The 188,859-nt window shown below is 45.1% G+C and carries 142 protein-coding genes, 2 tRNA genes and 1 pseudogene (1 of these 145 cut by a window edge); 50 read left to right on the top strand and 95 right to left on the bottom strand.

What is annotated here, in order from left to right; translation table 11 throughout:
• Nucleotides 1-225 precede the first annotated feature (225 nt).
• Together DWW52_RS15155 and DWW52_RS15150 are read right to left on the bottom strand one after the other, a co-directional pair.
• A tRNA-Leu gene (locus tag DWW52_RS15155) sits at nt 226-309 on the bottom strand.
• Nucleotides 310-376: 67 nt separating this feature from the next.
• A tRNA-Gln gene (locus DWW52_RS15150) sits at nt 377-447 on the bottom strand.
• Between the two features lie 187 nt (nt 448-634).
• Between DWW52_RS15150 and DWW52_RS15145 the strand changes: the two genes are divergently transcribed.
• From DWW52_RS15145 to rfaE1, 3 genes are all read left to right on the top strand, one after another.
• Nucleotides 635-3,823 carry a DUF2723 domain-containing protein gene (locus DWW52_RS15145; protein ID WP_118716346.1) on the top strand — a complete coding sequence of 1,063 codons (3,189 nt, stop codon included), beginning with the start codon at nt 635-637 and terminating at the stop codon, nt 3,821-3,823.
• A 68-nt stretch (nt 3,824-3,891) separates the two neighbouring features.
• Nucleotides 3,892-4,981 (top strand): peptide chain release factor 2 gene (gene prfB, locus DWW52_RS15140; protein ID WP_118716345.1). Its coding sequence is split into 2 segments (ribosomal slippage): nt 3,892-3,954 and nt 3,956-4,981, totalling 1,089 coding nucleotides; the frame shifts between segments, so codons are not numbered across the junction.
• A gap of 187 nt (nt 4,982-5,168) precedes the next feature.
• Nucleotides 5,169-6,110 carry a D-glycero-beta-D-manno-heptose-7-phosphate kinase gene (gene rfaE1 / locus DWW52_RS15135; protein WP_118716344.1) on the top strand — a complete coding sequence of 314 codons (942 nt, stop codon included), beginning with the start codon at nt 5,169-5,171 and terminating at the stop codon, nt 6,108-6,110.
• Between the two features lie 154 nt (nt 6,111-6,264).
• On the opposite strand, the gene pdxT is transcribed toward rfaE1, so the two are convergent.
• The 3 genes from pdxT to DWW52_RS15120 form a co-directional block, all read right to left on the bottom strand.
• Nucleotides 6,265-6,831: a pyridoxal 5'-phosphate synthase glutaminase subunit PdxT gene (gene pdxT / locus DWW52_RS15130; protein WP_118716343.1), complete on the bottom strand. Its 567-nt coding sequence runs from the start codon at nt 6,829-6,831 to the stop codon at nt 6,265-6,267.
• A gap of 158 nt (nt 6,832-6,989) precedes the next feature.
• Nucleotides 6,990-7,859 carry a pyridoxal 5'-phosphate synthase lyase subunit PdxS gene (pdxS, locus tag DWW52_RS15125; RefSeq protein WP_118716342.1) on the bottom strand — a complete coding sequence of 290 codons (870 nt, stop codon included), beginning with the start codon at nt 7,857-7,859 and terminating at the stop codon, nt 6,990-6,992.
• Nucleotides 7,860-8,177: 318 nt separating this feature from the next.
• Nucleotides 8,178-9,047, bottom strand: coding sequence for an RNA polymerase sigma factor RpoD/SigA (locus DWW52_RS15120; protein ID WP_118716341.1), 870 nt, complete (start codon nt 9,045-9,047; stop codon nt 8,178-8,180).
• Between the two features lie 214 nt (nt 9,048-9,261).
• Between DWW52_RS15120 and rpmH the strand changes: the two genes are divergently transcribed.
• Complete coding sequence (gene rpmH, locus DWW52_RS15115) at nt 9,262-9,420, top strand: 50S ribosomal protein L34 (RefSeq protein WP_118716340.1); 159 nt, start codon at nt 9,262-9,264, stop codon at nt 9,418-9,420.
• Between the two features lie 16 nt (nt 9,421-9,436).
• On the opposite strand, the gene DWW52_RS21385 is transcribed toward rpmH, so the two are convergent.
• Together DWW52_RS21385 and feoB are read right to left on the bottom strand one after the other, a co-directional pair.
• Nucleotides 9,437-9,601, bottom strand: coding sequence for a FeoB-associated Cys-rich membrane protein (locus DWW52_RS21385; RefSeq protein ID WP_118716339.1), 165 nt, complete (start codon nt 9,599-9,601; stop codon nt 9,437-9,439).
• A gap of 147 nt (nt 9,602-9,748) precedes the next feature.
• On the bottom strand, nt 9,749-12,220 hold the full coding sequence (gene feoB / locus DWW52_RS15105; protein ID WP_118716338.1) for a ferrous iron transport protein B: 2,472 nt from the start codon (nt 12,218-12,220) through the stop codon (nt 9,749-9,751).
• 96 nt (nt 12,221-12,316) lie between these two features.
• On the opposite strand from feoB, the gene DWW52_RS20950 reads away from it, so the two are divergent.
• Both DWW52_RS20950 and DWW52_RS15100 read left to right on the top strand, forming a co-directional pair.
• The gene (locus DWW52_RS20950; protein WP_148315383.1) at nt 12,317-12,523 is read left to right on the top strand and encodes a hypothetical protein; all 207 of its coding nucleotides are present in this window, start codon (nt 12,317-12,319) and stop codon (nt 12,521-12,523) included.
• Nucleotides 12,524-12,659: 136 nt separating this feature from the next.
• The gene (locus DWW52_RS15100; RefSeq protein ID WP_118716337.1) at nt 12,660-13,430 is read left to right on the top strand and encodes a hypothetical protein; all 771 of its coding nucleotides are present in this window, start codon (nt 12,660-12,662) and stop codon (nt 13,428-13,430) included.
• Here DWW52_RS15100 and eis read toward each other — a convergent pair.
• From eis to DWW52_RS15080, 4 genes and pseudogenes are all read right to left on the bottom strand, one after another.
• Nucleotides 13,427-14,497 carry an enhanced intracellular survival protein Eis gene (gene eis, locus DWW52_RS15095; RefSeq protein ID WP_118716336.1) on the bottom strand — a complete coding sequence of 357 codons (1,071 nt, stop codon included), beginning with the start codon at nt 14,495-14,497 and terminating at the stop codon, nt 13,427-13,429. The two genes, DWW52_RS15100 and eis, sit on opposite strands and share 4 nt — an antisense overlap.
• A gap of 15 nt (nt 14,498-14,512) precedes the next feature.
• The gene (locus DWW52_RS15090; RefSeq protein ID WP_118716335.1) at nt 14,513-15,409 is read right to left on the bottom strand and encodes a DUF2156 domain-containing protein; all 897 of its coding nucleotides are present in this window, start codon (nt 15,407-15,409) and stop codon (nt 14,513-14,515) included.
• A 271-nt stretch (nt 15,410-15,680) separates the two neighbouring features.
• Nucleotides 15,681-17,426 (bottom strand): thiamine pyrophosphate-dependent enzyme, encoded by a 1,746-nt coding sequence (locus DWW52_RS15085; RefSeq protein WP_118716334.1) that lies wholly within the window; start codon nt 17,424-17,426, stop codon nt 15,681-15,683.
• A 115-nt stretch (nt 17,427-17,541) separates the two neighbouring features.
• Nucleotides 17,542-18,960, bottom strand: a pseudogene (locus DWW52_RS15080) (alpha-L-fucosidase); the annotation flags it as partial.
• 127 nt (nt 18,961-19,087) lie between these two features.
• Between DWW52_RS15080 and DWW52_RS15075 the strand changes: the two are divergent.
• The 3 genes from DWW52_RS15075 to DWW52_RS15065 all read left to right on the top strand — a co-directional run bounded on the left by DWW52_RS15075 (nt 19,088) and on the right by DWW52_RS15065 (nt 22,615).
• Complete coding sequence (locus DWW52_RS15075) at nt 19,088-20,146, top strand: class I fructose-bisphosphate aldolase (RefSeq protein WP_118716333.1); 1,059 nt, start codon at nt 19,088-19,090, stop codon at nt 20,144-20,146.
• 409 nt (nt 20,147-20,555) lie between these two features.
• Nucleotides 20,556-21,815 carry a putative DNA modification/repair radical SAM protein gene (locus DWW52_RS15070; RefSeq protein WP_118716332.1) on the top strand — a complete coding sequence of 420 codons (1,260 nt, stop codon included), beginning with the start codon at nt 20,556-20,558 and terminating at the stop codon, nt 21,813-21,815.
• Nucleotides 21,816-21,847: 32 nt separating this feature from the next.
• Nucleotides 21,848-22,615: a TIGR03915 family putative DNA repair protein gene (locus DWW52_RS15065; protein ID WP_118716331.1), complete on the top strand. Its 768-nt coding sequence runs from the start codon at nt 21,848-21,850 to the stop codon at nt 22,613-22,615.
• Nucleotides 22,616-22,771: 156 nt separating this feature from the next.
• Here DWW52_RS15065 and DWW52_RS15060 read toward each other — a convergent pair whose 3' ends face one another.
• The 12 genes from DWW52_RS15060 to DWW52_RS15005 form a co-directional block, all read right to left on the bottom strand.
• A complete protein-coding gene (locus DWW52_RS15060) occupies nt 22,772-23,965 on the bottom strand; it encodes a DUF4272 domain-containing protein (RefSeq protein ID WP_118716330.1) in 1,194 nt (397 codons plus the stop codon).
• Between the two features lie 86 nt (nt 23,966-24,051).
• Nucleotides 24,052-26,343, bottom strand: coding sequence for a GH92 family glycosyl hydrolase (locus tag DWW52_RS15055; protein WP_118716329.1), 2,292 nt, complete (start codon nt 26,341-26,343; stop codon nt 24,052-24,054).
• Nucleotides 26,344-26,391: 48 nt separating this feature from the next.
• On the bottom strand, nt 26,392-27,156 hold the full coding sequence (locus tag DWW52_RS15050; protein ID WP_118716328.1) for a basic secretory protein-like protein: 765 nt from the start codon (nt 27,154-27,156) through the stop codon (nt 26,392-26,394).
• Nucleotides 27,153-29,480: a GH92 family glycosyl hydrolase gene (locus DWW52_RS15045; protein WP_255418994.1), complete on the bottom strand. Its 2,328-nt coding sequence runs from the start codon at nt 29,478-29,480 to the stop codon at nt 27,153-27,155. The genes DWW52_RS15050 and DWW52_RS15045 overlap by 4 nt, the downstream gene beginning before the upstream one ends.
• A gap of 261 nt (nt 29,481-29,741) precedes the next feature.
• Complete coding sequence (locus tag DWW52_RS15040; RefSeq protein WP_118716326.1) at nt 29,742-32,045, bottom strand: Gldg family protein; 2,304 nt, start codon at nt 32,043-32,045, stop codon at nt 29,742-29,744.
• An 8-nt stretch (nt 32,046-32,053) separates the two neighbouring features.
• Nucleotides 32,054-32,980, bottom strand: a complete 927-nt coding sequence (locus tag DWW52_RS15035) for an ABC transporter ATP-binding protein (RefSeq protein ID WP_118716325.1) — start codon at nt 32,978-32,980, stop codon at nt 32,054-32,056.
• A gap of 204 nt (nt 32,981-33,184) precedes the next feature.
• Nucleotides 33,185-34,750: a PKD-like family lipoprotein gene (locus DWW52_RS15030; protein ID WP_118716324.1), complete on the bottom strand. Its 1,566-nt coding sequence runs from the start codon at nt 34,748-34,750 to the stop codon at nt 33,185-33,187.
• 18 nt (nt 34,751-34,768) lie between these two features.
• Nucleotides 34,769-35,461 carry a DUF4843 domain-containing protein gene (locus DWW52_RS15025; protein ID WP_158582626.1) on the bottom strand — a complete coding sequence of 231 codons (693 nt, stop codon included), beginning with the start codon at nt 35,459-35,461 and terminating at the stop codon, nt 34,769-34,771.
• A gap of 17 nt (nt 35,462-35,478) precedes the next feature.
• Nucleotides 35,479-36,963, bottom strand: coding sequence for a RagB/SusD family nutrient uptake outer membrane protein (locus tag DWW52_RS15020; protein WP_118716322.1), 1,485 nt, complete (start codon nt 36,961-36,963; stop codon nt 35,479-35,481).
• Nucleotides 36,964-36,975: 12 nt separating this feature from the next.
• The gene (locus tag DWW52_RS15015; protein ID WP_233556932.1) at nt 36,976-40,371 is read right to left on the bottom strand and encodes a SusC/RagA family TonB-linked outer membrane protein; all 3,396 of its coding nucleotides are present in this window, start codon (nt 40,369-40,371) and stop codon (nt 36,976-36,978) included.
• A gap of 107 nt (nt 40,372-40,478) precedes the next feature.
• Nucleotides 40,479-41,636 carry a FecR domain-containing protein gene (locus DWW52_RS15010; protein ID WP_158582625.1) on the bottom strand — a complete coding sequence of 386 codons (1,158 nt, stop codon included), beginning with the start codon at nt 41,634-41,636 and terminating at the stop codon, nt 40,479-40,481.
• A gap of 89 nt (nt 41,637-41,725) precedes the next feature.
• The gene (locus DWW52_RS15005) at nt 41,726-42,313 is read right to left on the bottom strand and encodes an RNA polymerase sigma factor (protein ID WP_118716319.1); all 588 of its coding nucleotides are present in this window, start codon (nt 42,311-42,313) and stop codon (nt 41,726-41,728) included.
• Between the two features lie 449 nt (nt 42,314-42,762).
• Between DWW52_RS15005 and DWW52_RS15000 the strand changes: the two genes are divergently transcribed.
• Entirely contained in the window at nt 42,763-45,027 is a 2,265-nt protein-coding gene (locus DWW52_RS15000) for a family 20 glycosylhydrolase (RefSeq protein ID WP_118716318.1), read from the top strand.
• A 3-nt stretch (nt 45,028-45,030) separates the two neighbouring features.
• Here DWW52_RS15000 and DWW52_RS14995 read toward each other — a convergent pair whose 3' ends face one another.
• From DWW52_RS14995 to DWW52_RS14980, 4 genes are all read right to left on the bottom strand, one after another.
• The gene (locus DWW52_RS14995; protein WP_118716317.1) at nt 45,031-46,221 is read right to left on the bottom strand and encodes a TlpA disulfide reductase family protein; all 1,191 of its coding nucleotides are present in this window, start codon (nt 46,219-46,221) and stop codon (nt 45,031-45,033) included.
• 243 nt (nt 46,222-46,464) lie between these two features.
• Nucleotides 46,465-46,839, bottom strand: coding sequence for a VOC family protein (locus DWW52_RS14990; protein WP_118716316.1), 375 nt, complete (start codon nt 46,837-46,839; stop codon nt 46,465-46,467).
• A 31-nt stretch (nt 46,840-46,870) separates the two neighbouring features.
• Entirely contained in the window at nt 46,871-47,593 is a 723-nt protein-coding gene (locus DWW52_RS14985; protein WP_118716315.1) for an MBL fold metallo-hydrolase, read from the bottom strand.
• Between the two features lie 42 nt (nt 47,594-47,635).
• Complete coding sequence (locus tag DWW52_RS14980) at nt 47,636-48,901, bottom strand: uracil-xanthine permease family protein (RefSeq protein WP_118716314.1); 1,266 nt, start codon at nt 48,899-48,901, stop codon at nt 47,636-47,638.
• Between the two features lie 305 nt (nt 48,902-49,206).
• Between DWW52_RS14980 and DWW52_RS14975 the strand changes: the two genes are divergently transcribed.
• Nucleotides 49,207-49,569 (top strand): hypothetical protein, encoded by a 363-nt coding sequence (locus DWW52_RS14975; RefSeq protein WP_199692003.1) that lies wholly within the window; start codon nt 49,207-49,209, stop codon nt 49,567-49,569.
• A gap of 11 nt (nt 49,570-49,580) precedes the next feature.
• The gene (locus tag DWW52_RS14970; RefSeq protein WP_118716313.1) at nt 49,581-50,153 is read left to right on the top strand and encodes an RNA polymerase sigma factor; all 573 of its coding nucleotides are present in this window, start codon (nt 49,581-49,583) and stop codon (nt 50,151-50,153) included.
• Here the strand turns inward: DWW52_RS14970 and DWW52_RS14965 are convergent.
• Nucleotides 50,150-51,052 carry a helix-turn-helix domain-containing protein gene (locus DWW52_RS14965; RefSeq protein ID WP_118716312.1) on the bottom strand — a complete coding sequence of 301 codons (903 nt, stop codon included), beginning with the start codon at nt 51,050-51,052 and terminating at the stop codon, nt 50,150-50,152. The genes DWW52_RS14970 and DWW52_RS14965 overlap by 4 nt on opposite strands.
• A 161-nt stretch (nt 51,053-51,213) precedes the next feature.
• Between DWW52_RS14965 and DWW52_RS14960 the strand changes: the two genes are divergently transcribed.
• From DWW52_RS14960 to DWW52_RS14930, 7 genes are all read left to right on the top strand, one after another.
• Entirely contained in the window at nt 51,214-52,473 is a 1,260-nt protein-coding gene (locus DWW52_RS14960; protein ID WP_118716311.1) for a TolC family protein, read from the top strand.
• Nucleotides 52,474-52,498: 25 nt separating this feature from the next.
• Entirely contained in the window at nt 52,499-53,389 is an 891-nt protein-coding gene (locus DWW52_RS14955) for an HlyD family secretion protein (protein ID WP_118716357.1), read from the top strand.
• 2 nt (nt 53,390-53,391) lie between these two features.
• Nucleotides 53,392-54,852, top strand: a complete 1,461-nt coding sequence (locus tag DWW52_RS14950) for an ATP-binding cassette domain-containing protein (RefSeq protein WP_118716310.1) — start codon at nt 53,392-53,394, stop codon at nt 54,850-54,852.
• A gap of 11 nt (nt 54,853-54,863) precedes the next feature.
• Nucleotides 54,864-55,964 carry an ABC transporter permease gene (locus tag DWW52_RS14945; protein WP_118716309.1) on the top strand — a complete coding sequence of 367 codons (1,101 nt, stop codon included), beginning with the start codon at nt 54,864-54,866 and terminating at the stop codon, nt 55,962-55,964.
• 15 nt (nt 55,965-55,979) lie between these two features.
• Nucleotides 55,980-57,035 carry an ABC transporter permease gene (locus tag DWW52_RS14940; RefSeq protein ID WP_199692005.1) on the top strand — a complete coding sequence of 352 codons (1,056 nt, stop codon included), beginning with the start codon at nt 55,980-55,982 and terminating at the stop codon, nt 57,033-57,035.
• 451 nt (nt 57,036-57,486) lie between these two features.
• A complete protein-coding gene (locus DWW52_RS14935; protein ID WP_118716307.1) occupies nt 57,487-58,392 on the top strand; it encodes a DUF4261 domain-containing protein in 906 nt (301 codons plus the stop codon).
• A 130-nt stretch (nt 58,393-58,522) separates the two neighbouring features.
• The gene (locus DWW52_RS14930) at nt 58,523-59,257 is read left to right on the top strand and encodes a bifunctional 2-polyprenyl-6-hydroxyphenol methylase/3-demethylubiquinol 3-O-methyltransferase UbiG (protein ID WP_118716306.1); all 735 of its coding nucleotides are present in this window, start codon (nt 58,523-58,525) and stop codon (nt 59,255-59,257) included.
• Between the two features lie 66 nt (nt 59,258-59,323).
• On the opposite strand, the gene DWW52_RS14925 is transcribed toward DWW52_RS14930, so the two are convergent.
• Nucleotides 59,324-60,409, bottom strand: coding sequence for a tyrosine-protein phosphatase (locus tag DWW52_RS14925; protein ID WP_118716305.1), 1,086 nt, complete (start codon nt 60,407-60,409; stop codon nt 59,324-59,326).
• A gap of 161 nt (nt 60,410-60,570) precedes the next feature.
• Between DWW52_RS14925 and DWW52_RS14920 the strand changes: the two genes are divergently transcribed.
• On the top strand, nt 60,571-61,500 hold the full coding sequence (locus DWW52_RS14920) for a DUF1848 domain-containing protein (RefSeq protein WP_118716304.1): 930 nt from the start codon (nt 60,571-60,573) through the stop codon (nt 61,498-61,500).
• Between the two features lie 386 nt (nt 61,501-61,886).
• On the opposite strand, the gene DWW52_RS14915 is transcribed toward DWW52_RS14920, so the two are convergent.
• The 6 genes from DWW52_RS14915 to DWW52_RS14890 form a co-directional block, all read right to left on the bottom strand.
• A complete protein-coding gene (locus DWW52_RS14915; protein WP_118716303.1) occupies nt 61,887-63,056 on the bottom strand; it encodes a thioredoxin domain-containing protein in 1,170 nt (389 codons plus the stop codon).
• Nucleotides 63,056-64,552, bottom strand: coding sequence for a PKD-like family lipoprotein (locus DWW52_RS14910; RefSeq protein ID WP_118716302.1), 1,497 nt, complete (start codon nt 64,550-64,552; stop codon nt 63,056-63,058). The genes DWW52_RS14915 and DWW52_RS14910 overlap by 1 nt, the downstream gene beginning before the upstream one ends.
• Before the next feature lie 12 nt (nt 64,553-64,564).
• Nucleotides 64,565-65,293 (bottom strand): DUF4843 domain-containing protein, encoded by a 729-nt coding sequence (locus DWW52_RS14905; protein ID WP_158582624.1) that lies wholly within the window; start codon nt 65,291-65,293, stop codon nt 64,565-64,567.
• A gap of 10 nt (nt 65,294-65,303) precedes the next feature.
• Nucleotides 65,304-66,728: a RagB/SusD family nutrient uptake outer membrane protein gene (locus tag DWW52_RS14900; protein ID WP_158582623.1), complete on the bottom strand. Its 1,425-nt coding sequence runs from the start codon at nt 66,726-66,728 to the stop codon at nt 65,304-65,306.
• Nucleotides 66,729-66,747: 19 nt separating this feature from the next.
• Nucleotides 66,748-70,122, bottom strand: a complete 3,375-nt coding sequence (locus DWW52_RS14895; RefSeq protein WP_158582622.1) for a SusC/RagA family TonB-linked outer membrane protein — start codon at nt 70,120-70,122, stop codon at nt 66,748-66,750.
• A gap of 111 nt (nt 70,123-70,233) precedes the next feature.
• Nucleotides 70,234-71,409, bottom strand: a complete 1,176-nt coding sequence (locus DWW52_RS14890) for a FecR family protein (protein WP_118716298.1) — start codon at nt 71,407-71,409, stop codon at nt 70,234-70,236.
• 125 nt (nt 71,410-71,534) lie between these two features.
• Between DWW52_RS14890 and DWW52_RS14885 the strand changes: the two genes are divergently transcribed.
• Complete coding sequence (locus DWW52_RS14885; RefSeq protein ID WP_118716297.1) at nt 71,535-72,071, top strand: RNA polymerase sigma-70 factor; 537 nt, start codon at nt 71,535-71,537, stop codon at nt 72,069-72,071.
• Nucleotides 72,072-72,136: 65 nt separating this feature from the next.
• Here the strand turns inward: DWW52_RS14885 and DWW52_RS14880 are convergent, their stop codons facing one another.
• From DWW52_RS14880 to DWW52_RS14840, 9 genes are all read right to left on the bottom strand, one after another.
• Nucleotides 72,137-73,225 (bottom strand): TlpA disulfide reductase family protein, encoded by a 1,089-nt coding sequence (locus DWW52_RS14880; protein ID WP_118716296.1) that lies wholly within the window; start codon nt 73,223-73,225, stop codon nt 72,137-72,139.
• A 12-nt stretch (nt 73,226-73,237) separates the two neighbouring features.
• The gene (locus DWW52_RS14875; RefSeq protein ID WP_118716295.1) at nt 73,238-73,735 is read right to left on the bottom strand and encodes a TlpA disulfide reductase family protein; all 498 of its coding nucleotides are present in this window, start codon (nt 73,733-73,735) and stop codon (nt 73,238-73,240) included.
• A 72-nt stretch (nt 73,736-73,807) separates the two neighbouring features.
• Complete coding sequence (locus tag DWW52_RS14870; protein ID WP_118716294.1) at nt 73,808-75,238, bottom strand: PKD-like family lipoprotein; 1,431 nt, start codon at nt 75,236-75,238, stop codon at nt 73,808-73,810.
• 28 nt (nt 75,239-75,266) lie between these two features.
• On the bottom strand, nt 75,267-75,977 hold the full coding sequence (locus DWW52_RS14865; RefSeq protein WP_158582621.1) for a DUF4843 domain-containing protein: 711 nt from the start codon (nt 75,975-75,977) through the stop codon (nt 75,267-75,269).
• Between the two features lie 19 nt (nt 75,978-75,996).
• Nucleotides 75,997-77,493 carry a RagB/SusD family nutrient uptake outer membrane protein gene (locus tag DWW52_RS14860; protein ID WP_118716292.1) on the bottom strand — a complete coding sequence of 499 codons (1,497 nt, stop codon included), beginning with the start codon at nt 77,491-77,493 and terminating at the stop codon, nt 75,997-75,999.
• Between the two features lie 21 nt (nt 77,494-77,514).
• Complete coding sequence (locus tag DWW52_RS14855) at nt 77,515-80,826, bottom strand: SusC/RagA family TonB-linked outer membrane protein (RefSeq protein ID WP_158582620.1); 3,312 nt, start codon at nt 80,824-80,826, stop codon at nt 77,515-77,517.
• Between the two features lie 74 nt (nt 80,827-80,900).
• Nucleotides 80,901-82,052, bottom strand: coding sequence for a FecR family protein (locus DWW52_RS14850; RefSeq protein WP_118716290.1), 1,152 nt, complete (start codon nt 82,050-82,052; stop codon nt 80,901-80,903).
• A gap of 67 nt (nt 82,053-82,119) precedes the next feature.
• Complete coding sequence (locus DWW52_RS14845) at nt 82,120-82,683, bottom strand: RNA polymerase sigma-70 factor (protein WP_148315381.1); 564 nt, start codon at nt 82,681-82,683, stop codon at nt 82,120-82,122.
• Between the two features lie 116 nt (nt 82,684-82,799).
• Complete coding sequence (locus DWW52_RS14840; protein ID WP_118716288.1) at nt 82,800-84,926, bottom strand: HRDC domain-containing protein; 2,127 nt, start codon at nt 84,924-84,926, stop codon at nt 82,800-82,802.
• A 368-nt stretch (nt 84,927-85,294) separates the two neighbouring features.
• Here DWW52_RS14840 and DWW52_RS14835 point away from each other — a divergent pair, with 368 nt between their 5' ends.
• Nucleotides 85,295-86,671, top strand: a complete 1,377-nt coding sequence (locus DWW52_RS14835) for an MFS transporter (protein WP_118716287.1) — start codon at nt 85,295-85,297, stop codon at nt 86,669-86,671.
• A 124-nt stretch (nt 86,672-86,795) separates the two neighbouring features.
• Here DWW52_RS14835 and DWW52_RS14830 read toward each other — a convergent pair whose 3' ends face one another.
• The 3 genes from DWW52_RS14830 to DWW52_RS14820 all read right to left on the bottom strand — a co-directional run bounded on the left by DWW52_RS14830 (nt 86,796) and on the right by DWW52_RS14820 (nt 91,031).
• Nucleotides 86,796-88,823 (bottom strand): thioredoxin family protein, encoded by a 2,028-nt coding sequence (locus tag DWW52_RS14830; protein ID WP_118716286.1) that lies wholly within the window; start codon nt 88,821-88,823, stop codon nt 86,796-86,798.
• A gap of 161 nt (nt 88,824-88,984) precedes the next feature.
• Nucleotides 88,985-90,532, bottom strand: coding sequence for an Rne/Rng family ribonuclease (locus DWW52_RS14825; RefSeq protein ID WP_118716356.1), 1,548 nt, complete (start codon nt 90,530-90,532; stop codon nt 88,985-88,987).
• A 187-nt stretch (nt 90,533-90,719) separates the two neighbouring features.
• Nucleotides 90,720-91,031, bottom strand: coding sequence for an HU family DNA-binding protein (locus DWW52_RS14820; RefSeq protein WP_255418996.1), 312 nt, complete (start codon nt 91,029-91,031; stop codon nt 90,720-90,722).
• Between the two features lie 398 nt (nt 91,032-91,429).
• Here DWW52_RS14820 and DWW52_RS14815 point away from each other — a divergent pair, with 398 nt between their 5' ends.
• From DWW52_RS14815 to DWW52_RS14805, 3 genes are all read left to right on the top strand, one after another.
• Nucleotides 91,430-91,846 carry a single-stranded DNA-binding protein gene (locus DWW52_RS14815; RefSeq protein WP_199692004.1) on the top strand — a complete coding sequence of 139 codons (417 nt, stop codon included), beginning with the start codon at nt 91,430-91,432 and terminating at the stop codon, nt 91,844-91,846.
• A gap of 114 nt (nt 91,847-91,960) precedes the next feature.
• Complete coding sequence (gene gldE / locus DWW52_RS14810; protein ID WP_118716284.1) at nt 91,961-93,283, top strand: gliding motility-associated protein GldE; 1,323 nt, start codon at nt 91,961-91,963, stop codon at nt 93,281-93,283.
• A gap of 7 nt (nt 93,284-93,290) precedes the next feature.
• Nucleotides 93,291-93,884 carry a type 1 glutamine amidotransferase family protein gene (locus DWW52_RS14805; RefSeq protein ID WP_118716283.1) on the top strand — a complete coding sequence of 198 codons (594 nt, stop codon included), beginning with the start codon at nt 93,291-93,293 and terminating at the stop codon, nt 93,882-93,884.
• Nucleotides 93,885-94,226: 342 nt separating this feature from the next.
• Here the strand turns inward: DWW52_RS14805 and DWW52_RS14800 are convergent, their stop codons facing one another.
• On the bottom strand, nt 94,227-95,801 hold the full coding sequence (locus DWW52_RS14800) for an alkaline phosphatase family protein (RefSeq protein ID WP_233556931.1): 1,575 nt from the start codon (nt 95,799-95,801) through the stop codon (nt 94,227-94,229).
• Nucleotides 95,802-95,956: 155 nt separating this feature from the next.
• On the opposite strand from DWW52_RS14800, the gene DWW52_RS14795 reads away from it, so the two are divergent.
• Both DWW52_RS14795 and DWW52_RS14790 read left to right on the top strand, forming a co-directional pair.
• Nucleotides 95,957-96,580 carry a hypothetical protein gene (locus DWW52_RS14795; RefSeq protein ID WP_118716281.1) on the top strand — a complete coding sequence of 208 codons (624 nt, stop codon included), beginning with the start codon at nt 95,957-95,959 and terminating at the stop codon, nt 96,578-96,580.
• 12 nt (nt 96,581-96,592) lie between these two features.
• The gene (locus tag DWW52_RS14790; protein WP_118716280.1) at nt 96,593-97,069 is read left to right on the top strand and encodes an Lrp/AsnC family transcriptional regulator; all 477 of its coding nucleotides are present in this window, start codon (nt 96,593-96,595) and stop codon (nt 97,067-97,069) included.
• Between the two features lie 369 nt (nt 97,070-97,438).
• On the opposite strand, the gene DWW52_RS14785 is transcribed toward DWW52_RS14790, so the two are convergent.
• Together DWW52_RS14785 and DWW52_RS14780 are read right to left on the bottom strand one after the other, a co-directional pair.
• Nucleotides 97,439-98,347 (bottom strand): diacylglycerol kinase family protein, encoded by a 909-nt coding sequence (locus DWW52_RS14785; protein WP_118716279.1) that lies wholly within the window; start codon nt 98,345-98,347, stop codon nt 97,439-97,441.
• A gap of 171 nt (nt 98,348-98,518) precedes the next feature.
• On the bottom strand, nt 98,519-99,841 hold the full coding sequence (locus DWW52_RS14780; RefSeq protein WP_118716278.1) for a UDP-glucose/GDP-mannose dehydrogenase family protein: 1,323 nt from the start codon (nt 99,839-99,841) through the stop codon (nt 98,519-98,521).
• A gap of 133 nt (nt 99,842-99,974) precedes the next feature.
• Here DWW52_RS14780 and DWW52_RS14775 point away from each other — a divergent pair, with 133 nt between their 5' ends.
• The 3 genes from DWW52_RS14775 (at nt 99,975) to DWW52_RS14765 (ending at nt 108,721) form a co-directional block, all read left to right on the top strand.
• The gene (locus DWW52_RS14775) at nt 99,975-105,440 is read left to right on the top strand and encodes an alpha-2-macroglobulin (RefSeq protein WP_118716277.1); all 5,466 of its coding nucleotides are present in this window, start codon (nt 99,975-99,977) and stop codon (nt 105,438-105,440) included.
• A gap of 397 nt (nt 105,441-105,837) precedes the next feature.
• Complete coding sequence (locus DWW52_RS14770; RefSeq protein WP_118716276.1) at nt 105,838-106,200, top strand: hypothetical protein; 363 nt, start codon at nt 105,838-105,840, stop codon at nt 106,198-106,200.
• 217 nt (nt 106,201-106,417) lie between these two features.
• Entirely contained in the window at nt 106,418-108,721 is a 2,304-nt protein-coding gene (locus DWW52_RS14765; RefSeq protein WP_118716275.1) for a TonB-dependent receptor, read from the top strand.
• 461 nt (nt 108,722-109,182) lie between these two features.
• Here the strand turns inward: DWW52_RS14765 and DWW52_RS14760 are convergent, their stop codons facing one another.
• Nucleotides 109,183-110,049, bottom strand: a complete 867-nt coding sequence (locus DWW52_RS14760; protein WP_118716274.1) for a NigD-like C-terminal domain-containing protein — start codon at nt 110,047-110,049, stop codon at nt 109,183-109,185.
• A 245-nt stretch (nt 110,050-110,294) separates the two neighbouring features.
• On the opposite strand from DWW52_RS14760, the gene DWW52_RS14755 reads away from it, so the two are divergent.
• Nucleotides 110,295-111,269: an N-acetylmuramoyl-L-alanine amidase gene (locus tag DWW52_RS14755; protein WP_118716273.1), complete on the top strand. Its 975-nt coding sequence runs from the start codon at nt 110,295-110,297 to the stop codon at nt 111,267-111,269.
• Nucleotides 111,270-111,277: 8 nt separating this feature from the next.
• Here the strand turns inward: DWW52_RS14755 and DWW52_RS14750 are convergent, their stop codons facing one another.
• Together DWW52_RS14750 and DWW52_RS14745 are read right to left on the bottom strand one after the other, a co-directional pair.
• Complete coding sequence (locus tag DWW52_RS14750) at nt 111,278-111,979, bottom strand: response regulator transcription factor (protein WP_118716272.1); 702 nt, start codon at nt 111,977-111,979, stop codon at nt 111,278-111,280.
• A gap of 18 nt (nt 111,980-111,997) precedes the next feature.
• Nucleotides 111,998-113,371 carry a sensor histidine kinase KdpD gene (locus tag DWW52_RS14745; RefSeq protein ID WP_118716271.1) on the bottom strand — a complete coding sequence of 458 codons (1,374 nt, stop codon included), beginning with the start codon at nt 113,369-113,371 and terminating at the stop codon, nt 111,998-112,000.
• A gap of 166 nt (nt 113,372-113,537) precedes the next feature.
• Here DWW52_RS14745 and DWW52_RS14740 point away from each other — a divergent pair, with 166 nt between their 5' ends.
• The 5 genes from DWW52_RS14740 (at nt 113,538) to DWW52_RS21035 (ending at nt 118,688) form a co-directional block, all read left to right on the top strand.
• Nucleotides 113,538-113,771 carry a hypothetical protein gene (locus DWW52_RS14740; protein ID WP_118716270.1) on the top strand — a complete coding sequence of 78 codons (234 nt, stop codon included), beginning with the start codon at nt 113,538-113,540 and terminating at the stop codon, nt 113,769-113,771.
• Between the two features lie 11 nt (nt 113,772-113,782).
• A complete protein-coding gene (locus DWW52_RS14735; protein ID WP_118716269.1) occupies nt 113,783-114,835 on the top strand; it encodes a BF3164 family lipoprotein in 1,053 nt (350 codons plus the stop codon).
• A gap of 140 nt (nt 114,836-114,975) precedes the next feature.
• Nucleotides 114,976-116,844 (top strand): hypothetical protein, encoded by a 1,869-nt coding sequence (locus DWW52_RS14730; RefSeq protein ID WP_118716268.1) that lies wholly within the window; start codon nt 114,976-114,978, stop codon nt 116,842-116,844.
• Nucleotides 116,845-116,980: 136 nt separating this feature from the next.
• Nucleotides 116,981-118,462: a glycoside hydrolase family 10 protein gene (locus tag DWW52_RS14725; RefSeq protein WP_118716267.1), complete on the top strand. Its 1,482-nt coding sequence runs from the start codon at nt 116,981-116,983 to the stop codon at nt 118,460-118,462.
• Between the two features lie 88 nt (nt 118,463-118,550).
• Nucleotides 118,551-118,688, top strand: coding sequence for a hypothetical protein (locus DWW52_RS21035; protein ID WP_158582619.1), 138 nt, complete (start codon nt 118,551-118,553; stop codon nt 118,686-118,688).
• Between the two features lie 257 nt (nt 118,689-118,945).
• Here DWW52_RS21035 and DWW52_RS14720 read toward each other — a convergent pair whose 3' ends face one another.
• The 6 genes from DWW52_RS14720 to DWW52_RS14695 all read right to left on the bottom strand — a co-directional run bounded on the left by DWW52_RS14720 (nt 118,946) and on the right by DWW52_RS14695 (nt 130,150).
• Entirely contained in the window at nt 118,946-120,100 is a 1,155-nt protein-coding gene (locus DWW52_RS14720; RefSeq protein WP_118716266.1) for a TlpA disulfide reductase family protein, read from the bottom strand.
• Between the two features lie 76 nt (nt 120,101-120,176).
• Nucleotides 120,177-121,781, bottom strand: coding sequence for a RagB/SusD family nutrient uptake outer membrane protein (locus DWW52_RS14715; protein WP_158582618.1), 1,605 nt, complete (start codon nt 121,779-121,781; stop codon nt 120,177-120,179).
• 31 nt (nt 121,782-121,812) lie between these two features.
• Nucleotides 121,813-125,460 (bottom strand): SusC/RagA family TonB-linked outer membrane protein, encoded by a 3,648-nt coding sequence (locus tag DWW52_RS14710; RefSeq protein WP_158582617.1) that lies wholly within the window; start codon nt 125,458-125,460, stop codon nt 121,813-121,815.
• 154 nt (nt 125,461-125,614) lie between these two features.
• Nucleotides 125,615-126,781: a FecR family protein gene (locus tag DWW52_RS14705; RefSeq protein ID WP_118716263.1), complete on the bottom strand. Its 1,167-nt coding sequence runs from the start codon at nt 126,779-126,781 to the stop codon at nt 125,615-125,617.
• Nucleotides 126,782-127,125: 344 nt separating this feature from the next.
• Entirely contained in the window at nt 127,126-129,624 is a 2,499-nt protein-coding gene (locus tag DWW52_RS14700; protein WP_118716262.1) for a glycoside hydrolase N-terminal domain-containing protein, read from the bottom strand.
• Entirely contained in the window at nt 129,593-130,150 is a 558-nt protein-coding gene (locus DWW52_RS14695; RefSeq protein ID WP_118716261.1) for an RNA polymerase sigma-70 factor, read from the bottom strand. The genes DWW52_RS14700 and DWW52_RS14695 overlap by 32 nt, the downstream gene beginning before the upstream one ends.
• A 232-nt stretch (nt 130,151-130,382) precedes the next feature.
• On the opposite strand from DWW52_RS14695, the gene DWW52_RS14690 reads away from it, so the two are divergent.
• On the top strand, nt 130,383-130,874 hold the full coding sequence (locus DWW52_RS14690) for a hypothetical protein (protein ID WP_118716260.1): 492 nt from the start codon (nt 130,383-130,385) through the stop codon (nt 130,872-130,874).
• Between the two features lie 115 nt (nt 130,875-130,989).
• On the opposite strand, the gene DWW52_RS21030 is transcribed toward DWW52_RS14690, so the two are convergent.
• The 11 genes from DWW52_RS21030 to DWW52_RS14640 form a co-directional block, all read right to left on the bottom strand.
• Nucleotides 130,990-131,166: a hypothetical protein gene (locus DWW52_RS21030; RefSeq protein ID WP_158582616.1), complete on the bottom strand. Its 177-nt coding sequence runs from the start codon at nt 131,164-131,166 to the stop codon at nt 130,990-130,992.
• Between the two features lie 306 nt (nt 131,167-131,472).
• Complete coding sequence (locus DWW52_RS14685) at nt 131,473-132,504, bottom strand: TlpA disulfide reductase family protein (protein WP_148315380.1); 1,032 nt, start codon at nt 132,502-132,504, stop codon at nt 131,473-131,475.
• Between the two features lie 224 nt (nt 132,505-132,728).
• Nucleotides 132,729-133,733 (bottom strand): hypothetical protein, encoded by a 1,005-nt coding sequence (locus DWW52_RS14680; RefSeq protein ID WP_148315379.1) that lies wholly within the window; start codon nt 133,731-133,733, stop codon nt 132,729-132,731.
• Nucleotides 133,734-133,746: 13 nt separating this feature from the next.
• On the bottom strand, nt 133,747-135,324 hold the full coding sequence (locus DWW52_RS14675) for a PKD-like family lipoprotein (protein WP_158582615.1): 1,578 nt from the start codon (nt 135,322-135,324) through the stop codon (nt 133,747-133,749).
• A gap of 45 nt (nt 135,325-135,369) precedes the next feature.
• Nucleotides 135,370-136,107 (bottom strand): DUF4843 domain-containing protein, encoded by a 738-nt coding sequence (locus DWW52_RS14670; protein WP_158582614.1) that lies wholly within the window; start codon nt 136,105-136,107, stop codon nt 135,370-135,372.
• Between the two features lie 30 nt (nt 136,108-136,137).
• A complete protein-coding gene (locus DWW52_RS14665; protein ID WP_118716255.1) occupies nt 136,138-137,634 on the bottom strand; it encodes a RagB/SusD family nutrient uptake outer membrane protein in 1,497 nt (498 codons plus the stop codon).
• Nucleotides 137,635-137,645: 11 nt separating this feature from the next.
• Nucleotides 137,646-140,990 carry a SusC/RagA family TonB-linked outer membrane protein gene (locus DWW52_RS14660; protein WP_158582613.1) on the bottom strand — a complete coding sequence of 1,115 codons (3,345 nt, stop codon included), beginning with the start codon at nt 140,988-140,990 and terminating at the stop codon, nt 137,646-137,648.
• Between the two features lie 154 nt (nt 140,991-141,144).
• Nucleotides 141,145-142,329, bottom strand: coding sequence for a FecR family protein (locus DWW52_RS14655; protein ID WP_158582612.1), 1,185 nt, complete (start codon nt 142,327-142,329; stop codon nt 141,145-141,147).
• Nucleotides 142,330-142,523: 194 nt separating this feature from the next.
• Complete coding sequence (locus tag DWW52_RS14650; protein ID WP_118716252.1) at nt 142,524-143,069, bottom strand: RNA polymerase sigma factor; 546 nt, start codon at nt 143,067-143,069, stop codon at nt 142,524-142,526.
• A 67-nt stretch (nt 143,070-143,136) separates the two neighbouring features.
• Nucleotides 143,137-144,285: a serine hydrolase gene (locus tag DWW52_RS14645; protein ID WP_118716251.1), complete on the bottom strand. Its 1,149-nt coding sequence runs from the start codon at nt 144,283-144,285 to the stop codon at nt 143,137-143,139.
• A 136-nt stretch (nt 144,286-144,421) separates the two neighbouring features.
• Entirely contained in the window at nt 144,422-144,868 is a 447-nt protein-coding gene (locus DWW52_RS14640) for a YhcH/YjgK/YiaL family protein (RefSeq protein ID WP_118716250.1), read from the bottom strand.
• 165 nt (nt 144,869-145,033) lie between these two features.
• On the opposite strand from DWW52_RS14640, the gene DWW52_RS14630 reads away from it, so the two are divergent.
• The 10 genes from DWW52_RS14630 to rsxA all read left to right on the top strand — a co-directional run bounded on the left by DWW52_RS14630 (nt 145,034) and on the right by rsxA (nt 155,177).
• Nucleotides 145,034-146,794: a hypothetical protein gene (locus tag DWW52_RS14630; RefSeq protein WP_118716248.1), complete on the top strand. Its 1,761-nt coding sequence runs from the start codon at nt 145,034-145,036 to the stop codon at nt 146,792-146,794.
• A 259-nt stretch (nt 146,795-147,053) separates the two neighbouring features.
• Complete coding sequence (era, locus tag DWW52_RS14625; protein ID WP_118716247.1) at nt 147,054-147,938, top strand: GTPase Era; 885 nt, start codon at nt 147,054-147,056, stop codon at nt 147,936-147,938.
• A gap of 93 nt (nt 147,939-148,031) precedes the next feature.
• Nucleotides 148,032-149,339 (top strand): ribosome biogenesis GTPase Der, encoded by a 1,308-nt coding sequence (der, locus tag DWW52_RS14620; protein ID WP_118716246.1) that lies wholly within the window; start codon nt 148,032-148,034, stop codon nt 149,337-149,339.
• A 67-nt stretch (nt 149,340-149,406) separates the two neighbouring features.
• Nucleotides 149,407-149,823 (top strand): SoxR reducing system RseC family protein, encoded by a 417-nt coding sequence (locus DWW52_RS14615; RefSeq protein WP_118716355.1) that lies wholly within the window; start codon nt 149,407-149,409, stop codon nt 149,821-149,823.
• Nucleotides 149,824-149,889: 66 nt separating this feature from the next.
• Nucleotides 149,890-150,747 carry a Fe-S cluster domain-containing protein gene (locus tag DWW52_RS14610; protein WP_118716245.1) on the top strand — a complete coding sequence of 286 codons (858 nt, stop codon included), beginning with the start codon at nt 149,890-149,892 and terminating at the stop codon, nt 150,745-150,747.
• A gap of 128 nt (nt 150,748-150,875) precedes the next feature.
• The gene (gene rsxC, locus DWW52_RS14605; RefSeq protein ID WP_118716354.1) at nt 150,876-152,207 is read left to right on the top strand and encodes an electron transport complex subunit RsxC; all 1,332 of its coding nucleotides are present in this window, start codon (nt 150,876-150,878) and stop codon (nt 152,205-152,207) included.
• A 70-nt stretch (nt 152,208-152,277) separates the two neighbouring features.
• Entirely contained in the window at nt 152,278-153,252 is a 975-nt protein-coding gene (locus DWW52_RS14600; RefSeq protein ID WP_118716244.1) for an RnfABCDGE type electron transport complex subunit D, read from the top strand.
• 76 nt (nt 153,253-153,328) lie between these two features.
• On the top strand, nt 153,329-153,913 hold the full coding sequence (locus tag DWW52_RS14595; protein ID WP_118716243.1) for an RnfABCDGE type electron transport complex subunit G: 585 nt from the start codon (nt 153,329-153,331) through the stop codon (nt 153,911-153,913).
• Nucleotides 153,914-153,942: 29 nt separating this feature from the next.
• The gene (locus DWW52_RS14590; protein ID WP_118716242.1) at nt 153,943-154,530 is read left to right on the top strand and encodes an RnfABCDGE type electron transport complex subunit E; all 588 of its coding nucleotides are present in this window, start codon (nt 153,943-153,945) and stop codon (nt 154,528-154,530) included.
• Between the two features lie 74 nt (nt 154,531-154,604).
• Nucleotides 154,605-155,177: an electron transport complex subunit RsxA gene (rsxA, locus tag DWW52_RS14585; protein ID WP_118716241.1), complete on the top strand. Its 573-nt coding sequence runs from the start codon at nt 154,605-154,607 to the stop codon at nt 155,175-155,177.
• A 37-nt stretch (nt 155,178-155,214) separates the two neighbouring features.
• Here the strand turns inward: rsxA and DWW52_RS14580 are convergent, their stop codons facing one another.
• Entirely contained in the window at nt 155,215-155,883 is a 669-nt protein-coding gene (locus DWW52_RS14580) for an HAD family phosphatase (RefSeq protein ID WP_118716240.1), read from the bottom strand.
• Nucleotides 155,884-156,185: 302 nt separating this feature from the next.
• Between DWW52_RS14580 and DWW52_RS14575 the strand changes: the two genes are divergently transcribed.
• Entirely contained in the window at nt 156,186-157,589 is a 1,404-nt protein-coding gene (locus DWW52_RS14575) for a CCA tRNA nucleotidyltransferase (RefSeq protein ID WP_118716239.1), read from the top strand.
• Nucleotides 157,590-157,734: 145 nt separating this feature from the next.
• Here the strand turns inward: DWW52_RS14575 and DWW52_RS14570 are convergent, their stop codons facing one another.
• From DWW52_RS14570 to mutY, 21 genes are all read right to left on the bottom strand, one after another.
• Nucleotides 157,735-158,637: a serine protease gene (locus tag DWW52_RS14570; protein WP_118716238.1), complete on the bottom strand. Its 903-nt coding sequence runs from the start codon at nt 158,635-158,637 to the stop codon at nt 157,735-157,737.
• 96 nt (nt 158,638-158,733) lie between these two features.
• Nucleotides 158,734-159,900: a TlpA disulfide reductase family protein gene (locus DWW52_RS14565; protein ID WP_118716237.1), complete on the bottom strand. Its 1,167-nt coding sequence runs from the start codon at nt 159,898-159,900 to the stop codon at nt 158,734-158,736.
• 5 nt (nt 159,901-159,905) lie between these two features.
• The gene (locus DWW52_RS14560; protein WP_118716353.1) at nt 159,906-160,439 is read right to left on the bottom strand and encodes a TlpA disulfide reductase family protein; all 534 of its coding nucleotides are present in this window, start codon (nt 160,437-160,439) and stop codon (nt 159,906-159,908) included.
• Nucleotides 160,440-160,518: 79 nt separating this feature from the next.
• Nucleotides 160,519-161,607, bottom strand: a complete 1,089-nt coding sequence (locus DWW52_RS14555) for a thioredoxin family protein (protein WP_233556930.1) — start codon at nt 161,605-161,607, stop codon at nt 160,519-160,521.
• A gap of 299 nt (nt 161,608-161,906) precedes the next feature.
• Nucleotides 161,907-162,473, bottom strand: coding sequence for a hypothetical protein (locus DWW52_RS14550; RefSeq protein WP_118716236.1), 567 nt, complete (start codon nt 162,471-162,473; stop codon nt 161,907-161,909).
• Between the two features lie 7 nt (nt 162,474-162,480).
• Nucleotides 162,481-163,956: a RagB/SusD family nutrient uptake outer membrane protein gene (locus DWW52_RS14545; protein WP_158582611.1), complete on the bottom strand. Its 1,476-nt coding sequence runs from the start codon at nt 163,954-163,956 to the stop codon at nt 162,481-162,483.
• Nucleotides 163,957-163,967: 11 nt separating this feature from the next.
• On the bottom strand, nt 163,968-167,276 hold the full coding sequence (locus DWW52_RS14540; protein ID WP_158582610.1) for a SusC/RagA family TonB-linked outer membrane protein: 3,309 nt from the start codon (nt 167,274-167,276) through the stop codon (nt 163,968-163,970).
• 143 nt (nt 167,277-167,419) lie between these two features.
• Complete coding sequence (locus DWW52_RS14535; protein ID WP_118716233.1) at nt 167,420-168,589, bottom strand: FecR family protein; 1,170 nt, start codon at nt 168,587-168,589, stop codon at nt 167,420-167,422.
• Nucleotides 168,590-168,687: 98 nt separating this feature from the next.
• Complete coding sequence (locus DWW52_RS14530; protein WP_118716232.1) at nt 168,688-169,227, bottom strand: RNA polymerase sigma factor; 540 nt, start codon at nt 169,225-169,227, stop codon at nt 168,688-168,690.
• A gap of 151 nt (nt 169,228-169,378) precedes the next feature.
• The gene (locus tag DWW52_RS14525) at nt 169,379-169,912 is read right to left on the bottom strand and encodes a hypothetical protein (RefSeq protein ID WP_118716231.1); all 534 of its coding nucleotides are present in this window, start codon (nt 169,910-169,912) and stop codon (nt 169,379-169,381) included.
• Nucleotides 169,913-170,057: 145 nt separating this feature from the next.
• Entirely contained in the window at nt 170,058-170,438 is a 381-nt protein-coding gene (locus DWW52_RS14520; protein WP_118716230.1) for a hypothetical protein, read from the bottom strand.
• 247 nt (nt 170,439-170,685) lie between these two features.
• Nucleotides 170,686-171,792 carry a TlpA disulfide reductase family protein gene (locus tag DWW52_RS14515; protein ID WP_118716229.1) on the bottom strand — a complete coding sequence of 369 codons (1,107 nt, stop codon included), beginning with the start codon at nt 171,790-171,792 and terminating at the stop codon, nt 170,686-170,688.
• On the bottom strand, nt 171,789-172,892 hold the full coding sequence (locus tag DWW52_RS14510; protein ID WP_118716228.1) for a thioredoxin family protein: 1,104 nt from the start codon (nt 172,890-172,892) through the stop codon (nt 171,789-171,791). Before DWW52_RS14510 ends, DWW52_RS14515 begins: the two co-directional genes overlap by 4 nt.
• A 12-nt stretch (nt 172,893-172,904) precedes the next feature.
• The gene (locus tag DWW52_RS14505) at nt 172,905-174,035 is read right to left on the bottom strand and encodes a TlpA disulfide reductase family protein (RefSeq protein ID WP_118716227.1); all 1,131 of its coding nucleotides are present in this window, start codon (nt 174,033-174,035) and stop codon (nt 172,905-172,907) included.
• 109 nt (nt 174,036-174,144) lie between these two features.
• Nucleotides 174,145-175,626, bottom strand: a complete 1,482-nt coding sequence (locus DWW52_RS14500) for a PKD-like family lipoprotein (protein ID WP_158582609.1) — start codon at nt 175,624-175,626, stop codon at nt 174,145-174,147.
• 17 nt (nt 175,627-175,643) lie between these two features.
• On the bottom strand, nt 175,644-176,342 hold the full coding sequence (locus DWW52_RS14495) for a DUF4843 domain-containing protein (protein WP_118716225.1): 699 nt from the start codon (nt 176,340-176,342) through the stop codon (nt 175,644-175,646).
• 18 nt (nt 176,343-176,360) lie between these two features.
• Nucleotides 176,361-177,818, bottom strand: coding sequence for a RagB/SusD family nutrient uptake outer membrane protein (locus DWW52_RS14490; RefSeq protein WP_158582608.1), 1,458 nt, complete (start codon nt 177,816-177,818; stop codon nt 176,361-176,363).
• Between the two features lie 27 nt (nt 177,819-177,845).
• The gene (locus DWW52_RS14485) at nt 177,846-181,175 is read right to left on the bottom strand and encodes a SusC/RagA family TonB-linked outer membrane protein (RefSeq protein ID WP_158582607.1); all 3,330 of its coding nucleotides are present in this window, start codon (nt 181,173-181,175) and stop codon (nt 177,846-177,848) included.
• A gap of 174 nt (nt 181,176-181,349) precedes the next feature.
• On the bottom strand, nt 181,350-182,513 hold the full coding sequence (locus DWW52_RS14480; protein WP_118716222.1) for a FecR domain-containing protein: 1,164 nt from the start codon (nt 182,511-182,513) through the stop codon (nt 181,350-181,352).
• A 601-nt stretch (nt 182,514-183,114) separates the two neighbouring features.
• Nucleotides 183,115-183,687, bottom strand: a complete 573-nt coding sequence (locus DWW52_RS14475; RefSeq protein WP_118716221.1) for a sigma-70 family RNA polymerase sigma factor — start codon at nt 183,685-183,687, stop codon at nt 183,115-183,117.
• Between the two features lie 37 nt (nt 183,688-183,724).
• Nucleotides 183,725-184,795, bottom strand: a complete 1,071-nt coding sequence (gene mutY, locus DWW52_RS14470) for an A/G-specific adenine glycosylase (RefSeq protein ID WP_118716220.1) — start codon at nt 184,793-184,795, stop codon at nt 183,725-183,727.
• Nucleotides 184,796-184,917: 122 nt separating this feature from the next.
• Between mutY and DWW52_RS14465 the strand changes: the two genes are divergently transcribed.
• Together DWW52_RS14465 and DWW52_RS14460 are read left to right on the top strand one after the other, a co-directional pair.
• A complete protein-coding gene (locus tag DWW52_RS14465; RefSeq protein ID WP_370449528.1) occupies nt 184,918-185,199 on the top strand; it encodes a hypothetical protein in 282 nt (93 codons plus the stop codon).
• Nucleotides 185,189-185,530 (top strand): type II toxin-antitoxin system RelE/ParE family toxin, encoded by a 342-nt coding sequence (locus DWW52_RS14460; RefSeq protein ID WP_118716219.1) that lies wholly within the window; start codon nt 185,189-185,191, stop codon nt 185,528-185,530. Before DWW52_RS14465 ends, DWW52_RS14460 begins: the two co-directional genes overlap by 11 nt.
• Before the next feature lie 91 nt (nt 185,531-185,621).
• On the opposite strand, the gene DWW52_RS14455 is transcribed toward DWW52_RS14460, so the two are convergent.
• The 3 genes from DWW52_RS14455 to DWW52_RS14445 all read right to left on the bottom strand — a co-directional run.
• Nucleotides 185,622-186,107 carry a Dps family protein gene (locus DWW52_RS14455; protein ID WP_233556929.1) on the bottom strand — a complete coding sequence of 162 codons (486 nt, stop codon included), beginning with the start codon at nt 186,105-186,107 and terminating at the stop codon, nt 185,622-185,624.
• 118 nt (nt 186,108-186,225) lie between these two features.
• Nucleotides 186,226-187,851 carry a SusD/RagB family nutrient-binding outer membrane lipoprotein gene (locus tag DWW52_RS14450; protein ID WP_118716218.1) on the bottom strand — a complete coding sequence of 542 codons (1,626 nt, stop codon included), beginning with the start codon at nt 187,849-187,851 and terminating at the stop codon, nt 186,226-186,228.
• 12 nt (nt 187,852-187,863) lie between these two features.
• Nucleotides 187,864-188,859, bottom strand: the final stretch of a protein-coding gene (locus DWW52_RS14445) for a SusC/RagA family TonB-linked outer membrane protein (protein ID WP_118716217.1). 2,118 nt of this gene lie beyond the right edge of the window; only the last 996 of its 3,114 coding nucleotides appear in the window; its start codon lies off the right edge, out of view; the stop codon is at nt 187,864-187,866.

Raw genomic sequence — 188,859 nt, 5'->3', positions numbered from 1 at the left:
GGTCCACCTAATTTTTCACGTGAGCCAATAAATGCTCTAATTGTTGAAACTTCTCGTTTCGGATTATCTAATGAAAAACTAACTTCTAGCATAGAAAAATGTGTTGGAACAAACGTTGGAACAAATGTTGGACTTTTTAATGAAATAAACAAGGGAAAACCGTTTCATGAAAACCAAAAAAACCGCTGCATTGCAACGGTTTCAACTATACTGTTTCATAATTTGTACCCAGAACAAGACTCGAACTTGCACAGCCGTACGGCCACTAGTCCCTGAAACTAGCGTGTCTACCGATTCCACCACCTGGGCATACATTCAATGAACTTTGAAGAAAAAACCTTGCAACTTCCCCGCTGCAAGGCCCCTCTTCTGTTTGTTGTCCCACAAGGATTCGAACCTTGACTGACAGAACCAAAATCTGCTGTGCTACCATTACACAATGGGACAATCTTCATGTCGCTACAACAACGCTATTGTTATTTTGACGCTGCAAATGTAGAGCATTTTTTTATTTCACCAAAACAAAATGCAGAAAAATTAAAAGAAAATTGCTATTTTCGTGCTGTCGAAACATGACATTTTAACTAGACCCTTGAGTATTAATAAGAAATATAAATTCAAACTAAGGAGAAGCATGTGCAACATTAAAAATCACCCAACATTAAGTTACAGGTTGATCAATAATGTCACCGGATGGGTGGCGTTCGTGGTGGCCAGTATTACTTACATTCTTACAGTTGAACCAACAGCCAGCCTGTGGGACTGTGGGGAGTTTATCACGACCTCAGTCGGACTGCAAGTAGGACACCCTCCCGGAGCGCCTCTATTCATGATCGTCTCGCGGTTATTCGCGATATTCGCCCCAAGTCCTGAAACACAATCCTACATGATCAACATCATGTCGGCACTATGTTCGGGCTTCACGATCCTGTTCCTGTTCTGGACAATCACTCATCTGGCAAAAAAGATCGTGATAAAAGAAGACGGTGAATGTTCCATGGGACAATTATGCGCTATCATGGGTGCGGGACTTATCGGGGCATTAACTTACACGTTTACAGACACGTTCTGGTTCTCGGCCGTTGAAGGCGAGGTTTACGCCATGTCGTCCCTGTTCACGGCAGTCGTGTTCTGGGCGATCTTGAAGTGGGAAAATGTTGCATTCCAACCTTATGCCAACCGTTGGTTAGTTTTCATCGCGTACATGATCGGGCTTTCGATCGGAGTTCACTTGTTGAACTTACTGGTTATTCCCGCTATCGTGTTCATATATTATTTCAAGAAATACGAGACCTCGAAATGGGGTATTATCAAATCGGCGGCCCTCTCGATCGTCATACTGGGAGTTATCATGTGGGGAATTATCCCGGGCGTTATTATCGTGGCGGGCTGGTTTGAACTCATGTTCGTGAACAGTTTTGGCTTACCCTTCAATTCGGGAGTCATTGTTTACGCCCTTCTGTTAATCGCCGGATTGACATACGGTATCCGTTACACTTTGAAACACAATCACACGATAGTAAATACGATCCTGACCTGTTTTGTGGTTATGATCATCGGGTACTCTTGTTATGCCATGGTAGTAATCCGTTCCGTGAGCAATCCCCCGATCGACGAGAACAGCCCGGACAACGTGTTCGCACTGCTTTCTTACATCAGTCGTGATCAATACGGGCAGGAACCGCTGGTTTACGGACCTTATTATAATGCACCCGTGATCGGGGTAGAAGATGCAGGCCCGATTTACTATCAAAACGAGAAGACTGGGAAATATGATATCGTGGATTACAAAAAAGACGTGAAATACGATCCCCGTTTCTGTACCGTTTTACCACGTATGTACAGCCAGGCCCGCGACCCGCAGGTATACATGGAATGGGTCGGACAACCCAAAGGTCCCGTGTACATGATTGACGGGCAACCCGTGCAAAAGCCAAGTTTCGGACAAAACCTCAGTTTCATGTTCCGCTACCAACTCGGTCACATGTACTTCAGATACTTCATGTGGAACTTCTCCGGACGGCAGAATGACATTCAGGGCCACGGTGATTTCCGCTACGGGAACTGGATCACGGGTATTCCTTTTGTCGACAATATTCTCGTGGGAGACCAAAGCTTGATGCCGGACACCTTGAAACATGACAAGGCAAACAATAAATACTACATGCTGCCTTTTATCCTCGGGCTGCTAGGAATGTTCTACCAGTACCAGCGAGGGAAACAAGGAAAGAAAGATTTCTGGGTAGTCATGCTGCTCTTCTTCTTCACGGGTATTGCCATCGTGCTTTACCTGAATCAATACCCGTATCAACCGCGTGAACGAGACTACGCGTATGCCGGATCGTTCTATGCCTTTGCCATCTGGATAGGATTCGGGGTTCTATACCTGTGGGATCTACTCCAAAAGAGGATGGATTCACGCAATGCAGCCATTGCCGTGACCGCTGTCTGCCTACTTGCCGTTCCCGTGAACATGGCAGCACAAAACTGGGACGATCACGATCGTAGCGGGCGTTACGCAACAATCGCACACGCGAAAAACTACCTGAGTACTTGTGCCCCGAATGCGATCTTGTTCACCTACGGGGACAACGATACATTCCCGCTCTGGTATGCCCAAGAAGTGGAAGGATTCCGTCGGGACGTGCGTATCGTGAACTTAAGTTTGCTCGCCGGAGATTGGTACATCGACCAGATGAAACGAAAGGCTTATGAAAGCGACGGGGTACCTATTTCTTTCACGAAAGACCAATACCACGCGGGAGTTCGGGATTTCGTATCCATAGAAGACCGGCTTCAAAAACCATTCAGCATGAAAGAAGTTATGGAATTTGTTGCCAGCGATGCATCGGAAACCAAATCACACCGTTACCAGGGTGGTGCGGTCGATTATATCCCTACCAGAAGCCTCTATATCCCCGTGGATAAAGAAAAAGTACTGGCTAACGGAACGGTTCAACCGGAAGATTCTGCCCTGATTGTTGACCGGGTGGAAATCCAACTAAAGGGTAACACGTTGAACAAATCTCAATTGATGGTTCTCGACATTCTGGCTACCAACAACTGGGAACGCCCCGTTTACTTCGGTGTCGGCATGGGACAAGACAGTTACATGGGCTTCGAGAAGTATTTCCAACTGGAAGGAGCCGGATACCGGGTAGTTCCGATCAAATCGGAAAGTACGAACGCTTATTACGACTTCGGCCGGATTAATACAAAAATATTGTATGACAAACTGATGAATAAATTCGTTTGGGGAAATATCAAAGACCCGAAAGTGAACATCGACCATTTCCACGACAACACCATTGCCGTGATGAAATATCGGAACACGTTCTTACGTCTGGCCGAACAACTCATGCAGGAAGCCATGACGGAAACGCACATCACCAGCGATTCTATCATAAACGAGATCACGGATTCATCCAAGATTCAGGAAGCCGTCAGAGTTCTGGATAAATCACTGGAAGAAATTCCTTTGTATCAGGTTCCGGCTGACTTTTTCTTGCTGAACTATATCTCGATATATTATGCGGCAGGTGAAAAAGAGAAAGGAAATGATCTGGCATGGGCCTTGGCTCTTGACAATGCACAAACGCTGAGATACATCGGATCACTTTCACCCAATCGCAAGAAAGCCCTGGAAAATGACGAGAGAAGAAGCGTTCAAGCCTTGCAAATGCTCGTTGACATGGCAAGAAGAAACGGTGAAAATGCGTTTGCCCAAGAACTTCAGGACATGATCGAGAACACGTTGAGCGGACGTCCTGTTACGAGTAATAGGGTAAATAAAAACTTCCCGATAAAGAGTAATAACGATTGAAATAATGTATACAAATCATTCGTCCCTTCGTATGAAGGGACGAATTTCATTTATAAACTTAACACACAATGATCACAATAGACCATATCAAAGAATTGGCAGAGCGAGGTGAAGCATTGAGGAGGTATCTTTGACATCGACGGGAAAAAGGTACAACTCGCTGAAGAAGAATTAAGAACACAAAATCCGGATCTGTGGGAAAAACCGAAGGAAGCGGAAGTCCTGATGAAGAAAGTCCGGGAATTAAAATCATGGATAGAAGGATACGAGCAAGTAACTTCCGCCGTGGAAGACCTGCAAGTGCTTTTCGATTTCGCCAAAGAAGGTGAAGCTACCGAGGAAGAGGTTGACGAGCAATACAAGGAGACCGTCCGGGTGTTGGAAGATATTGAAATGCGCAACATGCTACGCCGGGAAGAAGACCACTTCGGGGCAATCATGAAGATCAATTCCGGGGCCGGTGGTACGGAAAGTATGGATTGGGCCAGTATGCTCTACCGGATGTACATCCGCTGGGGAGAACTGAACGGTTACAAGGTGAAACACGTGGATTACCAGGAAGGCGAGGAAGCCGGAATCAAATCGGCTACCCTTGAATTCGAGGGGGATTACGCTTACGGTTACCTGAAATCGGAAAACGGAGTTCACCGTTTGGTACGCCTATCCCCGTACAATGCCGCCAACAAACGAATGACCTCGTTTGCCTCCGTGTTTGTTTATCCCGCCGTGGATGACACCATCGAGATCACGATTAACGCAGCCGACATCAGTTGGGACACTTTCCGAAGCGGAGGAGCCGGAGGCCAGAACGTGAACAAGGTGGAAACCGGAGTTCGATTGCGACATGCTCCCACAGGTATCATGATCGAAAACACGGAATCACGTTCCCAGTTACAGAACCGTGAAAACGCCATGCGTCTTCTGAAAGCCCAGTTATACGAACTGGAATTGCAGAAACGACAAGAGGAACGGGATAAAGTGGAAGGCACGAAAAAGAAGATCGAATGGGGATCACAAATCCGTAGTTACGTGTTTGACGACCGCCGGGTAAAAGATCATCGTACCAACTACCAAACATCTAATGTACAAGCTGTCATGGACGGAGAAATCAACGAGTTCATTAAAGCCTACCTGATGATGTTCGGGGGAGAAGAATGAGAAGGTAATGTAGAATTTAAAATTTAGAATTTAGAATGAAAAGATTCGGTGATTGCCGATTCAATGATTTGGTGATTATTAAAAAAGAACGAGAGAATCGTGCGGTTGGAATCACCTAATCGGAAATCACTAAATCACAGAATTAATCGGATCACTCAATCTAAAATCTAAAATCTAAAATTTGAAGATGAAACTAAATTTCAACGATTGTAAGATATTGATCGTCGGGGATGTGATGCTTGACAAGTATTACTTCGGGAAGGTAGAACGTATTTCCCCGGAAGCTCCCGTGCCGATCGTGAACATCGTGACGGAAGAATCCCGCCTGGGAGGGGCTTCAAACGTGGCCAACAACATCACAAGCCTTGGAGGACAAGCCACGTTATGCGGGGCTATCGGGCATGACTTCTTCGGGAAAGAAATCGAACGCATGGCTCACCGGAAAGGCATAAAAACCGATTTTGTCAAGACGGAACAGCCCACGATCACGAAAGCCAGAGTCATCGGGGGAAGGCAGCAGATTGTCCGGATTGATTACGAACAACACCTGGAACTCCCCGACAAAACAAGGGAAGACTTTCAAACTCACCTTGCAGAACTTATTCAAGACTCTCCTACCCTCGTCATTTCCGACTACGGGAAAGGAATGATCTCGGAAAAGCTTTGCACCTTCCTCATCCAAACGGCCAAAGGACACGGGACACGGGTTATCGTGGATCCAAAAGGACAAAACTGGAAGAAATACGCCGGGGCCGATCTGATCACTCCGAACGTGAAAGAATTGGGCGATATCATCGGGCATCCCGTGAAAAATGAAGACCGGGAAATCGAGGAAGTCGCTTTAGAAATCATTCATTGTTACGGTTTATCAGCCCTTCTCGTGACTCGAAGCGAGAAAGGCATGAGCTTGATTTCCAATCAGGAAATCCTGCACATCCCGACACATTCACAGGAAGTATTTGATGTAAGCGGTGCGGGAGACACGGTCGTTGCCGCCCTTTCATTAGCCCTGACCTCAGGCCAGGAAATCACGAACGCCATACGCATCGCCAACGTGGCCGCCGGGGTTGTCGTCAAGAAAATTGGAACGGCAACGCTAAGTATAGAAGAGTTGAATGACAATTTATAATATAAAAAGAAGCTGTCTGAAAAGTCTGTTCACTACCCCCTCCGGCACCCCCTTACACAGGGGGAGAGTTGATTACCAAGCGGTTTTCCCTCCCGTGTAAGAAGGGGCTAGGGGTGGTAGTTCTACGTAAATTGACTTTTCAGACAGTCTCTTTTTATATCTTGGATACGAAATATTTCAAGAACTCCGTATTATCCGTAAGTTCCGGGTGAAAAGAAGTCACCAGCATATTTTTTTCTTGTGCGGCAACGATATGACCGTCAACTTCACACAAGACTTCCACTCCTTCATCCACTCTGGTTATGTAGGGAGCGCGAATAAATACCAACTCTATTTCATTTGAACTTACTGCCGGGATCACCTGTTTCGTGGCGAAACTGTCGATCTGGCTACCGTAAGCATTACGCCGGACAGCGATATCCATTACCCCTAAATGAGTAACCGTATCATTCACCAATTCCTTTGCCAATAAAATCATTCCCGCACAAGTTCCCCATACCGGCAACCCGCCAAGAATCTTTCCTCGCAAAGGCTCCATTAATCCCGTCCGATTAAGAATTTTCCCCATCGTCGTACTCTCTCCTCCCGGCAAAATAATCGCGTCAATCTCCTCCAATTGTTCCGGGTACTTCACGATCACGGGTTCATGCCCTATCGCCTTGATCTGGCGTTCGTGCTCGATTATCGCACCTTGAAATCCTAAAATTCCAATCTTCTTCATCTAAATAAATTTATAAAAATCATAAGGCCTATAAAGTTCATAAGGTCTGTGTCCTCCCGGATAAGATTCATCGACAGTAGAACTATCGCGATCAAGGCATCCGCAAGGTCCATTACTTTATAAACTTTACAAACCTTATGAACGTTATAAACTATTTATTACCAGCCTCTTTCGGCGTATTTATTCTCCAATTTACTGATCTCCAATCCGGACATCGGTTCTCCCAAGTTCTCGGATAACTCGGCCAATTTAACCGGATCATTGTAATAAGTAGTTGCTAAAACGATAGCTCTCGCTCTCTTGGCAGGATCACCTGACTTGAAGATACCGGAACCAACAAATACACCCTCGCAACCCAACTGCATCATCAAAGCAGCATCAGCCGGAGTAGCGATACCACCGGCAGCGAAATTCACCACGGGCAATTTACCGTTTTCATGCACGTATTTTACCAAATCAAAAGGAGCGCCCATCTCTTTAGCAAGCGTCATCAATGCTTCAACCGGAGCGGCTTGCACTTGATGAATATCATTGTTCAACTGACGCATGTGTCTTACAGCCTCAACCACGTTCCCGGTTCCGGCTTCACCTTTGGTACGAATCATGGAAGCCCCCTCGCCAATACGTCTTAACGCTTCACCCAAGTTACGGCATCCGCACACGAACGGCACTTTAAACGCTGTCTTATCAACATGATACAAGTCATCAGCGGGAGTCAACACTTCACTCTCGTCGATATAATCAATACCAATAGCTTCCAAAATTTGAGCTTCAACAAAGTGACCGATTCTCACTTTTGCCATTACAGGAATAGACACGGCATTCTTAATAGCCTTAATCATCTGCGGATCAGACATTCTAGCAACTCCACCATCTTTACGGATATCCGATGGCACTCTCTCCAAGGCCATAACAGCACATGCTCCGGCAGCTTCGGCAATCTTTGCCTGTTCAACATTGGTTACATCCATGATAACCCCACCTTTTAGCATTTGTGCCAGATTTTTGTTCAATTCATAATTTCCCATAAGGTTTTCCTTTATTATATGTTCAAAATAAATATTTTCCCCCTCTAACCCAACTCTCTTGAGAACAAGTGTTTGTGATTAATCGAATCCATCACTCAAACGTTTTCGATCGTCAAAACACCCCCTTAAAAACGGGAAACAAATATAGTAATTAAGTTGAAAAAATGAACTTTAAAGACGTATTTTAGTTGCAAACTGTAAGTATATCAAACACAGGTTCTTGAAAATATTAAAGAATTAAGACAAACAGAACGAATGTCAAGTTATCGTTTCTCTATAACTTGTAACTAGCAACCGACAGGAATGGAATATTCCTGTTTATAGATAAGTCTTCAACCGTTTACTACGGCACGAATTCTTCAGTTTCCTGATGGCCTTTGATTTTATCTGGCGCACCCGTTCACTCGTTAACCCGACCCGATCTCCAATCTCTTCCAACGACATCGCAGTATAACCGCCCAGTCCATAATACATTCGCAATATCAAAGCATCCCGTTCATCCAGAATCGTCAGATAACGGTCGATTTCCGTTCGCAACGAATCGGCATTCATTTCCCGTTCGGCATCCGGTATGGCATTATCCCCCGTGATCATCACGTCGTACAGGCTGGATGAATCCTCGTCTGTCGTCAAAGGAGCATCCATGGATAACGGACGATTTGATATACGCATGCTATCCTTGACTTCCTTTTCGGGAATATCCATTTTCTGCGCGATCTCTTCTGCCGTGGGTTCGCGCTGAAACTCCTGTTCCAAGCGGAAGAAAAACTTATTTACTTTATTAATACTGCTGATCTTATTCAACGGTAGGCGAACTAAACGCGAATTCTCGGCGATTGCCTGCAAAATCGATTGTCGGATCCACCATACGGCATAAGAAATAAACTTGAATCCTTTCGTTTCGTCAAAACATTCGGCAGCTTTTATTAATCCCAGATTGCCCTCGTTAATCAAGTCACCCAAAGTTAAACCGTTATTCTGGTATTGCTTGGCCACGGAAACCACGAAACGCAGGTTACTCTTTACCAACAGCTCCCGCGCCGCCTGATCGCCCGCTCGGATTTTCTTGGCTAAAGCAACCTCCTCATCCGGCGACAACACGTCGATTTTCCCAATCTCCTGCAAGTATTTCTCTATCGAGAAAGAATCCCTGCCAGTGATTTGTTTGCTGATTTTTAACTGTCTCATAGGTCTCTTAGTATAATTGGCTTAAAGTTAATCATCTATTTCAATAAAACAAATATTAGAGCCTTTTTTTCATTCAAGCTCACGGAAGTATACGAGAACATGGAAACTTTGTTAGGCCGGATAAGATTATTTTCCAAAATTCTTTGGCACAATCAAAAAAATCCCTACTTTTGCAGTCCGAAGTGAGAAAATAATAACATAAGATAATATCGCAATGAAACGTACATTTCAACCCCACAACAGAAAAAGAAGAAACAAACATGGTTTCAGAGAAAGAATGTCTACCGCTAATGGTAGAGCAGTTCTAGCTAGAAGAAGAGCTAAAGGAAGAAAAAAATTAAGTGTATCTGACGAGCGCAGACACAAGCATTAATATAAAAAAGCTGCTTTTAGAAGCAGCTTTTTTTATGTCTATTCTTTTTCTCACCACAACCACAATTGCAATTACACCCTCCTCCCCGCTTGGCGGATTTAAACAAACGATAAACCCCTTTTCCCGCGAAAACGAGGGCCACTGCCACGATCAAATATGTCAATATCAATTGTATATCCATTTCAATTTTCGATTTAAATTAATTCTGTGATTTAATGATTTCAGATTAGGTGATTCCATCCGCACAAAGCCAACGTTTTTAATAATCACAGAATCATTAAATCGGCAATCACAGCATCTTCGAATCTCTTTTGTCATTTTCAATTATCTAAACGATCAGGTCAAGTATTTGTTTCAACACGAAACAAACCACCCAAGCTAGTACCGTCGTGTAACCCATCACGAAGAACGCCCACTTCATGCCAATCTCTTTCCCTATAGCAATCAGAGCCGCAAAGCAAGGAGAATAAAGCAACACGAAAACAATAAATATTATGGCAACGACAGGCGTGAAACCATGCTCCTTCAACCGAGCCTGCAATGTCGACGTATCATCTTCTTCCATTCCCTCTTCACCCTGATAAAGAACTGCCATTGTACTCACCACAACCTCCTTGGCCGCCACCCCGGTCAATAAACTCACCCCGGCCTTCCAATCCAGTCCCAAAGGAGACCAAACGGGTTCCATGACCCGACCAAGACGACTGATATATGAATTTTCCTGCCGCTCGCTCACCTCCTGCCGGTGTAGACTTTCTAATTTAGCCTCCTGTTCTGTCTTCAAAACCTCCGTATTACCAATCCCGGAAGCTATGGTAGCCTCGTAAGCCGTGGTCACCTCCGCCTTGCGCGCGGTATATTTTGCCTCCAACTCCTTGTCTACCGGGAAATATCCTAACGCCCAGATCAGTATGGAAGCAAACATGATAATCCCTCCCATCTTCTTCAGGTACTGTTCTCCCTTGCTCCACATGTGACGGATTGTCGTCCGGAAAGTAGGCATACGATAAGGGGGTAACTCCATCACGAAAGGCACCTCTTGCTTGTGGAAAAGCACCCGTTTAAACAACTTCGCCATCACGATGGCCGCCAGAATCCCGACCAGATATATTCCAAACAGCACCAAGGCCGCGTACTCGCTAAAAAACGCCCCAACCAGAAGAATATATACCGGGAGACGGGCACTACAAGACATGAACGGATTGATCAGAATCGTCAATATCCGATCGCTCCGGTTCTCCAGCATCCGGGTAGACATGATCGCCGGGACATTACACCCGAATCCCATGATCATCGGGATAAAACTTTTCCCGTGTAACCCGAGTTTATGCATCAATTTATCCATGATAAACGCCGCCCTCGCCATATATCCCGTGTCCTCCATGAACGAGATAAACAGGAACAGGATCAATATATTCGGTAAAAACACGATCACGCTACCGACACCGCCAATGATACCGTCTATCAACAAATCTTTCAGCGGTCCGGCCGTCATGTGGGCATCCACCAGTTCACTCAAAGCTCCCACCCCGGCCTCGATCCATTCCATCGGGTAACTTCCCAGGCTGAACGTGGCAAAAAACGTGGTAAACAGGAACAACAAGAATATCGGGAATCCGAACAACTTGTGAGTCACGATAGCATCAATATATTCTGTTTTCCGACGCCGATTCACGAGGCTTTCCTTGTAAGTTTCCTTCAAGGCCCCGGAAATAAACCCGTATTTCGTGTCGGTAACCACCGCTTCCACGCTCTCCGAGAAAGTCGCTTCTACACGACAAATATTCTCTTTTACTAGCGGCATGATCTTCTCGGCCGACTTGCTTCGCTGAACAAAATCCGTTATCTCCCTGTCCCCCTCCAACAGCATCAACGACAAGAAACGGGGAGACATATTGCAAATCAGCTCTTTTTCCTCCTTCAATTCCGTCCGGATCGCCACGATACCATCTTCAATCTCTTTCCCGTAATTGATATGAATATGCCTTACGACCTCACTCTTTCCCTCGTACACCTCGATCACCTCCCGCAACAACTCTTTCACGCCTTTTCCTTTCGAACCGACCGTCGGCACCATCGGCATCCCGATCATCTTTCCCATCTTCTGGTAATCGAAAGTGGCCCCGGAACGTTCCAGCTCGTCGTACATATTCAAGGCGATCACACCCTTCACGTCCATGTCGATCAATTGCGTGGACAGGTAGAGATTACGTTCCAGGTTCGACGAGTCTACCACATTGATAACCACGTCGGGAGCGTTATTCATGATATACTCCCGGACATATTTCTCCTCATTCGAATAAGCTGAAATTGAATAAGTTCCCGGCAAATCGACCACGTTAAACTCGTACCCGTCAAAACGGAACGTGGCACTCTTCGCGTCGATCGTCACCCCGCCATAATTACCCACGTGTTCCTGCGAACCGCTCATGTAATTGAACAGGGTCGTTTTCCCGGCATTCGGATTACCCACGAAAGCGACATGTATATGTTTGTCCCTGCCTTCCCAGTGTTTAGCGAAAGCTTCTTCCGCGTCACGGGCACTCCCCGAAATCCCGACTATATTGCTGGCCTCTTCCAAAGAAACGATCTCTATAAATGCGGCTTCCTGTCGCCTCAAAGAGATTTCATAGCCCATAATAGCATATTCAATCGGATCATTTAATGGGGCATTTTTTACTGCTTTCACCACTTTTCCTCTCACAAAGCCCATTTCATTCAAGCGCTTACGAAAAGCCCCGTAGCCTTTTACCTTGGTAATGACGGCGCTATCACCGGTTTTTAATTCTGACAGTAACATATAAACATCTTGTATTTAATGTCACAAAGGTAAAAACTTTATTTTTATTTTTTCTAAATAAACACAGAATAAAATTGACGAATTCATCATAAATGTATGTTTCGTACAAGAACTCAGGCCCCTCCCCTCTCGTCCCTACCTGTAAATAGCCTCTCCGGCCTCTCGCTCGTATCCTCGCAACACGTCGAGGCAAAATCAGGTACAAGTTACCGCTCCACATCGGCAACTTATCGGCAACTTATCGTTAACTTATCGGCAACTTACCAGGGAGACACCAGTGCGAATATACAGAAATTAACATGAAAAACCGAGGTCTCATCCCGTTCCCCGTAGTGCCGAAAACGGCAATTCGCCTCCTTTCACCCGGAATTTAAACTTAACAACGATGAATCTTTTATTTTTTGATCCGTATAATCAACAAATAGTTTAAATTTGCAGTATGAAAACAGAACATATAGAAAATCAAGACGACCCAAAGTGGGAAAGCGTGAATGAATTATTGTCAAAAGCGGGTTCCCAGTTAAATATTCTCGAAGAAGAGATTGACGTGAAAGTTCAACACCAATACATGAAACTTCTGGAAGAACTCATTAAAGGCGGCGATTTTAAAGTCAAGAGCAAGGAAGCCATCGCGCACGCGCAAGACTTATTTGACGAAACAATCGACGAAGAGGAGAAGAAGACCTTACTGGCCATACTTTCCACGGTCAATGATATTTCTATATATCGTACGATCGAAACTTTTCAAAAAAAGGATACCCCGTTAAAAGCGTGGGCAACCGTGGCCCTACAACAATCACGGATGCTCATCCAATCGACATTACTGGACGAATCGGCCATTTTCGTATCCACGGGATTGGGAGGCCACGGCACGTTATTACGCTACTTCTGCGTGTACATCGCCAACGAGGGTATCACCCTGCAACCTTTCCAATGGGATATTGTCAAGAAAGAAACCGAGCTGGTTATTGTCAAGAATCAAGGAGAAATCGAACAATCCGATCACTATGACAAATACATCACGTTCACGCTTCTGCTACCTTTCGAAGCAAATTTAAAAGATATTTTTTATTCAATCATCGAGGAATGCAACACGTACGGGAACTTCTTACGGGAAAACATGATTATCACGAACGTGAAAAAGCTCTCCATAGACGAAATTGACGAGTTCATCGACTCGAAAACAAAAGGGGCAAAACGGAAATATTAATCCAGCATCAGGCTTATAAAAGGCTGACACGTCTCGAAATAGGGATTCAACACAGGGTTTCGTTCCGGTTGATAACCGAAAAGTAATCGCGTCAACTCTTGTATCGTAAGCTCCGCCTCGACCCGTTTCCCCTCATCTCGCGAACAGTCCCCCTGTCCGACAACGTATATCCCAGTGTTCTCCGGGATCCATTCGTCAGTCACCTTTAACACGAAACTCCGATCGGGATAATTCACGGCATACAACCGCAACACCTGCTCCACGTCCAGTATCCGGGCCATCCCCCGATGCTCGTCTTCTTTACCCGCGGGTAACGCCCGGCAATAGATTTCCGCCGCATCCAGATGATTCATCACCCCCCACAAGGCGGCTCGTTTCACGTCGTCCGAATCATACAAACCCTCTTTCACCAACACACGATTTCCCCACGGTTCGGCAAACGCCATTCCAACTACCCGCTCTCCGCCATACACCACGATTAAAGCCCCCTCGCTGATTCTCAAATCCTCAACAATCGTCTCGAAATCCTCCCGGTCGTGCTGCACGCAACAAGGGCGTTGCCACATCATCTTCTGAAAATAATCGAACACCTCATCCGTTAACAGCGCCTCATCCCGGATCGCTTCCACCCGAAAATGATCAGAAGCCGGTTTCTCCAGAATCCTGTAATGCTCCGGGGTAAAATCAAAAACGGTGGCGTATCCCATCTTCCCGTAATACCCGTACAACCACTCGCTGGCAGGAATCAGTATACTCACGGGGATCTTCCTCTCCCGCATCACGTAGAACGTCTCTCGTAACAACTTGGTCATAACACCACGGGCCCGGGCCAACGGGTGAGTACAAGCCCCGGAAATATACCCTGCCACGATCTGCCTACCGGCAAAAGTCATCGGGTAAGGAGGCATTTGCAGGGCGGCAATTGCCGCCCCTTGCTCGTCCCAGAATACCAGAGCATTCTCCTCCCGGTACTTCTTCTCGAAATAGAAACGAATAAACTCCTCCGTATCGTCAAAACAGAGTCTCCACAACTCCATCACCGCCTGTTTCTTCATCGACTCTTTCATCTTCAATAGTTTATTTTAATTCTCAATTAACTCGGCATATCCTTTCTCCAACAAAATCACGGGACGATAAGACAATTTCGCCTTACGTAACCCCGCGAGTCCCAAATCCTCCTCCCGGTTCAAGTAGATATACTTTTCCGGTATCTGTCGTGCGAACTCCTGGTTCAGCATGTTATAAGAACCGTCAATATGACTGTCGGCCTTCTCGATGTGAACGGCAAACGTGTCGTGATTCACGGGAGCCCCGTAAGTAAACCCGACAATCTCGTCATCCACCCAAAGCGCCCCGCCAACCAGACCGAGAGCCTCGAAATTCCGCAGGGCCAAATTCAGTGCTTTCCGCTCGTTCAGCAAACTCTCCTCCTCGTCACAACCATGCTCCTCGCACCACTTTTCCTCCAGTTCCAGACAATGAGGAATCAGGTCAACCGTCAGCGGGGTATAGCGGTAATTATACGTGCGTTTGAACTTATTCACATGATTCCGCTTGGGTTGGAAGTTCTTCCCCTTCAACTCGGCCAACTCCTGCCGCGAATAGATATAGTCAAAATAATCCCGATCCAAGCGATAGTCAAAACACCCCGGAAACTCCCGGTTAAACCACTCCTCCAATTCAGGGAACACGCCATGTATCCGCAAAACGTGCCCCTCGTTTCTCGCCTGTTCCTTCAGCAACTCAACCACGCCTTTCACATCCCCCGAACCCACGGGCATCGTGTACACGATACTCTCTTCATCCAGCGTGAAACGCACCACCAGACAATCGTTCACCACCGCGTAATGACTGTTCGTCAAAAACTGCCACGTGTACAAATTCACGAACGAAAGATTACAATCCCGGTTCCCGCAAGCCAGAAAATATGACGTTATCAACTCTTTATCCTCAATCCTGATCGGTTTAAAATCTATCATATACTATATTTCTTTATTTATCGCACAAAGATACGATCTTTCTAACTTACAAAACCTCCTTTACCGGGCAAACGCATAAAAAATGCGTTTACCCTAGTCTATAAAGTCCATAAAGTCCATAAGGTCCATAAAGTCCATAAAGTCTTAGGTGTCCTTCGGACAGTGTTTAACGGCAGCCTAGGCTGCCGTGAGCAAAGCGCCCCGCAGGGGTCCACAGACTTTACGGACTTTATAGACTTTATGGACCTTATGAACTTTATAAACCTTTGACTCAATTTGTCCAGACCTCCTTCATGTGTCTAAAATTAGAACTGATCGTGTCCAGTATTTCCTTCGTGCGTCCATTAATCATTAACTTGTACATGGACTGCGCGAATCCCATCATCTGGCTCCATTCCACTTTCGGCGGCATCGCCAGCGCGTTCGGATCGGTCATCACGTTCACCAGCGCCGGACCATCAACCCGCATAGCCTGTTCCAACACTTCGTGTACCTTCTCCGGATCGTTCACCGTGAATCCTTCCATTCCCATCGCCTTGGCCACGAGAGCGAAATCAGGATTCTCCATGTCGGTCTGCCAGTCCGGTAATCCCGCTACCTCCATTTCCAACTTCACCATACCCAAAGAACGGTTATTAAACACGACAATCTTCACGGGCAACTTGTATTGCACGATCGTCGAAAGATCTCCCAGCAACATGGATATACCGCCATCCCCGCATAAAGCCCAAACCTGACGTTCCGGAAAAGCCAATGAAGCTCCGATAGCCTGCGGTACGGCGTTCGCCATAGACCCATGATTAAAAGAACCCAACATCTTCCGTTGCCCCGTCCCGTGCAGGTAACGGGCGCCCCAGACGCAAGTCATTCCCGTGTCCACCGTGAAGATAGCGTCTCCCGACGCCAGTTCATCCACGACCGACATCACGTACTCCGGGTGAATTTTATCCGTCTGTCCCTTCTCCTCCACGTAAGCATGCAAATTTTCCTTCACCCGTTCGTATCCCTTCAACTGCTTCCGAAGAAAATCATCCGCCTCTTTTTGCTTGATACGAGGCAACAACGCCTGCAAGGTACTTTTCACGTCCCCGCAGAGTCCCATCGCTACCTTCGCCCGTCTTCCCAGACGTTCCGGCTTGATATCCACCTGCACGATCGTGTTATGCTCCGGCATAAAAGCGGCATACGGGAAATCCGTTCCCAACATCACCAACACCTCGGCCTCGTGCATGCTGTCATACCCGGAAGGCATTCCCAGCAACCCGGTCATCCCCACCTCGTTAGGATTATCGTACTGTATCTCCATCTTACTCTTGAAAGAATACGCCACGGGAGCATTCAAACGACGGGACAATTCCACGACTTCGGCATGAGCATCCTTCGCCCCGATCCCGCAAAACAAGGTGATCTTCTCTTTCCCGTTCAACAAGGCGGCCAAAGCCTCCAACTCCTCGTCCGACGGGCATATCGACGGGTGGGTAGGGAACGCTTTAACCGAAGAAAATATATCTTCCGCACCCCGTGCCGTCACGTCTCCCGGAACCCCGATCACCGCGACACCGGAAGCGGAAACGGCCGCCTGCATGGCCGCCTGCAACATCCGGGGCATCTGACAAGGTGTCGTCGCCACCTGATTATAATAACTGCAATCATCAAACAACTTTATCGTGTCGGTCTCCTGGAAATACCGGGTCCCGAACTCGCCCGTTGCCATTGTCGAGGCAATCGCCAGCACCGGAGCCCCCGAACGATGAGCATCATACAAACCGTTAATCAAATGCACGTGTCCCGGTCCGCTACTTCCCGCACAACAGGCCAATTGCCCGTTCAACTGCGCTTCAGCCCCGGCAGCATAAGCTCCGACCTCCTCGTGACGCACGTGTATCCATTGGATTTTATCGTTCTTCCTCACGGCATCGTTTATCTCGTTCAAACTATCGCCAGTCACGGCATAGATACGTTTCACGCCGGCCTCCACCAGCATGTCCACCAACTGTTCTGCAACTTTTTTTGCCATAGATCCTGTAGTTTTAAATATTGTTTTTAGTCTCTATGGCTAAAACGAAAAACGTGAAAAAAAGTTTTTATAAACGCCACGAACCTGACAAACTTTATTTTCTCGGTATTTCTGGAGCCAGGAAAACACCCACCCTCGATATATTCGCTTCCTTACGACAATTATCAATCGTGATGCGAATTGCTTCCACCGAGGTATCCGGAATACGCAACAATCGTTTATACCCGATCGTCCCCCCCTTTCCAAGCACCTGCCACCCGCCATTCACCAACCCTTCCACGGTAAACGCTTCCACCCGCTGCCCGCGACTGATATCCTCTTGCAACAAGATCGTATTCACCACGCATCCCTTACCCAAGGCATACTCTTTACCCTCGCCTTCTTTAGCCGTCCACGGTCGGAACGACTTGGAAACCAAATCTATGGTATACATTTTCGTCAGGTAATCGCCAAACTCCTTCAACCGGGCAACGTCCTTCTCGTTAATCAACCCCCGCTTGTCAGGAGGCACGTTCAGCAATAACGATGAATTACACCCGACCGACTGGAAATAGATTTTCACCAACTCCGCCAGCGATTTCACCTTCACGTCCTCCTTCTCGTGATAGAACCAACCGGGACGGATAGAAACATCCACTTCCGAAGGATACCAGAATAATTCGGAGGCACGCCCGATAACATCCCGTCCCCCAAGATCTCGGGAAAACACGTTCAGACGCATCTCCGTGTTTCGTTCCCCCGCGTTCGGGTAACACCTCGGCACCAGTGCCACGGAACTCCACTCAATCTCTCTTCCCCGCCCACTCTCGTTTCCCACCCAGCGGACATCATCACCGCAGATAGAAATCACCGCGTTCGGTTGCAACTTATTGATTGTCGACAATATCAAATTCCAGTTATACCCCTGTCTTTTCCCGTTCTCCCCGTTTCCTCCCGCACCATCCAGCCAAACCTCGTCAACCTTCCCGTAATCCGTCAACAACTCCGTCAACTGGCGCACGAAAAAATCATTATACTTTACAGAATCCCCGTAACTCACCGCGTTCAAATCCCAGGGAGAAACGTAAAGCCCGAACTTCATCCCATGCCGATCACACGCTTTTCTCAATTCCCGGACGATATCTCCCTTCCCATTCTTCCACGGGGAAGCCGCCACGGAATGGCGGGTCGTTTTCGTCGGCCACAAACAGAATCCATCATGATGCTTCGCCGTCAATATCACCAGTTTGAAACCTCCCGCTTTCAACGCTTTCACCCACTGCTCGGCATCCAGCGCCACCGGGTTAAACATCACCGGAAACTCCTTCCCGTCTCCCCGCTCCTTCCCGGTAAACGTGTTCATCCCGAAATGGATAAAAGCCGTCAACTCCAGTTGTTGCCATGCTAACTGCTTCTTCGAGGGAACCAACCGGGCTGCCATATCCACCTTTTCCTCTAACGTGGCCTTTTCGGGAAAACGAACGCTTTTCTCGAAATATTTTCCTTTCTGCGCCTCTACTTGCAACGATAACACGCACAAGAAACACCAAACTATATAAAATATTTTTACCACGATTACAATTATTGATTTAATAAATGTAAAAATAAACTATTTTTCTCATATACACAACAAAACTCTCATTAATTTCGTTTCAATCTAAACAATATAATACTACATCATTATGAGTACAAACAGAATAATCGAAATCTTGGGAGATCAAAGCGATTTCCTTTTAAACCACACGTGCAAAACAATCGACAAATCCCTGCTTCACGTTCCGTCACCCGGCACGATTGACGAAATATGGATGCCATCCGATAGAAACACCCGTACGCTAAATAGTTTGCAATCCATCCTGGGGCACGGTCGTCTGGCAAACACCGGGTACGTATCCATATTACCCGTGGACCAAGGCATAGAGCATTCGGCCGGAGCATCATTCGCACCAAACCCGCTCTATTTCGACCCGGAAAACATCGTGAAACTAGCCATCGAGGGCGGGTGCAATGCCGTCGCCTCCACGTTCGGGGTACTCGGATCGGTGGCCCGCAAATACGCGCACAAGATCCCATTCATCGTGAAAATCAATCATAACGAACTATTAACCTACCCCACGCAATATGACCAAACCCTCTACGGCACGGTTGAAGAAGCATGGAACATGGGAGCGGCTGCCGTGGGAGCAACCATCTATTTCGGTTCACCCGAAAGCCGTCGTCAAATACTCGAAATATCCGAGGCTTTCAACCACGCTCACGAACTGGGAATGGCGACCATCCTCTGGTGTTACCTGCGGAACGAATACTTCAAAAAAGACGGCGTGGACTACCACTCCGCGGCAGACCTTACCGGACAGGCCAATCACCTGGGAGCCACCATACAGGCAGACATCGTGAAACAGAAACTCCCGACCGAGAACGGTGGATTTACCGCCCTCAAATTCGGGAAAACGAATGAAAAAGTTTACACCCAACTGACCTCTCCCCACCCGATCGACCTATGCCGCTATCAGGTAGCCAACAGCTACATGGGACGCGTAGGACTGATCAACTCCGGCGGAGAATCCAAGGGAGCATCCGACCTCAAAGAAGCCGTGATCACCGCCGTGATCAACAAACGAGCCGGAGGTATGGGATTAATCAGCGGGCGAAAAGCCTTCCAGAAACCCATGAACGAAGGTGTACAACTCCTGAACGCCATCCAAGATGTCTATCTGGATAGAAACGTGACGTTAGCATAAAACAATTTTTCACGAAGATACATCAAATACCTTTTTCTCCTCTATAAACGAGTCTGCTGAAAAAGTCCCATTATTTTGAACTACCACCCCTTTCCCCTCCTTACACAGGAGGGGAAACCGCTTGGTAATCATTCCTCCCCTGGGTAAGGAATTTTCACTAACTTACTAACTCTCCCCCCGTGTAAGGGGGAGCCGGAGGGGGTAGTTATTCCTCTCAAAGAGGACTTTTTCAGCAGCCTCGTTTATAGAAAAAGTACTTCGGATTACGGGAAAACCGAATAATCCCAACTTTAAAGGGGGCGGATTCGCCCCCTACTTTCTTACAATTTTTAATGTTAATTCTCTATTTTCATCCCGTAATATAACGTGAAGATTCTATCTTTGCATAAACACCATAACCCCATTCGTCATGGATGAAAGCGTATTAAACAAACTCAAAATACTCGCAGAATCAGCGAAATACGATGTATCCTGTGCATCCAGCGGAACCTCCCGTTCTCACAAAAAAGGACAGATCGGGAGTGCCGAGGGATGGGGTATATGCCACAGCTTCGCGGAAGACGGACGCTGCATCTCTCTGCTAAAAATCATGCTCACCAACAGTTGTATATACGACTGCGCCTACTGCATCAACCGCAGGAGCAACGACCTGCCGCGAGCCACCTTTTCCGTCACCGAACTAGTCAACCTGGTCATCGAATTCTACCGTCGGAATTACATCGAGGGACTTTTCCTCAGTTCCGGTGTCGTGCGCAATCCCGACTACACCATGGAACGCCTCGTGAAAGTAGTGAAAGACCTCCGGCAAGTATACCGTTTCAACGGGTATATCCACCTGAAAAGCATCCCCGGAGCCAGCCAAGAACTTGTCAACGAGGCCGGACTCTACGCCGACCGGATGAGCGTGAACATCGAGATTCCCAACGAGCAAAGTTTACAACTCCTCGCTCCCGAAAAGGACTTTCAAAGCGTGTTCACCCCCATGCGTCACATACAACAAGGCATACTACAAAGTGCCGAGGACCGGAAGAAATATCGCCACGCTCCCCGCTTTGTCCCCGCCGGACAAAGTACCCAGATGATCGTGGGCGCCACCTCCGACTCGGATAAAGATATTTTACACCTCACTTCCGCTCTCTACAAGCGCCCCAGCATGAAAAGGGTCTACTACTCGGGATTCGTTCCCGTCAACGGCTACGACAACCGCCTGCCCGCCTTGAAACAACCGCCCCTCGTGCGGGAAAACCGATTATACCAAGCCGATTGGTTACTCCGGTTCTACAGCTTCAAGGTTGACGAGATCGTGGACGACTCCTATCCCGACCTCGACTTGGAAATTGATCCCAAACTGGCTTGGGCGCTACGCCATCCGGAAGCTTTTCCCGTGGATATCAACCGGGCAGACTACGAAATGCTGTTACGGGTCCCCGGCTTGGGTGTGAAATCAGCCAAGATGATTCTCACCGCCCGCCGCTATTCCCGTCTGGGTACTTCACACCTGAAACAAATCGGAGTCGTTCTGAAAAAGGCTCAATATTTCATCACGTGTCACGAACTTCCCACCCGGACGGTCAACGAGCTAAAACCCGAAAACGTGCGACGCATCCTGACCCAAAGAAAGGCAACCAAAATCGACGACAGCCAACTGATCATCCCGTTCGTTTATTAATTGAAAATTGAAAATGAAAAACGAATTCTAACATGTTTATATTCCGCTACGATAAAACATTCGAGGGGTTGCTGACCGCCGTTTTTGATGCTTACAGCATGAAAAAATTCCCCGACATGCTGCTTGCCGAAGAAGAACCGCCCCCTTTGTTTTATGACGAAATATACACGGTGGTCACCGATGAAGAAAGAAGTAACCGGGTATGGAACGGCTTACAAAAGAAACTCTCCGCGTCGGGACTCGCCAGTCTCTCGACATGCTGGTTATCCGAACTTCCGGGGATCGACATGTTCTTGTTCCGTTACATGCGAAAAGCCGTGAACGCCCCTCGCTCCATAGAACTTAACTTCGGCGATCCCGACGTGCTGGAAATATCAAAAGTCTGGAAGAAAGTCAACAACGAACGGTTACGGGTCATGCAATTCCTGCGCTTCCAGAAAGCAGCGGACGGGACCTACTTTGCCGCCCTGAAACCGTTGTACAACGTGATCTCGCTCGTGCTTCCCTACCTGCAAGACCGCTTTGCCGATCAAAAATGGTTGCTCTACGACCTCAAACGGGAATATGGTTATTATTATGACCTGTCCACCATTACCGAAGTTCATTTCGAGCAAAAAGAGGGACATCTCCACACCGGATTCCTCGATGAAAGCATCATGGATCAAGACGAGAAGCTTTTCCAGAAACTCTGGCAGACCTATTTCAAGGCTATCACCATAAAAGAACGCTCCAACCCAAAATTACACCGCCAGAACCTCCCCGCCCGCTTCTGGAAATACCTACCGGAAAAAAGGGGATAACCCCCTTATCCATTTTAGATTTTAGATTTTAGATTCCAACCGCACAAGGCCAAGTTTATTCGGTGATTTATGATTTCCGATTAAGTGATTTCCCCGCACAATTCTCACGCATTTCATTCTAAATTCTAAATTTGTTTTTCTCCCGTGCATCCCTTTTCACGTCGTGGGCTGAATTTCATCCCAGGCTGCCCCGTCACTTCCCCCGATCAACCAATTAAAAGCATAGTGACGCTCCATCACCACACCACCTTCCAAGGATGCGGGAGCCTCTTTCCCGTTAACACGGGCATCCACGCAAGCCCAATCATAGCGCAGGGTCAAATCGGCTTCATCCAATATCTCCCCTCTCTTCCGAACCTCACCCAACCCCAGAATCGTCCCCTCATCCTTATGATCAAAAAACAGGCGAGCAATAAACGGAACATTACAAATCTCCGAAGGATAAGGAAGTTCGTCAATACCTAACGCCCATAATAACACGGCACAACACTCGTACCGCCACAAAAATTGGATGCAATCATGCTGTTCCGGATCCGGATTATCAAGATACTCCCGCTCCATCGGGGTAAATTCATCTTCAATATGATAAGCCTCCGCCACCTTGCTCACGTAATCCAACGCTTCTTCCCGGTCCGGATTCTCCGACAACAACACCTCGGAATACAACGCCACGGCAAACAACGCTGCAGCCCGACGGGCAATCATCTCCGGACTCTTTATTACAGCCTCGCAATCCATCACCTCGCAAGGTAAATGCTCCATGTAAGGAACTCCCGCCTCTTTCAAACGAGCAATCGAACGATCCCGACGTGCCAGATCAACATTCCCGGCTTCCGGGCGATCCACTTCCAACAAATCCGCATTCGCTACCGGACGAAAAGTCTCGTACTCGCTCTCCCCTTTCACAGAAAAAAGCAACTTCCCCTTACTGTCAAAAAGACTCATGCTCGGGTAAAGCAAAAAACCGTTTACATCACCCGCCACGTCATAAAACGTGTTCACGATATAATTCGTCCGATCCCGGTTATCATCCAGTTCGAACTCAATTCCCACGACACAATTAAAACACTGAATCTGGCGAATTACCTCCTCCTTGATCACGGTCAACGAAGTCTCCACCCCCGCGAAATAATTAGCCATGCCCTCCGTGTGCTCGGCCACCTGTTCCGCTTGATCCCTCGCTTGTATCATCGAGCAACGTATCATCGAGTCATCCTGCAACACGATCATCCAGCGATCATCTTCCGGGGTAAACATCTTTGTCACCTCCTGAAACCTAGCCCGCATCGATTCGGCAACACGATTAAAATCGCCAATTACCGTGTAAAGAGTCAAATTTGCTTTTTTCATATATCCATTTTTAGTTTCAGGCAAAGATAAGAAAAGAGGCTTCCGATTTACCATCGAAGCCTCTAAATGACTGACATAATTTTCTTCTACTCTCTTTTCAATGAAAATGAATAAGGTACATCCGAATCTCCTATTCCCCGGAGCCTGTTGGCTTGCTCGCTCATCCGGAATTCAATCCGACCGCCACTCAACAAATCCTCGTGAGTGATATAATTCTTCGTGTATACCTTCTTATTCACCTTCACCCGGTCAACATAACGATGACAATCATCGTTACCCGGTGCGATGATCTGCATCTTTTTCCCGTTCTCGAAATAAATTGTTACTTTCGAGAAAAGCGGGGTCCCTAACACGTACTGATCCGTCCCTGGGCATACGGGATAAAAACCCATGGCCGAGAACACGTACCATGCCGACGTCTGCCCGTTATCCTCGTCCCCGCAATACCCGTCCGGTCCCGGGGTATACATCCGGTTCATAACCTCTCGCAACCAATATTGCGCCTTCCAAGGTTGTCCGGCATAATTATACAAGTAAATCATGTGCTGTATCGGCTGATTCCCGTGAGCGTAATTCCCCATGTTCATCACGGTCATCTCCCGGATTTCGTGAATCACTCCCCCGTAATAACTCGCATCAAACAAAGGAGGTACGGCAAAAACGGAATCCAGCATCCGGACAAAAGTCTCCTTTCCCCCCATCAGATCAATCAATCCCCGCGGATCGTGAAACACCGACCACGTGTAGTGCCAACTGTTTCCTTCCGTAAAAGCATCCCCCCATTTCAAAGGAGAAAACGGGGTCATAAAACTCCCATCTTGATTCTTTCCCCGCATTAACTTCGTCTCCGGATCAAATAAATGCTTATAATTCATAGCCCGTTTGGCATACTTGTCGATTTCTTCCCTCGGACGCCCCAAAGCCTTCGCCAACTGATAAATACACCAATCATCATAAGCATACTCCAACGTTCGGGCCGCACTCTCGTTAATTCCCACGTCATAAGGCACGTATCCCAACTTGTTATAATACTCGTGTCCTAAACGTCCCGTGGAAGAAGCCCTGGAATGCACGTGTTCTGTCCCGTGTACCACCCCCGCGTACAGCGCCTCGGTATCGGCAACCCGAACCCCTTTCAAATAAGCATCCGCAAGAACGGAAGCTGAATTATTCCCAACCATACATCCCCGGTGTCCCGGACTCGCCCATTCAGGGAAAAAACCGCTTTCCTTATATGTGTTGATCAACCCCTCCTGAATCTCCTTGTTCCGGGAAGGGTAAACCAGATTCAACAAAGGAAACAAACAGCGGAAAGTATCCCAAAACCCCGTGTCCGTGTACATATACCCCGGTAACACGTTGCCATTATACGGGCTATAATGCACGATATTTCCCACCGCATCAAGCTCATAAAACTTGCGAGGAAAAAGCACAGAACGATACAGACAGGAATAAAATACCCGGTATTGATCCAGCGAACCTCCCTCCACTTGAATTGCACTCAACACCTTGTTCCACTCCGCCTTACCTTTTTCCACGAGCACATCGAAATCATCATCTCCCAGCTCTTTCAAATTTCTTTCCGCCTGTTCCGGGCTAATAAACGAAGAGGCCACCCTAGCATGTACCTTTTCTCCTTTTCTCGTGCGAAACCCGACCACGCTTCCCGCATGATTCGCCCGTTGTGACAATTCATCACTCAAATTACCATCGGCAAAAGTATGTCGATACTCGAAAGGCTTGTCAAACTCGATCACGAAATAATTCCTAAAATTCTCGGGCACACCTCCACTATTCCGGGTCGTGTATCCCTCGATCCGGTTATTGCCCACGATCTTGACAAACGAACCCCGGTCAAACGCATCGACAACGATATACGAATGCTCGTTCTCAGGGAAAGTAAACCGGAAAAGAGCCGCTCGATCGGTTGTCGTAAACTCGGTAACGACATCATGCTCGGCCAGATAAACCTTGTAATAATAGGGTTTGGCAACTTCCCCCTTGTGCGAAAACCAACTCGCCCGTTTATCCTGATCAAATTCCGGGGCTCCCACGACAGGCATCAGGGAGAACTGCCCATAATCGTTAATCCAAGGGCTGGGTTGGTGAGTTTGCTTAAACCCGCGGATCTTGTTCGCCGTGTACACGTAAGCCCATCCGTCGCCCATCTTCCCCGTCTGGGGCATCCAGAAATTCATCCCCCACGGACGGGCAATAGCCGGATAAGTATTCCCGGCAGACAACTCATACGTGGATTGCGTACCCATCAAAGGATTCACGTATTCCACGGGATCAAAAACAGTTTGAGCTTGTGCAGGAATCCCCGCACAAAGCCACAAACAAACTAAAACACAGACAATTAATACATGATATTTCATAAACACAACACTATAATTTTTTACTCTAAAAATACTTTAAACGAAAACCTACTTATCCCCCATCGCGCTCATGTATTCTTCCCAAAGCCGATCAACATCATACCCTTCTCCGAGAGAATACCGGATTGCACCTTGAAAAGACCACGGTTTCACATGTAAAGTACTGCGGTTAAATTTACGTAAAAAATCCGAATCTTTGGTCTGCATCAACCAAGCCAAAAAGAAACCTGTTGTCCGGTATCCATCCATGTAATTCCCCCCTTTGGGGCGATCGTCCAGCGTGAAACCGCCATTCACGTAACGAACCGCATCTGCCATCCCTTCTATAAACGCCCAAAACGTTTTATTCGTCCCGTAACTACCTATTCCTTGCGGTTCCAACTGATAAGCATGAGTCAATTCATGCCAAAGCACGCCCCGGTTCTCCCGAATCAAAAGCTCCAAATCTCCCTTGTAACTTTTCTCAATCCAATCTGTACTATAAGTAATCATGATCGCCGGCGGGTTCCCGCTTTTAGCCGAAACTCCATCATAAGACTTTAATTCGTACGTGATCAATTCCACCTTCGGGATACTGTCCTGAGGTGAGAAATAAAGCGTGTTCAATACCTGCCGAGCACATTCTTGTATGAATTGTTCCGGATTAGGCACGATCCGGGCATATAACCTGGCACCTTCCGTTTCAGGCGACAAGTTCCGGAACTCTACTTTACCCACGTCATAACCGGACCAATCCACTGTTTTCTTTTCGCTGCATCCACAAGAACTCATGATTCCCAAGACACACATCCATACAATTACTCTCACTCTCATCGTGTCAAAGAATAAGGTTTATTATCATCCGAATAAATCCTGTCGCGTTCGGGTTTACTACCCATCTCGAACTCCAGTATTCCACCCGCTTGTATATCCTGTTGGGTAATATAAGCCTTCTCATACGGTTTCCCGTTCAACTTTACCGATTTCACGTACCGATTTCTGTCGCTCACCTTCGGGGCTCGCACTTCAAAAGAATGACCATTTTCCAAATAAATTTTCATGTAGGGCAAATAAGGCGCCCCCAACACGTATTGATCCGTTCCCGGACACACGGGATAAAATCCCAAAGCCGAGAATATATACCAAGCTGACATTTGCCCACAATCATCATTCCCGCAAAGACCGTCAATCCGGTTCCGGTACATCCGGTTCATCACCTCCCGTACCCGCAACTGAGTTTTCCAAGGTTGCGAAGTCCAAGCATACAAGTACAACACGTGATGACTCGGCTCGTTCCCGTGGACATAATTTCCCATCAATCCCTCTTCTGTAATATCCTCCGTATCGGCATAATACTTTTCCGGAAGATGCATCGTGAACAAACTGTCCAACCGCTCGACAAAACGTTTCTCTCCCCCCATCAAACGAATTAACCCGTTCACATCATGCGCCACGTGAAAGGAATAATTCCATGAATTACCCTCAATAAATCCCTCCCCGTGCGTGTTCAACGGATCAAACGGCTCCTTCCAACTCCCGTTGGATAAACGAGGTCGGGCAAAGCCCAAACGATCGTCAAATAAATTCCGATAACTCAACGCCCGTTTCCCGTATTCCTCAGCCATATCCTTGTTCCCCAACATCCTTGCCGTCTGATAAATCGTCCAATCATCATAAGCATTCTCCAAGGTAATGGAAGCCCCGTTTCCATCTTTATCCACGGGCACATATCCCTTCTCCACGTAATCTCGGGTATCTTGATAATACGAAACATTCGAACTATTCTTCATAGCCTCCAGTACCAACGTCTTATCCAGTTCGATCCCTTTCGCCACGGCATCCGCCACCACGGCAACCCCGTGATAAGCAATCATACACCAATTCTCGTTCCCCATATGCGACCACACGGGCAAAGCCTTATGCACACTTTGTTGATAATGGGCCAACATGGACTTCACCATATCTTGGTTTCGCTGACGATTCATCACGTTAAACAAAGGATGTAAAGCCCGATAAGTATCCCACAAAGAAAATACCGTATAATTGGTAAAATCACTAGCCTGATGAATCATATGGTCCACCCCCCGATATTGCCCGTCCACATCCATATACACGGAAGGATTGATCATCGTGTGGTAAAGAGACGTGTACAACATACTCAACTGATCTTCGTTTCCTTGCGCCTCAATCACTGAAAGCGATTTATTCCATTTCTCCCGCGCTTTGATAGCCAACTGCTCAAAATTCAAACCGCTAACTTCTGCCTGCAAATTTTTCAATGCCCCCTCCGTGCTTACACAAGAAAGAGCCACTTTTACCTCCAATTCCGGACTACCCTGCAAATCAAAATCAAAAAACGCCACGATTCCCCGTCCGCCCATTTCCGGGAAATTATTCTTCTCGTCAAATCGACGCCAGAATCCCCTGTACTTCACCTCTTCAAAATTCTCATGCCCGTAATTTTTTATGGGTTTGGAAAACGTAACCGCAAAATATGTATAATTCGTACGGGCCCATCCCCGGGTAATACGATATCCCGTCAACAGAGTATCGTTCTCCACCCGCAGGTTTGCCCATAAAACCTTCCCTTCGTAATTGTATATCCCGTGCAATAAATCCACGATCACGTGACCTTCCCGTTTGCCTGCCGGATAAGTATATTTATGTATTCCAACCCGTTCTGTCGCCGTCAACTGTACTTTTATATCGTAATCCTGCAACATGACCTCGTAATAACCGGGAGAAGCCTTTTCCTGCTCATGGGAAAAACGGGAACGATACCCCTCTTCCGGCCGCTCCGCACTCCCGGGAAGCAATTTCACATCCCCAACCATTGGCATCAAAAGAATATCCCCCAAATCCGAATGCCCGGTCCCACTCAAATGCGTGTGACTAAATCCCACGATCGTCGGATCGTCATACTGGTAACCCGCACAATAACGATACGCGTCCTGCTGGTAGACCCCGTCAATATTATGCGGCACGTTTTCCGTATCGGGACTCAACTGCACCGCACCATACGGAACGCAAGCCCCCGGAAAAGTATGTCCCATACTTTTTGTCCCGATAAAAGGATTCACATAATCCACCGGTTTTTTCTTCTCTTCTTTATTAGGCAACATAGCCCCGACACACAATAAAAATACACATAAATTCATTTCATCGCTCGTTTATTTACACATTCGTTTCACTTATCAAATACTCGAATTCCTCATTCATCCTCTCTGATTAAGACAACGAACAGACAAAAAAGAGGTACAAGATATAAAAAATATTTACTTGTATTTAAATCTAATTCGAAACACGACGATATAAAACCCGCCCTATTTCGAATTAGATTCTAAATACGTTATTAATCATGAAATCAAACGTTTCCCACGTTCCGAGAAACGAAATCTTATCCGGCAATCACCAAACAATCATCGTCCCCGTCTCCTGATCCACACGATAATTCCGGTTATCAACAACAATCCCGGCAACACCCACCAGAAAAACCAAGTAGTCACGCGCATTCCCGCCTTTCCTATCTCAATCTTTCTATCCGGAGCCGCATCCCGACGAGTATCCACAGGCACCTCACCATCCGACAACCAATAAAAAGAACCGGACATGAGTAAATAATTCGTAGCTGCAATTTCGCGACGGGTTCGACTCCCCTCGCCATTACTCAGACAATCAGCATCTCCCAATACAACAATTTTTTGTACTTTATCACCCACCTGACGTTGTAAAGCCAAACCAAGCGGCCATGCCTTTTCTATTTCCCCGATAGCAGAATTTAGTCGCACGGTATCATCCAGGAAATCAGTTGTCTCCAACTCATTCCAGACGCCAATGGTATCACTCATCAACATCGGTATTACCCGAAATCCCTTGTCCTCAGAATATTCCATCGGGCAACAAGAGGGCATTGTAGCCACAGTCCCGTAACGCACCATAGAAGTAAAAGCATAAGCGATATCCGTAACCGTTGCCGGCGTGGCTTTACCCAATATCAAATCCGCCGGATAATCCTCTGTCGGACGCACCAACACGCCCGGTAGAAAACGAACCCCCAACGGTTCCACGATCGGATTCATCGCTTCTATTCTCCGGGGCTCCCCAGCTATCAACAAATTCCCCCCGCGGTCAATATATCTACTTAACACGGCATATTCCTCCGGAGAATAAGCCGTCTTGACATCCGCTATAACCAAAATGTTTATATCCTCCGGAATATCCTGTCTCAAACGAACTTCACACACGTCAAAACCCTGATTTATCAAAGCATATCTCGCCGGTTTATCGTAAGAAAAACGCAGATAATCACGATCTCCCCCTTTGTTGATATCCCGCTCTCCATGTCCCGTTACAAAACCCACCTTAGGTAGCCGCATCACGATCCGCTTGATTGCCGCCGCAATCTCTTTTTCATCCGGATGCACCATCATATCATCGTATATCCTTAAAAAAGTCTTTTCTCCACTTTCCCGTTCGATCAAGCGTACAAAATTCTTTGCTTCTCCGGCCAATTCCGGGTATTGTGCAACCACCTCTTCGTAAGGACGAACCTTCGCGGTATCCAACTTCCAGACTTCGGCCACCTCGGCCATCTTCTCCCGTAAAGTAAGATTCGGGAAATGCCGATCCAACACCACGTTCGTTGTCGTATCATAATAATAAACATACCTCAATTTAATCTCAGGCTTAAAACGGATGAACTTGGACAAACGCTCTTTATCCCGATTTATATTTTCAGGCGAAGCAAATATATTACGTGACGGGGCCATCAAATTCGAAAAAGTAGTTATTGTCATTCCCCCTTCGGCCATTTTCACTATATCCTGACTATTCTGGGTTAATGTATTTACTTTCATCCGGGTAGCATCATAATACAACTTCAACACGGGCAATGTCGTAAGATATCCCAATAAAAGAGCCACCACACAAACCCCAACATATCTCCCCAAGTTCATTGCGAAAGTACTCTTCTGCCTGACAGCATTCAAACGCAAGACTGACAGCGAGAGGAAAAGGGCTGAAACTAGGACAAAATAGGCAATATCCTCAGAACAAATCATCCCATTAACAAATTGACTGGCACGTCCGTTAATAGCCAACCAATAAGTCAAATCCCGTACAAACTCAACATGCTGCCAAGAATTTCCAACATATCCCAACATGGCAAATATGGCGATCGTCCCTATCGCCGCTACCACCTGATAGGAAGTTAAACTAGACATGAATAAACCGATAGACGCGTAAGTACAAAATAACAAATATAATCCTAACATACCCGTTAAAACAACCGGCATATCGAAATTCTGAACAGTACACGCACCATGCAATACCACGACAAAAATTCCCCCCAACATGCACCCCCCATATACCATCATAGCAAGAAACTTACCCAAAATAATTTGAGTATTCGTGATAGGAGAAGAGTACAAAAGTTTTATAGAACCACTACCGAATTCCCGGCTCATCAACCCCATCGTCAACAAGGGAACATAAAAATACAAATTCCGTTGAATCGCCTCGAACAACCCTCTCCAACCGGAAAATATAGTCATTGTCAAATTCGCTTGCGTATGTCCTAACTCCTGCCCTAACACCTTCGGTTCGAGAATCGAACAATAAGTCATCCCTACCTGAAACAAGAAAATAACCAGAATTAACCAGGCTACCGGAGAATAAAACAAGGTTTGCAACTCCGTCAATGCCAATTTATATATCTTTTTCATATCACTTACTATTTACTTTTTTTAGACAACTCTGCAAATATCGAATCCAAAGAACTCTTTTCCTGACGAATCTCCGTTAAATGCCAGCCTTTACGAACACTGGCTTCTACCACCCGGTCTATCACATCCACGGCGTCATTATACTTCAGACGATAATCAATTCCCCCTAAATAATTCACGTCAAGCACTCCCTCCAATTCCTTTAGTTCTGCCTCGCCCGGATTTTCCCGTAAAGAAACGAATATCGTATTCGGAATAATATAATTATCAAAATCCCGTACTGTCCCCGAGAAAACTAATTGTCCGTTTTCAATCATAAAAATATGATCACACACAGCCTGTACTTCTGGTAATATATGCGTTGAAAGAATCACCGTACGATCTTCGGCTATCTTTTTAATTAAATTCCGAACTTCTACAATTTGATTCGGATCCAACCCGTTGGTCGGTTCATCCAACACAACAAAATCAGGATTATGAATAATCGCTTGAGCAATCCCGACCCGTTGCTGGTAACCACCGGAAAGATTGCGAATCAACCGATTACGAAAATGTGTTATATTACATTGTTCTAAAACCCGATCTATCGCCTCTCCAACCTGTTTACCCGGAATATCCCGCATATTGGCACAATGTTTCAAATACTCCTCTACCGTAAGATCCACGTGTAAAGGGGCCTTTTGCGGTAAAAAACCGATCAGACGTTTAGCCTCCACCGGATGTTTTCGAGCATCTATCCCCCGGATAAACACGTCTCCCTCGGTCTGTTTCAAGACCCCGCACATAATATTCATCGTGGTCGATTTACCCGCTCCATTTGAACCCAATAACCCGTAAATACCATTCTTACTTATTTCCAAATTTATATCCTTAACGGCCCAATGAACCGAATACCGGTGAAAAAGATGTTCCACCTTCACAATTGGTTGTTCCATACATTTCTATTATAAGATTTACACAATACGTTCCACTAAAGGTCTTCTTATAAACCTTTATCAATTCTCGATTTAAAGATTCAGTGATTTTAAATTTCACTCGCACAACCCACCCTCTTTACAATCACTGAATCATTCTACCTAAACATTACACGTTAAATTTCACATGATTACAATATCGAACTTGCTTTCCCCGACAAGCTTTTACTCGTCGGTTCTCGGGAAATTATATTTATTCCAATTCGACCATTTAAATTCCAAATCAACAACACGACCAAAACCGCCTTTCTGATAAATCAAATGCGTGGGGTCAAAAAGATGTTCATTCTTTATCGTAAACGTCGCGAAAATCCCATTAGCCGTCACAACACCTAACTCGGTTTCCGACGAGTTGGTCTCTATATCCACGATCACATCTCCCCCTTCAACTTCATCAAACTTATAAGCTTTCTTGGTCGACAAATCATACCAATAAATCGTATTTCCACTCGAAAAGAAAAAGTACCCGCGTTGCCTCAAGCGATAAAACTTAGAGTCTTCACTCAAATACTTCGCCCCGTCAAAATTCGATTGATCACAACTGGACATGGCTATTGCTGAGAATGGCGGGTTTACCGTGGGAAAAAAATAAGCGACCTGCATATTCAAAGCTTTCACAACATCTCCTTTCTTGAAAAGGGCAAAGGTGGGTATATCACTCCACGTCGATTCCTGTCCGGAACGCATATACAACAAATCCCAGTCCCCGTAATCATTCAAATTTATCAACGTATCCACGTCAAGCATACGGATCGGATAAAACTTCTTGATATCAGAAGTATTATACCCGCTTCCGAACCACAATAACCGACGATTTTCCGCATCATTAAAAGCATTGAAAAAAGCCGTTGTGGGTTTTCCGGTAAAAATGATATCCCGGATATTCAAACGCTCTCCTTCCAACTGCATACGTACTCCCGTGAAAGGAGTCGTGAATAAATCAACCTTCCTACCATCATCAAAATAATCCCTGGAATACAAATTTCCATTCTCATCCAACAAAAAATCGACCCCATTTCCCCAAAAGAAATCCTTCACGTTCAAACCAGCAGGCACATCCCCCACGAAATCCTGGGCAACGGTCATCTCCTTAACATAAGAAGCCCCATTCAGATACAACGACCCGCTCTCTTGAATCACGACCACAACCGTACTATTATTATGTATGATCTGCCTCAATCGCTTTGGCCCACTCCCCAAACTCTCATCCGGATAAAGCGTCTTATACAAATCCGGATATTCCGTGTAAAAACGCTTTTTATCATCCGTCATTTCCGGCCGGATATACGACAAAGCCGATTCACCGCTTTTCTCGCTCAAAATCAACCATCCTTGACTCAAAGCCGCCTGCCCGGTCAACCTCACCTCCGCGGAAGAATGCACAACCTTCGTACGCAAATCCATAGCACACATTCTCACCCCTACACTCTTTTCCTCATTAGGATAAAAATCCAAATCGAAACCGATACAGGCCGTGTCAATAGCCGCAACACCCTCTTTTTTATCCGTTATCTCCCACCAATAATTGAAATTCACGGAATCTCCCTCTTGTTCGTAGGTCACCTTCGGAGAATAAAAATAACGCTCACCCAGATAATACGTCTTATTCAACGGATTCACCTCCAAAGTAATCCCGTTCGTGGGAGTATAATCATAATGCCCTTTATCCTCGTAACAACCGTTCAGCATCAATACCCCCATCATAAAACTAATATAACTAATTTTATTCATGACTTTTCACATTAAATATTAACCTCTCACCGGAACTGCAATTCCCGCCAGTTTAATCCCATTATATTCTGTCACGCCAGCTTTTTCCTGATCTTCCAACCAATACTTAAACTGCAAAGCGTAAGCACGCTTCTCTGCTGGCGACGCTTCACTCAAATCCGTCTGCTTCGTAACGATAATAAACAACGTGTACTTATCATCACTATACGCCCCCAGATAATCGTTCACGATACCCCGATTCCACCAATCCGGTTGAGACATCTTATCACTTACTCGCACAATGGCATAATCATAATCCGAAGGGATAACCGTGAAATTTTCATTGTCTTTTAAACGCAAAACAATCCGAAACTCACCCTCTTTCATATCTGCCGTACGATTCAATTTCATCCGTAACGTGTCGGAAAAAACACCTGCCCCGAAAGTCACCCGTTCCAGCGAAAAGTGAGTTCCCTCGATACCGGTACTCGCGTCTTTATCCACAACCACCTCATAATCCAAAGCAGAAGCCAGTACACTCCCCGTAATCTCCACCGGCAACTTTACCTCGAACGAATTTTCTGTCGGGTAATTGACAAACGATACCCTTACCGAATCCCAGTAAGCATTCGTAAAGCGAATATAATTCTCCGATGCATTATACCTCATAATATTCTCTTCACTACAAGAGAAAAACACTAAAACAAGGAAAATAACATATATCTTATTCATAACTCTACACTCTATCATTAAATATCAGTTTCACTCTCCGGTGCGGGAACAACCCAGCGCCCCGTCATATCAACCGGATCTTCCTCCCCATTATACATATCCCGTCCCAAGCGCTTATGCATATAAAAACTACCTCCTTCCGACAAAGTCTCCCGGATGATATCATTATACAAGATTTCCAAAAACTCATCTCTACTCGTCACATTCAAAGGAATTTTCGCTTCACGGGCAACTCTTAAAGCTTGAAGAAGCGATACCGCACGAGGCAAATCCGTGTCAGCCAAACATTCACACATAATATGATACACCTCGCTCAAGCGAATCACCGGAGCCAAAGGCCCTTGATACGCGATTATATCCTTAGCCTTATCGGTCAACGCATCCGGACTTTGCCATCTTAAAGAAGTATTGTCACTGCCAATCAACACTTTTAATCTACAATCATCCTTATCTTCTCCAAATAGCAAATCTGTATTTTTCAAATAATAAAAACTACCCGGCCCCCGATCTGCCTCGAACAACTCGTACTCGGTCTGATTTACCGCGGTAAACAAAATATCCTCATACATCTTACGATACACATCATTTTTAGTACTAGCTTCCCCCATATCGGTTACTTTCGTGAAAAAGAACCAATTCTTCCCGGACAAACCATCCGGTCCGTAGGCATAAACATCATTAGCACACCGCAAAGCGTTCACCTTATCCCCTTTCCACAAATATGCCCGGGCTAACAAGGCCGAAGCGGCAAAATAATTCATTCGCGTAGCACGCCCGTTAAAAAACAACCCTCCTTTCACCGTCGTCATATTCGCTTTAATCCTGGCTTCCACACTTTTAATAGCTGTCACATTATACAACGTATCATGATAGGCCAAACACGTCTTTGCTGATTCCAAATCCTCGATAATCCTCCCCATCACGTAATCAACGGTCTCTTTCTCCGGAAAATGAAGAGGATAACTCGTCACGTAAGGAATATACCGCTTACCATCATCCTGCACGGGTGCCGGGGCATACAACCTCATGATCTCAAAATGCATCAACGCACGCATCCCCAAAGCTTCTCCCAACACTAAATCCCGTTCCACTCTCCCGTAAGGGAAAAACGTAGTATCCTTCGTTTCAACCTGCTGTATCAAATTATTACAATTGGCAATCACGTTAAACGCCCGTTTCCATATCGGATCCATGATTTTATTCGCACTCGAAGTACCGTAAGCATAACTTGCCAGATCCCAATAACGGGAATTCACCTCTTGATTATCATAATTCTGTCCTAACACACTAGCCGCCCCCCATGTCAAATCACGCCCGTACAAATCCGGTTGACTAATCAAATAATACAACCCGTTTATCGCTGTCCGGAACCCCTCGTAACTCCCGTACAATTGCTCCTGAGTCACGGTCGTGCTGGAATCCACATCCAACCAATCATTACAAGACCAACAAGTGACACAAGCTATGATCCCTGCACATATTTTATTCCATGTTCTTTTCATAACTAAATCCCTTTAAAAAGTTGCATTCAAGGTAAAATTAAATGTTCTCGCAAACGGGTAAGCTAACCCTCGTTCCCGTTTTACCGAAGACGTGTAAGCAATCTCGTTCATGTTCAACTGAAGTTTCATCCGGCTAAAACCAATTCGATTAATCAAGTGAGGATCAAACTCGTATCCTAAAGAAAGAGAATTACAATTCACAAGACGATTTTTTTGAACAAAACGGGAAGTTGGACGAGTCACCCGGTAACGATCCTTGATTGATTTCAACGGGGCAACATCCCCCGGCTCCAACCAACGCTGCGTGTACACCCTCTTGTCTACATTACTCCCCCATATATCGGCACATTCCACGTTATCCACCAAAGTCGCATTATACAAATCACCTCCCGTCTCGAACAAAGCTGCCGTGAACAACGTCCACCTCTTCCAACGGAAATTGAATCCAAAAGATCCCTGCAACTTGGGCTCCGTGTTACCCACAACTACCTGATTCGTCGCATTCCAATCATACGTAACCTTTCCATTTACATCAAGAAAAACCTCTTGCCCGTTCGCCGGAGATATTCCCAACGACCGAACAGCATAGATTGATGTCAACGAAGCTCCTTCCGTGTATTTCAACAACGGTTTATTATAATTAGGATACTTCGAGTAATAATCATCTACTTTCTGATTGTATTCCTTCAACGCATCGGAAATCTCCATTATCCGGTTCTTGTTATGAGCCGCCCGGAAAAACACGTTCAACCCCCAATCCTGCTTTTGAATTGCGTTCACGTTCAGATTCACCTCGATACCCCGGTTCCTCACTTTGCCCATATTATCTTTATAATTCGTAAAACCTGAAGACGGCACGATAGATACCTCCGTGATCAAATCATTCGTTACCTTGTCATACCACGACAAATTAAGCGTATAACGTTTAAAGAGAGTCATATCCAACCCCAAATTCAACGTTGATGTCTTCTCCCACGACAAATCTTCATTCCCCATATAAGTCAGCGTGGCCCCCATCCCGGTTGTGTGCCATGCCCCAGCTTGCACCGTATACGTGTGACGAGCTGCAAAAGGAGGATAATTCACCTTCCCCGTCTCTCCCCACGTTCCTCGAATTCGTAGCTGAGAAAAAACACCGTTATCCGCTAAAAATTTATAATTATGCAAGTTAATTCCCAATCCGCTAGAATAAAAAGTTGCAAAACGCCGGTCACTACCGAACTCGGACGACCCATCCATTCGCATCGAAACATCTACCAAATAAATATTCTTGTACGAATAATTCCCCATCATAAACACCCCGAACAACCTCGTGTGATTATCAGAAAAAGTGGGTATATTACTAGATAATTTATTCGCATACTGAGGTTTATTCAAATCGGAAGAAGGGAACCCGATATATTTTGTTGACTCGTACTCATTTTTAGAATCCTGCACGTTCATCCCCACGCTCAAATTAACATTATGATCTTTGAACACCCGATTATAACTCAACAAAAGACTCATATCCCAACTAAAATTCTCCGATCGTGACTCACTCAACGTCCCTCGTTCCAAAACATCCTTGCCATCAAAAGTAGCAGAAGCCGGGTCTTTAAAATTTCGTGTTTTCGAATCCTTATAATTAATACTCAACGTACCTTTCAACAAAAAATTCTCCAAGAAAGTAATATTAAATCCTAGATTATTCGTGAATTGATTATAATTACTTCCACTCTCGTTATTCACCATCAACGCTTCGTAAAGCGGATTTACCGCCCCTGAATTTTGCCCGTAAACTTTCGGGAAACGATCTACCAACTCCCCGGTTTCCAAATCATACGGGGCAAAATAAGGCTGCATTCTTACATAATCCCCGAAAGAACCGTAAGGAGAATTCTCGGACACCGTACGTCCAAAAGAAACATCATTTGTCACCTGCCACGCTTTCATCCGGTAATCCAACTTCAACCCGACACTGAAACGTTCACGCAAAGACTTCTTCATCACCCCATTATCCATCCCATAACGTAAATTCAACGCGAAACGAATCGCCTCCATTCCCCCGTTTATACTCAAACTATGATTATGATTAACTCCCGTCCGTAAAGGCTTAGAAAGCCAATAAGTATCCACACCGCGGGTTATATAATTATTCTTCATCCGCCAGTCTGCCAACCGGGAAGCATAAGTAGTCCCCAATCCCAGGGGATCATCCGCATCCAATAATCCTGCCGCAACTTCCGCCTCTAACTTTTCCCGGGCATCCATCAAACCGTAAGAAGTCAAATCCGGCTGTGTTATAGACCCGGTCAAATTATACGTCACGTTCAATTTTCCCACAGTCGGGGCCACCGATTCGATAACAATCACCCCGTTAGCCGCACGAGAACCGTAAATAGCTGTTGCTGCCGCATCTTTCAATATTGTTATATTCTCTATCAGATTCGGATCCATATCATAAATCTTCTCCGCAGACACTTCATACCCGTCTAAAATAAAAACAGGTAAATTCGGGTTAGCCGTCAACGCATATTCCGATGTTTCGGATTGCAACACCTCCAACTCGGAGATGCCGCTAATCCCGGAACGTCCCCGCACGTAAAACTCAGGTAACGTGTTCGGATCAGACCCCATCTCGTTATTCTCCATGATGCGTAACGAAGGATCAAAAACCTGCAAAGCCGCGATCACGTTACCTTGAGATACCTTCAATAATTCCTCCCGCTTCACCTCCGTGTAAGCTCCCGTGAAGCTAGATTTACGAATAGTCGCGTATCCCGTAACAACGACTTCCTCTACCTCTGTCACATCCGGCTTCATCTTCACGCTCACAACCTTCGTGCTATCCTTGATCACCACTTCCTGCTTCTCATAACCAATTGACGTAAATACCAGAGTCACGGGTAATTTCATTGCCAAGGCATACTTAAACTTCCCGTCAACATTGCTGGAAAATCCCACGCTCGTACCTTTAATTAAAATCGTAACCCCAGGCAACGGCATCCCTTTCTCATCACACACGAAACCATTCACTTCTCGAACCTGCGATGATTTCATTTGTTCCCGCACCTCCAAAATCAACACGAAATCCTCCTTCTCCTCGAACTTCACCTCTTTCCCTGCAAAAATCCGTTTTAAAGCCTCGCCAATCGTCACGTCCTTCAACGTCACGCTCACCCGCTCGTTCATATCCACTTGCACGTTGCTATAAAAGAAATCTTTACCATACTCACTTCCCAACACCCGTAATACCTGTTTGATCGGGGTCTCCTTCACTTCTAACGAAACCAGTCGCACCTGCGCGTACCCCACTTTCGGTACACCCAACAAACACCACAAACAAATTAAACCCACCCAACGCATCATCCTCCACGTTTTTTTTTGCCATATCTGCAATATCAGATCAGGCTCTTGATTTTTTTTCATATATTTGCATTTAAGGTTATACATAGCCTTGTACCCTGACTCTCAATTCTAGGGAACAAAGCAATTGACCAACTAAAGTCGAGAAAGTCTAGCCACTTTCTCGATTTTTATCTTCTTGAAATAACAATACTATCACCTTGCACTCCAAAACGTACGTAACTCGTGGCCTCGATCATCTCGATCAAATCACCCAAGGGCCTAAACTTCAACATCGCCCCGGAAAAACGCACCTCTTTCAATTCCTCCTGTTGGAAAGAAATCTTCACATCATACCAACGGGCAATCCGCAACGCAATATCCTCCAGCCGGACATCCTCGAAATGAAACTTCCCGTCAACCCATGACGTGATATAAGCGACATCAACCTCCTGAACCTCTAATCCTCTTTTCCCGACAACCGCCTGTTGCCCAGGCTTCAATATCACAGAATCACCCCCACATTCGACCACTCGTACCGCCCCGTTTATCAAGGTCGCCGCAGACAAAAGGTCATCCTTATAAGCAGAAAGATTAAATTCAGTACCCAATACCCTCACATTCAACCGTTCCGTTTCCACGTAAAACGGACGCCTCGTATCACGTTTCACTTTAAAATACCCCTCCCCCGTCAATCTCACCCTTCGCTCCCCCGTTTCAAAATATTCCGGAATCTCCAATGTCGAAGCAGAATTCAACCAAACAACAGAACCGTCCTCCAAGACGATCCGATATTCACCACCATTAGGTACCACCAACTTATGCATCCGATTGACTCGACTGGCCAAACTATCCTGACTCTCATAGTGTAACACCCGGTTAGAATCCACCCGCATGATCCCCCCAGCCGTGCCTGTCAAAACCGTATCTCTCATCATCTCGTTAATCTCCACCTTCTCCCCGTCAGCCCAAACCAAATAAGCCCGTTCATTACCGGGAACAGCAACCTGCGCAAACATCCTGTGTTCTCGCTCCACGCTTTCCCGATCACGCCATAACAAATAACCACCAACTCCGGCAACTAATACCCATATTGCCGCATATCTCAACCAAAGCCCCCAATGAATCCGTTTTCTTCTCCGACTCTTTACAAATTGTAAACGCCCGGAAACATCCGGTTGAAACTCCTCCCGCAACACGGATAGCCGTTGACGCACCGCCATAAACACTCGTAACTCCCGCTCATGCTCCACATCCTCGGCTAACCATAGCGACAAGAGTTCTTCCTCTTTTGCAGAAAGCTCCCCGTCAACTTTTTTTACCAGTAATTCCTCTATCTTGTCATCCATAAATTTCATGGTATTATGAATTCTTTTCGTGAGAGGACGCATCACCCTCAAAAAAGGGTGATTCAAAAAACAAATTATTTTGCTAAAATTTATCTTTTATAAATAAAAGCCTCATTACCTGAAAAATAACAAAACAACAAAGTAAGTTCCTTTACCGTGAATTTTTGTCTTAACTCCCGGTAAGCCATCCGCATCTGCGTCTTTACCGTGTTCAAAGAGATTCCCAAACGTTCAGCCACTTCCGCATATTTCATATCTTCCAACACCACTAACTTCAACACCAATCGACGCTGCTCCGGCAGACTCTCAACCGCTTCCCAAACAAATTGCCAATCCTCAACAACAACATCCTCCGCTTCATGATCCTCTACTTTTTCCAAACCGACACGAGATCTTGTCCTTCGAGCATAACTCACACACCCGTTCCGCACCGCCACGTATAAATAACTATCCAAAGAAGCACTATTACTAATCGTTATATTCTTCTCCCAAATCTTAATAAAAACATCTTGCACGACATCTTCAGCCACTTCAAAAGAACCGACAAAGGCATGAGCAAACCGACACAAGTCCTCATACCTAGTAGTAAATAAATAGTCAAAAGCAGGTTCATGACCTTTCTTCAAGTCGTTCACTAACGCTTGAACATCATTATCATATTCTGCTTGCTCTTTCATAAAGATTTTCTAAATTCCACAAACACAAATTTAAAGAAATATATTATTTTGCAAAAAAATAAACTACTTATTTATGATCATTCCTTTTCTCTATCCTTGTTTAATCATTATTTACCCCACGGACAAACTAAACATGAAGTTGACTATTTCCAGATTATTTTCACACTATAGCCACACCTAGCCCACACCTAGCCCACATCTAGCCGCCACCTAGCCGCCATTTTAACGGTTTTCATGTTTTATTATCTCAAACAAACTTCCATTTAAACAAGAAAACAAGGGAGCAATAAAATGATTACGAGAAAAATACAAGATAGTTCTAAACTTGACAAACCACTACACAATACCAGATTAATAATTTACTTCCGATTTGCATCATCCCCAAAAATACAATACCTTGGTACGGTATTTCATAAATACGCCCCACAATACCTAAACAGATCACGTTTATGAAAAAATGGTTCATTTATTGCACGATATTACTCGCCTCGGCTTGCACGTCCTCCCTCACGAAGACAAAACCGGTAGCATTATCCGTTATCCCGGCACCGCAAGAAATCCAATATCTTAACGGAACATTCACGCTAAACGAGAAAACATCATTGCAGATTCCTGCCCAATGGTCTACTCTTGAAGACATACTGAATTCGAACATTCAAATCGTGTCTCACTATAAATTAACGAATGGAAATTCCAGCAAAAACAGCATTCAGCTAAAGATTGACACGTCCCGAATATCCTCCCCCGAAGGTTACCAGCTTAACATATCGCCCCAAAGTATCCGGATCACGGGAAGAACCGAAGCCGGACTATTTTATGGCTTACAAACCTTGCGACAAATATTGAATGACGAACGATTTTATCACCCGGACACCCGTTCATGGCAAATCCCGGCTCTAGAAATCCAAGACTACCCGACGTTTCCCTACCGGGGGATGCATCTGGACGTTTCCCGTCATTTCTTCCCGAAAGAATACATACTGAAATGGATCGACCTCATGGCCCTCTACAAGATCAACACGCTCCACTGGCACCTGACGGATGCCGGGGGATGGCGGGTCGAGATCAAGAAATACCCCGAACTGACCCGTACAGCAGCATGGAGAACCCAGATAGGTTGGAAAGAATGGTGGACAGACAAGGATCGGCGATATCTGGAAGAAGGCACACCCGGGGCGTACGGGGGATACTACACGCAAGAGGATATACGGGAGATCGTGGCCTACGCTATAGATCGACACGTGGAGATCATTCCCGAAATCGAAATGCCAGGCCATTCGGAGGAAATATTCACCGTCTACCCGCAATTATGCTGTTCCGGAAAAGCTTACCAGAATGGAGAATTCTGCATCGGGAACGAGGCCACATTCGAATTCATTGAAAATGTACTGACCGAGATCATGGAACTATTCCCCTCCCGCTACATTCATATCGGGGGTGATGAAGCCTCCAAAGCCGCATGGGCCAAATGTCCGAAATGTCAAAAACGCAAGAAAGAGGAGAAACTAAAAGACGAACGGGAATTACAAAGTTATCTTATTCGACGAGTAGGCGAATTTATCGAAAAACGAGGACGGGAATTCATCGGCTGGGACGAGATTCTGGAAGGCGGACTGGCACCCGGAGCAATCGTCATGTCGTGGAGAGGCGAACAAGGAGGGATTGATGCCGCCCGCTCCCGCCATCAGGTAATCATGGCTCCGGGAGCCTACTGTTATCTTGACAGCTACCAAGATACTCCTTCCACACAACCCTACACGATAGGAGGATTTACCCCTTACCTTAAAACTTACTCGTACAATCCGATCCCGGAAAACCTATCGCCCGATGAGGCTCGTTACATCCTGGGCGCGCAAGCCAACCTGTGGACAGAGTATATCTCAACTCCGGAACACGTGGAATACATGCTTTTTCCCCGCTTGCTATCTCTATCGGAAGTCGTGTGGACTCCCCGGGCAAAGAAAAATCCCGAAGACTTCAAACGCCGGATCGAGCAACACGTGAAATGGTTACGAGCCAATGGCGTGAACGCATTCCCGTTAAGCGACCGGATCGACTTTATCACGGAAGTCGACACGACGCAAAAAGCGATAAAAGTATCCTTCGACTCGGAGAAATATAACCCGGAAATCCGTTACACGCTTGACGGTACTCTTCCCGACATCACTTCTCCCTGTTACGAAAAACCACTTTACATCCGGGATTCTGCGATAGTCAGTTCTGCCATTTTCGAAAACGGGAAGCGAAGTGAAACCGTTATCTCTCAACGTATAGACTATCACAAAGCGATCGGGAAAAAGGTTACTTACAACAAACTATACAGCGGAGCCTATCCGGCCGCAGGCAAGGGGACCCTAACCGACGGCTTGCGAGGCGGGTTAACATACAGCGACGGTCGGTGGCAAGGATTTCTTAACCACGTGGACATTCTCATTGATCTTGGCGAAGTCCAAGACATCAGCTACGTGTCGACCACGTTCATGCAACTCACCGGACCGGGTGTTTACATCCCGGACTACGTGCGGGTGAAGATATCCGAAGACGGGAAAACATACAAAGAGATCGCCACGATCCCAAATGACGTGCCCACGGATATTCCCGATCTCCGTTTCAAAGAATTCACTTTCCGCTTCCACGAGAAAGCCCGGTACGTGCATCTTTTTGCCAAGAAGCACGCCGGGTTCCAGTTCATCGACGAAGTGGTGGTACACTAGGTATTATCGCTGCGACAAATGCTTTGTCACTCTCTCTACCAGAGAGCTGTACCCACTGCACTTTTCCAAGACTATACCGTCGGGAGAGATCAGCACGAAAGCCGGGATACCGTCAATGTTGTACCGAGCCGAGAGACCGGTGTTCGCGGGAAGCAACTCGTTCCATTGATTACCTTCTAATTTCTCTTCAACCACGTATTTCTTCCAATCTTTCTCAAGATTCTCATTAATACAAACTACAGTCAACCGATCCGCATATTGCGAGCAAATCCTTTTCACAACCGGGACTGAATAGACGCAAGCTCCACATCCCAAACTCCAAAAATCCAGCAAGATGTAACGACCTTTAAATTCCGATAAATGACGGAGTTTACCCTCCATATCGTACAAATCTCCATCCACCATTTGATCGCCAACCTCCACGGTTGGAAGGGGAAAAAGATATTTAGTAATTGCTTGTCCATTTACCGTTTGCCTTTCCGCTTCCGGTATACGGGTATACAGTTCTTTCAACTCGGCCTCGTAAGGCATTCTTCCCGTGTGTAACAGCGACGTAAACCACAACATCCTCTTCATCCAAGTTTTAGAAACAGGAGCCGTTTTCATGAAATCCAGTTCTTTTTCTGTCAACACCGCCTGTAACGGTTTTTCCAGTTTCCGGATAGAATCAACCTTGGCCCATGCTTTTTTCTTGAAGGCTGCATCCACGTCATCCGCGGGAAAAAAGTACGCTTTTTTCAACCAATCGTACTCGTCCGCCATGTAGGCCATCATTTCCATCTGTTCCGGCATAAGACAATCCACGAAACTATTTTCATCCGCCTGTTCCGGTACATCGCTCTCCACCCGCCAAGACAAAATTAACTTACTTTTCCCTGTGATTCGCATATACGTACCCGGTTTTACCCACACCTCCAACCAGTCAGGCGGGAAACCCTGATCCATGGAACCGATCATCAAATTGCGAAGAGAAGATATCGTGTCTCGGAAAGAAAACTTCCCGTCCTTCAACGTGTCCTTGGCAAGAGTCTCGATAAGCCCCTTGTTACTCTTGTCCAACCTGAGCACCGTACCATCCGGAACATCTTTTAACTCTCCCTGAATCAAAAACTCACCTTCGGGAACGGAAGGTTTCCGATTGCAAGCACTCATCATACCCATGGCTATAACCATGATAAAGATACATGTCTTCATATTTTAATATTTTATATAAGATTAATACGCCAACACCCCCTATCTTGCCGATCTTTAAAATTACAAATATATTTTTACAATCCAACACTATTCTTGAAATATAACTCAGAATTCTAATTTTGGACTAAAATATACGATCAATAAAGAATGACAGGAGGACACGTAAACACGACATGCTCTTACACTTTCCAGGATCAGGAAGAAGTGCTTATTTTATCACACAATATCAATACCAGATAAAAATTACTCCGGTAAAATCTCGATCCAGTAACCATCGGGATCACTGATAAAGTAAAGTCCCATATCCGTGTTCTCGTAACACACGCAATCCATTTGCTTGTGATAGGCCCGCACGGCATCGTAATCTCCCGGTACGCGCATGCAAAGGTGGAATTCACCCTCACCCAGATCGTACGGTTCTTTCCGATCTCTCAACCACGTCAATTCTAAAAGGAACCCGGTCTTTTCCTCCCCCATGTATACTAAAATAAAAGAACCGTCCGGGGCTTCCATACGCCGAACTTCCTTCAATCCCAACGCCTTCTCGTAAAAACGAATACTTCTTTCCAGATCAAGTACATTAAAGTTAAAATGATCAAACCTACTCTTTATTTCCATTTTTATAAATTTAGAATGTAGAATGTAAAATTTAAAAGATAGCTCGAAATGCTTTGTGATTCAATTCCACGAAACGCACCCCCCGGCTTTCCGCGTATTCCCGGAAAGCATTCGCCTTGTCGTACGCTTCATCAAAATGCATCGGGACAAATGTTCTCACCTGAAAACAATCGACAAACTGCTTTGCTCCCAGCATGTAATCTTCCCCCAAACGAGGATCAACCGGAAACATCACGAGATCCATCCGATCCGTGCGTCGGGAGATCACGTCAAGCTCGGAGAAATAAGCATTTTCCGCTTTCCGCACCTCCTCATCCGTCGATTCATCCTTCCAATGCCAGTTATTCAGATCCCCCGCATGAAAGATCAACTTCCCGTCCAAGTACAAAAGAAAAGAGATTCCCAAATCCGTCGACCCGAAAGCCTCGACTTCCAGCATCCCGTCAGACCACGCTTCTCCCTTATCCAGATAGTGAGCATCACCCGGCGTCGCTAACTTGTTTTCAAGGATATCTTTCGAGAAAATAAATTGAACACCGGGATGTTCCTGCCGCCAAGTTAGAATCTCCGGGTTAAAATGATCCGCATGAGAATGAGAAGACAACACGTACAATCGACCGGGACGCTTCAATAACTCCCCGTGTACAACTCCGGTCAATGGCTTTTCAACCGAATCCCTGTAATAATCAATAATCACCGTGAATCCTTCGCCCAACAAGGCAAAACCGCTATGATATATATAGACCAACTCCATTACATTATATTTTCTCTATATACGCAAGCAAACAACCGCAAGTTATCTCTTTTTAAAGATCAAGTGTTCCATGATCAACACGGTAATCACCCCCATCACGAAACCATTCCCCACGATCGGACGGAACAAAGAGGGTATCAGGTTCAACACTTCCTCCGGGGCAAACGACAACAACAAAGCAACCATTAAAGGTAATCCGACCACCACCCCGTTATCAAAATCCGTGATCGCCTTCTCTCTCACCAACATCTGCAATCCCGCTGCCAACTGAGTCGCCATCAGGTAAAGCAATATCGCCCCCATGACCACGCCCGGTATCGTCACCAATATCCCCACTACCGAAGGGAAAAAAGCACACAGGATCAGCCCGATCCCCGCCGGGATCAACGTGTAACGAGAAGCGCATCCCGTGGCTGAAATCACACCCGGACTCATGGAATAATCCACCGGACCGATTACCCCGAACATGCCCGACAGCACGTTGGTCACGCCCACGATACCCACTCCCCGGCTCGTACGTCGATCCATCCGGTCGGCTTGAAGCATATGCCCAACGGCCTGTATAGACCCCAGCTCATTCACGATAAGAGCTATATAGCAAAACAAGAAAGCAAGTATTGTCCCCGTCTCAAACTCCAACGGGAAATTAAACAGGGTTGCCTGTTCCGGCATAATCCCCGAACCCGTTGACGTCAGAGTCGGGAATCCGTTTGCCAGATAATACACCAACACCCCACCGACAATCCCCCACAATACCGTGGTTGACTTCCATATCCCCCGCAGCAATTTATTACCAACGACCAGAGCCAAAACCATGATCAGCGTGAAGAACAAATTAAATAAAGCATGAACCGTATCTCCCAACACTAATTTCAGAATCACGGGCGTCAACGTGAAAGCGATCAAGATCAAAATCACCGTGACGATACGAGGCGTGAACACGAATTGCAATTTCCCCAACAAACCGCTATAAGCCAGCACTGTCAGTACCAGTCCCCCGATCATGATCCCCGTGTATACCGCTGCAATTCCCGAGGACACGGTGGAAAGAATCCCGATCAGCAACACCGAGGCCGGCCCGATAATCAAGGGCAAACGATGTCCCCACAACACTTGCACGATCATGGCGATCCCCATGATCCCGAACAATTTCTGTAAATAAAATGTCTGTTCCGCCACATCCGTGTAATGAAGTTGCGACACGATGATTCCCATAATCACCACGCAAGGCAAGGAGACAATCCACCATTGCAACCCGTACATCAACATGGGAAAAAGTCCCGGCTTATCATTCAACTCGTATTTCATATTCTTCGAATTTATGCATGTAAAAATAGCACTTTACAGACTTCTATTCAAAAAAAACGAGAACATTTAAAATATTATTCTTTCTCGATCGTCTACAAGGATAGAAAGGCTAGCCAATTAATATGTATCATTAAACAAAACAATGTCATGAAACGCTATCAAAAAACCATCATCAGGGAAGTCGAGGCTTTTATACCGTTTTTAGTCACGGTAGGAATCGTTGCACTACTCACTTTATCCGTATATTTGCTACAAGATTTCACAAAGATATATCATATTTACACCACGTTCTAAAAATGAACACCATGAAAAATTTCAGACACCATAGAGGAGCACACGCTTTACTCATGCTTATAGGTTTGGCAGCGATTGTTGCCGCCATCATGTTCTTATGGAATTACCTGATTCCGTCCATCATCGGCTGGTCGGCTATCAACTACTGGCAGGCACTCGGACTGTTCGTACTGACCCGCCTGTTATTCGGGGGCTTCGGTGGACACGGGTTCATGAGGCGGCCGGATCGGGACCACGCACACATGCATCATTTCTTCGGGCAGATGAAAAACATGTCCCCGGAAGAACGGAAGGACTACATCCGTCAGCGTTTCGAAGAACGTCAACAGGCTTTTAACGACCACATGTTCGGCAAAGAACAACCGAAAGAGTAAGCACACTATCTATGAACAAACAACAAGAAGAAACGCCACCGAACATGGACGTTTCGGCGATCTTCAAACAGTATCAACCGCAACTGAAAGGTTTTATCGCCAAGCGGGTTTCCGCACGAGAAGACCGGGAAGATATCCTGCAAGATGTCTTCTACCAGTTGCTCAAAACGGACCCCGTGGCCACCCCGATACAACAAATATCGGCATGGCTGTACACGGTAGCCCGGCATATCATTATCGACAGGAAAAGGAAACACAAGGAAGAGGAAATGCCCCTGGCCCCGGCAGAGGAGGGCCAGACATTACTTCTGAAAGAAGTATCCGAATACCTGTTCGACTCGGATACCTCCCCGGAAAAAGAGTACATGAGAGCACTCGTCTGGGAGGAACTCGACAAGGCCCTGTCCGAACTCCCGGAAGAACAACGCGTTGTATTCGAATTAAATGAATTGCAGGACTTTTCGTTCAAGGAAATATCCGAAAGCACCGGGATTCCCGTCAACACGCTGATATCCCGGAAACGATACGCCGTTCTATACCTCCGGGAAAAACTCTGTGATATATATGAAGAATTACTCGGCTAATTCAGCCTATATTCATACGGTGTCATCCCCGTCACACGACGAAAGAACTTGCAGAAGAAAGAGGAATTCGGAAAATTCAACTCATCGGCAATCTGGTAAACCAACTTATCACTATGACGTAGTAAAATCTTTGCTTCCTGCACGACAGCTTCATTCACCCAATCCATCACCGTCCGACCGCTGGCCTGACGAATCAAGGTATTCAAATAACGTCCCGTGAGGAATAAATGATCCGCATAAAAAGAAACACTACGCTCATGCAAAGCATATTTGTTCACGAGGTCGATAAACCGATCAAGGACTTCTTCTTGGCGTGTCCCTCTCTGTTTTTTGACCGACCGATCTTTTTTCTCGAAATAAGTAATCTGATAAAATAACATCGAGATCAACCCTTGAACTGTTTCCTTGGGAAAGGGAACATCATGCAACACATCCCACAATAAAGAAAAAATAGCGTCTACACGCCGTTCTGCCACCTCGTCCAAAGACAGGCGCAAGTACAATCTTCCCCGCAGGTAAGCATAAAGTAATTCTTGTTTTTGCCAGCCTTCCATAAAACTATTGGTGAAAGCCAGCATCGACAAATCACAATCCGGTGACATATCAATAAACTGGATCACCGTCCCGGAAGAAGCTACCACCAAATGATGAGCCGTCAGCGTAATTTCCCGCAAATTAACCAGCACACGTACCGTCCCGGCCCTAAGAAGCACTACACGCCCCTCGGTCAAGCGATAAGGTTGCCCGAAAACAATCAAAGAACCATTCAAATCCTGCACCCCCACCATTGACCGGACAAAACCCAAATCCGAAGAAATAAAACGATATTCATTATTAGGTTCAACCGAATAATCAAATACCTGTTTTAAGGCTAACGCCAGTAACCCATTTTGCCTCATAAACGAACCACTTATTTCCCGCAAAGATAATATTTCAAGCCTAAAACAAGATGCGAACAGCTCGAAATCGAACAAACGGAACATATACAACAACGAATAGGACGCTAACGTATACTTAAAACACGTACTTTTACAACCGAAATAAATTAAAACTACATGATATGACACGAATCTTGCTTCTAACACTGTTCATCAGCTTAAGTAGCCATATTTTCGGACAACTGACACTCGACGCATGCCGGCAAAAAGCACAAGTCAATTACCCGCTCGCCCGCCAGTACAAATTGATCGAACTGACAGAAAATTACAACTTGAAGAATGCGGCAAAAGGTAACCTACCCCAGATCAGCCTGAGCGGAAAAGCATCCTACCAAAGTGATGTCACGAAACTCCCGATCGCTCTGCCTGAAATCTCTATCAAAGCCCTGCCTAAAGACCAATACCAGATCATGGTAGAAGCCCGGCAGAATATATGGGACGGTGGACTTATCCATCACCAGAAACAACAAATCCAAGCCTCTGCCACTGAAACAGAACGTCAACTGGATGTAAACATGTACGCTTTAAATGAACGGGTAAACCAAGTCTATTTCGGGATATTGCTCCTCGACGAGCAACTCTCACAAAATACCTTATTGAATGAAGAATTAGAACGTAACCTCAACACGATCAAGGCCTACCGGGACAACGGGATAGCCAATGATGCCGATGTAGACGCCGTGCAAGTGGAAATTCTGAACACCCGGCAGCAACGCACCTCGTTGGAAGCCAACCGGTCAGCCTATCTCCGGATGCTTTCCCTCTTGATCGGTGAAGAGATTCCCGCACATACCCGACTCTCCAAGCCCGTCCTGCCGGGGCAAACGATCTCAAATGACATCAATCGCCCCGAACTCCTGCTCTACGAGGTACAAAAACAAGTACTGGATGTAAAACAACAATCACTGAAAAGCGGCTATCTTCCCCAATTTTTCCTGTACGCACAAGGGGCTTACGGCAATCCCGGACTAAACATGTTGAAAAACGAATTCGACCCCTATTATATAATAGGTGCCCGCATGAGTTGGAACTTCGGCAGTCTCTACACGCTCAAAAACGATAAACGCAAACTGGACACCGAGAAACAACGGATAGAAAGCAACCGAGACCTGTTCCTCTTCAATACACGCCTGCAAGTGGCAGAGAAAGACGGAACGATATCCGCCTTGCGAAAACAGATGAAAGAGGATGACGAAATCATCCGTCTCCGCACGAATATCCGTAAAGCAGCCGAAGCAAAAGTGGCAAACGGAACTCTCACCGTGACCGAAATGTTACGAGAACTGACAAATGAAAGTCTTGCCAAACAAAACAAAGCCGTACATGAAATACAATTACTCATGGATATATACCAGCAAAAACATATTACAAACGAACAATAAACAATTCCCCAAACACTTATACAACATGAAACGACTATCTTATTTCCCCGCAATAATACTAATTACACTATCAGCCTGTAACGCCTCAAAAGAATTTGACGCCACTGGAACTTTCGAAGCAACTGAAATCATCGTCTCTTCCGAAGCTAACGGCAAATTACTCTGTTTGACCGTGGAAGAAGGCAGTAAACTGTCCCAAAACAGTGAAGTAGGTCTAGTCGACACGGTTCAACTTTATTTAAAGAAGCTGCAATTGCAAGCCAGCATGAAGTCGGTCGATAACCAACGTCCCGATATACAGAAACAAATCGCGGCAACCAAAGAGCAAATCGCCACCGCCAGACGAGAGAAGGCTCGCGTGGAAAACCTGTTGAAAGCAAATGCAGCCAACCAAAAACAATTGGACGATTGGGATTCTCAACTCGCCGTACTTCAACGCCAACTAGAAGCCCAGACCTCTTCACTCCGGAACAGCACGGCAAGCCTAAACGAACAGAGTTCATCCGTGGCCATTCAAGTGGCACAAGTAGAAGATCAACTACAAAAATGCCATATTCTCTCACCCATTGATGGTACCGTTCTCGCCAAATACGCGGAACCGGGAGAACTGGCCTCAACCGGGAAACCGTTATTCAAAATAGCTGATATTGAAAACATCTACCTGCGGGCCTACATAACATCTACCCAACTGGCCAGCGTCAAACTGGGTGATCCGGTAAAAGTATACGCCGATTTCGGGGATGACATCAGGAAAGAATACCCGGGCAAAATCACATGGATAGCCGATAAGGCCGAGTTTACCCCAAAAACAATACTCACGAACGACGAACGTGCCAACCAGGTATATGCCGTGAAAATTGCCGTCCGTAATGACGGAACCATAAAAATAGGTATGTACGGTGAAGTAAAATTCTAAGTATGGAACATCTTGTAGAAGTCAGGCATATCAGCAAACAATACGGACAGGTCCAAGCCTTACACGATGTTTCGTTCCAAGTCGGACGGGGAGAGTTATTCGGGCTTATCGGGCCGGACGGTTCCGGCAAGAGTACCCTCTTCCGTATCCTGACCACGTTGTTGACCGCCAACGAGGGGGAGGCTTCTGTCAACGGTTATGACGTGATTAAAGATTACAAAGAGATACGTAAAAGTATCGGTTACATGCCCGGAAAATTCTCTCTTTATCAAGACCTCACGGTGGAAGAAAACCTGAGTTTCTTTGCCACGGTCTTCAACACAACCGTGGAAGCCCATTACGACCAGATAAAAGAAATTTACGACCAACTGGCCCCCTTCAAAAATCGCCGGGCAGGAGCCCTGTCAGGCGGGATGAAACAAAAACTGGCACTCTGTTGCGCCTTGATTCACGACCCGGTAATTCTTTTTCTGGATGAACCGACCACGGGGGTCGATCCGGTATCACGCAAAGAGTTCTGGCAAATGCTCCATCGCTTGCAGGAACAAGGAATCACCCTGATCGTCTCCACCCCTTTCATGGACGAGGCCAAACAATGCGACCGGATCGCTTTCATTCAAAACGGCACGATCAAAGGTATTGATATCCCGAAAATGATTCTGGAACAATTCAAAGACATCCTTTGCCCGCCGGGACTGGAACGAGATACAACTCACCAGGACGAGCAACCCATTATCCGGGTGGAACAACTCGTGAAACAGTTCGGAAACTTTACCGCTGTCGATCATATCTCTTTCGAAGTAAAACGGGGAGAGATATTCGGTTTCCTCGGGGCTAACGGGGCGGGGAAAACAACCGCCATGCGTATTCTTAGTGGTTTGAGCCTACCAACTGCCGGAAAAGCCGAAGTCATGGGATACGACGTGCAGACACAAAGCGAGGAGATCAAAAAACACATCGGCTACATGAGCCAGAAATTCTCTCTTTATGAAGATTTAAAAGTATGGGAAAACGTGCGTCTCTTTGCCGGGATATACGGGGTTCCGAGAACGGAAATAGCACCGCGTACCGAAAGAATGCTCAAACGCATCGGCCTGTATGAAGAACGGGAAACGCTGGTGCAGGAACTCCCGTTGGGTTGGAAACAACGTCTGGCTTTTTCCGTTTCAATCTTCCACGAACCACAACTCGTGTTCCTCGATGAACCCACCGGGGGAGTTGATCCCGCCACCCGCCGCCAGTTCTGGGAATTAATCTATCAGGCAGCCGAACGGGGTATCACGATTTTTGTCACCACGCACTACATGGATGAGGCCGAATATTGCGACCGCATCTCCATGATGGTCGACGGGCAAATCAAAGCGCTCGATACCCCCGATAAATTGAAGGACCAATACCATGCCCAAAACATGGACGAAGTGTTCCAACAACTGGCCCGTCATGCCACTCGTTCATCCGACTAACTCTTTAACTTATGAAACAGTTTATCGCCTTTGTCAAGAAAGAATTCTACCATATCCTGCGAGACCCGCGCACGATGCTTATCCTTATCGGTATGCCCATCGTGCAAATACTTCTCTTTGGTTTTGCCATTTCGACCGAAGTGAAAAACGTGCAGACAGCCATTCTCACCTCATCCACCGATGTAGATACCCGTCATATCATCGACCGGATTAATGCCAGCGAATATTTCACGGTGAAATACGTGGTACACAACCCGGAGGAATTAAACCAACTATTTCGAAAGAACAAAATAGAACTGGGGATCGCTTTCCCCGCCCAGCTTAACCGACAACGTTTTGACTCGGAGAACATCCAGATTATTGCCGATGCTACCGATCCGAATCTCGCCATTACTCGCGGGAATTACGCCAACGGGATCATCGCCACGGCACAGGCCGAATTACAACAAGTCGGGATTCAACACCCCTCGCTGGTTATTCATACCAAATTACTCTACAACCCGCAAATGCAAAGTGCCTACAATTTCGTACCGGGAATCATGGGGCTGATCCTCATGCTGATCTGTGCCATGATGACTTCCATATCAATCGTCCGGGAGAAAGAAACCGGAACCATGGAAATCCTGCTCGTGTCACCGATGAACCCGTTCTTTGTCATTCTATCCAAAGCCGTACCCTATTTTATATTATCCATATTCAACCTGACCACGATACTCCTCCTGTCGGTATTCGTTCTGGATGTCCCGATCAGCGGGAGTTTGGGTAGTTTGTTAGGAGTATCACTGCTATTTATCTTCGTGTCACTGGCTCTCGGATTACTGATTTCCTGCGTTACCCGGACACAGGTCGCCGCCATGCTGGCTTCCGGAATGGTATTGATGCTCCCCACGATCATCCTGTCAGGCATTATCTTCCCGATCGAAAGTATGCCGAAAATACTACAAGCAATCACCTGTATAATCCCGGCACGTTGGTATATCGACATCGTCAGGAAACTGATGATCGAGGGAGTCCCGTTTGCCTATGTATGGCAAGAAACGGGAATCCTGTTCATCATGGCCATCGTGCTGATCGGCATCACGACCCGCAAATTCAAAAAACGTTTAGACTAAAGGAGGAAAAACATGATACTACGATATCTCATTGAAAAAGAATTCAAGCAACTGAAACGGAACAAATTCCTGCCCCGACTCATTCTCATCTTCCCTTGCATGATGATGTTGGTCATGCCGTGGGCCGCCACGCTGGAAATAGAAAACCTCCGCATCGCGATCATCGACAATGATCAAAGTCCCTCCTCTCAACGGTTGGTACACCAGATCGAGGCTTCCCGCTATTTCAAGCTGACGGGATTACCGACCAATTACGATAAAGGTATCGCCACCATTGAAAAAGACCAGGCCGACGTGCTACTGGAAATTCCCCAGGGATTCGAAAAAGAGCAGGTCAACGGTCGTCCCGCTTCAACCCTGATCGCCGTGAACGCAGTGAATGGGAGTAAGGGAAGTCTGGGAAGTGCTTACCTGACTCAAATTCTGTCACCACAAAGCTCTGCCTCCATTCGCTACCAATTCAATCCTCATTTGAATTATAAAGTCTTCATGGTGCCGGCCCTCATGACCATGGTACTCGTCATGCTCTGCGGTTTCCTCCCGGCCCTAAACGTGGTAGGAGAAAAAGAAGCCGGAACTATTGAACAGATCAACGTAACCCCGGTAAGCCGCTTCACGTTCACCCTGGCAAAATTACTCCCTTACTGGCTTGTCGGATTCATCGTGTTGAACCTCTGCATCCTACTCGCTTGGCTGGTATATGGAATCACCCCAAAAGGGAATATCGGGGCGATTTATCTAGCAACACTTATTTTCGTTCTCGTCGTTTCCGGCCTGGGGCTCGTGATCTCCAACCACTCGGCAACCATGCAACAAGCCATGTTCGTCATGTGGTTTTGCATGCTGGTATTTATCCTCATGAGCGGGCTATTTACCCCGATCAGCAGCATGCCGCGATGGGCACAATACATCACTTACGCCAATCCCTTGCGTTACTTCATGGAAATCATGCGCATGGTCTACCTGAAAGGCAGCAGCATCACGGACATTATCCCGCAACTGGGAACCCTGACCGTCTTCGCCACCGTTTTGAACAGTTGGGCCATATACAGTTATAAAAAGCAACAATAGAGCTTGAAAGCAATGGGAGTACATCGCATAACTTCATTGATACTAATAATTAAACTCAAACCATAATCCTACCGTAATCATAAAGTAATCCTACCCCTCTTTCGTAGATGCCCCGAAGCTTCGCCCAAGCATCACCGTTCTCTGTTATTCGAGCTACGAGGAAGCTTCGAAGAAGGTTCAAAGGATGGGTAGGATTACAATAGGATTATCCCTAATTTACTCATGAATTACTTACAAGATAAAATTTTGTTCATGAATTAAAGACTAGTTAGCTAGTCTTTATTAATAATATATCTTACCTGAACACACTCATTATTATCAAAATCCGCCCCCCACAAACAGAATTGTTTATTAAATTGATTGGTGAAAATCTATATTCGATAAAGGAATACCTGCAAAAAACGTATATTTGTAAACCTAGTTTTACAACAAACCATTAAAAATACCGGACATGGAGGATTCACAAAAAGAACAGGAAGTATTTCGCCAGAATTTAGACGAGAAAGGAAGTTTTCAAACCCTATTTCAAATGTACCTATTGTTTACCGACAAAGGAACACGCCCCGACGGGGAAAATATACACAAAGCGTTATCTGCCAAATACGAGAAGGTGGATATTGTTGCCAACGTGAAGGACTCCCTTTCGACTTTCGCAATCTGGAAATACATAGTGGAATACAAAGACAACCAACGTATGCCGGCACAGGTACTCATGTCCGATTTCGAGAATTTCGACGGGAACAACATTGATCTGATGCAACGCAGTCAATTATGGGATTGCCCCGAAAAAGACGAGATTCTCGCCAACTGCAAATATAAAATCATGTTATCGGACTTCATGGCGTCCGGCCTCCCTTACAAAGAGCGTTGCGCCCTGTTGACCGAATGGCTGGAAACCACCCTCGAACTGTTCCCTGACTGTGCGGCAGTGTGGACTCCTTCAAGCGGCAAGTTATTGACCCGGGAACAAGTATTAAATAACCCGTGGGCCCAACCTGGTCGTTTTCTTCATTTCGGGATGAACGTCCGATTCTTCAACATACAAAACACCAACGACATGCTCGTGGATACGTTAGGACTTTACGCCATCGGACTACCGGACGTACAATATCATTTTCACGATCTGGACCCGAATGCCGTGGTCAATCACGCCTATAACGTGGCCGCCTATATCTTCGACAAAGACGCCTCCATCAAAGATGGAGAAACCATCGACGGTATCTCTGAACAGGGAATTGACCGGAACATTCAATGGAAATGCCAGTACGAGCGTTCCCTGATACAACCCGACCGAGAGGTGATGGATATCTGTCCCGGAGAATACGCCTCCGGCGAGAGAAATCAGGAAGAACAATAGTCGGAAAAGCATAAATAATTTAACAGTACCATATTGAGTGGTTGTTCGGAAATTCCGAACAACCTATTTTCATCAACTCACCTTCCTCAAATATGTTTTTAATCATACCAAGTAGAACAGAGATATCATCATGAAAGAAAATAAATACGATGACGAAAAATTCTTTAATCAATACAGCCAAATGTCCCGTTCCGTGAACGGTCTGAAAGGAGCCGGAGAATGGCACGTGTTGAAAAAAATGTTACCTGACTTCAAGGGGAAACGGGTGTTGGATCTGGGATGCGGCTTTGGTTGGCATTGCCAATACGCTATCGAACACGGGGCAGAACACGCTCTAGGGATTGATATCTCCGAGAAGATGCTGGAAGAGGCTCGAAAACGAAACAACTCCCCACGCATAGAATACAAACACATGGCCATCGAGGACTTTGATTATTCGCCCGAGAGCTATGACGTGGTTATCAGTTCCCTCACCTTTCATTACTTGGAATCCTTTCCGGATATCTGCATGAAAGTGAATCGTTGTCTCACACCCGGCGGAATATTCGTGTTCTCGGTCGAGCATCCCGTGTTCACAGCTTACGGTAGTCAAGACTGGTATCACGACGCACAAGGCAATATCCTCCACTGGCCCGTGGATCGGTATTTCTCGGAAGGGAAACGGGAAGCCACCTTCCTCGGTGAAAACGTGACAAAATATCACAAGACACTCACCACTTACGTGAACGGGCTCATCCAAAACGGTTTCGAGATTACCGGACTGATAGAACCGGAACCCGACGAGACGCTTCTTGATTCCATACCGGGAATGCGTGACGAATTGCGACGCCCCATGATGTTACTCGTTTCCGCGGTGAAGAAATAATATCCACATAAAAAAGGAGTTGTCCATCATAACCGGCCAACTCCTTCACTAAAATACACAAACCTTCTAATACAAATAAAGCTTTCTAATCTTATCGAGATCCACGCCCAACTGTTGTGTCAGGAACTTTTCCATTCCCCCGTAATTATTATCTATCGTGGTCAAAGCCATTTCAATATACTCTTTCTGCACGGAACCGATGTAATACATGCAAACCGCCATATTATTATCCCCGTAAAGAGCTTTCATTCCCTCCAGAGTCACCCCCGTCAACTCGTTCGTGAGCATGTAATCCTCCACGATCGTCTCCCGGTCTACCCCCAAAGCGGCCAGAAATAACGCAGCTGCCAATCCGGCCCGGTCTTTCCCCGCCGTACAATGGAACATCAAGGGTGTTTTGTCTGTCTGCATCAACGTCTCGAAATATGACTTATACTCGGCCTGAAAGTCCGTCACGAACTCCCGGTTACCATCCACCAGATACTGTTTCGCCGCAGCCACGTCACCTCTTCTGATAACCTCCCCGATATCGGTAGAAGAAAGATTCCCCGGAGCTATCGGGAAATTAATCCGGTTTATCGTTGTTGTCGGCACCTTATCCGGCTCAGCATCCCGCTCCTCATTCGATCGGAAATCAACAACCGTCTTCAAAGGAATACTTGCAAGATATGCTAAATCCTCATCTGTAAGGCTATTACATTTTCCGGAACGGAAAACCAATCCCCATTTCACCCGGCGACCATCTTTCGTCTTATAGCCGCCCAGGTCTCTGAAGTTTGACTGCCCGACTAACGGTAATCGCCTTATACCCAAAGCAGCCCGTGCCCCGTCAGACCACTCCAAACAATAGAGTTGAAACTTACTCGTACCCAATTCCGTCATTCCTTTCGTACTTCCCTGCAACAAAGGTTCATCAAAAACAATAGAAGAACTACTTTCTCCCCCGTACAACTTCCATGTCCCGTCTTTCAATATCTCGACACGGGCCTTCTTGGTCTCCTTATTTGCTGTAATAGAAGCATAAGAAGTAATATCCGTTCCCGAATATAAATCCGTGTTCACCTCCGCATCATCATCCGAACACGCAACAACACCGGCAAAAGCCGCAAATACAAAGCACCATTTACTCATCCTTAATAAATACTCTTTCATAATCTTTTTCTTTTCATTTTGATACCACAAAGAAAGAGTAGCGATATTACCAAATGATTACATTCGTGCTAAAGGAATGTTACTATCGAGAGTTCTCGTTTTTTCAAATAATTTTCACCCGCGTAATTGTTCCATATCACGGAAAGGTGTAATTTTACTACATGATAATTAGCGTAAGTAGAAGAACAGATATCCCCTCGTTTTACTCGGAATGGTTTTTGAATCGTATCCGGGAGAAATTCGTTCTCGTGCCCAACCCGTTTAACCCGAAACAGGTAAGTCGTGTTAGCTTGACCCCGGACGTGGTGGATTGTATCGTGTTCTGGACTAAAAATCCCGCACCGATGCTCGACAAACTCGACCAATTGGAAAATTTTAAATACTATTTTCAATTCACGTTAAATCCTTACGGGAAAGAAATCGAGGCTAATTTACCCTCCCTAGACAAAAGAATTGACACGTTCAAACGCCTCTCCGACCGGATTGGTAAAGAAAAAGTCATCTGGCGTTACGACCCGATCCTGACAAATGAAAAATATAACACGGACTTCCACAAGACCGCTTTCGCTGAAATCGCTACTCGCCTGAAAGATTACACGGAAAAATGCATGCTCGGTTTTATCGACCATTACAAGCACATCCATGCTACCCTGCGATCCATGAACATCGGTCTGCTCACCACGGAAGAAATACAGGAAATGGCCATCTCTTTCCGCCAAACGATTGATGACACCCCTCTACTATTGAACACGTGTACCGTGAAAATAGACCTTACAGACATGGGTATTCCCGCCGGGATGTGCATCGACCGGGAACTGGTAGAAAGGATCACGGGCTACCCGATCTCCACCCGGAAAGACAAAAATCAGCGGGACGTGTGCCGTTGCATTGAAAGCATCGACATCGGTACTTACGACACTTGTTTCAACGGTTGCCTGTATTGTTACGCCAACACGGCGGAACACAAACCACTCCGAAACCGTCAACTACATGATCCCGCTTCTCCAAAGCTCGTCGGACAGGTAAAGGACGACGATATTATAAAAGACCGAATCACGCGAAGCCTGCGACGTGACCCCACGTTATTTTGACAAAATAAATCATGCCACACCACGAAAACAGGTAGTGTCTTACCTCGCACACGCCTTAGTATTTCAATACACTCTCACTAGTGCTTCACTAGTAAATTAACCAGGGATCAATTATGCTTCGATTATGCATCAATTATCGAGATAAACGATCTACCCTCAATTTACACGTAACGCTTACACGAAATACAAGCGAGACACGAGTGAGTGTCAGGTGAGAATACCTTGCAATACACCAGATTCACAGTTAATTGTTTTATTGATAATTCAAGCACTACCACTCGTACCCTGAAATGTCGATCGCCAAACAATTAACCACTTCAAAAAAAGAGGTTTCCCTCTCGATTATTGACAGGAAAACCTCTATTCATTAAACAACTTTATACAACTCAATGCTGCATCCTCACCACCCTCGCTTCAGCCTCCAGATCCGTAGCCTCCTTCTCCTTTCCCAGAGATTTCAGCAAACGGGCTTTCAATCGCATGTATTCGGATTTATAATACCCTACCGGGTATTCGTCCATCAACGCCTCCATCCAACCGATAGCCTCCTGTTTCAAGGAAACATCACTACATTTTTCCAAACGGATGATGTAATTCTGGATATAACTCAGCTTATTATCTCCATAGAAAAAACCGTAACTCAAAGCCTTATGCATCTCGTCCAGCATTCCCCGGTAATCCCCGTCGGCCACTTTACGGGCCGTGTAAAGAGAAGCCAGATACCTCGGGACTTCCGGCAGATTTAACGACAACAGATAAGCCACGTATTCATCATATCCTTTCTGATTAAAAGGGCCGTGCTTCTCGGCCTCCCACCAGGTAAATCCCCCAACTTTACTCCGAAAGGTATAATCTATAAACATATCAACCGTATCTTTAGCCACGATCTGGTAAAAACGGGCTCGATTTTTTACCAATTTTTTCAATAAAGGAGACAAGGGATTCTGCAAATTATAAACCATGATATTCCAACAATCACGGGTATAAAACTGCTCGTCGGTCAACGTGTTTATGTACTCCGTCGCCACGCTCTCCTGTAATTTGGGTCTGTACGCCTCGCTCAATTTTGAAATATACGTCCGGACAAATTCGGGATCCCGCTCCCCCGCGTCATAACGCTTCTGCAAGGCAAGCAACGTCATACCCCCATCCATCGCCACACCTCCCTCTTGAATCAACTTTCGCACGGGTTGAAAACCCACGACACAATGAACCAGATCTCCCGCCTTGTCAACATAAAGAAGTGTCGGGAAAGCTTTCACCTCGTATCGCTTGGCTAATTCCGGTCCCTCCCCTTTCTCCATATCCACCTTCACGTTGATGAAATGCTGGTTATAAAAATCCGCCACCGAATCATTTGTAAACACGGTATTCGACAACATCTTGCACGGGCCGCACCAAGACGTGTAGCAATCCACGAAAATCATCTTATTCTCCGACCGGGCAACCTCCAATATCTTCTTCCATTCATCTTTCCGAAACTCGATAGAACGGTTTTGTGCAGAGGCTTCCCCGATCAGGAAGCCCGCTATCACAAGAAACAACAATACTTTCATCAGGAATGGGCTTTATATTTATAAACAAAATCCTTTATCTTACCGAAGCCGCTATAAGACTTGAACGGTTCCGGCTCTTTCTCCGTCGGCTCGGCCAAACGTCCCGTGTAATCTACCTTTGCCCGGAAGAAATGTCCTTCGTCACCGCTATTCCCTGCAAAAACGATCTCTGCCTCATCCTTATCCCGGTAGAATATCTTCACGAATCGCATATTAGCATCCGGATCGGTATAGAAAGGTTCCGGCTCGGTCTTGTGCGTGGAAGCATTGTATATCCAGATAACATTATCCACGGCATAATAAAACTTATCGGCCGTCTTCAATGCCCCGAAAGCGGTCGCTTTCAAGAAGGTCTCCCGAAGAGCTGCATCCAGTTTCACCGGAGCTTCATAAGGTTCGAGAGTCACGTTATAATACACCCCGGCTCCATCCTTGAAGGTATACAAGTACATGTCTGTCCCGTCATCAAACAGGAACCAGCAACGATCCTCTTTACCGCTAATATCCGTGACAAATCGTTTGTTTATCTTCAAGGGATCAAAGGCAGCCGTAGACGCAGCGGTTAATTCTCCCAGATAGTTCTGCCCGTAAGCAAATTTCCACTCCAGGAAACGCCCGTTCTTATCATCATAAAAAGCGTATCTTCCCAAGCCGCTGGAATTATGCATCGTCCCGACACCGGTAATATTATAATCCAGATCATCCAGACGACAACGCACGGATGCTTTCAACGGGACTTGCACGTTATTCATGTAATGAATTCCTCCGTCACAAACCATAAACTGATCCCGAGCCGCTAAATCCGTCAACAGATGAGACACCCGGATATCCGCAGGTGCATCAAAGAACCACCCGTCAGCTTCTCCCTGATACGCCAGATCAATCGGGCTTATCGTCTTTCCTCCCTCGGTTTGAGTCAGGTACAAACGCTCGTCACGAGTTTGAGTACTATTCACGTAAAACAACTTCTCGGCATTCGGGATATACTCGTTATTGATCAACGAATATTGATTTAACCGCACGATTCCTCCCGGATGCGTGACTGCGTCAATATCATATTGCCCGTCAGGCTGTTGTGATAACAGTAAATATACTTTTGACAACCCGTTATCGACCGTCAGTTTACAATAGGCATAAGTTTCAACCTTGGAAGCCTTGTGAATAGCACAAAAACGCAAATCGTACACACCCACCTCTTCCCTGAAATCTTCAATCTTCAATTCCCTTGTCTCGGCAATCCGCTTGAACTCCGGAACCGCACTACTTGTCTTGGAGGCGACATCCCAAGCCCAATCGTATTCTTCGGCCGTCGTTCTTTTCAGGGTTATTTCCGGGGACATTTCCAACGTCTCCCCGTACATAACAGTTTCCTCGGCATCAATCTTCAGCAATACCTCGCCCAAATCCGAATAATCATAGTTTCCTTTATCATCATAACAGCCCCATACAAACCAAGAGCAAAGCACTATACTATATAATTTGATTAATCTTTTCATAACATGCTCATTTTATCTGTCAAAATCCACGTGTACATTATTCTCATCCAGCATCTGCTTATTATTCTCCTTCTCCCACCTGGCCAATTCACTCTTCATCTTGTCCTTGTAAAACAACATCTGTCCCTTGGGTATCGCATTCTCCCCGCTATCCGGGAAATCCCATATACCCAAAACGTCAATGATATAACGATATTTCACTTTACTATACGTTCCGAAATAAGGTTGACATTCATAAATCCAACGTGCCGGTTTGGTCAGGATATCATTAATCTTAACTTTATAATCCAGCCACGTGGTGTCGACATCAACACCCAAGCCCTCCGACGGCAGGATTTGTAAAAATATAACCCGTTCTTCCGATTTCAAATCTTCCGTACGATTCACCTTGATTTTCAAAACAGCCTTCCCATCTCCGGCAACAATAACCACCTTCTCCATCGTGTAATCAACATCCTTTACTGCCGTGGTCTTCTCATCCACGACAACAAGATTCACCTCCCGGTTATAATCCACGCTCTTCCCGGTAACAACAAGAGGGATTTCAATCACGTCGGATTGCAGGTCATTATCCCGGACAGCAAAAGAGTATGTGGTACTATCCGCAGTTCCCGATCCGGCAACCCGTTCAAAATACACCTGAGCTCCTCCGGCATAATCAAATCCGTCTTCTTCCGAACACCCGATAACAGCAACGAGCATCAATAATCCTATTACAAATATATTTGTTGTTTTCATCATGACCTCCTTCTTAATTATTACCATTCGCCACTCCCCCGAATTCCCGTTCCTGATCCGGCAAGGGGAATACATACACTTCTTCAAGCTTGTCGGCAATACTTACCGTACTATAATCAATTGCCGTCGCGTTCAACCATTTATAACGATAGAACAATTGTCCTTCACTATAAAACTCTCTCCTATACTCCGCAGTCAGGTAAGATTCGACCTCGCTAAAACTGGTAAACGCTCTCTCCTCCAATCCCCTGGCTTTACGCACAAGATTCAGCCAACGGGCAGACTCTTCCAAGTCCGTGGTACACTCGGCAGCGACGTAATACATTTCAGAAAGACGCAACATCGGTACCCTGTATTTAGCATTATAACTATCCGTGGAAAGTTGCAAATACTTCTTCTGCTTCCCGTAATAATCCGCAATGTCAAATAGCTCACTATATCGAACATCATTCCCCAGTCCGGCCGTTTTATCATACATCAAGTCCAGATAGTACTCCAACTGCTGCAACTCGTACCCCATCGAACTGGATTTAAAATATTGATCTGCCCAAGTTGCGATCTTATCCACGAAAAGCCCAAACAACAATTCTTGTGAAAACACCCGATCGTTTCGAACTCCGGACATATTCGTGGTCAAAGTTAAAGTATCGTTATCGACCAGTTTTAAAGCATATTCCAACGCCTTCTCTTTATTTTCCCCGTACATATACACTCTCGCCAACAACCCCTGCACGGCATAGACGTTCAAGCGAGTTTTCCGGTTCATCAGATAAATATTATCCGTTTCCTGCACACTATTCTTCACGGGATCATTTGCCAGACACGTCAAAGCCTCTTCCAAATCCTCAACGCAAGCATTAACGACCTCAACAGGACTACTATACGGAGTATTCTGTTTGGAAACCGTCTTCACGTACGGGATACATTTACGCTCTTTATCCATCTTGAAAGAAGGACCGAACATACGCAACAAATCAAAATGCAGATAAGCGCGTAAAGCCAGTGCCTCCCCCTTGATCAGATTATAATTATCATCCGAAAAAGTAGACTTACTCGCTTTTTCCAACCTTGTCAAAACATTGTTGGTATTCACCACCGCCTCGTACATCTTGTTCCAGAATTCGTCAATAATCGTGCGGCTGGCATTATGCATGTAATCATATCTCACCGCATAGTAGAATGGATGAGCGGCACTTGTAACATAATAATTCTGTACCAACGCATCCATAAAACCCATTGTCATATTCTTCCCGTACAGATTCTCGGAAGCCATCAAGGAATAGACTCCCACCAGCGCATCAAAATACCCGTCCTCATTCTTGAATAAATCATCTTCCTTGATTTCAACTTTAGGACTGACATCAAACCAGTTCTCGCAAGATGTTAATACCGAAAAGAGACCGGATACCAACAGCGTGTATATTATTACTTTTTTCATCATTACTCTTATTTATGAATTAAAATGAAATGTTCAACGAAAATGCAAACCTCCTCGCGAAAGGATAATTCAAACCACGTTCCTGTTTCACGGATGAAAAACGGAAAGCATCATTCAGGTAACCGGTAATCTTGATTCGATCCGCCCCGATAGCATTCAAAATCTTGGGAGCCATAATATCATACCCGATACTGATAGATTCACAACTTAAAACATTCTCATCCTGCACGAACCGGCTGGATTGTTTCGTCTTATCCGTGCTCTTTATATCCTTGAAGAAAGACTCGTCCCCGGCTTCCCGCCACCTGTTCTCGTAGACCCGACGATCCACGTTCTGGTAAAGATTCGCATTCTCCACCCGATCCACCAAAGTAGAATTATAAGTTTGTCCACCGAACATATACCTGAAATTCGCACTGAAATAAAGATTCTTCCAAGTAATCGACGTACCCAAAACACCTTCCAAATCCGGGCGGGTATCCCCGACTTTCACCTGATCATTCGTGTTCCAAGTATACGTTTTTACTCCCGTTTTCGTCAAAAACATCTCTTTACCATTCGAAGGATCAATACCCAAAGAACGTACGGCATAAATACTCGTCACGGAATTTCCTTCCTCGTAAAGCAACAAAGGTGTCGTCGTATTCTCTTCATACGCTTTTTGCTTCACGTCATCATTTCTCTTCTTCATGGCGTTACTAATCTTCGTGATCTTATTGGAATTATTAGCACCGGATAAATTCACACTCCAGAAAATATTCTTGTGCGTATCCCGGAGTATCATGTAACGCATGGAAACCTCAGCCCCTTTATTTTCCGTTTCTCCCACGTTCTCGGTATAGGACAAAAATCCCAGCGAGGGAGCAATCGTCACGTCAGCCAGCAAATTCGTCGTATTACGTTTATACACGTCCACGCTCATACTCAACCGATCCTGAAACGCACTGAAATCCACTCCCAGGTTGGTCACCTTCGTCTGTTGCCACTTCAAATCATCATTTCCCAAACCCTTCATCGTGGCGGGAATAATTCCGGCATATTGCCTTTCAATATCATATTGGTACTTCCGCATGGCCTGATAAGGAGAAAAACTCTGGGAAGCCGTCACTCCATAAGAAGCCCGCAATTTAAGCTGGGTGATAGCGATTGCTTTCTCCATAAACTTCTCCCGGTGAATATTCCATCCCAACCCGACAGACCACACCGGGGCATACCGCTGATTCGAACCGAAGTTGGACGAACCATCATATTTCAGCGACGCATCAAACAAATATTTATTATCATAGGCATAGTTGGCCGTGATCAACACCCCGGCCAACCGACTGATATTATAAGTCGATGTCGGACGTGAATCCTTGTAATATTGTTTCGCAAAACCGATATCATTCATATTCTGACTCGGGAAACCTTCCGCTTTAATCTCTCGCCCGTCTATTGTCGTCTGGGATATATTAAATCCTCCCACGGCATAAATACTGTGTTTTCCAAACGACTGACCGTACCGCAGATTTATATCCCCCAACACGCTGAAACTCTTGTCCGTGTTCCACTTGAACTCCCCCCGACGCATATACTCTTCCGGGTCAGAAACCGGGTCACCCATTTTCGAGAACTTGGAATGTTGAGCCGGAAGAAAATAATTTGTTTCTCCCGTTTGCCGAGTAATGCTGAAACGCCCCATCAAAGTAAATAACTCCGAGATATTCCACTCGATAGAAAAATTATTCACGAAATTAAGATAGTCCTCTTGATCCGTGATATTCAAATCCGCATCATATAACGGATTACGATTATACTCTTCAAAATAACTAGGCGCTTGCTGATCAAAAATCTTAATTAACTTCCCGTTTTCATCATAAGGTTTCTGGTAAGGATTCGTTTGAGTATACTGGTAAAACTCGCCATAAGGTGAATTCTTCGCCAGATTATAGGTCAATTGCAAATCATTCTTGAATATCAGATTACTCAGACGATACGAAAGAAACATACCACCCTCGTAATTGGTTCTTCCCGATTCTTTCATCACACCCGGGGCAAAACGAGCCGTCAGGTTCATACTATAACGTAAAACTTTATCACCACCCTCCAGTCGGATGTTATGACGATGCTCAAACCCCGTCTGTACGGGCTTTGACAACCAATACGTGTCAACCCCTTCCTCCACGTTCTTCCGCAAGCGGTTATAGTAATCCTGTAAACTATTATAAGTAGCACTATTGGTCGCCTCAAAATGCCCGGCTTCCAATTGCAACTCCAACTTCTCCCGGGCATTCAACAAATCATAATCCGACAAATCCGGGATAACAACAGCATAATCCCCTGTATACGTCACCTGCAACCGTCCCATTTCGGGAGCTTTCGTCTCGATTACAATGACCCCATTAGCCGAACGGGAACCGTATAGAGCCGCAGCCGACGCATCTTTCAGAATAGTAATCGACTCTACTCGATTCGGGTCCATATCAATAACCCTCTGTAACGTGGTTTCAAATCCGTCCAAAATAAATAAGGGTTGATTGGGATTCCCTTTATAATTTGCATCCAAATCCGTGATCCCATTCGCCCCACGCAACTCAACTTCCGGTAAAACGTTCGGATTTGAACCGTTTAACTTACTCTCCACGATTTTAAAAGAAGGGTCCAACGTACGCAAACTCTGCAAAATATTTTGATTCCCGATCTGTTTCAACTCCTTACTCGTGATTGTTGTCGAGGCACCCGTTGCCAGTTCTTTATTCCGACGAAAGATTCCGGTCACGACAACCTCATTCAAAGCCTCCACGTCCTCCTCCAAGACCACGTTTATCGAATCCTGTCCCGTGTATTTTACCTCCTGCGTTTTCATCCCGACAAACGAGAAGACCAAAAAAATATCCTTCTGCTCCGGCAACACAAGCCGGTATCGTCCGTCGATATCCGTCACGACACCAATCGAAGATCCCTTTACAAGTACCGTTACCCCGGGAAGTGATTCTTTATTCTTATCCGTCACCAGACCGGACACGCTCTTCGCTTGCTTTTGCGGAACATGCTTAAAAACAACAATATACCCCTCGACAACTTTATATCCCAAATCCAGATTCTTTAATACCCGGTCGAGAATATCCGTAATCAACTCATTTTTTGTATCCACGGAGACACGCTGTGTAGTATTGATCTCCGTGTTACTAAAGACAATAATGTCTCCTGTCTGCTGTCGCAGTTCTGCAAAAAAATCTTTCAACATAACATCCTTCAGAGAAAGTGTTACCCGCTTCTGCGCGATAGAAACATTCATCGCTCCTACCTGCAAAAGCATAATAAAAGAAAAAAACAATGTCAATCTCATTTTTCTAAAAAGATTTTGAGGAACTTTTCCTTGCCATATAGCAAGGTTCATTCGGTTCTTTTTCATACATTTGTTAATTAATAAGTGGAACATATCAATACTATCCTTTCATTTACCAGACGCGAGGAAGTATTGGTTTCATGATCTAACCGGGAAGTGTGTACAAAACTTTCCGGTTTATTTCTTCTTTATCGTTATAATTTTTCCATCTATTTGATAATTCATCACCCGAGTATCTTTAATTAAATCTAATATAAACGTTATCGGCTTCATCTTTTCCGCTGCTCCAGTGAAATAAATTTCCCTCAAAGACTCATCCTCAAAGACAAAATCAACATTATACCAACGCCCAAGTTGATCAACAATCTCACGCAACGGAAGATTATCAAATTCAAAAATCCCATCCTTCCAAGAAGAAAAAAGATTGGCACGCACGACCCGGGTCGTCAAAAGTTGATCCTCCTTCGAGAACACGGCCTGCATATTAGGTGACATTTTTACAACTTTTCCCCCGGCATCCACAATCACACATCCTTCAACCAAAGTTGTTTCAATCCGATCCTTATCCTTATAAGCCATCACGTTGAACTCCGTCCCGGTCACCCGCACGTCCATCCCCGCCGTTTCCACCACGAAAGGCCGTGACGCATTCTTTGCCACCTGAAAATAAGCTTCACCTTCTATATATACCCGCCTCTCTGCCCCCGAAAAAGAACTGGGATAATGCAACTCGGATTCTGAATTGATCCACACCTTCGTGTTATCCGAGAGTACAAGAATATATTCACCACCCCTCGGAACCCGCAAGACATGCTTCTCCACACAACTCGAATCTTTGTCCATGTAAGCAATTGAAGACTTCCCCTGTACAATCCCCAATTCTTTCAACCGTTTCTCGTCAACCGCCTGATCTTTATTCAATTCAATTGTTTCTCCATTTGCCAATTCCAACACGGCCCGAAGATTCTCGGAAGGCGTTTCATACTGTTGCACCACGGTAATTTCGGGAAACTCTTTCGTCTCACCGGAAAACCATAGCCAATAAGACGCAACAATCCCGATACACAAAACTGCCGCGTAACGCAAATACCATTTTAACGAAAAGATAGACTTGCGGGACGCATAAAGTTTCTTCCGCAACATCATCCAGTCATCCGTCTCCCGCACCTGTCGATAACGTTCATAATCCTCTGTCGAGAAATTTTGTCCCGTCAATCTCCCATACAGTTCTTCATTTTCAGGTGATTCTTTTCTCCACGCGTCCAATTCTTGCCGTTCTTCATCAGACAAAGAAGAATGTATTGATCTAAAAATCAAATAACTAATTCGTTGTATCTTGTTTTCTGCACTCATTATATTTATCCTGTTTCTTATACTAAAACAAACAAAGAACAGAAAAGAGCGTAATGAACTACAAAAAAATATACATTTATTCCAGCTAATTTTTATCTTTGCTTCACTTTCACGAAACTTGAACTATGGTGAACAAGGAAAAACTCTTACAGAATCTTTTCAACGAACACTATCAACATCTTTGTTTTTATGCCGGTAAATACATCAAAGATATGGATAGTGTAAAAGATATTGTTCAAGAAGTTTTCGTCAAAATATGGGAACAAAATATCAACGTCCAAAACCCGATAGCCATAAAATCATATTTGTATACCACAGTCAGTAATGCCTGTATAAACTATTTAAAATCTACAAGCATACACAACAGGCACCATGACCGCATCCGGCAGGAAACCTCCGAAGCCGACCCGCACAACTATATCGCCGACCGTATCGAAAATGAAGTCATGTGGGAATTATTCTCCGCCATTGAAGGCCTACCAGAAGAATGCCGCAAAATTTTCAAGTTAAGCTACATAGAAAACCTTGATATCAAAGAAGTCGCCGATACTCTAAACATATCGACCCACACCGTAAAAAGTCAACGGGCCCGAGCCAAGAAATTATTACAAGAGAGATTGAAAGACTTGTTTCCCCTATTGGTTCTCATTTTCTTGAAATAGATTAAAAATAAAAATACGATAAAGTCAACTGATTCGTAATGTATCAGTTGACTTTTATCACTTTTTCAAAGAGACAATTGCTCAATAAAAGAAATCATACCCTCCCCTCGTAATTTATTAGTTACAATTTTCCCATCCGGATCTATCAAGAAAATCACGGGAATGCCGCTAACATTATATTCTCCGGCAATACCCCCGTCAAAAGCTTTTAGATCGGACAATATAGGCCAAGGTAAACTTTCCTTTTTCACATCTTCCTCCCACAATTTCCGTTCTTTATCCAGATTTATCGTGAACATATAAAACTTCTTTCCTTTAGTCAGATCATACACTTGCTTCAAATAAGGAATCTCCAACTTGCACCAACCACACCAAGAAGCACTGAACTCCAACAAAACATAACTACCCCTGAAATCCGACAAACGATACTCTTTCCCTTCAATATCCTGTAACATAAAATCATAAGCACTATTACCCGGTTGCACTTTCTTTGCCTGTTTCAACGCTTTTTCGCAATATTGAGCATAAACACTACCTCTTGCTTCCGGATTAAGTCCATTTATAAAACTTTCCATATTTTGAATATCTTCACTCTTAATCCATTCACTTGCAAAATAGGGTAAGACTAAACTGCCGGAATAATTAACCTGCTCAACTAAAAAACGGAGTAGACGTCCGGCCCAGATACTCGTCGAATCCTCCCTTCTTTTATACAATTCTGTATCCGTTTTAAACGCCTCGTTCCTCCGTTTTTCGAACTGGCTATAAGCTATCAGCAATTCTCTTGAAGCGTGAGTGACTGCTGTAAATTCTTCATGTGACTTACTTCCGATCACCTTTATATCTCTATAATGACCGTTTTCCACATTTAATTCGATTTCAGAATTTTCTAAAAACAACTCATACCTTCCTAAAAAATCCTGAGGAATAAAATAAATCAATCTCGGGGATTCCACCTTTCCACGATACTCGAATTTACCGTCCTTTACCTCAAGTGTATCATTAATCCATGCATCATTACCCGGTATAATCTCCCGAACAAATAATTTAGTCCCCGGGTATCCCGTTATAACTCCTCGTACAACAAATCCCTCATCCTTTTTCTGGCACGCACAAAACACGATCAAGACAAATAAACAACAAATATATTTCATCTCCAATAATGATTAATCAATTCCTTCTAACTTCATCAATGTTTCCAAAGTAACCTTTTGAGAAGGACGTGTCATCTCCAAATTGACAATTTTCCCTTCTTTATCCAACAGAATAAACCGGGGAATGCCTTTAATCCCGTAAGCTTTCATAAAAGCCTGATCTCCTCCCGTATTCACGTGAATTCCCCCTAACTTTTCATCCTTTACCATCTGTTTCCATTTCTCCACATCTTTATCGCAAGATATACTTAGAAAACAAATTTTCTTCCCCTCTAATTTCTTCTCCAATTCTTTCAAATCAGGTAATTCACCCCGACAAGGAGTACACCAAGTAGCCCAAACATCAATATAAACGTATTTTCCTCTCAGATCCTTCAAACTTATGGTCTTACCGTTCACATCCTTATACTTGAAGTCAGGAGACTCCATTCCGGCTTTTAAAACCTCTTCTTTTTGAGCAAACACAGTCATAAACATACAACAACACAAAAACAATCCTATTATTTTCATCACATTTTCCGATTTTGAAAAACAATACCTTGGGAGCGTAAACTCCCAAGGATCTCGTTCATATTATACAAATTAATACTTTTCAAGAATATCTACCGGGGCCCCTCCGACTTCCGAGTAAGTCGTTATAATTTCTCCCGTAATAGCATCCAGCACGTAAATATCTCCTCTAAATTCACCCTCTCGCCCGGAATCTACCCCCACGTATAAGAATTTACGATTATTAGATAACTTCAACATCGTAATCTTACCTATAGCCGGTAACTTATCACTCAAAACAGTCGGTGCAGATGTCATACTTCTCACATTCGATTGATAAATAACCACCCCGCTATTGAAAAGCACCCGAGCTGTAGCATCACAAACAGCAACTTTACTTTCCGGGGTAAACTTGTGATTATCCAAAGTCTCCACTTGCGATTCTGTCACATTAGCAAAATCCTTCGTGTGAGAAGCAACCACCTTTGCAACATTCGACTTCGGATCATAAAAGATAGAAATACACTTCCCGTAATCCCATTGCCCTAATGCAAATAAAGGCAAACCAATAATAGGCTCGCGAGCCGTCACGGAATTCATTTGATCCCGATCCGTGGAAGCACTTGACTTATTAGCGAAACGTAAAAATTGACCAACTTTATTGTCATATCCCAAGAAATAACCCGTCTGCCCGTAAAACATCGTATATGTAAAGCAAATATCCGAAAGTTCATAATCAATCATTTTTTCAGAAGCCGTTTCAAAACAAGGAATCGGAGAAGGGGTACTGAAAAAATCATTTCTACTTTTATAAACATATACCTGCCCCTTTTTACTAATCATACAACCGAAATCTCGATCATCCACATAATCTGTAAATTTACAGAACCTTATTTCCAAATCTGATTCGGGAACAAGCATCGTCTCTCCATCATATTTCTTTTTTTCTTCCATTCGTTGTTTATCCAATCTATAAATTGCTTTCGACGTTGTTATAGTAACATCTTCATCCATGTAATAAGGTTGTTCCAAACTCAAAGGTTTACCTGCAAACAAATTCCCCCAATGCAGGAACTCGTTATTATCACCCTCCGGACGGAAAGAAAGCATACTTTCTCCATCTTGCTCCGATAGTATGAGCAAACCTCGATTATATGCTGTCACAACCTTCAATTCAAACTCTTGAAAATAACGGACATTTCCATTCGTATTTGTTACAACATACCTACATTTATAAGCATCATCGGCTATATTTACATCTACACTATAGTCCAGATCTCGTTCGATAGAAACAACACGCCCATCTACCTCCCAACAATAAGCTAAAGAATCATTTTCATGAAGTGAAAAACTTAATTCGGGAGTAATTCGCAAATCCTGCCATTTCATCCGTTCATAACTTTCCTGAATACCGGATATACTAATCTCATTAATCGCCTTATAATCATAATCCCCTTTATCCTCGTAACAAGCAACAAAACTGAAAGTTATAATTATATATATAACAGCAAATATTCTTTTCATACGTTCTTCAATTAATTAAACCAAACGTTTATAAATCACAAGTTACCCGCTCGTTTGTTATTGGATCAATAATAATATTGTTATTAAAATAATCCTTGATCTGCAGACAATAATACTGACGATAGGACTGAGAGTCACTCTTATCCATACTTCCTGTTACTTCGATCCACTTCTCGTATTTCATGTAATGGTAATCTCCCAGCCATCCACTCACCAGATACCACCATTCTGGTCTTTGTAAAAAGTCTGTCACGACCAATTTAATCCGGGAATATTCCACGAATCCAAGCTTGAAATCCTCCGTTTCCTGCAATGCAAACATCACTTTCTTACTCAAAACAGTCTTCAAATGTTCCCGTTTTACAATAACAGGAAAAGAATCAACACCTATATTTTTCCGGAAAACATATTCCGGTTTCAATGCTTCAAAATCAACACCTTCCACTGCCGTAGAACTATCTTTCACGACCGTCACCACATAACGCTTATCAATTTCCGTACGCTCACCAACCCGTTTAACCTTCATCCAACAAGTATCTTGCAACACGGATGCCGGCTCCCCGACCATTGAGAAAACAACACTATCCAGTTCATATCCCTCAATACCCGAACCATACATATATTTCGGAAATACAAAATAGATACGATCATCACCTTTGAATTCAAAAGCAGGATCTTTTTCGCATGCCTGACTGATACAAGCCAGTATGATCACTACCAAAAATATTATTCTACTCATAACTTCACGCTTTATATTGTTATTTCCAAATTTCAGATACTCGTTCTCCATACTCTATTTCGGCCTCCGGTAAAGGGAATACCAGTCCTTTATCATCTTTTCGAATATTCAGATTTAAATTCAACAAGAAAGATTCTTTCACCAATCGTTTGAATATGAAAAATAACTGTCCGTCTCCCATAAACTCTTTCCGGTACTCCTTAACGATTGTCTCCATCACCTTATCCCGGCTGGAAGTCTCTGTCAAAGGACATACAATACCACGGGAAACCATAATTTCATCCATCAATTCGTAAGCCTCTCCCGGTTTAGCCTCGGCAGCAATATAATACATTTCAGCCAACCCCAACATCCGGATTTTTTGTTTAGAATTCTCATAATCGGCATGATGTTTTTTCAACAAAATATGCTTACTATTCCCCTCATCCTGTTCTGTAAGCATATACCGGAAATCATTCACTTCTGTTCCGAAGATAGAAGCAATATCCCGAACCCGGAAACGTTTTGTAAAAGTGGATGCGGGATAACAACAAGAAGTATAAAATGCATCTACCTTCGTGGAGAAAAGGGCAAAAACAAACTCGTCGGAAAAAAGAGCATCACGCTGTTTCACTTCATTAGAAGGCTTGATAAAATCATCTCTTTGAATCAAGCGGAATTTACCGGAAGAAATAACCTCTTTAGCATATTGATAAGCTTTTTCAACATCATCACCTTGAGCTCGATCTATGTAAACTCTTGCTAATGTTGCCAACACCCCGTAATAATTCATCCGATATTTACGATTTTCCAAAAATGTTGAAATATAATACTGATCATTATTCTCCGTCACGTCTTCCGATGTTCCATTTTCCTTCTGATTCTCAAGAAATTCAGGAGGATTGGTACGAATCACATCATTCTTAAGCGCTTCTTTAGCCGCCTCCAGATCAATAATAATATCTTCAAAAACTTGAGCGACAGTCAATTGAGGTTCTATATCATTAGAATACAACCTTTTGTAAGGAATAGACAAATAATCCGGTTTATCCTTGATATCAGGAGCAAAAATACGCAACAACTCGTAATGCAGAAAAGCCCTGAGTCCCAAACATTCACCTCGTAAATAATAATAACTGTCAAACTGTTCGGGGGTAACTTCATCCAAATGCTTTAATATATTATTTGTCAACATAATGCAATAATACAACCGTTCCCACACGTAATCCATAATCCCCGTGCATAATGGATTCTGATACTCGAAAGTCTTGAAATACTCGTAATCACTTCCAGGAGCAACATCAAAAGTTTGAGCCACAAGATCCATTGTCAACGGCAAAGAGCCGCCATACAACTCATTCTTCCCCATATTAACGTACACCCCGTACAGAGCATCCATATACCCTTGTTCGGTAGCGAACATCTGATCCTCGTTCAACTCCGACTCCGGTCGGACATCCAACCAATTATCACATCCGGAAAATAGCATGACACCCAAAGCTATTCCCAAAGTCTTTATATATATTTTTAATTTCATATCCCTGAATTTTAATTATTATTACAATTGAGCAGACAATGAAAAAGTAAACTGACGAGAGAAAGGATAACTCAATCCCCGTTCTTCCTTCACAGTAGAAAAACGTCCGATATCACTCATATTGAATGAAAAGCGCAAACCGTTAAGACCAATTTTTTTGCAAATATTCTTCTTCAAATCATATCCCAAGGAAACACTACCTATGCTTAAATGATTATAATCCTGAACAAAACGAGTTGTCAAATTAGATACATCCTCTTTCAAGGCTATATTCTTAAAGAACGTCTTATCTCCTGGCTGTTTCCAACGATCTTTCAACACCCTACGATCCGCATTGCTATTCGGGTCAACCCCTTCCACTCTCTCCGCTAAAGTCGAGTTATACGTCTTTGCCCCGTACTCAAAACTCAAGGAAAAATTCAAACTGATACCTTTAAAACTCAAGAAAGAATTGACACTTCCCCGGAAATCCGGCACTGTACTTCCACAGACTACCTTATCCCGATAATCCCAGACCGTTGTGTACGTTCCATCCTTTTTCAAAAAGACTTCCTTTCCCGTTTCCGGGTCAATCCCCAATGAAGGTACGGCTTTCAGTGCCTCGGTCGATTCTCCCTCCTCATACAAAGGAACAGGTTTTTTCGTTTCTTCCTGATTATTTTCCTCATTCTTCTTACCGAGGGCATTACTAATCTTCGTAATCTTGTTTTTACTATTACTTGTACCAAAACTCAAAGACCAGTATAAATCCCGTTTCGCATTCCGAAGAATCTGTGTTCGTAAACTCAACTCCCAACCTTGATTCTCCATCTCTCCGATATTCTCCGTGTAAGTTGCAAAACCCAAAGAAGGAGGAATACTCATATCCAATAACAAATCTTTCGTCTTTTCTCGGAACAGTTCTGCTGACATGGAAAAACGTCCTTCACAAAAATCAAGATCAGCCCCCAAATTAAAACTAAACTTTCGTTGCCACTTCAGATTATCATTCCCAAGAGCTTTTATATCAGCTCCCACACCATGCATATAGATATTATCTTTATCATATATATACATCGTTTGTGACTGGTAAGGACTGAATTCCACGTTCCCCGTATATCCCAAAGAACTCCGTATTTTAGCCTGCGTCAGCCAACCTTGTTCGCCCCAAAAATGCTCGTTATGAATATTCCAGGCAAAACCTGCAGACCAGAAAGGTGCGAAACGATCCTTTTTACCAAACTTGGAAGAACCGTCCGTACGATAAGATAAATCAAACATATACCGATTATCGTAAGCATAACTAGCATTCGCAAAGAAACCGATTAAACGATCCTCCTCCACTTTCCCGGAAGGTTTCGTGTTCACCTCGTATTGTGATGCAAAATCCAAATTCGTCAAATTATCATTCAAAAAACCTTGCGCTGAAAAATAAGTTGAATTCATCTTATTACTCTGCATATTTAAACCTCCGACAAGAGTAAACATATGTCTATCCCATTGATGATAGAAATTCAAGACAAGGTTACCATCCATGGAATTCGTCCTTCCCGATGTCGATGAATAAAATCCTTTCTCGTTATTTGCCTTCTGTAAATATCGGCTATCCTTCGGTGAAATGAACTTATCCGCATCATTATTTCCAAAAGAATACGAAAAACGACCTGTTAAACGCAAACCTTCAATAATATACCACTCAATATCAAAATTGTTCGTGTAAGACGTACTTTCTGTCTTGTCATAACTATTCAAATGAGCATCAACTAACGGATTAGGATTCCCATTCGATAAAAGATAAATCCACCTTCCCTTCTCGTCTTTTGCTCGTTCATACGGGTTTAACTTCGTGTACGTACTAAACTCCCCGTATGGCGTTTTTTCCGATTTTATCTGATTTACAGACAACACATTTCCGATACGAAACTTATTAGCAATATTGTAAGTCCACGTGAAACTTATACCAAAGCGATCGCGAGTTGATCCTTTCATCACCCCGGGATTAGCCCCGTAATTCAAGTTCACGCCATAACGTGATCTCTCGTTCCCCCCTCCCAAAGACAAGGAATGAGTATGTCGAAAAGAGGTCTGTAAAGGTTGAGACAACCAGTACGTATTCACGCCGCGCTCAACCTCTTTATGCCTCTGCTCGTACAATTTATCCAACTTCATCTGATTGGCTACATTTCCTTCCGGATCTTTATACACCCCCGCTAATTCTTCAAACTGAAGCTTCTCGGAAGCATTCAGCAAATCATAATCTGTCAAATCCGGAGCCTCGATCGTCGCATTAAACGAATAACTCACGGATAATTTCCCTTGCTCCGGCATTTTGGTTTCAATCACGACAACGCCATTAGCCGCTCTCGAACCATATATGGCTGTAGCTGACGCATCTTTCAGAATCGTAACTTGTTTGATTCGCTCGATATCTGTATCAAATACTTGTTCTATAGATATCTCGTAACCATCCATGATAAAAAGAGGCTGATTCGACTTTCCTTCAAAACTTGATTTACCACGAATCAAAATCTCCGGTACGGCATTCGGATCAGCCCCGACTTCCTTATTTTCCACAATCTGGAAAGAGGGTTCATAAGCTGACAACGCTTTAAATAAATTCGTCGGACTAATTCGTTTCAACTCTTCTGCTTTTACCACAACGGCAGACCCCGTATAAGCACTCTTGGACTTCGTGAAATATCCCGTTACAATCACCTCATCCATACTCTGTACATCCTCCTCTAGTTCTACATCCAAAGGTTTGTTATTTATCACCTTTACCTCTTTCGTAATCATCCCGACAAAAGAAAACTGAAGAACTAAATTATTAATTTCAGGAACCGAGAAATTGAATTTACCATCAATATCACTCACACACCCGACCTGAGTTCCCTTAATAACAATCGTCACCCCGGGTAAAGGAAGTCCCGCTTTATCTTTCACGATACCCTTTACTACCACAGGTTCTTTTTTGATACTGTCGAGTGCAACCAAAATCTCATCCTTAATCACCACCACATCATTCATAATCGTAAATGTCAAACCGGTACCTCTCAACACATTTTTCAACGCATCTTCAAGAACATCATTTTTAATATTTACCACTTTCTTCTGTTCATTCCTCACTTTTTCCACACTGTAAAAAAAGCGAAGACCTGTTTGTCGTTTCAACTCTTTTAACACCTGTTCAAGAGTAACATCCTCCATCGACAGGGATACCTTTTGCTGAGCGCATCCTGAAGCTGATACCCCCAAATGCAAAACAAACATAAAAAACAAACATAGCTTCATGACTTTCAACCATTTTTTCAAATGAAAGGGCACACCAAGCCCATAGAAACAATTTTTTTTCATACCTTTGTAATGTTTCATTAATTTATTAATGTTCACCTGATAAATACGGGTCTAGTGCCAACAAACACCCGTATTTATTTTTTATCAATTATAATTGTTTTTCCTTCCGTCCTAAATTTCACATCTCCACCCGTTTCTATAAAATTCAAAAATACATTTATACTCTCATAACGCTCCAGATCACCCGTGAAATGAAACTTTTTCACGGTTGGGTCCGCATAAACTACATCTATATCATACCAGCGACACAACGTTTGCATAATATCTTCCAAGGCCATATCCTCAAATACATACTTTCCCTCTCTCCAGCCTATATATTGTATCGGATCAACTTTCCTCACTTCAACCTGAGAAGATCTCTTTTCTAATGTTTGATATCCCGGTTCCAAAATTACCTGTTCTTTCGATCCTTCCGAAACATACATCACTTTTCCCGACTCCAAAGTCGTCACAACTTCTTGCTCCCCCTCGTAATCCCGAACATTAAAACTCGTTCCCAACACCTCCACAACACCCATAGACGTATGCACCATGAAGGCATGTTTTTCATCTCGTTTTACTTGAAAGTAAGCTTCTCCCTTCAAATAAACCTCTCTTCTCTCTCCCGTGAAATTAACTGGGAATCTCAACTCAGTCTCTGCATTCAACCAAACTTTCGTGCCATCTGCTAATTCCAACCGATATTCTCCTCCCCGTGGGATTGACACCGTATTATACATTACCACAGAAGATATCTTTTCAATATTTGCCGTGTAAACCAACGCCCCGGAATCGGAATGTAACATCGTTCCATCACTTTCTTCAATTTTACGGGTCGCTTGCTCCAAAATAATTTGCTGTCCATCCGCCAATGTAACAACAGCACGACTCTGTCCCGGATTAATTACTCCGGACACAACCATGTTGTTTTCAAACTTAACCTCTTGACTTAACCACAATCCGACAACAATCAACACGACAATTGAGGCCGCAACCGAAGTCCACCGGATCCAACGCCGATGCCCTTTCCCCACCCGCTTCAATTCTTTGAATCTCTGGAGAGCCTCTTTTCCGTCAAAAACATCCTTTTCCTGTAAACGAGCAATAATCTTCTCTCGGTCCAAACCTTTCAACTTACATGTAACCAACAAAGTATCCAGCTCCCGCTTTTCCTCTTCATCAGCTAATCCAAGCATATCTTTATATAGCAAATCGGATAATCTCACGTATATTTTCAAATTGTCCATTATCTTTTGAAATTTATTTTACTAATAAATCCCAAAAAGCGGAAACGGGTACCTCGAAAATATACTTTTAACAAAAAAAGATGGAAAATAAAAAAAGGTCTGACTGTATTGCCTTCTTAATAACAGCATAAGCCTCTTTTTTATGCTTTTTCACCGTATTCTGTGAAATATTCAACTCAGCACTAATCTCCTCATTTTTCATTTTCTTCATACTCATCAAGATCACTTCTCTTCGTTTTGGAGGCATCTCATCAATCACGTGCCGCAACTTACGTATAACCTCTTCAAAAACAATCGCCGATAAAGATTCCGATTCAAACTCTTCCGTGAAAAAAGCCCATTCCTTCAAACGCTGATCCTCCCGGTTTTTATCCCGGATCATCTTCAGGCAATTATTATTTACCGTTCGGTAGAGATAAACATTAAAAGCCGATATATCATCAAAATGCAGTGGAGTCTCCCACAATTTTATAATAGCAGCCTGTACCAAATCCGCAGCCTGCTCTTGATCATTCAAAATTCTCATGGCATAATGACAAAGAGGAGAGTAATAATCCACATAGATTCTCTCCCACGCTTTAGCATTTTTACCATTAATACCGTTTATAAAATCTTGAATTTTCTGATCCATCCTAAAAAAATAATAGACATAACCCACTATGTCCGTCACAAACTTACACAAAAATCCCGAATTATAGATATACTCTATAAAATAACTACATAAACGAACTCATGACATACATATCCCTACTTCTGCTGAAACCGATACTCATCTACCATATCCAGCAACACCGCCCCATAATGCTCCACGATCTTTTTCCCGACGCCGGGCACTGCCAGTAACTCTTTGGAATTCGTGGGCAACGTGTTACTGATACCCAACAACGCTTTTTGCTGTAACACCGTGTAGACAGGCAATTTCAATCGTTCCGCCTCCTTGTTCCGCCAATTCCGAAGTATCGTGTACAATTTCGGATGCAAAATATCGGGAGAAACCTCCACCTTATCCGCTCCTGCCCGTTTGGCCTTGACCTTAACTTTCGGGGCATCAATCAGTGCTTTTGCCTTAGCTCGCAAGTACATTTTCACGGAAAAATTATCCCCGATCACCTTCAAGGTCTCCAACTTTAAATTGATCTCTCCCCGGAAACGCTCCATATTCTGTTCCACCAACTTCCTCACCTCTTTATTATCAATCTCCGGTATCACCTCATCCAAGAAATCACCGAAAATCGCCGTAGTATGTTCTCGGAAATACTCTGCACCCTTTTTCACCCGTTGTGCGATCACCGGATCATGCTCGTAATCCCCCTCTTCCGGCATCAATCGCTCCAACTGATTCTGGAACCGTTCCGCCACCGCCAACAATTTTTCGGCACATTCCGCACCGGCCACCCGGTAACGCTCCACCCAGTCGGGATACAACCGACGCAACTGCTCGTCCAGTACCCGATACAGATAATGCAACCTCCAACGGATCGCCTCGTAATCAAATTGCTCCAACAACAACTCTCGGAAATACGACTGCCGAGCCTGTTGTAACTCATCTCGATCCGGTTCTCGCTGCTCCACGTCCTGCACGAACCGATCGACAGCATCATCACTCACCAACGAACGAGTGGTTACAGGAGAACTCAACACAAGTCCTTCAAACGTCTTACAACGACTTAAAGCCACGTACACCTGCCCGTGAGCAAATGCCGCATTAGCATCCACGATCGCCCGCTCAAAAGTCAACCCCTGACTCTTGTGGATCGTGATAGCCCAAGCCGTCTTCAACGGGTATTGTTTGAACGTTCCCTCGATCGTCTCCGTGATCTCCTTGGTTTCCTCGTCCAGCGTGTATTTCGTGTTTGTCCATTCCTCTTTTGCCACCTGGATGACCAAACCATCCTCTTTTCCAACGACTTCAATTGAATTGTCATTAATTTTCGTGACCTTACCAATCTTCCCGTTATAATAACGTTTTTCCGGTGATGAATCATTTTTCACGAACATCACCTGCGCACCTTGTTTTAACACCAGCGTCTCCTCCGTGGGATACGAAAAAGTGGGAAAATTATCCTTTACCTCTGCCTTGAACGAATAAGCCTTTGTCGACAACGCCGCCATCTTCACATCATTAATCCGCTGCGCCTGATGATTATGCGTTGTCAACGTGATATACCCCTCGTCATCCGAAGGTTGAAAACCGGGAATATACCTCCGGTTCAACACGCCCAACACCGAAGCATCAATCCGGTTCTCCCGAACGCAGTTCAGTAAATCCACAAAAACCTGATCCTGTTGTCGGTACACGTGCTTCAACTCGATCGCCACGTAACGGGTTGCCGCCAGCGCTTTACTATCAAAAAAGAAAGCCGAAGCGTAATGCTGTTTCAACAATCCCCATTCCTCCTCTTTCACCACGGGTGCCAACTGTTGTAAATCACCGATCAGTAACAACTGTACCCCACCGAAAGGTTCATTCTTCCCCCGGTAACGCCGCAACATATCATCCACCGCATCAAGCAAATCCGCCCGTACCATACTGATCTCGTCGATCACCAACAAATCAATTGTCTTGATGATATTAATCTTTTCCCGGTTTAACTTGTGCGTGAATTGCATCTTTCCCCCTTGTTCCACCCTCTCCGTGGCACCCGGGATATAAGGTCCGAATGGTAACTGGAAAAATGAATGGATCGTCACGCCCCCGGCATTAATAGCCGCGACACCCGTGGGAGCCACCACAACCATCCGTTTGGGAGAGCGTTGCTTCAGTTCACGCAAGAATGTAGTTTTCCCTGTCCCTGCTTTCCCTGTCAGAAACACGTTCACCCCTGTATACTCCAAAAAATCATACGCCAACTCCAGTTGAGGATTACTTTCCATGGATCAAGATTTTACACGAATTATCATTTCATACGGCCTTCACAGACCCTCCACGTCTACAAAGGTATGAAAATTATAAAATAATATCTCAAACAAAGATATTTTCCCCACATTTCTAGGATTATTTCTTATAGAATTTTATATTTGTAAAAATTTATGTTTTATACAATCTATGAAGATTCCAAATTTAAACAAGGGCGTAGCATATAGGGTGAGAGCCTGATTTTATTCCGGACATTCCTTTTCCGGCCTTTTTCATAACTTTCCACGTATTCGGAAAGTATATTTCATATTTATATTAAATCAAGAGGTGTTTGACAAAACAAACAAGGTTTGTCATCCTCCAATCAAAACTGATAAAAAATACCATGAATAACTGGAAGAAAGTATTCACTATTATATGGACGGGACAATTTTTCTCCATACTGACGAGTTCCGTTGTCAACTTCGCGATCATTCTATGGCTGACCTTTGAAACGAAATCGGCAGAAACACTAGCATTCGCAACGATCGCCGCCTTATTACCACAAGCCCTGTTGGGAATATTCTCCGGGGTATTCATTGATCGGTGGAGCCGCAAACTAACCATGATCTTCTCGGATAGTTTCATAGCGCTCTGCACGCTGCTTCTGGCCATACTATTTTATTTTGACCAAGTTGAAGTATGGCAGATATACCTGCTTCTGGCCTTACGTTCCGTGGGCTCGGCCTTTCACATGCCTGCCATGCAAGCATCAATTCCGCTACTGGCACCCGAATCGCAATTATTACGTATTGCCGGGATCAACCAGATGATCCAATCTGCTTGTAGTATCGCGGGCCCCGCACTAGGAGCCTTAGCCATAACCATGCTCGACATGACCTACGTTCTCATGCTCGACGTGATCGGAGCCGCCATTGCCTGTACCTCCCTTCTGTTCGTGAAGATTCCGAACCCGGAACCTAGCGAGAATGCAGGAGAACAAAACATCCTGCAAGACCTGCGGGAAGCCCAACGGGAAGTGTACAGCCACAAAAGTATGCCATTACTCCTGACCCTATCCATTCTGGCCACGTTTTTCATCATGCCGGTCAGTGTCTTGTTCCCGCTAATGACCTTAAATCATTTCTCAGGGGATGCCTACCAGATGAGCCTGATTGAAGCGATATGGGGAGCAGGAGCTTTACTGGGAGGTGTCGCTTTAAGCGCTCGACAGTACAAGATCAATAAAATCGTACTGATCAATTTAATGTACATCGTACTAGGTACGGGATTCATGTTATCGGGCCTTCTGCCTCCGAGTGGTTTTATCTGGTTCGCAGTATTAACAGCAATTGAAGGGGTTACAGGTTCGATATACTACGCATCCTTCACAGCTGTCATCCAGACCAAAATAGCCCCTGCAATACTCGGTCGAGTATTCTCGATCTACATGAGCATCAGCATGCTACCATCCATGCTCGGACTGATGAGTACCGGATTCATCGCCGACCACGTCGGGATCACCAACACGTTCGTGATCGGGGGATTCGTGGTACTGATAATCGGAGTGATATCATTCTGCATCCCGTCATTATTACAAGTCGGAAAATTAACCGTTGGCGAGAATACTAGAAATATCTTAAAGAGAATACAGCATAAAAGAGGGATGGTTAAACGCAAATGTACTTTCAACCATCTCTCTTTCACACTCTCACCCCCGTATTCCTCTACAATACATTACAAAAAGGCTTTTTCCATATATCAGATATTCTCTCGAAAATAAATATCAGCAAATCAAATTCGTCATGCTAGTAAAGGTAAGATAATATTTCTTTTTCCAAAATCACGTAAAAACAAGAAAGCCACCCCTTGCAGGTGGCTTTCTCTATACAATGACCAATCAATAATTACTTGTTCGCACGAGCTTTATACTCTTTCAAACCGTCTTGCAAAAATTTCACGAAAGCATCGCGATCTTTATTATAACCTCTAGCAGGTTGTAATACATGCGGTTTCAATACTTTATCATTACCTTTACGGCTATCTAACAAGATATAATTCGGTTGAGCATTCGACTCGAATTGCTTGATTTGGAAATCCGTATTCTTCTTTCCAAGCGTGTTTTTCTTTTTCCCATCATACTCTGACACGTATACCTCTTCTGCGGGCAATTTGGTCTTATCGTCCACGTAAAGAGCCACGATGATATAATCATTCTTCAGCATTTCAAGTACTCGGGGATCAGACCATACACTCTGTTCCATTTCACGGCAGTTCACGCAACCATGCCCCGTGAAGTCAATGAACAAAGGCTTATCCTGAGCTTGAGCAGCCTTCAACGCTTGATCGTAATCAAAATATCCGTCCAAACCATGAGGCAAGTGCAAGAAATCAGAGTATTTTACAGGCTCGTCAGCAACAGCCTTAGATGATTTCTGCGCGTCTCCAAAATGAACGCCACTCTTCATGATTTCTTTAGCGTTGTCACGAACAATACGATTAATATCGAAGTCTATCGTTTCTTGCGGCGGGAAATATCCGGCCAAAGCCTTCAACGGGGCTCCGAACATACCCGGGATCAAATAGATCACGAATGACATGGTAATAATGATCATGATCAAACGCGGCACTCCGATATAAGGTAAATCACTATCATGAGCGAATTTAAGTTTACCCATCAAATACAATGCTTGTAACGTGAACACGGCTACCCAGATAGCGATGTAAACCTCACGGTCTAATAATCCCCAGTGATAAGTCTGGTCCGCTACCATCAAGAACTTGAATCCAAGGGCAACCTCTATAAATCCTAACACAACCTTCACGGAATTCAACCAACCTCCTGATTTCGGAAGATTGCTTAATTTTGAAGGGAAGAACGAGAAGAATCCGAAAGGTAACGCCACGGCGATAGAGAATCCTAACATACCGATAATCGGGCGCAATACAGATCCGCGAGCAGCCTCAACCAACACGGTTCCAACGATCGGGGCGGTACAAGAGAATGATACCAACACCAACGTGAAAGCCATGAAGAAAGCTCCGATATATCCACCTTTATCCGCTTGTTTATCTGATTTATTTACAATCCAAGACGGTAACACGATCTCGAAAGCTCCGAAGAAAGAAGCTGCGAAAATCATGAAAATAATGAAGAAACAAACGTTAGGAATCCAGTTTGTACTCAACCAGTTGATGAATCCCGGTCCTAACAAGAAAGAGATAATCAACCCCAACGCGGTATAAATTCCGACAATAGACAAGGAAAAGAAGATTGCTTTCGCTCTTGCCTGGGCTTTACTGGAATCCCCGTGCATGAAGAACGACACCGTCATCGGGATCATCGGGAACACGCAAGGCATCACAACCGCGAGCAAACCGCTACCAAAAGCCACCCAGAAAAATATCCACAAGGAATCATCCTCGGTCGCGCTTTTTGTTTCTTCTGTCGCGGCAACAGTCGCATTATCACCACCTTTACTTCCTAGCTCGATCGTGAAATCCTTCTCACCCGGTACGCAAGCACCTTCCTGGCAAGCCTGAAATTCAACAGATCCTTTCACGACAGTAATCGAAGGATCAGTAACCTTAACTTTTTGAGTCACGGAATAATTATCGGTGTAATACAATACATCGACCCCGAAAACGTCATCATGCTTTTTATGTGGTTCATCCTCCACGGCCTTCCCTACTAATTCGATACCCGCACCCACGTTCTCAATATTAATTGATGTAGGCATGGGACCGCCTTCCGGGGTCGACATGGAGTACACCGTCCACCCGGGTTGAATGGTTGCTTTAAAAGTTAAAGCGTATTCGTTATCCCCGGTTTTCTTCTGGGAAAACGTCCAACTTGTCGGGTCAGACATTTGAGCGAAAACCGAAAAGGTTCCCACGAACAACGTAAAGATCAACGTTAATAGTCTCTTTTTCATAAAAAATTATTTAATAAAACATCAATTTGCATGCTTCTCGAAATCGTATGCATTATCACACAGTGGACGCAAAAGTACCATATAATTTGTTCTCACACAAATTCATGGTACTATTTTAACATCGATTTAAGACGAGAACGAGAATCTGTAAGTAAAAACACCTATTCAGCTTCAATTTCTCTATTAAAACGATTAAAAAACTTATATTCGTAAATATAGAAAGAAGGTACACCCACCACCTTCAGGTGAATCCGATGCTTGAAAGCCCACTTCCGACGCAATGACCAAAAACCTTTTTTAAGATACGCCTCCACGAAAGGATGCACTTTCAATACCAAATTCTTAATTTTCTTCTCCTCCACCAAGAATTCCAATTGATCCTCTATCTTATCAACCACCAACACGGCGGCATCGGCTTTACCCGTTCCATGACACACGGGACAAGTCTCCGTGGTAGTCACGGTCATCTCCGGACGTACCCGCTGACGTGTGATTTGCATCAACCCGAATTTACTTAAAGGAAGAATGGTATGTTTGGCTCGATCGAGTTCCATAGCCGTGCGCATCTTATCGAACAACTTCTGGCGATTATCCGCTTGTTGCATATCAATAAAATCAATCACGATGATTCCTCCCATGTCGCGCAACTGCAACTGGCGAGCCACCTCGTCGGCCGCGGCAAGATTCACTTCCAGGGCGTTTGACTCCTGATCATCCCCCAGCTTCACGCGATTCCCACTATTCACGTCTATCACGTGGAAAGCCTCGGTATGTTCTATAATAAGGTACGCCCCGTTCTTGAACGAAACAGTTCGTCCCAGCGAAGACTTGATTTGCTTGTCCACCCCGAAATGATCGAAGATCGGGACATCGGTTGAAACAAATTTAACGATATCCTCTTTCTCCGGAGCTATCGTGCTGATATAACGTTTAATTTCTTTACTCAAGGCTAGATCATTCACATAAATATTCTCGAACGAAGGATTCAAAATATCCCGGAGAATGACGCTGGTTCGGTCGATCTCCCCTAAAATCAACTTGGGAGGTTCGATATCCCGAAGATGTTTGAAAGCGGTCTCGAACCGCTCAACAAGTTCTGTTAATTCACTGTCGAACAACTCGGCATTCTTGCCCTCGGCGACAGTTCGCACGATCACCCCGTAATTCTTGGGGCGTATACTTTCAATCAGTCGTTTCAGACGTTTCCGTTCATCGACCGATTTAATTTTTTGTGACACGGACACCTTTTCAGAGAAAGGCATCAGAACTAGGTGACGCCCGGCAATACTCAACTCCGACGTCAAGCGCGGGCCTTTGGTTGAAATAGGTTCCTTGGCTACCTGAACGGCAACATATTGCCCCACGGTGAGTACGTCCCCTATTTTCCCGTTTTTACTGATTTCCGGCTCCAGTTTCAACCTGGCGACAGGCATTCCCTTGCGTGCTATACATTGTTTTATATAACTAACCAGAGAATAAAACTGGGGACTGAGATCAAGGTAATGCAGGAAAGCATCTTTCTCGTAACCGACATTCACGAAAGCCGCATTCAAACCGGGCATGATCTTCTTTACCTTCCCGTAAAAAATGTCTCCTACAGCAAATTTAACGCTAGTCTTCTCCGTTGTCAACTCTACCAATCGCTTATCTTTCAATAAAGCGATCACAATTTCTTCCGCTTTTACATCTATGACTAACTCAGTATTCACTACCTGATCAATTAATGTATCAATCAAAATAAACCTAAAGGCCTAGCCCTTAGGTTTATAACTTCTAACTCACAAACGATGACTACTTCTTCTTGTGTCTATTCTTTCTCAGTCTCTTTTTCCGCTTGTGAGTGGCCATCTTATGTCTTTTTCTTTTCTTTCCGCTTGGCATAATTTCACTCCTTTCTTATTTTACTTGATCTTTCACCTGATTGACGAAACTCTTCGAAGGCTTGAACGAAGGAATAAAGTGTTCAGGAATTTTGATCGTTACATTCTTTGAAATATTACGAGCGGTTTTCTCAGCTCTTTTCTTCACAACAAAACTTCCAAAACCTCTTAAATATACGTTTTTTCCATCAATCACAGAACCTTTGATAGCTTCCATAAAAGCCTCTACTGTCGTTTGTACCGCTGCTTTCTCGATACCGGTGGTTCTTGAAATTTCATTCACTATGTCCGCCTTTGTCATTTTCTTTAAGTATTTAATATTCAATATTATATTTCGTTTCTTACAGATTTCAGACTGCAAATATATATCTTTTCCACAAACAATGAAACAAACTTCAGCATTTTTGTCAATATTTTTTGCGATCTATATAATTAGAAGTCAACATCCGACATATTTATAAAGTTTTTTTCAGGATTGTACCCACTTTTACCCCTCACTTCATTTTAGTCCCAGATGACCAATATATCTAATTTGTAAAAAGAAGTATTATGAAGAAGATCACTCGTGTGCCTGTTAGCAACGATTGGCGCGATAGCGCCCTGAGTATCATGACAAACGGGATTTCCGTGAACCATATTTCAACACTCAATTTTCAATTGTTTATTTGTTTAATTTTTTTTCTCCGAAATTATTCCGTAATTTGTGTCAAATTTTAACCCATACACATAATGGTCAATAAAGTTATTCTTATCGGTAATGTCGGGGCAGACCCGGATGTAAAATATCTCGAAGGAGGTGTCGCCGTAGCAAGATTCAGCCTTGCCACGTCGGAGGTCTACAATAACAAAAACGGGGAACGTGTAACACAAACAGAGTGGCACAACATCGTTCTCTGGAGAAATCTGGCACAGATAGCAGAGAAATACGTGAAAAAAGGAATGATGCTTTACGTCGAGGGACGTCTGAGAACTCGTTCATGGGACGACCAGAACGGGGTAAAAAGATACACGACTGAAATCTACGGTGATAACTTCCAGATGTTATCCCGCAAACAAGATAACGGAGAAAAACCGCAGGACACCAGCATGCCACAGGCTCCTGATCTTGGGGGAAGCGATGACAGCGACGATCTTCCGTTCTAAAAGAAGAGAACCTTTCGAGTCAGAAGTTTACAAACTTTTGACTCGAAAGATTTTCTCCTTTTAGTTTTTATACGTATCTTTCGGCGATATTAAGTTTAACCAATTATTCAAATTTTGGACACAGATTATATTCCCCTTGCCGGGCAGATTTTTACAGGCACTTTCACAGCCATTGATTTAACATTCACTATATTACTACTATTTTTATTACTATGCTCGGCCTTGATTTCCGGATCGGAAGTCGCTTATTTTTCACTCTCGCCCTCGCAACTGAAACACTTGGAAGACAAGGGATACGAGAAAGCATGCAACCTACAACACAAACCCAACCGGCTGCTGGCCACGATTCTGATATCCAACAATTTCGTGAACGTGGCAATCGTCGTGTTATCCACGTACCTGGTCAACTCGCTATTCGACTTCTCGGCACACCCGACCTTGGGATTTGTCATTCAGGTAGTTGTAGTCACGTTCGTGATCTTGCTCGTGGGTGAAATTATCCCGAAACTCTATGCCAATCGTTCGCAACTGAGCATGGTGATTTTCATGGCAGGCCCGTTGACCTTCCTGTCTCACCTGTTCCGTCCGCTATCTTCCCTGTTGATCGGTTCAACCTCCGTGATCAGGAAACGCATGGATAAAAAAGATAACTTATCAATCGACCAGCTCTCCAAAGCGTTGGAATTAACCAAAGACACGGCTATTAACGAAGAAAAAGATATATTGGAAGGTATCGTCCGTTTTGGCAACATTGATGCCGTGGACATTATCCGTCCCCGGATCAACGTGATCGCGATTGATTCGAACTCAACCTATCAACAAGTAAAAGAAATTATCACCGAACACGGCTACTCGCGCATGCCCGTGTACGAGGAAAACCTGGACAACATCACGGGAATTCTTTACGTGAAAGATTTATTGTTACACCTAGACGAAAAAAATGATTTCCGGTGGCAGACCTTGATTCGCCCGGCCTATTTCGTCCCGGAAAGCAAGAAAATCAATGACTTGCTCGAAGAATTCCAGTCCAAGAAAGTGCATCTGGCTATCGTGGTCGACGAATACGGTGGCACATCCGGTATCGTCACCATGGAGGACATCATCGAAGAGATCGTGGGCGACATCAATGACGAGTACGACGAACAAGAGATAGTCTACACCCGTGACAAAAACGGGGCATTCATCTTCGAGGCCTCTACCCTGCTAAACGACTTTTACAAAATCACCGATATTGACGAGGACACATTCCAGGAAGTAGAAGGAGACGCTGACACGTTAGCCGGATTAATCCTTGAACTCAAAGGCGAACTTCCTCTCAAAGACGAGGTGATCACCTACAAAGAACACCAATTCAAGATTCTTGAAGTCGACAACCGACGGATCAAAAAGATTCAATACAAGAAAATTGGAAACTCGGAAGTGAAAACACAGAATTAAATTTACCATGAAACAAGAAGTTCTATTTTTCATCCTGGATGGATACGCCGATTGGGAAGGTGCATTTCTGTCCGTCTGCCTGAATACCGGGGTTATGCCGGGAAGCGAAATAAAATATATCACGAAAGTAGTTGCCCCGACGCTAGATCCCGTTCCGTCAATCGGCGGTTTCCGCACGCTACCCGATTACAGTTTTCAGACAATGCCGACGGACTACGCCGCACTGATTCTGATCGGAGGCATGAGCTGGCAATCCCCCGAGGCCGAACAGATCGTGCCGATCGTGCAAAAAGCTCTGGATCAAGGCAAGATCGTGGGAGCTATTTGTAACGCATCCTTGTTCATGGGTAAACACGGTTTCCTGAACAACGTGAAACACACCAGCAACACGCTCCCCGTGTTAAAACAATGGGGCGGGGACAAATATACCAACGAGAAGAACTACATCGAGAAACAAGCTGTCGGAGACAAAAACATTGTCACGGCCAACGGCACGGGTTACATGGAATTCACCCGAGAATTACTCTTGCTGCTAAAAGCCGACACCCCGGAAAGAATCGAGGAAGCCTGCGACTACTACAAAAATGGGTTTATCAAATAGTCCCGCCCAATCGAAAAAAACATTCATTCAAAACTATATCCATTCCCGGACATAACTGCAATTTAACTTGACTACTGTCCGGGAATTGGCACACTTTCTACACGCTTGGCCGCCACTTACCCGCCACCTAGCCGCCACCTAACCGCCATTTTAACGGATTTTATCCTTTTTTGGTCCCGCCAAACCACCCACGAATCACGGCAATAACAAATCAATCAACAGTTTACTCAAAGCAAACAAGGCTATGAAAGACTTAACATTCCGTTACACGACCCTAGTTTCACATTCGTCAAACCAGTGCCGCTCCGAATCATACCATCCTAAATTCTAAATTCTAAATTATTACTGCATCGCCTTCCCGTGTGCCGTGTACGGTACATTTATCCCCAGTATCTTGCACAAAGTGGGCAACAGGTCTGACATCATGTAATCCCCTTTCAAATCCGGCCTCACCCCTGCCCCATACAAGTACAAAGGAACAATCGGTCGTTTACTGTGCCGGAAATAGGTATCTTCCAACTCTTTCAACTCGGAAACCCATGTCGGGTGGATACAAAAAAGCACGTCCCCGCTACGTTTGTGGGAAAACGAGTTCTGCACCAACCGATTGATTCCCTCGGGAAACGAAGTATGCGTCAACGAGTAAGCCGTCATCACTTTGGCAACCCCCTCGAATTCGATCATGAAATCGGCCACCTTATCCTGCATTTCCTTCAAATTCAATTTCTTATGTTCAATCAAATCCCGGTTCAGATAAATCTGGCCCTGATCGTAATCGGCTATCCAATCACCCGGACCATACACGAGTCCCATGTACGATTTCAACAAAGCCACGGCCTTGAATATGCTGAAATAATCTGAATTCACCTTGATCTTCTGTAAATCCTCCGGCATCAACTCCCGCATCTCCGAAAAAGTCACGAACAAGGTGTAATTTCCCTTCCCGACCCTGGCATCCAGCTTACTCAACAAAGCCGCCATATCCATATCCAGGCGAATCAACATATCCTTCTCCTCTTCCGAATCTATAGTAAAATCCCTAGACATGTAATCCAGGCAAGAAAAGTTCAAAGCCAACAAATCGGGATCATTATCCGCACCCAACCTCTCCTCGTCTATCAACTTCTCGGCCAACACTCGCACCAACGTGTTCGCGTAGGGAGTAGCTTTCAGCACCCGGTACGTGTTATACTCTTTCTTCGCACGAGCAATATCATAGTAAAAGTGATTCTTCAAACGGATACGGGCCGCCGACTTGTCCTCGTCAGACAACATCATCCATCCCTTGTTCACGAAATGATCGCTCTCCACCCAGGTATTATACACCCTCAACCAGTCGGGTATCTCCCGTTTGTAATAGGAAGAAGAAACCCATTTCCCCGTCTTCTCGCTAAACCAGATCGCCATGTCCGCGCTACTACCCCCACTCAACACGGCCTCGTCGCCATTCATGGCAATACTAAACACCCTTGACAGCGGGTTATTCCATTTCATCGCGCTCCCCAGGCTCATCGTTTGCAGGTAATCAGGAGTCAGGCTCTTAACGCTGTCGCCTTGTTGTTCCCCGATTTCGGTGTATCGATCGGACGCCGTGGCAAACTGCCGCTTCCGGCGTAAACGGTCATACCACGCTCTCGACACGATCCCGTGCTCCGTGGGAAGCATACCCGTGTAAATAGAAGCGTGATCCACCCCCGTCTGCGTGTAAAAATAATTGTAGTTGGCGTTCACTCTCGCCCCCTGCTTCATGACACGTTTCAACCCTCCTTCCGACAATTGATCCCCGTACATCTCCAACCATTCCGGGTAGAAATGACTAATCACCACGCCCACAACCAATTTCGGTTTTCCCTCTGCGAAAACACCCGACACCCACGCCAGCATACACGCTATTATTATTAATTTCTTCACGATCATTCCAATTTACAAATTAGTATTTTCATTCACCGGTTTCAAATTTACAGTGTAGACACAAAAATAATCAGAATATGATAATTTACAAGTTATAATTCTTTCAATTCTTAATTGTTTCGTATCTTTACGGCAAGAAACTATTAATTACCATATCCATTATGACTGAGAAAAAGTGTCAGTTGACAGAAAAACTGAGGAACTATGTTTATCGTTACGATACAGAACTATCGGATGATAAATTGCAGAAAATGGGAACTTCTCTTGAGGAGATTAACGAGAATTTCTCAGGCATGGAAGACATCGCGAACTGTATCTTTGAACAAGAGCGTATCGCTTTTGAAAAAATATTCAAGGAATACGATTTCGACGGGTGGAACGCTATTGACATCTTGTTGCTGGTAGGGAACGAGATTCACGAGCGATTCTTTGATGTATCGCCCTCCGTCAGCTACAAGCTGGCACAGGCATTCCCGGAAATCTTTGAACAACACAAACAACGACGCTCCGATTTTATTTACGAGAAGATCAAGATCAATATCGAGAAAGGGATGCAACAGGGCATGTACAAGAATGACGTCTCTAGCGAAATGGTTGCCCGCATGTATATCGCCAAACTCAATGACATCCATAATCAGGAGATCTATCCTCCCGAAGTTTTTGATTTCGCCACCATCTTCAACAATTTGATTGATGGGGTAATCAAAACAATCACGAACGAGGACGGTTGGCAATACTACAAGCAAAGAAAACAACTGTACAGCGTATTAAGTTTTAACAGGTAAAAAAGGTAAACCATGAGTGCAAAATATCAAATAGATGACATTGATCGCAAAATCCTGTCCCACCTTGTAAAAAATGCGAGAATACCCTTCCTGGAAATAGCCAGGGAATGCGGTATATCCGGGGCAGCTATTCACCAACGCGTGAAGAAAATGGAAGATTCCGGGATCATCGAAGGTTCCCGCTTTATCGTGAAACCCGATGCCCTTGGCTTCGGCGTGTGCGCTTTCATCGGGGTTATCCTCGACCACGCCCACACGTACAAAACGGTCGTGAAAGAGATCGAGAGTATCCCCGAAGTCACAGAATGTCACTTCATCACGGGGGGATTCACCTTCTTGATTAAATTAAGATGTAACAATCATCAACATTTAATGGATATTCTGATCAATACCCTGCAAAACATTCCGGGAATAGCGAAAACAGAAACGTTTATCTCTCTGGATCAACTTATAGAGAAGCAAATCGCCCTCTCTCCCGAAGACAAATAGAAGAAACTGTCTAAAAGTCCATTTTCTTCAAGAAACTCCTCCGTCCTTCGGACACCTCCTCTATAAACGAGACTGCTGAAAAAGTCCCATTATTTTGAACTACCAAACGGTTTCCCCTCCCGTGTAAGGAGGGGAAACCGCTGGGTAATCAACCCTCCCCCTGTGTAAGGGGGAACCGGAGGGGGTCGTTATTCCTCTCAAAAAGGACTTTCTCAGCAACCTCCTCTATAAACAGAGGAGGAGTTGGAGACTCTAGTCAAAGACGGTGAGCGACTTAGCTCCCCCTCGGTTTATAGAGGGAGTACCCCGAAGGGGGGAAGGTGTTACAGAAAAAAAACTTTCAACCGGCCAAACGGTCACGCCATCTCGCTACACCGTACGATTCTTTTTCTTCCTGGACAACTTAGGGGCAAGCACCTTCAACACGCCCGGATGCACCTTCACTTGCACGGGTGACTCCAACGTATAGGGATCTCCGTCAATATGAGCCTTACTCAAATCGCCCTCCAAAAATGCCTCGGTACACTGAATCTCGCTAAAATAAGGAAGTCGGGCAATCTTAGAATTCATAAAACAGTACAAAAACCGGGGAATCTGGTAATACTTCGGCCTTTTCAATATACAAATATCCACCAACCCGTCCCGCAACGACGCTTTAGGCGCGATCGACGCGTTATTACCGTACTGGGAACTATTGGCAACACTCAACACGAAACAATCTTCCTCCCACGTCTTCCCGTTAATATGAAAACGATAGCGTTTACCGGGATAACTGAACCACATCCGCACTATCGAATAGATATAAGAGAATATTCCCCGAATCTTCATGGTGTTAAAAAAGTGAGCCACCTCTGCATCAAAACCAAAGCCACTCACGTTCAGCGAATAAAGCCCATTTATCTCGACAACATCTACATTTGTAGTCTCACTCTTTAATATCTGTTTCAAAGCCTTGTTCATCATCTGGGAAAAACCCAAGTGACGGGCGAACCCGTTACCACTTCCCAAAGAAATCACCCCGAAGGCAATCCCGGTTCCCATCAAAGCGGTTCCGATCTCATTCACCGTACCATCTCCTCCTGCCGCGATAATGTGCGTGTAGTTTTGCGTTTTAGCTTGTTCCACGATCTCCTTGGCATGTCCGGCATACTCGGTAAAACGAATATTATATTCGATATGCTTGTACGCCGCGATATGCCTTATCCGGTAGGGAATCTCCCAACCTAAGCCAAAACCGGATATAGGATTCACTATAAATAATATTCGATAATGAGTCATCTACCTATTTATGATTTAATGATTCTGTGATTTAATGATTATTTCTACCACACAACCACCTTCTAATTTCAAACGTTATCCCGCGATTTATTATCTTGATTCAAACCTTGCTCCCGTTCTTTCAAACAATCACGGAATCATTGAATCGCCAATCATAGAATTTCCCCCCGTTTACTCTTTTCTCCGCCCGATACCGTAATACACGTAACCGAATTCCTTCATCTGCTCCGGGCTATAAATATTCCGCCCGTCAAATATAATTTTGTGCTTCAAAGCTTTCTCGATGAAAGTAAATTTAGGAATCTTGAATTCGGCCCACTCGGTAACCACGATCAGCGCATCGGCATCCGTCAGCGCATCATACATATTCTCGGCATACACGACACGGTCACCGATCCGTCTCCTGCACTCTTCCATGGCAACCGGATCAAAAGCACACACTTCAGCCCCGGCCTCCAGCAACTTATCAATCAGCACCAACGAAGGCGCCTCCCGCAAATCATCGGTTCCCGGTTTAAACGACAAGCCCCACATGGCAAAACGTCTTCCTTTCAAATCCCTCCCGAAATGAGAGGTTATTTTTTGGAACAACACGCTCTTCTGATTCTCGTTCACCCGCTCTACCGCTTTCAGCAACTCCAGGCTATGCCCGTGATCGTCGCCCGTACGGATCAACGCTTTCACATCCTTCGGGAAACAGGAGCCGCCGTAACCGCATCCGGCATTCAGAAACTTCTTCCCGATACGGGTATCACTCCCGATACCTTTTTTCACGGCTTCCACGTCTGCCCCCACGATCTCGCACAGGTTGGCGATATCATTCATAAAAGAAATCCGGGTCGCCAACATAGAATTAGCGGCATATTTAGTCATTTCTGCCGACAATATATCCATGAAATAAATCGGCGTGTTATTCAAAATAAACACATGATATAAACGCTCCATCACCCGACGAGCCCGATCGCTTTCCACCCCGATCACGACGCGGTCCGGAGAAATGAAATCATTCACGGCATCCCCCTCCTTCAGGAATTCCGGGTTAGAAGCCACGTCAAACGGCACCTCAACACCCCGTTTTTCCAAAGTAGTCTTGATAACCGCTTTCACCTTATAGTTCGTCCCGACAGGCACGGTTGATTTCGTAACCACCACGATATAGTCATTGATATTTTCCCCGATTTCACGAGCCACATCCAGCACGTAATGCAGGTCGGCACTTCCATCCTCATCGGGAGGAGTTCCCACGGCGATAAAAACAGCATCCGCGTCTTTCAAAGCTTCCTTCAACGAGGTTGTGAAAAAAAGTCGACCGTCTTCCCGGTTCCGGGTAACCAACTCGGCCAGTCCCGGCTCGTAAATAGGCATTCCTCCGTTATTCAACAACTCGATCTTGGCGTTATCAACATCAACACACGTAACAGTCACTCCCGTTTCGGCTAAACACGTTCCGGATACAAGCCCGACATAACCGGTTCCAACAACAGCTATTCTCATACTTATCTATTTTTACCTCTTAATTAGGCGACAATTTTCATTCTTGCAAAAGTATAAATTTAAACTGAACAATAAGTTCTCGTTCCGTTTTTTTATTTAATTTTGTCTTAATGATAAATCAAACTATATCGGCATGAAAAAAGGAATCTTGTTTTTCCCCCTATTGTTCCTAGTAATCACGATTTTCTCGTGTAAAGAGAAATCAAAGGAACAAAGCAAACTAGAGTTCAGTAAATACATTTCCGGCTTCACCCAAGGAATGATCAAATCCTCCGACCCGATCTATATCCGGCTGGAAAACAATGCACTGAAAACGGGGGACAGCCTTCCCGTGCAAGCAGAAAAGTTATTGAAAATCTCCCCGAAAGTAGAGGGAACCGTATCCTTACGAGACGGGAACATCATTGAATTTACCCCGACGGCCCCGTTGAAAAACGGACAGACATACGAGGTGAGCCTGTACCTGAATAAACTATGCAAAGTTCCTTCCGATTTATCAACCTTCCGTTTCAATATCAAAGTTCTCCCTCTCGTGTACGCTTTCCAAGAGGGTAGCCTAAGTGTTGATCCCGCGGATAATAACAAATTCTCCTACCGGGCGTCGATCACCAACTCGGATATCACCGCCCCGGCCGAAATAGAAAAACTCGTGAAAGCCACACTGAACGGGCAGACACAAACCCCGGAATGGGAACACACGCCTTATATTCATTATTTCAGGATTCACGACATCGCCCGTACCGATGATACCCAATCCCTGGAATTTACATTTGACAAAAAAGTAAAGAACGGGAATGACTGTATTGTCGAGATTCCCGGTTCGAAAATATTCTCCGTGCTGGAAGTAAAAGCCAGTGACGAGAACTCGCAAACCATAGACGTCACCTTCTCGGACAACGTGGATGCCAGTCAAGACTTACAGGGATTAATTACCGTGGACGGTATCAACCGCCTGAACTTTAACGTGCAGGGCAACATCATTCGGGTATATTCCAACGAACGGGACAAGATGCAGGGCGTTGTGCAAGTGAACGTCTTCAAAGGAATCAAAAACTCCATTGGTGAAAAACTGCAATCAGACGCGACCTTCAACGTCAGTTTTGCCTCGGCTAAACCTGCCGTGACCTTTATCGGGGAAGGCACGTTCACCCCGGCAGAAGGGAATGTACTGATCCCGTTCTCGGCCGTGGCCCTGAAAGCCGTGCAACTGCGGGTAGTGAAAGTATTCAACCAGAACATGAACTTCTACCTGCAAGAAGGTTCCTACAATTATAGCAGCGATTATCAACTACGCCGGGTAGGACGAATCATCCTTGACAAAAAAATCCCGCTCACCAAAGAGGGACAACCAGCCAACACGAACAAATGGCAAGACTACACGATCAATCTTGCCGATCACATCCAACTGGAAAAAGGTGTGATTTACCGGGTACAATTGAAATTCAGGAAATCATATACCACGCTGGCCTGTGCCACCGAGGCTCAAGACAGGATCATAGAAGAAGATTGGGACTCGTCGGCTGACAACGAATACGATTACGATTATGACTACTATTACGGTTATCCCTCCGACTATTCATGGGAAGAACGGGACGATCCCTGTTCCAACTCTTACTATTATGTATCAGATCGTTTCCCCAGCAAGAACATGGTCGTGACCTCGCTCGGCATAACCGCCAAAGCCGGGAGTGACGGCAAATACGTGGTAGTCGTGAACGACCTGCTCTCCGCGGCCCCGGTCGAAAACTGCAAGATATTCTTCTACAACTTCCAGAATCAGAAGATTGATTCAACAACCACGAATTCCGCCGGAATCGCCATCACCCGCGTACAAGGCAAACCTTTTATCGTACTTGCATCCAAAGGCAACGACAAGGCTTACTTGAAAGTAAACGATGCCACTTCTCTATCATACAGCAATTTCGACGTGAGTGGTGAAATCGTGCAACAAGGAATAAAAGGCTTCATTTACGGCGAACGGGGCGTGTGGCGTCCGGGCAACGAGATTCACCTCTCCTTCATGCTCGAAGACAAAGAAAACGTGATCCCCGTGGGACACCCGATCATTGCCGAACTTTACGACCCGAACGGTAACGTGGTGCAAACCAAAAAAGAAGGACGCAACGAACACGGGCTATATTGCTTCACGTTCAAGACCGACGAACAAGCCATCACGGGGTATTGGCGAGCTGTCATTCGCATCGGTGGGGTCTCCTTCTCGAAAACCGTACGAATTGAAAGTATAAAACCCAACCGCCTCAGCATCGTGACCAACTTACCGAACGAGGTACTGGGAGTCGGGATTTCGGACAACGACATTCCCGTGCAGACCCGTTGGCTGCATGGAGCGAAAACCAGCTCGCTGAAAGTTATTACCGAACTGAAACTTTCCCAGGGTAACACCACGTTCCCCGGCTACAAGGGATACAGTTTTGACGATCGTTCCCGCTATTTCAACTCCACGACCACCACGTTCTTTGACGGTCAGACGGATAAAGAGGGTAACTTCACTTTGTCGGCTGACGAAATCAGCACGGAGAACGCCCCGGGGATGTTGAACGCCCTGCTCACCACACGGGTATTCGAACCCGGTGGGGATTTCAGTATCACGACAGCCGGGTTCAAATACTCACCTTACAAAGAATACGTCGGATTAAAACTTCCGGATTCCGACGACAACTGGTACTCGGCCGGAAAACCGATCCCGATCTCCGGAGCCGTGCTTTCCGCCAATGGTAAACCCGTCTCCGGCAGCGACATCGAAGTTGAAGTCTACACGCTGGAATGGCGCTGGTGGTGGGATTCCGAGAGAGACAACATCGGGTCGTACGTCAACCGCTCCTACCGGAAACCGGTATTTGCCAAAACCGTCAAGAGTCAGGACGGAAAATTCAACGTGAATATCACTTGCGACCAATGGGGACGCTACTACGTGATTGCCCGAGACAAAACATCGGGACACTCCTCCGGAACGACCTTCTACATCAGTTCATGGCGCAACGACATGAACATACCGGGAATGGCCACATTGCTCACCCTGACAAGTGATAAAAAAGCCTACCGGGCCGGAGAAAAAATAAAGGTCACCTTCCCTTCTTCCGAAGGTAGCGTGGCTCTCGTGAGCGTCGAGAACGGAAAGACTGTAAAAGACATTTTCCGGGTACCCACGGCTGCCGGCTCCACCTCTTTCGAAGTAGAAACCACCAGCGAGATGTGTCCCAATATCTACATCAACGTGTCATTGATACAACCCCATAAAAACCGGAACAACGACAAACCGATCCGCCTATACGGGGTACTAAATATCAATATCGACGATCCGAACCTACGCCTGACACCTAAAATAGACATGGCCCAAGAACTCCGGCCATCGCAAGAATTCACCGTTTCCGTCAGTGAAAAAGACGGTAAACCCATGACCTATTCAATCGCCATCGTTGACGAGGGATTGCTCGCGATCACCTCGTTCAAAACCCCGAACCCGTTCCCGGCATTCTACGCCAGAGAAGCTTTAGGCGTGAAAACCTGGGACTTCTACGATGATGTTATCGGGGCGTTCGGTGGCCGATTGGAAAAAGCCTTTGCCGTAGGAGGTGACGAAGCCTTGAACCCGGAAGAAAATCACAAGAGCGACCGGTTTACCCCTGTCGTGATCTTCAAAGGTCCTTTCACGATCAAGAGCGGGGAAAAGAAAACTCACACCTTCCAGATGCCCGAATACATCGGTGAAGTCCGCACCATGGTGGTTGCCGAAGACCGGGGACGTTACGGTTCCGCCTCGCAAGATACCAAAGTAAACAAACCGTTGATGCTCAACGTGACCATGCCCCGCTTGTTCACCCCGGGAGACGTGATCGAAATCCCCGTCACCCTGTTCGCGATGAAAGACAACATCAAGAACGTGACCGTGAACATCAAAACCGACAACAAGATCGAGATCATCGAACCTGCCAGCAAAGAGGTTCATTTCACAAGCACGGGCGAGCAGATCGTGTTCTTCAAAGTCAAAATAAAAGAGAATGTCGGGAAATCGACCTTGACTTTCACGGCACAAAGCGGCTCGGAGCAAGCTCATTTCAGTTGTGATGTTGACATTCGCATCCCGAACCCGAAAGTGACCCGGGTAGATGCCCGTGAAGTGGCAAGCGGCGAATCCATCACATTCAATAACACCATGGAGGGATTGGAGCCCGCCTCTTTCCTGGAAATCACCTCTATCCCGGCCTTGAACCTCGAACAACGGCTCAACTACCTGATTCGCTACCCGCACGGATGCGGCGAGCAGATCACCTCGGCCGTGTTCCCGCAACTGATGCTCGACCGATTGATGGACCTCAGCGAAGCCCAGAAAGTGACGGCCGAACTCCACGTGAAAGACGTGATCTCCCGCCTGCGCAATTACCAGTTAAGCAACGGGGGATTCAGCTACTGGACGAACTCGAACTACGTATCCGACTGGGTAAGCACCTACATCACCGACTTCCTGATCCAAGCCGAGAAATCCGGTTACCGGATTCCGACTTCCATGAAGACATCGGCACTCGACTATCTGGCCAAGCAAGCAAACGCGTGGCGTCGAAACGATTACTACTCGGAAATCGAACAATCCTACCGCCTGTACGTTCTGGCCCTAGCCGGGAAACCTAACATGGCCGCCATGAACCGGATGAAGGAAGACACGTATAAAAACCCGATTGCCCGTTGGCAACTAGCCGGAGCGTATGCCCTCGGCAAACACGACAAGATTGCCCGTGCCCTGATCGCCAATCTCCCGGCAGAAGCCGAATTGTATCGTCAACTTGGAAGATGTTACGGTTCCGATCTCCGGGACAACGCCATCATCATGCAAAGCATGGTCAACATGGACATGAAAGACGAGGCTTATAAACTGATGCAGAAAATGGCTCGCAAATTTGCCTCCAACGAATGGCTGAGTACCCAAGAAAGTGCCTTCGGCCTGTGTGCTATCGGGAACTACGTGGGACGCTATTTCAAGGACGGTAACGGCATCGACGTACAGATCGGGAAAGAGAACGTGAAGACCCCGAAAACCGTATTACAACGAGAATTAACGGTCAAAAACAATAAATCGGAAGTCACCGTGAAAAACAACACATCGGGCACCCTCCACGTGCGGACAATCAACAGTTCGACCCCGCTGGGCGTGATCACCCAAAGCGAAATGGCCGGACTGGACATGACCGTCAACTATTATCGCAACGGGACCCGCAACAACGAGCCGAATTACAAACAGGGAGAAGACATCGTAGCCGAAATCACGATTCGGAACACTGGAAACATCGGGCTTTATGAAGAACTAGCATTAACCTTCATGTTCCCCTCCGGATTCGAATTCCTGAACGAACGTCTCACCACGGGCGTGAACCCCTTCCAGGGAGCCGACAACGTGGATATCCGGGACGACCGGGCATACCTCTATTTCTCGCTCAACCAAGGCCAATCGAAGACATTCAAACTACGCTTTAACGCGGCGTATTCCGGGACCTACCTGCTTCCGGCAATCACCTGCTCGGCCATGTACGACAACTCGATTACCGCAACGCTACCCGGCAACACGATCACGATTACCCGGGATTAAAAAAGAAATCGAGTCAGAAGAAGCTGTCTGAAAAGTCAATTTACATAGAACTACCATCCCTTTCCCCTCCTTACACAGGAGGGGAAACCGCTTGGTAATCAACTCTCCCTCTATTTAAGGAGGTTTCTCCCACCAACAAACTCTCCTCCCTTGCAAGGGGGAGCCGGAGGGGGTAGTGATTTTATAAGGAAGAGATTTTTCAGACAGCCTCTTTTAGTCCTTTTATTAAGACTTTCAACTATCCCAAAAGACGAATCAACAAAAAGCAACTATTCGGAATTTCCGAACAATTCAAACCGGGAAGATCGCATACATTCCTAAATTTAATAAATATTTAAGAGAATAAATCATCGCACTATTTAGAAATCGTCTACATTTGTAAAACTAAAACTAATGTATGCGTCGAGAAAATGTAAATAAATTGATACACTTATTCTTACTAGCTCTATTCTTGAGCTACTACGGGAGTATCACATTTTTCTCACACTATCACGTGGTTAACGGGGTAACGATCGTTCACTCCCACTTTTTCTGCGGAGGCTCCGATTCGGACGGGAATGCCAATCACACGCACACAACCAAAGAATTGACCTTGATTGCCCAATTGAGTAACTTCATCACGCTCGTCAGCGTGGCTCTTGCCATCTCGATTCCGTTCTTTGTTGCCAAAAGACACTATCATGTCAAGAGCCGTGTAGAAGCCCCCGACAGACAAACATTCACCCTAAGCCTGTTACGGGCTCCTCCCATTTACGCATAATTATCATCACAGACTAGAATTTCACAATATACACCCCATAAACAAGGGTGAAGGACGTATCATGCACCTATCCGCTGAACAAAAAATTCAGTCTGGCAAATTTGTGTGTTCATTTTATAAAAATAAACCAAACGCCATATCGGATGCGCAGGAACAACTTGCAACCTGCAAACCTGTAACCTGCAACTCGCCGAAGGCGACAAACAATTACGTGCGAATGAAAAACTTACTTACGCTTATTATATTACTTCTACCCGCCCTTTACAGCCGGGCAGACGAGGAAAATACCGTAAAAAAAACAACCGATGCTCATATCACCGGACACATCATATTAAAGGAAACCGGGGAACATCTCCCTTTCATGACCATCCTGTTAAAAGGAACCAATATCGGCACCGCAACCGACGAAACCGGACACTTCTTCTTGAAAAACCTACCCGTGGGAAAATACACGTTACGCGTGCAAGGCGTGGGCTACAAAAGCGTTGAAAAAGAAGTCTTGATTACCAAAGGGAAAACCCAGGAAATCAACTTTGAGGTCAGCGAGGATGCCGTCATGCTTGACGGAGCCGTGGTCACCGCCAACCGGAACGAGACCGACCGACGAGAAGCCCCGGTAATCGTCAACGTACTATCACCCAAAGTATTCGAAAACACAAACTCCGTGTGCCTCTCCCAGGGATTAAACTTCCAGCCGGGATTACGGGTAGAAAACAACTGCCAGAACTGCGGTTTTCAACAAGTACGCATCAACGGGCTGGACGGCCCTTACTCCCAGATCCTGATCGACAGTCGCCCCATGTGTAGTTCCCTCGCCGGGGTCTACGGGCTGGAACAAATCCCCGCCAACATGGTCGAGCGAGTTGAAATCTTACGAGGCGGAGGTTCCGCGCTCTTCGGAGCCAATGCGATTGCGGGAACAGTTAACATCATCACGAAAGACCCTTTATACAATTTCTTCCAAGTAGGACATACCCTCTCCGCGATAGATGGTGAAAGTTTCGATAACGTCACCTCCTTCAACGGGGCGATCGTCAACGATCAACGCGATGCCGGGATCTACCTGTTCGGAATGGTACGGGATCGCCAACCCTATGATCACGATGACGACGGATTCTCCGAACTAGGAAAAATAAACAGCACCACGCTCGGATTCAAAACCTATTACAAACCGACTCATTTCAGTAAATTCACGCTGGAATACCACCACATCAAGGAATTCCGTCGCGGAGGAAACAATTTCGACCGTCCTCCACACGAAGCCGATGTTGCCGAACAAGCCGACCACAACATCCACGGCGGGAGCCTGAACTACACCCTCTCGTCAAAGGATTATAAACATCGCTTGAACGTGTACACCTCCCTACAAAACATCGGGCGGGAATCTTACTATGGTGCCGGACGGGACACGAACGCCTACGGAAAAACCACGGACTTCACCGTCGTTGGCGGGGCCCAATACTCCCACGACTTCGACAACTTCCTCTTCTTGCCCTCCTCTCTCACCGCGGGAGTCGAGTATTCCTACAACAAACTGAACGATCTCATGCTGGGATATCACCGGGAAATCAACCAGGAAGTATCCGTGTACAGCGCCTACCTCCAGAACGAATGGAAAACCGCACGTTTCAGCTTCTTGCTGGGCGGACGTCTGGACAAGAATTCACAACTTGATGACCCGATATTCAGTCCCCGTTTGAACATTCGTTACAACCCGATCGCCGATCTCAGCTTGCGGGCAAGTTATTCCGAGGGATTCCGAGCTCCGCAGACGTATGACGAAGACCTTCACGTGGCGGCCGTCGGGGGGGAAGTCACACTGATACAAGTGGCTGAAAACCTGAAAACCGAACGTTCCCGCAGTTATAGCGCATCCGTGGATTACTACACCACCTGGGGCCCCGTGCAAATCAACCTCTTGCTAGAAGGCTTCTACACGAGCCTACACAACCCGTTCGTGCTGGAAGAAATCGAATCGGACGACGAGAACAAAATACTGGAACGCCGCAACGGTTCGGATGCCGTGGTCAAGGGGTTCAACCTAGAGGGAAAAATCGCACCGCACAAATCCGTGCAACTCCAATTCGGGGCTACCCTGCAAAGTAGCAAATACGATGAACCCGTGGCCTGGAGCAAAGACCCGGACGTGGCAGCCTGTCGCAAACTATTGCGTTCGCCCGACGAATACGGGTACGTCACGCTGAACCTGCTCCCTTTCAAAAACTTCTCGACGGCACTCTCCGGAACTTACACCGGTCCCATGTACGTCGGGCACTCGGCCGGGTATATAGAAAAGGACGTGCTGAAGAAAACTGATTCCTTCTTTGACGCCACGTTAAAACTCGCCTACGACATCAAAGTCCGCAACGGCTACACGATACAAGTCAACGCGGGCGTGCAAAACGTGTTCGACTGCTACCAGAATGATTTTGATAAAGGAGAATTCCGGGATTCCGGTTATATCTACGGTCCGGGCTTACCCAGAACTTATTTTGCCGGGATAAAATTCGGTATATTCTAAAAAATACAGTATCAAGATTTCACTTCTAACCGAGAGAGGGGCCAAAAGTATTTCAAACTTTTAAGCCCCTCACTCTTTTATAGTAAAAGTTGCACGAAACCATTTTTCTTAAACAAACCCCGCCACCTCCCAATCACCTCCCTCATAGCTCTCGTATTAACATTTTTAAACACTACTTTCTCTCTCCAAGAGGTTATTCTCCTATATATCAGCACTTGCGACCCAGTCCCAAGTGTAAGTTAACGATAAGTTGCCGATAAGTTACCGATAAGTTGCCGATGTGGTGCGTACACTTATCCCTAATTTTTCCCCGGCATATTATCAACATACAGGTGGAACACCGATTAGAGTCCGGCGAAAATACTCCTCATAAATAGCAAAAGGGAGACCCTTACCCGTGGTCTCCCTTTTATATACCTACTTTCCCCTATTTCCCGTACACGAGGAAAGTCGTATATTCTTTACTTCACCTCGCAATTCGCCTCTTTCTCGCTCTCAACCATCTTACTGTTATCTTGGTTCAATCCTTTATCTGCTTCCGCCTCGCTCGTACCGGACAACGTGTAAGTCCCGCTATCCTCACGCGTGATCGTTCCCGAGAAATTCTTTTCGTACTCGGTCCAGATTAATTTCACCGGAACTGACTTTTGTCCCTCGGGTACGATGGAAGTCAGATCGAAAGAAACCTGTCCCCGAGCCCAGAAGTAATTCCCGCGATCGTTACCCGTGTCAGGTTTTTCACCGTAAGCATTATGACGCAAAGTCACGTAAACAGTGTCATTGTGAGCCACCACATCATCCTGTACCAGATTGATAAAATGTTGAACTTTCGAGTCCGATGTTACTGGAATATTAAACTCGACATTCAGGTATCTACCACCGAACCACGCTTCCCGAACGTTAATCGGATCATTACCAATGCTGTCTTGCCGTTGTTCCTCATCCTCGTTTATAAAGGATTGCTTCACGGGATCTTTCGTCAACACGTCACGAAGCCGGTAAAGACGAATGTAATAGTTCATCCGGCCTTCCAACCCGGTCTCGTCCCGCTCGCTTCCCACGATAGAGTAGTTCGCGTACACCCGAAGATCATCCGTGGCCTCGTCAAAATTAATCGGTAACCCTTCCGTCACGATCAACCGACTGCCATCATCCCGGCGAATAGCAAATTTAGAACGGGTCCCGTTATCAATTTTTTCGAGGTTACCATAACTAATCCATGAGCTTCCACCGCCCACGTAATAATATTCGTCATCATCGTCACAAGCCGTAAAAGCCATCACGATCAACGAACAAATAAGTGCAAATTTCCATGTTTTATTTCTCATAGCTGTTTTTTTTAATACACTTATAGGATGCTTATATTTTTAAAAAGTTGCGTCATCGGTCAATATTATTGCTTTTTTTAAAATTCATTTCAATCTATTCAGAACCAAAAAACAAAGCACCCGCAAAAGTTTATCAATTTTAAATCCCCACCATACAAGGCCAGTACTTTTTTATTCTAAATTCTAAATTTCTCCGTCATGGACTTTATAAACTTAATCCCTATCTTTGTCACAAAATTTAGTCAATGAAACACTTGCTCGCTTTATACACGATTCTACTCCTCGTTCTGTTCGCACTTCCCATTTCCGCCCAGGAAACAGCCAAACCAAACAAGGGAGAAGGCGTACTGCAATTCCTAAAACGTTTCAACCGCACGAAACCATTCCACATGGATAAATTCATCGAACTGAATCAGAGTAAACTAGACAAGAACAACAACCTCAAACTAGGCGTCACTTATACCCTTCCCCCCGTGAACAACGAGGGGTACGAACCTCTTTTCGGGGAACAACAGGCCAAATACGCCATTGATTCCGACGAACTGAACGGGGCATGCTTCTACCTCGTGAGCGGTCACGGTGGCCCCGACCCGGGAGCTATCGGTGAACTCCAAGGTCACCCGCTGCACGAGGACGAGTACGCCTATGACATCATGCTCCGACTGGCCCGCAACCTACTGTCGAAAGGAGCGAAAGTACACATCATCATCCAAGACGCGAAGGACGGTATCCGGGACGACAAATTCCTTGCCGTCAGCGACCGGGAAACTTGCATGGGGCAACCGATCCCCCTCAACCAGATCAAGCGTCTGCAGCAACGTAGCGATAAAATCAACGAGCTATTCAAAAAAGACAAGGAACCCTACCGCCGTGCCCTCTTCATCCACCTCGATAGCCGGAGCGAAAGCAAGCAAATCGACGTGTTCTTCTACCACTACGAGAGTAGCACCAAGGGCAAACACCTCGCCCACACCCTACAGGAAGTATTCAACCGCAAATACGACAAACACCAACCCCTCCGGGGTTTCTCGGGCACAGTCTCTCCCCGTGACCTGTACGTCATCAAGCAAACCCACCCAGTCGCCGTCTTCGTCGAACTGGGCAACATCCAAAACAGCCGGGACCAACAACGCTTCCTCCTGAAAGACAACCGCCAAGCCCTTGCCAACTGGATGTGCGAGGGTCTTATCGAGGATTACAAGAGTTATTCGAAGAAATAATCGTTACTTCACGCCCCTTTTTTCTTCTTTTTCTTGATTATCAACCCGAAGCCTTTTCCCCACGAGGTAAGAATGGCGGCCTCGGCGTTCTTGGGGAAATATTTTCTTAACCGGGAAATCACTTTATCCAGATAACGATACGATTCTTCAAAACCGTTTCCCCACCCCTCACGCAATAGATACTCCTTATCTAAAAATTGATTTTTATTCACGCACAGCGCTTTCAAGATTCTCGCTTCTATGGGAGTCAACTGGTAGACTTCATTGTCTTTCGTCAGGTTACGACGTACAGGATCGAACCACACGCCATCGGTAATTACCAGAAAATCCATCTCGTCCTTTTGCGGTTCAACGTTTTTCAAGCAGCGTTCTATTCGTAGAACAACCTCTTCCAGAAGAACTTCTTTCCGAATGTAATCGTCGGCCCCAGAGTGGAAACCGTCGATAGCACACTGACCTCCCGGCAAGGAACTGATAAACAAGATGGGAATCGACACGTTTTCCCGGCGAATAATTTTAGCCACCTCGAACCCGGTCATTTGAGGCATAACCACGTCCATCAATATCAAATCAGGAGATTCCTTCTGGTACAAGCTCAACGCTTGCGCTCCATCGGCCGCGTGGAAAACCTGATATCCGGCCTTTTCCAAATAGTCAATACACATCTTCGCCTGTATGGCATCATCTTCCGCGTACAAAATTTTAATCATCTTCCCGTTCGTCTACTGTTAATTGTTTTCATCTTTAATCAAAGGAATCATCACGGTAAAAGTAGTACCCTCTCCCACCTCGCTCTTTAACCGGATCACTCCCTCGTGAGCCTCAATGACTTGTTTCACGTAACTTAACCCTAACCCGAAACTGTGTACATCTGTCGAACGAACGCGCTGCACCCTGAAATAACGGTCGAAAATCTTCTCTTGAAATTTCTTGGGAATACCGATCCCGTTATCTTTAACCGCGATAGCGACCATCCCCTCGACCTCCTTGCATTCAATTTCGACTTCAGCCGGATCTCCCGAATACTTAATCGCGTTTTCGATCAAATTGCTTATCGCATTCGGGAAATGCATATCATCAGCTTCAATCACGTCAACACTCAATTGATAATTGACCTTTATTGTCACGTTCTTCCCGATCAACACGGGATCAAATAAAGCGACAAGTGAATCAATAGTTACGCGCAAATTTAATTTATTCCATGATATTTTAAAACCTTGTTTCCAAACAGATAATAATTTATGAACAGTTTTATTCAAGATATCAGTCCGTTCATACGTGATATCTAAATACTTAAGTTGCTCTTCCTTTAAATTTTCAACACCATTCGATTTCACGCTCGTTACGGCATTCTGCACCGTGGCTAAAGGTAATTTTAACTCGTGAACCAAACTACTCATGAATTCTTCACGAATTTTAGATTCACGATATTGAGCAACGATCGTCTTAATCTGATAATATAAGCAGAAAAACAACAAGCCCAATAAAAGGAAAGAACTAACTAGAGCTCCGGTCATATCTCGGAAAAATGCCTTATAAGGAGTGTCAAAATAAACAATCACGCCATGATGACTATTCAGTCCCAATTCTACTACACGTGAAACAAGACGCCGTTTAATTTTAGAAGAACTCTTTTCGGTAGAAGCGAGAATTTCACCACTCTCAGTATTTATCAGTTCTAATATATATTCTTCTTTTATCCCCTTACGATCAAAGATTGATGTACAAATACTATCTAACATGAGAATATTTTCTGTTGCCTGCTCTTTTATTAAATCATAACAGACTTTACGTGGAATACTCGAATATCCGTAATCCTTATCATAGTTAAGAACTGTTGTATCTCCCTTCAAAACAAACTTCACAAGACTTTCATTTGAATTCACACTTATAATAACAGGATTCTCTCCTTTTGCCTGATTACGCATTATATACTCTTCAAAATCAGATTCCACAATCTCCAACAACGTATTATTTACCAAATTCAAATATTCTACTTTCTTGAATTCAATCGTTCGATTTAGCCAGAACCGTTGAAATATCAGTAAGCAGAGTATAGCAAAAATCACGACACCCCAAACAATATAAATCTTTCTATTCATATACCACAGTTTTATAAATCCACGCAAAAATATAGAAATTATTCTCTATTTCACATATAAAATCGCTCAAAAACATTAACGTCTATTAACTAAAAATTGGTACAAATTTGGTACAAATTAAACCATTCCGATACTTTATCTTTGTCTCGCATCAAAACCAAAACAAATGAGAAAAACAATATTAATCACACTATTTATATCTATTGTCTTAGTACTGACACTACAAAATGTGAGTCTAAGAAAAGATTCCACGAATATAGATATAAAAATTCAGAATGTTGAAGCATTGGGTGCGGATGAATCAGGAAGCAACAATCCATGTACTGCACCCGGTGGTTTATGTTTTACTTTCGATGAAGACGGAAACCCTGTCTACTCAGTTGGTTTATCAATCCCTTAGAATCATTTGTTATGAAAAAGATATTATATACAATTTTAGCCTCATTTCTCGCATTTAGTTGCTCTGACGAGAAACATAATACTCCGAAACAAGATAATCCCTTGTTTAGTACAAGTCGTGCCGTAACTTTAAACAAACTTGATGGAAGAATCAATCTTGAAGAAATCGGGATTTATAACCCGACTAAAGTAATAAAAAAGGATTCTTTATTTATCGTGCTGGATCAAGAAGGGTTGAACAAGATTTCGATATATAACGAAAAAGGAAAAGTCTTGGGTAGTTACCTGCCAGTTGGTATGGGGGCTGATCGGGGACTATATATTCTCACGATGAATCTCGATACGAAAGGAATGCTCACGGCTTATGACTACGGCAACGATCGGTTGGTTGAATTCGACATGAATCAATTCGGACAACCGGGATTCGGCCCGAAATTCATCGACATGCCAAAAGACAAAAAACATCTTTGCGTGTCAAAATACGGCTCCACAATCATCTCGACCGGGGTGTTTACCGATGGGCGATACGCGTTGATGGATGACGGCAAAGAAGAATTTTTCCTGGATTTCCCTAAAATCCCGACCTATCGTTCAGTAAGCGACACGCTGATGAGCGCTCTATTTGCTAGTAACATTATCAAGATAAAACCAGATGGAACGAAATTTGTCTGCGCGAATATGCTAAGCGGTATTATAGATTTTTGCTCTCTCATACCTTGTAACATCACTCGCATCACCGAGCTGAATCTATATTCTCCGAAAGCCACACTTAAAAGTAGGAGAAACCCGGTTGCATATTCCGCGGGCAATCTTTACGGATTTCGTGACGTCGAGGTAAGCGATGATTACATATTCGCCTTGTATTCCGGTAGAAGTTACCAGCAATACAAAGACCTGATGATATATGGTGAGCGGATCGTTGTGTTCGACTGGGAGGGCAATCACGTTCGCACTTATTTACTAAGAGATCCGTTCACCTCTATTTCTTACAACAAAGAAGAAAATGCCATTTATGGCTTAACAAATAATCCTAATTCAGTGTTGATCAAACATACATTGGATTAATTTTCCGTGGGGGTATTTTGAGCCTTGGATCGGTAATCCCTAACAGGAAAACCCTTCCAAGGACCTCAAAATCAAAACAAATAAAACAAGGAAACAACAAAAAATAACACACACGAGGAATCAAACAGCGAGAATAGAAGATGACCCAACGAATACAGAACATAGTATACCCGATCGCTTTTACAGGCTTTCTTTTACTGGTATCGACGATACTGGTGACTGACCCCGACAGCATGAACGGTATCACGATTGCCAAGTATTTCTGGTTCTATTCAGCGTTATCGGTCGCGGGACTGATAACATTTTTACTAGCTTTTTACTTCAAGTCGATCGCTAGCATCGATTTAACCAAGTCAATAATGATAGGGATCATGACTGTAGTGATTATTGACATATCCCGAAACTCTAACATGGAAATGATGAACGCGAAAATATTTTTGCTACTAGTCATTTCCTTTTTCTTCTTTGACATTTTTTTCAACCATTATAAAAACGCAGCCAAGGCATTTCATTTCGTGATCATCGCCCTCGCGCTGTTGGAAGTAATCTGGGGATATTTCCAGTTATACGCTTATATACCCGATTCGCCAAAAGAATTCAAGCTCACGGGTTCCATCTACAGCCCCTACGCTTACGCCATCCTGCTGGCGATCACGCTACCGATAGCCCTTTACTGGACTATCACGCTATATAAAAAATTAAAGACCAGAATCACGCAATATAACCTGGAAGAAAGCGCGGAGCACACGAAAGTAGAAACGATCGACGAGATCCTTTTATTCCTGTTATCCGCATTCGGGTTGATCGGGATATTATCCATTCTCCCTTTCACCGCGGAACCGATAGCCTGGTTCGTGGCCGGATGCAGCGGTTTATTCGTCCTATACTTCAAGTTGAACATTCACACGATCGTGAAAAATGTATTCTTGAATAACCGTAAACGGGCGATCATATTCATATCATCCCTTTTATTGGCCGTTGGCGGGCTCTTCTCTGGTTTCTACCTGTTACAAAAAGACAAGGTCGACGAGCATTTGTTGACCTGGAAAATATCCTTGCAGGTCGTGAGTGAACACCCCCTGCTCGGCGTGGGAATCGGTAATTTTCACAAAGTATTCGGAGACTTTCAATCCATGTATTTCGAACAAGGTGAACACGGTGAACGGGAAACACTCCTGGCAACAAACCCGAATCGCCCGGTAAATGATTTTATCCGGATTACCGCGGAAAACGGGATCATCGGATTCTTACTCTTCGCGAGTCTTATCGGAACGGTTCTCGTCAGGAGTTTCCGGGATCAGAAAAGACACCCCGAAAAACTGGCCATCACGGGAGCATTAATCGCTTTCACGATCACGGGATTCCTCAGTTCCCCGGTAAAATCCCTGTCACTCGCTATCGTGTTGATATTACTTATCACTCTCGGGACATCAGATATTCTTCCCGACCGAAGAAAACTTCCCAAGTTCGTACCATCACTGGCGACAGTCGTGCTAGTCGGAATCACGACCGCAATCGTGTACCCGCAATTATCCCAATACCAAACTTACAAGGAATGGGCACATGGCCGTCTTTACTATAACATGAAAATATACGCCACGGCTGCCAAAATATACGCCCCGCTAACCAACACACTACGACATCCCCGTCTTCTGGAGGAATACGGCCATGCCCTAGCACAAAGCGGGCAACACGAAAAAAGTATCGAAATCCTGCAGCAAGTGGTACAAACGATTCCCGACCCGATGATATACAATCGTATCGGTAAAAGTTACCAAGCGTTAGGTCTATACCAACTGGCGGAACAAAACTTCCAAAAAGCACATCACATGCTGCCCGGTATGGTATATCCCAATTTCCTGCTGGCAAACTTGTATCACGAAATGGGCTTGCGGGACAAATCGCTGGAATGTGCCCGGCAAGTCATCTCGCAGAAACCAAAAAAAGATTCAAAAGAAGCACAAGATATGAAAGCACAAATGGAACAATTAATCCAATCCTTGGATTAATCCTGCCCGGGGTCGCCCTGACCCCATTCACACCATAGTACATCTAAATCCATCACTTTAGGGAGACATCAGGGTCTCCCTTTCTTTTATTCCGGGAAATACGTATATTCGCGGCATTCTAAATAAATTCACACGCATGAAACATATCCGGTTATTCATTCTATTTCTATTCGCGGGCATCATAACCCTATCGGCGCAAGAATCCCCGAAACGTGAATTTCGCGGGGCATGGATTCAAACGGTATTCCAAGGCGAATACGCCTGCATGAGCCCCGAAGAAATGAAAGCTGATTTTATCCGTAAACTCGACTTACTGCAAGCGTGCGGTATCAACGCCATCATCTTTCAGGTGCGACCGGAAGCCGACGCTTGGTACCAATCGGAAATCGAACCCTGGAGCCGTTTCTGCACGGGCAAACAAGGCGTTGCCCCCAACCCGATGTTCGACCCCATGGCATTCCTCATCCAAGAGTGCCATCGCCGTAACATGGAATTCCACGCCTGGCTCAACCCCTTCCGTGCCGGAACTTCCGGTACTTCCATGCTGGCAGACTCCCACGTCTTCCACGAACATCCAGAGTGGTTCGTAACCTACAACAAACAACTACTTTTTGATCCGGGATTACCCGCTTGTCGTAAATACATCTGTCGGGTCGTGCAGGACATCGTGAGCCGCTATGACGTGGATGCGATCCACATGGACGACTATTTCTACCCGTATCCAGTGAACGGGATGCCTTTCCCGGACGATGACAGTTTTCGCGCTTACGGAATGCAAAAAGGATACAAGCCGGAAGAACGGGATGACTGGCGCAGGGAGAACGTGAACCAGTTGATCCGGGAACTGAAACACACGATCGTGAAAACCAAAGCGTGGGTGCGTTTCGGGATCAGCCCTTTTGGGATCTACCGGAATAAAAAGAGTACCCCTGATGGTAGCGGAAGTAACACCAACGGTTTACAGAATTACGATAACCTGTATGCCGACGTGACGCTTTGGGTGGAAAAGAAATGGATCGACTATAATATTCCACAGGTATACTGGGAGATCGGGCACCCGGCAGCCGATTACATCACGCTGGCCAAATGGTGGGACAAAAATGCCCACGATATTCACTTGTACATCGGGCAGGACGTGGCCCGCACGATGAAAGCCGGGGATCTCACCCGGAAAATGGAATTAGCCCGTTCCTTACGCCACGTGCAGGGTAACTGCTTCTGGCCCGCTAACGAGATTCTCTGGAATAACACCGGGATCGCCGACAGCCTCAAAGAACACTATCACCGCCACACGGCACTTATCCCAGCCTACACCCACATGTACAAGGGACGCCCGAAAAAGATAAGCAACACCCGCCTCACCAGGACAAAAGAAGGCTACACGCTGACATGGATGACCCGCGGTGACCGTGAAGACCCTCGCAATTCCCAGTATTTCGTGATCTACCGCTTTGCCCCCGGCCAAAGTATCAACCTCGACGATCCCTCGAAAATCGCCGCCATCACCCGATACACGGAATGTTATCTTCCCGCCACCCGCACGAAATACCGCTACGTGGTGACTGCCGTCGACCGCTTTCACAATGAATCGAAAGGGAAAAAGATTAAGGTCAAGTAACTGACGCAGGGCATTTATGTCTCGGAAGGATAAATAATTGTACCTTTGTATGTAGAGTAACAATTATCTTTATAAATATTCTATACTTATGGCAAGCTATATCCGTTTTGACTGGGCGATGAAACGCCTACTCCGCGACAAAGCCAATTTCTCGGTACTGGAAGGTCTTATAACGACACTTCTCGGGGAGAAGATCACGATATGCAAGTCACTGAGGAAAAGCTGAAGGTGAAAAAGAGAAGCGTTGGATATCACTCGAAAATTGAAATCAAAAGGAATATCTTCGGTAAACATTTCTGAGTTCACGGGGATTCCTATGAATGAGATAGATCGAATGTAAGTCTTTCACGACACGGTCTACAATAATTTATAACCGGTCTTCAAACTTTAGAGGATATAAATTAAACCGCATCAGCATATTAACTTTGCTAACACGGTTCAATTTACATCCTCTTAATCCCTGTTTAATACAATCCCATAGATTTATCTCTTCAACGCTTTGTCCACCACTGCCGCCAATTCCTCCTTCTCCATGTGTGCCCGTACCACAATCATCCCTTCCTTGTCCACCACTACAAACATCGGTACCGCCAACACGTGGTACAATTCACCTACCCGATAATTCCCTCCTTTCAGAGTCTCGTCAATCACTTGTAGCCACGGTAACTTTTCTTCATCCAGCGCTTTTTCCCACGAAGCCTTGTTCGCATCAATACTCACCCCAATAATTTCTACCCCTTTCTCCCGATATTCCTCGTAAAACTCCCGTACCCAAGAAAAAGAAGCCCGGCAAGGTTTACACCAACTTGCCCAAAAGTCAAGTACCACTACTTTACCCCGGAAATCAGAAAGGCTTACCAACGAACTGTCCCGCTGCGCCAGTGTAAATTCATGAGCTGGGCGTCCCGGCTCAACCCGCCGTCTCAGCTCAACATTCTCCCGCACTTCACGCGCAAACTCGCTCTCCCGCACCTTCGCATCAAACTGGCCAAAAACCAATTCCAACTCCTCCAATGGCATTTCATTCATCATGAAACACAACCAGTAAGCAGCCGCTTCCACGGAAGGGTTAGCTGCCATAATCTTCAATTGCTCTTCCTTCACCCGCGCCATATACGCATCAAACTCTTTTCTATACATCCAAAAAAAAGTTGTATCTTCCAATATTTCCGGGGTATCCAACACTTTTTTTGCCAGTTCTGCATATTTCTTAAACTCCGGTAATGCCTCCACCACTCTATACTGCTCGCTCAATTCCCGTTCTACATCATGATTCCTGGATCCGGTAACGGTCATTCCTTTAACAATCAAGTCTCCTTCTTCATTCATTCCCACATTTTTCCAATTTCCTCGCATCTCAATCCGACTGTTCTCCAACACCAAACTTATCTGAACCGCTTCCTTTCCTTCCGGAGCCACCACCACCAAGGCGAATCCCACATGTGGTGTTTCTCCTTCAAACACAAACTTCCCTGCCTTCATCTCCACCGTATCGCAAATCACTTGTTTACCCATCATCAATACGGCTTTCCCGTCTCCAGCTCCTTTAAACACACCTTTCAGTACATATCCGGCCTGACTATTACAGGCAAACAACACACTCATCACCAACAACATCAAATATTTTTCCATTTTCATATTACTTCAAAATTAATTACAAATCTCTATTCATTCAATAATTTATCCACCCTTCATCTTATAAATCAACTAGTTTTTATTCCCAACCTGCATTCTGTTCCCAGCCCATCGTCTCAGCTTCAAATGTATAGAAAGGCAACGCCCAACGCGGGTCGTCCGGAGTAATTTCCAGTTGAACACATGTACCCAAATCGGCAGGATTAGTCAAAATTTCGCGGCGAATAGAAATACCGGCATTCTCCGCCCCATTCAGACGTTTAACATCATAGAACCTCCAGAAAGCTCCCATCTCGCGCAAACGCTCGTCCAACACATCCTGCACGCTTCCGGTAACACCATCCTCAGCTGATGCTTCATCCATAAAACGGGTGTAACGCAACGTTTTCAACGTCTCTGCTGCCGTCCCCGTATCACCACTCCGCGCCTCACACTCGGCCTTTATCAGATACATTTCTGCCGTCGTCATACCAATAAGCGAATTACCGGAGAAACGCGAATAACTATACAAATTCCAAGGTTTCAAATGTTGCCAATTTTCATAACTGATATATTCTGTCCAAGTATCTTCATCCAATTCGACAAGATTAGCGTAAGCCATCAAAAGCGGCGTACAAGAACTATAGAAATAAATCCAGCGAGCATCATTCTCCCGATCCCAAAGATTATAAAATGACTCTGAAATCGGGCAGGTTCCCCCTAAACCTTCCCAAGATACATTGGGTAAATATAACTCTTCATATTTCGCTACCGCCTCTGTATCCATGTCCTCCAAATCAAACATCGAACTTATAACGATTTCATCCACCGGCTCACCCGCTTCATCCAGTATACTAATAAAACTCCACGGTGTCAACTCGTATTCAGGTTCATTTTTAAAATCCACCAATGTACTGTGGACTTTCAACGCATTCGTAGCATTCTGCAATGCCAACTCGTAATCCCCCCGATACAGGGCTACCCGCGCCCGGAACGCCTGCACCGTCGGTACCGTCGGACGGAAATTATGTACCCGGTCAAACGCCGTACGTCCCGCTTTGGTCAACGCTTCTTCTGCCAGTTTCAAATCCTCATAGATATGTTTCAGCGTATAGCCAACCGTCTCCCGGCCCGGAATCTCCCCTGCCATGGTATTATCCCGATAACCGATGCCCGGTTTATCATCCCCCCACAGGCAATACTGCGTCAACAGCATAAAATGATAATATGCCCTCCCGAAACGCGCCTCGCCCTCCACTTGATTACGGACTGCCTCGGTCGTCTGCACCACCTTATCCAGATATTCCAATACCGTATTGAAACGATAAATCCGTTCCCAAACCGGAGTCCAGGTCCATAACATCCAATCTGAAGTTGTCAATGTTTTTCCTTGCCAGCAATACGCTTCATAAGTGGTCGACTCGCTCGACAACAACCCGTACACGTAAAACTCCGGTGTCAGTTCCACTGCATCCGTCAGCGGAAGAAATTCCGTTAGGTAAGCACCGGAAGAAACTCCCTCCCCGGTTATATTATCAACTTTATCAAACAAATAAAGATCTATGCTGCCTGTCAAACCATAAAGCTGATCCATGTGATAAATGTAAGCACTACCCGACTTGTCCGTAGGCTCATCCAGAAAATCACTGCACGAACTCAATATCATAGCTCCCAACAGGGTGACGATTGTATATATTTTTTTCATATTCCTTACAGTTAATTTATTCACACTCATTTTACCAACTCTTAAAACCGAGTCTCAAACCAAACGTAAAAACAGGCATCGGTTTCAAACTCCCAAGAGGATAATTAGGATCCATTTTCCCGTTGGCACTCCAAATCAGCCCTAAATTACTCGCCTGCGCGTAAACATTTATATGATTAAACACCCCTTGTTTCGCCAACAAGCTTTGCGGCAGATCATACCCCAAAAACACCTCGTTTAAACGGATATGGTCTCCTTTCATTAAATTATTCCTGAAATACATGGCAGCCCCTATCGTGGCAGAATATGCCAGCCCTCCCCGGAAAGCTTCCACATTTCCATCAGTATAAAGCGGCAATTCGGAATAAGACGCCTGGTTAGCATATCCCTTGTCATACACCTCAAAAGCCTTGTCCAGATGTTTAGAATAAGCAGCAAGATTTCTGCGATCGGGCGAAAAACTATCATAATAACTATTCATAACATAATAACCAAACTGCCCTGTAATCATGAAAGAGAACGTCACCCCTTTCCAATTAAACTGGTTACTAAAACTCAATGAACTCGTCGGTTCCATCGGTCCTAAATAATAAACCCAGTTATTATCATTAAACGTCTGTCCTTCCCGGGGAATCACGTAATCCATCACGTGCGAGGAAGAATAGTCCAAGATGGTCTCCCGGGCACCATCTCTCCCTTCCAACAACACATAACCTTCGGGCGTATACCCCACCGGCTTCAGCACACTGACAGAACCGATCGGGTGTCCTACCACGTAAGGGGTACCAACAGGCATATAAGGCCCCGTATAGCCGAATTTTTTCAACTCATTATGATTGTATGAATAATTCATCATCCCACTCCACTTCAAATCCCCCGCGACAGGCAAGTTCGAACCGATTGAAAACTCCACACCCCGGTTCAATATCTCCGCGTTATTCAACAACATGGAATTCTCCCCCTGCGAAATTACCGGCACCGTTGTCGTCGCCAACACATCATAAGAATACTTATTATAAAACTCCACGTTACCGCTCAATTTATGCCCGAAAAGTGCCACATCTACACCGATATTGAGCGTCCGCGACTTCTCCCACGTCAGTGTATTGTTGCCGCGTGCCGCAATCGTGTTAAAAGATTCATTCCCCGAATAAATGAGATTACCCGGATGCACCGCCACCGTCGTCACGCTGGACGTTCCCCGCTTACCAGCCGCCACTCCAGCGATACCGTACGATGCGCGCAATTTCAACTGATCTACCCAAGACACCTGCTGCATGAAAAGCTCGTTCGAAATCAACCAGCTGGCACCGACAGACCAGAATGGAGAGAATTTATCACGCACATCTTCCGCCTGGAAATTGGAAGCATCCGTACGGAAACTGACTGTCAACGAATAACGGTCGTCATAGGTATAAGCCGCATTGGCATACACCGAGAAGAAACGATCCTCTAAAGTCGACAGACTTCCTAGCTTCTCATAAGGCATGTATCCGGATACCCCGAAAATATTGTCTCTTTTCGTCACGTAATCCAGCTCCGTTAACACGGAATTGGTATACTTATTATACCCGTAACGTGTCACTTTCGGGTCCGCTTCCGTCGTGGCGGAAATAACCTCCGATCCCACCAGGATATTAAACGCTTGTTTATCTTTCACCATGCTATAATCCACCTGTCCTCGCAAATTGTAAGCCTCATAAGTATGCCCCTCGTTGGAAAACACACCCCCGTTCGGGAAATAAGAGATATACCTTCCCGTCTCCTGCAGTTCGGCATACGTGTTATACAAATTCCTCACGTAAAACGATTCCGTCTCGTAAGAGACATGCTTGTTATACCGCCGCTGTTCATACTGCCCTTTAGCACTCACTTTCAATCCCCAGGTAGTCCGGTAGTCAAAACCACCTTGTACCCTGTAATTCATTGTCTTGGAATAGTTATCCGTGTAATCCCGGTCGACAACAGGATTATAAGTCCAATCTACCGGAGTCTTGCCCGCGTAATATTTCCCCGACATCAACAGAGGCTCGTATACAGTCTGAGAAGTTGGCACATGCACAAACTGCCCCTCCTCATCCGCCAAACGCGTCCACGGGCTAAGCCATCCCCGCATACTTTCAATACTCGTACCGTTGTTTTCCTCCTTCCCGAACATCGTGTTCAGCGCCAGTTCGAATGTCAGGTTTCTCGTCAACCGGGCATTTCCGGTCAAGTTCAGCAACACACGCTGACTGCCATTTTCTTGCAGGTAACTGTCCTCATCGTCATAAGAAGCCGAAAAAGCATAATCCAGTTTCTCCGTTGTCCCCCGCAACGACACGTTATACTGCTGACGCACCATCCGCCGGAAAATATACTCGTTCAAATCATCTTTCCATACCCCCCGATTTCCCAGTTTGACAAGTTCCTGTTTTTTAGCCTCATACTCCTCCGCGGTTAGATTCTTTTTACTATCTCGCTCGTACAACATACTGTATGGTGCCGACATATACCGCCGCCGCGCTGAAAGCTTCGTGTAAGGGTCATTACTCGCAAAATTAATCGGGTCGTATTTATGCATTAACTCCTCAAAGCGAAATTGATTCTCCGCCGAAGCCATGTTGAACAGATAACCCAAATCAGCCCGGGAACTCACAGACCAGTAAGCATCCGCCGTGAGCTCCAGCCTGTTTCCACCCCTGCCTTTCTTCGTGGTAATCACGATCACCCCGTTGGCCGCACGCGCCCCGTAAATGGAAGTCGCGGCAGCATCCTTCAACACCGTAACTGACTCCACATCATTCGGATTAATGGATGAAAACGGATCACTTTCAAGCATATAACCACTAATAGGGAAACCGTCTACCACGATCAGCGGATCATTGTCCGGCTTGAAATTAGCTCCCCCCATACCGATTTGCGATATCGTTCCCTGTCCCCGGATGGCAAAACGTACCTGACCATCCACCGGGGCACTCACCACCGTCAATCCCGGCACCAACCCGACCAATGCCTGTGCAAGATTAGAAGTCGGTTTCTGTCTCAACGCCTGCTCATCCACAATCGAGTAAGCACCCGTTGCCCGTTCCTTGGAAATCGTCTGGTAACCGGTAACCACCACGTCGGACAGGTTTTCACTATCCTCTTCCATCGTCACCCGGATAAAACTCTTACCCGCTACCGGGATTTCCTGTTTTTTCATACCTACAAATGAAAAAACGAGTACATGCATCCCATGCTCCGGCAATTTGATTTGGAAACATCCAACGGAATCCGACACGACACCCGAAACCGTACCTTTCAACACAACCGTCGTTCCCGGTAAAGGAATTCCCTGCTTGTCTACCACCACTCCTTTAACAATCTTTTCTTCCACTTTCTTCTCCAACCGAACAAACTCCTTCCAAATCACAATCGTTTTTTCCTCAATAGAATATTTTAGCCCGGTACCTTTCAAACAACTATTCAAGATATCAACAACCGTGGCGTCTTTAAACACAACATTTCGATTTTCTATTCCCTTCAAATCAGCATCACTGTACACGAAACTAAACTCCGTGCGCAACTTAATCTCGTTAATGATCTGTTTTATCGAGACACCCTCGAGCTCCATGCTCACTCGTACTTCTTGGGAATAGACCCCAGCATGCACTTGTAGTGCAAACAAAACCGACAAAATAAATGTTGCTTTCATCATTAGAATTAGCTTCATTAATTTTCTATGCCTATCCATATAGGCATAACATTTTTTTTCCATAACTTTGTAATTAAGATTCGACAATATTTCAATTCCTGTTTGCAGCAGGATGAATTATGACTTGGGGCAGTGTTTGCAGCACTGCTCCTTGTCGTTATTTCACTATGATTGTTTGATTATTTATTTCAAATTTCACCTTCCGGGTTCTCTCGATCAACTTCAACACCCCGGAGATATGCTCGTCTTTCCTGACATTCAACGAGTAGGGAATCTGTTTTAAATTCTCGTTCGCGTAGAATACATCAAAAGAATACCAACGCCCCAATTCCGCGAGGATCACCTCCAAGGGAGCATTATCAAAGATCAAACGCCCGTCTTTCCACCCGACAAACAGGTTGACATCCACTTTCGCCGTGGTCAACAGCTTATCCGCCTTATCGTAATCCGCCTGCTCCCCGGGCTGCAATCTCACCACCCGCCCGTCAGCCTCCACGTTCACCTTCCCCTGTACAAGCGTGGTCAAAACGTTTTCCTCTTCCGGATAGGCCCGAACCCCGAATGACGTCCCCAACACCCGAACTTCCATACCACCGGCTTCCACGAGGAAAGGTTGTTGCTCGTTATGATACACGTCGAAATAAGCCTCCCCGACCAGTATCACTTTCCGGTTCTCCCCCTTGAATTGTTTCGGGTATCTCAATTCCGATTCCGCGTTCAAGTAAACGGTCGTCCCGTCGGCCAACACCAACGTGTACTCACCTCCCCTTGGCACCCGCAACACGTGCAACTCTTCCTTCTCGTCCGGTTGTAGCTCCTCCGATTCCCGGTAATACAATGTATCTCCGCTACTCCGAACCCCGTTCCACACCGAAGAATTACCCCCTTCACCCAACAACACTCTATCCCCTCCCGGAAGCACCAGTTCCGCCTTGGCTTTACCCGGCAATATCTGCACAGACCCGGCAATCACTTCATGCTTGTCGGAAGAACCTGACATGAAATAAATCATTCCCCCGACAATTAACGGCAACGCGATCATCGCCGCGTACCTGATCCATCTCAAACGATTCACCCTCGCGGCTTTCCGGGTTGTCCGGGCCAGTATCCCGTTCCACGTCTTTTCCTCGGCCCCCGGACTCTTCACGAATCGAAGAAATCCTTGTTCCAGATTCTCCATCGACATCACGCGTTGAAACATCTCCTCGTTTTCCACCCGTTTCTCCCGCCACGTCTCCAATTCCCGTTCTCCCGCCTCGTCCAGTTCTCCCCGTGCATGGTCCAGAATCAATTGCTTTATTTTATCATCATCTCGTAACTGCATACTCTCATGCTTTGGTTTATACTAAAGCACGCTAAAGTCCATTTGGTGTAATACAAAAATGCTCTTTTTTTTAATTTTCATTAATTACCACTGATTATCAACGGCTTTAAATTCACCTTTTCCCGGAACAAAACCGGGGATACCCAACCATGTTCCCTGATTATTACCACACGATTACCCGATTATCTCCGGGCTTGACCGTCATTTAGCCGCCACATAACCGCCACATAACCGCCATTTTAGCGGGGAATAAGTAAATTTAACACTAGCCATATCCTCTTCCCGTCACCTTATTTCCCGGCTACAAAGAGCCCACGAGGGAACAACGTGAGAGCGTTAATACTTCATTGCTCTAGCGTAATCCCGTCTTTCGACGGGTTCAACACGACCCGGTAAGATTTTCCCCGGTGGGTAGGAAACGAGAAAACCCGATCCCCATAACGTACAGAACAAAGCGTCCCGGCTTTTGAAACAATGATCGCTTCGGTCAAACAGCCATTCTTCCACCTGATCGACACCTCAAAACCACCGCGGGCACGAAGCCCCGCGATCTCCCCTTCCTGCCACGTGTCCGGTAAAGCCGGAAGCAGGTGAATAAAACCCATGTGACTTTGCAATAACATTTCCGTGACACCCGCCGCGCCCCCGAAATTACCATCAATCTGGAAAGGGGGATGCGTGTCCCACAAGTTATCCAACGTACCATTTTTCAACAAATTACGATACAACGTGTAAGCATGATTCCCGTCATGCAAGCGGGCCCATTGATTCAATTTCCATCCCATGCTCCACCCCGTCGCGAAATCTCCCCGATGCTCCAGTACTACCCGCGCGGCCCTCGCCAATTCGGGCGTACTCACCGGAGAAATCGTGTGTCCCGGATGTAAACCGAAAAGATGATTCACGTGACGATGAGCGTCCTTCGGGTCATCAATATCCCTTGCCCATTCCATCAACTGCCCGTAGCGCCCCACCCGGTAAGGTACAAGCCTTTCCAACACCCGCTCCCACCCGGCTCGTTCCCGCCCGTCGACATCCAGAACCCGGCTCGCCTCGACGGCATCCATTAATATCTCCCGGGCCACGGCATGAACGAAAGTGGCACCCTCGTCAACCGGGCCATGTTCCGGCGAGGTGGACGGGGCTGCCGTGTAAGAACCGTCCGGACGATGCCAGAGATAATCCACCGTGAAACGGGCGCTATTTTTGATAATATCATAACCTATCTCCCGCAAGAAATCCCGGTCTCTCGTGAAATCATAATACTCCCACACGTGCGTTGCCAGCCAAGGACCGGCCATCGGGCAGAAATTCCAAGTCATATCCTCGCTACTCAAGGGAGAAGTGAAACCGAATATATTCCCGGAAATGGAAGTCGTCCACCCCCTCGCCCCGAAGTAAGCCTTGGCCGTCACGGCTCCCGGTTTCTGCAGGGTACGGATAAAATCAACCAACGGCAACATACATTCGGACAGGTTCGCGGGACAAGCCGGCCAGTAATTCATCTGGAGATTAATATTATTATGGTAGTCCACCCGCCAAGGCCCGTCCACGTTATTATGCCACAAGCCCTGCAAATTGGCGGGCATCGTTCCCGGACGGGAACTAGCTATCAACAGGTAACGTCCGAACTGGTAGTACAACTCCTCCAGGTAAGGATCAGGCTGTCCCTGACGATAACGCTCCAACCGCTCGTTCGTGGGTAAATCGACCTCGCCGACAGCCGGGTTTAAACGCAACTTCACCCGATCGAACAAGGCGGAATAATCCCGGTAATGTCTTCTCAACAATCGTTCGTACCCCTTCCCCCCGGCTTTTTCCTGTCTCTGCCGAACGACACCCACGGGATCATTCCCGACGTATGTTCCCGGATCATCAAAATCCGGGTCGAAATTCATCTTGTAATCCGTCGCTGCCGACACGAGAAAAACCACCTCGTCGGCTCCTTCAACCCGAAGCTTCCCCCCCGTGTTCGACACGCTTCCCCCCTTCAGCACGGCCCGCACCGCGACGGCATACTTCATGTGATTATTATCCAATTGCCCCGTGTAAATAATAGCCGCCCTCTTCCTATCGGCCCGGATCTCCCCGCTAGAAACGGGATTAGGAGTATACGTGAAAACCAGATGTTGCCTCCCCCTCCTATCTGCCGAGAATCTTATCACCATCACCTGATCGGGGTACGAGATAAAACATTCCCGACGATAATTCACCCCATCCTTCCGGAATCGCACGACGGTCATGGCCGAATCGAGCGACAATACCCGCTTGTAGTCTTCTATCCCTCGCTCGTCAATACCCGTCCGCACGTGAAACTCCCCCATCGTCGTGAAACTCCCGAAACGGGAAGGCTCCTCGGCGCACGATTCGTAAGGAACCCAACCGTTAAAATTCCGGCGGGTAAGCCGTGCCGCCTCGTCGAAATCACCTTCCGCGAAAGCCTGTCGTATATCTCTCAACACGTGTGCCGATTGCTTGTTCGCGTTCCAATAACAAGCAGCACCTTTTGTCGTGTTAGGCCCGCCCCGCCATAAAGTTTTCTCGTTAAGCGTGATTCTCTCCACGTTGACCGATCCCATTACATTAACCCCCAAACTCCCGTTTCCCAAGGGCAGGGAACGGGATTCCCATTGCCGGTCGGGATTCCGCATGACATCGCCGGCATTCGTTAAACTCTTGCTTTTCAGCCACACGGCCATGCCGCTCGTGTCATTTGGCTGGTCAAACCAAATCTTATACTCCCGCTGTTGCCCTCGTGCCAGCAAAGAGCATACAATAATTCCCAGTGTAAACAGTCCCCTCTTCACACCTTCAGGAAATCCATAATAACAGAGACAACACATTTTTCAATCGTTCTTTCATGTAATGATTCGCGTTATTCTTGTGCTTCTTGACCGTGTTGATCGAAATACCCAGTTTCTCGGCAATCTTCTCGTGACTCATCCCGTCCAGGCTCATCTGGTAGACCTCCTTACACGCCGGGGACAACTCGTCAAACACGGAAAGCAATACTTGAAATATCTCGGATTCCAGTACCCGATCCAGAAAAAACTCCGACTGGTTATCCTCCACGATCATTTCCTCCGCGTATTTATTCTCCACCTGCCGGTGCCGGATCAAGTTCAGGCAATCATTTCGCACCGCCTTGTACAAATAGGATTTCACGGCATTCTCCACCCGGAATTCCGTTCTCTTCTCCCACAACGCCACGAAAGCATCCTGCACGACATCTTCAATAGCGGCCTCGTCATCCACGTATTTAGCGGCAAAATAACGCAACGCCACCACGTAACGGTCGTACAACATCCGAAAAGCCTTTTCCCCTCCGCGAGAGAACTCCAGAACTATATTTACCTCCTTATCACCCAAATTGACTTCATTATTACAAGGTTACACATCCACCCGTTCCCGGCCACACGATTCAATGTCGTTTATCTATCTCACAAATATAAAGTTTTTTCAAGAAAATGGAACAGTAACCAATAAACCTTTTCGCCCGTATCTTGTCATAAGAGCAAATGCATTTTAAAAACGCATGTAATTTACAGACTACCTTAAAATCCTAAATTTCATGCCATTATAAACGTTAATAAAACAAAGTATGAAAACAGTAACCTTAATTATTTCATCTCTATTCCTATTGATGACATTAGGAGTAAACGCGCAAGGTCCACAACATCGCGGCCAAAGAGGGCAAATGAACCCGGAAGAAATGATAAAGAAATCCGTCGAGCAAATGAAGACCGAACTGAAGCTCAACGAGCAACAAGAGAAACAGGTGAAAGATTTACTCACCGAGAACTTCAAGCAAAGAGGCGAACTCATGAAGAAATATCAAGGTCAACGTGATTCCGTGATGTTCCACATGAAGAAAATAGAAGACCAACAAAACGCTTCTCTAAAGAAAATCCTCACCGACGACCAATACAAAACTTACGTCGCTAACCAGGAAAAGAGAAAACAGGAAATGGAGAAACGCCGCAAAGAGATGATGGACAAGCGTGGCGGTCAAAGAGGCGGACACGGTGATCCTGCTGTCGTGAACGAAGAGCACGAATGCACCGGCTGCGGAGGCTGCGGAAAACACAAATAATCAAAAGAATGCACGCATTCAACTACCACCCCTACCCCCTCCTTACACGGGAGGGGAAACCGCTTGGTTATCAACCCTCCCCCCGTGTAAGGGGGAGTTGGAGGGAGTAGGAGTTTTATTTCTCTTTAAAAGCCACACCCACGATTCTACCCAACCCGGTAAAACTTCCGAATTTCACGGGAGCCGCGTTACCATCCTGAATAGTGTATACATGCAACTCACCGCAACCCGTGTCTCCACCCGTCTCGCTATTCACGCAAATCAGTAACTGCAAATAAAAATTATCCCCCACACTTTTCCCCGCGAGACATTTATCAAGGATTCAAACACGATCACTACAAATTCAACAAACGGGCTACAAACATCATTCTTCTGGTAAAATATCATTTTTTTACCGCATTTCTACTGTATAACGACCAGTAAAACACCAGTAGAATACCAGTAAAATACCAGTAGAATACCCCCTCTAGCCCACGTCTAGCGCGGGTTATAGAGGTATTTAAAATACGTGAATATATGTAATAAAAATTAGGCCATTTTTAACTAAAAACGAGCCTAATATCGAACAGGTATTTTTTATTCTAAAAATAAAATATTTTCATAATATTCGCTCCAATATACTTTGTACCTCCTCCGGTTTCGGGTTCACGGCTAAAATCGTCCCGTCCCGATCAACTAGAAACACGCCTCCCCCGGCATTCCCCAGCATGTAACGAGTCCATATCCGGCGACTATCATCCAACTCGATCAATTGCAGCCAGGGATACCCGTCCTGTTCTATCGCCTGTCTCACGCGATCCGTGTTCTTGAACTCCCGCGCCACACCAACGATCTCGAACCCCCGATCCTTATACTTCTCGTAAAGCGGGATCATCGCCTTTGCCTTCGCCCGGCAAGGCATACACCAGGAAGCCCACAAATCAATAACGGCAACTTTCCCCCGGATCACGTCCGAGACCTCCACCACGCGCCCCTCCAAATCCGGGGCCTCGAACTCCACGTAGCGCCCTCCCGGCCGGATTTCCCGGAAACCATCGAGTAACATCTTCCCCAGACGGGTATAATCACTGGAAGGGAATTTCACCGCCAACACCCGGTAAGCCTTTTCCAGCTCGTCATCCGGCTCGTCTTGATACACCTGCCGTCTCTGCAACTCCTCCACCACCAGGAAATAGTACAATTCATCCCATCGTCCCGTGCAAAATTCATGCATGAAAGTAAAGCGCTTCCACCCGACCTCTCGCAGTCGCAACTCCCGGTAGTCCCGGTACCTCTCGTTAAATTCCCCTCCCCGTATCGTGTAACTCTTATCAGCATTCACCGTGATACATACCTCCCCGTCCTCCACCATGAACGGGACGGTATACCACACCCTCGGGTCACGGGTCACGAAAATCAATTTATAACCTTCCACGTGCGGCAATTCCAGCACGTGTTCAAAGCGACCATCCTTCACCGGAACATACGTCCCGTGATAACGGGAATCCACCGTCGCATCCACCAGAAGCACCTCCTTCGCATCCATCCCGACCAACTCGCCACGAATAACGCAACGCACTTTATTGTCTCCCGCGAGGACAACGTTCCCCAAGAATAAAAACAAGATCAAACATCTCAAACAACTTGCCATATTTTTCCGCTTAAAATTTAAAGAGGGACGAGGCAAAAGTCTATTCCGTGTAACTACCCCCTCCGGCTCCCCCTTACACGGGGGGAAAAACCGCTTGGTTATCACCCCATTCCCGTGCAAGGAATGCTTGGTAATCAACACTTTACCCGTGTAAGGGGAAGCTGGAGGGGGTAGTATTAGCAAGCAAAAAAACTTCTGCCCCACCCTCTAAACAACACGCATCACTATTTTATAACCGGGAAACCTTCCTGTTCCCGATCCAACCGGTACAGGTGATAAAAATTACCGTTCCCGGGCTCGTAAGTCACGTTCATCACCTCGCCCTTGCCATTATCGCTTTTAATCAGGAACCCGTATTCGTTCAACGTGTAGGAAGTCGCTGCCCCGTTCAGGTTCAACGAAAAGGCCCGGGCATCACTATAAATCCTTTCCAGCGAATACCCGTCGCCTTTCACCGACATCAAACCGTTACCGGAATACGCGTACGCCCGCTCGTCTATCAAATCCCAACTCTCCTCGCTATGATTGTTCACCCGGTAAATCCGGTTCGTCACGATCCGGTTCCCGTCATACTCGTACTCGTATTTATAAAGAGCGCGAGTCACGTAATTCTTAGCATCATCCGGGGCATAGGTGTCATGAAAAGAACGAGAATTCACGATTGAGATACCTTCCCCGTACTCGTAAATAAAAGTCTCCTTGTAATCCAACGTGTAGGTATTATCAAAATCATCCCCGGTCCCGAACTCGGTTTTGGGAATATAATAACTGAACACCTGTTGCGTGACCGTGCTCTCCTCGTCAAGCGTCACGTCAACCTTGTACAACGTCCTGGCTATCGTGGGGATACTATCTTCCAGCGAGTAATTCCCCACCCCGTATTTTCCTTTCAACCAAGTGTCCAGCCGGGCGATAGAATCGACATCCACGTTATACACGTAATCATTCACGGCATACGTCGTGACGCCCTGTTCCTTCGTCACCGAAAGCCCTCCTTTCCGATACCCGTCTTTATCGTAACGGCTCATGCCTGCCACCTTGTCGTTCGTGTATTGAATCTTCAACGTGTAATCACCCCAGTGATCATTATGCCCGGTAATCTCGCTCACGCGCACGGGGTTAACCGGACGTACACCCACCTTCACGTTATTATCATCGTCATCATTACAAGCCACCCAACCCACTGTCAATAATAACAGACAAGTCATATTTCTTAATCTTGTTCTCATAAAATCGTTCATTTTAGTTACCCACTTTATTATAGGCCACTTTCGTAATCCGGCCAAATCCCTCGTATCTCCCGTGAATCTCCCGATTCGGTTCCAACGTACCGCTTCTCAACTTGACAATCGGGATGGTAATCACTTTCCCTTCCCCGGTTGATTCCTTGTAAGTCGTGATAATCAACATACGATACTGTGCATTTTGTGTCGTGATCCCGGTAGAACTACTCTCGCTAGACACGTTCATCCGGCCATATTCTCCCCGCCACATCATCATGGAAGTAATTTCCCCGTCCCGCTCCTTATCCACGGTATAGCGACTTTCCGATGTCACGTTTTGAGACTCTCCCAGTGCTATCGTGTAAATCTGATCTTTTGTCGCATAGTAAAAATCATTCGAGATCGGGGAAGCGGCAAAGCCGACAGCTTCATTGATACCAGAACAATTCGTCAACACGTATCGTCCCGTGGGTAAATTAGTCCCGTTATCCTCCTCCTTGGTCTGCATGGCGGCAAGCCAATAATCGTTCCCTTGCTCAGCCTTAAAAACGGTCATCAACTGCGTATTTTCTCCTTCTCCCATGTATATCGCATCATACGGTCCCACGTTATTCACGTCAAACAACAACCCCGGCTTCTGTTCCCGAAACTGTAAAAAACCATCCGAATAACTATTCACTTGTACAAATTGACTCTTAATTTCATCAAAAGCATAAGGTGTAGCGTAATAATATACCCCGCAAATCAACATCTGACTTATGTTATAGTCACTTAAATCAGGCATGAACATGTAAAAATTATAATACAAATTCCCCCACGATGAATTTCGCGGATACAATTTACCGTCTATTTTCAGGTATTCCATGCCCCCGTAATCCTTCACCATCATCCCCTCAGGATGCATTTCTCCCTCGATCGGCACAAAGAAAAGATCATTATTCATCTCCCAATCCGCAAATTCAAAAGGATCAACTCGATAAATATCTGATTCCGTCAATATAGTCAATGTTCGGGAATCACTTTTCACAAGTGACTGCATATCTTTCACTAATCCATTCAGGTTATGTTGATTTACAGACGAATAAATATTTCGGTATACTTTATTATTTTTCTCCAATAATCCGCGGGTAAAGTTCATCGCCATAATCAAAGACACATCTGCCGTCTTCCCGTCACGCGTGTCGGCAACCAGTAATCCCTCGCCCAAAGAACTTTCCACGGTCACCGATATCCGGGAAAATTCTTGGATATCAGTCGTTTTATCGGTCACAGTCAAGATTAAATCATACGCCTTACTGTTCGGGGCTGCTGAAATAGGTTCACAAAATGTCATCTTGGTCGACAAAACAGTCTCGGGATACTCGTTTCCCTGAATCTTCCATTCGTATGTCAAATTCTCGTCGGACACGCCATTCTTGTAAATAATCGGGTTAATCTCCAATGTATCAAATTGAAAAATCTTCACGGAAGTCTCCGCCCCGGCAAATTCGATCACGATAGGTTTCACGATTTTGAAATCCTTGGCCGAATTATCATCGTAACAAGACATTGCCACGAAAGCCATGTATAGTAATAAAAATATCGATATTCTTTTCATTATCATCTTCTTTACGATATTAAACATTATTCTAAAAGCATCCCGTTAAGGCATTTTCACCTCATCGCCCGCATAATCCCCGTCTTCATGTCGCAGGGGATCGTTCGGATGCTCCCGGTTATACTGGATCAACGCAGCCTTCACTTTCCCCGCATTCGCCAAGAGTTGATTGTAACTCCACTTCTCGTCTCCTTCCTGTGCCGTCGGATAAGGAATATACGACACATCCAACACGTTCAGGATAAAGCGATACCAACTTATCGAGAATTGTTGCCCGAAATAGAAGGCAAGATTACCCCAGTTCTTGGGTTTAACCAACTGATTCGTCATTGACAACTCGAAATAACGCTTATCAAAACCGGCAAGCGGGAAATCCTCGTTAGGTACCAGTTTTATATTCACCACGAAACTACTGTCGCTCATGTCCGGCGTGCAATGAATCTCAACGGGAACCTCACCTGCGAAAGACCCGGCAGGAACCACGCCTTCCAACAACTTGTACTGTTCCGGACGAGCCGTGTTCACGTAATTCGTGTCATCCTCCACCAAAGCGATCGACACCTTCCGTTCATAATCAACCGAATCTCCCGTCGTGGCAACCGTGATGTAATACAAGTGTACCGTTTCCCCGTAATTATCCACGAAACTATACTCATCCGTGGCCTGGTACATAAATTTCACACCCGCCGCCTGCTGGTACATCATGGTCTCTTCTTGCTCGCACGACATAAACGCACATACCGCCAATGCCGCCATCATCAACCTGATTATCATCTGTTTCATACTTTTCATATGCGTACTCTTTATAATTCATTACTTTTTCTTGTAATCTTCCATTCCCCCCAAACCGACATCTCCCGAGGGTAACGGAATCACGTAAACCGCATCACTGCCCGCTTTCGTGGCATAAGGAATTTTCTCAAATCCTAAGCGTTTGTAATAATAGAATAACTGTCCCTCCCCGATAAATTCTCGTTGATACTCTTTCGTGATCTCATCCTGCACCGTTCCCGCCGTCATATCGTTTCCCAGCTTCGCAAGCCCCCGGTTACTTCTTACCGTGTTGAGAATCTCGATTGCCTTTATCCGGTCAGCGTCATTGCCAGTTCCCAGCAAACATTCCGCAGCAATATAATACATCTCCGGTTTCCGGATCAAGGGTAATACACTTCCGTGCACGTAATCTTCCACCTCCCAGTATTTATAGAAAGCCCACCCGTCGAAATAATTATTTACCGTGTTGTACCAGTGATTATAACGATAGTCCGTACTTTTCCCGTCCTCCGCCTCGAACAACTTCTTCGCTCGCTCACTCGAATGACACAATAAATCTGCATTCCGGTTAGGATCGTTCGCATCAGGATTAATATAATGCTTTATCGTCTCGAAAAGCTCTGCGATATCCAGGGCAAAGACATGCTCTCTTGAAAAAGTCAAATCCCGATCCTTCGGATAATAGGCATCAATCGTGTACGAATCAATCCAAGAAGTACGGCCACCTTTTTCAATAAAGGAATTCGCCAACTCTAACGCTTCACTCTTTTTGCCCATCCACATGTACACGCGGGCCAGCGTACACACCGCCGCCCAATAATTAAACCGTTTTTCCCGGTTGTCGAAAAACTTATCCTCGTTCGGCAAATCATAATCATCCGGCTTGGGAGCCAACCCATAAGGATCATTATCGTTCAGTAACGCTATCGACTCTTGTAAATCCTCCTCGATACGGGCCAACACCTCACCTACCGTCAATTGATCGGATAACATTTTGTCATACTTCGTCATGTAAGGCATACACAACTTCTCCAGATTCTCCGGTTTCTTCGCCAAATTGCCCCAGCCGAATAACCGCACCAAATCAAAATGCAGAAATGCCCGTAACCCCAACGCTTCCCCCTTCAACACCCCGTAAGTGGCCGGGGTAAACAGATTCTCCTGCGCGTCCAGATTCTCCAACATATTATTCAGGTTGACAATAGCATTAAAAGCCTTGGACCAAAGGGCATCGGACACGCCCGAAGTCTGGGAATAATTATAACGGGTAGCATTATAATAAGCGGAAGACTGATCCTGCACGTCCGTTTGTTGCCCGATAGCATCCACGAATCCCCACGTGGCCTCCCGGCCGTATAATTCCGGATCGCGTAACGTCAGGTAAACCCCGATCAAGGCATCCTTGAACCCGCTCACGGACTGGAACATCAATTCGGACTTTATCTCCGTCTTCGGGTCCACGTCCAACCAGTTCTCGCAAGACATCGTCGTGCAGAACAACAGTAAAACACAAAATATATCACGTACTTTCTTCATAATCAATAGTATTAAAATGTAGCTTGTATAGCAAAGTTGAACGATCTGGCGAAAGGATAAGAAGTACCCCTTTCCGTCTTGATCGACGACAACATAAATACATCATTCATGTAAAACTCGATTCTCAAACGCTCCATGGATACTTTCTTGATGAAATCATGCTTCCAGAAATCATACCCCACCCTCAGGGAAGAAAGACTCAATTCGTTACGATCCTGCACGAAACGGGACGTTGACTGTGTCTTTTCATCTTTATACTCACTCTCCTCTTCCACCCACACGTTTCCCAACGTCTTGTAAGGTTTCAAGTCTCCCGGATTACGCCAACGACCATCGTACACGCGTTTGTCCACGTTATTTTTAAGCGAGGCATTTTCCACCTTGTCCACCAACGTCTGGTTATACATCTGTGCCCCGTACTGGAAACGGAACGTCGCGTTCAACTCGATCCCCTTGTAACTAAACATGAACCCGGCCGTTCCTTGGAAATCAGGCAACTTGTCACCGCAGACCACCTGATCGGAGACCCGGTACGTGTACGTCCGGTTCCCGTTCTTGTCCAGATAAATTTCCTGCCCGTTCGTCGGGTCTATCCCCAAAGAACGAACCGCCCAGATCGCGTCCAGGGAAACCCCGTCATAGTACTTCTGCACCGGTCTATTATAAAACTTGCTACTCGCTTTCTCGTCCTGCTTCTCGTTGTAATTCTTCATGGCGGTAGACACCCCGGTAATCTTATTCTTGTTGCGTGAAATAGCCGTGGTAATCGTGAAATAACCTCGTTCCTTCGGCATATTCCACGGCGTGACGCTCAAGCGGACATCAAACCCCTTGTTTTCCACGTCCCCCACGTTCTCTTTCACCGTTTTGAACCCGGTATAAGTGGGAAGGTCAAAATCCAACACGTTATTCTTCGTTTTCCCGATATAGTAATCAAACTTCACGCTCAACAAACGCCCGATATTAAAATCCAACCCCACGTTATAATCAAACTTCTCCTTCCACTTCAAATCCTCGTTACGCATGGCTTTCAACTTCGATCCCAGAAATCCCATGTACACCCGATCCAGATCGTACTCGTAAGTAGCCAGTGAAGCATACGCCTCGCTACTCTGCGCCCCGGTATACCCGACAGACCCCCGCAACTTCAATTGCTGAATCTTAGAATCCCTCATCCACGTCTCGTTATGAATATTCCACCCCACGCCGACACTCCAGAACTGTCCCCAACGATTATTCTTCCCGTATTGACTGGAAGCACTCGTTCGGAAAGAACCGTCCAAGAGAAAACGATTATCATAGGCATAGTTACCAGCAAACAGCACGGCAATATCCCGGATCGTGGACTCCCGTCCCGTGGGTTTAGAATCCTTCACGTACTGGCGGGCGAAAATGATATCATTCATCCGGTCGTGAGGGAAACCTTCCGCCTCGTAAATTAACTCCTCGTAATAAGCCTCCGATAAAGTAAAACCGGCATTGGCAAACACGTAATGCTTCTCGGCGAGTTCTTTCGAAAACTGCATGTTCACGTCCCCGCTCAATCGTTTCTCCTCGCCCTCGTTCATCTTATAACTTCCCTTCCGGAACAAATCCTCTCCGGAATTACTCCTGAATTTCAAATGATTCGCCGGGTAGAACTCATCCGCCCGTACGCGTTTCTCAGTCACCCCGAAACGTCCCGTCACTTTCCAACCCATCACGATCATCCACTCCACGCTAAAGTTATTCGTCACGTCAATATACTTACTCGCTAACTTCGTGTTTAAAGAAGCGTTGTACAAGGGATTCTCGACGAAATTATCGCTTCCCGGAATGATATTGGCATTCTGTACCAGGTTCCCCTTCTCATCATACGGGGTCAGGTAAGGATTCAACGCCGCATACTCGCTGAACGCCCCGTAAGGCGAATCATTCGCCACGTTGGACGTGATCGCCAGATTATCCCTGAAATTCAATCCCTTGTAACGATACGAAATCGACACACTCCCCTCGTAATTCGTGCGGTCGGACCCCTTCATCGTCCCTTGAATATTATTATAGCTAAACCCGACGATCAGGTTCAACCGTTCATTTCCCATCTCGAAAGAAATACCATGTTTCGTCCCGACACCATTGCGCAGTGGCTTTGATAACCAATCCGTGTCGATACCGGATACCACGGCCGCCAACTTCTTGTTATAATCCTTTTGTAAATTGAACAAGGTCGAAAGATTCTTATCGTAATACAACCCGGCATCTTTCTCGATCTCCAATTTCTGCGCCGCATTCGTCAGGTTGTAAGAAGAAAGATCGGGTGCTTGAATCTCCACGCTCCCGCTATATGAAATCCGCAATGAAGACTCGGTGTTCTTTTTCGTCTCGATCACGATCACACCGTTGGCCGCCTTGGAACCGTAGATAGCCTTTGCCGAAGCATCTTTCAAGATCGTCAACGACTCCACCCGGTTCATATCCAAATCGGCAATTTTCTGAACCGAAGCCTCAAAACCGTCCAGAATAAACAAAGGAGCGTTCGGGTCATTCGCATAACTTCCTTTCAAATCAATATCATCCGATTCCAGCTCAAAAGCGGTCTTCCCTCGCAAAGCCATCGTGGGCATCTTGTTCGGGTCGGAACCGAACTCCAGATTATCAAAAATCATCAAAGAAGGATCGAGATTCTTCAAACTGGCAAACACGTTCGAATTACTCACCCGTTTCAAATCCTCCCCTTTCATCGTCAAGGCCGAACCGGTAAAACTTCCCGCTTTCCGGGAGAAAATACCGTTCACCACGACCTCTTCCACCTCCGTTGCCTCCTCTTCCAACACCACCATAAGCGGCTTATAATCCTTAATCTTCACCTCTTGCGACTTCATCCCGATAAAAGAGAATTGTAAAGTCACCTCTTTCTCCAAGGGTAACGTCAATTGGAATCTCCCGGCTGTGTCGGTTACCACGCCCAATTTCGTCCCCTTCACTAACACGGTTACCCCCGGTAACGGCATCTTATCCTTGTCCGTCACCCGTCCCTCAATCTTCTTTCCCTTGTCATCCTCCGGGGCCGTCTTCGCCTCTCCCTTGGCAATTACCAGGAAATCCTCCACCAACTTACAATGTAACCCACTTCCCTGCAAAGCCTTATTCAAAGCCTCCACGGCATTCACGTTCCGCAAGGTAACCGTAACACGTTTCACCGTCCTCAACAACGTGTTATTATACACCACCACGTAACCCGACTGGGCCTCGACCTCCCGGATCACATCCTCAATCGCGGCATCCTTAAACAAAATGCTCACCTTTTGCTGCGTGTAGCTGTTCTCGGCATGTAGCTGGAACAGAGTCACAAAAATAATCAATAGCTGCAATCGCATAATTTTCCAAAATTTGTGCACCACTTTTCCAAACAGAAAAGTGCCATCCTTTGACTTTTTTTTCATAGATTTGTGTACTATTAGTTATTAATTCTCTCTTGCCGGAGAGATTTATTTAAACAAAAAAGGGGAAGAGGTCCAATTCTTCCTCTTTTTATTTCCTGTATATCACGATAGTTCCATCCTCCTGTATATCAAAATTTAATGATTGCGTACTTGTCAACAACTCAAGCATAAAATCGATAGGCTTGCTCCGCAAAGCCGCTCCCGAAAAACACACCTCCCGCAACGAATCGTCGGCAAACTTGAAATTCACATTGTACCAACGTCCCAACTTTTGCACGATATCCGACAATGGCGTGTCATAAAAATAAAACGTCCCGTATCGCCATGACGTGAAATACTTCAAGTCAACCGCCTCCACTCGAACCTTCCCCGAAGCGATATCATAAGAAGCACATTCCCCCACACTGACAACGGTAGTCCCGTGATCTGTCAATAAATTGATCTTACCGCTTTCCAACACGGCATCACACCGCCCATCCCCCGGGTAGCAAGACGCATTAAAAGAAGTACCCGTCACCTCGATTGTCGCCCCCTCCATCATCACGTTAAAACGTCTTGCCGTATCCCTCGTCACCTCGAAATAAGCCTCCCCGCTCAATCGCACGTCCCGACTAGCATCACCGAACACGAGCGGATATTCCAACCGCGTCTCCGAGTTCAACCAAACCTTGGTCCCGTCGGACAACACCAGCATATACTCTCCACCCCGAGGTACCTCGATCCGGTTATACACCAATTCACTTGCCTTCCCGCAACTCGTTGCCACCTGACTATAATTCAACGCATTTACCTCTTTCGACAATGCGATTTTATGCCCAGAACTCCCGTCCATGATAACTGAATCGGCCACTCGGTTCAAATCAACCACCCGCCCGTCCGAAAGATAAAGAACAGCCTTAGGTCCCCCGGGCAAAATCTGTTTGGCGACAGGTCCGGGCAACTCCTTGCCCGACCACTCCCTAACCTCAAAAAGGTAAACCAATGTCCCGACCAACAACAATGGAAACAAGATAGCGGCGGCGTAACGCAACCACCGGAAACGAGTAACCGCCCCCCGCCTCGTTCGCTTCAAAACATTCTCCAATGCTTGATCTTTATGCAACGAATCCACCCCTTTCAGAAAGGTTCCCATCTCGGCAAACTCCTCCATTTCCTCGTACACTCGTTCGTTCCCAAAAAACTCGTTACGCCAATCTTGTAACCGATCCAACTCCTCCGCAGAACACTCGCCCCGCAACGCTCTCCATATAATCTCTTCCCAATTTTCGCTCATCATAAAATCTTAAAAAATGATCGATTATTGCAGGAAAATAGAAGATGAAGAATACTTTTTTTAATTAACTGATTATAAGCGTCAAAATGAATTTACAATTCAAAATAAAAAGTAGCAAATAGGGTAAATTCAAGATATTATTAAAGGATCGTTTAATAATACAACGGAAAAAGTAAAAGAATGGGTGAAAAGAATTAGCAAGAAAATATAAAAAAAGTAAGGAACAACTCGAAATCCTCCTTGTTCAGCCCCTCTCTCAACAACTTTAAAGCCCTAGCCAACTGCGTTTTTACCGTGTTAACGGAAACCGACATCTCTTCCGCCACCTCTTTGTATTTTTTCTCGTTAAAACAAATGGCAATAAGCACTTGTTGGCACTTTTCAGGTAAATTCCTGACCGCCTCCATCAACAAATCAATCTTAGAGTCCCCCTCGGATTCCGGTTGAAAATAATATACCAGTTGATCAGCCATCACTTCCGCATCCACAGTACTCCATCGTTTTGCTCTAGCACGATCAACACACATATTCCGAACCATACGGTACAATAAAGGCCGAGCATTCTCGACGGTTAAGCGATCCCGATACATTTCCCAAAAACGCACGAACGCCTCCTGCACCACATCCTCCGCTTCCACGAGATCCTCGGTAAACCTCACTGCATACAAACACAAGGTCTCGTAATTCTTATCAAAAACCGCAGTAAAAGCCTTTTCTTTATTCTCTCCGACAAATGTCATAACTTTATACTTTTACACACAATATTGGTGTAAAAGTATAAAATGATTTTCAAAATCCAAATAAATATTATTCTCGACTATCCAGAATCTTCGTCCCGATATCCATGTAACGATACACGTCTCTCGTGGTTTCCCGAATCCGCTCCTCGTCTTTTTTATGTCCCAACCGTACGATAATAACGTTCCTTTCGGGAATAGCGATAATATATTGTCCCAGCATACCCCGGAAATAAGGATTACGCTGCCCCTTGTAATTCATGATCCAAATCTGGAAACCGTAATAATCCAATGAATCCTTTCCCCACTCGTCCTTCAGGTAACCTGCCGGACTCATCGCCTCGTCGATATACTCCTCCGAGATCAACTGCTTCCCGTTCCAGTTCCCGTGATGAAGCATCAGGCGGGCAAAACGGGCAATTTCCCTCGCCGTGGTATGAAAACAGCAAAACGACTTCTCGTCCCCGTCCTTCTTGTCCAACAACCAATAAGCATCCTGACTGGCTTGCATCGGCCGCCACAACTTCTCCTCCGCGTAATCGCTAATACTCTTCCCGGTCGCCTTCTCCACGACAAAAGCCAGAATCTGCGTATCGCCACTCCGGTAAGAGAACTGTTTCCCCGGTTCCTCGATCACGTCCAACCCGGTCACCAGGTCGTAAAGATCATTCCCGTAATACCCGTGCGTGGTAACCGAGAACAACGAAGCGTAAGCCTCGTCCCAGTTCAACCCGCCACTCATCGTCAGCAAATGACGAATCGTGATATTCTTCTTCTTCCCCTCGTTGAATTCCGGTATGTACTTCCCGACCGGATCGTCCAGGCTGGCGATCTTCCCCTCGTCATAAGCAGCCCCCACCAGCAGACCGACAATACTCTTGGTGGACGAAAAGATATTTGAAGTCTTCGTGTCGTTCCACCCGGAACGATACTCCTCGTAAACAATACTATCATTCTGAATCACCAAGAAAGAAACCGTGCGGAAATCATCCAGGTACGCGTTATCCTCCGGACTTAACTCGTAAGTATTATAATCCTTGGCTATCCCCCACATCCAACTCGAATCGGCCTTTCGTACCGTGTGCTTCTCGAACATCGACAAGTCATCAATTGACGGGTACCAGTAAATCAACGCCTGCCTCGCGTAATAAGGCAAACAAAAATAAACCACCACCAAAATAACCACCACTGCCAATAATATCTTATACTTTTTCTTCATAACATTCAAAATTTATAATTGAAGACTTCCATGATCCTTTATCCTGCTATCTGGCAGCAGACACTGCCATGAACCAAGCGCCCCGCGGGGGTCCACTGACTTTATAGACTTTATGAACCTTATGGACTTTACAGACCTATTTTTTAATCTTCGCCACCATCTTCCGGATCACTCCTTCCCCGATACAGGGGGCGTGAGCATCCTCCGGGAAAAAGATCACGAACTCTCCGGGAGCGAGCGTAAACACGGAGCCCACTGGGTCCCGGTAGAAAGTAAAATCCCCGACAGCATCGTATGGCGCCCTCTCCTCGCCCAAAAGACTCTTGGCCTTCCAACCGTATCCCTCGACCCCGCTCAACGGCATCTGTATATCAATATACTTGTCATGCCGCTCGTAAACGGCATCCTTCACCTCACGTCCCTTCGCGTCCTCGATCTTTATATAGGCATCATCCCCGGCGATATCAATCCTTCCCACGGGCATACCTGTCAAATCATGTGTTTTTATATAGTCAAAAACAGCCTTAAAATACGGATTCAACCTTTCAATCCGCTCGCTATTAGCCAGTACATCTACAATCATAATTATATTTCAATTTTTTTATGCAACAAAGATAACGAAAATACGTTAACTGCAAGAGAACCAAGATAAATAGAGACTCTTTTTTTCACTCTCGAAAAGCAGTCCACGACTTGGCTCTCATCGTAAACTAGCCAAATTATATTAGAATTATAAAATAACATCACTATGAGAAACTCATATTTTATCATTGTCGTTTTCACGATCCTCACCAGCAGTTTTTGCTCGAACGTCCAGGCGCAAAAACAAGGTCGTGTTGAAAGATTATACGAATTCATCGCTCGCTCGGACAGCGACAAGTACACCCGCCTAAGGGAGAGACTCGATTCCAAGAGCGCAACCACCTACAAGAATGAAATAACCCTGGCCGACGCGCTCGAAAAACTATTACTCGCCCCAAGCTTTAACGCCATCGAACCTTACTTGAAAAGTAGCATGACCATTCAACAACAGGACGGGGGCGCGAGGGTTCGAGCCTTCTGCAAGGATGTCAATCTGGACTTCAACACGTTTCTACACAAAGCCGACTCCACGATATTCGCCCTGCTATCGGCCTCGCAAGAACAACTTAAAGATTCCAGAATCCTACTCGCCCAAATCTCGGAATACAAATACAACATTGATCCCGACGTCTACCTGGCAATCATACACCTCAAAGAAAGGGTTCAATTCGCGGATTTACAAGCAGCCCCCGATCAGGCCAAATGTAAAAGCTATTTCCAGGATTTCAACAAGGCGTACAATTACGCGGAAGTAGTAAAAATATATAACGACTTGCTCTACAAACAAGCGTGCAGCATGAAAAACGACTCCACCATCCTCGCTTATTTCAACGACTCCACGCTGAAAGTATTCTACACCAATTCCAAAGAAGCCCGTCCCTACCTGACCGACGTGCAAAAGATTTACGACGACTACCTGTTCGAAGCAATCCGGAAAGCGACATCCCCGGAAATACAAAAAAGTTGTATTAACGCCTACATCAACTGTCCTTACCTGAGTGGTTGTCCCCGAAAATACCTATCGGAAGTCGATTACACGAACGACAGTATAGATCTCGTTATCCTGATCACCCGCGTTGACTCGTCCGCTCGTCTTCCACTCGTGAAAACCTATTTACAAACACATAAATACAAGACATTCCGAGACAAGGCACAACAACTTAGAAACCGATTTATCGACTCCATGATTTGGAACGCCCCCAATATTACCAAATATTACAAGGGAGATAAAATCACGCGTGAAACCCGTACAGCCAACGACACTCTCGTCACGACCACTTATAAGTACACCCCTCAAGGCAACTTATCACAAATCATTCAAAGTACAGAATTGAAAAAAGATGCCACCGCGATGCACCCCTCTCCCCTGAAAGTGATCGTCACCACCTTCAAATACAACAATAGCGGGAAATGCTACGAAGAAGAAACCGTGGATACCCTTTCCAACAAAACCTTGCGCCAGGTCAGTTACCAGTACGACATAACAGGACATCCCGTCATGAAAAACACGAAATGGAGTAACGGTAAAAACAACATGGATTACTACAACAATAACGGGCAAATCACCCGCACGCAAGAATACCAGAACGGCCAGATTCGCGCGCAAACGGATTGCACGTATGATGCCAACGGACGGATCAGTCGCAAAACATGGGTAAACACGCGACCGGACACCAACCAACCCGTCATGAAAGAAACCAGCGAGTACACATACAATCCTTTCGGTTACCTGACAAACATCTCCTACACGAAAGAGAACATGCAGAACGAGAAAATCTCCGGAACCCTCACGATCGTTTACGACGAGTTAGGCAATCAAATCAACCCGAACTATCAATACACCTACGATCAGACCGGGGCTTGGATTACCAAGACGAACAAAGCGAACCCGGCAGACACGGAGAAAATCACCTATATTTATAAATAACGCGATTGAACCTGCCTGTCCGGCAACTTCAACCCCTATTGTTTATTATCAAGTTACACGAGTTAATATCACAATCATACAGCTAACTAGCGACAACAATCATTTATCTGGCCCCCATCTACCCTGCTAGAAGGTAGATGGAAGCTAGATAGAAGATTCATAGAAGCTAGAGTATCGAAAATTTATAGTATCATTCAAGTTTACCCTTTCAATTTTCAATTAGTTATCGTACCTTTGTGCCCAATTAATTTTTAAGTAAATGGAGCATAGAGCAGGTTTTGTCAACATACTAGGAAACCCCAACGTGGGAAAATCCACCCTGATGAATCGGTTGGTCGGGGAGAAATTATCAATTATCACGTCCAAATCCCAAACCACGCGTCACCGGATTAAAGGGATCGTGAACGGGGAGGATTTCCAGATTGTGTTCTCGGATACCCCGGGAGTCGTGAAACCCAGCTACAAGATGCAGGAATACATGCTGGATTTCTCGAAAACCGCCATCATCGACGCTGACATCATTCTTTACGTGACCGATGTGGTGGAAAACTTCGAGAAGAATGCGGACTTTATCGAGAAAGTGAAACAAAGCACGGTGCCGATTTTACTGGTATTAAACAAGATCGACCTGACCACCCCCGACAAGCTGGATAGCCTGTTCGACAAGTGGAAAGAGATCATCCCGCAAGCAGAAATATTCCCGATCTCTGCCACCGAGAATTTTAATGTCGATAATTTGTACAAGAGAATTCTTGAACTATTACCCGTGGGTGAACCCTATTTCGACAAAGAAGAGATGACCGACATGCCGGCCCGATTCTTCGTGACCGAGATCATCCGGGAAAAGATATTGCTGAACTACGACAAGGAAATCCCGTATTCCGTGGAAGTTGTCGTGGAGGAATTCAAGGAAGAGCCCAAACGCATCAACATCATGGCTGTTATCAACGTGGAACGGGACTCCCAGAAAGGCATTATCATCGGACATCAGGGAACCGCCCTGAAAAAAGTGGGCACGGAAGCCCGGATTGACATCGAAGCCTTCTTTGGGAAAAAAGTATTTCTCAACCTGTACGTCAAAGTCCTGAAAGACTGGCGAAGCAAGGAAAACGACCTGAAACGCTTCGGGTACAAACAACTTTAATAACTAAAAACTAACAAGTAAAAGCTAAAAGTTGACACGCGACAACCTATACAAATAAACTTTTAGTTTTTAGCTTTTAACTTTTAACTGATTATGAGTAATATTGTTGCAATAGTAGGACGTCCCAACGTGGGAAAATCAACACTTTTCAATCGCCTGGTCGGTGGACGTAAAGCCATCGTGAACGAGGAAAGCGGGGTTACCCGTGACCGGAACTACGGGAAATCGGATTGGAACGGGAAAGAATTCTCGGTAATCGACACCGGTGGATACGTCTCTAATAGTTCGGATATTTTCGAGGAAGAAATAAATAAACAAGTATTGTTGGCGATGGACGAAGCCGACGTGATCCTGTTCGTGTGTGACGTAGAACTGGGGATTACGGACCTGGATTACAGTTTTGCCCGCATGCTACGAAAAGTGGAGAAACCAATTTACCTCGTGGCCAACAAGGTCGACAACGGGGAACGTCTCTACGACGTGCATGAATTTTATAAACTCGGTGTTGGTGAAGAAATCTTCCCCATATCCTCCATGAACGGTTCGGGAACAGGCGAGTTGCTGGATAAACTGGTATCTCATTTCTCGGCAGAACCTTTGGAAGAAACCGAAGAGCTCCCGAAGATCGCGATCGTGGGACGTCCCAACGTGGGGAAATCATCCACAATCAACGCGCTTATCGGCGAGGAAAGAAATATAGTCACCGAGGTTGCCGGAACGACACGTGACACGATCACCACCCGCTACAATCGTTTCGGACACGACTTCCTGTTGGTTGACACGGCCGGGTTACGTAAGAAAGCAAAGGTGAACGAAGACGTGGAATTCTATTCCGTGATGCGTTCCATCCGGGCTATCGAGGATAGCGACGTGTGCATGTTGCTGATTGATGCCACCCGGGGAATGGAAGCCCAGGACTTGAACATATTCCACCTCATCGAACGAAATCAAAAAGGAGTAGTCGTACTCGTGAACAAGTGGGACCTGATCGAAAAAGACAACAAGACGACGATCAATTTCGAAAAAGAACTGCGGTCTAAAATGGCCCCGTTCAACGACGTGCAGATCATTTTCACCTCGGCACTCACGAAACAACGTCTGCTAAAAGCGCTTGAGGCCGCCATTGAAACCTACGAGAACCGGAAACAAAAACTGAAAACCTCCGAGTTCAACCGGGTGATGCTCGAAGAGATCGAGAATTATCCCCCACCCAGCTTGAAAGGGAAATATGTCCGCATCAAATACGTGACCCAATTGCCGACCAAAACCCCGGCATTCGCGTTTTACTGTAACCTGCCGCAGTACGTGAAAGACCCCTACAAACGTTTCCTGGAAAACAAGATACGGGAACACTGGAAATTCACGGGTGTTCCCATCCAAGTATTTATGCGAAAGAAATAAACATGAAAACCATCCTTGCTCAAGGATGGTTTTTTATTATATTTGTCACTTACCAAAGAACCAGATTATGGCAAAAAATACAATTGAACACGATGGCATCGTGATAAAAGTGGCGGATACCTATATTATCGTTGCGATACAAAATCAATCGGCTTGCGCGGCCTGTCATTCCAAAGGGGCCTGCGGGTTATCGGAAGTCACGCAAAAAAACATCACGGCAGAAAAACCGAACACGAATGTAAAAGTTGGCGACAAGGTTATCGTCAGCGCCAGTACCGGAAACGCGATGCTTTCCGTACTCTTGGCTTACATCGTTCCATCCGCCTTAATCATTGTCATCCTGACATTGCTCGTCCTCGCCGGGTTCAGTGAAGTCATGGCCGCCACGCTATCACTTCTGACCATGGCGATATACTTTATCACCTTGTATTTACTCCGGGACAAGTTCGCCCAAAAGATAAAATTTAAGGTTAAAATAGCATAACCTTGAAAAAAAATAATAACTTTACGAGCGCTATTACAGAACTAGAGGAGACAAAACAAATACCTTATGATGACTACTACCATTATTTACACCATTATTTCTTTATGCGCCATAGGAGTCGCGTCTGCTGTGATTCTTTATTTTGTCGCGCAAAAGTTCAAGGTCGAGGAAGACCCTAGAATTGATACCGTGGAAAGCATTTTACCCGGGGCAAATTGTGGCGGATGCGGCAAACCCGGGTGTAGGGGATTCGCGGAAGCCACGGTAAAAGCCACTACGTTGGATGGACTGTTTTGTCCGGTTGGAGGAGCGGAAACGATGGCGAAAGTTGCAACAGCTTTAGGCATGGAAGTAACTGCCCAGACCCCGCAAATAGCCGTTGTAAGATGCAATGGCACGTGCGAGCATCGCCAGCGTACCAGCCAATACGACGGTTACAAATCATGCGCTATCGAACATTCCCTTTACCGGGGAGAGACCGATTGCACGTTCGGTTGCCTGGGATGCGGGGATTGCGTGACGGCCTGTCCGTTTGATGCCATTCACATGGATACCAACGGTCTACCGGTCGTTACTGACGAGAAGTGCGTGGCTTGTGGTGCTTGCGTGAAAGCCTGTCCGAGAAACATCATCGAGTTGCGAAACAAAGGGCCGAAAGATCGGCGAGTCTTCGTTTGCTGCGTGAACAAGGACAAGGGAAATATCGCCCGCAAAGCCTGTACAGTGGCTTGTATCGGATGTGGCAAGTGCGTGAAAGAATGCCCATTTGAGGCCATAACCCTCGAAAACAACCTGGCATACATCGACTTCCGCAAATGTAGACTTTGCCGGAAATGCGTCAGCGTTTGCCCGACTCATGCCATTCATGAAGTGAACTTCCCTCCGCGAAAAATCACGGAACCCGCGGAAGAAAAACAAATTTAGAATATTAAATATTCTGAGATTACCGATTGTATGATTCAGTGATTATAAAGAGCGAGGGAAACGTGCGAGGAAATCACTTAATCTAAAATCAACAAATTAAAAAGGCTATTAATCTAAAATTGAATACCGTGCTCAAGACATTTAAAATTGGAGGTGTACACCCGCCAGAAAATAAATTATCAGCACAAGGGGAAATCATCACTCTTCCCCTCCCCGAACAAGTAATCATTCCATTATCACAGCATATCGGGGCTCCCGCCACACCCGTGGTAAAAAAGGGTGATCAGGTAAAAGTAGGACAACTCATCGGTCAGGCTGCCGGTTTTATCTCGGCAAATATTCACAGTTCCGTTTCAGGAACCATCGTGTCGCTTGATCCCGTGATAGATGCCAGCGGTTACCCGCGCCCGGCGATCACGATCAAGGTCGAGGGAGACGAATGGGATGAGAATATACTGAAAGACCCGGCCTCCAAACATCCCGGTGATTTCACAAAAGAAGAGATCTTAAAAGCTATCAGCGCGGCCGGAATCGTCGGCATGGGTGGTGCAACCTTCCCGACACAGGTAAAACTATCCCCTCCTCCCGGAAGTACGGCCGAAGTACTCATTATTAACGGGGTGGAATGCGAGCCTTACCTCACGGCAGACCATCGCCTGATGCTGGAACACGGCAAAGAACTGATCACGGGAATCGAATTGATCATGAAAGCCCTGGGCGTGAAACGCGCGATCGTGGGTATCGAGAATAACAAAAAAGACGCCATCGAAGAACTGGGAAAACACGCCAGATTGGCCGAAGGCATCGAAATTTGCCCGTTAAAAATACAATACCCTCAAGGAGGTGAAAAACAACTCATCCAGGCTGTCACGGGAAAATTCGTCCCGTCCGGAGGGCTTCCGATCGCTGTCGGAGCCGTGGTACAAAACGTGGGTACAGTCTACGCCGTCTATGAAGCCGTGATGAAAAACAAACCGCTATTCGAGCGAGTAGTAACAGTTACCGGAAAAGCATTGAAAGAGCCGGGTAACTATCTCTGCCGCATCGGAACCCCAATTTCCCAATTGATAGAAGCAGCCGGAGGTCTTCCCGAAAACACAGGTAAGGTGATTGGTGGTGGGCCCATGATGGGAAAAGCATTGACGAACACGAATATTCCCGTCACGAAAGGGACGAGTGGAATTTTGCTCATGCGTCAGGAAGAATCTTCCCGCAAAGAATACCGGAATTGCATCCGTTGTTCGAAGTGCGTCAACGTGTGTCCCATGGGGTTGGAACCCTATTATTTGATGTTGCTCGGAGAACACGCCAAACTAGAGGCACTGGAAGCAGAGAAAGTAATGGATTGCATCGAATGCGGTTCATGCAGTTTCACCTGTCCGGCCAATCGTCCTTTACTTGACGTGATCCGTTTGGCTAAAGCCAAAACCGGACAAATGATACGTGCGAGAAAAAACTAAATCAATTTTAAATTGTAGATTGTAAATTTATCTTTCTTCAATTTAAAATCTAAAATCTAAAATAATTAGTATGAGTAATTTCACCATATCCCCCTCCCCCCACATTCACGGCGGGGATTCGATAGAAAAAAACATGTACGGCGTGCTCATCGCATTGATCCCTACATTTATCTTTTCTATCGTGTTTTTCGGGCTGGGAGCTATTCTGGTAACCCTGACCTCGGTAGTAGCCTGTCTCGTATTCGAATACGTTATCCAAAAATATCTTATGAAACAACGTCCCACGATATGGGACGGATCGGCCATCATCACGGGTGTTTTGCTGGCTTTCAACCTTCCCTCCTCGCTCCCGTTGTGGATCGTGGTAATCGGGGCTCTCGTTGCCATCGGAATCGGTAAAATGAGTTTCGGAGGATTAGGAAACAATATTTTCAACCCCGCACTCGTGGGACGTGTATTCCTGTTGATCTCGTTCCCGGTACAGATGACCTCTTGGCCCGTTCCGAACGGATTCGCAACCACGGATGCCGTAACCGGGGCTACCCCATTAGCTCTCGTGAAAGAGGCCGTTAAAAGCGGACAGACCATCAGTGACGCACTCGCCTCCGGTGGGTTCACCACGGGTAACCTGATTATCGGTAATATCGGGGGTAGCTTGGGAGAAGTAGCCGCTCTCGGACTTCTGCTCGGGTTCGCTTACATGCTGATCCGGAAAATCATTAGCTGGCACATCCCGATCGCTATTTTTGCCACCGTGATCGTGTTCTCCGGAATCTTGAATCTGGCAAACCCGGAACATTTTGCCGGCCCTATTTTCCATCTCTTCACGGGAGGTATGATGTTGGGAGCAATCTTTATGGCCACGGATTACGTAACCTCTCCCATGACACATAAAGGAATGCTTATTTACGGTGTCGGGATCGGGTTATTAACCGTGATTATCCGTGTATTCGGGGCTTACCCGGAAGGAATGTCTTTCGCCATTCTGATCATGAACGGATTTACCCCGCTAATAAACAGATATTGTAAACCCGTTCGATTTTAAATTGTAAATTGTAGATTGTAAATTAATTACTTCCGAAATTTAAAATTTAAAATCTAAAATTTAAAATCACAAGACGATGGGAAAGAAATTAGAATCAAGCTTTAAAAATATGGTACTGGTGTTATTCTTGGTAACACTAGTTTCCTCGGCTGCCGTGGGTGTTGTAAACACGCTCACGTCGGGACTGATTGAAAAAGTAAAAATAGAAAAACAAGTACAAGCAATACGGGCCGTTGTACCGGAATTCGATAATGACCCGATGGCAGATACCCGCACGGTAGAAACTCCCGACGGGGGAACACTACAATTTTACGAGGCAAAAAAAGGCGGCAACCTGGTAGGAACCGCCATCAAGACTTACACGAACAACGGTTTCGGGGGAAAAATCTGGTTGATGGTCGGTTTCAATCCCGACGGAACCATTTACAATTACTCGGTACTGGAACACAAAGAAACTCCCGGATTAGGTTCTAAAATGGATACTTGGTTCGTGAAAGGTGCCAAGGGTGATATTACTGGAAAGAACCCCGGAACAACCGGATTACAAGTATCCAAAGACGGAGGAAATGTAGATGCCATCACGGCAGCGACCATTTCATCGCGGGCTTTCCTGGATGCAGTAAACCGGGCAGCAAAGGCATTAGCTGAAAATGCCCAATAATGAAGTTGAATCAATGAAAGAATAAAGATATGAACAACTGGCAGAATTTTACCAAAGGGTTCTTCAAAGAAAATCCTACTTTCGTGCTCCTGCTTGGGATGTGTCCCACGCTGGGAGTTACCACCTCGGCCATCAACGGCTTGGGGATGGGATTAGCCACGGCTTTCGTTCTAGTGTTATCCAACCTGGCAATCTCGCTCGTGGCAAACTTGATTCCCGACAAAATCCGGATTCCCGGCTTTATCGTGATTATTGCAGCGTTCGTTACCGTCGTGGATATGTGTATGGCAGCCTATTTACCCAGCTTACACGAGTCTCTGGGATTATTTATCCCGTTGATCGTGGTCAACTGTATCGTGTTGGGACGCGCCGAATCGTTTGCTTCCAAAAACAAAGCCATCCCCTCCATGTTGGACGGGGCGGGAATAGGCTTGGGATTCACGATGGCTCTAACCTTGTTAGGATGCATCCGTGAGATTCTAGGAAGTGGAAAGATATTCAACATGACCCTGTACAATGAAAATTACGGGATGTTAGTCTTCGTGCTGGCTCCGGGAGCATTCATCGCTCTGGGTTACTTGATTGCATTTATCAATAGAATAAGAAAAACCAACTAATTGTGAATTTTAGATTTTAAATTGTAAACTAAAAACAATCTGAAATCTAAGATCTGAAATCTAAAATTAGAAACATGGAATACGTTTTTATATTTATAGCTGCAGTATTTGTCAACAATATCGTGTTGGCCCAGTTCTTGGGGATATGCCCGTTCCTCGGGGTTTCCAAGAATGTACCCACGGCACTCGGTATGACAGGAGCCGTTACGTTTGTGATGATTCTGGCAACCCTGGTAACTTTTATCGTGCAAAAAACCGTACTCGACCCGCTCAGTATCGGATTCATGCAAACAATCGTTTTCATCCTGATCATCGCTGCCCTCGTGCAAATGGTGGAAATCATCTTAAAAAAAGTGAGTCCCTCACTCTATCAGGCTTTAGGGGTATTCTTACCCTTGATCACGACGAACTGTGCCGTGCTCGGTGTGGCCATCATGGTGATTCAAAAAGATTATAACCTGTTGGAATCCGTTGTATTTGCCGCTTCTACTGCTATCGGTTTCGGGTTGGCATTGACCATCTTCGCCGGAATCCGGGAACAACTGGAACTATCCTCCATCCCGCAAGGCATGAAAGGTACTCCTATCGCCTTGGTAACAGCCGGATTACTGGCTATGGCATTCATGGGCTTCTCTGGGATCGTGTAAACAAATTACCCCGGATATATAAAAAAAGAAAGCATCATCAAATGATGCTTTCTTTTTTATCCATCAAATCTACAAATTCATCATACACGCATCCCGTGAAATCGGGAATGACCCAATCTACTTTTTCCTGTATCTTCTCTTTCGGGTTCGTGGTTGCCAAACCCACAACCTTCATCCCGGCACGACTCCCTGCTTCGATTCCGGAAAAAGAGTCTTCAAAAACACAGCAAGCATCAACCTCCATCTGCAACTCCCGTGCAGCTAACAAATAACACTCCGGGTCCGGTTTGGAACGGGTAATCTTATCCGCAGTAATCATACGCTCGAATAACTCCGTGAATTCGGGATGAGCTTTCATGACATAGGACATTTTCTTGTTGTTCGAACTAGTCACCAAGGCTGTTCTCACGCCATGCTTCTGAAGCACACGAATAAACTTCTCCACCCCCAACACGTAAGGATAATCCATTTTACATTCAAACTCGTCCAATTCCCGGAGAATCTGCTGTTGCAACTCTACATTTCCAGTGAAATGATCCTCTAGTATTTTATCAATCGTCTGTCCTTTTATTTTTCGGTTAAACTCCGGAATCTCCGGGTGATAACGTTTCCCTTGTTCACTCCAGAAATGATCATATTGTCCTTCCGTATCAAGCACGACACCATCCAAATCAAACAATGCTGCTAATCTTCTTTCTCTATCCATAATTTTCTTTAATACATACTTACAAATATATCGAAAAAGAGGTATCCCGGTAAATCAAAATCAAATTATTTGGTCGGTAAGGAATATCTTGATAATTTTGTACGCAGAATAACGTTATGGGTTATCTAAAAAGTCGCTTACATGAACGACTACCCCCTTCGGCTCCCCCTTACACAGGGGGAGAGATGATTACCAAGCGGTTTCCCCGCCTGTGTAAGGAGGGGTTAGGGGTGGTAGTTGAAAGCAAATTAACTTGTTAGGCAAACCTTATGAACCTTATAGACTTTATGGATTAATAATATATGCAGTTAACTCATCCTATTTTTAAAATATTATCCGGTATTGCGGCAGAGAAAGGGTTGGAAATTTATGTTATCGGGGGATACGTACGCGACCTGATATTAAAACGCCCCTCCAAGGACATCGACATCGTTGTCTTGGGAAGTGGCATTGAATTGGCTGAGACGGCTGCCAAACAACTCGGGGATTTAACCGTTTCCGTGTTCAAGAACTTCGGGACCGCCATGTTTCGTTACAAAGGGGTTGAAATTGAATTCGTGGGAGCTCGCAAGGAATCCTATCACCGGGAATCCCGTAAACCCATCGTGGAAGAAGGAACCATTGATGACGACCAGAAACGTCGCGATTTCACGATCAACGCTCTGGCCATATCTTTGAACCAAGAAAACTACGGAACACTTGTGGACCCGTTCGGGGGACTTCAAGATTTGGAGGACGGTATACTAAAAACCCCTCTTGACCCGCTCATCACGTTTTCCGACGATCCGTTACGCATGATGCGAGCCGTTCGTTTTGCCTCACAATTGAATTTCACCATTGATGCCATCACGTTTGAAAGCATTATCGCTAACAAAGAACGGCTAAAAATCGTCTCCAAAGAGCGAATCATGGACGAATTCAACAAGATCATGGCTTCCCCCAAACCTTCCGTGGGATTAAAATTACTGGAACAATCCGGACTGTTGGACGTATTTTTCCCGGAACTATCCGCTCTAAAAGGTGTTGAACACGTGGACGGTATCGGACACAAAGATAATTTCTTCCACACGCTGACCGTGGTGGATTCCGTCAGCCGGGTATCCGATAATCTTTGGTTACGCTGGGCAGCCTTGTTGCATGACATCGCTAAACCGGTAACTAAGAAATTCATTCCAGGACAAGGCTGGACCTTCTACGGGCACAACCACATCGGTGAACGCATGGTTGGCAAATTATTCAACCGCCTAAAACTACCGCAGAATGAAAAAATGAAGTACGTGCAAAAATTGGTTTCTTTGCACATGCGCCCGATCGTTCTTTCTGAAGATACGGTAACCGATTCGGCAGTACGACGCTTGTTATTCGACGCCGGGGACGACATCGACGATCTCATGACCCTTGCAGAAGCAGACATTACCTCCAAGAACGCAGAAAAAGTCCGTCGTTTCATGGCAAACTTCCAGATTGTACGCCAAAAACTAAAAGAAGTGGAAGAAAAAGACGCTGTCCGTAACTTTCAACCTCCCGTTAGTGGCGAAGAGATTATGGAAACATTCCAACTTCCGCCATGTAAAGCGATCGGGGAGATTAAAAATGCCATCAAAGAGGCTATCCTTGACGGCATTATCGGCAATAATCCTGAAGAAGCCCGACAATACATGTTCCAAGTGGCTTCAGAACTAGGAATACACAAAAAGGATATCTAGAAAGTCTCTTTTATGAAAAGATTCTACCCCCTTCAGCTCCCCCCATACACAAGGGAAGGTTGATTCCCAAGCGATTTCCCCGCTTGTACAAGGAGGAGTTAGGGGTGATAGTTGAACGTAAATGGACTTTTCTGACAGTCTCTTCTTATTTTGTTTGAATCAACTTTCTAATTGAACTCACTGGAACCGTTAATTTCACATTCATCTGCAAGTAATAAGGCGGCTGCTGAGAATAATATATTGCCCGTATGCAAGACACCATCGCCACCATATTCCCCCGGTCATCCATGATAGGCCCGCCACTTGATCCCTTGGCAAAATCCGCCGTCATTTCCATCCGGTTGGCAAAAGGATCCGCCGGATTCAACGTAATCGTCCGAGACACAACTCCTTGCGTGTAAGCGTACGGGTATCCCTCCGGGTTACTCAACAGATGCACGTTTGCCCCTACCGGCAGATCACATCCCAAAGGCATCGGGACCAACACATCGCCACGAGTGTCAATCTTGAAAAAAGCCATATCTGCCGCCCGGTTAAAACTCAAAACTTCCGTGATCGGGTACACCCGGCCGTTTTCCGTGGCCACGAACATAATACTATCCCGCGGATTCAACTTCACCTTCGCATCCAGCAATTCCCAGAACACGTGGTAATTCGTCACACAAATTCCATCCTCAGACAACACGACAGCCGTGGCCCAACCGGTAACCATTTCCGGCCCTGCCATTGCCCGCAAATATTTATTCACCATCAACACGCTTTCCCGTCTCCGCTTAATAATTTCTTCCGGCGCCATCTTCCGTCTTTCCTCCCGTCGAGGTCTAACATTTACGGGAGTACTCTCTTTCACCTCCAATACCTGTTTCTTCAATTCGTTTATCCCTTTAAACAACGACATCACACCTTCCCGTTTCAACGAATCAAGTAAAGCCGCCTCCTGACGGGTGTAATCACGATAAACGACATCACCTTTTTGTTGTGCCTGACACTTTATACCGAACAAAACGCCGAACAAAACGACACATAATAATCTACAATAATACCCCATAATTTTAATTTAATTCTGTTATTCATACGTATGACATTTCAAAAAGCAAAAAGAGGTATCACCACGTGCCAAAAATTTCTCTTATTTTCCAACATTCTACCACTCCCTTGATTCAAGAACTTGTTCCAACGCCTTTTCCAACTCTTCTCCTCTCAAATCTACGGCAAGAATTTTTCCTTCCGGATCAATCAAGAAATTACTAGGTATGGCGCTCACCCCGTACAATTTAGCCACATCAACACAAACAACACCCAATCCCGACAATTGTACCCACGGCAACGAATCTTGTTTCACGGCATTCTGCCACGATTTCTCGGAAGAATCCAAAGAATACCCCACGACCGCAAAACCTTTCTCTTTAAAACGCTCGTACACCCTCAACACGTTCACGTTCTCTCGACGACAAGGTCCGCACCACGAGGCCCAAAAATCCAGTAACACATATTGTCCCCGAAAAGAACTTAACATGACGTTTTTTCCCATCACGTCCTCCGCCGTGAAATCGGGAGCCAGATTACCCGGCTCGACGGATAAAGTCGTACACAATAATTCCTTATACTTTCTCCCCGGTATCGAATTTTTTACCTGTTCACTCAACGATTCAAATAAAGGAAGAATCGTTGACTTCTCCCGGGCTATATTATAACTCCTTACTAACCAATCCAACGACACGAGAGATCCTGGGTGACAATCAAAATATTTCTTCTCTACCTCAAACTTTTTTTTCTTGACAACTATATTTTCCTTGTTCAAACTATCTAATGCCTCCCCGTCCCGATCCCGGTAAGCTTTCCCGAATCTCTCGCGATAGTCATCCAACCAATCACGATAAAACCGAATACTATCCGTGTAAACCTGAAAATCATTATTCGAAGGAGTTCCGCTCACCACGGCTCCCCTCAACGTCTTATTTGCGGCAACCCGTATCTCTCCTTTTTCGAGAAACACGAATATCGCATCATTTGTATAATCCACCCCATCTTCAAAAGCCTCCGGCTGTCGTTGATCCCCCCACATAACTCGCATCACCGCCCGTTGCGGATAAGCGACACGTCCTTTCAACATGAATTTGCCCTCCTCGTAAACAGCTGAATCCACCCGGGCACTATCATTCTCTCCCTTGTAAAACAAATAAAGTTTATTCCTAGGATCTGTTTCCGACATCGTGACCGTTAACGTGAACTCTCCTTCTCGTGCAAACCGGTTACAACCACACAAAAGTAGACTACAAATTACCCCTATTTTTATTTTATCAAAAATCATATATCCTACAATCCTTTCAATTTATTCAATATTTTCTCAAATTTCGCATCTGAAGGTTGCGGCAAACTAAAATCTATCACCTGCCCTTTCTTGTCCAACAATATCAAGCGAGGAATCGCTACGATCTGAAACGCTTTCATAAAATCGCCATCCTCCGCCCACCATTGTCTGATAAGTTTATCTCGCAAGAAACCGAGTTCATTTTGCCATCTCCTCTCCGACTGGTCACAAGATATACTCACGAATACAATATTCTTCCCCTTGTACTTTTCCTCCAACCTTTTCAAATTCGGAAATTCCCGCTTGCATGGGTAACACCACGAAGCCCAGACATCTATCACCACATACTTTCCTCGAAACTGTTTCAAGGTAACCTCTTCTCCCTGCATATCTTTAAAAACAAACTCCGGACAAAGATCACCTTTTTTCAATACGGTCACTCTCGCCCCGTCCTCACTCTTTTTTACCTCTTGCCCCCCTCCCCAAAAGGGAAGTAACTCACAGATCACAACAACCAAAACAAACAATATTTTCTTCATACGAAACAATTTGATAAAGTCCATAAGGCCTCTCGAACTTTTCGTCCCGACCTTATGGACTTCATGAACTTTATAATCTCTACAAATTCGGAATCATCGCATTAGCGAAGTTCAGTAGACCATCCTTCAACACCACATTCTTTACCCGTTTGGACAATTCTTTTGACATCTTGTCCAACTCCTTCTTATGAGCATCGCTCCATTTCCCCTTCAACGTCAGTATCGGGTGAAAATACAAATAAGCCAACTTCTCGTCAGACATCGGGATAAACAATTTCTTGCACACGGGCAATGCCTGCCCGGCATCCTTCGTGATCATGGCTTTCGCCAAAACCACGTAATCCGACAAATCTTCCCTTCCCGGTAAGTTACACGCTTCCAATTGTTGCCCAATCTTCTCCACTTCTGTCAACGAGGCATTTTTGTTTCGCCCACGAAGAATATCCTCCAACCGTGTTTCAAATAATGCTGCCAATTTCGCATTCACGGGCTCCACGCCCACGCCTTTTCGGAAATTATCCACATGTTCTAACAAATACTCCATGTTTTCCGAACCGATTGGCGAAATATTAATATCCTCATAAATAAACCAATAAGTAACATACGCCTTCTGACTATCATTCAAAGACTTCACCAGCTCGTTCGAAACAGTCCGAGCTTTATCGAATTGCTTTGTCGCCTGCAAAGCCTTCAAATACGACAGCACAAAACGGGTCATCCGATTCCCGCTAGCGTACAACGAATCCATCTTCACCGTCGAGATATCTCCTAACGCAAGTTTCACCTTGTAAACAAACTCTTCTCCCGTTGAAGTCATTCCAACAAGCGGTTGTATCAAGGTCCCGTCGGCCCTCAATAACAAAAATGTCGGATAAGCCTCCACGCCATACTTTTTCGCTATTTCAGGCCCTTCCCCTTTCTCCATGTCATACTTCACACACACAAACCGCTCGTTCAAGAAATCTCCCACTTCTTTCTGCGGCAATATTTTTGAAGCCATTATCTTACATGGTCCGCACCACGAAGTGTAACAATCCACCAACACCATCTTTCCCTCGCTATTTGCACTCTCCAAAGCTTTCGCCAGATTCAACTCTCGAAAATTCGTCTGTGCAAACAAGCGTACCATTAAAAACATACAGAAAAATAACAATACAAACTTTTTCATTTCTTCATTTTTAATTAAATAATATACAATACATCTCCTTAAAGTCCATAAATCGACCTTACCAGCCCAACTTTATGAACTTTATAAACCTTATAGATTTTACAAACCTCTTTATAAATTCGGAATCACCACATTCACAAAATTCTTCAAACAGACCTTTAACATGGTATTTCTTACTTGTTCGCTCCACACCTTATTAAAGCATCTCGTATTAATTCAGTTTATGTGAATAAGGATATCATAGATAGAAAATAAACAATAATGTTTGGAAGCGTAGTTTTACGCTTCCAAAACTTATATTACCAATTCCACTGTGTAAATTTAGCAGTTCCTCTATAAAATCTTGAATCCAAAATTTTCACCTCATCATTCGGAACTATCTCAAAATGTAATCTATACTTTATACTGAAGGAAACGAACACGGCATTCGGATCCCGCAACAAAATCACCGGAACCAATAACTCCGACGTATGAGGAGGAATCACGTAATATTGCTCCATCCGAGGATCATCAAAAGCCACATAATTTACACCGGGTACGGCCACTTCCACTTGAGGAGTCAATCCCGTATAATAATGGAGACTATCCGAAGCTGAAAGCTCACTCTGTTTTAACGAAAACTTTCGTTCTTTATCACTTACATTCCCCATCACCAAAATCTTGAACCACAGAGTATCTGTCGGTTGGGAAGATGACAAAGATCCCTCCTTATTTGAATTAGGGTAAGGATCGGCATCATAAGGCCCCTCTTGGTCATAATAGAAATTAATTCCATTCGGTCCGGCATAAATAGAAGGAACTTCCGCTTTATCACATGCTCCCAACAAGAAACATGCACAACATATCATTATTATTATATTCTTCATAATTTTACTATTTTACATCTAAATACTCTGCTTCCGGAATAGGCACGATATATTGATTATCAGAACAATCTGTTACAGCACCAATCATACGTTTCACGTTATTTCGTTTATATGTGAAGAAGTTTTGTCCTTCACCCACATACTCCCGAATACTTTCCAATATAATGCGTTCTTGACGATCACTCTCCGTTAATGCAACATACTCTATATTACGAGCAGCACAATATTCTTGATAAAGGGTATTGGCTTCCTCCAACGTACCACACTCCATGATAATGAAATAAATTTCAGGAAGACGCATGATCGGGAAGTTATCCTTACAACTGTTTGTTGAATTTGCTAAAAACTGGCTATATTTATTAATCGTGATGCTCTGCACATTATATTCAGGCAAAATACTTCCATCCGGTGCATACCATGTTCCAGATCCAGTTCTCCAAAAATGTTGGTAACGTAAATCATCCTTATAATTTTCACCATATAACACTTTTCCAAAATCTGGCTCATTCGACAAGGTCGCTCTAGCCCACGCCGAACTACTAAAATCAAATGTCTCACATTTCACACCACAAATATGCTCTGAATAATGCGACAAATCGGTAGTATAAAAACTATTCACATCATCACTTGGAGTTGTTAATTTGAATTGTAATTGAGCCCACGACTCTTGTGAATCCTTAGCTTCCTTAACCAATTGAGCATAACGCAATGCTTCTTCTTTATCTCCAAGCCACAATGCCACACGAGCTTGCAATCCCAACACGCCATAATAATTCATGCGGCTCTTACGGTAAGACCACGTAGAATACGAAGATTCTGTATAAGAAATATTTGTCGTTAAAACAGGATCATACTTCTCCAATAAAAACTCGGCACTATCCAAATCCGCCTGCACGTATTCCATAAATTGGTCAAAAGTATGATATTCATAATTTCCTGCATCATTTACCCGTACATAAGGCAAATACTTTTTCCCCGCCTCCACTTTCGAAGGAACTGGACCATACGTTCGTAACAAATCGAAATGACAACAAGCACGTAATGCGAAAGCTTCGCCACGTACCATGCTATATACTTCCGGAGTTATCTCATCTCGATTAGGAGCCATTTCTTTTAGCAAAGAATTCAAATTAGCGATAATTTTATACGGATATTGAAAAGTATATCCATTTACCGTCTTTTGGGAATCCGTTTGTTCATAAGTATGATTGGCCCAATTATAACCATCCGTATTTATAGCATAAAGATACGTGTTAGCCATATTCTCAACAATACTGTTTCCCCCGAAATATCCGGAAGGCCCATAAACAGTCTGGCTCGCAAGTAAATATGCACCATTTAATCCATATTTTACCCCATTGTCCGTTTGAAATAACGTCTCCGCTGTCATGGAAGTTTCCGGTTGCACGGTTAACCAATCCGTGCAGGCACTCATCATCATCGTTACTCCCAGACCCATTGTATACATAAACTTTTTCATCATAACGTTGTTTTTTAAAATGTACATGAAATTGAAAAATTAGGATTAATGGAGAATGGATAACTGGTTCCTCTTTCCCGTTCTATAGTTGAAAAATAGAAGATATCCGACAAATAAGCCGAGATCGACAAACTTTGTAATCCCGTAGCTCTTTTAAACCAATCCTGCGAGAACATATAGGTAAGATTGATATTATTACAACTAAAAACATTATCCTTATGTACAAAAGCGTCACATGTATATGTGCTTAACTTTCCATAATCACCGTATTTATTTTTATAACGAGCTTGATCACCAACCTGTTTCCAACTATACTTCGTCATTCGACGATCCAGATTATACGTTAATCCCGCATTCTCCCCCTTGGACATTTCCGTCTGGTTTATAGCTTTTCCTCCCCATCTCACCCCAAATCCGATGGTAAAGTTAAAACCACCATAATAAAATGAAGTACTAAAAGTTCCGTTCAACTTCGGTTGATGATCTCCCAAATAAACCAGATCATCTGCATTCTGATCTAAAGTAGTGGTGACTCCATCCTTTTTCAAAAAAACACGTTGTCCTGACGTGGGATCAACTCCCACCGTACGCAAACCATAAATAGCATCCAAGGAACGTCCTTCTTGATATTTTATAAAATCAGTATTCGTTGACATTGATCTGTTATGCATACTAATCCGTTCTTTGAAACCTTCAGACAATTTCACCACTGTATTTTTCCGTTTGGAGAAAGACGCATTCAATGTCCAGTTTACCTTTTTCTCTGTATCACGATATAACCCCACGTTTATATTTCCATCCAATCCCTCATTTCGAATCTTCCCGACATTTCCTATAATACGCTCAAAACCATGAGAGATTGGTAAATTCATATCTGTCAAGGTATTATTGGTTAAATAATTGTAATAATTTAATGAAACCGTTATACGACTATTGAATAATTTCAAATCCAAACCGGCATTATGTTGATAGGTATTCTGTTGTTCCAACTCCGGATTTGCAAACTGATTCAAACTCCAAGCGATACCACCCAAATAAGTATAAGATGAATTTCTGTCGAAAACTTCCAAAGATTTTTCTGGTGAAACAAACATATTTCCCGTTACCCCAAAAGAATAACGGAGACGCATCTCATCAAGAAAAGGCAAATGTTCTTTCACAAACGTCTCATTACTAACGACCCATCCTGCCCCTAGAGAATAGAAATATTGGAATCGGTTATTTTTACCAAAAGAGGAAGCTCCATTATAATTAATAGATAAATCCATAAAATAACGTTGATCGTAATAATAGTTGGCGGTAGCGATCAAGGATGCTCTACGTACAGTACTTTCACTTCCACTAGTTCCACCCGTACTCGGATAGGACATCGACATTCCCGGATGACTTACATTAGAAGAAATATACCCAACCGCACTCCACTGGATGTCATCCGTGGTTGTCTCGCTTAATTCTGCACTAGCTCCCAATGTTACCATATGCTTTTCCCGAAAAATATCATTATAATTCAATGCAAAACGTCCCTGCCACATAGTCTCTTCACTCTCACCACGGGCAAAAGATCCCTTTTTCTCAATATCCGTCACGTACTGAAATCTCGTATGTTCTGGTGGAATAAAAGAATCAGCAGTTTTACTCTTACGATTTAATCCTAATGTTGCCGTTGCTTTCAAATGTGGAGTGATAATAAAGTCAACCATCGTATTACTACGCAAGTTTGTATATTTCGTTTTATTCCACACCCCAACGGCATGATCATATAACGGATTATCAATAGCATAATTACTCGTAGGATGATAAAAACTGTCCACCGGCTTCCCGTTCTCATCATACGGCTCCCAATATCGATTCATCTGTACATAATAGGAAAATTGGCCATAAGGAGAATCCTGACTCTTGTTGATACCAACGGAAAGACTCTGTCGCACGTTCCACTTATCATTACGCCATCCCAATTGCATCATCCCATTGAAATTTTTACGATCAGATTCTTTCATTGAACCTTTGGTATCATCGTACGACAAACTCAACGCATAATTCCAACTTTCTTGACTACCCATAAAACGCAAAGCGTGATTCTGCCCAACACCTGTACGCGTTGGTACTTTCAGCCAATTGTAATTTAACCCATCAGCAATAGCCGCTTCTATCTCTTTATAAGCATCTTCATACTTTTGTCCATTCGGTAAATTCGAACTCAAATTATCCCACACGCCATATAATTTCTCCACTTCAAATTTCTCTGCAGCTGTCATCAGGTTATCATACGTGCTAAAATCCGGAATTTGAAGATTCAAACGTCCTTCGTAGGACACGGTTAAAGCCCCGGCACTCGCTAAAGTCGTTGTAATAATAATTACACCATTAGCTCCACGAGATCCATACAAAGAAGTAGCACTCGCATCTTTCAATATAGTAATACTCTCTATATCATTTTGATTTAAATCCATCACTCGCTCCAAATCTACCTCGAAACCATCCATGATAAACAACGGTTGATTATATTCCGGACGTTTTTTCTGATTCTCCAAGTCAGAAATATCCAACATCGTGGATGCCCCACGCAATTGAATCTCGGGTAGTGTATTCGGATCCGACCCCATTTCGTTATTCTGAACGATCAATAAACTAGCATCAATATTGGCCAATGTCTGAATTAAATTTCGTGAAAAATTTACCTTCAAATCCTCTTTTGTTACGGAAGTTACCGCCCCCGTGAAACTCTCCTTCGGCTTGTTGAAAATCCCTGTCACAACGACCTCTTCCACCTGCTGCAAATCCTCCTCCAACACGATCTGTAAAGTATCCGTCTTTTCAGAGAATTCGACTTGCTGCTTCTTGTATCCCACGAAAGAAAATTCCAACTTCCCTTTCAACACGGGCAAATCAATAGAAAACCATCCCCTGGCATTCGTTGCCGTACCGAGACTCACGCCCACCATTCTCACCGTCACGCCCGGAAGTGGCACTTTTTGCTTATCACGCACCCATCCTTGCACGGTCACGGAATTCTTTTTCTCCTTCGTGTCCTGTGGTTGAATCACGATCACGTGATCTTCAATCTGGTAAACAAACCCGGTATTCCGAAGCACCTCATCCAGAATTTCCTGAACGGTAGCTTTTTGAACATGAAGTGATTTCACCCGGATATTTCTCACATCATCCATATTATAGATAAACGTGAATTCACTACTTTTTCGTATCGTCGAAAAGATATCTGTCAAAGCGACATTCTCCAACGAAAGGGAAAATCTCGCATTTTGCGAATAACTTGCCGCAGACACAGAAACCGAAAGCAAGACGAAAAGACACAAAAATTTCATAATTAATAACATTTTTCGCAGCCTTATTCGCATAAGACCACTCGAGTTACATTTTTTTTTCATAACTTTGTTCTTGAGTTTTACATTGAATTAAATATTGAATGTATTCAGGCAGATAGCATGGGGGTGTTATCTGTCTTTTTTTATTCGTACACGTTTATAGTCCTATCCTTTATTTCAAATTTCACACGTTTTGTTTGTTCTATTCTTCTTAATATCTCATTAATATTCTCGTAACGTTTAATCTCGACCGAAAATTTCTTGACTTTCAATGCCGGGTTCACGTAAAAAATATTCACGTTATACCAACGAGACATATCGTCCAGAATAGTCTCCAAATCAACATCCTCGAAATAAAATATACCCTCCTTCCATAAAACATAATTACGAGCATCCACTTGTCTCACGTCAAAACCATCACCAGACCATACAGCCTGCTCGTTAGGAGCCAAAACCACGTGTTCATTTCCCCGGGTCAATCGCACTCGTCCCTCAACCAAAGTTGTAATCACACGCTCTTGATAAGCCGATACATTAAAACTTGTTCCCAGCACGCAAATATCCACGCCGTTCACCGTCACGATAAAAGGTTTTTCCTCATTCTTCGCCACTTCAAAATAAACCTCACCTGCCATTTCAACCCTCCGCTCGTTACCGACAAAATTGACCGGGTAACGTAATTTTGATTCTGCATTCAACCACACGCGAGTCCCATCCATTAATTCCAACGCAAATTCTCCCCCCCGAGGGACAATCAACGTGTTATATTTCATCTCCATAGAACATGCTGCCAAAGAATCTCGTCCGGCATATTTCACCATATTATCCGTGGTTAAAATCTTAGTCCCGTCAACCTCTTCCAATTGCAAACAAGTCTCTTGATCCAAATTCACTTTTCTCCCATCAGCAAGTTCAAGTCGGGCTTTCGCACTTCCATGTTCGATTTCCGCGACAACAACAGTTTTCACCTCACGCCCTTCATCCTTATTCATGAACCAAATAACTCCGATACACAAAGGAACTAAAATAGCCGCGGCATATCTGCTCCACGTCATCCACCGTTTTTTCTTCCTTATAGTACGGGATTTCACCATTCTCCAACGAGTATCAATCAATAGTCTTCCCTTCTCCTGTTCCTTCCACGCATCATTTTCCACACCCAAAGATTCACGGATCTTCTCGTATTCTACCCGGTGTCGAACATCTTCTTCCAACCATCGTGCCAACTCGATCCGATCCTTTTCATCAATCGTTTCGGTCAACTCTTCCGCAATCATCCGGGCTATTTCCAATCGATGTTTTAACAAATCCATATCATTTCATTTGTTATTTTTATCATAGAGATTACTTCAAATGAAAAGTGGGTAGGTCAAATCGCAAAAAAAAATCAAAGAAAAAGTGTTTTTAACATTTACTCCCCCAAAAGAAACATCAAAACAAAGAAGTAATTCTTGGATAATAAACCTCTTAACGTCTCGTAAGCAGACTTTTTCAAAAACTTCACCGTGTTCACGGATATCTTCAGTTCCCCGGCGACCTCGTTATTATTCTTTCCTTCCAAATTCAACAAAATCACTCGACGACTCTGGGGGGGCAATTGATCTATAGCGGTATACAAAATACGAATCGTCTCCTGTCGGGTAACTTCCTGCAAAAAATCATAATCATCCGTATCGTTCTCGTCCAATTGAGCAAAATAGTTCTCCATTGCTCGCTGATGCTTGCAATGATTCCAATACAAATGCCGTGCTACCGTGTACAAAAAAGCTTTACCGTAATCAACAGATACAATCTCTTCTCGTCTTTCAAAAACCCGAATAAATGTTTCCTGTGCCAAATCTGCAGCCAATTCGTCATCTTGCGTGTAGCGTTTCATAAAAGCATACACGGCAGAAAAATTCTCTCGAAAAAACGCCTCAAATTCTTTATCCGACTGTATTATAGCACCCATAATGCTACAAAAATAACTATTCCTTCGAAATATTCAAACAAGTTGTAAACATTAACTCAGCATCCCTATTATACCCGAACCTACCAAATACTAAAAAACAATATGGCCGGAAGAAATATCCCCCGGCCATAAAACTCGTTTTTTAGTATGTCTATTTTAGAAAATAAGCCACTTGCTTCGCGTGAGTTCCCTCGCATATTTTCACGGGAGTCATCGGCACGTCGTTATAAGGAACAAACTCCATCACTTGCAACAACGCGTATTGCTCGTCCTCGCTACAGAATACCTCCAAACTCAAGTTAGACTGGCCGGAACGGGTCAATGATTGCAAATCATCAAATTTATTCTGTTCCACGATCTGGTACAATTGTGAAGATTGATTGGCTGCAACGTATACTTTATGTTTCTTCAACGATTTGCCTGTCGGTTTGTACACGTAACGTTCTTTCTTCACCAAGAAGGCCACAATTCCCCATGCAGCAATACCTAAACCGATCATAATAACCACGGAAGAAAGCGTGTCGCTCTGTGCCGTGTTTATATAATTCGCCCCGTACCAAAGAATAGCGGCTCCAAGGATTAACAACGCCACCGGTTTCACCGGAGACTTTTTCTTTTTCTCAATTTTATCTGTATCTACATTCAAGATCGCATCGTCAATATATTCAAATTTATTCTCACTCATGACTTTTTTATTATTATATGATTAAAAATGATTTATTTATTCAAGCATTCAACATGCTCGTGTTCCAGTCCCGATACATCAGCACGTGAAACACCGCTTTGCCCTGTCAACTAACAGGCAAAGTTTTCCCATAAACAAACCGGAATCATACAATAATTTCACGCAAGGCAAAGACATAATATCCCACATCCTGCCTTGACGCGAAAGAGTCTCGATAATAATTCTCTACGTACTTGAAATAAGGTTGAATTACTTTATTATGCTCCTCGACTTGGGCCAAGAAGCTATTTCTAGGCAAGTAACGGAAATTGGGATGTACATTCACCCCATCATGCACCGTGTTCACGGGCAAAGCGTTTCCGTTCTGAGCCGTCAGCATCGCCAACTGCTCCAAGGCTTCTTTCTCGTTAGACACGACACGTTCCAACCCGATCACTTTCAACGTATGTCGGGGTGCATCCACTCGCTGAGCCAAGTAGATAACCGCCAAAAGCAGCAACACGCCATATTTTAAAAAAGCCTTCATTTCATTCCACTTCTACGACAAAGGTACAAAAACGTTCGCTAAAATACTAATCTTGTACAGAAAAACAAAAATCGTCCCCGTATCCCTCTCTAAATCTGAAATAATAATCCCCCTCTCACAAGCCTTCAACAGTATCTTTCCTTTATCCCGAAAATAGCAAAAAAAGATCGTACATGAAAAAAGCATTGAAAAAGGGGATTATCATGAAATTACAAGAGGATTTCCTTAGAAGGTGAAAAGCACCGCATCAATCAAACAACCCGTTAATATACGCTATCATCTCTTCCCGGCGCAATCCTTTCTCTTTAATCTTCCCGTCGGGATCAATCAAATAAATCATAGGAATACCGCTTACATTATAATTTCTAGCAACAGGACTTTCAAACGCTCTCAAATCCGATATCACCTTCCAGGGCAAATTATGCTGTTTCACGTCTTGCTCCCATTTGCCACGCTCGTCATCCAAATTAATCGTGAACATCACGAAATCCTTCCCCTTCGTGTTATTATACACGGTTTCAAGAAAAGGGATTTCCAACTTGCACCAACCACACCAAGAGGCACTAAATTCCAACAACACGTATTTTCCCCGGAAATCAGATAATTTATACACGTTTCCCTCGATATCCTCCAGCGTGAAATCATAAGCAGGAGTGCCGGGTTGTACCCTTTTCTCCTTTTCCAATTTCTCCCGACAACTCGCAAGATATGCATTATCAGCCAGCGAGGCATCAAACGCGCTCAAGGCTTTTTCCATCAAAGGGATATTATCAGCATGTATATATTCGGAAACAAAATAAGGAGCCACCTCACTACGAGCATACCCCGGAAGTGCAAGAAGATACTCCACGACTTTATCGTAAGCCTGTTGATAAGGTACTGTCAAAGAATCATACAAAGCCCGGTTATCTTTGAAAGCCTGACTACGTTCATAACCGATTCTTCCATACTCTTTCATCACTTTCTGGCCGTTTTTCTCGATAGCGACAAACTCGTCATTCGCCTTACTCCCGCTAATTGTCAAATTCTTCAAATCATTAAAATCACCCCGAATGTCGACCTCGCTATTATCCAAAAATATACTGAAAGATCCCATGAAATCATCTTCTCCCTTTTTCAAAACGAACGACACCAGACGCGGGTAATCCACCTTACCGGTATAAACCAATTCTCCGTCCTTCAACTCCAACGTGTCCACGTACCACCGGGTTGGGTTCGGAACTCTTTCACTCACGAACACCTCGCAATCCGGAGCATTCCCCAAATGCATTTTCACCTTAAAACCATCCGTCCGGGATGCGCAAGAAAAACAGAATAAACATCCTGCCAATAAAATCAATAACCTATTCATCATTTTTTATCTTTTAATTTATCTTTCAATCCGGAAATCACTGAAGCAAACATCGGGTTTTCCTCCGACCACCCGCAAGCCTTCATTGTTTTCAATATCGAATCCAAACCACGCTTACACGTTCGGGCATCCCCTTTACGAAGCAACATGCAATTCAACTGCAAGGTAGCACTAAAACGAGCATCATTATCCAATAGAGCAAATTTCTTATCATACATCTTCAACGCTTTCTTCAAATCATCCGCCAAGAAAGCTTCCGTGAAATCCACGATATCCGACAAATAATCCCCGCGTTCAATATTCGATATTGTAATCCATCTTTTATATGACGCTAAAAGTTGAGAAGCATCCGCTTTCTCGTTAAAAATTATCTCGTTACAATTATTGGCTATCAAGGGATAGAGATCATCATATATTTTGCGATCCACGTTCTCTTTCCCGACAACAGCTTCGAAATCCCCTTTATGCTCTAAAAGATACTCGTACTCCGGCAACAACGGGTCACGTACGAAGCGTTTCACCAGCGACCAATTTTCCCGATTACTCTTTTCCTGATTTGCCAATGTCGCCCAGTACTCGTGTAATACCTGCTCCATCCGTTCTTTCATAAAAGCTTTGGAAAGCGTCTCAATGTATTTATACACGAACCGCGAATCACGTTCCCCACCAGCGTATCTCTTTTCATAAGAATACAAAGAATATTCCCCCGTGCCATCCTGCACGTTTTGCAAAAAATCCTCCACTTTCATTCCCCCTACCATCCGGTGAATCACCTCCCCGTTCTCGTTTAATATCAAGAAAGTCGGATAAACTTTAACCTGATACTTCCGTGCCAATTCCGGCCCCTCACCTTTCTCCATATCCAATTTTAAATTCACGAAACGCGCATTCATAAATTGCCCGACATCTTCCCGGCTAAATACATCCTGCAACATCAGTTTACACGGCCCGCACCAACTGGTATAACAATCCACGAATACCATCCGCTTCTCTTGTTTTGCCTTTTCCAAGACACTCGTGAAACTTCCCTCTTCAAAACGCATCTGACACTCCGCTCGTAAACACAAGACGGACAAAAATATACCGATTAATATTTTATACATGATTCATTTCAATTAATTACACAATGCAGACAACCTCTCCAATACCTCGTCTCCCCTCAAATCCCGACATACGATCCGCCCTTCCGAATCAACCACGAACGAGTCCGGAATCCCTCCTAAATTATAGGCTTTTGTCAACGGACTATTTCTCATCCCCTTCAAATCCGACAAACTAAGCCACTCGATATCAAACGCCTCAATCTCGTGTAACCAAGCCTCTTTCTTGTCATCCATCATCAAGGTAACAAAGGTTATATTTTTATCCTTTAGCGCGTGATATGCTTTTCGGATAAAAGGAATCTCCTTTTTACACCAACCACACCAAGAAGCACTAAACTCGACGAACAGGTACTTACCCCGGAAATCAGCTAAAGTATACTCTTTACCCTCCTTGTCAAACACCCGAAAATCAGGAAAAGGCTTTCCCGGTTGCAACGCTCTCTCCCGTTCCACGCTTTCCTGCATCCCGTTTAAATAATATGAATCGGTCAACGCCGTATCAAACTTCTCGACAATTTCCCCTCGTTGCTGCACATCAAGGGAAGCCGCCAACTGGGATACCAGATAGGCCGCGGCAGGGCTTCTAGTTGCTTGCGGATCATGCGCGAACAAACGATCTATCAACACCATCTGCAAAGAATCCCTTGCCCGGCTCAACACGCGAACCTCATCCATCCGGGCTTCGGAAAAGGCAACCTGAATCTTCCCGTTCAGTTCTGACACCTGTTTCTTCTCCGGTAACGAATTTAAATAATCATTGTACATCCCGATCGCCTCGTTAATCGGTGCCGACGTGATCTTCAACGTTTTCTTCACGTTCTTCAATTCGCTGTACACCTTCATGTCCTGCGGTTCTATAAAAATAGAAACCATCGAAGCCCCCAAAGTCTGGTATTCCGGCTTCATATCAAAAAATAACAAACCGGATTGAGCCTGAGAAATGCTCCCTTTTAAAAAGTATTTCCCGTCTTTAATCTCGCAACTATCCAATAACAAATTACTTGGAGGATTCGTGTATAACTTCACCATACCTTCCGGCAATCCCTTCATTTCCCCGGTAATCGTGAAACTTCCGGGTTCAGCATGCCGACAAGCATTCATCACTAGGCTCCCAAGCAACAACACGTATATTAATAATTTCATTGACCATACATTTTAATGGAGACCGCCCGTCCGATCAACACACGGTCTCCTATTACATTTTTTATTTCAAATCTCTTGAATTTAGAACTCCCGAATTTACACGCCCTTTTTAATAGGGTACATCCCACTGATTCCCGACCTTGTAAACGATATCCACGACAGGCCCGAATTTGCCAAGATGTTCCATTCCCTCGACCGTCTTTCCTCCTCCCACAACAGAAACATCCAGTTCCATGAAGTCACTTTTCGAAGCATCACCGGCATTTACCAGCACGACTCCAAGACGTTCAAAATTCGTGGGACAACATGCTATATCCAATATCTTCCGTCCAAAATCAGAACGCAAAGGTTTCAAGCTATTATCCTTGTGATTGTAGACATACAACACGTTTCCCGAAGCGATGTACACGTAAGGACGATTCTGACAAACGGCAAACTTCGTCTCCTCCCCGATAATCGAGGGATCTGGAAATTCCACTTCCGACTGGGACGTGTACTTTTTGGCTCCCCATCCCGAAAACTTAAACTTCTGTACATACACCCGGTTCTCATTATTATCTTTCAAAATAGTAAGAAACTCGTCAGTAGGTGTTCCCGTGGAGATCGCTCCCCCGTCCAGAACCGTCTTCCCCATGTCCGAAGGTTTAAACGCCTTTTCCGAATCATTCGTGTAATCAAACCGTGATAACTCCCCATTCCGGGCCAAAAGATAACTTGAAGACTTTTTATCAAAATAGATAATATCGTTACTAAACACCAGATTACCTCGCATTCCCCATCCTGTCAATTCGTAATCACCCGGATACGGGAAATTCGGAAACAAACCGTCCTGATAAAGCGCGTTATAAGTAGATTCGATATATCGAACGTACAATTTCCCGTTACTTACCAAATAATCATAATTTGCCACGCATTTCATGCTCATCGGCTTAAAGTTTGCAGGGCGTTCCCCCACGAACTCGTCTTTCGTCGCCACCATTTTTTCAAAACTATTCCCGTCAATTTCCACCGAATAATCGGCCCCGTCCTGACAAGCCACGAAAATCTGTCCAATCTCCTCCGACCAAGGCAACCAATGCTCCATAAGCGCGTATGCCCCTCCCGACAAATCATTCCCGTTGACCAGCTTATAGACATCCGGGAATAACTCCCCGTCATCCCGCACGTACGACAACTCGGATGTACTTCCCTTATCCGCCAGTAACATCCAACCGGAATAAAACGTGGAGAAGACAGAAACCCGGAACGGGAAAATATGCTCCACGCCCGTATCTTCATCTTTAATCGTGTACTCGGCATACAACCCGGCCTTCACGGGAATACCACCGACTGTAAAATCCAGATCTTTTTTCTCCGAAATGACAACATTATTCACTCTCCATGCATAAGAAAGATTTTCCGGTTCTCCATTTTCCCAAGCCACCTCGGGCTTAACCACGAAAAGATCTCCCACGTACACGTTATAACTACTTTCAAGCCCGTCTACCGACACTTTCGGCATCTCTTTATAATCATAATTTCCTTTATCCTCGTAACATCCGGTAACCAACACGACGATTACCGTGATGAAAAACATACCTATTTTCTTCATAACATGTTCTTTATTCATTAGCCTCTCATCGCAACACTCATCGTACTCCCGTCCTCGTCAGGCGTCGGGTTGTCCTGTAACCAGTATTTAAACTTCAACACGTAGGCACGCATCGTTGAATAATCCATTTCACCGCCGTCCGCTATCAAGGTTAAATCATGCACTTTCATCTCCCGCATAAAAGTCCGGTATTTCAAATCCGAATATTTTCCCAAACCGTTCTGTTCGTGCCATTCATTCCACCACTCCGGACGTGTTAACTCATTCGTGATCACGACACGAGCCTTACGGTTACTCACCATACCCGGCCTGAAATCAGCCGACTCGCCAATCTCAAAAACAGCCGTCACGGCCTTTTGCAAATTCTTATTTCGTTTCACGTTCACCTCAAACCAGGCAATCGAATCATTTGCCAGCACTTTCTGGTCGCCCGTTGGCAATTCAAAATCCACACCCACTTTTGCAGAACTCTCGGCTTCCAAAAAATTCACCGTGTATGCTCGCTCCCGGTCTACCACGGGAGAAATCAGATTCAGTTTCAAACTCACCACTCCCGACTCCAACGTCTCGTCATAAGCAAACGAAAAAACGGTACTATCCGCCGCGGACTTATAAAACTGGATATAATCGTCCGAAGCATATCCTTTCAACTCTGCTTCCGAGCAAGAAAACAACCCGAAAAAGAGGACTAAAATCATTACATATAAAATCTTCATAATTCAATCATTTAATCGTTACAAACCTTTTAAATAATCTTCTTTTCGTCCCCCGAATTCCACCTCCGTGGCGGGTAACGGCAGGCAAAACTGCACCGGATCAAGCGTCACGGTCGTATTTCCCTGATCCACGGGAAGCCCCAGACGTTTGTACCAGTAAAACATCTGGCCTTCACCCAAAAACTCCCGGCGAGCCTCCTTCGTCAACTCTTTCACGAATTCATCCTCCAAAATAGACGCTGAAATCGTCCCGTCAATCCCACGTATCTCACGCAAAGTTTTCAAACATTCAATCGCATCGGTTTTATGCGTCTTGAAACCACTTTCTGCCGCGATCAGATACATCTCGGACAAACGAATCATCGGAACTTTCCCTCCATTCTCGGACTTCACATCGGCATATTTCACCGAAACCTCATTCCCCCGATCATTGGAAACAATCAAATACTCTTTTCTAAAATCATCTGAAGAAGGATAGATTGATGCCTTATCATTAATTGCAAACTGGCTACTACCGGCATCATAAGAATACCACAGATCATGAACCCCCGGAAAGTTTAAAGCAAATAAAATCTCATTCTGCATGACAACATCCCGTGATTTCAAAGGGGCACTTAAAGCACTCTCCTCGGTAAATACAAAATATCCATCTTCTTGCGCCTGGATAACCTCCCGTGCATAAGTATAAGCTCTAGCATCCCCCATGTAATGATACACGCGGGCCATCAAACCGGTAATCGCCCAATAATTCAACCGGTATGCCCTAGCTGAAGTGAATTCCTCGCCAAGTTCGGTCACGTAATGATTATACATATCCTTGAATCCCTCCTCACGAGCCGGATCAATACTTTTCAACATATTGCGGGCACTATCCAGATCACTCAAGATCAAGGTCACGATCTCGCTGGTCTTACGTTGCCCGTGTACCTTATCCGTGAAATTATCAGCATAAGGCAAGCACAAAGCATCCTTGTCCTTTTTCCACGACGGGGCAAAGGCTCTTAACAGATCAAAATGCAAATAAGCCCGTATGGCAATGGTCTCCGCCAACAGGTATTTATACCTGTCTCCCTCGAAAAAAGAAGGAGATTTCTCCCCCAGATAATCCAGCAACACGTTACAATTCGCGATACTATTATATGATTTCAGCCACATGCCGCGAATCACGTCCTGCACGGCCGAATTATTATAATTATACCTCGCCCCCTCGTACAAATCGTGATACCTATCCGTGTGTACCTTGTAATACTGTGCCAGCACGTCCATCATCCCGAAAGTCATGTGAGTCCCGTATATAGCCGGGTCGGTCATGGATGTATATATCCCGTACAACGCATTCTCGAAACCCTTGGGTTGAGAAAACAACTTATCCGCATTCACCTGCGCCTGTGGCGTCACGTCCAACCAGTTATCACAGCCACTGTTCACCACGGTAAACACGAACAACGCGACAACCATTATAACTTTATTTTTCATATACTTCATTTTTTACATTCAACAGAATTAAAACTGCACTTGTAAGCCCAGATTAAACGTGCGTGCAAACGGGTAATCCAATCCCCGTTCCCGTTTAACACTCGACAAACGGAACACATCCTCCATCAAAAAGTTCAACTTCAAGCGTTCCATTCCCCATTTCCCGATTAACTGTTGGGGGAAAGAATAAGACAGCGACAACGATTTAAGTTGCAGCACGTTCTCATCCTGCACGAAACGAGAAGAAACTTCCGTTCTTTCCCGGTTCTTGATATCTTTGAAGAAGGTATGATCTCCCGGCTTCTTCCATCTGCCCTTCATCACCCGGCGATCCACGTTATAATTCAAATCGGCATCTTCCACCCGGTCCACCAGCGTCTGGTTATACACCTGTCCCCCGCATTGGTACAGAAAACTCATGTTCAGGTTAAAACCCTTCCAGTCCGCGTTCAGGCCAAAAGCCCCGGAAACTTTAGGCTCCGTGTCGCCACACACAATTTTGTTAGCAGCACTCCACTTGTAAGTCAAATTACCGTTAAGATCCTCGAAAACCTCTTTACCGTTCATCGGGTTAATCCCATGCGACTTCACGGCATAAATGGCCGTCGACGACTGTCCCTCCTTGAACTGCACCATAGGTTTGGCCGTCTCGATAGACTCACCCCATCCCGGTTCATAATTATCCTGCTCATCATCCACTTTCTTATTATAAGTCTCCAGTGAATTGGCAATTTTCTTGATCACGTTCTTATTGTGAGCGATAGAACCGAACACGTTCAACACCACGTCTTTATTCCTCAAGATAAAACCGCGCAAAGAAATCTCAAATCCTTTATTCTCCAATTCGCCCAGATTATCCCGATAACTTTCGAAACCTGAAGACAAGGGAATCGTGATATCGGCTAATAAATCTTTCGTTCTCTTCACGTAATAATTGGCATCCAAGCTAACCAAACCGTCTTTGAATTGGATTTCAAAATTCCCGTCGAAAGTCTTCGTTTTCTCCCATTGCAGATTCGTGTTTCCCATGTTGTTCATGATCACGCCCAAACCTCCGGCATACCACTGTCCCTTATAATACTCGTACACATCCTGCGCCTCGTAAGCTTCAAAAGAAGCCTTCCCCGTGGCTCCCACGTTCGCCGTGATCTTCAAGTGATTGATAACACTCGTGAGTCCCCCGAAAAACTTCTCGTTATGAATATTCCAACCGATACCCACCGACCAGAACGGGGCATATCTCTTATTCGAACCGAACTTGGAAGAACCGTCATAACGTCCCGAAAGATCCAGCAAATAAATATTATTCCACGTGTAATTCAAGTTCATAAACGCCCCGACCAAACGGGATAATCCCTCTTCCCCGTCCGGAGATAAATCCTTAAACTCTTTTCCAAACGAGATATAATCCATACTTCCCGTGGGGAAACCGATCACGCTATAAGATTCATTCGCGAAACGTGATTCTATGACATTAGCTCCTAGAACGGCACTCAAATAATGTTGTCCGAATTGTCGGTTATAACTCAACACCACATTCAAATCCAGATTAGAACTTTTTTCCTGAAAACTGTATGCCTCGCCTTTTTTCAGGATTCCTTCCCCTTCCTGATACTCGTATTTATTATATTCGCTCGATTCCGGGTCCGTGAACTTCTCTTGCTTATCCGTCCGTTCCGAATAAGACAACCGGGCTTTTAGACGGAAATAATCATTCATATACCAATCCAGATCGAAATTATCCGTCCATTCCGTGTAGGTCGAGAAATCCTTGTGATTTAACGTCGACTCGTACAAGGGATTCGGGAAACGACGTGACGTCGCTACATGCGGCTGGAAAGACAGGATCAAATGCCCGTCCTCGTCATAAGCCTGCTCGTAAGGATTCGCCTTACCGAACTCCCGGAACGATCCGTAAGGAGAACCATTAGCTTTCATCTTATCAACCGTCAGTTTATTCCGGAACAACAGCTTATTATTCAAATTGTAAGACAGCAAGAATCCTACCCCGAAGCGATCCCGCTCGGACTTCTTCATCACCCCGGGATTAGCCTGGTAATTCAAATCAATGCCATAACGCACGCTCTGGTCTCCACCTTCCACGTACAGCGAATGCTTGTGTCCGACGGCTATTTCCAACGGTTTAGACAACCAGTACGTGTTAACCCCTTTCTGCACACGCTCCAAACGTTCCGCGTAATCCATCCTCAACAATTGTTGGGAAGAAATATCGTCAGAATCGTACAATCCCGCATCCAACTCCGCCTGTAACTTCTCACGGGCATTCATCAAGTCATAATCCGATAAATCCGGAGCCGTAATCGCCACGTTCAAGTTATAAGCCACTCTCAACTGACCGGGTTCCGGAGCCTTCGTCGTCACGACCACAACCCCGTTCGCCGCACGCGAACCGTAAATAGCCGTGGCCGAAGCATCCTTCAATATCGTGACATTTTCGATACGATCAATATTCAAGTCGAAAATCTTCTCCACATTAACCTCGTAACCATCCAAGATAAATGTAGGGAGATTAGGATCATTCCGAAGCGATGCCTCGGACACTCGCCCCGTCCCGAAACCGGAATTACCGCGGATTCGGAAATCGGGTAAACTATTCGGATCTGAACCCATATCCACGTTTTCCCGTAACCGGAACGAGGGATCAAACACCTGCAAGGCACTGATCAGATTATTGGAAGAAACTTTCGCCAATTCCTCCTTGCTCACGGAGACCACGTTACCCGTGAAACTTTCCTTGCTCTTCGAAAAATAACCGTTCACAACCACCTCTTCCACTTCCGTCGCGTCTTCTTCCATCACCACGTGAAGAGATTTTTGCCCCGTATACGCCACTTTCCGGGTCTTCATCCCGATAAAAGAAAACACCAAAGTCCCCTTGTTCATCGACAAGGTCAAAGAGAACTCCCCGTTCAGATCCGTGGCCGTCCCCAACGTCGTACTATCCAAACGCACGGTCACACCCGGCACGGGTTCTCCCCTTTTATCCACGACCTTTCCTTTTATCGTGTACCGTGTAATCGAACTATCCCTACCCATTTTCGCCGCGGGAACAATCACGATATAATCATCCACGAAGCGGTAAGTCATATTACTACCCACCAAAATACGATCCAAAACCTCTTTTAATTCAAGATTCTCAAAATCGGCATTCACCTTCTGCCGCAACGCCAACCGGTCATCATTATAAATCACGATCCTGTTCGTTTGCCTGCGAATCTCCTCGAATACCGTCTTGATCGACGTTTCCCCCAACTTCATGCTCAATTTCTGTTGTGCCGTCACGGTCGCCGATAGCGTACACGTGAAGCACACGCATAGAATACCTATTAGCCTCATAACTCGAAAGAATTGTTGCCGCTTATTTTTTGAGAAAATAAGCCACAAGACATTACTTTTTTTCATACATTTGTAAATTAAGTGATACTTGATACTCTCTAGGGAGTGAATACCGGAACGTGGTCCTAATACTTTCCGGTATTTTTATTCCCTCGATTTAAACTATTCCTAACTCTATTTTTCATTAACAATTATAACATCGGCTTTCATCGTAAACGTTACATTCGTGGTTGCCTCGATCAAGGAAAGAATATAATCAATATCATTATATTTCTTCACGGCGCCCGAGAACTTCAGTTGCTTCAACTTCTCGTTTGTGAAAAAGAATTTCACGCCATACCACCGCCCCAATTTCTCGCTCAACTCGCCCAACGGCAAGGCATCAAAATTCAATATACCATTCTTCCAATCAATAAATGTATCCACGTTCACCTCCCGAACAACACATTCCCCGTTTTCATTATTCAACACGAACTGTTGATTAGGCTCCAGCATCTTCCGGGCTTCTCCACAAGTGACATTGACTTTTCCCTTCACCAGAGTAACCTCTATCCGGTTGTCGACCTTGTAGGCCATCACGTTAAAACTCGTTCCCAACACATCCACGTTTACCAGATTCGTATGAACGATAAAAGGGCATTTTTCATCACGGGCCACGTCGAAATAAGCCTCCCCCTCCAACTCGACAACCCGCTTATCCCCGACAAAACATACCGGATATTTCAAGCGGGATTCGGAATTCATGTAAACCATCGTCCCGTCGGATAACAGCAAACGATACTCCCCGCCCACGGGTACGATCAATTCGTTATAAACCACCTCTCCCGCGAGATCACCAACTTTAGCATCATAATTAATCTGCTCTTTTTCCTGCCGGATACTCATCCCGCCTTCCCGAATTAAATCCGAAACGCTCTCACCCAGAACAATCTTTTCTCCCGTGGAAAGTACCAATACAGCTTTCGACTCGCCAGCTTTCACCACCGTACCTTGAGCCACTTTCCCCGGCTCCCGTTCCTGATCCAATTGCCAGAAAGCAAAAATTGTCCCGACAACCACCACCACCGCGGCCGCTACCCGCCAACAGATCCGCAGCACGCGATTCCGCCTCCGGCGATCATGCTTCCGCTCCAAGGCCTGCCACGCTTCACTGGCCTGTACGTTTTCCCATTTCAGCGTATATTTTCCCGTATGCCAAGCCCGTTCTACCTCTCGAAAAAACATTTGATGTTCCTCGCTTGCAGACAACCACTCTTCAAACTCTTCCCGCTCGGCCTTACCCGCTTCCCCGGAAAGAACCCGGTAAATCAAATCCTCTATATAATCCGATATTGCCATACTATTTATTTTTACCAGTAGGACTAAAAAAAAATCAAAACGGGTGAATCAAACATGATTTTTTTCAAAATTTTATTACACTACGAGACTAATACATTATTAAACAACCCCTTACAACACTAACATGAAATTATAGACAAACACCCGTGACCCGCCGCTATCTCCGGAGCCCCCCTTCGGTGTCCCACTTATATATCAACTAATAGTCAAGAAAAGATCAATAAAAAATTAACGATCCGGCTAATTAACTTTCAATCAACTTTCAGTTAACTTTCAATCAACTTACTGGCGAAACACTAGTGAAGGTCACCGGAGGAACTGGCGAAATGACGACACGTACAGGAAGAAATACCCCTTGCCCGTGGATACGCCTTATTCCACGATCTCCACCTTGTTACACCCGTACCTTCACGCTACCCAGAAAAGGCATACCTAAAGCAAATAAATTATATCCGACCTATAATACGAATCGAAGGGGAATGCTCCATGAATGCAAGATGCATGCTTCATGGTGATAATGAACACCCTATAAACAATAAAGCGAATCATAATAGAAGATAGCTTTATACTAAAGCATCCCCAGTCCAATTCACCGGGAAGTTCACATGTGCTGATGCCATAAAACGAAGAGCATAATCAAATCCTTATCCTGCTGCATCACTTCACGTAATACACGCATCCCGTTGCGTAACAAAGTTTTCACGGTATTCAACGACACTTGCAACTCGTCGGCCGTCTCCTGGTATTTCATATCCCGCATTAAAATACAATCCAACACTCTCCCCGTTTGTTCCGGCATCCGTTGGATAGCCTGTGTTACACGTTCGACAATTTCCTGACTGATCGAGGCCGCCATTTTTTCCTCGATTTCAAGACCGGTATAATCCACTCTTTTCCGCAAGACATCCCTTTTGTGGCCGTAAGTGTAACAGCTATTGCGAACGGAAGAAAAAAGATACGAGCTCAAAGCTTTATCCGTCACGTGTTCCAAGTAATTATCCTCCCATAACCGCACGAAAAACTCCTGCACGAGATCCTCGGCCATCGTGTCGTCATGAATTAAATTGCTGGCATAAATCACTAGCGGCCGATAATAGCGCTCAAACAACGCCCGAATCCCGTCCCGTCGGTTTTTAACAAACGCGTCTATAATTTGCTGGTCATCCATTCGCATGAAGACAAATATATGCTTTTTTTTAGATTATTACTAATTAAAAAAGTAAACTTTCTCTCGTCTCCAAGTAGGACTGCACGAGACGAGAGACAGCGTAATCCTCCACGTTCGCATCTTTTACCCTCAAATATTTCTCCATTTCCGGGGAGAAAACGTCTACCCGGATTTCGTAAAAAACGGCATAAATCACCCGATGAGACAAGACATGCTTTTTCGCCACGACCTCCCGGATAACTTCCACGTCCTCTATCTCGTGAAATAAATGCTGAAACTCTTCCGTTTGTTGCAATTCCCCGAAAGTCAGGGGACGCCCCGTTTCTATCAACGGAAATTCATACAGGTTCCGCCAGATATCATTTCCCGTGCGTTTCGATAACAACGTTTCTCCCCGGGCGTGAACGTGCAGGTAATTAAAATAACGGGGTTTCACTACCGTTTTACCCGCTTTCACCGGAAGCCGTTCCACCTGACCGGATGCAAGCGCCCGGCATTTATCGTTCAAAGGGCAACGAACGCAATCCGGTGATTTCGGAACGCATTGCAGCGCACCGAACTCCATCATCGCCTGGTTAAAAAGATCAGGACGACGAGAATCCAACAAGGATTGAGCCAGTTCGGTGAAATACTTCTTTCCCTCCCCGCCGTCAATCGGCAGATCAATATTGAAAAGTCGGGCTAACACCCGATAGACATTCCCATCCACCGTGGCGTAAGGCTGACGATAAGCAAAAGAACATATTGCAGCAGCCGTGTAATCCCCGATCCCTTTCAAGGACAACACCTCTTCTCTCGTCCGGGGAAACACGCCCCCGAATTGGTCCATGATTTGTCGTGCCGCAGCATGCAAGTTACGAGCCCGGCTGTAATATCCCAATCCCTGCCAATATTTCATCACCTCGTCCTCATCCGCTTCCGCCAAAGAACGCACGTCCGGGAAACGGCGTGTAAAGCGATAAAAATAATCCAATCCCTGCACAACCCGCGTCTGCTGGAGAATAATCTCCGAAATCCATATCAGATAAGGGTCGGTAGTATCACGCCAAGGTAAATCCCTCCTGTTCGCCTCGTACCAATGAATCAGGACATCGCTAATCTGTTTATCGTTCATGTTGCTAAAATTACGTGCCACGAAGATACAAAAACATCGAGATAGTACATGACGATATCCCTTACAGAATAAATTGGATAATCTATAAAACTTCCTTACCTTTGCATAAACTAGACATTTATATGAAAGGAGAACAGGATATGGCAGCAATGACATTAGAAGCTGAAAAAAACGAATTAATCCGTCGAATTCTTGACGTGAATGATATCAATATCCTAGAAAAAATAAAAAAATTGCTACATCAAGAAGAAAAAAATATAGATATTGTTGCAGAAGAAAGGGTTCCCTACCGAACTAAAGCTGAAATATTAGCCGATTTTGATGAAGCCTGTAAGGAAATGAAACAAGCTCAAGAAGGAAAATTAGAAGGGAAACCTTTAGAAGACTTGCTTAATGAATTATAGTCTCAAAACATACCCTATTTTTGATCGGGAAGCCAAAAGACTAGCCAAACGATACAAATCATTAAAACAGGATATAACCGAACTCGCGAGGGAACTTCTCAAAGCCCCCGAAACGGGTGTAGATTTAGGGCATGGAATCCATAAAGTTCGCATGGCCATAAAATCCAAGAGGAAAGGTAAAAGCGGAGGTGCAAGAGTTATAACTGTTATTATAACCCTTTCTCAAACAGAAAAACAAATCGGATTACATTTTATCTACGACAAATCTGAACAGGACAATATTTCGAATAAAGAATTACAAGATATTCTAAAACGAAATGGTATTTTATAGCTATAAAATGAGAAAGACTTCCGTCCCGGTTGTATTTCTACTGACCGCACGAAAGTCTCCCTTCATTCACTAATAACAAAAAAATCTATCCCTATTCCAAATGGGCCCGGATCATCCAAGTAACTTTTTCCTTCTTCTCGATCATGTCTTCCAAGAAATTGGATGTTCCGAAGTCCTTTGATCCTTCTTTATCCATGGTTTCCAAATCCGTACGAATCTGACGAATCACCTCGGCGTTGTCGTCTAACAAAGCAGCCAACATACCCTTTGCATCGGGAAGCGGTTTTTCATCATCGTGTTCTTTAATGCGATTGTGTTCCAAGCATCCTTTCAAGGAACCGATAGGACGTTCGTCCAAATCACGAACACGCTCGGCTATGCTGTCGATGTCTTCAATCAGGCCATTGTAAAGATCTTCCAGAAAAGTGTGATAAGATCTGAAGCTCGGGCCTTTCATATTCCAGTGGTAATTCCAGGTTTTAGCAAGTAAAACAAAGTGATCTGCTAACAGGTTATTCAAAATGGTTTTGCTGGATTTAATCATTGCAGCATCTAAACCGATATTTCCTTTCATCATAACTATAAGTATTTAGTGGTTTATTTTATTTCGTTTTAAACACCTATAGAAACGAAAAGAAGATGATAAGGTTTCAATATTTTCAACCAAATTTTTAAAGTATATGATAAGTTCCTGTTCAAAAGTTTTTTCCGGCATCCCACCACAAACGAGTTCCCGCGTCATCCGTGCCACCGAGGGCATCCACGAGCATCTCGTACTGTTTCATCCCCGAATCAAGCAGCGAAGCCGGGAAATTCAAACGCCGGATCATGATTTCCGTGTCGACACACCCGTTACGACTATTATTATACTTCACCGGGAAAAGCCTGGGGTAGCCCGTACGACGCTGCTCGGCCCAAGCTTCGCATCCTTCCGGGAATATGGCCAACCATTTTTGAGTAATGATTTTTTCCAACTTAATTTCATTCGACGCGCTCTCGTCCCAACGGGGTGAAACGAGACAACGAGCCTTGATGTTATTCTCCGGCGTGAAAGCATCCGTGAAATCGGCCGCAAGACGATCACCTTGCAAATACTCCTCCGCGTCCGGGACCTGCCATTGCGAGAAAGAACATTTCACCCCCCGTTCATAACAAATCCCGGCGGTTTCCGAAGTCCATCCCCGTAAAGCAGCCTCCGCCCGCAGGAACCAGACTTCCGCGGCGGTCATCAAAATGGCATCCGTGTTCGTGTTAACATACACGCGGGAAAGAGCAGAATAGAACGTGTGGGCAAACATCGTTCCCTGACGGATTCCCCGGTACTGTCCTTTCAAAGCTACCCGAACCGAATCATGTCCCACCCCATCGGCAAACAAAACATCATCCGGACAAGGCTCGAAGAACACATTCCGCCGGGGATCATCATACCCGTTCAATATAGATTCCATGGAAGCGTTCATATACGCTTCGCCCCACACCCGGTTAATTTCACCCAGCGGGTTCGTGTAGCCGTTTTCCGTGGAGACTTTCACCAACTCGAAAGGCTCTTCCAGCACGCCATGTTCGTCAGTCAACGCGGCGACGAACTCCCGGCGTGCTTTCTCCGGATCAGCCATTGCCACACGTACCGCCAAACGAAGACGCAAGGAATTGGCGAATTTAATCCACGATAGCGCGGTCCCGTCAAGCAATATATCAAACTTCGAAAATTCGGGCTCCTCGTCGGTATCCGCGGCATATTCTCGCAGGACATCCACGGCATCCTTCAGGTCATTCAAAAAGAACTGGTAAACGTCCTCCTGCGTATCCGGTTCGTAAAGGGCCCGCTCGTTCCCGAAATTCTTGTAAATAACAGGCCCGTAATAATCGGATACCCGATGCATGATTTCTACTTTCAGTATTTGGGTAACGGCATACACGGAAGGATATTTTATTCTTGTCGAATCCTCCAACCGTTTGATCTGCGGCATGATATAGGCATACGTATTCTCCCACAAAGTAGCATTCCACCCGTCCTGCAAATTATAATCCGAGTTGTGCGTTCCCCCGTTCAACGGTTTGTAATCGTGCATGTACCCGCAAAACATATCGGCACTCAGATTTTGCATCAATTGATAAGGCCAGTTCTTCCCTTTCCCGAAATCATAATTGAAATATATCCCCTGCTGAATAACATTCAGAGGTATCCCCAAATGATTCAAGTCAATTTGCATATCCTCGTTCGTGATCCCGGTCTTGTCGGTATTCAGATCCTTAAAATGCCCGGTACAAGCGATCAACCCGAACCAAGCTACAACATATATCAGCAACTTTTTTCTCATCTCCCAATCCGGTTAAAATGTTACCCGTAAATTAAATCCTGTCGTCCTCGTGGTCGGCATTCCGTAGGAATCTATTGCCTGGTTATCATTGCCCGTGGAAAGAATCAGATCCGGGTCAAAAGGCGCATTTTTATAGATAAAGAACAAGTTACGGGCAACAAAAGCCAATTGAACTTCTTTAAACACCCGCGTCTTCTCCATCCACCGTTTCGGCAAGGTATAAGCCAGCGAGAGTTCCCGCAACCGGAAATTCGTCGCGTCATACATATAATACTCCGTCACTCCCGCACGTCCACCCACGATTGATTTATAGAATCCTTTCACGTTCGTGATCTTACGCCCTTCCAACATCACGTATCCCCGATCCCTAGCTTTCCCCGTCACCCTAGTAACCCCGAACATATCCATATCTGCCTGTGTCTGGGAAAGCACTTTTCCCCCGACACGCCCGTCTATCAAGAAATTCAACACGAAGCCCTTGTACGAGAAAGTATTCAACCAACTTAACGTGAATTTCGGATTGGCATTCCCTACCTTTATCGTGTTCCCGTCACCTTCCACCACGGGGAGCCCTTCCCGATCTCCTTCCGTCTCGTACAAGATGTTACCCTTCTCGTCCCGCTTGAAAGCCTTCCCGTATATATCCCCGAAAGCGCCTCCCTCTTTCAACTTCATGGCATAACTGGAAGAGAACCCGTAAGGCCCGTATTGAAATACCGGCAATTCTTTATGCAAACGGATCACCTTGTTTTTGTTAAAAGCGTAATTTACACCTGTTTTCCACGTAAAACCCGAAGCCACGACCGGTTCACCTTCCACAAGAAGTTCGACTCCCTCGTTCCGGATATTCCCGGCATTCACGTAACGATAAGCATACTCGTCCCCATCCTCGGCCGCTAATTTAAAAAACTGATTACGGGTACACGTTCGATAATAAGTAAAATCCAAATGCAAACGATTATTCAAGCATTTCCATTCCGTGCCGAACTCCAAAGACCGGTTTACTTC

Source organism: Odoribacter sp. AF15-53 (assembly GCF_003479425.1).
Lineage (GTDB): Bacteria > Bacteroidota > Bacteroidia > Bacteroidales > Marinifilaceae > Butyricimonas.
The sequence above is the reverse complement of the archived record's forward strand: the minus strand, read 5'-3'. Positions and strand labels throughout refer to the sequence as shown.

Coding starts and splice junctions, on each gene's coding strand:
- DWW52_RS15145 (WP_118716346.1), top strand. CDS start 635: ATGTGCAACATTAAAAATCACCCAACATTAAGTTACAGGTTGATCAAT.
- rfaE1 (WP_118716344.1), top strand. CDS start 5,169: ATGAAACTAAATTTCAACGATTGTAAGATATTGATCGTCGGGGATGTG.
- pdxT (WP_118716343.1), bottom strand. CDS start 6,831: ATGAAGAAGATTGGAATTTTAGGATTTCAAGGTGCGATAATCGAGCAC.
- pdxS (WP_118716342.1), bottom strand. CDS start 7,859: ATGGGAAATTATGAATTGAACAAAAATCTGGCACAAATGCTAAAAGGT.
- DWW52_RS15120 (WP_118716341.1), bottom strand. CDS start 9,047: ATGAGACAGTTAAAAATCAGCAAACAAATCACTGGCAGGGATTCTTTC.
- rpmH (WP_118716340.1), top strand. CDS start 9,262: ATGAAACGTACATTTCAACCCCACAACAGAAAAAGAAGAAACAAACAT.
- DWW52_RS21385 (WP_118716339.1), bottom strand. CDS start 9,601: ATGGATATACAATTGATATTGACATATTTGATCGTGGCAGTGGCCCTC.
- feoB (WP_118716338.1), bottom strand. CDS start 12,220: ATGTTACTGTCAGAATTAAAAACCGGTGATAGCGCCGTCATTACCAAG.
- DWW52_RS20950 (WP_148315383.1), top strand. CDS start 12,317: ATGTTTCGTACAAGAACTCAGGCCCCTCCCCTCTCGTCCCTACCTGTA.
- DWW52_RS15100 (WP_118716337.1), top strand. CDS start 12,660: ATGAAAACAGAACATATAGAAAATCAAGACGACCCAAAGTGGGAAAGC.
- eis (WP_118716336.1), bottom strand. CDS start 14,497: ATGAAAGAGTCGATGAAGAAACAGGCGGTGATGGAGTTGTGGAGACTC.
- DWW52_RS15090 (WP_118716335.1), bottom strand. CDS start 15,409: ATGATAGATTTTAAACCGATCAGGATTGAGGATAAAGAGTTGATAACG.
- DWW52_RS15085 (WP_118716334.1), bottom strand. CDS start 17,426: ATGGCAAAAAAAGTTGCAGAACAGTTGGTGGACATGCTGGTGGAGGCC.
- DWW52_RS15075 (WP_118716333.1), top strand. CDS start 19,088: ATGAGTACAAACAGAATAATCGAAATCTTGGGAGATCAAAGCGATTTC.
- DWW52_RS15070 (WP_118716332.1), top strand. CDS start 20,556: ATGGATGAAAGCGTATTAAACAAACTCAAAATACTCGCAGAATCAGCG.
- DWW52_RS15065 (WP_118716331.1), top strand. CDS start 21,848: ATGTTTATATTCCGCTACGATAAAACATTCGAGGGGTTGCTGACCGCC.
- DWW52_RS15060 (WP_118716330.1), bottom strand. CDS start 23,965: ATGAAAAAAGCAAATTTGACTCTTTACACGGTAATTGGCGATTTTAAT.
- DWW52_RS15055 (WP_118716329.1), bottom strand. CDS start 26,343: ATGAAATATCATGTATTAATTGTCTGTGTTTTAGTTTGTTTGTGGCTT.
- DWW52_RS15050 (WP_118716328.1), bottom strand. CDS start 27,156: ATGAGAGTGAGAGTAATTGTATGGATGTGTGTCTTGGGAATCATGAGT.
- DWW52_RS15045 (WP_255418994.1), bottom strand. CDS start 29,480: ATGAATTTATGTGTATTTTTATTGTGTGTCGGGGCTATGTTGCCTAAT.
- DWW52_RS15040 (WP_118716326.1), bottom strand. CDS start 32,045: ATGAAAAAGATATATAAATTGGCATTGACGGAGTTGCAAACCTTGTTT.
- DWW52_RS15035 (WP_118716325.1), bottom strand. CDS start 32,980: ATGGAACAACCAATTGTGAAGGTGGAACATCTTTTTCACCGGTATTCG.
- DWW52_RS15030 (WP_118716324.1), bottom strand. CDS start 34,750: ATGAATAAAATTAGTTATATTAGTTTTATGATGGGGGTATTGATGCTG.
- DWW52_RS15025 (WP_158582626.1), bottom strand. CDS start 35,461: ATGAATAAGATATATGTTATTTTCCTTGTTTTAGTGTTTTTCTCTTGT.
- DWW52_RS15020 (WP_118716322.1), bottom strand. CDS start 36,963: ATGAAAAGAACATGGAATAAAATATGTGCAGGGATCATAGCTTGTGTC.
- DWW52_RS15015 (WP_233556932.1), bottom strand. CDS start 40,371: ATGAAAAAAAATCAAGAGCCTGATCTGATATTGCAGATATGGCAAAAA.
- DWW52_RS15010 (WP_158582625.1), bottom strand. CDS start 41,636: ATGGATGACAAGATAGAGGAATTACTGGTAAAAAAAGTTGACGGGGAG.
- DWW52_RS15005 (WP_118716319.1), bottom strand. CDS start 42,313: ATGAAAGAGCAAGCAGAATATGATAATGATGTTCAAGCGTTAGTGAAC.
- DWW52_RS15000 (WP_118716318.1), top strand. CDS start 42,763: ATGAAAAAATGGTTCATTTATTGCACGATATTACTCGCCTCGGCTTGC.
- DWW52_RS14995 (WP_118716317.1), bottom strand. CDS start 46,221: ATGAAGACATGTATCTTTATCATGGTTATAGCCATGGGTATGATGAGT.
- DWW52_RS14990 (WP_118716316.1), bottom strand. CDS start 46,839: ATGGAAATAAAGAGTAGGTTTGATCATTTTAACTTTAATGTACTTGAT.
- DWW52_RS14985 (WP_118716315.1), bottom strand. CDS start 47,593: ATGGAGTTGGTCTATATATATCATAGCGGTTTTGCCTTGTTGGGCGAA.
- DWW52_RS14980 (WP_118716314.1), bottom strand. CDS start 48,901: ATGAAATACGAGTTGAATGATAAGCCGGGACTTTTTCCCATGTTGATG.
- DWW52_RS14975 (WP_199692003.1), top strand. CDS start 49,207: ATGAAAAATTTCAGACACCATAGAGGAGCACACGCTTTACTCATGCTT.
- DWW52_RS14970 (WP_118716313.1), top strand. CDS start 49,581: ATGAACAAACAACAAGAAGAAACGCCACCGAACATGGACGTTTCGGCG.
- DWW52_RS14965 (WP_118716312.1), bottom strand. CDS start 51,052: ATGAGGCAAAATGGGTTACTGGCGTTAGCCTTAAAACAGGTATTTGAT.
- DWW52_RS14960 (WP_118716311.1), top strand. CDS start 51,214: ATGACACGAATCTTGCTTCTAACACTGTTCATCAGCTTAAGTAGCCAT.
- DWW52_RS14955 (WP_118716357.1), top strand. CDS start 52,499: ATGAAACGACTATCTTATTTCCCCGCAATAATACTAATTACACTATCA.
- DWW52_RS14950 (WP_118716310.1), top strand. CDS start 53,392: ATGGAACATCTTGTAGAAGTCAGGCATATCAGCAAACAATACGGACAG.
- DWW52_RS14945 (WP_118716309.1), top strand. CDS start 54,864: ATGAAACAGTTTATCGCCTTTGTCAAGAAAGAATTCTACCATATCCTG.
- DWW52_RS14935 (WP_118716307.1), top strand. CDS start 57,487: ATGGAGGATTCACAAAAAGAACAGGAAGTATTTCGCCAGAATTTAGAC.
- DWW52_RS14930 (WP_118716306.1), top strand. CDS start 58,523: ATGAAAGAAAATAAATACGATGACGAAAAATTCTTTAATCAATACAGC.
- DWW52_RS14925 (WP_118716305.1), bottom strand. CDS start 60,409: ATGAAAGAGTATTTATTAAGGATGAGTAAATGGTGCTTTGTATTTGCG.
- DWW52_RS14920 (WP_118716304.1), top strand. CDS start 60,571: ATGATAATTAGCGTAAGTAGAAGAACAGATATCCCCTCGTTTTACTCG.
- DWW52_RS14915 (WP_118716303.1), bottom strand. CDS start 63,056: ATGAAAGTATTGTTGTTTCTTGTGATAGCGGGCTTCCTGATCGGGGAA.
- DWW52_RS14910 (WP_118716302.1), bottom strand. CDS start 64,552: ATGAAAAGATTAATCAAATTATATAGTATAGTGCTTTGCTCTTGGTTT.
- DWW52_RS14905 (WP_158582624.1), bottom strand. CDS start 65,293: ATGATGAAAACAACAAATATATTTGTAATAGGATTATTGATGCTCGTT.
- DWW52_RS14900 (WP_158582623.1), bottom strand. CDS start 66,728: ATGAAAAAAGTAATAATATACACGCTGTTGGTATCCGGTCTCTTTTCG.
- DWW52_RS14895 (WP_158582622.1), bottom strand. CDS start 70,122: ATGAAAAAGAACCGAATGAACCTTGCTATATGGCAAGGAAAAGTTCCT.
- DWW52_RS14890 (WP_118716298.1), bottom strand. CDS start 71,409: ATGAGTGCAGAAAACAAGATACAACGAATTAGTTATTTGATTTTTAGA.
- DWW52_RS14885 (WP_118716297.1), top strand. CDS start 71,535: ATGGTGAACAAGGAAAAACTCTTACAGAATCTTTTCAACGAACACTAT.
- DWW52_RS14880 (WP_118716296.1), bottom strand. CDS start 73,225: ATGAAATATATTTGTTGTTTATTTGTCTTGATCGTGTTTTGTGCGTGC.
- DWW52_RS14875 (WP_118716295.1), bottom strand. CDS start 73,735: ATGAAAATAATAGGATTGTTTTTGTGTTGTTGTATGTTTATGACTGTG.
- DWW52_RS14870 (WP_118716294.1), bottom strand. CDS start 75,238: ATGAAAAGAATATTTGCTGTTATATATATAATTATAACTTTCAGTTTT.
- DWW52_RS14865 (WP_158582621.1), bottom strand. CDS start 75,977: ATGAGTAGAATAATATTTTTGGTAGTGATCATACTGGCTTGTATCAGT.
- DWW52_RS14860 (WP_118716292.1), bottom strand. CDS start 77,493: ATGAAATTAAAAATATATATAAAGACTTTGGGAATAGCTTTGGGTGTC.
- DWW52_RS14855 (WP_158582620.1), bottom strand. CDS start 80,826: ATGAAAAAAAATTGTTTCTATGGGCTTGGTGTGCCCTTTCATTTGAAA.
- DWW52_RS14850 (WP_118716290.1), bottom strand. CDS start 82,052: ATGGACAATTTGAAAATATACGTGAGATTATCCGATTTGCTATATAAA.
- DWW52_RS14845 (WP_148315381.1), bottom strand. CDS start 82,683: ATGGATCAGAAAATTCAAGATTTTATAAACGGTATTAATGGTAAAAAT.
- DWW52_RS14840 (WP_118716288.1), bottom strand. CDS start 84,926: ATGGAAAGTAATCCTCAACTGGAGTTGGCGTATGATTTTTTGGAGTAT.
- DWW52_RS14835 (WP_118716287.1), top strand. CDS start 85,295: ATGAATAACTGGAAGAAAGTATTCACTATTATATGGACGGGACAATTT.
- DWW52_RS14830 (WP_118716286.1), bottom strand. CDS start 88,823: ATGAAAAAGAGACTATTAACGTTGATCTTTACGTTGTTCGTGGGAACC.
- DWW52_RS14805 (WP_118716283.1), top strand. CDS start 93,291: ATGAAACAAGAAGTTCTATTTTTCATCCTGGATGGATACGCCGATTGG.
- DWW52_RS14800 (WP_233556931.1), bottom strand. CDS start 95,801: ATGATCGTGAAGAAATTAATAATAATAGCGTGTATGCTGGCGTGGGTG.
- DWW52_RS14795 (WP_118716281.1), top strand. CDS start 95,957: ATGACTGAGAAAAAGTGTCAGTTGACAGAAAAACTGAGGAACTATGTT.
- DWW52_RS14790 (WP_118716280.1), top strand. CDS start 96,593: ATGAGTGCAAAATATCAAATAGATGACATTGATCGCAAAATCCTGTCC.
- DWW52_RS14785 (WP_118716279.1), bottom strand. CDS start 98,347: ATGACTCATTATCGAATATTATTTATAGTGAATCCTATATCCGGTTTT.
- DWW52_RS14780 (WP_118716278.1), bottom strand. CDS start 99,841: ATGAGAATAGCTGTTGTTGGAACCGGTTATGTCGGGCTTGTATCCGGA.
- DWW52_RS14775 (WP_118716277.1), top strand. CDS start 99,975: ATGAAAAAAGGAATCTTGTTTTTCCCCCTATTGTTCCTAGTAATCACG.
- DWW52_RS14770 (WP_118716276.1), top strand. CDS start 105,838: ATGCGTCGAGAAAATGTAAATAAATTGATACACTTATTCTTACTAGCT.
- DWW52_RS14765 (WP_118716275.1), top strand. CDS start 106,418: ATGAAAAACTTACTTACGCTTATTATATTACTTCTACCCGCCCTTTAC.
- DWW52_RS14760 (WP_118716274.1), bottom strand. CDS start 110,049: ATGAGAAATAAAACATGGAAATTTGCACTTATTTGTTCGTTGATCGTG.
- DWW52_RS14755 (WP_118716273.1), top strand. CDS start 110,295: ATGAAACACTTGCTCGCTTTATACACGATTCTACTCCTCGTTCTGTTC.
- DWW52_RS14750 (WP_118716272.1), bottom strand. CDS start 111,979: ATGATTAAAATTTTGTACGCGGAAGATGATGCCATACAGGCGAAGATG.
- DWW52_RS14745 (WP_118716271.1), bottom strand. CDS start 113,371: ATGAATAGAAAGATTTATATTGTTTGGGGTGTCGTGATTTTTGCTATA.
- DWW52_RS14740 (WP_118716270.1), top strand. CDS start 113,538: ATGAGAAAAACAATATTAATCACACTATTTATATCTATTGTCTTAGTA.
- DWW52_RS14735 (WP_118716269.1), top strand. CDS start 113,783: ATGAAAAAGATATTATATACAATTTTAGCCTCATTTCTCGCATTTAGT.
- DWW52_RS14730 (WP_118716268.1), top strand. CDS start 114,976: ATGACCCAACGAATACAGAACATAGTATACCCGATCGCTTTTACAGGC.
- DWW52_RS14725 (WP_118716267.1), top strand. CDS start 116,981: ATGAAACATATCCGGTTATTCATTCTATTTCTATTCGCGGGCATCATA.
- DWW52_RS21035 (WP_158582619.1), top strand. CDS start 118,551: ATGGCAAGCTATATCCGTTTTGACTGGGCGATGAAACGCCTACTCCGC.
- DWW52_RS14720 (WP_118716266.1), bottom strand. CDS start 120,100: ATGAAAATGGAAAAATATTTGATGTTGTTGGTGATGAGTGTGTTGTTT.
- DWW52_RS14715 (WP_158582618.1), bottom strand. CDS start 121,781: ATGAAAAAAATATATACAATCGTCACCCTGTTGGGAGCTATGATATTG.
- DWW52_RS14710 (WP_158582617.1), bottom strand. CDS start 125,460: ATGATGAAAGCAACATTTATTTTGTCGGTTTTGTTTGCACTACAAGTG.
- DWW52_RS14705 (WP_118716263.1), bottom strand. CDS start 126,781: ATGCAGTTACGAGATGATGATAAAATAAAGCAATTGATTCTGGACCAT.
- DWW52_RS14700 (WP_118716262.1), bottom strand. CDS start 129,624: ATGTGTTGTCTCTGTTATTATGGATTTCCTGAAGGTGTGAAGAGGGGA.
- DWW52_RS14690 (WP_118716260.1), top strand. CDS start 130,383: ATGAAAACAGTAACCTTAATTATTTCATCTCTATTCCTATTGATGACA.
- DWW52_RS14685 (WP_148315380.1), bottom strand. CDS start 132,504: ATGGCAAGTTGTTTGAGATGTTTGATCTTGTTTTTATTCTTGGGGAAC.
- DWW52_RS14680 (WP_148315379.1), bottom strand. CDS start 133,733: ATGAGAACAAGATTAAGAAATATGACTTGTCTGTTATTATTGACAGTG.
- DWW52_RS14675 (WP_158582615.1), bottom strand. CDS start 135,324: ATGAAAAGAATATCGATATTTTTATTACTATACATGGCTTTCGTGGCA.
- DWW52_RS14670 (WP_158582614.1), bottom strand. CDS start 136,107: ATGAAACAGATGATAATCAGGTTGATGATGGCGGCATTGGCGGTATGT.
- DWW52_RS14665 (WP_118716255.1), bottom strand. CDS start 137,634: ATGAAGAAAGTACGTGATATATTTTGTGTTTTACTGTTGTTCTGCACG.
- DWW52_RS14660 (WP_158582613.1), bottom strand. CDS start 140,990: ATGCGATTGCAGCTATTGATTATTTTTGTGACTCTGTTCCAGCTACAT.
- DWW52_RS14655 (WP_158582612.1), bottom strand. CDS start 142,329: ATGAGCGAAAATTGGGAAGAGATTATATGGAGAGCGTTGCGGGGCGAG.
- DWW52_RS14650 (WP_118716252.1), bottom strand. CDS start 143,069: ATGACATTTGTCGGAGAGAATAAAGAAAAGGCTTTTACTGCGGTTTTT.
- DWW52_RS14645 (WP_118716251.1), bottom strand. CDS start 144,285: ATGAAGAAAAAGTATAAGATATTATTGGCAGTGGTGGTTATTTTGGTG.
- DWW52_RS14640 (WP_118716250.1), bottom strand. CDS start 144,868: ATGATTGTAGATGTACTGGCTAATAGCGAGCGGATTGAAAGGTTGAAT.
- DWW52_RS14630 (WP_118716248.1), top strand. CDS start 145,034: ATGAGAAACTCATATTTTATCATTGTCGTTTTCACGATCCTCACCAGC.
- era (WP_118716247.1), top strand. CDS start 147,054: ATGGAGCATAGAGCAGGTTTTGTCAACATACTAGGAAACCCCAACGTG.
- der (WP_118716246.1), top strand. CDS start 148,032: ATGAGTAATATTGTTGCAATAGTAGGACGTCCCAACGTGGGAAAATCA.
- DWW52_RS14615 (WP_118716355.1), top strand. CDS start 149,407: ATGGCAAAAAATACAATTGAACACGATGGCATCGTGATAAAAGTGGCG.
- DWW52_RS14610 (WP_118716245.1), top strand. CDS start 149,890: ATGATGACTACTACCATTATTTACACCATTATTTCTTTATGCGCCATA.
- DWW52_RS14600 (WP_118716244.1), top strand. CDS start 152,278: ATGAGTAATTTCACCATATCCCCCTCCCCCCACATTCACGGCGGGGAT.
- DWW52_RS14595 (WP_118716243.1), top strand. CDS start 153,329: ATGGGAAAGAAATTAGAATCAAGCTTTAAAAATATGGTACTGGTGTTA.
- DWW52_RS14590 (WP_118716242.1), top strand. CDS start 153,943: ATGAACAACTGGCAGAATTTTACCAAAGGGTTCTTCAAAGAAAATCCT.
- rsxA (WP_118716241.1), top strand. CDS start 154,605: ATGGAATACGTTTTTATATTTATAGCTGCAGTATTTGTCAACAATATC.
- DWW52_RS14580 (WP_118716240.1), bottom strand. CDS start 155,883: ATGGATAGAGAAAGAAGATTAGCAGCATTGTTTGATTTGGATGGTGTC.
- DWW52_RS14575 (WP_118716239.1), top strand. CDS start 156,186: ATGCAGTTAACTCATCCTATTTTTAAAATATTATCCGGTATTGCGGCA.
- DWW52_RS14570 (WP_118716238.1), bottom strand. CDS start 158,637: ATGGGGTATTATTGTAGATTATTATGTGTCGTTTTGTTCGGCGTTTTG.
- DWW52_RS14565 (WP_118716237.1), bottom strand. CDS start 159,900: ATGATTTTTGATAAAATAAAAATAGGGGTAATTTGTAGTCTACTTTTG.
- DWW52_RS14560 (WP_118716353.1), bottom strand. CDS start 160,439: ATGAAGAAAATATTGTTTGTTTTGGTTGTTGTGATCTGTGAGTTACTT.
- DWW52_RS14555 (WP_233556930.1), bottom strand. CDS start 161,607: ATGAAAAAGTTTGTATTGTTATTTTTCTGTATGTTTTTAATGGTACGC.
- DWW52_RS14550 (WP_118716236.1), bottom strand. CDS start 162,473: ATGAAGAATATAATAATAATGATATGTTGTGCATGTTTCTTGTTGGGA.
- DWW52_RS14545 (WP_158582611.1), bottom strand. CDS start 163,956: ATGATGAAAAAGTTTATGTATACAATGGGTCTGGGAGTAACGATGATG.
- DWW52_RS14540 (WP_158582610.1), bottom strand. CDS start 167,276: ATGAAATTTTTGTGTCTTTTCGTCTTGCTTTCGGTTTCTGTGTCTGCG.
- DWW52_RS14535 (WP_118716233.1), bottom strand. CDS start 168,589: ATGGATTTGTTAAAACATCGATTGGAAATAGCCCGGATGATTGCGGAA.
- DWW52_RS14530 (WP_118716232.1), bottom strand. CDS start 169,227: ATGGGTGCTATAATACAGTCGGATAAAGAATTTGAGGCGTTTTTTCGA.
- DWW52_RS14525 (WP_118716231.1), bottom strand. CDS start 169,912: ATGAGTGAGAATAAATTTGAATATATTGACGATGCGATCTTGAATGTA.
- DWW52_RS14520 (WP_118716230.1), bottom strand. CDS start 170,438: ATGAAGGCTTTTTTAAAATATGGCGTGTTGCTGCTTTTGGCGGTTATC.
- DWW52_RS14515 (WP_118716229.1), bottom strand. CDS start 171,792: ATGATGAATAGGTTATTGATTTTATTGGCAGGATGTTTATTCTGTTTT.
- DWW52_RS14510 (WP_118716228.1), bottom strand. CDS start 172,892: ATGTATAAAATATTAATCGGTATATTTTTGTCCGTCTTGTGTTTACGA.
- DWW52_RS14505 (WP_118716227.1), bottom strand. CDS start 174,035: ATGAAATTATTAATATACGTGTTGTTGCTTGGGAGCCTAGTGATGAAT.
- DWW52_RS14500 (WP_158582609.1), bottom strand. CDS start 175,626: ATGAAGAAAATAGGTATGTTTTTCATCACGGTAATCGTCGTGTTGGTT.
- DWW52_RS14495 (WP_118716225.1), bottom strand. CDS start 176,342: ATGAAGATTTTATATGTAATGATTTTAGTCCTCTTTTTCGGGTTGTTT.
- DWW52_RS14490 (WP_158582608.1), bottom strand. CDS start 177,818: ATGAAAAATAAAGTTATAATGGTTGTCGCGTTGTTCGTGTTTACCGTG.
- DWW52_RS14485 (WP_158582607.1), bottom strand. CDS start 181,175: ATGAGGCTAATAGGTATTCTATGCGTGTGCTTCACGTGTACGCTATCG.
- DWW52_RS14480 (WP_118716222.1), bottom strand. CDS start 182,513: ATGGCAATATCGGATTATATAGAGGATTTGATTTACCGGGTTCTTTCC.
- DWW52_RS14475 (WP_118716221.1), bottom strand. CDS start 183,687: ATGCGAATGGATGACCAGCAAATTATAGACGCGTTTGTTAAAAACCGA.
- mutY (WP_118716220.1), bottom strand. CDS start 184,795: ATGAACGATAAACAGATTAGCGATGTCCTGATTCATTGGTACGAGGCG.
- DWW52_RS14465 (WP_370449528.1), top strand. CDS start 184,918: ATGAAAGGAGAACAGGATATGGCAGCAATGACATTAGAAGCTGAAAAA.
- DWW52_RS14460 (WP_118716219.1), top strand. CDS start 185,189: ATGAATTATAGTCTCAAAACATACCCTATTTTTGATCGGGAAGCCAAA.
- DWW52_RS14455 (WP_233556929.1), bottom strand. CDS start 186,107: ATGATGAAAGGAAATATCGGTTTAGATGCTGCAATGATTAAATCCAGC.
- DWW52_RS14450 (WP_118716218.1), bottom strand. CDS start 187,851: ATGAGAAAAAAGTTGCTGATATATGTTGTAGCTTGGTTCGGGTTGATC.